Source organism: Halobacillus litoralis, assembly GCF_009856445.1.
Classification (GTDB): Bacteria; Bacillota; Bacilli; order Bacillales; family Halobacillaceae; genus Halobacillus; species Halobacillus litoralis.
Genome location: NZ_WMFA01000002.1, coordinates 797,973 through 1,028,658, shown reverse-complemented (window position 1 = coordinate 1,028,658; position 230,686 = coordinate 797,973). Strand labels below are relative to the sequence as shown.

Genomic DNA, 230,686 nt, shown 5'->3' with positions numbered 1-230,686 from the left:
GAAGTGCGGACTTCAGCCAGTTCCTCAGCTTGTAGCCACTCATTCCAAGTAGGTTCGCTGATTGCTGCGATATACTGGTTGAATGCGAGCATCAGAGTTTCCATCTTTGCTTTTAATCGTTGACTTCGATCCATGAGTTCGTGTCCATTGCGATCCTGCATATTTTGAGAGGATAGGCAGATTGCGTATTCATCGATGGAAAAAACGTCGGAGTAAAGCTTTTGCATTTCCTCGACTATCACCAGGAAATCTTTAAAGTTATCAGGAACTTGTGATTTCTCTAACTGCTCACGAAGAGCTTCCGTTTGTTCATTCTTTCTGAGCAGGACATCTTCCAGCCCGTCAGGAAAAAGACGCTCCAAATCCCATTGTTTCATAACCGTGTTCTTCATATGATTCCTCCTATGGTTTTGATAGTATTAGTGTAATAGACTTTGGAAAAATCTTCATCATCCTCAAGACGGACGACAACTCCTATTCCCGACGCATGGTGCATTGTCAAAATTCGATATTCAAATTATTGCAGGATTGTTGAAGGCTCAGTTTCGAGATGGTCAGGGAGTGTGTGGGGCGGAGGGGAATGAGTCGCTTTCCGCGGGAGTCTCCCCATTCCCCTCCGCCCCTTAAAAAAGTATTCTCGAAACAACTTCTGAAATCATATGTTTTGCTTACAGCGAAACTTGAAAAATATAGACTTCTGTCGATCTTTTGGATTTGAAGGCTATATATAAAGCGTTTTATCTCTTTTTCCAATTGGGATGGAAGACAGGCAAATCCTCTTTCTTGGTATAAGGTTCGTTTCTCTATTTATACGGAATGGGGTGATTGGGAAGCTAGGAGCCTCCCGCGGGAATGGATGGGCTGGAGAGCCCCCACAGATCGGAGCTCGAGGAGGCTCTCCGTCATCCCCGCAGGAAAGCGAGCGGCTTCCCAACCACCCCTGTTTCTCAATTAGGTAAACGAAACCTTATTATCTCGAAATTACGTCTTCCGAAATTGGGAGGAGCAAAATGATGATTTTAAAGGAGGAGAAGTAGATGAAGGTGCCATTCATAGATGGACATAATGATACGATGATGAACTTTGAAGATGGAGTGAAACCCTTTTTTACAGGTACGAAAGAAGGACATATCGACTGGCCAAAGGGGAATCGTTCTGGAATGGCCGCAGGCTTCTACGCTGTATTTTGTCCGAACCCTGACACGGATCCACTTCCTGTCGCCTACAAAACCGAGAAGGGTTACGAAAAACCATTTCCGAGACCGTTGTCTTATCCCTATGCTTGCATGTACACCCATAAAATGATGGCCCGCTTCTTAAAAATGGAAGCAGAATCCGGTGGGAAATTTAAAGCAGCACGTACCATCGGGGATTTAGAAAGGGCGATCGCAGGAGAATACATGGCCGGCATTTTACATATCGAGGGGGCAGAGGGAATCGATGAAGACTTGCATGCACTCTCTGTCTTCTATGAAGCTGGCCTGCGTTCCGTCGGTCCTGTATGGAGCAGAGCGAATGCATTTGGAGAGGGTGTTCCGTATCGTTTCCCTTCTTCTCCAGATACAGGGCCAGGTCTTACCGATGCCGGGAAAAACCTGATCCGCGAGTGTAACCGATTAGGGATTATGATCGATCTCTCCCACTTGAATGAAAAAGGATTTTGGGACGTCGCCTCCATCAGTGATGCTCCGCTTGTAGCGACTCATTCCAATGCTCACCAAATATGTCCAGTCACCAGGAACCTGACTGACAAACAAATCGATGCGATCGGGGATTCGAAGGGATTGGTCGGAGTCACCTATAGTATCAATCCTAATATGGTGACAGAAGATGGTGGGAATAACGAGGGAGCTTCTTTGTCTGACATTACGAAACATATCCATTATATAATCGATCGTATCGGAATGGACCACGTCGCTTTGGGTTCAGATTTTGATGGTACTCGGATACCTTCCGCTCTTAAAGATGTGACGGGTGTTCCGAAAATCCTTGAGCTATTGAAAAAAGAAGGATTGAGCAGGGAAGACATTGAGAAGATTGCCTATAAAAATTGGCTTCGTGTACTTAAGGAGACATGGAAAGACCATAGCTGACTTGAGCTTCCAATGAAAAAAAGACGAGGGTGCCTTTGCGTAGGGCATCCTCGTCTTTTCGTTTCATTTCATCTATATTAGGCTCTATGTTTTTGATAGGTGATGGCTTTTGTCAGAGCTTGCATTTCCTTATAAGTCTGCTCCGTCAACGGTGGAGCGTCAAGGTAACGCAGGTTATCCCTCAGTTGTTCTGCGGAGCTTGCTCCAAAGACGGCGGTCGCGACCGTAGGATTTTGCAGGACATATTGAAGCGCTAGTGTTTCAGCCGTTTTCTCATCAGTAGTGAACGACTGCCATTGCTTCGCAATTTCCAATACTTCTTCCTGGCTGTATTCTAAAAATCCATCGGCTGCTTTTTCTTCAGCTTTTTCCAGTCCTTTTGAAGATAACATCCCTTTTGCCAGCGGTCCTCTTGCCAGGACACTAATTTCATTATCTGCCAGGAGCTGTAGAATTTCTTCTTCCGGACGTCGATCAAGAGCATTGTACTGCATCATTACACTGACGATGTTCGATTTTTCTACGTATTCTTTAATGACATTCGGGCGGATGGAAGATATCCCGTATTCTCTGATCAAACCTTCTTGTTTAAGGTCTTCAAATGCTTCAATGCTTTCTTCTATTGGATCATCGATGGTTCCCCCATGAAGCTGGTAAAGATCGATATAATCGATTCCCAGTCGTTTCAGACTGTCTTTCACCCCTTCTTTAATGTGCTTCTTGGACGGGTCCCAGTGCCAGTCTTTCTCATCAGCATTGAAATTGTTGCCGACCTTCGTGCCGATCAACAGGTCGTCTCTTTTTCCTTTGACCGCTTCTCCTACGATTTTTTCATTTTCCCCAAAATCGTATAAATCGGCCGTGTCTAAGTAATTGATTCCCGCATCGACGGTCCGGTCGATGATGTCTTTGGCTTTGTTATGATCGGTTCCGAGCGACATGCACCCTAAACTGATTTCTGATACATATAAATCGGAAGATCCTAATTGACGTTTGTTCATATAATCATCCTTTCCATTTTAAGTGTAGCGGATTGTTCCGGTTCCATGCCACTCCTGTGATAAAATAACGATAGGAACAAGAGAGGATGAATGTTTTGAAGAAATTCGAAGAGAAAACATATGAAACCGAAACGATTTATAAAGGGAAAATTGTTCAATTGGATGTCGACAGTGTTACTTTACCCGATGGGAATACATCTAAACGAGAACTGATCCGTCACCCAGGTGCTGTCGCTGTCATTGCCGTGACAGATGAAGGGAAGCTTGTCTGTGTCGAACAGTACAGGAAACCGATGGAAAAAAGCATTATTGAAATTCCTGCAGGCAAGCTTGAACCGGGGGAAGAACCGAAAACATGCGCCCTCAGGGAATTGGAAGAGGAAACGGGGTACACATCCGATGACCTTGAGTTCATTACCTCTTTCTACACATCCCCAGGATTTGCTGATGAAATTGTCCACCTTTATTTCACGGACCAAATCAAACCGATGGAGCAGCAGCCGGACGGAGATGAGGATGAGTTCGTCGAACAAATGGAACTGACGGTGGAGGAAGCGGAAGCTTTGGAAAAAGAAGAGCGGATCCATGACGCGAAGACGGCCTATGCCATCTTATATATGAAATTGAGAAATGCGAGATGATGGATACGTTTTTCGTCGATTTACATATTCATATCGGAAGGGACTGGAACGGAAAGCCTGTGAAAATTACCGGCTCAAAATCGCTGACCCTCTCGAACATCTTTGAAGAAGCGACGAATCGAAAAGGGCTGGATATGGTTGGGGTCATTGATGCGCAAGCACCTGCTGTTCAGGAAGAAATGCAGGATCTGATCGATCGTGGGCAGGCCGTGGAATTAAAAGAAGGAGGGGTTCGTTATCAGGATACGGTCCTCCTTTTGGGCTCTGAAATTGAAGTCTATGATGCGGCCTGCTCCGGCCCTATCCATGTGCTTTCTTATTTTCCGACATTGGACCGGATGAAGGCATTCACTGCATGGCTTTCAATGAAAATGAAGAACGTGAACTTAAGCTCCCAACGTTTTTACGGTACGGCCCGCGAACTCCAGCAATACGTGAAAGAACAGGAAGGAATCTTCATTCCGGCCCATGTTTTCACTCCATTTAAAAGCCTTTATGGAAAAGGAGTGAAACAAACCTTAAGAGAAGTTCTGGATCCAGACAAAATCGATGCCATTGAACTTGGATTGAGCGCTGACACAGAGATGGCTGATGGGATTGGTGAACTTGAACCGTATACCTATGTGACCAACTCGGATGCTCATTCTTTAGGAAAGCTTGCCCGGGAGTATCAGCGGATGGCATTGAAGGCATTGAACTTTGAAGAATTACGGATGGCTCTACACAAGAGAGAGGGAAGAAAAGTCCTCACGAATTACGGGATGAGTCCAGCCATGGGAAAATACCACCAGACGGTTTGTGCTGAATGTCTTTTCTCTGTAGAAGTTTCTGCATCCCGGTGTGAACAGTGTGGATCCAAAAAAATCGTCAAAGGCGTCAAGGATCGTGTGGAGGAGTTGAAATCTAGCACCCAAATGAAAGAAAGACCCCCCTATATCTATCAAGTGCCTCTATCATCTCTCCCTGGAGTAGGAACGCGTACCTATGAAAAGTTAATCGATGCTTTTGGTACCGAGATGGCAATTATCCATGAAGTATCAAGGGAAGACTTGAAGACAGTCATTCCAGAACAAGTGGCTGAGCGGATCATGGCCATGAGGAACGGTACACTTACCATTGAGGCTGGTGGTGGAGGACGATATGGAAGAATTCAATAGAAACTGAGCTGGATGTGGTCTACTTTTTCCATCTCTCTCATAGATTGGTCATAGACCGGTGAAGAGAAAGGTGGAGAAAAGATGCAGCAGGGTATGCGAATGGTTAAAAACGACGTTCAAACACATATGAACATTTTCGTGTTTATTTTCGTTCTATTTATTATGGGGATGATTTTCGGGGCTGTGATCGTAAACAGTATGAACTTTGTCCAAAAGCAGGATCTCTTCTTTTATCTGAAGCAGTTTTTTGAGCAGCAGACGATGATAGGGGGAACCGGAAAAGCTACCCTGTGGAAAGACAGCGTTCTTTACCATCTCAAGTATATGCTTCTCTTATTTTTGCTTGGGATCTCTGTCATCGGGATGCCGATCATTACGGTGTTGCTCTTCCTGAAAGGATTGGTCATCGGGTTTTCCGTCGGTTTCCTGGTCAATCAGATGGGCTGGTACGGATTGTTGATTTCTTCCGTTTCCATCGCCCCCCAAAATGTCATTATTATTCCTGTCTATCTGATCGCCGGTTCCCTTGCTTTGATTTTTTCACTGACTCTATGTAAGCAGCTTTTCATCCGCCGGGTTCACCAGCCGATTATGAAGGGCTTTGTAAGATATAGTGCGCTGTTCGGAGCGTTGATTGCGATTCTTATGGTTTCTTCGGTCGTAGAAGTCTTTCTAAGCAACACATTTTTGGAATATGTGTTGAAATGGATTTACAAGTAAATCATATTAAATAATAATGATTATCGTTAACAGATTAAAATAATTATAATTTGACACTCGTTCTGTCTCTGATTATAATGAAATTGGTATTACGAGGGAGGGACGAACGATATGGAACATCGTATAGATAAAATAAAAAAACAGCTGCATTCCCAGAGTTATAAGCTGACCCCGCAGCGTGAAGCCACAGTACGGGTACTTTTGGAAAATGAAGAAGACCACTTAAGTGCGGAAGATGTTTACCTCCTCGTAAAAGAGAAAGCACCAGAAATTGGTCTAGCAACCGTCTATCGAACATTAGAATTACTATCAGAACTAAAAGTTGTCGATAAAATTAATTTTGGAGATGGCGTCTCCCGATATGACTTGAGAAAAGAAGGTGCCGAACACTTTCACCATCATCTCGTATGTATTGAGTGTGGATCAGTGGAAGAAATCGATGAAGATCTCTTAGGGGATGTAGAAAAAATCGTTGAAAGTCAGTGGGGTTTTGAAGTGAAAGATCACCGCTTGACGTTCCATGGCATTTGTCGTGTGTGCCAGAAACAGGCTGTTACGACCTCATCTGCAAAATCAAACGAAGAATGAAAAGACCGCCGCTATGAAGGACATAGTGGCTTTTTATTTTGCGCGTTTTGAAACATCCAGGGGGAAGCGTGGAGGAAGGACGGTCCAGGCTGGTTCTATGTATACGTTTTCTAAAATCTCTGACTCTTGTATTTTTATTTACAAATGAACGAAAATCGTGTACGTTAAACCTAGATGGGGCTTGTGCTGTTTTTTAAAGCGCTTCGTCATCCATTTCTCTCATCATTCTACGTATATTTGTAAGGAATTTAGGCATATCCTTTACAAAAAGGTACGGAAGTGAGGGGAGTGCCATGACTCGTTTAAAGCACAGTTTAAGAGATTTGATTAAAGTCCTGATTGTATTCACCGTTTGTACATGTGTTTTTTATATGGCCTTACGAATGGTACATGAAGAATACGAGCGCCAGCATCGATACGATCCGCCAGGTGGTACGGCCATCAAAGTCTATCAACCCCTGGAACAACCATGGACGGATCGGCTGTCGATATTTTTTCGGTTAGGAGAGTAGATGGAAGATGCAGCATGCGCTGGAAGATTTTTTTCATTATTTGACCGTAGAGCGCGGGTTATCACCTAACACGATTCAGTCTTACAAGCGGGACCTTTCTCAGTACGATCGCTTCCTGCAGCAGGAATTAGGCGTGAAAAGTTGGGATGAAATGACCCGTTCGCATATTATGAAGTACTTGCATCACCTCAATGACCAGGGGCGTTCATCCGCAACCATTGCCCGGTTGTTGTCATCCATTCGTCTTTTTCACCAGTTTCTGATCCGGGAGAAGGTGACAGAGCAGGATCCGAGCTTACATATAGAAACTCCGAAGAAAGAAAGGAAGCTTCCGAAAGTGCTCTCTTCAGACGATGTGGACAAGCTTTTGAACATTCATGCCAAAGACCCGCTTTCAGCGAGGAATAAAGCGATGTTTGAAATGCTGTATGCTACTGGACTGAGAGTAACAGAGCTTGTTTCTCTTAAAGTGACGGATCTGCATTTGACGATGGGCTTTGTCCGTTGTCTTGGAAAAGGGTCAAAAGAGAGAATCATTCCTCTTGGTGACATGGCCAAAGATGCGGTTGAAAATTATTTGCAAGTCGGTCGCGAGGCACTCGTCAAGCAAAAACAGACCGAAGAGCTTTTCGTGAATCATCACGGGAATGCCCTATCACGGCAGGGTTTTTGGAAGATATTGAAAGCGGTTGCTCGGGAAATGGGTGTCAATAAAGAGTTGACCCCTCATACCCTGCGCCATTCATTTGCTACACATCTTCTTGAAAATGGAGCCGATCTCAGGGCTGTCCAGGAAATGCTTGGACATGCAGACATCTCAACAACTCAAATTTATACCCATGTCTCCAAGACAAGGTTGAAAGATGTTTATCGCTCGTATCATCCACGGGCATAAACTCTTTTGTGTTTTAAGTTGTCTGACATCCTACATCTTAAGAATGTAGGGTAGTTTTTCACGAATTTGGGAAATTAAACATTAGGAGGGATCTTTGATGAATTCATTCAAACGTGTATTTTTAGTAGTTATGGACTCTGTAGGAATAGGTGAGGCTCCGGATGCGGAAAAATTCGATGACAAAGGGGCTGACACCCTCGGGCACATTGCCGAACATATGAAGGGCTTGGACATGCCGCATATGGGATCGCTCGGACTCAGCAACATTCGCCAGATTCAGGGCATTGATAAGGCTGACCATCCGAAAGCGCACTATACAACGATGGTGGAAGCGTCGAACGGAAAGGATACGATGACCGGCCACTGGGAAATCATGGGTCTATATATTGACCAGCCTTTCCGTACATTCCCGGACGGTTTTCCCGATGAGCTGCTGGATCAGATTAAAGAAAAGACCGGCCGCGGCATTGTCGGAAATAAGCCGGCATCAGGGACGGAAATCCTTAAGGAACTTGGAGAGCATCATATGGAAACGGGAGACTTGATCATTTACACGTCTGCCGATTCTGTTCTGCAGATTGCTGCCCATGAAGATGTGATTCCACCGGAAGAGCTTTATGAAATCTGTGAGTTCTGCCGTGAAATCACAAAGGATGAGAAATATATGGTCGGACGTGTCATTGCCCGCCCATTCATCGGGGAGCCGGGAGCTTTTGAACGTACATCCAATCGTCATGATTATGCGTTGAAGCCATTCGGACGCACAGTGATGAACGAGATGGCTGATGAAGGACTCGATGTGGTCGCCATCGGGAAAATTTCTGATATCTATGACGGAGAAGGCGTAACAGAAGCCATCCGTACGAAAGACAACATGGATGGCATGGACCAATTGGTGAATTCACTGGATAAAGACTTTACCGGTATGAGCTTCTTGAACCTTGTCGATTTCGATGCGAAATTCGGTCACCGCCGTGACCCTCAAGGGTACGGGGAAGCCTTACAGGAATACGACGCGCGTCTGCCAGAAGTGTTGGAAAAAATGAACGATGACGATTTATTGATCATCACAGCAGACCACGGGAATGATCCTGTGCATCACGGAACAGATCACACACGGGAACTTGTTCCATTGATTGTCTATCATAATGGCATAAAAGAAGGACAGGAATTGGATCAGCGTCAAACGTTTGCGGATATCGGTGCGACCGTTTCTGAAAACTTCTCAATTCAAATGCCTGAACACGGCAAAAGCTTTTTGAAAGATATTCAATAAGGGAGGAGAAACAATCATGAACCAAACACAAGTGAAAGAAGCAGCTCAATTTATCCAAGGAAAATTAACGCATGAACCAAGTGTTGGACTGATTCTAGGATCAGGTCTCGGCGTACTTGCCGAGGAGATTCAAAATCCAACAACCATTCCCTATACGGAAATACCTCACTTCCCTGAATCAACGGTTTCCGGCCATAAAGGGCAGCTGGTCGTTGGTGAATTGGAAGGGCGACAAGTGATCGCGATGCAGGGGCGTTTCCACTATTATGAAGGCTATGATATGAAACAGGTGACATTCCCGGTCCGCGTCATGAAAGCGCTGGGTGTAGAAACTCTATTCGTTACAAACGCTGCGGGCGGCATCAATGAAACCTTCAAGCCGGGCAACTTGATGATCATTACCGACCATATCAACAATATGGGAGACAGCCCGCTGATCGGACCGAATGATGAGGAGCTTGGACCACGTTTCCCGGACATGTCTGAAGCGTATGATCGTGCTTTGATCGATCACGCGAAACAGTCTGCCGAGCGTTTGGACCTTCAGGTGCAGGAAGGGGTTTATGTCGGGAACACAGGACCTGCCTATGAGACAGGTGCAGAAGTACGTATGCTTCGTACACTCGGTGGAGATGCCGTCGGAATGTCCACGGTCCCAGAAGTGATGGTCGCGAACCATGCAGGCATCCGAGTACTTGGGATCTCTTGTATTTCTAATATGGCCGCAGGAATTCTGGACCAGCCGCTTACACATGATGAAGTCATCGAAACGACAGCTCAAGTGCGTGAAGACTTCCTTGGATTTGTTAAAGAGCTGCTAAAAACATTGCCAGCATAAATAGGGGAGCGTCTCGCGGGACGCTTTCTCTCTTAAACTTAAGTAAAGGGTGATCGAGATGAGAATGTATGACATTATAGTAAAAAAACGTGATGGCGGGGAATTGACTAAGGAAGAAATCGAATTCTTCGTTGAAGGTTACACAAAAGGGGAGATTCCTGATTACCAGGCCTCTGCCTTTACGATGGCGATTTATTTTCAGGGGATGACTGCTGAAGAAACAGCGACGTTGACTCAAGCAATGGTTGACTCAGGTGAAACCATCGACCTCTCAGCGATTGAAGGGAAGAAAGTCGATAAGCACTCCACAGGCGGCGTTGGCGATAAAGTAACATTCATCGTAGGACCATTGGTCGCTTCTGTCGGCATCCCTGTAGCGAAAATGTCAGGTCGTGGACTTGGACATACAGGCGGAACACTTGATAAATTAGAGTCCATCAAAGGTCTTGAGATCGAGATGACGAAAGAAAAGTTCATCGAGAATGTCAATACTCATAAACTTGCGGTAGCAGGCCAAACCGGAAACCTTGCACCTGCAGATAAAAAGCTTTATGCACTTAGAGACGTAACGGGTACCGTAAACTCCTTGCCATTGATCGCTGGTTCCATCATGAGTAAAAAGATTGCGTCCGGAGCAGACAGTATTGTACTTGATGTGAAAACAGGTTCTGGCGCCTTCATGAAAACGCTTGAAGACTCTGAAGCACTTGCTCGTGAGATGGTGAATATCGGAAACAACCTGGGACGTAACACCGTAGCTGTCATTAGTGACATGAATCAGCCGCTTGGTTATGAGGTCGGAAATGCCAATGAAATTAAAGAAGCAGCGGAAATCCTTCAAGGGAAGAACGTCGAAGACTTGCGTCTGCTTTCTCTTGAAATCGCTTCACATATGGCTGTTCTTGCTGAAAAGTTCTCTTCTTATGAAGAAGCGTATAAAGCCATCGAAGCGAATATCGAAAACGGAAAAGCCTTCCAGTCCCTTCGTACGCTCATTGAGGCCCAGGGTGGAGACGTTTCTATGATTGATGATCTTGATCGTCTACCTAGAGCGGCTCATGAAATTGAAGTCACGGCGGATCAGGATGGCTACGTATCTGCGATCGACGCAGAATCCATCGGCATAGCCGCCATGTATCTTGGCGCCGGTCGTGCGACGAAAGAGGATGAAATCAATCACGGCGTAGGAATCAGTCTGAAGAAGAAAATCGGCGATCCTGTCAAAGCAGGCGAAGCTCTGGTCGTATTGATCAGTGATGACGAGCAGCCGAACGACTCGATCCAGAAAGTGAAAGAAGCGTACATGATTTCTGGTGAAAAAGTCGAAAAACCAACATTGATCCACAACATCATTAAATAAAAATTTCTATTTAGGTTGAAAAGCGAACCGACCACACTCCGTGGGCGGTTCGTTTTTTTATTTCACATCAGCGAGTGTTATGAAGGGGAACAGAGGAATTTTAGGGTGTTTTGGATTGGATATTCATATGAGAATTGGTTCATGGTATCATTCTTGTAGAAGGAGGAATAAGGATGTTCCGGATTTTGGAGATCATGGTCGCGTCAATGGCTCTTATTCTTTTATTTTCCCATTGGTTTTTCTCTTTCCATGTAAACTTTGATCTCATAGCACTCGTGTCTGCTTTTTTGTATGTCTTCATAGGCGTTCGATTTTTAAAGGAGGATCGCGTTATCAGAGGAACAATCATTCTTGTGCTTTCCTCCATGATGGCGTTTATCTTTATTGAAAGTTTCATTCCAATTACATAGGAGGGAAAGCATGGACCCATGCATTTTGTGCTCACCAGAAACGGATGACGAACAGAAAATCATTTTTGAGAACGGCTCCTGCTACTTTGTTCAGAAAGACCAGCGGATCTTAAAAAGGTCGGGCTTAATCGTTCCCAAATCGCACCGGACAACGGTATTCGACCTTTCCAAGGAGGAATGGATCGATACGCAGGAAATGATTCAGCAAGTGAAAAGCTGGCTCGATGAAACACTTCAACCGGATGGGTATAACATCGGATACAATTGTTACGAAACCGGTGGGCAGCATATCTTTCACGCTCACATGCACATCATCCCCCGCTTCCAAGACGAACCCCACGCAGGAAAAGGCATCCGCCACTGGCTCAAACAAGAAGAAAACAAACGCCACATCTAAAACACGACCTCCCCAGGTTGTGTTTTTTTTATGATCGACCTCATACTGATAAAAGCAGCAAAGTCACCGATAAATGTATGAATTCCACCGATAACATGCTCCAACTCACCGATAAAACTCCAAAAGTCACTAATAAAAACCCTAAACCCACTGATAAAGAAGTTTTTGAAAAGATTCTTCTACTTTCCGCCCAGCACCCGTGTCATGACCTTAGGTTATGTATAGAAGATGATGGTAAGGGAAAGATAGGGTCACTTAAAGCAATGGGAGGTTTAGGTTATGAAAAAAATGATGGGTGTGTGTCTCGCTCTTTGTTTAGTTGTCTCACTACTTCCGTTAAACATGACTTTTGCAGAAGAAAGGGAGTCAACAGAGGTCATCAATTCGGCGAAATCAGCGATATTGATGGAAAAGAACAGCGGGATGACGCTTTATGATAAGGATTCAAATAAAAAGCTGCCCCCTGCGAGTATGACGAAGGTCATGACGCTGTTGTTGATCATGGAAGAGCTTGATAAAGGCGGCATCAAACTCGATGAAAAAGTCCGTATCAGTGAACATGCTGCTTCTATGGGCGGTTCTCAAATCTTCCTTGAAGCTGGAGAAGAAATGACCGTTGAAGATTTGCTCAAAGGAATAGCTGTGGCTTCTGGAAATGATGCGAGTGTCGCTATGGCAGAACGAATTGCTGGAAGTGAAAAAGAGTTTGTCGCTCAAATGAACAATAAAGCAAAAGATCTGGGTTTGAAGAATACACAGTTCCAAAACCCGACAGGTCTGCCGGCTGAAGGACATTTTAGTACAGCTCATGATATGGCCGTCATGGCGAGGGAACTGCTCCTTCACGATGAAGTGACGAAGTACACGAAAATTTATGAGGATTATTTGCGTAAGGGACAGGATAATGAATTCTGGTTAGTCAATACCAACAAATTGATCAAAAATTATCCGGGAATGGATGGACTGAAAACCGGTTACACAAGTGAGGCGAAATACTGTCTTACGGCTTCTGCTAAACGGGATGATATGCATATGATTGCGGTTGTTATGGGTGCGGAAAATCCGAAAATGAGGAACTCGGATGTGACGAGTCTATTGGATTATGGGTTCAGTCAGTATGAGGGTGTGAAGCTTTATTCTAAGGATGACACCATGAAAACGATGAAAATGACAAGAGGGAACCCATTAGAGTTGAAGCTGTCCCCGGAAAAAGACGTCGTCGTTCTTAAAAAGAAAAATGACAAGAAGAGTGAATATGAAACGGAACTGAAGATTGCGAAGAATACCAACCTTCCATTGGAAAAAGGGGCCCATATGGGATGGGTGATCGTGAAGAATGGTGATCAGGAAGTCGCTAAAGTGCGTCTTGAAACGTCGGAGACTGTGGAGAAGGCGGGATTTCCTGCTCTATGGCAGCGCTCATGGAAGAATTTGACGAGCTTTCAGAGGTTTTAGCATTTTCTCACTAGTTATGTTTTTGAGCAGGAAATGACAGCGAAAAGTACGAAAAGACATAGTGACTCTTATAAAGTCAGAGGAGGTAATTCACTTGAGTCTTCAAGTTAATTTTGCTGTCAGAGAAAATGTTTTGCTCGTCCGTTTGAATGGGGAGCTGGATCATCATGAAGCTACAACGCTTCGGGAAGCTTGGCAGAAGGAGCTCGCGAACAACGCGGTCGAACATGTGATTGTCAATTTACAAAAATTGTCCTTCATGGATAGTTCAGGCCTTGGTGTGATGCTCGGTCGTTATAAAGAGGTACAAGCGAAAGGGAACGAAATGGTGCTTTGTTCGATTTCGCCTGAGGTTCGGAGATTGTTTGATATGTCGGGAATGTTCAAAATCATGAAACTCGTGGATGATGAGGCATCCGCGCTTGAAATGTTGGGGGTGGCATCATGCGAAATGAAATGACGCTGGAGTTTACGAGTGTGAGTGAAAATGAATCCCTTGCCCGTGTATCGGTGGCTGCTTTTGTCAGTCAAATCAATCCGACGATGGAAGAATTGACGGATATTAAAACCGTCGTCTCAGAAGCCGTCACGAATGCTATCATTCATGGTTACGAAGAGAAAAGTGATGAAAAAGTGATGCTTACGTGTGCGATTGATGACGGAGAAATCGAATTGATCATCCAGGATCGTGGTCAGGGTATTGAGAACATTGATATTGCAAAAGAACCACTGTACACATCGAAACCGGAATGGGAACGCTCGGGAATGGGTTTTACTATCATGGAGAATTTCATGGATCGCGTAGACATTACATCAGAGCCCGGGGTCGGAACGACGATCCGAATGACGAAGCAGTTGACGTCAACCCGCGCTTTGTGTAATTGAGGCGCCGCCTATGAGCGATACGACAAAAGAACGTCTGTCCGACAAAGATGTCAAAGAGCTGATCAAAAAGAGTCAGGCGGGCGATCAAGAGGCGAGGGACTACCTGGTGGAAAAAAACACCCGTCTCGTATGGTCGGTCGTCCAGCGATATCTCAGACGTGGATACGATCAGGATGATCTGTATCAGATCGGCTGTATCGGCCTGCTTAAATCGATCGACAAGTTCGATTTGAGCTATGATGTCCGTTTTTCTACGTATGCCGTCCCCATGATCATTGGTGAAATCCAGCGTTTCATTCGTGATGATGGCAGTGTGAAAGTGAGCCGCAGTTTGAAAGAACTGAATCATAAAGTCCGAGCCAAAAAAGAAGAGCTGTTAAAAGAATATGGACGCTCTCCCACAGTGAACGAGCTCGCAGATGCCTTAGGTCTTACGAGGGAGGAAATCGTCCAGGCGGAGGAAGTTGGACGAACCCCTCAGTCCATTTATGAAACGGTTTATGAGAACGAAGGCGATCCCATCACACTCGTCGATCAGATTGCCGAAGAGGAAAGCAACTGGTTCGACCATCTCACACTCCAGGATGTGATGAGTAAACTGGATAAGAGGGAAAGGCTCATTATTTACTTGCGCTATTACAAAGATCAAACGCAGACCGAAGTGGCAGAGCGTTTAGGGATATCGCAGGTACAAGTATCGCGGTTAGAGAAGAAAATCCTTGCTGACATGAAAGAAACCATGAATGATACAAGCTGATCGCTGTACCTAAAAAGGTACAGCTTTTTTTATGTTCACCGAAAAGTCGTTTGATGCTTGCTCGTGCACCTTTGGTTACACTGTTTCTTCCTGATCTTAATATCCGAGGACTCTTCGTATGATATTTCTGATCTCACACATAATAAGTCTAAGAAAATTTAAACAGGGGAGGCGGTAGGGTTGGCGACTCCTGTCTACATTCGTACAAAACAATCGATTTATGTTCCACCTTTGTCAAAAATCCGCTTGCAGGATGTGGCTCGTGTGACAGGGCAAAAACGTCATAAGCCTGTCTTGGAACAGATGGTGTTACATCAAGTGACCGAAGAGGATCAAAACATCGTGGTCATCGACTCTTTCATGATCATTGAACAAGTGATCGAGAAGTTTCCGGACATTGAGGTCGAACTGATCGGGCCGAATCAATGTGTGGTTCATGTGGAGAAACATCAAAAGCAGCCGTCCCCTCTTTTGATCAGCGGTATATGGATCTTGCTTTTTATAGGAGCGGCGATGGCTATAATGAATTTTCACTATGATGTGAGCATGCAGGCCGTTCAACAGAAGTTACATTTCATGTTGACGGGGGAGAAAGTGGAACATCCTTTATGGATTCAAATCCCGTATTCCATCGGCCTTGGAATTGGAATGATATTATTTTTTAACCATTGGTTTCAGAAACGATTCAATGAAGAACCGAGTCCGATGGAGGTAGAGATATTCAATTATCAGGAAGACCTGGACCATTACGTGGCCATTAAAGAGAATAAGGTGGAAAAACAGGATGTGGATCGTTGAAGTACTCATAGGGCTTGCAGCCGGAATTGCTGTCGGAACCGGTTTCGTTGCATTTTTGACAGTCCTTGGTATTGTTCCGAGGCTCATGCAGTTGAGTCATTCGGAATCGAAACTTCGCAGTTACGAGATGGCCGTGATCTTAGGTGTTTTTGCCGGAATTTATCTTTCCTTCGGGGACGGACCAGTGAAGATGACGTTGATCGGTCTTGTAATATGGGGCCTTTTCCATGGGATTTTTGTAGGCATGTTAGCGGCTGCTCTTACAGAGGTCCTCAATGTATTTCCGCTCTTATTCAAACGAATCGGGGTGGATGGTTTTCTATTCACCCTCTTAATGGCACTTGTGCTTGGTAAGATTGCGGGTTCTTTGTTTCAATGGATTATTTTTGTCAGGTGAATGATTTGGGATTAGGAGGAAACAGTGTGGATAAACAACCACTGAACGAAAAAAATTTTGATAAAGCTAGAAAATCGTATCAGCCGAAACCGCCTTATGTGATGAATTGTATCAAAGCATTTATCGTGGGTGGTTTGATTTGCGTATTTGGTGAACTTCTCACACAAATGTATATCCACTGGTTTGATTATAGCGAAAAGAACGCCATCAACCCGACGGTCGCAACGTTGATTCTTCTATCTGCGCTCGCTACGGGGTTTGGTGTTTATGATAAGCTCGGACAGTTTGCAGGAGCTGGATCTGCGGTTCCTGTCACTGGATTTGCCAATTCAATTACTTCTGCAGCCCTTGAGCATAAATCCGAAGGTCTTGTGCTTGGGGTTGCGACCAATTTGTTCAAGTTGGCTGGGTCGGTCATTGTATTTGGTGTGGTTGCTGCTTATGTACTGGGTATCATTCGTTACGTGTGGGCGCTTATTTTTTAGGAGGAAATGCATATGGCTAAAACTGGAACACAATCATGGACATTTACGGAACCCGTTTACTTACAATCCACAGGGACAGCTGTCGGACCGATGGAGGGTGAAGGTCCCCTTAAAGATACGTTCGATGTCATTCATGAAGAACTTCACTGCGGGGAATCCAACTGGGAGCTTGCTGAACGCAAATTAATGACGGATGCGGTGTACACGTGTTTGCAAAAAGCAGGGGTCGACCAGTCCAATATCGATTTATTTTTAGCGGGGGATCTGTTAAACCAGAACGTCACAGGGAACTATGTGGCAAGACAGTTAGGCATTCCCGTACTAGGGATGTTCGGGGCGTGTTCGACCAGTATGGAAACTCTGGCAACAGGTGCTGCGCTTGTTTCATCTGGCTACGCCAAACAAGCTTTAGTGGCTGTTAGTTCTCACAACTGTACGGCTGAGCGCCAGTTTCGTTACCCAACGGAGTACGGAGGGCAAAAGCCGAAAACCGCAACATTTACTGTCACAGGAAGCGGAGCGGCCATCCTTTCGAAAACTCCTTCGAAAATCCAGGTGGAAGCGGCAACTATTGGGAAAGTCATGGATTACAGTGTCAAAGACCCGTTTGATATGGGCTCTGCGATGGCACCCGCCGCATGGGATACGATTAAAACACATCTGGAAGACATGGGTCGTGTGCCGGGCGATTATGATGTCATCGCTACAGGTGACTTGTCTGCAGTAGGTACGCCTATTCTCAAAGATTTGATGAAACAGGATGGCTATGACATTAGTGACGTGCACAAAGACTGTGGACTGCTTGTCTACCACAGTGATCAACCAGTGTTCGCAGGCGGAAGCGGATGCGCATGCTCAGCGGTCGTCACATATGGGAAAATTGTGCAGGATTTGATTAGTGGAAAATACAAGCGTGTGTTAATCGTTGCCACAGGTGCCCTGATGAGTCCGATGATGCTTCAACAGAAGGAATCGATTCCAGGGATCGCTCATGCCGTTGTTCTTACCAGAGGGGAGGGGGAAGCATGACCTTTTTATGGGCATTTATCGTCGGAGGAAGCATTTGTGTAGTCGGACAGATTTTATTGGATGTCTTCAAATTGACTCCAGCCCATGTGATGTCCTCCTTCGTTGTCGCTGGAGCGGTACTGGACGCGTTCGACCTCTATGACAACCTTATTGAATTTGCCGGGGCAGGAGCGACGGTCCCTATTACAAGTTTCGGGCATTCCCTTTTGCATGGGGCGATGGAACAAGCGGATGAACATGGTTTTATCGGAGTAGCTGTCGGGATTTTTGAATTAACATCTGCAGGTATTGCATCGGCGATATTGTTTGGCTTTATCGTGGCTGTGATTTTCAAGCCTAAAGGATAAATCGAGATCAAGGAGTGGAGGTTTATGCCTGAGAAGAAAAAAGAAACACCCATCGTCATGAAACTCGAGCAAAACCGGAAGACGATGAATGAACGCATTGGCGTAGACCAATCATTTGATACCGGCTTCCGTACGCTGACCTTATTGGGTGTTGAAGTGAACTTCTATTATGTCACAGGTTTGGTAGAGACACCCATCGTTGTAGAAGTGATGCGACAATTGATGGAAATGAATGAAACAGAAGACCACGTCGATTCTGTATTTAAATCCATAAAAGATGAAATCCCTCATCAACAAGTAGAGACGACTTCCGACCTTGATAAGTGTATCACCCAGATGCTATCAGGGTTGATGGTCATTTTCGTCGATGGAGAAACAGAGGCCTTCATCGTCGATGTGCGGACCTATCCCGGGAGGACTCCGGAGGAACCGGATACGGAAAAGGTCATTCGTGGGTCGAGGGACGGTTATACAGAAAATATCATAGAGAATACGGCCCTCACACGACGCCGTATCAGAGATGAACGTTTGAGAAATGAGATCATGCAGGTGGGTAATCGTTCGAAAACAGATGTTTGTATTACTTACATTAAAGACGTTGCTGATCCAGGTCTCGTACAGTTATTAAAAGAAGAAATCCAAAAAATCGATATCGACGGCCTTTCCATGGCGGATAAAAGCCTGGAAGAGTACATTGTCAAGCAGGGAAGGAACCCGTTTCCTCTTGTAAGATATACGGAACGTCCGGATGTCGTCGCTTCTCATTTGTTTGAAGGCCATGTGGTCATCATGACGGACACGTCACCGAGCACGATCATTACGCCTACCACTTATTTTCATCATGTTCAACATGCGGAGGAATTCCGACAATCTCCTCCAGTTGGGACTTTTGTACGGTGGGTTCGTTTTTTTGGGATTTTTGCATCTGTCTTTCTTCTGCCATTATGGATGCTGTTTGTTATGCAACCGGATTTGCTCCCAGAACCTTTTGCTTTTATTGGACCCAATGAGGAAAGCTCCATCCCTATCATCTATCAAATTTTAATTGCTGATTTAGGTTTGGAGATGTTAAGAATCGCAGCCATCCATACGCCAACGCCATTATCGACGGCTATGGGACTTATTGCCGCAGTGCTTATAGGCCAAATCGCCATTGACGTAGGAATGTTTGTACCAGAAGTCATCCTTTACGTAGCTGTTGCAGCTATTGGATCTTATTCCACGCCAAGTTATGAATTATCGGTGGCCAATAAAATGGCACGTATTTTGTTTGTGATTTTAGTGGCATTATTCGGAATCAAAGGGTTGATGTTCGGATTTTTGGCTTATGTTCTGCTTTTAGCCAATACAAAGTCATTGAATACGCCTTATTTGTGGCCGTTCCTTCCGTTCAACGGAAAAGCGGCAGTCCAAATCATCCTCCGTCTCAGTATGCCATCGTTGAAAGTGCGTCCGAGTGTTGTTCATCCTCAAAACAATACACGTCAGAAATAATCGTATTGCCCGTTCTTTAGCAATGTGATAAATTAAAATAAATCTTAATGTCCTTTGACTTCCAAAGGGCATTTTCTTTTTATCATTTCTCCGTTTGAAGAAAAGGTGGGTTACGATGAATCATGATGTTAATGAAAGCGGGCAATTGTTGATCGGACAAGTTCCTGCACAGGAACTTGCCGAACAATATGGCACCCCTCTTTATGTATATGATGTAGGTGAAATCAGACAAAAGGCTCGGGCATTCGTGCAGACTTTCAAAGAAAATCAGGTGGCGGCTCAAGTCGCGTATGCCAGTAAAGCTTTTTCTTCTGTCGCTATGCTCCAGGTTGCGAACCAGGAGGGTCTTAGTTTAGACGTCGTTTCGGAAGGAGAGTTACATACAGCTCTTGAAGCGGGTTTTCCAGTAGAGAAGATCCATATGCACGGAAACAACAAAAGTATCCGTGAATTGGAAATGGCCGTCGAACATGGAATCGGCTGTGTCGTCGTCGATAACTTTTATGAAATCGAACTTCTTCATGCGATTCTTAAAGAACAGAAGAAAGAGATGGATGTATTATTGAGGGTAACACCGGGGATAGAAGCCCATACCCACGATTATATATTGACCGGGCAGGAAGACTCCAAATTCGGCTTCGATTTGGCCAGTGGCCAGGCTGAGGAGGCATTCATGAAAGTCCGTGAAGATGCCAATATCCGCTTAATCGGACTTCACTGCCATATCGGCTCACAAATCTTCGAGACGAGTGGTTTCGAGATGGCGACAAGCAAGCTCTTTACTACTTTGATCGATTGGCGGGACCGCTACGGATATGAAGCGACCGTACTGAATTTAGGTGGCGGTTTTGGTATTCAATATACGAAAGAAGACGAACCGCTTGATCTCGATCAATATGCCCACGCCCTCATCCGTGAAGTAAAAACACTTTCTTCTCAGTACCATTATCCTATGCCCGAGATTTGGATCGAGCCGGGGCGAGCGATTGTTGGGGAAGCAGGTACAACGATCTACACCATCGGTTCCATCAAAGAAGTCCCTGATGTAAGGACCTATGTATCTGTAGATGGTGGGATGACTGATAATATCCGTCCCGCCCTTTACCAGGCGAAATATGAAGCAGCGCTGGTAGAAAAAATGGATCAAAATCCGGAAAAAGAGTACTCCATAGCTGGAAAGTGCTGTGAATCCGGAGATATGCTAATATGGGACGTGGCGCTTCCTACAGTTGAGCATGGAGACAGACTTGCAGTTTTCAGCACAGGAGCGTATGGTTATGCTATGGCTAATAATTATAACCGCTTTCAAAAAGCGGCCGTCGTGTTTGTCGAAGACGGAAAGCATCAGCTTGTCGTCAGAAGAGAGAGCTATCAGGAGATGACACGACTTGACTTATCTTATGAAAAATGAAAAGGGGTATGAGAAATGAAACAAGCAACGATTGAATTTGAAAATGGAGAAAAAATGCTGATTGAACTATACGAGGAAGCAGCACCCAATACGGTTGCGAATTTTGAGAAACTTGCCAATGATGAATTTTACGATGGTTTGACTTTCCACCGTGTCATCCCTGACTTCGTCATCCAGGGAGGATGTCCGAATGGAACAGGCGCAGGTGGTCCAGGCTATACAATCAAATGCGAAACAGAAGGCAATCCTCATAAGCATGAACGGGGAACCCTTTCTATGGCCCACGCTGGTAAAGATACAGGAGGAAGCCAATTCTTCGTGTGTCATTCTCCTCAGCCGCACTTAGACGGGCGTCACACCGTATTTGGAAAAGTGGTCGAAGGTGTGGACACGGTTGATCGTGTTCGTGTCGGAGATGTGATGCAGAAGGTCCGCGTCGAGGACAAATAATCACTAGAAGAGCCCTTCATGATTGTCACATTACTGTTATTGATTTTTCTAGTGGCCCCTATAAGTCTATTCATCCATGAGCTTGGTCACCTCTTCCCCGGTCGGTACTTTCGGGCAGATCAAAGTGTTCTTCACCTTGGCCGTGGGAAAGTGATCGGGCGGTGGAGGAAAAGTGGGGTCCACGTATATATTCACCTTTTTTTCTTCCAGGGAGCTTACTCGTTGAACGAACGGAAACCTCCGTTCAAGGATCGGGAGAAAGCTTGGATCAGTATGGGCGGTCCTATATTCAATACCATTACAGCGTTTATTTTGTTCCTATGGTTCAAGGACCAGGGCGGTGACCTGCTCCGTATCGCTTTTCTTTTCAATACTTATCTTGCCATCATGAATCTTATTCCCTTTTCTATCAAAGGAAAAGATTCTGATGGATATCGGCTCTGGTCAATTGTGAAACGTCGGTTTTTAAACAGGCTTGAATAATCACAGGCTTTGCTATATTCTATGTAGCGGGGCAAATCACAAAAAACCGGGGGCCACGTATAATGAAAATGAAAAATTGGATGCTGTTTACGTTTTTAACGGTGTTCAGCATCGGTTGGGGTTTATACTACTGGTTCGTAATCGTCATGTAAGCTTGACATATCAGGAGAATTGGACAATGATTGAAAGTAACCATTTTCTTTTTTCGATCCAACGGTCGGACATCTGGAACTCTAGGAAAGTTATTTTCATAATTGAGGGGTTAATATGTTAATTCGATATAAAAAATCATTTGAAAAGATTGCGATGGGTTTGCTTTCTTTCATGCCTGAAGTTACAGATGTGAAGACACTTCAGGAAATTATAAGGGAATACGATTCCAATCCGGATTGGAATCTATTTTTGTGGAAAGAGGAAGATATCCTCGGAGCGGTCGGAGTCCGTTTGGAAGATGGCAGGGCCGTCATCCAGCACGTATCCGTCAACCCTTCCCACCGTAACACAGGGATTGGAAGACAGATGATTCATCGTGTCCGTGATCACTTTAAAGATGTATGTGACGTGTGTGCTGATGTGGCAACAGAATCATTCATCGAGAAATGTGATGAAGAAAGTGCCTCTTCACAGTTATAAATAAGAAGGAGGTGTCGATTCACGACACCTCCTTTGTTTCGTTTTATTATTGAATTCATAATGACTTTTTTCTTTTTTTGTGTTTGAGTACAAGGTGTTCGTCAGACATGTCACTTGGAGATCCATAAGCAACGCCCCACTGTTGGCACAACAGATGGACCTCTTTCAGAAGTTCCATATCAATGATAGGCATATTCCAGCTGCGATAGGGAACCTCTTCGTCCAAACGCGCATTGAATTCTTCCAGCTGTTTTACGAGGCGTTCTCCATCCAGGCCGAGGAGCGGGAGCTCTTTTTCGTGTTCTGATTTGTTTTTTAAACAGCGTTTAACTAGAGTCCTTGCCCCATTCGGATTGCCTCGGCGATCATGATACATAGCTACAGCGATTTGGATCAGCCATACCCAGATGGAAGACCGGTTTCGAGGATCTACTTCTTTCCAGTACTCCTCGAGGACCTCATGACACTCAAAATAATCTCTTGTACCGTGGAAGTGAGCAAGGAATTCAATATAGGCTTTCGGATACATATAAACCATCCATTCCTTTGAGTCAACCATGAGAATCATGGTTGTTTATTAAAATAGTTCCTGACTTATAACTATAGTATAACGTAACCGAAGACAGAAGACATGCATCGTTATGAAATACATGCTGTCACAGCAGTATAATTTTTGATACCATTATAGAAAGAACATTGGAACGTAAAGGAAGAATGATATGAAAAAAAGCTACCAAGTGAAAGTGGAAGGTTTTGAAGGACCTCTTGATCTTCTTTTACACCTGATCAATCGATATGAAATCGACATCTATAATATACCCGTTTCTCAAATTACGGATCAATACATGAACTATATCCATACAATGCAGGAGCTTGAGCTGGACCTGGCAAGCGAATACCTGGTGATGGCAGCTACTTTACTGGCTATGAAAAGTCAGATGCTCCTTCCCAATCAAAACATGGAAGATGAATTTGAAGATGGAGAGCTTGAGGATGACCCGCGCGAAGATTTGATGCGACGGTTGATTGAATACCGTAAATATAAACAGGCGGCAGAGGAACTCAAGGAAAAAGAACTCGATGCCAACCGGATCTATACCCGACCTCCTTTGAATATGGAAGGCTGGGAAGAAGAGATGCCGGAAGTCCGCCCTGGCGAAGCTTCTGTTTACGATATGATTCAAGCGATGGGCAATCTATTAAAACGGGCTAAAACAGAAAAACCACAGGAAGCGAAAGTCCGGAGAGATGAGATTCCTATCCAAATGAGAATGGAAGAAATACTCGGTAAAATTGATGTGCAAGCCGGTGGCATTCCTTTTCATCAATTATTTGAAAAAAGAACCCGACCGCATATCGTCGTAACCTTCATCGCTTTGCTGGAACTGATGAAGAGTAACGACATCGTGTGTGTCCAACAACAACACTTTGATGAACTAATCGTATATAAGATGGAGGATGCACCATGGAGTTAGAAGAATACAAAGCCATAACCGAAGGCCTGCTTTTTGCTGCCGGAGAAGAAGGAATCACCAAAAAGAAACTGACGAACCTGCTGGAATTGGATACGAAAACGTTCCAGTCCTTGCTGGAAGAAATGATAAAAGACTATCAATCCAAGAATAGAGGCCTCACCATCATGGATTCACAAGGAACCTTACACTTGACCACGAAACCGGAGCATGCTTCCTATTACAAGCGTCTTCTGGATTCACCAGGTTCAACAAGGCTTTCTCAGGCGGCTCTTGAAACGCTCGCTATCATTGCCTATCAACAACCTATTACAAGAATAGAAGTGGATGATTTAAGAGGGGTCAAAAGCGACCGTGCCATCCAGACCCTGGTCAATCGCAGTTTGATTGAAGAAAAAGGCCGGAAAGATGCCATCGGACGACCAATCCTATATGGAACGACCAAGGATTTTCTTATCTATTTCGGTTTGACGTCAATTGAAGAGCTCCCGCCACTTTCTGAACTCAAGCAGGGCGAGGGGGAAGAAGAAGGCGATGCCGACCTCTTTTTCGAAAAATTCAACGAAGATCCCTTCGGTGACGACTAAAAAGCTGTTCCCCACCAGGAACAGCTTTTTTTCTATATAACCATTCGAATGTGGAAGACTTGATTTATAGATAAGCGCTCCCGCGGAAAGCGATTCATTCTCCGCAGCCCCATCCATTCATCAAACTCATCACTAACTTAGTTTTCTACCGCAATCCTCTTGTATTGGGATTTTTCTATTACTCATAAGCTTGTACGTTTTTGCATAAGTTGAAGCAAATGATGTGAATAGGAGGAAGTCCTCTTGAGAAGGTTCTTTTATGTAGCGGTGGCAATGACTTTACTACTCCCAACCTTTATGGTGGAGAAGGTAAAAGCGAATCCTAATATATCGGTATCTGCTGAGCGTGCTGTTCTGATGGATGCAGAATCGGGACGGGTTCTATACGAGAAGAATGCCTATGATCCTACACTGATTGCCAGCACCACAAAAATCATGACTGCGATCATAGCGATAGAATCAGGAATGATGGAAGAAAAAGTGAAAGTGAGTAAAAGGGCCGTTTATACAGAAGGGTCCTCCATTTATTTGACAGAGAAAGAAAAAATTCCTCTGAAGGATTTGGTATATGGATTGATGCTTAGGTCTGGAAATGATTCAGCTGTAGCGATTGCTGAACATGTAGGCGGAAGCGTCGAAGGTTTTGTACAGCTGATGAACGAAAAAGCGGCTTGGCTTGGAATGAACAACAGCCATTTTGAGAACCCTCATGGCCTGGATGGAGAAACCCATTATTCCAGTGCGTATGATTTGGGACTGCTCATGGCTTACTCCATGAAAAACGATACGTTCCGCGAAGTGACAGGCAGTGAAATGTATCGTTCTGAGAATCGGGAATACTCCTGGAAGAATAAAAATAAGATGCTGACCCAGTATTATGAGCCTACAAACGGTGGGAAAACAGGATTCACTAAAGCCGCTGGACGGACGTTGGTGACAAGTGCCCAAAAGGATGGCATGGAGCTGATTGCTGTAACTTTAAATGCTCCTGATGATTGGAATGATCATACGAGGATGTTCGAGTGGGGATTCGATAATTTTGAAACGGTAAAACTTCAGAGTGAAGGTACCGTGGAAGTGAACGGTCAATCGTTATACATTCCGAGAGATATCTATTATCCTCTGACTTTATCTGAAAAAGATGATCTTCAAGCGACGTTTTATCGCTATGAACAAGAAGGGGATTCGAATTTAGCAGGTGTGACGTACTTCATGGTGGGAAAAACACCAGTAGTAGAAGCGCCTGTGTGGAATGAGCGTCCTTCTCAATCCTTCTTTTCAGAAGTGAAGAACTTTCTGAATAGGATGATGGGGGTTGCGCCATGGTCAACTTGATTTGGGCGTTTCTTGCGGTCACGGGCATCATCTTTGCCATGTTTAATGGTACGATGGACGAAGTGAACAAGGCGATTTTTTCTACTTTGGATGAGGCGATTATGATTACGCTGAGTCTTGCGGGGGTTCTAATCTTTTGGTTGGGACTGATGAAAATCGCTGAAGAGGCAGGACTCCTTGCCGGCCTTGCGAAAATCTTCCGGCCCTTTGTGAAACGGATCTTTCCTGAAATTCCGGATGACCACCCGGCGCTCGGTTACATCCTGTCTAATATGACGGCAAACATGTTCGGTCTTGGAAATGCTGCCACACCAATGGGATTAAAAGCGATGAAGGAATTGAAAGAGTTATCAGGCTCCGATAAAGCGAGCCGGTCGATGATTACACTACTTGCCATCAACACTTCCTCCCTGACGCTCGTACCGACCACCGTCATTGCCATTCGGATGAAGTATGACTCGCAGGATCCGACTTCCATCGTCGGAGCTACCATTCTGGCAACAATTATTTCTACCATTGCCGCTTTATTGATCGACCGTTATTTCCATTATAAAAGGGAGAGGGCGATGCGCTTATGATCAGCATATGGCTCATCCCATCCATCATCCTGCTTGTATTGGTGACGGCAACCCTCAAAAAGGTTCCTTCGTATGAAGTTTTCGTGGAGGGAAGTAAAGAGGGGATCCAAATAGCGATCAGTCTGCTTCCTTTTTTGCTGGGTATGATGGTGTCGATTGCTGTGTTCCAAGCCTCAGGTGCCATGGGTGCGATTGTAAAACTGTTCGAACCTCTCATGTCTTTGTTTGGAGCCCCGGCTGAAATTCTCCCTTTGGCCTTCATACGACCCATTTCAGGCACGGCCGCCCTCAGTATGACGACAGAGCTGATCCGTACGTTCGGTCCTGACTCATTCATAGGCCAGCTCGCCTCTGTCATGCAGGGAAGTACGGATACAACGCTGTATATTATCACCGTCTATTTTGGTGCTGTAGGTATTAAAAGAATGGGAGATGCTTTGAAAGTTGGACTCCTGGCCGATTTGGTTGGTATAATAGCATCAATTATCATTGTCATCATCCTATTTAGTTAATAGGATGATTTTTTGTTCAAAACTTTATAGAATGTGTATAATGTAGATGAACGGAAGAGCCGCGCTTTGTGAGCGTGGCTCCGTTTCATGAAAAAAAGTGATTTCAAAGAAAGTTGGTGACGGTCGTATGGCAGATATGGAACGACTACAAAAGGTGATCGCCCACGCAGGTGTCGCATCACGAAGAAAAGCAGAAAAGTTGATTGTTGACGGCAAGGTTACGGTCAATGGAGAAGTTGTAACAGAATTAGGAACAAAGGTTGGTAAAAACGATGATATAGAAGTAGAAGGAGTGCCGATTGATAAAGAAGCGCCTGTCTACTATTTGCTATATAAACCACGCGGAGTCATCTCAAGCGTCAGTGATGATAAGGGACGTAAAGTAGTCACAGACTTTTTACCTGAAGTTCAAGAGCGGATTTTCCCGATCGGCAGACTGGACTATGATACATCTGGATTGATTTTGTTAACAAACGATGGGGAGTTTGCGAATTTACTTATGCATCCAAGTCATGAAGTGGACAAAGTGTACATCGCAAAGACGAAAGGCATTCCTACTAAAGATCAATTGAAACAGTTGAAGAAAGGGATGACTGTAGACGGGGAATACCTGAAGGCCGTTCACGCGAAAGTCACATCCACCGATTCGAAGAAGAATACGGCGATTGTGCAAATCGTTCTTCATGAAGGAAAGAACCGTCAAGTACGCCGGATGTTTGAAGCCCTTGGCTACCCTGTCGACAAATTGAAGCGTGAGCGTTACGGGACACTGGACTTACATGGAATGAATGCTGGTGATTCTCGACCTTTAAAACCGTTTGAAGTGAAACAGCTTCGTGCACTTGCTGAAAAAACTGTTGAATAACGTTCAAATTTACAGCCTTCAATCAATGTTATAATGGGTTGGGAGTGAGTCAATATGAAGGAATCAACCATTAGAAAAAAAAGAAAGCGCCTTATTTTCAGAACAGCTATGCTTGCCGTCATGGTCGGGCTTGTCGTGTTCGCTCTCGTCGCTAACGGCAAGGATGAACAGGCGGTGATCGCCAAAGGGGAAAAAGCCCCCGATTTTCAATTGAAAAAGTTCGGTACAGATGAGACGGTTCAATTGAGTGATTTGCGAGGAAAAGGCGTCATGGTCAATTTTTGGGCGACGTATTGTAAGCCATGTAAAGATGAAATGCCTTATATGGAAGAATTGTATCCCGAGTATAAAGAGAAAGGTGTCGAAATTCTGGCTGTCAATTTGGATTCAACCGAACTTGTGGTGAAGAATTTTGTGAACGAATACAATCTGACCTTTCCAATTCTCCAGGACAAAAATGGAGAAGTGATGGATCTTTATAACATCGGTCCGATTCCTTCTACGCTGTTCATCAATCCTGAAGGTGAAATTGAAGAGCAAGTCATCGGCCCTCTGACCTTGGACAAACTCGAAGGCCACTTGCAAAAGATTGCACCGGCGGAATAGAGTCTACTTGACATTGTGAGGTTTTACTATGAAAGAGATTACCTGTGAATGTGGTCATGTGAATCCTGAAGGCACAGTTCTTTGTGAAGCTTGCGGAAAGCCGGTCGAGCAGAACCAGCATATTGATGGGAATGAGGATAAAAAACTCCTCAACATGCGTTACGATGGAAGTGCCCGTCGCTCCCAAACGTATAATCGTACGATCGTTGATAAGATATGGAACTTCTTTTCTTCCGTGAAGGTCGGGGTCACCCTGATCTTTATCACCGTCGTGGCATCTGCGATCGGAACGATCTTCCCTCAATCCGTGTTTATTGGCGGGGCAGATCCTGCCACCCACTACAAGGATCAATACGGGATAGCCGGACAGATCTATTATCAACTCGGATTTCATGACCTTTTCAGTTCGTGGTGGTACATGCTATTAATCGCGATGATTGGCATATCCATTGTCATTGCATCCATCGATCGTTTCTTCCCGCTATATAAAACTTTGAAAAGGCAGAAGCCGAAGCGTCATGAACTGTTCATGAAAAAACAGCGGGTGTTCGGAGAGACGAAATCGGATTCTATCGATTATGAAACATTCAAAAGCAACTTAAAGAAAAGACGCTTCAACGTTTATGAACAAGATGGACATATACTGGCAGAGAAGAACCGTTTTGCGAGATGGGGACCTTATGTCAATCATATCGGTCTTATTATTTTCCTATTAGGTGCAATTCTCCGGTTTATCCCTGCTTTTTATGTCGATGAACACGTCTGGGTGAGGGAAGGGGAGACTACCCTGATCCCTGGAACAGAAGGCGAGTACTATATTAAAAATGAGGCCTTCACTCTAGAAACCTATGATAAAGACAATCCTGAAGATGCGAAGTTTAAGGAAGCCATTGAAAATCAGGATGGAGCGATTCCGAAAACCTTCCGGACAGACGCTGTTATTTATGAGCGGACCAATCAGGGAGTCGCCGGCGCAGATCCTGAGCTTGAGACGATCAAGGAAGGGGCTGCTACATTAAACAATCCATTAAAGTTTAAGGACTTTGCTCTTTATCAGGCGAGCTATCAGTTGGATGAGTTCAGTGAAATGTCTTTCAAAATCCATGACAAGGATGATGAAGAGACCAACTACGGCGAATTTACAGTCGATTTGACGGACCCCCAATCTACATATGAGCTGGACGGAGGGTTCCGGGTAGAGGTCGTCAACTATTTTCCAGAGTATGAAATGCAGGATGGCCAGCCGGCTTCCGTATCCAAGTATCCGAAAAACCCAGCTTTCGTATTCAATTTATATGCACCAGATAAAGAAACGCCTGAAACTAGTTTCTTGGGGATAGGCGCGAATATCGATGCCGGAGAGAATAACCAATACAAACTAGGCCTTACAGGTTTCGATACCCGGGATGTCACAGGTTTGACTGTGAAAAAGGATCATACACTAGGGATCATTTCTCTTGGTGGCGCGATTTTCATGATCGGTGTGATCCAGGGGATGTATTGGAACCATCGTCGAATCTGGCTGCAACCTAGGTCAGACGGAGTATGGATTGCAGGACATACGAATAAAAACTGGTATGCCTTGAGAATGGAAATTGAGAAATCCATTGAAGGCACTCACATCGAGGCCCCTCAGGACCAGTATGAAATGAAATCATAGAGTCAGGAGGATGAAACAATGGGAGATTGGACAACCATAAGCGGCAATCTGCTCTATGCTGCTTTTTTCATCTATTTAATAGCGACCTTTTTCTTCGGAGGCACGATCCGCGATAAAAAGAGAGGGAAGAGCCGCATTGCAGGGAATATTGGAATTTCGCTTGCGATCATCGGGTTTCTCACTCAAGTCGGGTATTTTATTACGAGGTGGTTCGCCAGTGGTCATGCCCCGATCAGTAACTTGTTTGAGTACACGACATTTTTTGGAATGATGCTTGTATTCGCATTCATCGTTCTCTACTTTATTTACAGAGTGGATCTCTTAGGATTATTCGCTTTGCCGATTGCATTATTGCTCATTGCTTTCGCAAGCATGTTTCCAACGGAAATATCACCACTTGTACCATCTTTGCAGTCGCACTGGTTGTACATCCACGTAACGACAGCATCCCTTGGCCAAGGGATTTTATCGGTTAGTTTTGTGGCAGGATTGATTTTCCTGATCAGCCAGGTGGACCAGAGCAAACGTTCCAAACATACGGTTTGGCTAGAGTTTGTCATCTATATCATTGCTGTGACACTCGCTTTCATTATCGTTTCTTCATCATTCAGCGCGATGAATTACGAAGCGACTTTCGAAGCTCCGATTGAAGGACAACAAGCAGAGATCACTTATAACATGCCGGCCATTACGGGACCTTATAATGGGGAATTGATAAATGATGAAGCCATGTCTCCATTGATCCAGGCACCAGAATGGATGCGCGGAGAGGATGCGGCTAAAAAACTCAACACCTTCCTATGGGCTCTATTAGGCGGGGTAATCCTGTACTGGGGGACAAGACTTATTTTAAGAAAGCGGATAGCTGCGGCTATTCAACCACTTCTTAACAAAAAAGTGAACCCTGAACTTGTAGATGAGGTATCCTACCGCGCCGTGGCCATCGGGTTCCCGGTATTTACTTTGGGAGCGCTCATTTTTGCGATGATATGGGCACAGCAAGCGTGGGATAGGTTCTGGGGTTGGGACCCGAAAGAAGTTTGGGCTCTGATTACTTTCTTCTTCTATGCAGCCTACCTTCATTTACGACTGTCCAGAGGCTGGCAGGGAATGAAATCCGCGTGGCTTGCCGTTGGTGGTTTCGGGATCATCATGTTCAATTTAATTGCGGTCAACTTAATTATTTCAGGCTTACATTCTTATGCATAAAAACAAAAGGCAGGCGAGAATTTTTAAAACTCCGCCTGCCCTTTGTGTAAAGGATACGATGTAATGAAACCATAGGATTAGAATTCTATGATTTGGAGGTTTTTAAATGGATCAAGAAGCCAAAGTGTTAGTAGTAGATGATGAAGAACGCATTCGACGACTGATTCGAATGTATCTGGAAAGGGAAGATTATGTCATTGATGAAGCAGAAGATGGGGAAGAAGCTTTGCAAAAAGCGCTTCATAATGAATATGATGTGATTTTGCTTGATTTGATGCTCCCTGGAAAAGACGGGATTGAAGTGTGTAAAGAGTTGCGTGAGAAGAAAGCCACTCCTGTGATCATGCTTACAGCAAAAGGGGAAGAAGCCAATCGCGTGCAAGGGTTTGAAGTAGGCACGGACGACTATATCGTGAAACCCTTCAGTCCAAGGGAAGTTGTTTTGCGAGTGAAGGCACTCCTGCGCCGCTCTTCTTCAACGAAGTTCTTAGAAACGGAAACATCTGCCCGTAACGTCCTTGTTTTCCCTCATATGACAATTGACAATGACGCTCACCGTGTAACGGCGGCTGGGAAGGAAGTAGCGTTGACACCAAAAGAGTACGAGCTTCTTCACTATATGGCTCAGTCTCCGGATAAAGTTTTTGACAGGGAACAACTGCTTAAGGAAGTCTGGCAGTATGAATTCTTCGGCGATCTTCGGACGGTGGATACGCATGTCAAACGACTCCGTGAAAAATTAAGTAAAGTTTCTGCAGAAGCAGCAGGGATGATTGTGACGGTTTGGGGCATCGGCTATAAATTCGAGGTCTCTGGTGACTGATGTTCTGGCGTAGTGTAGTCGGGAAGTTATGGTTCACCATCTTACTATTGGTTTGCTTTGTCCTCTTTATTTTAACTGTTCTTCTTCTTGAGTTCTTTCAAAACTATCACGTAGTGGAAGCAGAAAGGCATCTGTTGCAAACGGCGGACCGGATTTCAGATGTCGTAGACCGCTATGAACAAGAGGAAGACCTCTTACTTTCAACAACAGCCCTTGTCAAAGATCCGGCAAGTCGTGCGGTCATCGTATTGAGTGAAGAGGAGCAGTTGGTTTCTGAGAGTGATTCCGATTCTCTGCCCGTGCTTGATTATGCGTGGTTTGAAAATGATGAGGACACAAAAACCGTTTTGAATGAGGGGTTAGATGTTAAAAAAGTTGCCGATCTAGGAAATGGCGAGACAGGAGTAATGGTTGTCGGCACCCCTCTTGATAACCGTGACGGAGCCGTTTTTGTCTATCAATCACTGGATACGATTGAAGAAACGTCCGAGCAGACAACGAAAATCATCTTCCTGGGTGCTGGAATTGCCATCGTCCTGACAACCATTTTCGCTTTCTTCCTGTCCACTAGAATCACAGCTCCTTTAATTAAAATGAGAGAAGGGGCATTGGAACTTGCTAAAGGCGAGTTCAACACGAAAATCCCCATACGTACCCATGACGAAATCGGAGAATTGGCGATGGCGTTTAATCGGATGGGACGGGAGTTGAAGTTTCATATCAACGCCTTGAATCAGGAAAAAGAACAGCTTTCAGGCATTTTGAGGTCGATGGCGGATGGCGTTATTACGTTTAACCGTGAAGGGGCTGTGCTCATTTCCAATCCTCCGGCCCAACAATATTTAGAGGCCTACGAGTTTGAAAGGAATGCTGCCTCTGCTTCTGCTGATCAAACGTCCCTTCCAGAACCACTGATGGATCTGTTTAATGATGTCATTACAGATGAGAATGAATCCATGATCGAGATGACACTGCAAGGCAGGTCCTGGGTCATCATCATGACACCTTTGTATGACAAAGAAAAAGTACGGGGAGCTGTCGCTGTCCTTCGGGATATGACAGAGGAAAGAAGACTGAATAAGCTCCGCAAAGACTTTATCGCAAATGTGTCCCATGAACTGCGAACCCCTATATCCATGCTCCAAGGGTATAGTGAAGCCATCGTAGATGATATTGCAGAGTCAAAAGAAGACAAAAATGAACTCGCTCAAATTATCCATGATGAATCTCTCAGGATTGGCCGGCTTGTCAACGAGTTGCTGGATATCGCGCGCATGGAAGCAGGGCATATTCAGTTAAACGAAGAATCCGTTGAAATGGAGCCGTTTTTAAACAGAATCATCAGGAAGTTCAGTGGAATCGCCAATGAAAAATCTGTAGATCTTAACTTGAAGGTAGAGGGAGAGTTCGGGCTTATCGAATTCGACCCTGATCGTATTGAACAAGTATTTACGAATCTGATTGATAATGCGATCCGCCATTCTGATCCAGGCAGTGAGGTCCAGGTGATTCTGGAAAAAGAAGAAAATGAATGGATAGCAAGTGTCAAAGACTCCGGTTACGGAATCGCTGAGGAAGACCTTCCTTTTGTATTTGAGCGTTTTTATAAAGCTGACAAGTCAAGAAAACGTGAGAATAAAAATTATAAAAAAGGCACAGGTCTTGGACTAGCCATCGCGAAAAATATTGTAGAAGCTCACGAAGGGACCATCAGTGTTCATAGCAAGTTGAGAGAAGGAACAACCTTCACTTTCAAAATCCCTTTTTCCCCATAAGGAAAAATAAAGTTGCTATATTCGAAAAATTGATGTAATCTTGTTTATGGAAACTTCATATGAAGAGGATTCAGGTGTCTGAAAAGACTTGATAGGGAATCTGGTGCGAAACCAGAACTGTCCTCGCAACTGTAAGTGTAGACGAAAGGGAAATTCCACTGTACCTCATGGTATGGGAAGGATCCTGATTAGGATGACGCACGAGTCAGTAGACCTGCCTGATCCAATGTTTCAAAGCTTCGGGGATTGAGCATTTGAGACAACCGATCGGTATGACGTGTAACGTAAATCTTATCCTTTCGTTTGTCTTAAGCTTACCCTTGTAGAAGGGTAAGCTTTTTTTGGTAGGAAAGATTATCGGATTTCTACAGATACGTCACTTGGTTGTCTTTGCTTTTCTCTCCTCCTGGCCGTGAAATAATAAGAAAAAAGGGAGAGATTGTCATGAAAAAGTGGAGCACGTTTTTTACAGCCATGATTCTTGCTGTTGCCGTACTGGCGGGGTGTGGGACACAAGAGGAAAAGGAAACATCAGCGACTCAGGAAGAACAAGTACAGGAAGTCACTGTAGAGGTGCAGGTTTCTAAAAACAATGGCGAAGAAATGATGGCAGAAGATGAAATAACGGTAGAAGAAGGTACCACGCTTATGGAAGTCATGGAAGAGAACTATGAAGTTGAACAATCAGAAGGCTTTATCAACAGCATAGAAGGAATTGCTGGTAACCAAGAGGAAAAAATGGCTTGGATGTACACCATAAATGGAGACGAAGCAATGGTTGGAGCCAATGAGTACGAAGTAGAGGATGGAGACGAAATCGTTTTTGACTATCAATCTTGGGAATGATGAATGATGAACACATATAAGCTTACACTGATTGCCATGCTCGCATCTTTAGCCGTAGCAGGAAGAATGGCATTAGCTCATCTACCGAACATCCAGCCGGTGACTGCGATCATCATTATTGCTGGTTTCTGGCTTGGACCTAGTGCCGGCATTCTCATTGCTCTGCTCACGACTTTTGTATCGAATGTGCTGCTGGGCATGGGCATATGGACAATCTGGCAGGTAATCGCCTGGTCAATCATAGGAATCGTTGCTGGTCTATTAGGGAAGTATTGGTCGAACATGCCATCCTGGGGTCTTTCAATCTATGGATTTATCAGTGGGCTTATGTTCGGTGTCATTCTATCATTGACCATGCGGGCAGCGGGACAACCCTTTTGGGCCTATTATTTAGCCGGCCTCCCGATGGATTTCAATCATGCAGTATCTAATACTGTGTTCATATTGGCTCTTTCTCCAATACTCGGAACACTTTTCCAACGCTACGAAAAAAGAAACGCCATATCAAAAGTATCTTAGCTACCCGAACCAAGGGTAGCTTTTTTTGTTACCGCTACCCTGTATTTTATTAAAGATAATGGCAGGTTTCTTGAAGACTCAGTTTCGAGATGTTTTTTGAGTGGATGGGGCTGCAGGGAATAACTCACTTTCCGCGGGAGGCTCACCGCCCGCCTCATGGAAAGCGAACCTTTTCCCGGAGCTCCTAGAATCCCACGAACATCTCGAAACTGAGTCTTCAACTAAAGGCAGCATTAGTTAAAGGTGGGATGGAGGGAGCTGCAGGTGATTTTGTTTGGTAAACGAGGTTCCTTTTTCTTTTTTTGCATATTAAGATAGATAGTGTAACTTTTTCGTACATAAGACGACTATTAAAGTGACCCAGGAGGTACCACCATTGCGAACGTTCTTTGATGAACTATACGACAACTATCACCATGACCTGTTTCAGTTCCTGGTCTATATGGTCAAGGACAGAAGTCTTGCCGAGGACCTGGTTCAGGATGTCTATGTAAGGGTCATGAAATCCTATGAATCATTTAATGGTAAAAGCTCAGAGAAAACATGGTTGTTTTCAATAGCCAGGCACGTAGCTATTGATTATTTCCGTAAACAGAAAAGAAAAAGAAACCGCTTCATGGAATTCTTTGATTGGACGGAAAAAGGGGAACAAATCAAAGATCAGAATAAAATGCCGGAAGAGATAGCCGTGCAGAATGATGAAATTCAACGAGTATATCAAGCATTGGATCAATGTACGGTCGATCAGCGAAGTGTGCTGATTTTCCGTTTTATTCAAGGGATGTCCATAAAAGAAACAGCAGAAATCTTAAGCTGGAGTGAGAGTAAAGTGAAGACGACTCAACATCGAGCTATGAAAGCTCTGAAGATGATACTTGAAGACATGGAAGAGGGGAGGGGAAACCGTGAAGAAGCATAGTGATGAAGATATCAAAAAAGCATTAAGCAAACTCCCTGCTATGGAAGATCGTCAATTGAAAGAAAGGCTCTATCAAAAGGTTTCTTCACGTGTAAATAAACCACAAAGAAAAGTAGCTCCATGGCTTTTTCCTGGATTGGCTACGGTTGCTGTTTTACTCGTCCTTGCCGTGTTCGTGCCTGTCTTCTTCAGTAACAGTGGAATGCTTACCGTAGAAGAGTCCGCTGATCGGGCAGATCAAAGTGCAGAGTCTTCTACTGCAAATGAAGAAACGTCGCCTTCACTCGATTCATCATCTTCAGAAAATGGAGAGAAAAGTTCTGAAACCAAGGAAGCTGAACCTTCCAGTGAGGAGGAAAGTCTTCCTGCAGAAGAAGATGAAGAGGAAGAACCCAAAGCAGACGAATCGAAGGTCGCAGAGGACCGGAAAGCTCAAGAAACAGAGCTTGATTCATTGATTTTGGCCAGTGAGGAAAGTGGCTTGACTACACTTTCTTATCCAGGGAAAAATGCCGAAATCATCCTGCCTACAGTACAGAAACAGCAGGAGTCCGAAGAATTTTCACCAGAAAGATATGGGTTAGCTGACAGAGTTGTAGACGATTTGAAATATGAGGTAAATGAAACAGAAGGGTCAGCTGTCGTTACGTTTCCTGATGGTTTTAGTGTTAATGGCACAGCGTGGGCAAGCGCAATCATCGAAAGCATTCGCTGGGACTTGGAGAACTTTCAACTACAGGAAATTTCTGTGCAAACCGATTCTGGTGATCCTGTCAACTTAGGAAGTTACGGTGAAATTTCTGAAGTTCCTGTCATTCAACAAGGAGAGTACATTTTTCAATTGTATCAGTATGAAGCATCATCTGAACGATTCCTTGCTCCGATATCTGTGGAAGGTTCTCTGACGTTTCGCGAAGCACTTTCTTTGATGAAAGAAAAGGGAAAAGGTCTCTATGTCAGCCCTGCCGTGCCGGAACATGTTCAGTTTACTTCAACAACAATAGATCAAGGAATCATGAATATTCAGGTTGAACATGAATCATGGGCAAGTGAGCAGCAGCTTTTGACGATGGTGGAAGCTATTCTTGTAACCGCTGGCCAGTTTGGTTTTGAAAGGGTCAAGTTCAATGGTATGAATGTCAGCGAATTTTCCACCTATGACCTTGAAGAACCGATTGATGTACCTGAAAGAATGAATCCTGTTATGGACCAATGATTGAGAATCCTCTGCGGTATTTGCAGGGGGTTCTTTTTACTGGTTGAGGAAAGACGGTCCATCAGCACCCTTCTTGTTTCAAACTATGAAACCCGTCCTCAATACTTGACTTCGACGATGTTGTGTTTAACCGAAAGCTTTAAAGCCTTTGTTCTAGGATTGGCCCTCCTGCTCATGTTAAAATAAAGGAACGTAGAAAAGGGGACGATGAGTCATGGATAAACACGATGTGCGGAAACAGGTGTCTGAAAAAATAAAATTGATCCGTGTCGAGCATGGATATACCCAGGACAGGATGGCAGAAATCCTCGGATTATCCAAAAAGACGCTTGTTCAAATTGAAAAACAAAGAACGTTGGCAGGCTGGACGACGGTCGTGGCCGTATGTGCTCTTTTTCAAGAGAGCGATGTTCTCAAAGGCGTATTAGGGGATGCTCCTGTAGAAATCGTGGAAACTATAGCTCATGAACAAGTGGAGACTCAAGGGAAGAAAACGCTTGGTGGCAAAGTATGGTGGCAGACCATTGCAGAAGGTGAAAACTACATCCTACAGCAAAACCTGATCAGTCAACATTATAGAATCATTGATTCTGAGGATTTTCGTATGTTCTCTACCATCAACCGGACGGAGGCGGAAATACGTTTTGAAGAACTAGTCAAATAAAAAAAGCCCCTTGAAAAAGGGGCTTTGGTTACGAAAAGAGGTACATCACTCTTCGTATTTTAGAGGGTCTCCGTGAAATGGAAGTGAGGAGATCTTTATAGAATCTGTCGGACATCCTTCCCATGCATCTTCCATATCCTCTTCGTAAAGCTCCGGCACTTCATCCGTACCCTCGTTATCATCAAGGACGACATAAGCAATTCCTTCATCGTCGTAGTCATATAAATCAGGGGCAGCAGCACCACAGGCCCCGCAGGCAATGCAGGTCTCTTTATCTACGATTGTATATTTGGCCATAGAACGACCTCCTTCATGGAACTTCTCTATGATCGAGGTGTTGATTACATAAGTACAACGTTTATTGTAAATCGCATGGGAATGGTTTTCAACTAAACCATGCTGAAGAAGGAAGAAAAGGGGGGAGAAGATGTTCGGTCATTTGGTTTTAACTTGTGTGGATCGACTCCGGGGAGAGCGTACAGTCTCAGGCATTTATCATTTACTGACAGGAAAACGTTCTTCACAAACACTACAGGATGCGAAAGGGTACGAGCTTGATCCACTGTTTGGTGTCTATCCATCATTGAAGCGTGAGTCATTGGAGAAACAGATTAACATACTGGTTCACAACGGGTTGATCCAGTTAAATGAACAATCTTTTCCTTCCATAACTCCTGAAGGGACTCGGCAATTGTCATCTTTCCCGGTTCATGAGCTTCAATACTTTGAAGGAATGGTCTGGCATGACGTGGTTCCTACTTTTGTCAAAAGAGTCTATCTACTGCTGCAAGCGATGGCGAACTCCAATGCCGGCATTCACCACTATGTACCCATCGTTGATGACTTTGGTACACAAAATTGGGTGCGGAAAGTCCATCAGCAATTTCAAGATAAACTACCAAAGATGGGGGAATCGTTGTATGAAGAAATTCATCACCTCCTAAAAAAGCACCCGTCTCTTCAAGCAGAATTGTTCGTCCATCGTTTGACGGGCGGGGGTGTGATTGGCATGACAATCGAACAACTCACAAGGGAGTTTGAATTATATAGAGAAGATGTTGAGATCATGCTGCAACACACCTATTATTATCTATTTCTTGAATCTAAAAGGGACAAGGCTCGCTATCCTGTGCTGCACCTCTGTACAAAAGGACTCGATGCGACCCACCTGATTACAAAATCGGCTAGGAAGACATACCAGTATATTGAACAAGGGTTGAGCATGCAGGAAATTATGAATATACGGCGATTGAAAAAGAGCACGATCCAGGACCACATTGTAGAATCCGCTTTAATTATCCCCGATTTTTCGATTGCTTCTTTTTTGAGTGAGGTTGATGTACGTGAGATAAATAAAATGGGGAATCAATTAGATACAAAAAAGCTGAAGCAAATACATGAAGCATTGGATGGAAAGTATGATTATTTCGAACTGCGCCTCGCATTAGCAAAAGGCCAGCACGCAATAAGGGAAGGTATGACAAAGGATGAGTCATGATCTAGGTTTGATACTAAAAGAGAATTTTGGCTTTGACGAATTCAGGGAAGGTCAGAAAGAAGTCATTACAGATGTTCTGGAGGGGGAAGATGTATTAGGAATCCTACCGACTGGAACAGGCAAATCGCTATGTTATCAACTTCCTGCCAAGGTCCTTGGTGGCACGACACTTGTCGTATCTCCCCTGATCTCACTCATGGTGGATCAGGTGAAGCAGTTGAAGGCTTCTGGATATAAAGCCGTGACCGCTGTGAACAGTTTTATGGATCAGCCTGAAAGAAATGCTGTATTGAAGAACCTTCATAAATACTCGCTTGTCTACATTTCACCAGAAATGCTGCAGAATGATTGGCTGCAGCAACGCCTGAACCGCATGCATGTCCCTCTCTTTGTTATTGACGAAGCCCACTGTATATCTCAGTGGGGACATGAGTTCAGAACGGATTATCTCAAGCTTCATCAGACCATTGAAAATCTCGGCCACCCAACCGTAATGGCCTTAAGTGCAACCGCGACTCCTGATGTGCAGCAGGATATCATGGAAAAGCTGAGACTTCCCCATATGAAAAAGAGAATCTATCCGATGGATAAACAAAACATTAGTTTTGCTGTGGAAGAATGCACGAGTCCAGAAGAAAAAACGGAACGAATCGTTGAAGTGCTCAAGCAAAACCAAGCTCCTACCATGATCTATTTTTCAAGTCGCCAGTGGGCAGAAAAAGTCAGTTTTGAACTGAGGGACCGTTTGGACCAGAGAGTTGCCTTTTACCATGGTGGAATGGAACAAACAGATCGTATGCTGGTGCAGCAGCAATTCATGAATCATCAATTGGATGTCATTTGCTGTACGAGTGCCTTCGGTATGGGGGTAGACAAAAAAGACATACGCATGGTGATCCATTTTCATCTGCCCCCTCAACTGGAATCCTTTATCCAGGAGGTTGGCAGGGCAGGACGGGACGGTGAAGCAGCGGTCAGTCTACTGCTTTTCACACGTCAGGACCATTATCTTCCTCAGAGACTTATACAGAGTGAACTTCCTGAGAAAAATGATCTTCACCGAGTCTTCTCTTTTTTAATGAAAAAGCAGGGAGAAGATGTGCCATCAGATAGTATCATGATTGAACGCTTTGAGTTATCCGAATCCCAATGGAATTTTATCAAGTTTCAGTTAGAAGAAGAGGGTGCTTTACAAAACGGAAAACTAGTAGGGGTGACCGCGAACCTCTTTCAGGAAATTCACCGCTTTTTAGAGGAGAGGTGGATGTATAAACACAACAAACTGAATGAAATGTTGAAATGGATCCACTCATCTGATTGTCGCAGAGAAGCGTTATATAAACCGTTTCAGGACATGGTTCGAAAGCCAACCGTTCCATGCTGTGACCAATGCGATTTCAGCATGGATGACCTATCTTTCCAGGAGGAGCGACGTACGTATGATACGTTCAGCTGGGAGGATCGTTTAAAGTTTATTTTCAAACAAGGAGCCGGTTTATGAAACGAAAGAGTCAATCAGAACTGATTATGGAAATGAACGACCGGGAAATTACACTACAATTGGTTCTTACTCAGTTGAGTATACTGATTCTCGCAATTATTGGCAGCGTATTCCTTTTTGATGCTTTCTGGGCTGATTGGAGCAGTCAAGTGGGTTTCCATTTGAACGAGCTGTTGCTTTACGGATTGATACCAGGACTTATGGTGCTTCTCATCGACCTTTTTCTCGTGTATCGTTTACCACAAAGGATGTACGATGATGGCGGCATTAATGTCAAAGTTTTTAAGAATCGTTCGAGTTTAAGTATTATTGGCATTACTTTGCTGGTTGCGGTAAGTGAAGAAATGCTATTCCGCGGAGTTCTGCATGCGGAGTTTGGGTATGTGGTGGCAAGTGTACTCTTTGCCGTTATGCATATTCGTTATTTAACAAAAATCGTGTTATTGATTTCAGTATTATTCGTCAGTTTCTTTATCGGGTATATGTATGAGATGACGGGTAATTTACTTGTGACCATCCTGGCACATTTTCTAATTGATGTTGTATTAGCCTTTTGGATCCGTTTCGGAAAATGGGGGGAAGCCGATGAGTGAACAGCATTCATCAAAAGAGCAAAGAGAGCAGATGAGGAATGACAAAGAAGATGGCGGTTATGAAGAGGAAGAGTTTGATATTCTGGATCTGCCACCAAGAAAAGATGTTCATGAAGGTAGGAAAGAAAAAACGAGGTGGAAGGTAAATGCGATTTGGATGCGCTTCCTCTTTGTCGTTCTTCTTATCTTGATTATCGTGATGCTTTCGTTTCCTTATTGGGATGTGTGGTTTGGACAAACCTTTCCTAAGCCAGGCTTCATAGAAGAATCGCCCTACCATGAACAAATCACGGTAGAGCGTTGACTTTTAGAAAAATTGTTTTCGATCCCTTTCAAACTTAAGTATTTCAACCGCTTCCCTGAACCTTTGGGAATGAACCACTTCCCGTTCACGCAAAAATTTCAAACTGTCATTCAAGCATGGGTCATCCGACATATTAATGATCCACTGATAGGTGGCTCTGGCTTTCTCCTCAGCAGCTATGTCCTCATATAGATCAGCAATCGGATCTCCTTTCGCCTGAATATAAGTGGCGGTCCACGGGCTTCCTGCTGCGTTATTGTAATACAAAGCGTGGTCGTGGTTTGCGTAATGGGCCCCAAGACCTGCCGCCTTCATTTGTTCCGGTGTCGCATCTTTCGTGAGTTTATAGATCATCGTGGCGATCATTTCTAAATGGGCGAATTCCTCTGTCCCGATATCCGTCAAAAGACCAATCACTTTATCCGGAATACTGTACCGTTGATTCAAGTAGCGAAGGGCTGCGGATAATTCGCCGTCCGCTCCTCCATACTGTTCAATTAAATATTTTGCAAGCCTCGGGTTGCATTCGGTTACTTTTACAGGATATTGTAATTTCTTTTCGTAATACCACATAAGCGCCCTCCTATGTCCTTCATCCTTGAAGGTTTATAACTGCCATGGCCATGGACTATCTCCCCAATTCCATGGATAACCTGAAAAGCTGGCACCATACTGCCTTAAAGGCCCAAACTGCTGCTCATAGGCAGATTTCAGATCTCTGCTTTCAACGGCAAGCTGATTGAACTGCTGGATAGCCTGGGTGTCCTGCGGATGGGTATCCAGGTAAAGAGTAAGTTCTACCAAAGCGAAATCCACCATTTGAATCTTTTCCATTAAAGCATATCGCTCTTTAGCAGGATTAGCCCCTTGCTTCATCGTTTTGCTCCTTTCTCTAGAGGTGTAGGGTAGGGATCATACAAAGCCGGCCAAAGAGTTCCTTTATACAACGCGTCTTGTATCGGGAACTGCTGCAAGTTTGGGGGCTGAAATCCAAGATAGAGATTAGGCGGTGTCTGATAACAAGCCGTCCCTCGTGGCGGACATGGATCAAAAGGGCCGTGGTAAGGCTGGTAGCATTTAATTGGTGTGTACATCCTACATCACATCCTTTTCCTAGGAATTTTATGTGGGCCCTTCTTGTCCTATGCGATGAAGGCAGGATATTCGCAGGTGGATGGCGAAATTATTACCGTGCAAATTAAAAAGAAGAGGTGAGTGTATGTTTGTTAAAGGAATTATGAAACCCGCCCACAAATCCTTCACGGCGGAATCATCCGCTTCACTTTCAGAAGTTCTGAAAGTGCTTGATGATAAAGATATTGAAGCCATGCCTGTTTTAAGATCAGGTCAATTCACAGGAATGATCTCTAAAGAAATCATATTCCGGGCTTATTTTAATTCTGAAGAAGGAATAGATCGGAAGACGTTTCTTCGTGAAACCACTGCTGGTGATGTTGCCATGTATGAGGGGTTTTATATTCATGATGAAGAGGTTTTTGAACATACGCTGCCGTTGTTCAAAGGTTTTTCCGTGCTGGCTGTCGTCAACGAATCCAAGAAATTTCTTGGTCTCGTGACAAGATTTGATGTCATCGAACAGTTCGAAAGTGCGTTCGGGGTCAACAAAAAAGGAGTCAGAATTGCTTTCACTTCTGAAGAGTCATCAGGAAGAATTGAAAGACTCGGGGATATTATTAAAAGTTATCACGAAAACGTGATTTCACTTGCTACGTTTGATGAAACCGATAAGCTTGCCAGAAGAATTGTCTTGAAGATTGAAGACAATGATAATATTGAAGCATTTACGAAGAAGCTTGAAAAGACAGGTTTTAGAATTCTAAGCGTAAAGAATGTGTGAGGAAGTTCTTTCATTTTTCTTGGGGTTATAATGGTGACTAACTGTAGAAAAAACCGCTCAGGATGTGTAATCTTGAGCGGTTTTTTCTTGTATTTATGATTCATGTTGTATCACATTCTCTATAAATTTTAGGGATCAGTTGAAATGCTTCCATGCGAGTCCGTTTTATCAAGCTTGCACGTTTGTGATAATATAAGAGTTCTATAAAAATAACGTGGGGGTGTTTAAATGGTATGGATCTTGCTAATCGTACTCATTGTTGGCGTTATGCTGTTGGGTTTTATGTACGTTTTGTCAGAGAACGATCACTTGCAAGAAAAACAATTGGATTGTAAAGGGCTTGATACTCACCAGAGGATTCAGCTGCTGTTCATTAGTGACATACATAATCGAAAATTAAATGAGGCGACGTTCACAAAAATAAGCACTGTTGATCTTGTCATCATCGGTGGTGATTTCGTAGATAAAAGGACATCTTATGAGCGTTTTATGCACAACCTATCCCTATTGAAGCAATGGGGAGCTCCCGTTTATTTCATTCCCGGTAATAATGATCATGAGTGGAGGTACGGATCATTTTTGGATGAATTGATGAAAGAGGAAGTCATCCCCCTTTCAAACGAGGATGAGTTTGTGGAGTTACCAAACGGAACTCCGGTCGTATTGAGTGCCTTAGATCCATATTTTATGAAACCTAACCGAAATGCTTCCTATTTAGAAGATGAAAAAGGACTGCAGATTCTTTGTGTACATGATCCGTATGTATTCAACCGGATGACTCAAGAGGCCAAGGGCAGGTTTGATATAGTCTTAAGTGGACATACCCATGGTGGACAGATTCGGATTTTTGGCTTCGGACCTTATGAGCGGGGCGGGTGGCAGATCAGTGAAAACCAGGCTATGCTTGTAAGTGAGGGATATGGTACATCCTTAATGCCTCTACGTCTAGGAACCAAAGCGGAATGTCACTGGATAGAATTAACATCCAAAAAATAAAATCTACCTCGAAAACATATAGGGAGAATATTGAAATTTTACACATATTCTTGACATCTTATATAATAAAGGAAAATGGACGGGTGGAGGCAGACTTATGGCAACAACGAAAGCAAAATACAATATAAAAGCTGTGTCACAGTTATTAGGAATTCAGCCGGGTACACTCCGTGCCTGGGAAAGAAGATATAAAATGATTCGCCCTTCAAGGAATGAGGCTGGCCATCGTCTGTACACCGATGAGCATGTACGAATTCTAAAATGGTTGATGGAAAAAGTGAACAAAGGATTCACCATATCGCAAGCGGTTTCCTTGTTAGAAAGTAATGAAGAAGCGGTGACGAGCACCAATCATGATTCTGAACATAAAACGGAACTGGATAAAATTGGCGGTGAACTGTTGAACAGCCTTCTATCCTTTAATGAAAACGATGCGCAGCGTCATCTTGATCATGCGTTCAGTTTATTCACGCCAGAAACCGTGGCTATTGATATTATTGGACCTATCCTTGTGAAAGTCGGTGACTTGTGGGAGGAAAACCGGATTACGAGTGCCCATGAGCATTTCGCGAGTCACTTCATCCGTTCCAGGATCGGCATGATGCTTCTGTCTATTCCAGTCGATGGAATGCTTCCGAAAGCCCTGCTTGTCTGTGGTCCTAACGAAAGGCATGAATTAGGGTTGTTGATCTTTGCTCTGTTTTTGAAACGAAAAGGTTACGATGTCATTTATCTCGGTCAGAGTATTGCAGGCGGAGATATTGATATTGTCATTGATGAAATTGAACCCACGTATATGTTCATGTCCTGTACGCTTAAAAAGAATATCCCCATAACGGTAAGGCTTGCAGAATCATTGCAAAAACAATACCCTGACCTGAAAATTGGTCTTGGTGGATATGCTTATGACCGCCTTTCTGAACTGGACAAAAAACGAATCCAGCCGTTTATTGTAGGAAACTCTAAAAAAGCATGGGAACGCTGGTTGCAGGCGACATAACGGTCAGTATTTACAACAGAAACTGAATGCAGGCTTAATAATGGAACGGTACCTTGTTAAAAGGGGCCGTTCCATTATTAACGTGGGAAAACGCGTGTTCTGTCGTCGTTCTAAGCCTACCCTCATAACAGAAGAAGCCATTATGACTGCATTTACAAGAGTTGGTGGTCAATTATATGAGCCTGTTGAGAGGAGGGTTCATTACATAATGATTGATTTGGCGGCGGAAAATGTTTGCCCACGCCCAAATCGTTAGATATAATTTGAAAAAAGGTGCCATAATCGCATCAGTCATCATAAGATATAGATAACACATCGTGACAGGGGGGCGATCATGTGCGAGTGGAAAGAATGACGAATGAGAAATTTAAGATCTTCCTTACGTTTGATGATCTGATGGATCGGGGGTTGTCTCGTGAGGAGCTTTGGAGTGATTTACCTAGAGTGCATCGTATTTTCAGTGATATGATGTATGATGCAGGCATCGAACTGGGTGTCGAACTGTCAGGTGTCCTGTTGGTGCAGGTATATCTCCTGCAAGCGCAAGGCATGTTAGTCGTCGTAACGAAAACAGAGCCCGCCGATATAGAAGACGATGAAGATTACATTGAAATGAAGGTCACTTTGGATGAAAGTAAAGAAATGATGTTCTCCTTTGAAGACTTCGAACATGTCATCCGGGCAGGGCACCAGCTGTATCAGCTTGATGTAACCGGAGGCAGTGTTTTCTTCTATCATGATTCTTATTATATGCTTCTTGAAGATGAAGATATCTTCCATTTAGATCAAGATCAAGTGATTGCGCTATTATCTGAGTTCGCTTCCGCTACAGCAGCGACCTCTCACCGCTTGATTGAATATGGAAAACAAATCATGGACAAAGATGCATGTCGAACCATCTATAAACATTTTTCATAAACTGCAAGAGCGACGCTTCATAAGAGTCGTTCTTTTTTTATGGCATATCGATGTCACTGGTACGTTTTTTTCGCTATCCGGACATCTGTTTCGAGATGTTTGCGTGGATCCAGGGACTCCGAAAAACCGTTTGCTTTCCAACCACTCCTGATCCTGACTTTAGCAATGAACCTCAAAAACGCTTCTACTTTCATTGGAGCGAATGTTGGAGTTGGAGGCTTAGGGATATAAAATAATTCAGTGTATTTTTAAATAGAAGCTTGTAAGGGAACATGTTAAGATAAGAGTTGGTGTAAGTTAATTATTATTTAGTGGTCTATGAAATGGAGTGTAACAAATGAAGATTGCGGTTTTATATGGTGGTACATCAGGGGAACGAGAAGTTTCTCTCTCAACTGGAAAGGGAATCATTAAAGCGTTAGAGAACAAGGGACACGAGGTTACGCCGATCGACTTTTCTCCTGAAAAAATGGAAGAAGTACTGAAGTTGGATGTGGACTTGGTTTTCATCGGGCTGCATGGACGTTTTGGTGAAGACGGAAAGATTCAAGGGCTTCTAGATATGCTCGGCATACCTTATGTCGGTTCGGGAGTTTTAGCTTCAGCCCTAGCCATGGACAAAGCGAAGTCCAAGCAGATCTTTTCCTTGAATGGTTTACACACAGCGAAAAGTGAAGTGTTTGATGTTACAGACCACGGTCAATTTACCGTGATTGAAGATGAAATCAAACGGACGTTCACTCTCCCATTCGTCATAAAACCGAATCAAGAAGGTTCTACTTTAGGTTTAACTATCGTCAAAAAAGAACAGGATATACGCCAGGCGATCGAAATGGCTGCACATTCTGACTCTATGATTCTAGTTGAAGATTATGTTAAGGGCAGAGAAGTAACCGTACCTGTGATGGGGTATAAAGGAAAAGAACAGGCACTTCCTGTAATAGAGATCATTCCTAAGAATGATTATTATGATTTTGATTCAAAATATAAACCTGGAGGCAGTGAACATATCGTACCAGCCAAAGTGAGTGAAACGTTGACCGCTCAACTCCAACAAGACGCCGTCTTGGCTCATCAGCTGCTTGGTTGTGATGTTTATTCGCGTGTTGACTTCATTATTAATGAGAATGAAGAGCCGGTCATTTTAGAAGTGAATACGTTGCCGGGAATGACACCAACGAGCCTTTTCCCTGATTCTGCTCAGGCAATCGGCTTAAGTTATGACGACCTTATCCAAAAATTCGTAGAGCTATCGTAATAAAATAAAGCCACACAAGTGTAAACGTTTACATTTTTTCTTTGAAAACGGTTAGAAAAAGCCGCATTCAGCTTTCCTAATTAGTAGTGAACGTGTATACTAATCACTGAAGAACGAGCCCTAATCGAATGGATTGATATAGGAGGTAAATGGATGGTAGCCGATAAGCCAACAGATTCTGCAAACCAAAATAACGATAAACTTGATGTGTTAAAGTCCACTCAGACGGTGGTTAAAAAAGCACTAGATAAATTAGGTTATCCTAATGAAGTATATGAGTTGATGAAAGAACCTGTAAGAATGATGACGGTAAGAATTCCTGTTCGTATGGATAATGATCAGATTAAGATCTTCACAGGCTATCGTGCCCAGCATAATGATGCGGTTGGTCCAACCAAAGGAGGCGTCCGTTTCCACCCGAACGTTTCTGAAAAAGAAGTAAAAGCGCTCTCTATTTGGATGAGTCTGAAAGCAGGAATCGTTGATCTTCCTTATGGAGGAGGTAAAGGGGGAATCGTATGTGATCCGCGCGAAATGTCCTTCCGTGAGCTTGAAGGAGTCAGCCGTGGGTATGTGCGTGCCATCAGTCAGATTGTAGGCCCTACAAAAGACATCCCTGCACCAGACGTGTTTACAAACTCTCAAATCATGGCCTGGATGATGGATGAATACAGCCGGATTGACGAATTCAACAATCCTGGATTCATTACAGGAAAGCCTCTGGTTCTTGGTGGTTCACATGGCCGTGAAACAGCGACAGCCAAAGGTGTGACCATATGTATTGAAGAAGCAGCCAAGAAAAAAGGAATCAACGTAGAAGGGGCCAGAGTCGTAGTCCAGGGCTTCGGTAATGCAGGAAGCTTCCTTGCGAAATTCATGCATGACCGCGGAGCGAAAGTGATAGGAATTTCAGACGCCTACGGTGGGCTTCACGATCCAGATGGACTTGATATTGACTACTTATTAGATCGCCGTGACAGCTTTGGAACAGTCACAAATCTATTCAAAAATACCATTACAAATGAACAGTTATTGGAGCTTGATTGTGACATTCTCGTACCTGCAGCGATCGAGAATCAGATTACGGAAGATAATGCCCATAACATAAAAGCAACCATCGTCGTAGAAGCAGCCAATGGTCCGACGACATTGGACGCTACAAGAATCCTCTCTGAACGTGGGATTCTACTTGTCCCTGACGTGTTAGCTTCCTCAGGTGGAGTGACTGTATCCTATTTCGAATGGGTCCAAAACAACCAGGGTTATTATTGGACAGAAGAAGAAGTGGAAGAAAAGCTTCATAAAGTCATTGTTAAAGGCTTTGATAACGTTTATCGTACGGCTGAGACGCGTCGTGTAGATATGCGACTTGCCGCTTATATGGTCGGAGTTAGAAAAATGGCGGAAGCCTCAAGGTTCCGTGGATGGATCTAACTTGATTCTACGAATGCAATCTCCTATCATGGTTATGGTAGGAGATTCATTTTTTATGAAAGAACAGGCGCCATATATGGACACGTTGAGAATATGAGTGCCCCGGATTGTAACCTTCGCATGAAAGCTAACGAAGTATAGTGGGAAATTGTATGTGGAAACCATACCAGATGGATAAAGTGGTATTAAAGGATTGACCTGTATCGGGAATGAAAGAGGAGTGTTGGTCGTGCAAGAAGAAAAAGTCATCATTATCGGTGGTGGGCCATGTGGAATGAGTGCAGCCATCGAATTGCAAAAAGAAGGAATAGAGCCGCTTATTATTGAAAAAGGAAATATCGTCAATTCGATTTATCATTACCCTACACATCAGACGTTTTTCAGTTCGAGTGAAAAGCTTGAGATCGGGAACATCCCATTCATTACAGAACGTCAAAAGCCTGTCCGCAATGAAGCATTGGCCTATTACCGAGCGGTCGCAGGAAGAGAAGATTTACGAGTGAATACGTATGAAAAAGTAACAAAAGTGGAACGGAATGACCACGGGTTTATCGTCCACTCAGAGAGAGTAGAAGGCGAAGCCAAGAGTTACCGGGCAAGTCAAATCGTCATCGCTACTGGATATTATGATCAACCCAATTATATGAATATTAAAGGTGAAGATCTACCAAAAGTTAAGCACTATTTCAAAGAGGGACATCCCTATTATAAGAAAAACGTCGTCATCATTGGCGGCAAAAATTCCGCGGCCGATGCTGCGCTGGAATTAGAAAAATCTGGAGCATGCATTACTGTTCTTTACCGTGGAGAAGATTATTCGAAAAGTATCAAACCGTGGATTCTGCCACAATTCGAAGCATTGGTCAATAAAGGCATCATTGATATGGAGTTCTGTGCGAATGTCAAAGAAATTACCACGGGTGAGGTTATCTATGAATGTCAGGGGCAGGAAAAACGAATTGAAAATGATTTCGTTTTTGCTATGACTGGGTACCGCCCGGACCATGCGTTCCTCACTAAAATGGGAGTAGAGATGGATGAAGAAACCGGAAGGCCTGCGTTTAATGAGGATACGATGGAGACGAACATTCAGGGCATCTATATTGCAGGTGTCATTGCAGCTGGATATAACAACAATGAAATCTTCATAGAAAATGGCCGTCACCATGGTGGAAAGATAGCCCAAGCACTTACTGCTAAATAAATGTAAAGAAAAAGCCTGGAGTTCTTTTTTTGACTCCAGGCTTTCTTGTATAATCCATTGATTTTTCATCGGTTTTTAGCTGAACATATGTTCAAGTTCCGTCATATTTGTGGTCATTTCAAGTGCAACCATAAGTTTGATACGGGCTTTTGGTCCAGTAAGTCCATTAGCAAAGATGATTCCCATTTCCTTCAGTTGACGACCCCCACCTGGATAACCATATGTATCCTGCACAATTCCTTGATAGCAGCGGGAGACCAGAACAATCGGAATGCCATCATGAAGGGTCCGTTTTAAAGCATCTACCGTTTCTGGTGGTAAATTCCCTTGCCCTAAAGCCTCGATGACAAGACCATCTACCTTGCTTTCGCGAACGGCATCAATCAAAGTGCCATCCATACCTGCGTAAGCTTTGATAAGGGCCACTTGCTTTTTAATGTCTTGAATGGGATAAGAATCACGGCGTGTCATTTTATGGTGGAAAAACACTTCCGTTTTAGTTGTAATTCCGATTGGACCATACTGAGGGCTTTGAAATGTTGCTACATTACTCGTACTGGTTTTAGTCACGTTTTTAGCCGTATGAATTTCATCGTTCATGACAACGAGCACACCCTTGTCCTGTGCTTCATCACAGTTGGCTACCCTGATCGCACTGAGAAGGTTATACAGACCATCAGATCCGATTTCATTACTGGAACGCATAGCGCCGGTAACGACTACAGGTTTCCTCGTCTGCAAAAACAAGTCTAGAAAATAAGCGGTTTCTTCCAATGTATCTGTACCATGAGTGATAACAATGCCATCATAGTTTTTTCTGGACATTTTTTCATGGATGGATCGACCCAGTTTCAACATGTGATCCGGTCGGATATGGGGAGAAGGGAGGTAAAACAAAATCTCATCTTCAATGACCGTGTTCCCTTTCAACATAGTGGAGATCTCATCCAAAGGATGCTTGGACGAAGTGTTCACTTCTCCTGTTTCTTTGTTTTCCTTCATAGATATTGTGCCACCTGTGTGAATGACTAGTATACGCTTCATATTTACACCATCTTCCATTCAAATGTTCCTTTTCTCATACCTTCATGATACGATGAAACGTAGGTGAATGAAAGAGAGAGGGTTGAGAAACATGGCCATATTGACTGCCGCTATATCTCCTGCCGTGGCCATCATGACATTTATATACTTAAGTAAACGGATCGAATTAGAGCCCCTTCCTTTAATTATCCGTATGTTCATCATAGGCGTAATCATGGTTTTTCCTATCATGTTCATTCAGTATGCTTTCGAAGTTGAAAATGTATTTCACTCGTCATTGATGAAATCATTTTTTCTTGCTGGTTTACTTGAAGAATTCTTTAAATGGTTCTTTATGTTATTTGTAGCCTATCGTCATTCTGATTTTGATCATCATTACGATGGGATCATTTACGGAGTGGCTGTCAGTTTAGGTTTTGCAACAATTGAGAACATCATCTATATTTTTCAAAACGGTATTGAAATCGCCATTCTGCGTGCTGTTTTCCCCGTCTCCTCACATGCTCTTTTTGGAGTCATTATGGGATATTACATGGGGAAAGCTAAGTTCAGGACAAATCGTTCAAACTGGTGTTTAACGATAGGGTTGGTCATTCCCGTAGGATTGCACGTCATTTATGACTATATTATTACTGTGAAAGAAATGACATGGATGTATTGGATTACTCCGTTTATGGTTATTTTATGGCTTATCGGCCTTCGTAAGATTAAAATAGCGAATCAGCATCATGAAAAATTATTAAAAACATGAACAGCCAGAGGGCTGTTCTTTTTTTATGCGCTGAAGACCAGAATCATAAAGCTTAGGATACGTAGCTGAGTGGAGAGATGAAAATATGCATAATCTTTTGGTTCTGTTAAAAACTACCCCTATAACTAAACTATTGGGTCAGGGGTGGATATTGGATGGTGTGGAAGAAGACGATGGTCGTTTTTATGGGTCTAGCCTTGTTGCTTTTCCCTTTATCAGAGTTGACCTATGTCAAACCTGTCCTAGGTTTCTCAAATCAGGTCATTCAGCAAGGGGCCACAGGTGATGATGTCATTGAACTTCAATCCAGGTTGCAATACTTAGGTTTTTACAACGGTGAAATTGATGGAGTATTCGGTTGGGGAACCTACTGGGCGGTTCGTAATTTCCAATATGAATTTGGACTGGAAATTGACGGACTCGTCGGTCAGGAAGTAAAAAATAAGCTGAATAAAGCCAGCAACTACGATGAAGGTTACGTAAAAGAACAGATCAGAAAAGGCAATGATTTTACACATTACGGGGGCACTCCCAAATCCCAGCAAACCAAACAAGGGAATCAACAGAAACAGCAAAATCAGCAACAGCAACAACAACAACAAAACCAGCAGCAACAACAGCCAAAGGAACCGACAGCTGTTAATGTTCCAAGTGGCTATTCACAAAACGACATTCAATTAATGGCAAATGCTGTTTACGGCGAAGCCCGCGGAGAGCCATATGTCGGTCAGGTGGCAGTAGCCGCTGTCATTTTAAACAGGATCCAGAGTGCTTCATTCCCTAACAATGCTTCTGGTGTCATTTTTGAACCACGTGCTTTCACTGCCGTGGCTGATGGTCAAATTTGGCTCGAGCCTAATGATCAGGCAAAAGAGGCGGTCATGGATGCGATTAATGGATGGGATCCTTCGGGGCAGGCTCTGTACTATTTCAATCCAAACACAGCCACATCGGACTGGATCTGGACAAGACCACAAATCAAGCAAATCGGCAAACATATTTTCTGTAAATAGGAGGTGGGCGTATGGGTAAATGGATTGCCATCATATTACTAAGTTTAACTACGGTTGGTGCAGGCATTTGGGGCTATAAAGAAAATCAGGACAAAAATGCTGTCTTGATCCAGGCTGAAAACAGTTATCAAAGGGCATTTCATGAACTGACTTACAATGTCGATCTTCTCCATGACAAAATCGGTTCAAGCTTAGCGATGAACTCTCGAAACCGGTTATCCCCTCAACTCGCTGAAATATGGAAGATTTCTTCTGATGCAAGTTCAGATGTAGGCCAGCTGCCACTGACACTTCTTCCTTTCAATAAGACGGAAGAATTCTTACACGACATCGGTGAGTTTACTTATCGGACAGCTGTTCGAGACCTGGAAAAGAAACCTCTCAGTGAAGAAGAAATCCAAATGCTTGAGGAGCTTCACAAAAAGTCGGGTGAAATTGAAGGGGAACTGAGAAAAGTACAAAATGTTGTCATGAAAGATAATCTAAGGTGGATGGATGTGGAACTTGCTTTAGCCACCAATGATGAAGTTGGAGATAATACCATCGTCAATGGATTCAAGACCGTAGAGCAGTCTGTGGATGGTTTCGAAGGATCAGTAACGAATACAAGTCTTGGTTCTTCCGGGCCGCAGAAGAGCTTCCGAAACCTTGAAGGTGAAAGAGTTGATGAAAAGCAAGCAAAGGAAATCGCTAGTCAATGGCTCGAAAAAGTACCAACAGATAAACTCACAGTTACTAAATCAGGAAAAGGTGCGGATGTACCAATGTACACGGCTTCCTTTCAAAACGGTGACAAAAATGGGTACATCGACTTGACGGAAAAAGGAGGACATCCTTTGACGATCATGATCAGCCGTAAAGTCGCTGAGCCGAAAATTTCCCTTTATGAAGCGTCTGAAAAAGCGAAAAAATATGCCAAACGCTTGAAAATATCTAACTTAGAGCTCGTCGAAAGTAATCAATACGACAACATGGGTGTTTTCCGTTTTCTTTACACTCAGAATGACGTCAGATTCTTCCCTGATTCTGTTGTAGTAAAAGTGGCGCTTGATAATGGAGAAGTCCTCGGGATGAGTTCGCGTGATTACTATAATTTCCATAGTGAGCGAGAGCTTAACGAACCTGAAATTTCATTGGAAGAAGCAAGAGCAAAAGTGAATCCAAATGTCAAAGTACAGGAGAATCATCTTTCTGTGATAGAAAATGATGTCAATGAACAAGTGCTTTGTTATGAATTCCTTGCTACGATGGAAAATACGACTTATCGTATCTTTATTAATGCGACCAATGGACAGGAAGAAAAAGTGGAAACGTTGAAAAAAGCAGAGATGAAGTTCAACCAGGAAGTTTAAAAAAAGAACCCTTTGAACAGGGTTCTTTTTCTCTGTCTTTATACCTATTATCTTCCTTTTTTTAGAGAGGCATGAGATAATGTAATCATGTATATAGAGGGGGAGCATGATGCAGAATTTGAAGGTGGGGACACCTCTTACGCTAGAGTTAAGAAAACCAGAAGTGGATGAAGTCGATCAATACAAGTGTAAATTGGTGGACTTTGAAGGTAGTAAAATTTACATTGATTATCCTGTACATACAAAGACTGGCCGGACAGGATTTTTTCTGGACGGCACACAATTTCAAGCAAGTTTTGTTGGTCAAGACGAATCGGTTTATTGGTTTAAGACAGAGGTGATGGCACGGGAAAAAAGAAACATTCCAGTTATAGGTTTGTTTTTTCCCGGCATGGAAGAATTGAATAGGGTTCAAAGACGCAAATATGTACGTGTTGATGCCTCTGTGGATGTAGCTGTAGAAAGCAACACGTTATCTTTTCCTACGATTACGAGCGATATTAGTGGTGGAGGGGTCATGTTAAGACAGTCGCCCTCCAATAAATTAGAAGAAGAGGAAAAGATCGGCTTGACGCTTGTTCTTCCCATGAATACAGGGGAGATCCATTATGTGTTTGCCGACGGTAAAGTGATTCGGGTTATCCCTGCGAAAGATTCCCAGCATGAGAGGGTTTCTATTGAATTTATTGATATTCATGAAAAGGACAGACAGTTGATTATCAAATATTGTTTTGAACAACAGATGCAGGCACGAGTGCGAGCACTCAAATAAAATGGATTTTCATAGTAGATTTATGTTATTCTTGACTGTGATCATTAAGCGAAAATTTTAGAGAAAACGCGCTGTACCAGTGCGTTTTCTCTTTGATAAGACAGATGGAGGATACGGATCGTATGAACACAATGACAATTGCCATTGACGGCCCAGCGGCAGCCGGAAAAAGTACTGTAGCAAAAAAAGTCGCAGAAAAGCTATCTTTTATTTATGTGGATACAGGTGCAATGTATCGAGCATTAACATGGAAGGCGTTAAAACAAGGCGTTTCACTCGAAGATGAGGATGGTCTGGCTCAGCTCCTGAGTCAATCTGAATTGAACCTTATTCAAAGTGATTCCGGTCAGAGAGTTATTCTCGACCAACAAGATGTGTCAGATGAAATCAGGACAGCAGAAGTTACTAATCAAGTATCGATTGTAGCTAAACACAAAAACGTCCGTGAAGAAATGGTGCAAAGACAGCAGGAACTCGTCAAGGACAAGGGTGTGGTCATGGATGGTCGTGACATTGGAACCCATGTGCTTCCAGACGCCGAAGTGAAGATCTTTATGATTGCTTCTGTTGAAGAAAGAGCGGAGAGGCGTCATAAAGAAAATATTGAAAAGGGTTTTTCTTCTGATCTACAACAATTGAAAGAGGAGATTAGAAAAAGAGATGAAATCGACTCTAATCGGGAAATTGCCCCGTTGGTTAAAGCAGAGGATGCCATTGAGATCGATACAACGTCCATGAATATTGATCAAGTGGTCGAGGGCATTTTAAACATCGTAAATGATAGAAGGAAGAAAGGGGACCAGGGATGAACTTATATAAATTAGGAAAAGCTTTGTGCAGCATCATCTTATATCCGATGTACAGAATAAAGATTGTCGGAAAGAAGAACATTCCTGCAGAAGGCCCAGTCATTATTTGTTCCAATCACATTTCCAACATGGACCCACCGGTTGTAGGTATAACAAGCAGCCGGAATATTTACTTCCTAGCGAAAGAAGAGTTGTTTAAAAACCCATTAATTGGGGGTATATTGAAAAAAGTCCATGCTTTTCCGATCAAACGTGGCATGAGGGACAGAAACGCCTTACGAAAAGGTCTGGATATTTTGAAAGAAGGGCACGCGCTTGGACTATTTCCTGAAGGCACAAGGCAGAAAAACGGCGAAATCGGCAAAGGTCTTGCCGGGGCTGGTTTCTTTGCATTAAGGTCCGAAGCTGCGATTGTTCCCTGCGCCATCATCGGTCCATATAAAAGGTTTAAGAGATTGAAAGTGGTTTATGGTGAACCGATTGATATGACAGAATATCGTGAACAGAAAGCTTCTGCCCAGGTTGTTACGGATCGGATCATGGAAGAAATCAGACAATTGCATAAAATTCATCAATGATGAGGCGTAATCACTTGACAAAATGCTCTAAATATTAGAAGTTAGACAAAAGGGCATTTCTGTATTATTAGGTTGTGTCGGAATTTGAAGGAGGTAGCTTGGTATGGATGAAATGAATCAAGAAGTATCTGGAATGAAAGAATTCTCTGCAGGGGACATCGTGACTGGTAAAGTCGTGAAGATTGAAGAAAAACAGGTCCTCGTAGATGTTGGATATAAAGTCGAAGGTATTGTACCTATCAGTGAATTATCCAGCCTTCATGTAGAAAAAGCTTCAGATGCAGTGAGTGAAGGAGACGAGCTCACTCTGCAAGTGAAGAAAGTGGAAGATGATGAAATCGTACTTTCTAAGCGTGCCGTTGATGCAGATCAGGCATGGGAAGATTTGGAAGCTAAGTTCGAGAGCGGAGAAATCTTTGAAGCTGAAGTTAAAGATGTAGTTAAAGGCGGGCTTGTTGTTGATATCGGTCTGCGTGGATTCATTCCAGCTTCTTTGGTTGAAACGTATTACGTTGAAGATTTTGAAGACTACAAAGGAAAAACACTTTCCTTAAAAGTCGTGGAATTGGATCGTGAGCAAAATCGTGTAATCCTTTCCCACCGTGCAGTCGTTGAACAAGAAGAATCAGCGAAGAAGCATGAAGTGCTACAATCTCTAGAAGAAGGACAAGTCATCGAAGGTACTGTACAACGTTTGACAGACTTTGGTGCTTTCGTAAATCTTGGAGGTATTGACGGACTAGTACATATCTCCCAGTTATCTCATCAGCATGTGGAAAAAGCATCTGATGTTGTAGAAGAAGGCCAAGAAGTCAAAGTAAAAGTGCTTTCTGTCGATCGTGACAATGAAAGAATTTCTCTTTCTTTGAAAGCTACACAGCCAGGACCATGGCATGACATCACTTCAAAAGTGAACCCTGGTGAAACTCTTGAAGGAACGGTTCGTCGTCTCGTAAGCTTCGGTGCTTTCGTCGAAGTGTTCCCTGGAGTAGAAGGTCTTGTCCACATTTCTCAAATTTCCAACCGCCACATCGGTACACCTGATGAAGTCTTAGAAGAAGGACAAACGGTGGAAGTGAAAGTTCTGGATGTTGACGAGGACGCTAAACGCCTTTCATTAAGCATGAAAGAGTTAGAGCGTGACGAGACTCGTGCTGAAATTCAACAGTATGAGAAAGAAGATGACAATTCCGGATTCTCTTTAAGTGATATGATTGGCGACAAGCTCGATAAATATAAAAAATAAGCTCCTGAACCATTAAGTGATGGCTCTTGGAACCATCAACAATGGTGATGTGCTTAAAAGAAGTAGGGATGGATATGAGCAGATCTGAAAGGAAGATTGACCATATCCGCCACGCCATCAGTCACGAACGGGAGATTCATAATCATTTTGATGACATCGAAATTGTTCATCAAAGTCTTGCCCGTCTCAATTTCGAGGATATACAGATGAATATACAAGTGGGGGAACTTTATTTAAGTTCCCCTCTTTTTGTTAATGCGATGACTGGCGGTGGCGGAGAAGAGACCATGGCTATCAACCGTGACTTGGCTCTAGCAGCAAAAGAAACGGGGATTGGGATGGCTGTCGGTTCTCAAATGTCGGCATTAAAAAATACCGAAGAGCGAAGAACATATGAAATTGTCAGAGAAGCGAATCTTGAAGGTGTCATTTTTGCTAATGTTGGTAGTGAAGCAACATTAGAGCAGGCAAGGGAAGCGGTTCGTATGCTAGATGCCAATGCTCTGCAAATTCATATCAATACGCTTCAAGAAATGATCATGCCTGAAGGAGATCGTGATTTTTCACATCGTATGCACAGAATTCAGAGCATCATTGACCACATGGACGTTCCGGTGATTGTAAAAGAAGTGGGTTATGGAATGTCGAAAGAAACTGCGGATATTCTCTATCAAATGGGTGTTCGTCACCTGGACGTAGGTGGAAGAGGGGGGACTAACTTCTCTAAAGTCGAAAACATGCGGCGTGAGCGTGCATATACTTCCTTTAATAATTGGGGCATTCCCACTCCGGTTTCAGTACTTGAAGCGTCAATTCGAGATGATTTGCATGTTTTCGCATCAGGAGGCGTTCGTCATGGCCTTGATGGAGCAAAGGCTATGGTGCTTGGTGCAAAAGGGTTCGGAATGGCCGGATCATTGTTAAAGATATTAGTGAATGAAGGAAGGGAAGAGTTAATTCAGGAGATTCATCATATTCTACACGAATTCAAAATTGCTATGATGCTTCAAAATGCTCTCCACCCCAAGGAACTGAATGGAAAAGCACATGTGAAGTTCGGTTATACGAAACAATGGTATGACCAAAGAATGAAATAAGCCTATGACAAATTTGTCATAGGTTTTTTTATGTATTTTTTTCTATGCTTCTTAAACATAAGCTCCCTTTAGTTGAAGACTCAGTTTCGAGATGTTTCCAGGGTTCGTTGCCTGGTTAAGCGTTAGGGGTGGCTGGGAAGCAACTCGCTTTCCTGTGGGGGAGCGCCGAGCTTCCTCGGACTGCGTCCTGCGGAATCTCGCCTATCTCCTTCTCCCACGGGAGTCTCGCAGCTTCCCAACCACCCCATTTGTGGAGAAGTGGAACGAACCCCTATACCGAAAGTGAGTGTCTCTTATTCCTCTATCCTAAGTAGGCATAAAACGCTCTATATCAAGCCTTAAGTTCTGGCAGCCAGCAGTAGGAAATTTTATATGATTCATTTCGCTTCATTATTCAAGCTGATCTTTTAGAAGTGGTTTCGAGAACCATACTTGGTTAAGGGGCGGAGGGGAATGGTGAGACTCCTGCGGGAAAAGAGTGCTAGGTGAGACCCCGGAAGGCGTCAGCCTGAGGAGGCTCACCGCGCTGCCGCGGAAAGCGAGTCATTCCCCGCAGCCCCATCCACTTAACAAAAGTCTCGAAACTGAGTCTTCAAGAAACCTGCCATATTGTTTAATAAGTAGTAAGCACAAAAGGTTATTCCTGTTTCTTTATAGAAAATGTTTAAAGCTTTCATGAACCACACATAATAATTGGTGAAGCTTGGGAGGTGTGAGTCTTGGAGGCAACCTTTTATTGGTTTGCGTGGTCACTAACAATTATAGCTGTTTTTTTCATTCATAAAAGGAAATTCAAACGCGATTTGTTACTGGTTTTAGGTGTCTTTATGTGTACATATGACATGCTTTCCTGGAGTCAAAAAGGGCAATTTTACATTCATATTATTACCCTTGTCGTTCTCGGAACCTACCTATATATATCGATAAGAAGGTCATTGTTTGATTATTTCTGGCCGTTCATTCTTAGTATTGGTTACGCTGCTGTTTGGATGTTTCTTATTGTTCACCCAATATGGGTAAACTTTCCGGGTCTTTCACTGTTCACTCTTGTGATTGCGGGTCTCCTTCGAATTTTTATTAAGGATGTAGGTGGCCAGATCGGTCTATGGATGTTAACGAATGCCGGGGGTACCTTATTCTCTTTCCTTATCTTCGCCCTTTATCAAAATGAAGGGCTGATTGCCACTCACTTGATGCTTTCTTTTTGGATCAAAGGGGTATTTGTTCTGCTCCTTTTTCATGGCATGGAGCAATTGAAGAGATCGATACGTAAAAAAAGAAAATCCATATCAAAAGGAGCTGCTTTTGTGTGAATGAATACACGTATCCCATTATTTTAGGAATCCTTGTCGGTACAGCACTTCGAGTCTTTATGCTTCGTACGGATTACAGGCAATACCCTACTTATCTTCATGGGAAGATCATCCATTTATCTTTAGGGTTTATTGCAGCAGCACTGGGAACCATAGCCATTCCTTCTATTATGGAAAAAGAATTCACAGCCGTGACCTTTTTGACGTTAGCGGCTTCACAATTTCGGGAAGTGCGTAATATGGAGAGGAATACATTAACAGAAATGGACTCTTATGAACTTGTCCCTCGGGGCAATACGTATATTGAAGGAATAGCGGTGGCTTTCGAAAGCAGGAATTACCTTGTTATCTTCACTTCTTTTGTCGTAACTCTTTGTTACTTAGCCCTTAATGTTTGGGTGGCTTTAGGTGCTGCTATCGTATGTTTCCTTCTATCTGGAATGTTGATGAGCGGGTCCAAGCTCTCCGATATCGTAACGGTAGAAGAGAAGGCCATATCCTTCGACGGAGCCGGGTTGTATGTGGATAACATTTACATTATGAACATTGGTTTACCTGAGCGTCAGGAAGAGATTATGAAATATGGAATGGGCTTTGTATTGACCCCTAAAGAATTCAGTGTGCGTTCCACCATTGCTAACCTCGGTCAACGACAGGCTATTTTGCATGACGTTTCTGTAACCCTTGGAGTTTTCAGGGATTCAGGTACTCCCGCTCTCGTGCCATTGATCAAGAGAGACTTGAATGATGGAAGGATTGGTGTGTTCATTCTTCCTCAAGAGAAGGATTCTAAACGAGCGAAGGAGATTATTGAACACGTACCCGTCCTTGAAAATGCAATACAAATGCCTTCGAGAAAAGGTAGGAGGAATCATTCATGAAAATGGAGAAGGCCATTTTGGCAGCCGTGACTACGGAGGATGATCGGGTTCATGGCAGTGCAGCTGTATTTAAATGCGATACGAAGGAAGAGATGGAAGCTATAGCAGCGAACTTAGAAGCTATTTTAGATGGAATCGCTCATGCATTAAGTGATCAACTCTATATTATCGTCAAGCACTGAGAAAGAATTGTTTCTTTTTCTAAAGTTTGCTAAGATAATAAAGTTAATGGCTTCCTGCTGTTCTTCGGAAGATGGGCTATTAAACCATCGCCCGGGGAAGAGCAGTATTTTTTTGCTTTTCACTACTGAGGAAACATGGAATAATGAAAATAGAAATAAAGAAAGGATGATCCTTTCATGAGAAAATCAGTAATTGCTATTGTAGGACGACCGAATGTTGGGAAATCAACGATATTTAACCGACTGGTCGGAGAGAGAATTTCAATTGTAGAAGATACGCCCGGTGTCACAAGGGACCGGATTTATGCAGAAGCGGAATGGTTGACCACTCGTTTCAATGTCATTGATACAGGTGGAATTGAACTTGGAGACGAGCCGTTGCTCGTGCAAATGAGAGCACAGGCCCAAGTAGCGATCGATGAAGCGGATGTCATCGTTTTCATGGTGAACGGCCGTGATGGAATTACAGGGGCTGACGAAGAAGTAGCCAAGCTATTATTCAAATCGAATAAACCGGTGGTACTTGCAGTGAACAAGGTAGACAATCCTGAAATGAGGGAAAACATATATGAATTCTATTCCCTCGGTTTTGGTGAACCTTTCCCGATTTCGGGTACACATGGTCTGGGACTCGGCGATATGCTGGATGAAGTAGTGAGCCACTTCCCGGAAAAAATTCAGGAAGAGATCGATGATGATACCATTCGTTTCAGCTTGATCGGACGACCGAACGTAGGAAAATCGTCGCTCGTAAACAGTCTTCTTGGTCAGGAACGCGTAATTGTCAGTGATATCGCAGGTACGACAAGGGATGCCATTGATACTCCTTTCACAAAAGACGATCGAGATTATGTGATCATTGATACAGCCGGCATGAGAAAACGAGGCAAAGTTTATGAAACGACCGAAAAGTACAGCATCATGAGGGCTTTAAAAGCGATTGAACGCTCGGATGTTGTTTTGGCATTAATTGATGCAGATGATGGGATTCAAGAACAGGACAAAAAGATTGCGGGCTATGCCCATGAAGCCGGAAAAGCTGTCATTATTGTTGTCAACAAATGGGATACTGTGGAGACAGATGAAAAAACGATGAAAGAGTTTGAGGATAAGGTTCGGGATCAGTTCCGTTTCCTGGACTATGCTCCAGTCGTCTTTTTATCTGCCAAAACAAAAAAACGGATTCATACACTGATTCCAAAAGTGTTGGAAGCAAGCGAGAATCATGCGAAGCGTGTGCAGACGAATCTGCTTAACGAAGTGATCATGGACGCTCTTGCTATGAATCCATCTCCATCCATCAAAGGTCAAAAGCTGAAGATCTTTTATGCCACTCAAGTTTCTGTCAAACCGCCAAGCTTTGTGGTGTTTGTCAATGAACCTGAATTGATGCATTTCACTTATGAGCGATTTTTAGAAAACAGGATTCGTGAAGCCTTCGGTTTCGAAGGAACGCCAATTAAAATATTCGCTAGAAGACGTAGCTGATTCATTCACGAAGGGAGCAGGTAACATGGAGAAAGTAGCTGTACTTGGTGCGGGGAGCTGGGGAACAGCTCTTGCCCTCGTTCTTGCTGATAACGGGCATGAGGTTCATCTCTGGACACACAGGGAGAGCCTTGCTGAAGAAATCAACCAAACGCATAGAAATGAAAAATATTTAAAAGATGTGGATCTTCCTCATTCGATTACTGCAAGCCATGATTTGGGAGCAACTGTAAAAAATGCAAAACATGTCATTTTGGTTGTTCCTACAAAGGCTATGAGAGAAGTCTGCGGTCAATTGAAGCAAGTCCTAAACGAAAAAGTGATTATTACACACGCTTCAAAGGGGATAGAGCCTGGCTCTTACAAGCGTGTTTCTGAAGTGATTTCCGAAGAGATCCCTAAAGAAAAATATGAAGATATCGTCGTTCTATCCGGTCCAAGTCATGCGGAAGAAGTGAGTCTCAGGCAGCCGACGACCGTAACGGTTTCTTCAGAGGAACTAGAAGTCGCAGAAAAAGTGCAGGACCTCTTCATTAATCGACAGTTCCGTGTGTACACCTCTCCTGATCTTGTTGGTGTGGAACTTGGGGGCGCATTGAAAAATATTATCGCCCTTGGTGCTGGTATTTCTGATGGGCTAGGTTACGGAGATAATGCTAAAGCAGCACTGATTACTAGAGGGCTTGCTGAAATTGCTCGTCTTGGAACCTCGATGGGAGCAAACCCGCTCACCTTCTCCGGCTTGACAGGTATCGGCGACCTTATTGTAACTTGTACGAGCTCGCACAGCCGAAATTGGAGGGCTGGGAATAAACTTGGACAAGGGTACCCATTGGATGAGGTATTGGATCAAATGGGAATGGTCGTTGAAGGTGTCAGGACGACGAAAGCCGCTTTCCAACTTGCGCAGGAGCAAGGAGTGGAAATGCCGATCACTTCAGGAATCTACCGAATTTTATTTGAATCGGCTGATCCGAGAGATGTCGTCGACGAATTGATGACAAGGATTCGACGTCATGAAATGGAGGATTTGACAAATATTCTTGATGAAAAGATGAATGACTGACACATATCGACTCTCGTGCATATACTACACAGAACCTAACGCACGAGGAGGTCAATTGTTCATGAACGATTTTCAGAAGAATATTTTTGATCATCTGAAGAAAAAGGCAAACATCGACCCAGAAGATGTCTTCAAAGTGGCGAATTCTGTACAAAATGCTGATTTCAGTGATGAAAAGACGGTCAGACGTCTTGTTCGCCAGCTCGCAAAGGTTGCTAATAAGAACGTGTCTAAATCAAAGGAAGATAAAATCGTTGAAGCAATCACCAAACAAAACATGCCTCTGGATATGAATACCTTGGGCAAGTTTTTAAAATGATTACGAACCAATAGGCGCCTGAGGAGGCGGTCCTTCATTCGTATGCATAAGATATTACGCAGCAATCATTACACATGAGCTGGTCAGGGAATTGTTTAGTCAACCGGAGCAAACCATTTGCTCCGGATTTTTTTATGCATTTTTCATTTGAAAAACGCAGTAAACCGAAGTCATTATTTTCATATAAGCCCACTTATCTTGAAGAATCAGTTTCGAGATGTTTGTAGGCCTCATACCCCATAAGAGTCTCACTATTACCATCAGTCCTTAGACGATATAAGTGGCTCGGGACCCCTTTTGAAATACAAGGTGGCGGAGGGGAACCATATTCTTTACTAACCATTCATCCACAAAATATAGGCGAGAGACATTCTAAGAAAAAGTTGTAAGAAAGGCTATACAAGACTGATAGACTCTGTTTTCTCATCTGTCCGTTTATGGATACATGTGGTATAATACCATCAGCAAAGTGTGCTTGAAGGAGGAAGAACTGTGTCTGAATCAATGCTCAAAATGTACATATCCTTCGCAGGGATTATTTCATTGTTCCTGGCTGTTGGTTTGATTTACTTAAGCAGGTATAAATTAAAAGGCTTTCTATCAGTGATGATTGCGGTATTTGCCTATTTGTTTATGATTTTCGGGGGAATCATCATATTTTATATCGTCCTGAGCGGACCTACAGCCTAACAGGAGGGAGACACCACATGAAACGCTTTTTATTCATATTATTGCCCTTGACGGCATTATTGCTTTCCGGATGTCTATATCCGCAGAACAAGTTGGCGAAGAACCAGGTTCCGAATGACCAGCAGCTTGAGATGGTTCAAAATGCTGTAGATACCTATCAAGAGAAGAAAAACGGTCTTCTGCCTATCAAAACGAAAGATCAGGATACGCCAATCTTCCAGAAGTATCCGATTGAATTCAGTAAGTTGAAAGAAATGAATCTTCTCTCTGAATTACCGGGTACCTCGTTTGAAAACGGCGGCCATTATCAGTATGTCATCATCCATCCTGAAACAGATCCGACTGTGAAAGTGCTGGACCTTAGAACGACAGAGGAGGTGCGGTCTTTGCAGGTTAAAGTGAAGTTCTACCGGGATAATAATAAATTTCCACCTTTTGGTGATTTCGTAGCTCCTGGGGTGTATGAACTTGATCATGAGAAAATTGGAATGGACGAACCTCCGATGGTCAACAGTCCCTATTCTGATCAAAAACTTCCCGTTTATCTGGATGAACAGGGAAGAGTGTATATTGATTATCGAAAAGACTTGTACACCTACTTAAGAAATGAAGATCACAGTTACGAGCATGGAGAAGATATCCGTTACTTACTGACGGATCATACCCCATTCGTCCCTGCCTATTCCACCACATACACAATAGAAGATGGGGAGCCGGTGTTTTCCAAAGCCCAGCCATCGACATGATTGTTAACCGTTCCTGCATAGAGGGACGGTTTTTTTCATAGATTTTTAGTGAGCATAAACTAAACTTGATTATCCTTTACCTATCCAGTGTTTCTCTTCTCCTGTTTATGCGAATCATCTATGAATGTTTGTCCACTAGAAGTATCTGTACTTATAATTTCTTGCATATTTCACTAGGACAACGTCATAGAATTAGATTGTCTAGGCTTGTATGAAGGTGAAATTTTATTTGGGAGGGGATCCTTTGGAAAAGGTTGATATCTTCAGTGATATTTCCAAACGGACAAATGGAGATATTTATTTAGGAGTCGTTGGGGCTGTTCGTACTGGAAAATCCACATTCATAAAAAAATTCATGGAGCTCGTAGTATTACCAAATATGGAGGAAGAGTCAGAGCGTGAGCGCGCGTTGGATGAGCTGCCACAGAGTGCAGCCGGAAAGACAATTATGACAACAGAACCTAAGTTTGTCCCTAATCAGGCGGCAAACATCAATATTGATGATCACCTCGACATCCGCGTCCGCATGGTTGACTGCGTCGGCTATGCCGTGAAGGGTGCAGTCGGATATGAAGATGAGCACGGTCCAAGAATGATTCATACTCCCTGGTATGAAGAGGCGATTCCTTTTCATGAAGCCGCAGAAATCGGTACTCAAAAAGTAATCCAGGAGCATTCGACCATTGGAATCGTTGTGACAACAGACGGTACCATTGGAGAAATCGCCCGTTCTGATTATGTGGAAGCGGAAGAGAAAATCGTAGAAGAATTGAGGGAAGTCGGAAAGCCTTTCATCATGATTGTGAACTCTGCTCAGCCTCATCATCCGAATACGGAGAAATTGAGGGCGAATCTGTCTGATAAATATGATATCCCCGTCCTTGCGCTTTCTGTAGAAAGCATGCGGGAAAACGACGTTCAAAATGTCCTTCGGGAAGCATTATTTGAATTCCCTGTGCTTGAGGTGAATGTGAACTTACCTAGCTGGGTGATGGTGCTTGATTCTCGTCACTGGTTGAGAAACAACCTTCAAGCAGCGATTGAAGATACTGTCAAGGATATTAAACGATTACGGGATGTGGATACGGTCGTAGGAAACTTCGATCAATACGAGTACATTACGGGTGCTCATATCTCGGGTATGGACCTTGGGGAAGGGATTGCTGAAATCGATCTTCAAGCGCCGGAGCATTTGTACGATCATGTCTTGAAAGAAATTGTCGGAGAAGAGATCCGAGGAAAAGATCATTTACTTGAGATCATGCAGGATTTCTCACATGCGAAGAGAGAGTATGACCAGGTGGCTGATGCCTTACAGATGGTCAAACAGACCGGATATGGCATCGCTGCACCGACCTTAGAAGATATGACGCTTGATGAACCTGAAATCATCAGGCAGGGCTCAAGATTCGGGGTGCGTTTGAAAGCTGTCGCTCCTTCAATCCATATGGTCAAAGTGGATGTCCAATCTGAATTTTCACCAATTATCGGTACAGAGAAACAGAGCGAAGAACTTGTGCGGTACCTGATGCAGGACTTTGAGGAAGATCCACTATCCATCTGGAATTCCGATATCTTCGGAAGATCCTTAAGTTCAATCGTACGTGAAGGCATACAGGCTAAACTGGCGCTCATGCCGGAAAATGCAAGATACAAATTACAAGAAACGCTCGAACGTATCATCAATGAAGGATCTGGTGGTATGATCGCAATTATTTTATAACGGCTCCGTGTGAGCCGTTTTTAATTTTTTCTTTTTTACGTATTTAAAAAACATCGAAACATAGAGCATCTGGAAGTCTTTTTGAACTCCAGAAGTGAGGCAGACCTGTATGGAATACCTGGGTTTTGCTTTCACAAGAGAAGACTATAGGAACTTCTTTTTTCTTCAAAAAAACACGACAAATGCTTTCTTTTCAGTGTTTTTTTGAAAAAAATTACGAAGTTAAAAGGATTTTTTGAGGTAGATGTCGTAATTACCTATGTGAAGATCAAAAAAGTTGTCTAAACCCCGCCATATCAAGGTTTTAGCGGGTTTGCCACTTGAAGAAGATTATGGCAGGCGGGACCGTAAATGAAGCGAGATTCAGCTCTGAAGTCGCATTGTTACGCGTTTTTAACATGATTGTCTATTGAATTTCGCTACAAACTCGTTTATTATAAGGCTTGTCATCAAAAGATGGCACCTAAATAAACATTTGAAGTGGATGAAACCACTTGAATGAGTTAAACCTTCTTGGGAGGAGGTGAATGGCATGAATAAAACAGATCTAATCAACGCTGTATCTGAAAAAGCTGATCTTTCTAAGAAAGATGCTACACAAGCTGTAGATTCTGTATTCGAATCTATCATGGATTCACTTAAAGACGGTGATAAAGTCCAATTAATTGGATTCGGTAACTTCGAAGTACGTGAGCGCGCGGCACGTAAAGGCCGTAACCCGCAAACTGGAGAAGAAATCGAAATCTCCGCGAGTAAAGTACCAGCTTTCAAACCTGGTAAAGCCCTTAAAGATGCGGTTAAATAATAGCTACATAGGGCTTCGAAAAAGGGTGCATGTGCACCCTTTTTCTTTTTATTTTTATTAAAAACCTGTATTGAGGCCATAATGATGGAGAGGCCGTTCTTATGCAGGGGTGAACAAGGTGGATGTTTTGACAACAGTCCCCTTTTTAAGAGATAGTAATGATACTAGAAGGAGGCGGTCCTTATGACTACATCTAACAACGATTTCTTTGTGATAAAAGCCCTTGAAGATGGTGTGAATGTCATCGGTTTGACCCGCGGTACGGATACACGTTTCCATCACTCTGAAAAGCTTGATCGTGGGGAAGTCATGATTGCTCAGTTTACAGAGCATACTTCTGCCGTGAAAGTGCGTGGGAAAGCGGTCATTCAAACGAGCCACGGAGAAATGACGAACGAGGCAGAGTAACCTTCGCTCTGCGAACGTATACATAGTAAACAGTAAAAGGTCAAATATGCTATAATAGGAATGGTTTAATAGTGTTCAGGAAGGGACAAGGTGATCAAGTTGAATTCTTCAGATAACGACATCAAACAACTCAAACGAAAAATTGCATCGAAAGTTCGCCACCCTTATTTGGTACGTTTTATCCCTGAGCCGACGATCGATGAAGACAAACTTGTCATTTTGTCTTCAATCATGGATCACACGAATTTGTCTGAGGTGAAAAAAGAACAATACATCATTACAACGATGCTTGTACAGATTGCTCTTGATACACACGATCTCGTTACTTTATCAGATGAAGAAGATGATCGTGACATCATTCGCAGTCGTCAATTGACGGTCCTTGCCGGCGATTATTATAGCGGCCTGTATTATTATCTGCTTTCTCAACTTGACGACATTCCTATGATTCATACGCTTGCTGGGGCGATTAAGGAAATCAATGAATTGAAGATGGAACTTTATTATAAAGATGTGGAGTCATTCCAAGAATTTTTAGAAGGTTTGAAAAAAATTGAGTCTCTGCTTATTCAAAGGGTTGCTTCGTATGTCCAAAAAACAGCCATTAATGATATGGCTGGCGAATGGCTTTTAGCTAAAAAGTTGATGGAAGCAAAGCGCAGCTATCAGGAAGGGAATTTCTCCCCTCTTATTGATGCCCTCATCAAACGCCCGGCTTTACTTGGGAATAGTGGCCAAGTAGTGGTGAACATTGAACAAATGCTGCAAAATCACATGCACCGGCTGGAAACGACGATCACCCAGCTACCCGTCCATTTCAACTGGCTGAAATCTTACATGCACGCGGCTATTCATCATCAATTCAACCATAGAAAGATAGCGGAAGAAGGGTGAATATGGAACCACAATCAAAAGAAGAAAGAGTACATCATGTATTCGAAAAAATTTATGAACGTTATGATAGTATGAATTCAATTATCTCCTTTCAACAACACCGATTATGGCGGAGAGATGTCATGAAACGTATGAATGTGAAAAAGGGAGACCATGCGCTTGATGTCTGCTGCGGGACAGGGGATTGGACGATGGCACTGGCCAATGAAGTCGGTACACAGGGGAAAGTGATCGGCCTTGACTTCAGTGAGAACATGTTGTCCGTAGGCATTAAGAAAAAGCTTGCCGGCAGGGTAAGCCAAGTGGAATTTCAGCATGGTAATGCCATGAGCCTGCCTTATGAAAATCACCAGTTCGATTTTGTAACGATCGGCTTTGGTTTAAGGAATGTTCCTGATTATCAACAAGTTCTAAAAGAGTTGCATCGTGTCGTGAAACCTGGAGGCAAAGTCGTCTGTTTAGAAACTTCACAACCGACCAACCCCGTCTTCAAAAAACTCTATTATTTTTATTTCGGAAAAATCATGCCTGTGTTCGGTAAGCTTTTTGCCAAAAGTTATCAGGAGTACAGCTGGCTTCACGAATCAGCGAAAGACTTTCCAGGGAAAAAGGAACTGAAAGAGATGTTTGAAGAAGTCGGGTTCAAAAATGTAACTGTAAAATCCTATACGGGCGGCGTTGCAGCCATGCATATGGGGGAAAAGCAATAACTAAGGATGAAATGCCATGAAACTAGCAATGATTTACTCTTTTCTTAAAAATGACCTTGCGGTAATCGAAGAGGCTGTAAATGATACAATACAATCCGACAATCCAGTACTTAGAGAAGCTTCCAGTCAATTGTTACAAGCAGGTGGAAAACGGATCCGTCCTGTCTTTGTATTGCTTGGTGGTAAATTCGGTGACTATGATATCGAGCGCATGAAGGCTGTCGCTGTTTCTTTAGAGCTCATACATACCGCTTCCCTCGTTCATGATGATGTCATTGATGAAGCTGAACTGAGACGTGGGGAGCCCACAATTAAATCTCGCTGGGATAACAGGATTGCTATGTACACGGGAGACTATATTTTTGCCAGGTCGCTTGAGAATCTATCAGTACTTGAAAATCCCCGGGCTCATCAGATCCTTGCCGGGACAATGGTTGAATTATGTCTAGGGGAAATTGAACAAATCAGAGATAAATACAATATTGAACAACATCTTCGTACATATTTACGGAGAGTTAAAAGGAAAACCGCATTGCTTATCGCAGCTAGCTGCAGGCTTGGTGCTATAGCAGCAAATGCTGAGCCAGCTCATGAGCGTGCTCTTTATCAGTATGGATACTATGTTGGGATGTCCTACCAAATCATTGATGATGTTCTGGATTTTACGGCATCTGAGAAAGAATTAGGTAAACCTGCAGGCAGTGATCTTCTCCAAGGGAATATTACTCTACCTGTTCTTTTTTCTATGGAAGATCATGAGTTCAAAAAGGAACTGGAACATGTTTTTCAGCAGAAGGAAGATCTGACAGCGGCTCAACTTCAATCCTTGATAGAGAAAGTTCAGTCCAATGGTTCGATTGAACGGTCACTGGAACTGAGTGATCGTTATTTGAAAAAAGCTTATCAAGCCCTGAACAAATTACCAGCAAATCGTGCAAAACAGACACTCAAAGGAATTGCAAAGTATATTGGTAAAAGAAGGGCATAAATCTATTGCCTTTCTTGCCTTTGTTTGATAGACTTTTTTATGGCACTTATTAAAAGCGCTTTCACACTATACATAAGATGAGGTGTTTGTCATGGAAAAGACTTTTTTGATGGTTAAACCAGATGGTGTACAACGCAATTTGATTGGTGATATTACAGCAAGATTTGAACGCAAAGGGTTTAAACTGGCAGGGGCGAAGTTGATGGCAATCCCTACAGAACTTGCAGAAGAACATTATGGTGAACATAAGGAAAGACCATTCTTCGGTGAGCTCGTAGACTTCATCACCTCAGGTCCTGTCTTCGCAATGGTTTGGGAAGGCGAAGATGTAATTGCAACTGCACGTACAATGATGGGAGCTACAAAGCCCGCTGAAGCTGCTCCGGGAACCATCCGTGGTGATCTTGGAGTAACAGTAGGGAAAAACGTCATCCATGGCTCTGATTCAAAAGAAAGTGCTGAAAGAGAAATCGGTTTGTTTTTTGATGAAAAAGAACTTGTCGATTACGAGAAAGATTCACTCAACTGGATCTACTAATGAGAAAGCCACCTTCCAAAGGTGGCTTTTTTATTTCATAAACATATGAAAGGCTGTTCCACGATTTGACAGGGTTGTGGAAGAGCCAGTTGCCCGATGTTCCCGAGATCCGTTGCGGGGATTGAGCGTCAAGGGAGGCTAGGAAGCTACTCGTCTAGTTCCATCATCCAGCCACTTGCGTCATAAGCAGAACAGCAAAGGAATGAACAGCACCAAGTAGGAAGGTGTCCCGTTATCCCAATTGTTTCGACTCGCTGTGATTGTTCGTTTACAACCAGATGATGCTGGAGTACGCTTATATGGAATAAGCAGAGGGAGTTTTGGGAATGAGTGAGGATTACATACAATTCATAGAGAGAGTTCATACAAAAACAGGAATCGATTTATCGCAGTACAAGGAAGCACAAATGAAGCGAAGGCTGACTTCCTTAAGGGAGAAGCGCGGGCACGATAATTTCAAAAGCTATTTCAATGCTCTGGAAGACAATTCACTGTTGTTGAATGAATTTTTAGATCGTATGACCATCAATGTATCTGAATTTTACCGGAATAGAAAGAGGTTTGAAGTGCTCGAAGAAAAAGTCATTCCCTATTTGCTTCAAAAAAAGAAGAAGTTACGGATATGGAGTGCCGCATGCTCTACGGGTGAAGAACCATACACGTTGGCTATGGTATTGAATCGACACATCCCTCTTCAACAAGTGGAGATCCTTGCAACAGATCTCGATGGTCTTGCTTTAGGGAAGGCTCAAGCAGGCCTGTATCATGAGAGGTCATTGAAGGAAGTACCGCCAGAGATTCTTAAAAAATACTTTAGAAAAGAAGGAAGCACCTACCGTGTGATTGATGAGGTCAGAAAGAGTGTCACCTTCAAGAAGCACAATCTTTTAGCCGATCGTTATCCGAAAGATTTTGATCTTATTGTCTGTCGCAATGTAATGATTTATTTTACTGAAGAAGCGAAGAAGACCATCTACAAAAATTTCAGTCATTCACTCATAGATGGAGGGATCTTCTTCGTCGGTAGCACAGAGCAGATTTTCTCTCCGCAAACCCATGGATTTGAAGTATATGACACGTTTTTTTATAGAAAATGGCAAAAATAAGTGGTCGGAAGCGCTTTCTAAGCTTATTTTATAAAAATTCCGATATTTTGACGACACAAATTTACATCCATATGATATAGTAGTATCTAAAATTTAGAACACCCCTACTAGGGGATGAATACATAGGAGGTACGTTTATGCGCTACTTGACCGCTGGTGAATCACATGGAAAGCAATTAACTACAATTATTGAAGGAATTCCTTCTCATCTTCCTTTATTGAGAGAGCAAATAAATGAATCATTGATCAGACGCCAAGGCGGATACGGGCGTGGGAAACGTATGCAAATCGAAAAAGACTTAGTAGAAATTACGAGTGGGGTTCGTCATGGATATACTCTTGGCTCTCCAATCACTCTCGTTGTAAATAATGATGATTTTAAACACTGGACGGACATTATGGGTGAAGATCCTCTGCCAGAGGACACACAAAAGATTCGTCGTACCGTAACAAAACCCCGCCCAGGTCATGCAGATTTGAATGGTGGTATGAAATACGGTCATAGAGACATGAGGAATGTCCTCGAACGTTCATCAGCAAGGGAAACGGCCGCACGCGTGGGAGCAGGAGCCGTAGCCAAGGTTCTTTTGAAAGAACTAGGGATTGAAGTGACAGGCTATGTGCGTGAGATTGCAGGCATTGTGTCAGATGTTGATGAAAACCTGACCCTGCAGCAGCGTAGAGAAATTTCCGAGGCCTCTCCTGTTCGTACGTTTGATGAAAAGGCGGCAGAGAAGATGATGCAAGCGATTGATGAAGCGAAGAAAGAAGGAGACTCCATCGGCGGGGTGACTGAGGTCTACGTAGAAGGAATGCCTCCTGGTCTTGGGTCTTATGTTCAATATGATCGAAAGCTGGATGCAAAAATCGCTGGATCAGTGATGAGTATTAATGCCTACAAAGGGGTCGAATTCGGTATTGGCTTTGAAGCTGCTCGCAGAAACGGGAGCGAGGTCCATGATGAGATCTTATGGAGCGAGGAACGAGGATATTACCGTCGAACCAACCGTCTAGGTGGATTTGAAGGTGGAATGACGACTGGTATGCCGATTGTCGTTAAAGGGGTTATGAAGCCCATCCCTACCTTGTACAAACCGTTACAAAGTGTGGATATAGAGACCAAAGAACCGTTTAACGCAAGCATCGAGCGCTCTGATTCCTGCGCTGTCCCGGCAGCTTCTGTTGTGATGGAGCATATTGTTGCTTTTGAGCTCGCTAAAGCCATTACTGATGAGTTTCCAGCGGACTATTTCCCTCGTCTCAAGCGTGCGGTTGATGATTACCGTAAGGAAGTACGTGAATTTTAATGGCATCGGTTACGGTCCGATCAAGTAGTCATGACTACGATGTTTTGATTGGTAAAGGTTTGAGGCATCAGTTGGCTTCTTTCCTTTCATCTGAATACACGTCTATATTAGTTATTACAGACAGTACGGTTAAGGAACTCTACTTGCAAGAGGTGAAAGAAAGTTTATCAGAAGCTGCTCCTGTATTTACCGCCGTCGTTCCTGCCGGAGAGTCTTCGAAAAGTATGACCAGGTACGAAGAGCTTCTGGACCGTTGTGTGGATGTGAACTTGGATCGGAAATCTCTCATTGTCGCCCTTGGCGGGGGCATGATTGGTGATTTGGCTGGGTTTGTAGCATCGACTTATTTACGCGGGGTTGATTACATCCAGATGCCTACTACGATTTTAGCCCATGACAGTAGTGTAGGCGGGAAAGTAGCCATCAATCATCCCAAAGGAAAAAACCTGATTGGTTCCTTTTATCATCCAGTGAAGGTAATCTATGATATTGAAACGATTGAAACCCTGCCGGAAAGTGAAATTCGTTCAGGTTATGGGGAAGTAATCAAACATGCTTTTCTCAGTGACGAAGACTGGGCGCATCGACTGTTAAAAGGAAAGCTTTATGAACTAACAGGAGAACAGTTAGAGAGCGATCTAAGGAAAGGGATCCAAGTGAAGGCTTCGATCGTAGAAGAGGACGAAAGAGAAGCTGGAATCCGTAAATACTTGAATTTAGGTCACACCCTTGCTCATGCGATTGAAGCGGAGCTTGGCTATGGTGAAATCACTCACGGGGAGGCTGTTGCCGTAGGGCTTCTATTTATGATGAAGTTGAGTAACGAACTTAAAGGGGCGCAGCTCCCGATTGAAGCCTATAAGGAGTGGCTGGATAAAAATAATTATCCAGTATCCGTATTAACTAAGATTCGTCCCGATCGAATGCTTGAGAAAATGAAGTTGGATAAGAAGACCCTTCGGCAGAAAATCAATTTTGTCCTACTCCATGAACTGAGTGACCCTTATGTTGTGGAAGTCGAAGAGGAACAACTACTAGAACAAATGTCTCTTTTAATAAATGAGGTGAGTGGAGAATGATGGTTCGAGGTGTAAGAGGAGCGACAACGGTTGAAAAAAATGAACATGATGAAATTGTAGAACAATCCTATCAATTGCTTCGAGATGTCATAGCTTCCAATCATATTGAAGCAACAGATGTTGTTTCCGTCTATTTTACAGTGACAGAGGATCTGAATGATGCCTTCCCTGCAAAGTCCTTGAGAAAAATAGATGGATGGACGTATGTCCCGGTCATGTGCATGCGGGAAATTCCGGTCCCTGGTAGTCTTGAGAAGTGTATCCGGGTCATGGTGACCGTACAAACCGAAATTGCACAAAAAGACATTCAGCATATCTATCATAATCATGCAAAACAACTGAGACCAGATTTAAAGAGTTGAGAGGAGTATCCCAATGAAAGCCAAAGACATTCTAAAAAATATGAAACCATATAAGCCGGGAAAAGGGATCGAGGAAGTAAAGAAAGAATTCGGTTTGGATCGAATCGTTAAGCTTGCTTCCAATGAAAATCCATTTGGTTTTTCTCCTGTGGTCGAGAAGGAACTGCCGAAACTGATTTCCAATTTAGAAATCTATCCTGATGGATATGGTGCAGAAATCAGAAAGAAAGTCGCCCGTTTCATCGGTGTGGAAGAGAATCAATTGATTTTCGGTAATGGTTCTGATGAAGTGGTGCAGATCATTTGCCGCACGTTTCTTGAGCCGGGTGCCAATACGGTCATGGCAACACCAACGTTTCCGCAGTATCGCCACAATGCTTTAATTGAAGGTGCGGAAGTCAGAGAAGTCCCACTCATTGATGGTCACCATGATTTAGAAGGCATGCTTGAAAAAATTGATGAGCAAACCCGTGTCTTATGGATATGTACACCAAACAATCCGACAGGCGTCCATATCGACCAAACGACACTGCAGTCGGTCCTGGAACGTACGCCTGATCACGTCCTTGTTGTCATTGATGAAGCTTATTATGAATATTTGGAAGCGGATGATGCCTTTGACTCGATAGAAGCGCTGAATCACTATCCAAACCTGATGGTACTCCGTACTTTCTCTAAAGCTTACGGCTTAGCTGGTTTACGAATCGGCTATGGAGTCGGTCATCCAGAAGTCATTCAGATTCTTGAACCGTCCCGCGAGCCATTCAACACATCTACGGTGGCACAAGCTGCCGCTCTTATGGCCTTAGATGACCAGAAGTTTATTGAAGAGACGGTTCAAGAAAACTGGAAAAACAAGAAATCATTGATGCAATTCTGTGAAAATCATGGATTGAATTACTTTGATACCCAGGCTAATTTCCTTTTGATCCATCTGCCTTGCAGTGGTGATGAAATGTTTGAATACTTGTTGACGAAAGGGTTTATCGTACGTTCCGGCGAAGCGCTGGGGCTGCCGAATACCATACGGTTGACCATTGGGAAAAAAGAGGACATGCAGGAGATTCAGGAAGCTATGAAGGAAAAGCTTGCTGCTGTTCGTGAACAATGAAGCAGACCATACTCATCGTTGGTTTAGGACTTATCGGTGGTTCCATAGCTATGAATGTCGCTAAAAAAGAGGATGTCTTCATCATTGGTATGGATGGGGATGAAGAAACTCTTAACATGGCGTTAAAGCAAGGGGTGATCGATCAGGCCTCTTTCAATTTTGAAGAATCTGCTCTTGAAGCGGATGTCTGCATTTTAGCTACACCTATTTCGATTACCATCGATTATATCCATAAACTCGGATCCATGGATTTAAAAAAGCCTTTGTTGGTAACAGACGTGTCTTCTGTGAAAAACCAAGTGCTTGAAGCGGCGAACCGTTTATCCCATCCCTTGCTTTCTTTCGTAGGCGGGCACCCGATGGCTGGTTCACACAAACATGGCTACACAGCTGCAAAACCCCACCTGTTTGAGAATGCGATTTATGTGTTGACACCTTCTGTTCATGCCGATGAGAAGGAAGCGGATGTAATTAAGGACCTTCTATCAAAAACGAAGGCCCGTTTTGTAACATTTACTACGCAGGAACATGATGAGATGACGGCGGTCATCTCTCATTTTCCGCACTTGATCGCTTCATCTCTCGTTCATCAGGCGAAAGAATGGGAAGGAACACATCCCTATATTAAGCAGATGGCTGCAGGAGGGTTCAAAGACATTACTAGAATCGCCTCCAGTAATCCGAAGTTGTGGCAGGATATTTTCTTTCAAAATAAAAAGCTCCTTATTTCCATGCTCGATGATTGGATCGGAGAGATGGAGAGGATAAAAGACTACCTTTCCCAGGGAGAAAAAGAGAAAACATACAAGTATCTATCTGATGCTAAATTGTACAGAGACGGCCTGCCTACAAAAGACAAAGGGGCCATCCCTTCTTTCTATGACATCTACGTCGACATCCACGACCAACCAGGTGCGATTCGCGATGTGATTGGGATCCTGGCTGAAGAGGCCATCAGCATTAAGAATATCCAAATCCTTGAAATTCGAGAAGGGATTACCGGGGTGCTTAGAATCAGCTTTGCTACAAGTGAAGAACAATGGAAGAGTAAAGAAATATTAGATCATTACCAATATGAAGTGATGATCCAGCAGTAGAGGAGGATTCTTATGTCTAGCATTGAGTTGAAACCTACAGATAGACGACTAAAAGGAGACTTATCTGTACCTGGAGATAAATCCATCTCCCACCGATCCGTTATCTTCTCGGCATTAGCGGAAGGAACTTCTGTTATTACGAATTTCCTTACCGGTGAAGATTGCTTGAGAACCGTCGAAGCCTTCCGACTCATGGGCGTGAATATTGAGCAAGAAGGTAATAAGATTACAGTTCATGGCAAAGGGATTTCTCACCTAAGCGAACCTTCCCAACCAATCAATTTTGGTAATTCAGGAACAACGGCCCGGTTAATGAGCGGAGTGCTTGCAGGGCTTCCATTATTCACAACAGTATATGGAGACGAGTCTTTGTCCAAGCGTCCCATGGACCGTGTCATCCAACCGCTGAGAATGATGGGAGCGGAGATCCATGGTCGAGAAGGTGACTCTTTGCTGCCACTTGCTTTCCGCGGAAAAAAACTGGCCGGGACGCGCCATGAATTGACAGTGAAAAGTGCTCAAGTGAAGTCAGCATTGCTTTTAGCAGGTTTGTTGGCAGAAGGTGAAACAGAAGTAATTGAGCTTGGGGAAACACGAAATCATACAGAAATGCTTCTTCCTGAATTCGGTGTGGACCTACATGTTGAAGGGAGATCCATCAAAATTAGGGGTGGACAAAAGCCTTCTGCTTCAAATATCAAGGTCCCTGGGGATATTTCTTCGGCAGCCTTTTTCCTAGTCGCTGCATCCATTGTCCCTGGAAGTGAGTTGGTGATTCGGGATGTCGGGCTTAACCCGACGCGTGACGGAATTGTAAAAGCACTAATAGATATGGGAGCCAATATAGAAGTCCAGGTACATACGCATATTGGAAGTGAACCCGTTGGTGACATCGTCGTTCGACATAGTCGACTAAATGGAATGACTTTAGAAGGGGAGCTTATCCCAAATGTGATTGATGAAATTCCGATCCTTGCTCTAGCAGCAACGCAAGCAGAAGGGGAAACAATCATAAAAGATGCAGAAGAACTGCGTTATAAGGAAACAGATCGAATTGAAGCTGTTGTTGAAACGCTCTCCAAATTAGGAGCAGATATCCAAGCACGGGAAGATGGGATGGTTATCCAGGGAGGCACACCGCTAAATGGTGGAACCATCGATTCATATGGCGATCACCGCATAGGTATGATGGGCGCGATTGCTTCCTTAATTTGTGACAAAGAAGTAATCGTCAAAAACAAAGAGTGTATTAACATCTCTTACCCATCATTTTTTGAAGATTTAAATCAAGTCTTGAACTAAATTAACTTCATAGTTTATGTAAAGCTCTCATACGATATAAAAAGCCTACTTGGAGGTTTCGTCGTATGGGAGCTTATTGGTTTCAAGGGTATGTTGAAAATGAGAAAGGTCCCTGTTTTAGTGAATGCACGGTAAAGGAAAAGAAGTTCGTCAGAGATCGTACCGGAAAAGAAGCTTTCACGTTAATGGTAGTGGATGGATTTCACGTCAGTCCAGGGCATGTGATGCTGGATCAAAAGGAGCCGCTTGCTTTATCACCCTCCGTAACAGACACAGGCAATCGCTACATAAAAAGAGGGTGTACCTTGTTACTCACACAACACCTAGTGACTAGTTTACGTCACTACCGAAATCAATATGACCACTTTTTAAATCGATGTCAATCTCTGCCGATCGATTATATGGTCATACCTGTTGTGCCGGCAAAGATGCTGCGACCTGAAATGGTCCGTTTTTTTGCCAGAAAAGGAAGCCCCTTTTTATGTGTGGAAGTGCAGTCCGCAGGGGAACTGATTGATGTTTGTTGGGAATGGATAGCACAGGCGCAGGGTTACAAACGAATGCCGTTGACATTGTTCGTCAAAGATACAGAGAATACGTCGAACAACTATGCAGAATTGTGGTCTTCACTTTGCGAACAGTATGGTATCATAAAGCTAACAGATGTACAGGATGATGAAATGCTCTCTTTGAAAAACTTAAAAGACAGCGGAATCTATCCTCATAAAGGCGGAATCGTCCCTGGAGGGCATGCAGATTATAATCTCTATCGCTTTTCAGAAGACCGATCGTTTGAAGAGGCGGAGGATTTTAGATATCATAATTCTGTTCCGAATGTAACGGTTATGAATGGACAGGTGAAACAGGTGAACCAAAAGGTCATCGATGAAACACCTGGCTCCCACATAAAAGTGAAGATTCACAAGCATTTTGTATAAGCGGAAAGGATGTCATCATGGAGGAAATTCAAAAAGCCATTCGTCAAATGGAAGCTCATAAGACGGAAGATGCTATAAAAACTCTAACACAATATTTACCAGAAGCAGACGAGGAAGAGAAGTTCACAATTGCTGAACTATACATGCAATGGGGGATGCTTGAAGAGGCGAAAATGGTGTTGCACGAGCTGATTCAACGCTATCCTAAAGAGCAGGAACTGAAAGTCATGATGGCAGAGATTCACATTGATCTTGATGAAGATGACGAAGCGATTGAACTGCTGAACCAATTTGGTCCGGAAGATGAAGACTATTTGCAAGCACTCGTGCAGTTAGCGGATCTTTATCAGTCTCAGGGACTTTACGAAGTAGCTGAACAAAAATTACTCATGGCAAAAGAAGTCGAGCCGAATTCAGCGATTATCGATTTTGCATTAGGCGAGCTTGCATTCTCCAATGGAGAATATTCAAAGAGTATCCCTTATTATGAAAATGCTATGCATCATCAGCCGGTCATCGGAGATATTGAAGTCGCCACTAGACTAGCGGAAGCATATGCAGCCAATGGAGAATTTGAACAAGCACTAGAGTTCTTCCAAAAGGTAGAAGAAGATAATCCTGACGTAATGTTCCGCTATGGTTTTGTAGCTTATCAGGCAAACCGTAACGACATCGCCATCCATGTTTGGGAAGAGTTGATTGAAAAGGACCCTTATTTCCAGTCAGTCTATCCACACTTAGCTCAAGCTTATGATTCAGAAGGTATGCCCAATGAAGCATTGGAAATGGCTAAAAAAGGCCTTGCGAAAGATGAATTCAATAAAGAGCTCTATCATCTTGCCGGTACGTTATCTCATAGACAGGGGAATAAAGAAGAAGGGTACAAGTGGATGAGAGAAGCAGTTGCTCTGGATCCAGGATATAAAGAAGCGATCCTTTTCCTAATTGAAAATTATAAGTCGGACGATATGAATGAAAAGATCATCGATTTGATCAACGAGTTAATTTCTCTTGGTGAGGAAGACCCGAATTACTTGTGGGAACTTGCTCAAGCTTATGAAGAGGAAGAAAGGTTTAAGGAAGCTTATGAACAATACCAACAAGCGTATCCTTCCTTGAAAGAGGATACAGATTTCTTGAAATCCTACGGTTACTTCCTTGTAGAAGAAGGAAGGATGTCAGAAGCACGGCAGATTTTTGAAGAATACCTGGCTATTGATCCTACAGATACAGAAATTGAGGACTTCGTCGAGCGGCTGAAAGAACAATGAGCTGATTAATAAAGCGCAGGAGGGGCGCCCATATGCAAACACCAATCTCTGTGGATGAGAAAAAAGACTTTGTCCGCTGGTTTTTGAATCACTTTCAGTTGAAAAAGCGAGAGAGTGTTTGGATTCTTAATTATTTAATGAACCATGAATCTCTTTTGTCAAGTGTCCATTTTGTCCAGGAAGTGAAGTTTTGTCCGCGCGGCATGGAAATTAGTGCCCAGGGTGTTTCTGACCCACCTTTCCGTTTTTATAAAGGCCAGGTTATGACGAATGATGCCGAGAAGTCGTTTCATGATTTAAGGATGAATCAAGGAGAACCTGTCTATATCCAAATGAATTTTGAGAATGCCCAGCAATGCTCGAAGTATGCCCTTGTCCTTGAAGAAAATCCATATCTTCCAAAAGACTATTACTTAAATGACAGAGATAAGAATGAAGCGGAACGCCTTCTGTCTGTCAGTCTTTTGCAGCATAGACAGAAAAGCCTGGAAGATCGAATTGATGAAGCTCTCATCAATGGAGCGCGTGATGAGTTCAAAACCTTATGTGGAAAACTTGAAAAAGTCAAACAGGATTTGAATACATTTTTATAAACTAGGAAAGCCGGTACCTTCAAAAGAAGAGTCCCGGCTTTCATTTTTGTTTAAATATAGTAAAATAAAGAGAAAATGATACATAGATAAAGGATGAAATGAATTATGAGATGGACAAAAGCAGATACTACGCAATATATACCGGAAAAACAGTATATTGATACCGTAATCATTCCCTTGATACCCTTTGATCCCGGGAACGATCAACAGATGGTAAAGCAGGCCTTCCAACGGGAGCTGAACCAGGTGTTTACGAACCTGATCGAAAAAGAATACAAGGGAAGGATATTCCTAGCGCCGGATTATCATTACCTTGAAGGATCACAAGCTGACGAAAAAGAGAGGATCAATCGTTGGATTCATAAGTTTAAAGAACAGCCTTTCCATCATATTTTCCTTTTCACTTTCGACAGTAAATGGAAAAAACACGAAGCAGATCTTGAGGGACACGTCCTATGGGTGCCCGGCATGGGTTCCGGCGACATCCAGTCTACAGAAACACAATCGTTCGTCCGCGAGCAGGCCCATCAGATCAGTGAATTGATCCAGGCCTATTGGTAACTGGATAAAAGTTCCGACAAGGTTTGATAATTTATTGACCGCGCCTTGAGATTGCGCTATCATGGTAATGTCCTAGTAAACTGTGTGTAATCAATCCATGTCGCATGGATTACAGCATAGAGGGGGGAAAAGAATGAGCGATAAAAAACGAGTATCCCGACGTCAGTTTCTGAACTATACACTCACTGGTGTAGGCGGTTTCATGGCAGCGGGCATGCTTGCACCGATGGTTCGTTTCGCAATCGATCCCGTATTGAAAACGAAAGAGGGTGGAGATTTCATCTCCGTAGCTTCCGTTGATGAAATTACGAATGAACCGCAGCGTTTTGAATGGACGATCGATCAAGTAGATGCTTGGTATGAATCAGAAGTTCAAAAAACAGCTTGGGTGTACAGAAACGACAATGATGAAATTGTAGCACTATCACCGATTTGTACTCACTTGGGATGTACGGTCGACTGGGCTTCCAATGAGGAGTACCCGAACCAATTCTTCTGTCCTTGTCACGCAGGCCGGTACACGAAAGACGGAACGAACGTGCCTGGAACTCCACCGACGGCGCCACTGCCTCGATTTGAGTTTAAGGTAGAAGAAGACATGCTTTACCTAGGTGAAACGAAAGATTCAGGAGGGGGGGCATAATACATGCTTCAGAAAATTTACGACTGGGTGGACGAGCGTGTAGATATTACCCCGCTGTGGCGTGATATCGCAGATCACGAAGTTCCTGAACACGTAAACCCAGCACACCATTTTTCAGCATTTGTGTATTGTTTTGGTGGATTGACTTTCTTTATCACGGTCATTCAAATCCTGTCTGGGATGTTCTTGACGATGTATTATGTTCCAGACATTGAAAACGCTTGGAAATCTGTGTATTACTTGCAGCGAGAGGTTGCTTATGGTCAAATCGTCCGTGGTATGCACCACTGGGGAGCGAGTCTCGTCATCGTCATGTTATTCTTACATACGCTACGGGTATTCTTCCAAGGAGCTTATAAAAAACCACGTGAGTTGAACTGGGTTATTGGTGTACTTTTGTTCTTCGTCATGCTTGGGTTAGGCTTCACAGGATACCTGTTACCTTGGGATAACAAAGCTTACTTCGCGACTCAGGTTGGTCTTGAAATAGCAGCAGCCACACCATTTATCGGGGATCAGATTCGGACATTACTAGCCGGAGACCCGTCGATTGTTGGTGCTCAAACGCTTACACGTTTCTTTGCTATTCACGTATTCTTCTTGCCGGCTGCACTGTTCGGGTTGATGGCGTTCCACTTCATTTTAATCCGTAAACAAGGAATTTCCGGACCACTATAAAATGTAACGTTAAAAAGGAGGGAAAGCTGTGCATAGGGGAAAAGGGATGAAGTTCGTCGGTGATTCACGAATCACGGCAGAACGAAAAGCCAACTTACCAAAAGATTATTCGGAATACCCAGGCCGTACAGAAGCCTTCTGGCCTAATTTCTTGTTGAAGGAATGGCTCGTAGGATCTGTCTTCTTAATCGGATTTCTTATTTTGACTGCTGCTCACCCATCACCACTTGAGCAACAGGCGGATCCAAACAACGCCGGTTATATACCATTGCCGGACTGGTATTTCTTATTCTTGTATCAATTTCTAAAATATCAATTTGCAGGTGGAGATTACATCGTTCTTGGTGCCATCGTTATGCCAGGTCTAGCCTTCGGTGCTTTGCTGCTGGCGCCATTCCTGGATCGCGGTCCAGAACGTCGCCCTCATAAGCGTCCGATTGCTGTTGGATTGATGATTTTAGGCTTTATCGCAACCTTCTGGTTGACATATGAGTCTGTTTCTCATGCTGATTATGAAATGCGTGCAGAAAAATACGGAGTCAACGTGGAAGCGGTTGAATCAACGATCGATAAAGAGCATCCTGGTTATGCTGTTTATGAAGCAAACTGCTTGAGCTGTCATGGGGATGCCTTGCAAGGACAAGGGAACTACCCATCCTTAATCGATGCTGAATTGACTGTTGATCAAGTCAAAGATATTGCAGTTAATGGTGTCGGTGAAATGCCTGCTGGTATTTTTGGCGGTAGTGATGAAGAGCTTCAACAACTTGCTGAATTCGTCGTCCAAGCTGGCGGTGGTGAAGCCGGTGGAGAAGGCGAAGGAGGATCTGAGGAAGGTTCTTCTGGTGAAGGATCTGAAAGTGAATCTGAAGAAGGTTCATCCGAAGAAGGGTCTGAAGGTGAATCTGAGGAGGGTTCCTCTGGTGAAGGATCCGAGGAAGGTTCATCCGGAGAAGGTTCTGAAGAAGGATCCGAGGAAGGTTCATCTGAAGAAGGTTCCGGATCTGAAGAATAATTAGATACTTAATTCACTGTAGCCGCGCTTTTAAAAGCGCGGCTACATTTGTATTGGAGGTATGTGGCAACATGAAGCAAATGATCATCTATCTACTGACGAGACGATCGTTTTTAATTATGCTTTTCTTCATAAATTTATTTGGAACTATTTACGGGTATATATGGTACGAACCTCAGCTTTCTGTGACTGAACCTGTCTTTCTGCTGTTTGTTCCTGACAGTCCGACAGCGAGTTTGTTCTTTACTATATTTCTGGGGTTCTATATTTTTGGAAAAAATATTCCTTACATAGAAGCACTGGCTATCATCACTCTTTTAAAATATGGAGTTTGGGCAGTCATAATGAATGGTTTGACTTTATTGGAATATGGGTCACTTCCATGGACTGGTTATATGTTGGTTATTTCACATGGAGCTATGGCTGTTCAAGGTCTTTTGTATGCTCCTTTTTATAAAATAGAAATGAGACATATTGTTGTTGCTGCCATATGGACGCTTCACAATGATGTCATTGATTATGTTTTCGGACAAATGCCGGTCTATCCCGCTATTATTGAGTATATGGATGAAATCGGGTATTTTACGTTTTGGCTGAGTATCGCATGTATCCTTTGTGCTTATACCTTAACTGTTCGCAGAAAATCCCCGGTCTAAATTTCATTTCCTTCTCATAAGATGAAATAATACTTGTGAGAGGGGAGAAGTGAAATGGGACGTGTTATGTTGTTGTTCATTTGTTCCCTTATTTTCACAATTGTACCATCCGGCCTTGCACATTCATGGTCGGAGGGATCTCCTGATTGGGAAGCTTTTGCGTCACAATATCGTCGGTTGGCTGCGGATGAAAAGTTTGACCTTGCTGAGCGGCTTTGGAATAGTAAATATGCAGAAATGGAACAATATGTCCAAACCCTTCCGGATCAACATAAGGAAGCATGGACCCGCCTGGATATGTACGGTTCAACAAATAATCTTGAAGAAACCAGGTGGGAAGAGGGTCTCCTTACTTTCCTGGAAGTTACATCCTCTGATAACCCTTATCCTGTAATAACAGAAAAGCTTGAGCATTTTTCAGACCGTTCTTTATCTTCTGTTCCTCTTGATGACATTGAGAAGGAATGGAATATGATACGTCCAGTTGTTATGAATTTTGTTGATAAGGCAAAAGTCCAAGAAGCCGATCAAGCCCTGCAAGAATTATCAATTGTGGATTCGGTGACCGGTCGGGAACATTTCAGCGGAAAAATCATTGAGCTCGTTCAAGTAAAGTCACAGGATGACTGGAATGCTTTTCTATTGACAGTCCTTTTCATAGGTGGCGCGATTTTAGTGACATTGTTGTATGTAGGAGCGATTAATTATAGAGAAAGTTCGAAAAATAGACACACAATGAAGAGTAGTCATAGTTGATTTTTCATGCGTTTTTGACTAAAATTGACCTATATACTCACATCCAAGATGGAGGAATGAAAGATGAGTTTTATCATTTACTTTGCGCTGATATTGATTATTCCACTCTGGGCGCAATCAAAGGTGAAAAGCACCTACAAGAAGTATTCAAAAGTTACGACATCCTCAGCCATGTCAGGAGCCGAGGTAGCTAGAAAAATACTTGATGACAATGGCTTATACAATGTTGCTGTAGAAGAAGTCCGCGGCCATTTAACCGATCACTATGACCCTCGTTCGAAAGTGATTCGTCTTTCAACAGATATTTACCATGGCCGTTCAACAGCCGGAGCTGCTGTAGCTGCACACGAAGTTGGTCACGCCATTCAGGATGCACAGGATTATGCATTTTTACGCTTCAGAAGTGCTCTTGTTCCCGTGGCAAGTTTTGGTTCTAACATTTCCATCTTCCTTATTATCGGTGGATTTCTCCTTGGAATGTCCGGACTTGCGTTGGCAGGAATTGTTTTCTTCGCGGCTGCTGTGTTGTTCCAATTGATCACATTGCCTGTTGAATTCGATGCCTCAAACCGTGCGATGAGTCAATTGGTATCAACTGGAGTCATCCGTAATGATGAAGAGCGTAAAACGAAGAAAGTGTTGAATGCTGCAGCGATGACATATGTAGCGGGTGCTCTGGTTGCACTTGCTGAACTGCTGCGCTTTGTGTTTATGTTCGTAGGTATGAATGAAGAATAATTTTAAAACCGATCCTTATAAAAAGGATCGGTTTTTTTGTGTGAAAAATCAATCTATTGGATTTTTGTTCTCATCAAGAGTAAAGCCTTCGCCCATTACATCATGTACATGACTGACAGCTACAAAGGCATGAGGATCAATATGGTCAATAATAGACTTGAGTCTAACAATTTCATTTTTACCGATGACACAATAAAGCACATCCCTCTTGGAACCGGAAAAGGACCCTCTTCCTTCGAGTACGGTTACTCCTCTATCCATTTCTTGCATTACGCGCCTTGATATCTCTTCACTTTTTTCAGAGATAATGGTTGTGCCTCTCGCAGCGTATGCCCCTTCTTGTATAAAGTCTATAACTCGTGCTCCGACAAAAACAGCTACCAGTGTGTACATCCCTCTTGTGTACTCGAGGTATGTGATAATGGAAACAAAAATAACGAGCGCATCAAAGAGAAACATGGCTCTTCCCATACTCCATCCGAGATATTTATTTACAAGTCGTGCGATAATATCGACTCCGCCTGTTGTCCCTCCGTACCGGAAAATTATGCCCAGTCCTACTCCTATGAAAACACCTGCGAACAAAGCAGCCAATGTAAGATCATCGGACAAGTTGAATTCAATCATATAGGTTTGAGAAACCGAAATGAAAACAGAAACAGCAAGGATGCCGATTAGAGAATAAAAGAATGTAGTACGACCAAGAATTTTCCATCCGATGATGAGGACTGGAATATTGAGCACAATATTCATAATGGCAGGGTCCCATTCGAACAAGTATAAAAGTAATAAAGTAATTCCCGTAAACCCGCCTTCTCCTAATTCATTTTGAATGTTGAAATGAACGAGTCCGAAAGAGAAGATGGCGGATCCGATTAAAATCCATATGATATTTTTTACGCGCAATCCGAAGATTTTCATATGTACACCTCCAATAGTTGTCACACGACTTCAATTATAGATAATTCATGTGAATGCGGCAATAACATCTTTTATATATTGGCTTTTATTACCCCAGTTATTAATGATTGAAAAAGAAATTATTGAAGTTTATACCAATCGTGTCCACCAGGGCGATTCCGCATTTGAACACTTTCCTGTGGGGGAGTGGCAAGCTTTCTCGGGCTATGGCCTGGGGGATCTCGCAGGTCTCCTTTCTCCCAAGGGAGTCTCGCTGCTTCCCAACCACCCCATACAATTATGGTGAGAAACGAACATCTGTACCAAGTTGTACGGTCTTCCTCTATCCGAATGTTCGATGTATAAAGACCTTTGGATCAAACTTTTAAGTGCTATGAAGGCGTTCTATAATACACTTTCCATAATCATACGAACCGATTTTATAGCAGTGGTATCGAGTACCTTGCATGGTAAAGGGGCGGAGGGGGAATGGGGAGACTCCTGCGGGGAAAAAGTGCATGGTGAGACCCCGCAGGACGCAGTCGGAGGAGGCTCACCGCACCCCCGCGGAAAGCGAGCTATTCCCCGCAGCCCCCATCCACCCAACAAAAGTCTCGACACTGCCATCAAACGGGAGCTTATATAAAATAAAGAATTATTTTTATTTGCTCAAACTAAAAAATTTGTCAAATGGCGGGCTTTTGGCTACCATTTAGGGAGAGTCTTTAAAGAAGCGAGGGTTTTTAATGAACTATACGACAAAAGATATCCAAAAAAGAGTGGATGATTACATATCGCAATTTAAAGAAGGTTATTTTTCTCCTCTCAGTCTTCAGGCACGCTTGACAGAAGAAGTGGGAGAGATGGCAAGAGAAATCAACCATAGATACGGAGAGAAACCAAAAAAGAGTACAGAAGAAGATAAAGCTCTTGAAGAGGAACTGGGCGATGTTATTTTCGTCCTTACATGTTTCGCTAATTCACTGGACATTGACCTCTCTGACGCTTTTGAACAATCCATGAGTAAAATTGAGACGAGAGATAAAGACCGTTGGACACGTAAAGAAGGAGGAACAAAAGGTGAATAATATTAAAGTGATTGTTGCAGGACCTCGTGGTAAAATGGGCAAAGAAGCATTAAAAATGATTCACAATCAACCCACTCTTACTCTTGTGGCTTGTATTGATCGAAAACACGATGGAATGAGTGTAAAAGAGCTGGATGGCCTTCCTGATATGGATGCGATTATTTATACGGATGCGGCCACCTGTCTCAGTGAAGTGGAAGCTGACGTCCTGATCGATCTGACTACTCCTGAGAATGGGTACAAACATACAAAGCTTGCTATTGAAAACGGGGTCAGACCTGTCGTCGGTACAACAGGGTTTTCAGAAGATGAGCTGGCTGAATTGACGACACTCGCCTCGGAAAGAGGTATTGGGACCATTATTGCTCCTAACTTCGCTATTGGTGCTGTACTCATGATGCAATTTTCAAAGTGGGCAGCCAAGCATTTTCCGGATGTTGAAATCATCGAGAAGCATCATGACCAAAAGCTTGATGCACCTTCAGGGACCGCTCTTAAAACTGCTGAATTAATTAAAGAAGTGCGTGATCCGCATAAGCAGGGACATGAATCAGAGGCAGAGACACTTCGAGGAGCACGTGGGGCGGATGTTGATGGAATGAAAATTCACAGCATGAGGCTTCCAGGGCTTGTCGCTCACCAGGAAGTGATTTTTGGTGGACAGGGAGAAACCCTGACTGTAAAACATGACTCCATTCATCGTGAATCATTCATGAGTGGGGTGAAGCTTGCTGCCGAGCGTGTGATGGAACTTGATGTCCTCGTCTATGGTCTTGAACACATACTTGACTAACAGGGAGAGGTTATAATGAATATTGCATTAATTGCCCACGATAAAAAGAAGGAAGATATTATCCGTTTTGCGAAAAAGTACCATTCTATTCTATCCAAGCATCAACTATATGCTACAGGTACGACAGGTATGAGGATTGCAGATGAAGCAGATTTGAAAGTGACAAGATTTCAATCGGGGCCACTCGGAGGAGATCAACAAATTGGTGCTAAAATTGCCAGTGAGGAAATGCATATGGTTGTCTTTTTCCGCGATCCACTTACAGCACAGCCGCATGAACCCGATATTAGTGCATTGCTGAGGTTATGTGATGTTCACCAAATCCCGGTAGCTACTAACCAGGCTATGGCCGATATTATGATTCATGCTCTGGATCATGAAGATTTTGATTGGAAAGGCATCATTGAAATGAACAGATAACAGGAGTGATCGATTATGGCTAAAATAGGTATCACTTGTTACCCGACCGTCGGGGGATCAGGTGTCATTGCTACAGAGCTTGGGAAGTTGCTGGCAGAGAAAGGGCATGAAATCCATTTTGTTGCCTCTCAAGTTCCCTTCCGCCTGAACCGTGTGTACCCGAATATTTATTATCATGAAGTGGAAGTGAGCAATTATCCAGTTTTTCAACACCCTCCTTATGACTTAGCTCTCGCAGCTAAGATGGCAGATGTCATCAATAGAGAGGAATTGGATATTCTTCATGTCCATTATGCGATGCCGCATGCCATTTGTGCGATTTTAGCCAAGCAAATGTGTGAACGTGATGTGAAAATTATTACGACCCTTCACGGTACAGATATAACCGTCCTGGGCATCGATTCGAGCCTTAAACAAATGATTCGCTTCGGCATCGAACAGTCGGACAGAGTCACAGCTGTCTCGCAAAGCCTTGTGGACCAGACGAAAGAAATGTTACATACGGACCGGAATATCGACGTCATCTATAATTTTGTAGATGAAAGAGAGTATTATCGGAGGGATGATCAACGTCTGAAAGAACATTATGGCATCGATGAGGAAGATGCCGTACTTATCCATATCTCTAATTTCAGAAGAGTAAAAAGAGTAACAGATGTCATCAAAACCTTTGCTACTGTTGCAGAACAAATGCCGGCAAAGTTATTGCTCGTTGGAGATGGTCCGGAATATTCCGAGTGTCATCAACTTGTTCAACAGCTGGGCTTAGAAGAAGATGTTCTCTTTCTAGGGAAACAGGAAAACGTAAGTGAACTGCTTTCGATTTCAGATTTGAAATTATTGTTATCTGAAAAAGAGAGTTTTGGACTTGTACTCCTTGAAGCCATGGCTTGCGGCGTGCCTTGTATTGGAACAAATATTGGGGGGATCCCAGAAGTTATCGATCATGGGGAGACTGGTTTTATTGCAGAACTTGGAAATGTTGAACAAATTTCTTACTTTGCCAAAAAAGTATTAGAGGATAAAGGATTGCATCAAATGATGGCTGAACAAGCCAAAAGAGTGGTGCATGACAAATTCGCAACGAACACAATCTTAAGCCAGTATGAAACTTTATACGATCAGGTTTTGAACCATGGATAAATACGAAGTTTTCAAACCAGCCTTTGAAGTGATTCAAAAGATTGAAGAAGCTGGAGGCGAAGCTTACATCGTCGGTGGGGCCGTTCGTGACTTTTTAAGTGGCAGCCCTGTCAATGATATCGATATAGCTACGTCTGAAAAGCCTGAACGGATCCAGGAAATATTTGAAAAAGTCATCCCTGTAGGAATTGAACATGGGACAGTCATCGTACGCCATCGTTCCGTTTCCTATGAAGTTACCACATATCGAGTAGAAGAAGGTTATGAAGATTACCGTCATCCAGATGAGGTGACATTCGTCCGGGACATTACCCTTGATCTGGCCCGCAGAGACTTTACGACTAATGCAATTGCTATGAGCAGGGACGGCAGGCTTATTGATCCCTACCACGGACATGAGGCCATAAAAAATAAGAGGATTGAAGCCGTTGGACAGCCGTCTGAGCGTTTTCAGGAAGATCCGTTACGAATGATGAGAGCTGTAAGATTTGCAAGCCAACTATCTTTTCAGATTGAAAAGAAGACCATGGAAGCATTGAACCACATGTCACATTTACTCCAATACATTTCCATTGAAAGAATAGCAGTGGAAGTGGAGAAGATATTTAAAGGTTCGAATTATGCCTTGGGCTTACAGTTACTGCATACGACAGGATTGAAAAAACACCTGCCGATTCTAGAAGATTTGGACATTCGAACGAATATACCTGGCTCACCGTTATTTGGATGGCATGAAATTATCGCCTTTTACGTGATCCAATACCCTCAGCTATCTTCAGGGAATTTCATGAAGTCATGGAAACTTTCAAAAGATACCATAAAAAAGACAGACCAATTGCTGCACGCATATAAAAAGTATGTAGGTGACAAAATGGTGACATCATGGCTTGTCTACCAATTGGATGAAGAACTCTTTCCTTCTTTTACAAGATTGTCTCTGGCTTTACATTCCCAGGAAAAGAATTTGGGAGATGAGTTGAAGAAAATCAAAGCACACCTTCCTATTCAGGACAAAAGAGAGCTGACTTTTCAGGCTAGAGACCTTCTGCAATTGTTTTCAGAACGACCAAAAGGCCCATGGATATCCGAATGGATGGATATGATTGAACACCGTGTGGTTACAGGAGAAATAGAAAATGAATACGAAAAGATAAAGGAGTGGGTGAGGGAATGGAATCCACCCGCAAGGAATTAATCGAGTTACTAAATCATCTTGAAGGCCATATATCAGGCCAGGAACTTTCTGACCAGTTGGGAATATCAAGAACAGCTGTTTGGAAGCATATGAACGAATTAAAAAAAGACGGGTATGAAATTGAAGCCGTTCAACGCAAAGGGTACAAAATTTTGTCTTCCCCCGATAAGATCAGTGAAAACACTCTTAGATGGGGACTGGGGACAAAATGGCTCGGTCATGAATTGCATCATTACGACCAGGTTGAATCTACTCAGGAAATTGTGCATCAGCTTGCCAAACAAGGCAAACCACATGGCACCGTGGTCATTGCTGATGAACAGGTGAAAGGGAAAGGCCGAATGTCGAGAAATTGGGATTCACCAAAAGGAAAGGGAATATGGATGAGTATCCTCTTACGACCGAATTTGCCTCCTGTGCAAGCACCTCAAATCACCCTCCTGGCAGCGACCGTATTAGCAAGGATGATTGCAGAAAGGTCTTCGCTGGTCCCACAAATCAAATGGCCGAATGATTTATTGATTAACCATAAGAAAGTTTCTGGAATTCTTACCGAAATGCAGGCAGAACAGGACACGATTCAATATATTGTGCTGGGTATGGGAATGAACGTAAACCAAGAAGATCGCGAAATTCCTTCTGATATCCAATACAAAGCATCTTCACTTAAAATCGAATCCAGCGAGCATTGGAATATACAACAAACCGTTCAGCATATCCTCCGTCTATTTGAAGAGACATATGAGCGTTTTGAGTCCCATGGGTTCGCATCGATTAAAAAAGATTGGGAGCACTTCGGCTACAAAATCGGTGAAGAAGTGACCATATCTACGATGAGAAAAACTTGGCAGGCGACCCTGATAGGGATTGAGCCTGATGGAGCTTTACGTGCGAGAAGCATAGATGGAGAAGAAGAGAAACTATATTCAGCGGAAATTCACTGGGGAGAGGGAGGATATCATGCGTAATAAGGGACAGTTCCTGCGTATGAAGCAAGAGAAAGATAAAATCGCCATGATTACAAGTTATGATTATCCGTCAGCTAAAATGTCAGAAGAAGCGAATGTCGACATGATTCTCATCGGCGACAGCTTAGGAATGACAGTACTTGGTTATGATTCAACGATTCCAGTGACTATGGAAGATATGATCCACCACGGGAAAGCTGTTCAACGTGGTGCTCCTGACACATTCAAAGTGATTGATATGCCGTTTATGTCCTATCATATTTCCACAGAGGATACCTTGAGAAATGCACGCAGACTTTATCAGGAAACGGGAGCACAGGCTTTAAAGCTTGAAGGAAGTGGCGAAGTCTCTGTAATGATGAAAAAGCTTGTTCATGCTGGTATTCCTGTGGTCGGCCACATCGGCTTAACTCCTCAATCAGTCAATGTGCTTGGGGGCTATAAAGTTCAAGGAAAAGACCAGGGTTCAGCAGTAAGACTCATTGAGGAAGCCCTTGAAATAGAAGCGGCAGGTGCCATGGCGATTGTCCTTGAGTGCGTTCCGAGGCAGTTAGCAGAGAAAATCACAAACCGATTATCTATCCCTACGATAGGAATTGGTGCCGGGGCAGAGTGTGATGGTCAGGTTCTTGTCTATCACGATATTCTAAAATATGGAGTAGATCGATTACCAAAGTTCGTAAAACCATATATCGATAGCAATCATCTTCTGGGAGAAGCGGTTCAATCCTATGTAAAAGAAGTGAAGACGAAGACATTTCCGGAAGAATCCCACACATTTACTATGAACCTTAATGAACTGCCGGAGGAGTAAAGTGAAAAATGAAAGTACTAAGAGAAATAGATCAAGTGAACACATTGATTTCCGAGTGGAAGAAGAACGGCTACACCATTGGTTTTGTACCTACGATGGGCTACCTTCATGAGGGGCACATCCGCCTTATTGAAGAAGCGAAGAAGGAAAATGATAAGGTGATTCTCAGCATTTTTGTTAATCCGCTTCAGTTCGGGGAAGGGGAAGATCTGGATACATACCCTCGTGATGAGGACCGAGATCGTAACGCAGCAGAAGAAAACGGCGTGGATCTTGTATTTCTTCCTACCCCCGGGACCATGTATCCGCAGCCATTGTCCGTACTTATGACGGTGGCCAGCCGGACGAATGTATTGTGCGGAAAAAGCCGCCCTGGGCATTTTGATGGTGTCGTTACCGTCCTTACAAAGTTATTTAACATTACAAGGCCTGACAACGTCTACTTCGGTATGAAGGACGCCCAGCAAGTAGCTGTCGTTGATGCCTTAATCAAAGACTATAACATTCCTGTTCATCTCATTCCTGTTCCTACGGTTAGGGAAAAGGACGGCCTTGCGAAGAGTAGTAGAAATGTCCGACTGTCTGATGAGGAACGGAAAGAGGCTCCAGCTATACAGGAATCGCTGCAGTACGGAAGGAAACTTGTTAAAGAAGGGCAAAAGTCCAAAGAATTGATCATTGAGGCGACTGAGAAGTTTCTTGAACAGAAAACTCGTGGTAAGATAGATTATATTGAATTATTATCTTATCCTGAGTTAGAATCTATAGAGAACATCGATCGTCCTGTGATTCTCGCTGCGGCTGTATTTTATGACCATGTGAGATTGATTGACAATGTCGTTTTTAATCATGATGGACATGTCATTTATGGGTGATCGACAAGGAGGTCATATCATATGTTTCGTACAATGATGAAAGCAAAAATACACCGGGCTCGCGTAACGGAAGCGAATTTGAATTATGTAGGAAGTGTGACTATCGATCAGGATCTGCTTGATCAAGTCGGTATACTCCCCCATGAAAAAGTGCAGATTGTTAACAATAATAATGGCGAACGTCTTGAGACTTATGTGATTGCTGGTGAGCGCGGAAGCGGTGTGGTCTGCCTGAATGGTGCAGCAGCCCGACGCGTACAACCGGATGATGTTGTCATTATTGTTTCCTATGCGATGCTTCATGAAGAGGAACTTGAAGAATTTCGTCCAAAGATTGCTCTGATGGATGAGAACAATAAAGTCGAGCAGATCATCGAAGAAGAGCCGCCTTTACAAGCATTGCCATTATAAGAAGTGACTAGCGAGTGAAGAAAGGATCTATGCCACGTTCTTAGGCAAGGTCCTTCCTTTTTGTTGTGAAAGTAGGGATGAACATGAAAAGATTTGCAATTGTGGATTTAGAGACAACAGGAAATGCGGCTTCAAAAGGGGATCGCATCATAGAAATCGGTGTCGTCGTTATGGAGGAAAATGGGACAGTTGTGGAAGAGTTTTCTTCCCTTGTTTATCCTGAAAAAGAGATTCCCCCGTTTATTCGATCACTAACTGGAATAGAAGATGACGATGTTTTGGATGCACCGCTTTTTTCTGAAATTGTAGAGGATGTTTATCCTCTGTTTCACCATGCTTATATTGTGGCGCATAACATCGAATTCGATCTTGGGTTCCTAAATGATGAATTGGCACGGTGCGGATATCAACCTTTACATAATCCGATTATTGATACCGTCGAATTCGCACGCATTCTTATGCCGACTTCGCCTACTTTCAAACTGGGACAGCTGGCAGAGCGTTTGGATATGGGCCACGATCGGCCACATCGCGCCTTGTCAGATGCTCAAGTCACAGCTGATTTGCTTCTTTATTTATTGAAAGAACTTCAGCGTCTACCAGAGCGTACGATCCACCATTTGCTAAAGATCGAGGGGAAATTGAAAAGTGATTTCAGGGATTTCTTCCTGAAATACTTGGAAGAGAAGCGGTATGGAAACACGAGTGAATCTGATGTGATGCTGAAGCATGGAATCGCTGTACGGAAACAAGTGCCTGAACGTGCATCTAAAGCCGTTCAACTCCCTCCATTCGACACTTGGAAAAGGCAGGTGTTTGAAGGAGAAAATGGCCTTGGAAGCCTGCTTCCTGATTATGAGATCCGAAAAGGACAGCAGGAGATGACGGCAAGTGTCAAACAAGCTCTTACAGAAAATAAACATGCGATATTAGAAGCAGGTGCTGGAACAGGAAAGTCCATCGCTTACCTTCTTTCCGCTGCTTACCAAGCGATGGAGAGTGGTAAACGCGTCGTCATTTCCACTCATACAACGAGTCTGCAAAAACAATTGCTTGAAGAAGAACTCCCTAAAGTAGAACGGATGTTTCCTCGCCCGATTAAAGCGGTTCTTTATAAAGGGAAGGCTCATTATATTAGTTTGATCCACTTTCAATATGAGCTGGAGAGATCGTATCAAGATAATTATGATATTACACTGACAAAAGCGATGATTCTCGTTTGGTTAACCAGGACGCGTACGGGGGATGTGGACGAAATCCAACTACCTTCGAATGGAAGGCAGTTTTGGCATAAAGTTTCATCAGAGCAGTCCAGCAAAACCGTCAGGCTTGGTTTCACAGACGACAGTTTTTTCCAATGGGCCCAGGAGAAAGCAGCACAAGCGGATCTTGTGATTACGAATCATGCTCTATTATGTATGGATATTATGAAAGAGGAATCGGTACTGCCAGAATATGAACATGTGATAATTGATGAAGCACATCATTTAGAAGCAGTAGCTAGTCGGTATTTTGGTGTCCGGATGAATTATCGTGAACTTCAAAGGCACTTGACCCAATTCGGGGAAATATTTCAAAAGAGTCTCTATAAAGAATGGTCTTTGCAGAACGACTTTTATATGAACCTGATCAAGGGGCAGCAATCCATTGATGAAGCCAAGGAAGAACTTAGCCACCTTTCCCGTTATATTTATCAGAGTGTGAAAAAGCAGAAGAGGTTGGGGAAAGGGAAGAGTGACATTGGACGTACCCAGCTTCTTTTGAAGCCGGGTGAGATGCCGTCATTTATTGACACAGCCAAAGAAATGTCTCATCGTTTCTTAGCGATCATTAAAAAACTGATTGTCCATATGGGAAAAATGGAAGAACAGTTGAGAATGCAGCTTGCTGTCAGAGAAGATTACAGTATACCCATTCTTCTCTCCCGGTTGAACAATCAAATGGATGTATGCCACCAAATTCGCTCTCAGCTGATTCATTACTTTGATTTTACTAGAGAAGAAGAAGTGAAATGGGTGGAAATTGAAGGAGAAGGGGCCGTCAATGCCATTTACTTATTCAGTGAACCCTATGATGTCGCTCACCTTCTCGAACAACGGCTTTTCAGAAAGAAGTGCAGCTCTATCCTGACGAGCGCGACCTTATCCACAGGTGGTTCTTTCGAATATATTCGAAAATCACTAGGCTTACAGGACGTTGCCAACACAATCGAATCGATCATCCCGTCTCCTTACAAGTTTCAGGAGCAGGTCCAGCTTATGGTCCCGAATGATTTCCCGAATATAAAGAATGACCCCGATTCGTTTGTTGAAGCGTTGAGTGAAGCGATTTATTCTGTTGCGGAAGTGACAAAAGGCAGAATGCTTGTTTTATTTACATCTTATGAAATGCTTCGTCAAACCTACACCCTTCTGAAAGAGTTTATTGACCCAGAGGAATTTATGGTATTTGCTCAAGGTGTATCAAGCGGGAGTAGAGATCGATTGAAAAAAAACTTTCAAGCATTCGATCAGGCGATACTTCTAGGGACAAGTTCTTTTTGGGAAGGTGTGGACATACCTGGAGAGGATCTCTCTTGTCTCATGATGGTTCGTTTGCCTTTTCAGCCGCCTGATCAGCCTATACAATCGGTGAGAAACGAAAGAATGCAAAAAGAAGGCCGAAATTCATTTATGGAGAAATCCCTGCCTCATGCAATCATCCGGTTTAAACAGGGTTTTGGCAGGTTAATTCGGAGCAGCTCCGATCGAGGAGTCGTCTTTATTTGTGATCAACGGTTGATGGAAGCTCGATACGGGAAATACTTCCTGAGTTCTCTTCCGGAAGTCCCTGTTACTTATGAGTCCACCCGTCAATTAATCAATAAGATTGAAAAATGGCTTTAACTCTAGCGCATGAGTCTGGACGAACCTGTTATAATAAAAAGCGGACCCCGCACAATGGAGGTTTTTTACTGATGGAAAATAAGATAGAAACGTTATCGACGGTCAGAATTCAAAAGTCTGATGATCTTTATAAAATTGTCGATACATTAAACCGAACGCTGAAAGAAAATAATCTTATGTTTGGGTTGGCACTGGATGATGACGATGCTGAGACCGCAGTCTTCACCATTTACCGTACCTAGTTGGTTGAAGTGGACCCTTGCGATAACAGGTACCCTGTTTATTATCGCTATTATCCTTTTCCTGTGGCTCTATATCGATGTGAATCATGACCGCAAACAAGGTCACCCTCTAGCAGAAGAAATCGCTCGGGATAAGGGGAGCCTTGCAAGGATTGACCATGTATCTACATACCATGGCGAAAAAGAGTTTCATATCGTCCAGGGAATAAATAAGTCAAAAGAAGCGTCTATTATATTTATGGATATCAAGGAAAAAAAGATCCTTGAAGAGGTTTCTAAAGAGGAAACACTGCCATTAGAAGAGATGCGCTCCCGCTGGGAGAATACTTGCTCTAATTGTACATTCAAAGATATACAATATGGCTTTGAGGAAGAGGAACCTGTTTTTCAATTGACTTATATCGATGAACAAAACCGCTACGTATTAGACTATTTTACACTGCAGGGTGAAGCGTTTGATCAGCGTTTTGCTTTCAGGCAGAATGAATAAAAGGAGTGAACGTTTATGGAATTAGCACAACGTGTGCAAGCTTTAACACCATCAACAACATTAGCGATTACAGCCAAAGCGAAAGCACTGAAGGCAGAAGGCCACGATGTCATTGGATTGGGAGCGGGCGAACCTGACTTCAATACTCCATCTTATATCCTGGAGGCTGCTAAGCGTGCGATGGATGAAGGAATGACGAAGTACACCCCGGCTGGTGGAGTTCCTGAGCTGAAAAACAGCATTACAGCAAAATTAAAACGCGACCAGGACCTCACTTATACAAATGAGCAAGTGATCGTCACAACAGGTGCGAAACATGCGTTGTTCACATTATTCCAAGTCCTTCTGAACAAGGGGGATGAAGTCATTGTTCCTGCCCCATACTGGGTCAGTTATCCTGAGCAGATTAAACTCGCTGAAGGTACGCCTGTAATTGTATCAGCAGAGGAATCTAATGATTTTAAACTTACACCAGAGCAGCTGAAAGAAGCCATCACACCTAATACGAAAGCCGTCATTATTAATTCACCAAGTAACCCAACGGGTATGATGTATTCCGAATCTGAATTAAAGGCGCTCGGAGAAGTGTGCCTTGAGCATGATGTCCTTATTGTATCGGATGAGATTTACGAAAAATTGATCTATACAGAGGAGAAACATGTTTCCATAGCTCAACTGTCAGAAGAACTTTATGAGCAAACCATCATCATCAACGGGGTTTCGAAATCCCATTCGATGACAGGGTGGAGAATCGGCTTTGCTGCGGGAAACAAAACCGTCATTAAAGCGATGACCAACATGGCTTCCCATTCGACATCAAATCCAACGACAATAGCCCAGTACGCGGCACTCGCTGCCTATACAGCTTCTGAAGAAAAAGTAGAAGAAATGAAGGAAGCATTCAAAGAACGGCTGGATGTTCTTCACAAACGCCTGATCCAAATTCCTGGAGTGCATTGTGCGAAACCATCCGGCGCTTTTTACCTATTTCCTAATGTGAAGGAAGCGGTTGAGCAAGGTGGCTTTCAGGACGTGGATGCGTGGGTGAAAGCTTTATTAGACGAAGAAAAAGTAGCGCTCGTCCCAGGATCCGGCTTCGGCAGCCCTGATAATGTACGCCTGTCCTATGCAACATCTCTTGAGCAGCTCGAAAAAGCGGCTGATCGAATCGAACGTTTTGTAAACAAATATCAATCTTAAGCTTTTGGAGGTTTTTAGTGTGAAAACAACTATTTCTGAAGTATCGAAATATGTAGGAGAAGAAGTTACGTTAGGAGCTTGGCTTAGTAATAAACGCTCCAGTGGTAAAATTGCATTCTTGCAGCTTCGTGATGGAACAGGATTTATGCAAGGGATCGTTGTGAAAGCAGAAATCGGTGAAGATAAGTTTCAGGATGCGAAAGCTTTAACACAAGAGTCATCCCTTTACGTGACAGGAGTGATCGTGGAAGATACTCGTTCGCCTCTTGGATATGAAATGCAGGTGAAAGACTTTGAAGTCATTCACGAAGCGGTCGATTATCCGATTACACCAAAAGAACACGGCCCAGAATTCCTGATGGATCATCGCCATTTGTGGTTACGTTCTAAGCGTCAACATGCTGTAATGAAAGTGCGAAACGAAATTATTCGTTCCACTTACGAGTTTTTCAATGACAATGGTTATGTCAAAATTGATCCTCCAATCCTTACAGGGTCATCAGCGGAAGGAACGACAGAACTCTTCCATACAAAATATTTTGAAGAAGATGCCTACTTGTCTCAAAGTGGTCAGCTGTACATGGAGGCTGCTGCTATGGCGTTTGGCCGCGTATTCAGTTTTGGACCAACGTTCCGTGCTGAGAAATCAAAAACCCGCCGCCACTTGATTGAATTCTGGATGATTGAACCAGAAATGGCCTTCATGGACCATGAAGACAGTCTTCAAGTACAGGAACAGTATGTTTCCCATGTAGTACAGTCAGTTCTTAAAAATTGTAAGATTGAACTTGATGCTCTTGGTCGCGACACAGAGAAACTTGAAAAGATTCAAGCTCCATTCCCTCGCATAAGTTATGACGATGCTATTCAATTATTGAAAGATAAAGGGTTTGATGATATTGAATGGGGAGAAGATTTCGGAGCCCCACATGAAACAGCGATTGCAGAAAGTTATGACAAGCCTGTTTTCATCACTAATTATCCTGCTGAAATCAAAGCATTCTATATGAAGCCAGATCCTGAGCGCCCTGAAGTGGTTCTGTGTGCGGATTTGATCGCTCCGGAAGGATATGGTGAAATCATTGGTGGATCTCAACGGATTGATGATCTTGAACTAATGAAGCAGAGGTATGAAGAACATGATCTCACAGGGGATGCGTACAAATGGTATTTACAGTTACGCGAATACGGAAGCGTCCCGCACTCAGGCTTTGGACTAGGTCTTGAACGTACGGTAGCTTGGATTTCAGGGGTCGAGCACGTTCGTGAGACGATTCCATTCCCTCGTCTATTAAATCGACTGTACCCGTGATCATTAATCATGAGGATGAACGAACACCGATCTAACGCCCTTGGCGTATCGGTGTTTTTCATTCCATGAAGATTAAGAATGGAGGGATTGATTTGGCTAAATACCAAAGCTTTCAAAACATCATGGATAACCAAATGGTCGTTCCAACCAAACTTCTTGAAAATTTCCATCAGCTGAAGTTGAATGAAACCGAATTGGTCGTTCTTTTACAAATTCACCGTTTTCGCACAGAAGGCAATGGTTTTCCTACGCCTGAACAACTAGCGACTCATCTTTCTATTTCTGCTCAAGAATGTTCACGAGTGCTTAGGAGTTTGATCCAAAAAAGAATGATGACCATTGAACAGAACCAAAATGAAGATCGTGTCCTTAATGAGCATTATTCATTAGAGCCTTTGTGGGAAAAACTGTTCGCCGTATCTCAGAAGCCTCAAATAAATGACCGCTCGTATGATGAAAATATCTTTCCGTTGTTCGAGCAGGAATTTGGAAGACCACTGTCTCCATTTGAAATTGAGACTATTAACATATGGCTTGATGAAGAAGAACAATCTCCTGCATTGATCAAGGCTGCGTTAAGAGAAGCTGTATTGATGAGTAAATTAAATTTTAAATATATTGACCGGATTCTTAGAGAGTGGAAGCGGAAAGGTGTCAAAACGGTGGAACAGGCCCGGGAACAGGGAAAGCAGTTCCGCCAAGGGCAACAGGCGCCTAAAACCCAAAAACAGGAAAATAAGAAGCGGGATATCTCCCTTTACTATAATTGGTTGGAGGAGGATTCATAAAAAACACAATGTTGAATAAACAGCAAATCCGTCATTGTTTAGATACGTTTGAGGAAATGTTCCCGGAAGCTGAGTGTGAATTGACCCACAGCAATCCTTTTGAACTTCTCGTTGCGGTTGTTCTATCTGCACAAGCGACTGATGCATTAGTGAACAAAGTAACCCCTCAACTTTTTGAAAAATATAAAAAACCTGAGGATTATATCGCTGTTCCTTTGGAAGAGCTTCAGGATGATATTAAACGGATCGGTCTATACAGGAACAAAGCAAAGAATATAAAGAAGCTATCCCAAACACTTGTTGAGAAATTTAATGGGGAAGTCCCTCCGACAAAAACAGAGCTGGAAAGTTTAGCTGGAGTAGGGAGAAAAACGGCAAACGTCGTAGCTTCTGTTGCTTTTGATGAACCTGCCATAGCGGTGGATACACACGTGGAACGTGTGTCCAAACGTCTTGCGTTTTGTCGATGGAAAGATTCTGTCTTGGAAGTGGAAAAGACACTGATGAGGAAAATACCGGAAGAGGAGTGGAGTGTCACCCATCACCGGATGATATTTTTTGGTCGTTATCACTGTAAAGCGCAACGTCCGAATTGCGAAGAATGTCCTTTGTTATTTTTGTGCAGGGAAGGTCAAAAAAGGATGAAGAAAATAGAGAAAGCCACATAGGAAAACCCTCTCGATTATTCGAGAGGGTTTTTGTTTAGGCTGCATCTTCTTGTTGGTTTTCCTGCTGGTCTTCAGCTGGTGGTTGTTCTTCATTATCAGAACCACTGTCGCCACCTGAACCAGATCCATCTTCTTGATTTTGGTCATTGCTTTCACTGTCATCATTATTTTGAGGTTCATCTTCTTGGTCAGAACCTTGACCATCACCCTGACCATTTCCTTGCCCATCGCCGTTATTGTTACCATTACCGTTTCCGTTTCCGTCGTTATTTCCTTGTCCGTCCCCTTCGTTGTTATCTTCAGAAGGCGTTTCTTCCTCTGTGTTCTCGCCATTATCTTCTTGATTTTCTTCGTCTTCTTCAGGAGTTTCCTGGTCAAGAGAACCTGGGGCTTGAACCGTGACGGTAGCCGAATCACTATTTGCTGTATTATCGTCATCACTGATGACTACAACAGCAAATTCGTAAGTTGCACCAGGATCAACGTTCGTAATCTCGACACTTGTTTCCTTCGTAGTTGTCAATTCTCTCATTTCACCACCATCAATGGAGGCAGCGACACGGAAACTGATGCCATCTGTATTTCCGTACGACCAAGAAAGATCAATACTGGAAGTTTCTTCATTAAACTTTCCGGCCAGGGACTGAACGGGATCCAATTTCTGATAAGCTTCTGATACCTTGGATGGTTGATTGTCTACGTGGAATAGTTCTGTAACAATACGGTCCGAAGGTGTATATTCACTAGGTAAACGTGCAGGTCTTGACCCTTTTTCTACATCCACCCATGTAACAGAATCCGGTTTAGTAAAATCAGCCGTTTCTATTCCTTGCGATAATTGAGTCATCAAAGGCTTGTAAATCTGTTTGGGTATATTTTTTGCGGCCTGGGACATGGGATCTTCCTCATCGTACCCGGCCCAAACGGAGATAGAATAGTTTGTTGTGTATCCATTGAACCAGGAGTCTGATGCATAATCTCCACGGTTTGTCGTTCCCGTTTTACCTGCGTCATTAATACCCGGTACATTGGCAGCTGTTCCTGTACCTTCACTCATCGTTGTTTTCAGCATATCAGAGATCATAAAGGCCGTGTAGCTGTTCATGGCAGACTTAGGTTCTGGAGTCAGCTCAATGGTACCTTCTCCCGGCACTTCTACTTTTGTAACGGTATGTGGTTCGTTATATACGCCTTCATTACCAAAAGCAGCGTAGGCGGCTGCCATTTCTTTAGGATTCGTCCCCACTCCGCCTCCAATGGCATCTGAAAGCATAAAACCTTTATCAGGGACTTTAAAACCGAGCCCTTTTGCAAACTCTTCAGCTTTATCAATCCCTACTTCTTCCATTAATTTGATGGTCGGTATATTTAATGAACGGCTTAATGCGTATCTTGCAGACACCCATCCTCTAAACTGATTATCGAAGTTGCTTGGTGTCCAACCGTCGTTGACGTCAAATTCAGTCTTTTCATCTTTTATCTGATGATAGGTGGACATTTTATTATATTGTATAGCTGGCCCGTAAGCAGTGATTGGTTTGAATGTTGAGCCGGGTTGACGTTTGATTTGAGTCGCTGTATTGAATTGACCTTTCTGGTAGTTCCGGCCTCCGCCAATTGCTCGGATGGCGCCAGTCTGTGTATCGGTTACAGTCACTCCTGCCATTAATTTTTCATCCGGCCATGGAGTAGGGCCATCATTGCTTAAGAGTTGTTGAACTTGCTCCTGAGCTTTAGGGTCCAGTGTGGTATAAATCTTCAGTCCATCTTTGTAAATATCTGAACCGTCCATTTTTTCTTTGATTTCACGTTCTACTTCATCTAAGAACGCTTGGAATGGCGCTTCTTTTTCAGGTTGTCTTTCAATCAACATATCTTCGATCTTCACTTGACGTGCCTCTTCTGCTTCAGCCTCGGTTATTTTCCCGTGCTGCACCATCAAACTAAGAACCGTGTTCATTCGATCCTTCGCTAAATCCGGGTTTTCAAATGGCATGTAGCCGCTTGGTCTTTGTGGCAGACCTGCCAATAGGGCTGCCTCAGGCAGTGTAAGTTCACTCAGGTCTTTCTTACCAAAATAAGTTTCCGCAGCTTCAGCAACTCCATAAGCCCCTGCACCGTAATAAATCTTATTCAGGTACATTTCTAAAATCTTCTCTTTGGAGTATTCCTGGTCTAACTTCACAGCCAAATACTGTTCCTGTACTTTACGTTTGATTGTTTTATCCTTCGTCAAAAACGATTCTTTGACAACTTGTTGTGTAATTGTACTGGCTCCTTCAGCACCGAATCCACCTGTAATGTTGGCCAGTACCGCACCACCGATTCTGCGAAAATCAATGCCGATATGATTGAAGAAACGTACATCTTCTGTAGCTAATACGGCATCCTCCAGAACGGGAGGGATGTCATTGTATGTGATTTTCGTCCGTCGTTCGTCTCCGGCTAAGTCAGCAAACAAGTCTCCATTTTTGTCGTAAACCTTGGAAGAGAAAGGATCGGATAATTTCGATTCATCTAAACTCGGAGCGGTAGCGACATAATAGGCAAATAATGCTCCAACCCCTAACATCAGAACAACGCCGATGGTTAAAAGGGTCATGAAAATCTTTTTGAATTTTGATGTGCTTTTTCCTTTTTTCGATGATTTCATCTGTTTTCTTCTTGCTGTACGTGACTGGCTATCGTTGGCCATTTACATTTCCTCCATTTCAGAAATAAAGCTTATCGATGGCTGTGGCATAGTGAACCCTAGCCTGATAATGAAAAGGGATATTGATTCCTTCTTTTGTAATAAAAGCATAAGGAATCGATTTCCTTCCCCCGTTCCACTGATTTTCCCAAAAGGAAAAGATCGATGAGGAGGGAAGGAGGTACGTTTCTTCTAAAGGGGTAAACTTTATGATCATAAAGCTGATCCCACCATGTGCCTGCACAGCCCTCATGTGATCAATCTGGTGCTGATGGACATTACTTAATGGAAAAGAAGTTTTGTTCTTCGTTTCTTTTGCCTCAAAATCGATGTACTTTCCACGATAAACCCCGTTAAAGTCTGTAGTAGAAGCTTGTTTGAAATAGGCTTCTTTAATAACAGCAGCGCTTCGCTTGGGGTAATCCACTTGTACAATTTGAACAGGCGTAGGTTTTTTATGGACCACCGCAACTCCTGCTTGCAAATAATATTCGTTGGTTACATTAATGTCTTCTTCCAGTGACATTCCCCTGTTACTGAAATCCGGTTTTGTTTTTCCTTTGGGAGCTAAATTCGCCTTGGAACCACGTCTCCCATTGGGGTAATTCACAACCAATCCCTCCCTATAGCCATGAGAGTATCATACCAAATTTTCGTGTCCAAGAATATATACATGAGACTCATTTTATATAGACGTATAAAAGAAAGGAAAGTTTCACCTGTCACACGATTGACACATGTAAGGAAACCGCCATGACTATCTTCCCTTCCACAATCCATTCAAAACCCTAATCATATTCCTTCGATATCGCTTAGTTTTTTTTGTCTCGTGAAGATATAAAAAGATGGGGAGGGGGAAGCTGATGTCATATCCCGGTTTTATAGGGTTTATAAAAAAAGCTGCTGCTATAAAAAATAGCAACAGCTTCTGTCCAGTCACGTAGAAGGGCGGTTCTCTCCAGTTAATTTAGGATTGTCAGTTCTGGCCGGTGTCGGCTTCTTATTTTTCTTATCTTTTTTCTTAGCCATATGCTTTTCTCCTTTTATGTCGAAGATTAAAGTCAGGTTTGACTTGTTTTGTTGCTTTAGTTCTAGTCTTGTCATCCGTAAAGGAGTTATGCATGCAAGAGCGAATTTATAACACACCAATAAAAGGGGGAGTAATGTATGAAAAAAAATAGTGTCATCACGCCGAATGAATTTGAGGATCAGCTTTCGCACTTACAGGAAAAATTCTCCTTGCTTGAGCGTAGGTTGTCAATCAAAACAGATGAAATCGTGTTCAATATGGCCGTCTCCCACCGTAAAGACATAGATGAATTGAAAAATGAGGTCTTCAGTCTTCGTGATGAATTAAGGAAGATAAAAAGGGAACGTCGGTATGAATATATGGGTAAGGTTGCTCAACAGGCCAAACGTCGTTCCGTAGGTTGATTTTGATGCCTTTTGTTCCCTCATGATATTATGAAGGAGGAAAGGTGTGGAATGTTATGAATTTAAAAGCCAATACGATTGAATTAAAGCGTCTCATTGATGAACAACATCAACGCTTTTTAAATACGGAGGGTCCTGTAGAAAAAAAGAGCTATGATTTTTTTAATCAGGTTAAAAAGGAAACAAAACCGATGTTCCAATTGACCAATGAATGGGTAAAGGAAGCGGAGGAATTTGTAAAAGACCGGAAGACAAATGTACATCCAAACCAAGTGAAATCAACGCATGAGAATATTGAAATGATTATTCTCCATAGTTACTACCTGGATGTACACCGTAAGAGGTTCAAAGAATTGTATCAGTCCTCCCATTATGTATTGGATATGATCCTTGATGATCTGCAACAACATGAAAAAAGCTCCCAATAATGGGAGCTTTTTTTCATTCAAACGATTCTCATAAATCGTCCATAGATTTATTTTCTGGATATTAATAAATAAAAAGATGGGACAAGCAGCAATGTGAGTACTGTTGAAAATGCAAGGCCGGATACAATCGATACCGCTAATGGCTTAAACAACACATCTCCTGTGTAAATGATAGGAGCCAAGGCTGCAATCGATGTTAATGAAGTAAGGACTATAGGACGGATTCTTGCCCTGCCTGCTTCAATGACAGCTTCGACGTTACTGCTGTAACGTTCACGGTTCTGCTCAATAAATTCGACAAGAATGACAGAGTTCCTCACAACTATACCTGAAAGAGATACAATGCCCAATACTGCTAAGAAACTGAGGGGTTCCCCTGATACAAAAAGCCCTATAATAGCCCCTGTCACAGCTAAAAATACGGTTCCTGTTATCAATAAAGGCATAAGCAAGGAGTTGAATTGAATAGCAATTGTCAAATAAATCAAGAACAAGACGATAACAAAGAGTTTTGTTACTTCTACAAAGAACTCGGAACGAGCATCGGATTCGCCGCTTTCAACAAGCGTATAACCCTCTGGAAGATCATTCTTAATTTCATTTACAACATCTGTTGATTCCTGGGAGAATGTACTTTCCATTCCCTCTTCCGGATATGCTTCAACCGTAATGGTGCGGTCTCCATCCAAGTGTGGAATCACACCGATCCGCTCGCTTGATTCTGTTGTGATAATTTCATCAAGCGTAAGAATTTCTGGCGGCCCGCCGCCCTGATTCGACTGCTGGCTGACTACATTCAGCTCAGATAGGTCTACACCATCTTCTACACCGTCATCAACCATAACTTCAATAGGTAAACGCTCCACACCATTGTCAAAGGTACCTAGAGGCACACCGATATTTGCCAGTTGGAGTTGAGAAGTGATTTGGTTGATCGGGATGTTATTTTCTGCAAGCAAAGAACGGTCCGCATTGTATTCCGTGAAAGGCTGCGTCTCTGCGTTAAGTGTAGTTATTTCAGCACCTTCCAGCTCACTTAATCGTTTTCCTGCATTCTTCGCTTCAGCGATTAACGTTTCAATCTCAGGACCTTGAATTTTGATCTGTACAGGTGGTGAAGGTGGTGGACCAGAAACAATAGTTTCAAGGAAAATTTCACTATCCGGGAATTTCTCCCTTAAAGGCTCTTCCCATTCTTCTATAAAGTCACTGGCGCTCGTTTGGTCTCTGTCGACTCGAACGAGAACCTGGCCTGTGTTTTCACCTGACCGTTGCAACCCTGAACTAAATAAATTAGGAAGTCCACTTCCTGAATAAATGGCTGTTTCAGTAATGTTTTCTTCAGAAGTCTCCAGGTAATCCGTTAATTCCTGTAACTTTTGTTCCGTTTCCTGAATCGTTGTCCCTTGGGGGTTCTCGACAGAAATGGTTACTTCCGGACGATCCGCAGCAGGGAAGAATTCAAAAGGAATCTTAATCGCTAAAGTGGCTAAAAGGGCACAAACGATCAGACCAATCAGCGAAGTGACTAATGGCTTCTTCGTAGTAGTAGGAAGAATCCGGTCAGCGTAGGTACGTTCTAACCAGTCAAACAAACCACCAAGAAGTCCAGACTTTGCTTTTCTGGATTTTTGCTTCCGCCTTCTTCTGACATATTGAACGGTAGGAATAAACGTCAGTGCAATGATTGTGGATGCGAGCACCGTGAAAATCAAGACCGATGGTAAGGCTCTGATGAAATCCCCATTGGTTCCAGATAAGAACGTTAAAGGGAGGAAACTGAAAATAATCATGAGTGTTGAAGTAACGATAGACTTGCCAACTTCTTTTACACCCCGGATGGTTCCTTCCATCGGACCATCTCCAAGTTGGAACCTTCTTTGAATGTTGTCATTGACGACAATCGCATCATCAACCAATATCCCGATAGCTATAATCATCCCAATAATTGATATCTGGTTTAAATCGACTCCGACATATGGAAGAGGAATTAAACCGATGAGAATGGATATTGGGATTGATAAAGCGACGAGAATCGCTGACGAAATGGGCAGACCCAGTACCATTATGATAATGACAGCAAGAAATGAAATGGCAAAGGAAGTAATAAGGTTTGAAAATACTTCATCAATAATTGTACTTTGTGTATAAAAACGATCGACCTCGATTTCTTCCGGCAACTGTTCTGACAAAACGTTAATCTTGTCTGTCAACTCTTCCTGAAGGGCACTAATGTTTACTCCTTCTTCAGTAAGCACGGTAACAGATAGAGCCGCTTTGTCTTTATAAGTAATTAGGTCTTCCACTTCTTTGTTGGCAATCTCAATAGAGCCGATTTCAGACAGTTTCACAGGCTCTCCGTCAGAGTTATTTCCGACAAATAAGCCTTCCAATTCTTGAATGTCTGAATATTTTTCGAAGATCAATTGATGAATGGTGCCATCTCTTTGTTCTGTACCAATTGGAGAAGGTCCAAGTTCGTCACTTAAGGAACGAATGACAGATGAAGGTGAGAGTTGCAACTCATTCAATTGATCATTATCCAAACTGACGGCTACTTTTTGGTCAGGCAGACCTTTAACTAAAACGGAATCGACCCCGGGGGTCTTTGTCAATTCTGCCTTCCATTTTTCCAAATCTTCTCTTAAATTAAATAGTTCTGTCCGTTCATCACTGTATAGATGATAGGAAGCCACAGCGGACATAGTCATATCTGTGTTTACATTAGGAGCCTGGACTTCTTCAGGAAAAGACCTGGATACTTCTGATACGGCCTGCCGGATCTTTGCATTCGTCGTATCTGTATCCTGTCCTCCGGATAGTGTAGCGGTTACTGTACCGAATCCGGTTGTGGACGCAGAAGTGACTTCATCAATCCCTTCTGTACTAAGAAGCTCTTCTTCTAAAGGATTGATGATTGTCCGTTCCACTTCTTGAGGTGTGGCCCCAGGATACACGGTTGAAATGGATGAGACATTTACATTAATTTCTGGGATTTCCCTTTTCGGTAGTTGCAGATAGGTGAAAATTCCTGTTGAAATTAATAACAAAATAAAAATCCAAATGATTTTGTTGTAATTTAAAATTGACTTCATTTCGTTCCTCCTAAACCAATATGATTTTCATGCTCCTTCAGTATAAACTTTTTTCCGACACATGTGTCAATTAAATGCTCTCTCGATGTGCTGACGAACAGTTGATATGAAACCGCTTTACATTTATGCTGTATTCATATATAATGACCTTCCCATGAATAGGGAGGGATATCAATGGAAACGAAACAACTAATTAATGAAGCAAAAAAAATAAGGGAAAGAGCTTATGTACCTTATTCTAAATTTCCTGTCGGGGCTGCACTAGTCACGGAAGATGGAACCCTTTATACAGGATGCAATATAGAGAATGCCGCTTACCCTGTAACTTGTTGTGCTGAAAGAGTGGCGATTTTTAAGGCCGTTTCTGATGGACATGCCAAATTCAAGGAGCTGGCCGTTGTTGCTGATACGAAAAGACCAGTTCCCCCGTGTGGATCTTGCCGTCAAGTCATGAGTGAATTTTTCCAGTCTGATGTTAAAATTTATACAACAAACCTGCATGGCGATACGAAAACATTCACAATGGAAGAAATTTTGCCATTTTCGTTTTCTTCAGCTGATTTATCTGAAGAGGAAGCGGAATAGAGAGAAAAAGGATGAGAATCTCATCCTTTTTTTATTTCTTTCATTTTTTGAATCTGGAGAAATAAATGGTTGGCAAGTCTTCATTTCAGTAACAGGTTAAACGTGTTTATCTACTAACCGCCCAGTATGAAAGATGGAGTAGAAACCAAAGCTTGAGGACTGTCTCAACATTTTTATAGGGATGTATGGGTATTTGTTGATCAGAAATTAAAGGATATGATGATATCGCCTAGTACATTCACGCTCTTTGTGACATACGCTGATAAGGAATAACAGAACAAGGAGTGAAAGCACATGCATCAACAGTCTATGCAGGACTCTTGCGGATGTGGACCTATGTCCCCAATGTCGCCAGCCGGAAACCGTAGACCGATCGTATGTCCGGTTCAAAACTGTGTGGTGGATAACTACTTCTGTGAAAATCAAGACTACATTCATCCTACCCACATTCTCGTACGAAACAATCATACGTTGAACAACAACCATTATTTCCCGTATATGGTTTCTGAGCAGAACAATTTCCGAACTCAAGATTTCGCTTTTCCTCAAGGATCTTCACCAGATTATAACTGGATGGATTATATGAATCCTCAAGACATGGGTCAAATGCCTATGGGCCAAGGCCAAATGCCAATGATGAACGAAGAGGATATGGAAGAAATGGAAGGTATGATGGGCCAGGGGCAGATGCCGATGATGGGTCAGGGCCAGATGCCAATGATGGGCCAAGGTCAAACGCCAATGATGGGTCAGGGCCAAATGCCGATGATGGGCGACGGTCAGATGCCAATGATGGGTCAGGGCCAAATGCCGATGATGGGTAACGGCCAGATGCCAATGATGGGCCCCGGATCAAATAGCTAATAGAGATAAGCCACAAACTGTGGCTTATTTTCTTTTTTTCAGGAAACATAATAAAATGAATAAAGGGTAAGGAGGTTGAACATTGAAAACCATAGTTGTGACGGGTTATAAACCGATGGAAATGGGTATTTTTAAGAATAATGACCCAAAAGTCGATTTCGTAAAAGAGGCCATAAAAAAGAGATTGCTTTCCTACATAGAAGAAGGTTTACAGTGGGTGCTTATTTCCGGACAAATGGGAGTAGAGTTATGGACGGCTGAAGTGGTCCTCGATCTTAAAGAAGAGTATGAGATAAAATTAGGGGTTCTCCCACCTTTTGAAAACCAGGAAGAGCGTTGGCCGGAAGATCTCAAGCTTGTTTATGAGGAGATAACAATGATCGCCGATTTCTACCAGCCGATTTATAATAAAGGATATGAAGGACCTTATCAATTCAAAGCAAAAGATCAATTTTTAATCGATCATTCGGAAGGATGTCTCGTGCTGTTTGATGAAGATACAGAAGGGAGCCCGCAGTATTTCTTGAGACTAGCGAAAAAGGCTCAGGATCAAGGAAGCTATGAGATTGTTTATATTACTCCATTAGACCTTGAAGAGACTGTAGAAGAGCTTCGGATGGCGGATCCAGATTTCTGGAGTCAATAAATGTTCTGGATTTGAAATTGACATTTCCGTGACCTTTTGAAAAAATGAATATAATGTGTGAAACAGAGGTGAAAATAATGAACTTAGAAGAGTATCATTTAAGTGGAAAGGATATACTTGAAAAAGACTTTAAAACGTCTATGAGAGGGTATAACCAAGAAGAAGTAGATGAGTATCTGGACTTGATCATTCAGGATTATGACCGTTTTCAGCAGGAAATCGAACGTCTTCAGCAGGAAAATGACCGTTTGAAGAAAATGTCATCACGTGAAACCACACAGAGACAAAGGCAACCATCTACAAATAACCATCAAGTGAACTATGACATCTTAAAGCGTGTTTCAAACTTAGAGAAGGCAGTTTTTGGCAATAAGTACGCAGACTAACATCCGCATTTTTCCAATGACAAGCGTCCAAGTGTCTGTTATAATGGTTTAGCACGTCTTAAATGACGTAATGACAAATGTTAATGCTCATTTGAATACTCGGGTAATCGCTGTATAGGTTTCTATACAGAGGAAAGTCCATGCTCGCACAAGCTGCGATGCTTGTAGTGTTCGTGCTTGACGAAACCATAAGTCAAGGGAGTTCTTTGGAACTTACGGCAGGGAAAATTCCTAAGTCTTCGATATGGAATGACTACCTTGAAAGTGCCACAGTGACGGAGCCGGAGTAGAAATACTTCGGGTGGAACGAGGTAAACCCCACGAGCGAGCAACCCAAATATAGGTAGGGGCACTTTTCAATGGGAAATGAACCAGAGAAGAGGCCGTTTGACGGCAGATAGATGATTGCCACCGGAGTACGAGGTTGACCACCGTTTGCAGTACAATGGCACAGAACATGGCTTACAGAGTATTCAAAGGTCGCTAATGATACAGATGACACCCTTCTGGAAAGCCTTAAGCTTTTTGGAAGGGTTTTTTCTTTTTGTATAACAATATTAGTGAAGGAAACGGTTCACGTTTGTTCATGCTACATATAAAGGAGGTTCATCATGTCGAAAAAAGTTACATTGATTGCAACAGCAGCTATGGGGCTTGAAGCCATAGTAGGGAAAGAAGTTAAAGCTTTAGGATATGAAGACATACAGATCGAAAATGGAAGAGTTGTGTTTGAAGCGGACGTATCAGCGATACCGAGAGCCAACCTTTGGCTTCGAACCGCTGATCGTGTCAAATTGTTGGTTGGAAGGTTCAAGCCCACATCGTTTGATGAACTTTTTGAAAACACGAAGGCATTGCCATGGGAAGCTTTTATAGAAGAAGACGGCGAGTTTCCTGTAGTCGGTAAATCGGTCAAATCGAAGTTGTATAGTGTTCCGGATTGTCAATCGATTGTGAAGAAAGCAATAGTAGAACGATTGAAAGTCAAACATGGCATAGATTCATGGTTGAAAGAAACTGGTGCCTTTTACAGAGTGGAAGTAGCGATTCACAAGGACGAAGCACTGCTTACCATCGATACCTCAGGAAGTGGACTGCATAAGCGAGGATATCGTGTAGGCCAGGGGGAAGCACCTTTAAAAGAGACGTTAGCTGCCGCACTCGTACAAATTACAAACTGGAGCCCTGACCAGCCGTTTGTCGATCCATTTTGTGGTTCAGGGACCATTGCTATCGAAGCCGCATTAATCGGCCAAAATATTGCACCTGGTTTCAATAGGGAATTCGCTTCCGAGAATTGGAGCTTTATTCCGCAAAAAGCGTGGGATGCTGCTTTTCAAGAAGCAGAAGATGCAGCGAATTATGATCAAGCGCTACAAATTTTCGGTTCTGATATTGATCCCGACTTGATTGAAATTGCGAAAAAAAATGCAATGGAAGCAGGTCTTGGGGAATTGATCACATGGAAACAAATGCAGATGAGTGATTTCAAACCGAAGCAGGAAAATGGTTACCTTGTGTCTAATCCTCCTTATGGGGAGCGTATGGGTGAGCGGGAAGAAGTGGAAGAGATGTATCGCAACCTTGGTACGATCATGCGTGATTATCCATCCTGGAGTGTGTATATCCTCACTTCTCATGAAGGTTTTGAAAAACTCTACGGGAAGCCTGCCACTAAAAAACGGAAGCTCTTCAATGGCTTTATCAAAACGGATTATTACCAGTATTTTGGGCGAAAACCAAAATCCAAGCCAGACAATGGCAAAGGGTTCGGTTTCTGATTCGTCAGATAAAGTGATTCATTTAGATGAAGGGGAGAGATAGATGTGAGTCAAACAACGGAACAGAAATTTTTGGAGCTCTTAAAAGAACAATCATCGTATGGAGAAGCGATTGGGCTTATGGCTTGGGATATGAGAACAAAAGCGCCACGCAAAGGAATCGAAGGACGTTCGGAAGTAATTGGGGTTATGTCCCAGAAAGTTCATGAGATTCAAACCTCGGATGAAATGCGCCAATATATTGACGAATTGAAGAAAAAAGATTTAGACCCCATTTTAAAAAGAGCGGTGGAAGAAGCGGAAGAAACGTATAATAAAACGGACAAGATCCCAACGGATGAGTATAGAGCTTACGTAACTCTCCAAACCAAAGCTGAATCTATGTGGGGAGAAGCGAAAAGTAACAACGACTTCGAAAGTTTCCGCCCATACTTGGAAGAGTTGGTCGAGTACAACCGTAAATTCGCAGATTACTGGGGTTATGAAAACCATCGGTATGATGCCTTGTTGCACAATTATGAACCAGGCGTAACAGTAGAAGTATTAGATGAAGTGTTTCCTAAAGTAAGAAAAGCTTTATCAGCTCTCCTTCAGCAAATCAAAGAAGCCCCAAATCAACCAGATCCATCAGTCCTTAAAGGACATTTCCCTAAAGATCGCCAGGCTGAGTTCAGTGAAGTGATCTTAGAGCGTATGGGTTACGATTTTGAGGCCGGTCGTTTGGATGAGACGGTGCATCCTTTTGCTATCGGATTGAATACAAATGATGTCAGAGTGACAACGAAATACGACGAAAAAGATTTCCGTACCGCTGTCTTTGGAACGATTCATGAGGGAGGACATGCCCTTTATGAACAGAACATCGATCCAAAGCTTGCTTTTACACCCCTTGCGGATGGGACTAGTATGGGTATTCATGAATCACAATCTTTATTTTGGGAGAATTTTATTGCGCGTAGTGAAGGCTTTTGGAGAAATCATTACGAGTTGTTCAAAAACTATGCACCTGAGCATTTTCAACACTTACCGTTGGAGAAGTTTTATCCGGCTGTCAATGAGGTAAAACCATCCCTTATTCGCATTGAAGCGGATGAACTGACGTATTGCCTGCACATTATGGTCCGCTATGAGTTGGAAAAAGCATTAATAGCTGGTGAAATTGAAGTGAAGGATCTCCCTGAACTGTGGAATCAAAAGATGAATGATTACCTTGGAGTTACTCCAGAAAGTGATGCTGAAGGAGTGCTTCAAGATATTCACTGGTCAGGAGGGGATTTCGGCTATTTTCCATCCTATGCCTTAGGATACATGTATGCAGCCCAGATGAATGCCAAGATGAGAGATGAAATCGATGTGGATCGTTACATTGAAGAAGGCGATTTCCAAAAAATCAAGGAATGGTTGACGGAAAACGTTCATCAATATGGAAAAATGAAAAAACCATTACAAATCTTAAATGATGTGACTGGTGAAGGCCTGAATCCTGACTACATTATTTCTTATTTAACAAATAAATATAAGAAGATCTATCAGTTTTAAAATGAAAAAAGCCCGGCTGCATCAGCCGGGCTTTGTGTTATTTAAGACATTTCTTCCATCAAATCTGGAGTTGCCGGGAAACCAGCTTCCTTAACGATTTCATTGTATTGATCATTGAATTCTGTGAATTTCTCTTCAGCTGCTGTGAAATCCGCATTCTCCATGTTTTCATTCAATGCTTTCTCTACGCCTTCATAATAGGCTTGGAGGGATGGCAGTGTTTCTTCGAATTTTGTCATAACATCATCTGGAAGATCTGCTTCAATTGTATAGTCGTCGACCATGGAAGAAGCTTCGCTTGCTGCAGTCTTTGCTTCTTCAGCTGCAGATTGAATCGCTTCTGCATCAGGTTCTTCTGCTGAGACGGCCGTTTTGTAAGCAGAAATTTTTTGTTGATATGGTTTGAAAGTATTTGTCAGAGCCATTTGTGCACTGAGCAATTCTTTCTTCACCTTTTGTTCATCATTCTCTTGATTTTCTGTCGTGTCTTCTGTCTGGTTTTCTGTGTCTGCGTTTGTGCCTTCTTCCGTTTCACTGTTACACCCTGTTAAGACCAGTGCTCCGGAAAGACCTAAAGCTAACAACCATTTTTTCATACAGACAACCCCCTTTTTTCTATTCACGATTTACATTCTATGTCAGGCCTTACCGTATGTAAAGAAATTGCAAAAATGTTATACTATACTGAAAATTCAACACTATTGATGGAGGCTATTGCGATGTATCTACCAGACTTCAGATTAAACAGTAAACTTGCCGTGATCACAGGGGGAACGAAAGGTATTGGGAAAGCCATTACCCTTGCTTTTGCGGAATCGGGTGCCGATGTGATTGTTATTGCAAGAAGCGAGAAAGACCTGAAGCAGACAAAAAAAGAAGTGGAAGAGCTTGGACAACAAGCTTCAATTATTTGTCATGACATTAATGATTATAAGGAAATTATTCAGGAGGTTGAGCGTGTTCGTGAAGGACGAAAGCTTGATATATGGGTCAATAATGCGGGAATGAATATAAGAAGTGAAGCAGAAAGTGTAACAGAAGAAGAGTGGGACCAAATTATTTCGACGAATATGCGGAGTGCTTTCTTTCTTTCTCAATATGCAGGTCAAGTGATGAAATCCTCCAAAGAAGGGAAAATCATTAACATCTCTTCTGTTGGGGGTCACACCGCCTTACGTACTGGGGTTGTATATGCCATGACGAAAAGTGCGCTTATTCAAATGACCAAAAACCTTGCCCTTGAATGGGGGAAATATAACATCAATGTCAACGCAATTGGTCCCTGGTATTTCCCAACCTCTCTTACAGAACAGCTCCTTCAGGATGAATCTTACGTCCAGGAGATTCTCGAACGGACACCGCTTAACAGAATAGGTAAATTAGAGGAATTGAGTGGTGCCGCTGTGTTCTTAGCTTCAGACGCTGGAAACTATATGACAGGTCAGACCTTGTTTGTTGATGGAGGCATGACGATATATGGATTTTAATTGAACCTTCTGTTCATCTTTTTTCCAATTTTACACATCATAAAAAAAGCGCCAAATGAAAATGGCGCTTTTGCTATGTCATCCACCTTGACTTTTAGATCATCAAAATCCATGAAAAATGATGCCCCGGTGCAAGCCTAAAAGGAATATGAAATCCTTTACTGAACCATTTCACCTTTGCATTGCCCTCCATAACCCTGAGCGTGGTGATATCGGTGGAAACTTCCTGATAAGATACATGGGTGACAAGGTTCCGAGTTAAAAACACTGTGGACCCCCTTCAAAAAGAACCGTTTGACATAGGTCAATCATGCTGCATGAATCTGCTTTCCAAAGACATAATTTCCTCCTTAATTGTACATAGTAAATAAAAAGGAGGATGAAAATGCCCTACATACTTTCCTCAGGCGTCCAATGTGCCGACTATTCCTGTAATCAATCCGATGTCCAAAAGCTTGTTTATGAATTATTTCCTTTAAAAGAGCATGAGAAAAAGAGATTGATGCCGATTTTTGAGCACGCCAATATTGAAAAACGGCAATTCGCTGCTCCGTTAGAGTGGTTTAAAGAAAATCATGGATTAGAAGAAAGAAACCATTTATACCATACCAAGGCTTTAGACTACAGTTTACACGCAATAAGATCTTGTTTGACCAATTTACCTGGAGATGATGAATTTTCTACAGAAGATATCGATCACCTCATTTTTGTTTCTTCTACAGGCATCTCTACCCCAACTCTTGATGCTTATATTATGAATGAACTCGGTTTTAAAGAGGATACGAAACGGACGCCTTTGTTTGGGCTGGGATGTGCAGGGGGAACAAGCGGTGTGGCCAAAGCTTATGAATGGCTGCTGGGCCATCCCGATCAGAATGTTCTTGTCATTTGTGCAGAACTTTGCAGCTTGACCTTTCAGGCGGAAGATGCCAGAGTAAGTAATTTCGTAGGCACAGCTCTCTTTGGCGACGGTGCTTCCGCTGTCTTAGTTGCAGGGGATCGATCCTCCTTGTTGAAGAAAAAGAAACACCCTCTTCCAAAAATCATTAATTCCAGTTCCAGAACAAAAGCTAATAGTACCGATGTAATGGGGTGGAGGGTCGTTGATACAGGTTTTGAAGTTATCTTCAATAAGAGTATCCCCCGGTTAGTCAAGGAATTTTGGAGTATACATGCCGGGGAAATCGTACGCAACAATGGGTGGTCCGTCAATGAACTGCCTTTCATTGTGGCTCATCCTGGTGGTAGAAAAGTTTTAGAAGCTTATGAGGAAGTATTCGATTTGAAAGAGGGGGCTTTAAACATTCCGAGGAAGGTGTTATCTGCTCACGGAAATATGTCCTCTCCAACGGTACATTTTGTGTTGCATGAAGTTTTAAAAACGAAACATGAAAAAGGAACAAAATCAATTATGACTTCTCTCGGGCCTGGATTTAGTTCTGAAATTGTCAGTTTGGAGTGGGAATAGAATGGAAATTTTTTTATGGATGATTTTAGCTTTTTTAATATTTCAACGCCTGGGTGAACTTGCACTGGCAAATCGAAATCGTAAGTGGATGGTGGAAAGAGGGGCGAAAGAGTGGGGGCAAGGTCACTATTTCCTGTTCATCCTACTGCACAGCTCATTTTTTGTATGTATCATTGCAGAGTTCGTTTGGACGCCTTATGTTCAACAACCATTTTTTTATATCGCGCTAACCGGTTTTTTCTTGTTACAGATTCTAAGAATCGCCTGCATTCGAACTTTGGGAAAGCGGTGGAATACAAGAATCCTCGTATTACCTGATGAAGAACCGATCCGTAAAGGGATTTACCGATTTGTGAAACACCCGAATTATGTGATCGTCTTTTTTGAATTAATGGTCATCCCGGTGTTGTTTCATGCCTATTTAACTGCATTGATTTTCCCTTTCCTGCATCTACTCGTCCTTACGGTAAGAATTCCTGCTGAGGAGAGGGCGCTCCAGGAAAGGATTTAAATGTTCAAAAAATATTGCTCATTTCCTGAAGGTCTGTTAAGATTCTAATTAGAAATGAAATTCATTTTCAATTAGAAGGGTGAGAACAAAAAATGTTGGCTTTCATAATGTTAACGGTCGCCGTTTACAGTAGTTTGATGATTTTCGTGTTATCTAAATTGGGAAGCGTCCCTGCTCAAACTGTCATGAATGTATTCAGAACCCAAAACCAAAGTTCTCATTTCTACCATAAAAAAAGATACGAACGCACCCTTTCGGCCAGGTGAAAGCACCTGGTCTTTTTCATGCCTGAAAGTCTTGAAATAAACAAAAATTTAGTGGGAAATTCCTGTCGAATTGCCGATAATTTCGTCATTTTTTGTTATGATATAGAAAAATAGTACAAATACATACCGATGACGGATAAGGTTAGGAGAGTATTATGGATAGAAACACATTAGCTTACTTCCTTGAAGATCTTTGGAGTAAGGGATTCAAACTGAGCGATGAGGATGTCCAATTTATATATTTTGGAAATAACTCTTCTAATGCTCCGGAATGGAAAACCATTGTTGCTGTCAACATGACCTTAAAAATACAACAGTCCTTTGACCCCAGTTTTTTTATTAGTATTTTAGAACTTATTTCAAATCCATCCATCACCAGTAAAAGAAAGGCCTATGAGTCCATAGAAGCACAACTTTCCATTACAAGGACTACACACAAATAAAGAACCCAGATCACTACTGATCTGGGTTCTGTTTCGTCTGTAGACACTCCCTGGCAAGACGGTCTGCATTTTTGTTTTGTTTGTCAGGAATCCATTTATAAAAAACATAGGAAAAGCTTTCCTCAAGGTTCATGATCTGGTTAAACAAGGGAAGGAATTTTTCATTCTTCGTGTATCGCTTATCCATGGTATCAACAGCAATTTTTGAATCAGACCTGATCGAAATGATTTCTCCCGGATATTTCTCCTTACAGATTTGCAAGGCGTGAATAATTGCGAGGAATTCCGCTTCATGATTCGTCCAGTTCCCTAAATAAAATTGATGCTCTTCTGTTTTTTGATTTTTTTTAATAACTATCCCTGCAGCACTGGGGCCCGGCTCTCCACTGCACGCAGCGTCTGTGTACACTTCTAACATGGCATATGACCTCCTCACTCAGAATGCGGCATTTTTTTAGCCATATAAAAGAATGGTGTATCCATAGCAGCCACAATGAACTTAATGATATACGTGGTTATAAAAATCTCAATCCAGATCTCAAATGGATACAAACCAAAAAAAGCGATGAAACAAAAAATACTCGTATCTAACAATTGACTGATCATCGTACTTCCATTGTTCCGGATCCAAAGCGCACGATCCGATGGAAACATCTCTTTGAGTTTAGCATATAACCATACATCAAAATATTGGCTGACGATATACGCAAGCATGCTGCCGAGTGCAATTCTCGGAACAAGACCAAATAAAGACTGCAATGCTGGTTGAGCGATGTCGTTTTCGCCTGGATTGAAAAGAATGGCGAACTGCATAATGATTGTCATAATGATCAATGTGGAAAAACCCAGCCACACAGCTTTTCTCGCCTCTTTTTTTCCATATTTTTCATTGAGAATATCGGTAGCTAGAAAGGCGGTTCCATAGACAATGTTCCCAAGAGTTGCATTTAACCCGAACATCTCTACGGTTTTGACCACTTGGATATTTGCAAGAACCGTGGACATTCCGATCCAAACAAATAAGCCAGGCTTTCCGAACATCCGATAAATGCCAATTAATAATGCGAAATTGATTAGTGCAAATAATATCCATAGGATTTCGTTACTCATCGTATTTCCTCCTTAGTTTTGATATCGCGGGAGTTCCCGAACCGCGGGTAAAAAGAACCAACAGCGATCAATTATACGATGGCACAAGGCATTTGACAAGAACCATTTCCCTTATTCAATACTATGTCAGGATTGTGGAAGACTCAGTTTCGAGACTTTCCAGGGTTCGTTGCCCGGGTTGAGCGCCAGGGGTGGCTGGGAAGCTACTCGCTTTCCTGTGGGGGAGTGGCGAGCTTCCTCGGGCTACGCCCTGCGGGATCTCGCCGATCTCCTTTCTCCCACGGGAGTCTCGCAGCTCCCCAACCACCCCATACAATAAAGGTGAGAAACGAACCCCTTTGCCTGGTATAAGTGTCTTTCACAAATCCTGAATCTATAGTGATAAAGCGCTCTATAACAGGCTTTATCATTCCAAATGCGGTTGAAGCATCCATGTTGCTTCACTTTCCTTAGGAGTAAAAGCTTCTCTTACCTGGAAGTGGTTTCGAGATACTTATACGGCAAAGGGGCGGAGGGGAATGGCGAGACTCCTGCGGGAAAAAAGTGCTTGGTGAGACCCCACAGGACGCAGTCCGAGGAGGCTCACCGCGCTCCCGCGGAAAGCGAGCTATTCCCCGCAGCCCCCATTCACTCAACAAAAGTCTCGAAACTGAGTCTTCAAGAATAGGGAGCTTATCTTGAGTATAGAGGAGTTGTGAGGCTTGTTAGTCGTTAGAGGGAAAAGAAAAAGCAATCTCCGAGGAGATTGCTTTTTGATGGAACATCTATTCTTTCACAACGTTCGCAGCTTGTGGGCCGCGGTCGCCTTCTACGATTTCGAAAGTAACAGCTTGACCTTCTTCTAGAGATTTGAAGCCTTCTTCCTGGATAGCAGAGAAGTGTACGAATACGTCGTTTCCACCTTCAACTTGAATGAAACCGTAACCTTTTTCTGCGTTGAACCATTTGACTGTACCATTTTCCATAATTTGTTCCTCCTAAATCTTGCACGTAAAACGTGGAAATTACAAATACCAGACCGAAAAAAACCTCATAGAACGACGGAACAATAAATTCCGAAGCACTTCTATGAGGAGTTACCTGTCATTTATGTTTCCGATCGTGTTATTTGCTTACCCCAAATATATCGTATGAGAAAAGGAGCGTCAACAAGATGAATCTAATAAATTCAAACAACTTGTATCCGTTTCCGAGAGTGGGAGACTATAACTCCCAACAAGAGTCAGGTACAATGATAGAAGATACATAAGGAAAGGAAAGATTTTAATGAAATCCGATATAAAAATAGCGTTGGAAGCTGATATGAAACCGATCCATCAGATTGTTGAACAATTGAACTTAAATGAAGAAGATTGGGAACCTTATGGTCATTATAAAGCAAAATTGTCGGATCAACTTTTGAATAAACTCTCCAACAGGAAAAAAGGGAAAATCATCTTGACCACATCAATCAATCCGACGCCAGCAGGGGAAGGTAAATCCACGGTAACGGTCGGTTTAGGGCAAGCCTTGAACCGATTGAATCAACGCGCTGTGATCGCACTCAGAGAACCTTCTCTTGGTCCCACGATGGGGATAAAGGGGGGAGCAGCGGGAGGAGGATACTCCCAAGTGGTACCGATGCAGGATATCAACCTTCACTTCACAGGGGATATCCATGCCATTACTTCTGCGAATAATGCGCTTTCCGCTTTTATCGACAATCATATTCATCAGGGAAATGAACTGAATATCGATCCAAGAAGAGTTTCATGGAAGCGTGTGATGGATTTAAATGACAGAGCTTTAAGAGAAGTCATCGTCGGTCTTGGTGGCCCTGTAAAAGGAGTTCCCAGAGAAGATGGGTTCAATATAACGGTTGCTTCGGAAATTATGGCCATCCTTTGTTTAGCGAAAGATCTTACTGATATGAAGCAAAGAATAGCTGAAATAGTCATAGGATACACCTATGACAAAAAACCGATTCAAGTGAAACAACTAGGTGTGCAAGGGGCTTTGGCACTTCTTTTGAAGGATGCAATCAAACCTAACCTGGTACAGACCCTTGAGAATACACCAGCTATTATACATGGAGGGCCATTTGCGAATATAGCTCACGGTTGTAACAGTGTCATGGCCACAAACTTAGCTGCGAAACTTGGAGATTATGTAGTAACTGAAGCTGGCTTCGGAGCTGACCTTGGAGCAGAGAAGTTTTTGGACATAAAAACCAGAGCAGGCGACCTTGAACCCGATGCCGTTGTTATTGTAGCAACCATTAGGGCTTTGAAAATGCATGGGGGTATGGAAAAAGGATTACTGGAGAGTGAAAGCGTGGACGCTTTAAAGGCTGGAATCGGCAACCTGAAGAAGCATATGGAAACCATCCAGCAATATGGACTTCCTTTTGTTGTAGCGATTAACCAATTCCCTTCTGATACAGAGCGGGAAATAGAGTTTCTCACTCATTGGTGTGAGGAACAAGGAGTTGAAGTATCACTTACAAACGTATTTGCTGAAGGTGGTGAAGGTGGGATCGACCTGGCGGAAAAAGTGATGAGTGCATGCGAGAAGAAAACGGGTCCGTTAAAGTATATGTACGAATTGGAAGACTCTATAGAAGAAAAAATTGATAAAATCGCAATGAACGTTTATGGAGCTGAAGGTGTTGATTTTTCATCAAAAGCTGAGAAGCAGATTCGTCAACTAAGAGAGCTTGGTTTTGGAGAGTTGCCTGTATGTATGGCTAAGACTCAATATTCCTTATCTGATGACCCTGGAAAGCTTGGGCGTCCGCAAAACTTTAGAGTAACGGTCAGAGAGATCTATCCTTCGGTAGGAGCCGGTTTCCTTGTAGCTTTAACCGGAGACGTCATGACCATGCCTGGACTGCCTAAACAGCCGGCCGCTTTGCGGATGGATGTAGATGAAGAGGGGACCATCCATGGCTTATTCTGATACAAGTTTGGAAAATGATCTGCTATAATCATTCAAGTCGAACATTTTACGCGATTGAGAATGAAACAGGAGATGGAATGGTTATATAGAAGGTAAGGGGGATTTATGGTGACAATACGTATTGGTTTGACAGGATGGGGAGACCATCCCACCCTTTATTCGGACCGGACAAGATCTGAGGAGAAATTATCCGCTTATGCTTCTCACTTTCCTGTAGTTGAAGTAGATACAGCCTTTTATGCAATCCAACCCGTTTCCCGTTATGAAAAGTGGCTGAAGGAAACGCCTGAGTCCTTTTCATTTGTTATTAAAGCATTTCAACAATTGACAGGTCATGACAGGGAAGCAAGGACAGTACAGGAAGCGAAGGATCTGATGAAGCGTTATGAAGAATCCATCCAGCCCGTATGGGAAAGTGGCCAGGTGAACGCGTTGTTATTTCAATTTCCACCTTGGTTCGATGTGCGTAAAGAGAACATAAAAAAACTTCGTTATATCCGGGAATGGATGGAAGATTACCCACTGGCGTTGGAGTTCAGAAACCGCACATGGTTCGATTCCAACTATTATGAACAAACGTTATCTTTCATGAAAGATCAGCAATGGATTCACAGTATTTGTGACGAGCCGCAAGCAGGAGAAGGTTCAGTGCCACGCGTTCTTGTACCTACCCATCCTGAAAAAACATTGGTCCGTTTCCATGGGAGAAACATTCACGGCTGGAACAAAAACGGTCGGAAAGACTGGCGGAAAGTCCGCTTTTTGTATAAGTATAATGAGGAAGAATTGCAGGAGTGGAAAGAACAAGTGTTAAAACTTGAAGAAACGACTCCTGAGGTTACCCTTCTGTTTAACAACAATTCAGGTGGCGATGCCGCAGATAATGCTAAGCAAATGCAGGAGCTTCTCGATATCAAGTATGAAGACCTCAATCCACGACAAATGGACCTTTTCAATTTCTAGGAGGCAAACATGAACAAAAGGGAAGCATTGGAAACAATAAGATGTTTCGTCTATGATTTATTCAAAGACGACACGAGCGGGCATGATGATGTCCATATGAAACGAGTAGCCTCGTGGGCGAAATCCATGGCGAACGATGAGGGCGAGGATCCATTTTTGTGCGAAGTTGCAGCTCTCCTTCACGATGTGGGAGATCATAAATTGTTTGCCCAGCCAGAAAAGGCGATCCAACAAAGGGATCAACTTCTTTCGGATGTTGGTTTTACAGAGGATGAGATTGATACAATTGCTGATGCAATTCGGACAGTATCTTTTTCAAAAGGAGACGTCCCCCATTCAAGAATGGGAGAAATCATTCAAGATGCTGACAGGTTAGATGCCATAGGGGCTGTAGGTATTGCACGAACGTTTGCTTTTGGCGGGACCATCAATCAACCGATTTACAAGGAAGATGAAAAAGATGCCATCAGCCATTTTTATGAAAAACTTTTGAAACTAAGAGAATTGATGCATACGAAAAGCGGTAAGCAGGAAGCTGAAAGGCGTCATCAATTTATGCTTCAATACTTAGAAGAGTTTTATCGAGAACAACAATGCAGAGAGGAGTACAGTCATGTCAAAGAATGAACAGGCTTATTTAGATATGTGTAAACACGTGTTGAAAGAAGGAAACTCTAAAGAAGATCGAACAGGAACGGGGACTCTTTCAGTTTTCGGACACCAGATGCGGTTTGATTTAAAAGAAGGTTTTCCGCTCATGACCACGAAGCGTGTTCCTTTTAGGCTGATTGCCAGTGAACTATTATGGTTCATGAAAGGGGATACGAACATCCGCTATTTATTGGAACATAAGAATAACATTTGGAACGAGTGGGCTTTTCAAAAATGGGTGGAGAGTGAAGATTATACAGGCCCTGACATGACTGATTTCGGGCGGCGCAGCCAGAATGATGAAGAGTTCAAAAAGCAATATAAAGAGCAGATGGATACGTTTAAAGAAAAGGTCCTGAACGATGACACTTTTGCTAAAGAGTTTGGTGATCTCGGCGCGGTTTACGGGAAACAATGGAGGGAATGGAAAACAAGCAGAGGACAAACCATCGATCAGCTTAAAAATGTGGTAGAGAGTATAAAAAATAACCCTGACTCGAGAAGACACCTTGTAACTGCATGGAATCCAGAAGATGTCCCCTCAAATATGGCTTTACCACCTTGTCATATTCTTTTTCAATTTTATGTCGCGGATGGTAAATTATCGTGTCAGTTGTATCAAAGGAGCGGTGACATTTTCCTGGGAGTACCTTTTAATATTGCCAGCTATGCGTTGCTGACCCATCTGATTGCCCATGAATGTGGGTTGGAAGTCGGTGAATTCATTCACACTCTAGGAGATGCTCATATATACAGTAATCATAGAAAGCAGATCCATGAACAATTAACGAGAGAACCTAGAACCTTACCGGTGTTGTCGTTGAACAATGAGAAAGAAAGTATATTCGATTTCGATATGGAGGATATCACGATTGAGGGCTACGACCCCCATCCGAGCATTAAAGCTCCAGTAGCCGTATAACCTGAAGTGATTCTTTGTAGGGAATACCATAAAAACCCTCTTCAGTATAAGGTTTAAACTTGCCTTGAAGAGACACTGCAGCGTGGGATGTCTTGTTGCATGAGGGAGCATGGTGTAGCTGACCCACTGAGAGCTAACCAATCGCTGATTTGCTGGAAGATTCTCTCCATCACCGATAGACCCTTGAACATCACAAAAATACCGAAAATAAAGTATTTCTTAAGACAGCCATCACTTTATAACTGTAAATCTTAAAGAAGGGGTGTTAAGGATGATTTCATTCATATTTGCAATGGACAAAAACAGATTGATTGGAAAAGACAATGATTTACCGTGGCATATTCCGAACGACTTTAAATTTTTCAAAGACACCACGTGGGGGAAAACCATCATCATGGGAAGGAAAACATTTGAGTCCTTTCCTCAACCTCTTCCAGAGCGGGAGCACATCGTTATAACCAGTAATAAGAATTACGACCGGGAAGGATGTACAGTGATTCACTCCATCGATGAGATCCTTAAGATGGAGCAAGATAACCCGGATAAAGAATGGTTTGTAATCGGAGGAAGTGTACTCTTTGAAAAAATGCTTCCTCATGCAGACTGTATGTATTTGACTTATATTGATGCAAGCTTTGAAGGGGACACATATTTTCCACAGTATGACGAATCTGAGTGGACACTTGTTTCTGAGACGAAGGGTCTGAAAGATGAAAAGAACCCGTATGACTATTATTTCCGTACCTACGACCGGAAGAGTTCCTAATGCAACAAAAGGATTTGTGTGGAGTGATTCTTAACGGGGGAGGATCGACAAGAATGGGGACCGCTAAGTCTTCTTTGGTTTTGGGTTCCATGACCTCCTTGGAGTTGATTACCTCGACTCTTTCAATGGTGACTGACACCATCATAGTGAACCAGGATGAACCATTAAAAAAGCCTTACACGGTCGTCGGAGACATTTATGAAGATGCAGGACCACTCGCTGGATTGCACGCAGTCATGAAACAAAGACCGGCCACCTGGTTTGTCATGGCTGCATGTGATACTCCTTTTGTCAGTGATGAGGTTTATCGTCATTTGATTAAAGAAGCGGATGATTCGGCGGATGCTGTCATTCCTGTTTACGAAGGACGCTTTCACCCGACCTCCGGGGTCTATCACATCCGGATCCTGGACAAACTGGAGTCTTATTTGTCTCAAGGAGGCAGGAAAGTCCGGGGGCTTTTTGATCATATACAGATAAAGGAATTGTCCACTTTTCCTGGTATTGAGCAGGAGAATCTTTCTATGCACTTTTTTAATATGAACACACCAGAGGAATATGCATTAGCAAGGGATTTGTTTAAAAACTGGAAGAGGTAGAGACAATAGAATACAGAGCATGATATGATAGGAAAGAAGTAAGAGGGGAAGGAATTTTTGGTGAAGTTGTTTCTTTTCTTTGTCTACTCTTGTAAAATGAATATAAAGTACGTGTTGAAGGCGGTGAATGGACATGCTGTCAAGTATCGGAATACCAGGTCTGATTTTGATTTTGACGATTGCTTTAGTCATTTTCGGCCCGAAGAAATTGCCTGAAATCGGAAAGGCTGCTGGTGAAACGTTGAAAGAATTCAAAAACTCTGCTCGTGAGCTTACAAGCGACTCTAGTGAAGAAAAAACGAATAAATAACATAAGCTTAAAATTTTTCAAAAAGACATAACTAATGGAGTGATTGACCATGTTATCAAGCATTGGTGTACCAGGTCTCATTCTGATTTTAATCATTGCACTTGTCGTTTTTGGTCCTTCAAAACTTCCAGAAATCGGAAAGGCGTTCGGAAGTTCCCTTAAGGAATTCAAGAAAGCTACAGGCGACATCATGTCTGATGATGAAAGCAGTAAGGCAGAAAAGAAAACCAAAGAATAAAATGAATAGAGAAGGTGTAAGGGACTTTCCCTTGCATCTTCTTTTTGTCAGGCTCCTATCAGCCTGGAGGTGATTGTAGTGTCAGAAGAAAAAATAACTCAGGATATCGAAATGAACGTCACCGATCACCTGAGTGAGTTGCGAAAGCGCGTTTTATGGACGTTGGCTTTTTTTATCACTTTCTTTATTGTCGGCTTTATTTATGTTGAAAGAATACAAACGTTTTTTATTAAAGATTTACCGTTTGAATTGAATATGACAAGCCCGGGTGAGATCATTTGGATTATTTTCACCATTGCCAGTCTCGTGGCTATTGTAGGAACCTTGCCTATTTTGTCCCTGCAAATATGGCTGTTTGTCAAACCCGCCTTAACACCGAAAGAGCGCCGGGTTTCACTATCTTACGTGCCGGCGATCTTTTTATTGTTTCTTGCAGGGCTTACGTTTGGGTACATCGTATTTGTCCAGCTGATTCTCCCTTTTCTCTTGTCACTCAATAATGGAATGTTCAACGAAATTTATACGGTGGAGCGGTATTTTCGCTTTCTTTTCAGGGTAACGATTCCTTTTGCGGTTTTATTTGAGATCCCTATCATCATTATGTTCTTGACGAGCCTGGGTATTGTTAATCCTGTCTTTCTAGTGAAGGTTCGTAAATATGCGTATTTTATTTTAATCATTATCGGAACCATCATTTCCCCGCCGGATTTCATTCTGCAGTTGGTGGTTGCGTTTCCTTTAATCCTTTTGTATGAGGTAAGTATTATTCTATCGAGGATTGTTTATCGTAAGAAGCTTAAAAATCACCAGGAATTCATGGAATCTGAAGATTAGATTGTCTAGAAACAAAAAGCGCGTGGAAAGGCCCAGAGATTTACATCTCTGGGCTTTTCATTTGGATTTTAGCTTATTTTTACAAAATGATTAGTTTTTCAGTTTTACAATATTATCTTTTGCTGTAAAGACCGTAACATGATAAAAATAATGTAGGAATATGCGAGGAGGAACAAGACTGATGAGATCTTTTTATCACTATATGATGAGATACAGAGGGAACAAAAGGAATAACGAAGAAAAACAACTCGCTGAATGGATGTTCGATGACCACAGCTTCCCAAAGCAGGCGAAAGCTTATGATGAAATCAGTTCCTATTTAGAATGGAATGCACCTTTTCCATCTGCTTTATCTGTTTTCGATCAATTATATGAGAAATACAAAATAGAAGAAGAATAAAAGAGAGGTGGATCCATGAGAATTTTACACACGGCTGACTGGCATTTGGGGAAAATCGTGAACTATGTACATATGACGGAAGACCAACGCTACATTCTTCAACAATTTGTGGAAATTGTAGAGAGGGAAAAGCCGGATGTCATTATTATAGCAGGGGACCTCTATGATCGCTCCATCCCCCCGAAGCAAGCGGTGGAATTACTAAATGAAACGTTGACGACGCTCATTAACGACTTCCAGGTCCCGGTTCTTGCGATATCGGGTAACCATGACAGTCCCGATCGGTTGAATTTCGGCAGCCAAATGTTTAGAAAACAAGGCCTGTTCTTAGATACGAAATTACAAAAAGAGCGGGATCCTGTCACCTTATACGATGAAGACGGTCCTGTTCATTTTCATCTCATCCCATATGTTGAGCCTGCAGAAGTGGCGTTTGTATTTGAAGATCAAGAGATTAAAACCCATCAACAGGCAGCGGAAGTTCTGATCAAGGATATCAAGCAACGCTTTAACATGGATGATCGCCATGTCTGGGTCGGCCATTCCTTTTTAGCAGGAGGAATGGAATCGGAATCGGAAGAGCGCCTGTCTATGATTGGCGGGAGTCCTTATGTTGATGCCCGGTTATTCCAAGCCTTTTCTTATGTGGCTCTTGGTCACCTTCATCAGCCCCAAAGAGTGACGGAAGATTATATAAGGTACAGCGGATCAATTTTGAAATATTCGTTTTCTGAAGTGAATCACGCTAAATCTGTGACAAGGATTGATATGGATCAGGATGGATCGTGTGAATGGGAAAAGATACCGCTTACACCAATAAGAGACTTCCAAGTCATCGAAGGATATTTTGAAGACTTGCTGGCTGGAGAATCCGCTGAAAATCCGGAAAATTATTTGCATGTCCGCCTCTTGGATGATGGCCAGCTCGTAGATCCCATGGGCAAATTACGCAAAGTTTATCCGAATATCCTTCATTTGGAAAGACGGAGATCAAAGACAAATTTACAAATGGAAGAACTGCAGGAAGTCAAAAAGCGACAGAAGCTTTCACACGCAGACCTCTTTGCTTCTTTTTATGAAGACATTAAAGGGGAATCTATTCCACCTGAACGGAAAGAATTGATTGAACAAGCCATAGATAATCTAAGGAAAGAAGAGAGGGGGAAATAAGATGAAAGCACTCACTCTTACCATGGCTGCATTCGGTCCTTACCGTCATAAGCAGATAGTGGATTTTACAACTTTAGGTGAAGAATCGATCTTTCTTATCACTGGACCTACCGGGGCAGGAAAGACAACGATTTTTGATGCCATGTGTTTTGCCCTGTATGGCCGTGCAAGCGGAAGCGATCGGGACCAGGATTCAATGCGGAGTCATTTCGCAGATCCAGGAGAACCAACTTATGTAGAATTCACTTTCGAATTACGGGGGAAAACGTATCGCATTGTAAGAATGCCAAAGCAGATGAAAAGGAAAGAACGTGGCGAAGGGTGGAAAGAAGACCCGGCCCGTGCCGATTTCTATATCATTCAAGGTGAAGAAGAGAAACTGGTAGCATCTAAAATTAAAGAAGTGAACGAATACATTGAAGAAATCCTCGGCCTTGATTATGAACAATTTCGAAAAATGATCATGATCCCACAGGGAGAATTCCGAAAGTTAATCTCTGAAAATAGTAAAGAGAGAGAGGAAATCCTTCAACGTATTTTCAAAACGGAGTTTTTCGCAGAAGTCACTGATTATTTTAAGAAACAGTCGAAGGAACTACAAACGGAGATCAATCAATTTGAGTGGAAAATTTCTCAGGAGAAAGAGAGAATCGTGTGGGGGGAAGAAGCTGACGCTGATCTCGAAAATGAGGAACTCTCAAAAGTACGAAAACGATTGAATCAAAGGATCGACCATCAGAAACAAATGGTTTCTGATGAAAAAGCTTATGCGGATCAACTTCAGCAAACCACAGACCACATTCAGAACCAGTACTTCGAATCAAAGCAGCTTCTGGATCTTTTTGAAGAAAGGGATCGGTTATCCATAGAGCATAAGAAGCTCGAAGAAAACTCAGCGGCTATCAAAGATTTGGAGAATGAGCATGCCTATGCCAAGAAAGCAGCGGAAGTACGCCCATATGAAAAACAATACGAGGAAAGACAAAGAGAACTTGACCAGCTCCTTTTGAATCAAAAGGATAGAGAAGAAACATACAATCGCGTGAAATCGGCGTTTGATAAGATACAGGAAGAATATGTGAAGAAAGCCGATCAACAAGAAGATCGTGACCGTATGAAAGAGGCCTGGCAACAAAAATTAAGAGAAAAAGAGCATGTAGAAGAATTTTTAAAGAAAAATCAGGGGCTGGAGAATCTTGAAAGGGAGATAGCCAATAATCGCCGTTCTTTTTCTGATTTTCAGGAAAAGGAACAAAAAATTCTTCAAGATAAGAAGTGGATGAAAGAAAAAGTGAAAGGTGAAAGGTCTTTAAGAGAAGCAGCTTATGAGAAAAAGCAATCCTATCAGACCTCTCAACAACGAAAGGAAAGGGTGGAAAGATTATCTGAAGAATGGCTTCAGTTAACTAAGCTACGCACTCAATATCAGTCTGTTTCCAAAAACTATCAGGAAAAAAAACAAAGGTTACAGAAATTCAAAGAGTCGTATGAAAAAGCGTTGGATGACATTAGGAAACACCACGCTTATACCCTATCCTTGCATTTAAATGATGGGTCACCTTGTCCGGTATGCGGCTCAACTGAACACCCTGATGTCGCAGGGAAACCAGAAGGTGTGCTGAATGAAGATCAGGTGGAACAGCTGAGGGAGCGTCACAAGGAGGCGGAGCATTACTTCGAGAAGGCACAGGACGAATTGATCCAGGTAAAGTCTGACGGGGAAGCTCAACGTCAATTGACAGAGAGCATCTGGAATGATTTAGACATCGAGCATGAACTTTCTGAAGAGATGATTGAAAAAGAAAGACAGCATTGCTCTCATGAGATGAGAAAAGTGCTTGAGGAGTATAACAAGCTTAAAGAGAAAATAGAGGACATTCAATCCACGGAGAAAAAATTGGACGAGATGGATCAACAGTTGGAATTCTTGCAAAACCAAAAAGAGACGCTACAGCGAACAATCAATGATCAGCAGCAGGACCAGACCAAACGAAGAACAGAGCTGGAATCACTGAAAGAAAATGTGACTTCTACGAGTGTTGATCCTGAAGAATTAGTGAAAGAAGCAGCAAGTTTCGAAAAGTCATATAAAGAAGCAGAGGAAAATTGGATAGAAATACAAAGCTTATATCAACAGAAACGGGACGAATGGCAGAAAATCCTAACAGCAGTAGAAGAAGGAAAGAACTATTTGGAGCAGGCACAAAAAGCTGCAGAACAGCGGAAAACAGAATTTGATCAAACGCTTGTTCAATTTTCTTTTGACTCGATTGAAGCCTATCGATCGGCCATTCGAACACCTCAAATCATGGAACAAATGACGAACGAAATTCAGCAATACAAGCAACGGGTGCAAGTCGTTAATGAGCGGTTGCAAGAATTGAATCAAAAGTTAGAAGAAAAAGAAAGACCTCAGCTACAAGCTGTTCATGAGAAATTGGAAAAGATGCAAGGAAAATTAAACGAGCAGCGGGAAATGGTCAATCATCTCAACGTTTCGCTTCAACAAAATGAATCCATACAAGAAAATATCCGGCGGCTTGTAGAAGAACAAGGAGAACTGGCCGCGAAGTATTATGATATTGCTGAGCTCGCTCAAATTGCGAACGGAGACAATCATTTACGCCTCTCTTTGGAGAGGTATGTGCTGGCTTCTTATTTGGATGAGATCCTCATACAGGCCAATTTACGCCTTGATCAGATGACAGACCACCGATACCAGCTCATCCGAAGTGATGCTATAGCTAAACGGGGTGCTCAAAGTGGACTCGATCTTGAGGTGATTGATCATCATACAGGACAACAGCGATCAGTAAGAACACTTTCAGGTGGGGAAGGTTTTAAAACCTCCTTAAGTTTAGCTCTTGGAATGGCTGATGTGGTTCAGGCGCATGCCGGCGGGGTTCAGTTGGACACATTGTTCATTGATGAGGGATTCGGTACATTGGATGACCTTTCATTAGAACAAGCGATTGGCTGCCTTAGAAGTTTACAGGACGGCAACCGAATGCTCGGAATTATTTCCCATGTCCAGCAATTAAAAGAGGAAATTCCAGCGAAATTGCAAATCGATGCAGGCCCTGAAGGATCAAAAGTGGAATTTGTCTTTCAATAAATTATAAATATTTCCTTATTTTTGGATACTCTTATACGAAAAGCGCCAATATTCAACAGCACTCTCCAAATTCTATGTCCCATACAGAAAATGAAGAAAGATGCCTGTCATATTTTGCGCTTGCCCGGGAAATATCTGAGATTTTAAACGGGAAATGATCAAGGAGGAGGTGTTCGGATGATCCAACCAGCCAATGATTGGGAAGGTCTTCTGAACGAAGAGTTTAAAAAAGATTATTTTAAAGAATTACAGAGTACTGTCGAGACGGAATACAAAATCAACGCCATCCAACCTGCTTATGATGAAGTTTTCCAAGCCTTACAGTCGACACCTTATGCGTCAACCAAAGTAGTCATTCTTGGACAGGATCCTTATCATGGTAAGGACCAGGCACATGGGCTCAGTTTTTCAGTTCGACCTGGCAACCGCATTCCACCCTCCCTGCGCAATATTTACAAAGAATTGAAGGAGGATCTAGGTGTACAACCCCCGGACCATGGCTCTCTTCGTTCTTGGGCAGAACAAGGGGTCCTACTTTTAAACGATGTATTGACAGTGAGAGAAGGGGAAGCCAATTCTCACAGAGGGCTGGGATGGGAGACATTCACCGATGCAGTCATTCAATCATTGAATGAAAGAAAGAAGCCAGTGGTCTTCTTTTTGTGGGGAAAGCATGCACAAAAGAAAGGCGCTTTCATCAATCGAGAAAAACATCTTGTACTGACTTCCTCTCATCCTAGTCCCTTTGCTGCGCATAGAAGTTTTTTCGGAAGCCGTCCTTTTTCGCAGGCGAATAAGTTTTTATTAAAAAATGCAATGGATCCGGTGGATTGGTCGTTACCGCCTGCGAACATAGAGACAGGAGCCCAAACCAGTTCATAAAAAAGGCATATGCTAGAGTATTCTAACGTTTCGGAGGGGTTTTTATGTTTCCGACAGGTCAACCGCCTTTCCCTCCTATGGGCCAATTCCCAGGATTTCAGCAAGCTGCACCGCAAATGATGCGTTCGATGGCACCGTATATCAATGCGGGAAGCCGGGGATTCGGCGGCTTTGGGGCTCCGGGCTTTTTAGGGAATACAGGGTTCGGCTCTGGACTCTCTGGGCTCCCGGGAGTTCTCGGTGGAGGTGGAGGTACTGGTTTTGGGGCGCAGGCTCTTGGTGCCGCAGGGACAGCTGCAAAAACTGGAGGAGCTGGATGGCTTGGGCACATGCAGACGGCACTGAAAGCTATGCAATCGGCAGCACCTATGATGCAGCAATACGGGCCGATGCTGAAAAACATTCCTGCCATGATTAATATGATGAAAATCATGAACGAACCAGATGATGATGATGAGAGTCTGGTACCATTAGACGAAAGCAGCAGCAAACCGTCTGTTTCAGAGGACTGGGAATCCACAAGTGTGCTTGATAAGAAAGAAAAAAAACGTTCTCAAGGTGCATCACAGCCTAAATTATACATTTAGGCTGTGCATGTAGCTTGATTTTTTTTGTAGAGTTAGCAAAAATAAGTACATATCCAAATATAAAAATGAAAACCGATGCCTTTAGGAGGTTATATATTGAGTACACAATTGGAAAATGCAACATTCGCAGGAGGATGCTTCTGGTGTATGGTGGAACCCTTTGATGAACGCCCTGGAATCGAATCCATTGTATCAGGCTACACAGGCGGGCATACTGAAAACCCGACATACATGCAGGTAATCACGGAAGAGACGGGTCACAGGGAAGCCGTACAGATCACTTTCGATCCCGCCATTTTTCCTTATGAGCGGCTGGTTGAGCTGTTTTGGCAGCAGATCGATCCCACTGATGCTGGAGGTCAATTCGCTGATCGAGGGCACTCCTACACAACAGCCATCTACTATCACAATGAGAAACAACGACATGTGGCTGAGAAGAGTAAAGAAGAGCTTTCAGCATCTGGGAAATTCAAGGATGCGATTGTTACAGAAATTCTGCCGGCTGAAACGTTTTATCCTGCCGAAGATAAGCACCAGGATTATTATAAGAAGAATCGTTTTCATTACAAACGGTACAAGAAAGGATCCGGTCGAGCTGATTTCATTAAAGATCGCTGGAGTTATGAAAAGGATCAGGAAGATCTGAAGCAACGCTTAACCGACATCCAGTATAAAGTCACGCAGGAAAATGCGACCGAACGCCCCTTTCAAAATGAGTTTCATGATCATGAAGAAGAGGGCATTTATGTGGATATTGTTTCAGGCGAACCCTTGTTCAGTTCTAAGGATAAGTATGATGCAGGCTGTGGATGGCCAAGCTTTACCAAGCCTATTGAAAAACAGCAGGTCAAAGAAGAAGTTGATAGATCTCATGGAATGTTCCGGACGGAAATCAGAAGTGATCGAGCGGACTCCCATCTTGGCCATGTGTTTGAAGATGGACCGAAAGATCAAGGAGGGCTGCGTTACTGTATAAATTCTGCTGCCTTGAGATTCATTCCTAAAGACGATATGGAAGAAAAAGGATATGGTTATTTGACGTACCTTTTTCAATAAACCTCTTCGAATGCCCCTCTCAGCTTTGATGATGATATAATGGAGGAAGCTTGAGGAGGTACCGAATTGGGAAGAAAAAGAATTCTTACAAAAGAGGAAATATTAAAAGAGACAGGGGCTCTGCTCAGGAAAGAGGGGATCCACGGGGTCCATTTCAAAAAACTTTCGACGGAGCTCCAGGTGAGCAGAAGCACCCTCTACGAATATTTCAAAAATAAGGAAGACCTCATTCTATCCTATATGAGAAACATGATGGAAGAGATGACCCAACAAATTGAAGCGATTCCGGAAGAGGAAGAGCCAAATAAAAAGCTATACAAGCTTTTGTTTATTTTTCTAGATCATGCAGAAACCCATCATATCGATCAAATGATCCGGGAACTGCAGAGCAGCGATCATACCCTGGCTCTGTTCTATCGTACAAAAATCCATGAAGACCTCATGGGAACGTATGACCAAATGTTGGACTGGATTGAGGCTGCGAAGCAATCAGGGATATGGAAAGAGGATATTGAAAGCGAAATGGTGGCTGATCTCATTTTCCACTCCATATTATTTCCCACGAGGCAAAAATACGGAGTGGAAAAAATGGCAGATCAACTCTTTGAAATGATCGAAAATGGCGTGAAAAACAAATAGGTAAACCGCTTCCTCGTTGGGAAGCGGTTTATTGTATTTCTGTTATTCGTTCGCTTTTATCATTCGCGAAAGGAGCGGTGTCCGCCTTATGCCTTCCAACATAATAAAGACCTATTTGATCGCATTCCCGGGAGGCCTTTTGTTTAATTTCTTACACATGCCCATCCCATGGATATTAGGACCGGTTGTATTTGTTGTCCTCGCTAAATCCTTTACGATTTTAGATTCTAAGACTGTACCAGTAGCAAAACACATGGCCTTTGTTCTCCTGGGAATTCAGATAGGTCTAACGTTCAGTGCTGAAACATTCCGTTCGATCGGTCCTTATCTCTTTCCTTATACCGTCCTTACATCAGTCATGATCGCCACCAGCTTATTAGCCGGATTGTACATTGCCAGGTTTGGGGCTGTAGATAAAACGACTGCCCTTGTAGGAAGCTCTCCAGGCGGGCTGTCAGCCATGATTGCCGTCAGCGAATCTATGAAAGGCAATAGTGCGCTTGTTACAATCTTCCACACCTTACGTTTAATCAGTGTTCTTTTTATCATTCCATTTTACGTAACCCATGGAAATTTCGCTGTTTCAACAACGGTTGTTGAGGGTGTAATGGAAGAGATGAATCATGACTCTATGTTTACCCTACCTTTATACTTGGCAGCGGGTTTCATTGGGTGGAGGATGAGGGCTTGGGTTCCGGCTGCTCTTGTCATTGTTCCTATGCTTATGATCGGTTCACTACAGACATTGGGTGTCCCCTTCTATCCTTTACCGGAAATACTTTTTACGCTTGCTCAGTTTTTTATTGGAACATACCTGGGACACACTGTATCGTTAAGCGAAATTGTTTCAGCTGGAAAGACCTGCTTAGCTTTTTTAGCTTTGGCTATTTCTATGATTGGGATAGGAATAGGGATGGCTTTTTTATTAAGCTGGTGGACGACTATGGATGTAAAGACTGCTGTTTTGGCTCTAGCCCCTGGTGGGCTTGTAGAAATGTCTATCACGGCTGAACAAACGGGTGGCGAACCAGCCATTGTTAGTTCTTTACAGACGATTCGTCTATTAATGATTGTCCTGTTTCTCCCCTGGTTGTTCAAGAAACTAAGAACATGAGTTTTGACACTATCTCGAATTAAAGATAAAATAAACGTAGCAAATGATAGTTTCTCATAAAAATATTATGTAAATTATAATGAAAGGAATGAAGCACAATGAATATGAAGCATATCTTCCAAAAAGGAAATTCAGCACGCACTTTGTTGCTTCTTCATGGTACAGGCGGAACAGAACAAGATTTGCTTCCTGTAGCTAAGATGATCGACCCTGATGCATCTATCCTGTCTGTAAAAGGGAATGTATCAGAGAATGGGATGCCTCGTTTTTTTAAACGATTAAGAGAAGGTGTCTTCGATGAAGAAGACTTAATTGAAAAAACGGATGAATTGAATAATTTCCTTGCTGATGCAAGTAATGAGTATGGATTCGATCGTAAGCAGGTCATTGCTGTCGGGTATTCCAATGGAGCGAATATCGCGGGAAGCCTTCTTTTTCATTACGAAGGAAGTTTGCGAGGGGCTATGCTGTTTCACCCGATGGTTCCGAGAAGAGGCATTGAAATTCCTGAACAATCAGGACTTCCTGTTTTTATCGGCGCTGGTGAAAATGATCCCATCTGTCCAGCTCAAGAAACAAAAGATTTAGAGGAGTTATTAGCGGCGGCTGGTGCGAATGTAACTGTCCATTGGGAACGTATGGGGCATCAATTGACAGAAAGTGAAGTAAGGGCAGCGGCCGAGTGGTATAAAGATCAATTTTAATCATCTGTTATATTGAGTCATCCCTTCGTTCATTGTATGATAGGTACACAGAAACCAAGGAGGATGCTCTATGATTCACAAAAATTGGGAAAACAATGAAACCATCAAACAAATTGAATGCGTTCATAACGATGCAAAAAAATTCGTTGTGAACAATGTACTGACTCCGGGCAAAGTATATGATGTGAAAAACGAAAGTGAAGAGTTTTACTTTGTCATTGATAATTCCGGCCGCATGGGCGGTTTCTATAAGGAATATTTCAAAGAATTGTAAATGATCAAAAGCCAGGGATGCGTTCCCTGGCTTTTTGTATGGTTAAAAGTATGCTGTGAAGCTCTTAAAAGATCTTTCCTATAGGGGTTTGTTCCCATGTTTATTTAAAAGATGAAGTGGGGTAATGGTAATTAGAAAATACTTGAAAGGAAGAGCATGCCATGATTTTGGATAACGTTAGAATCTACCAGCCCTACCAAACCTATGAGAGTGAGCGCACTTATGCGATTAAAGTAGAAGGAGAGAAGATTGAGGCCATCTACGAGTCACCTTATAGTGGAGAGGAGGATGTCATAGATGGGAGGGGACGTGTCCTTTCTCCTTCCTTTAGTGATAGTCATATGCATCTGCTCCGTTACGGGTTGTTAAAAAAAGAATTAGACCTTACGCAAGTGACGAGCTGGGAAGAAATGAAGGCTGTTGTTGAGAACCATTATGATGAACTAGAACAATACGACTGGGTTTTCGGAAAAGGTTTCAATGATGGAAACTTTGACGATATCGACCACCTTTTAACAGCAAAAGACCTGGATGAAATCCAAGTGAATGCCTATATGTACTTCATGCATCAGGACGGCCATGAATGTGTCATCAGTGAACAAGCGATGGAACTATTGAAAGAAGAAGAGAATTTTAAAAAAGAACCGGATGAATTTAAAGAAAAAGATGAACATGGAAATTGGAATGGCCGCTTCAAAGATACAGCAGTTCATTACATTAAGCACCATTTTTGGGGACGTTCGACGGAGGATGCAAAAGAAGCCTTAAAGAAAGCTCTGCCTCATCTGAGCGAATATGGCATCACATCTGTCCATACAGATGATATTAACTTTATCGGGTCCTATAAGCGGTTGTGGCAGGCATATACGGAATTGGAACAAGAGGAAGTCCTGCCGATTGATGCCCAGCTTCACCATTACGTATTTGATATCCAGGATATGAAGACCTATTGTGATAAAAATGATCACCGTACCGGTCAGGGGACACCTCGAGTAAAGGTCGGGTCTTTCAAAATTTTCCTAGACGGTACTCAGCGCCTTTATACGGCAGCTATGAGGAATCCTTATCCCATTCAACCAAGTGAGAACGGTCGTTTGATTTATACTCAGAAACAGCTCGATGAAATGGTTAAATATGCAAGCGACAATGATATGCAGGTCGCTATGCATGCGATCGGCGACCGAGCTGTTGAGCAGGCAATTACGGCGCTTGAAAAATCAGGAGAAGCTACTAAACGCCTAAGACACAGGATTATTCATGCCCAGACACTAGCTCCCGATTTGATTGCCCGGTTGAGAGAGTTGAAACCTTATATTGAAACACAACCTTCTTTCCTTCTGGATGAGTGGAGCGAGAAAGGGAAATGGACACCAGAAAGTCTTCTACCTTACTGTGATGCTTTTGAAAGTCTTTTGAAAGAGCACATTCCAATAACCTTAAGTTCTGACCTGCCCATCGGTGCATTGAATCCGTTTACGACCATGTTTACGGCTGTGAATCGAACAGATCTTAACGGAAACCCTGAAGGAGGATGGATGCCGCAGGAAAGGTTAAGTGTAAAGGATTCTTTCCTTGGATTTACAAAAACTCCAGCAGAGCTTGAATATAAAGAAAAGGAAAAGGGTAAAATAGAACCTGGTTATCAAGCCGACTTTTTAATACTAGATAAGCACCCCGAGGAAATAGAACCTGAAAAGTTGAAGGATATACAAGTACTGGAAACATGGCACAGAGGAAAGTGCGTCTATCGGAAGTGATGTCTTCTGCAACTTTCCTTGTCAACACTCGTTCCATCAGCCATAATGGACATAAGTGATGGAAAGGGGAGGATGGGTAGCAATGGAGAAATTATTTTTAGTGCGTCACAGTGAAACGGAAGGTCAACATGAAGATTCCCCACTAACAAAGATGGGCATCAGACAGGCCCAAATGCTTGCGACTTTTTTAGAAAATTACGGTCATAACATCGATCGTATCTTATCAAGTCCTTATTTGCGGGCGATTGAAACGATTAAGCCTTTCGCCAGAAAAAATAATGTGACCATCGAAATGGATGAACGTTTAGAGGAGCGTGTCCTAAGCCATGAACCACTGGATGATTGGGAAGAAGTCCTGCATGATACGTTCGTCGACCCTGAACTGAAACTAACGGGAGGAGAATCCTCTTCAGAAGCGAAAAAACGTGTCCTTTCGCTGATTGATGAACTTGAAAATGAGGATTGTGGAAACGTTCTCCTTGTTACTCATGGGAATTTGCTCGCCTTATTATTGCAGAAATATAACCGTGAAATCGGTTTTTATGAATGGAAGCGTCTCTCCCGTCCAGATGTTTTTCTTGTGCAAAAACAAGGAGGAGAATATACAGTCGAACGAATTTGGGAAGACTGATTCCATTCTTCCCCTTTCTTTTTTCGTTCGATGCGAAAAAGGTCGAACCACTACGGGAATTGCGATTTTTTATCAAAATCGTTATAGTATATTGTGGTGTTTATCTTAGCCGGTAAGGGTGAATAGTATTTTATAAGCACACGAAATTCTATAAAAGGAGGAGAAATAGATATGGCATTTGTAATCACATCCCCTTGTAAAGATGAAAAAGCTGGTGAATGCGTGGATGTGTGCCCAGTTGATTGTATCGAAGAAGGGAAAGATATGTTTTATATCGACCCTGCGATTTGCATAGATTGTGGTGCGTGTGAAGCGGTGTGTCCAGTTGAAGCGATTTATATCGAAGACGAGGTACCAGAAGAAGAAACTCCATACATCGAGATTAACCGTAAGTTCTTTGAAGAACAATAAGTATCATAACCAGACCGTCTCTTAACCTAAGAGGCGGTCTTTTTTATACCAGCCTTTCTTTGTTCCCTAAATAGGGTTTTGGTGAAGAATTACTTTCAAGAGATCCCTGTAGCAACAGGGGTAGAGTGAGAGATTTGATGTAGCAGCCAACCGTGTGAAACCACCTCTATATCAAAGGTTCCATTTGCTTTATATCTTGAAGGGTAAAGCCTTCATCAGGGGTCAGTTGGTTCTTGTGTGAATATTTTTTCTTTATGCAGGGTAGATAGAAAAGGAATCATAACAAGGGAGGACATAAATTATGACAAAACTAAAAAACCAGACAGCGATTATAACAGGGGCAAGCAGCGGCATCGGCAAAGCCATTGCTCATCATCTAGCGAATGAAGGTGCAAATGTCGTATTAGCCGCCCGAAGAGCAGAGAAGTTAAATGAATTAGCAGAGGAAATTACTGAACAATACAATGTAGAAGCGAAAGTAATAGAAACAGATGTAACGAAACGAGAGGATGTTGAGAAGCTTGTTTCCGAAACGAAATCAGCGTTCAACACGGTGGACCTCTTCATCAATAATGCAGGAGTCATGTTGCTCTCCTTCTTAAAGAATGATCATGTAGATGAATGGGAGCAGATGGTCGATGTCAATATTAAAGGGGTGTTGTATGGCATCCATGCAAGTCTTCCTACAATGATTGAACAGGAGTCCGGCCATATCGTCAATGTTTCTTCCGTTGCGGGACATGAAGTCTTTCCATCCAGTACCGTTTACAGCGCGACAAAATATGCTGTGAAAGCCCTATCGATGGGTATGGAAAAAGAACTCTCGAAATCAGGTGTACGTGTAACGAACGTTTCTCCTGGGGCAGTGGATACGGAGCTTACCGACCACATTACCGACGGAGATGTCATTGAAATGTTCAAAAACCGTAGTATGGACCCTCTGGAAGCGGATGACATTGCCCGCGCCGTTTCCTATGCTGTGACCCAACCTTCTTATGTGAATGTGAATGAAGTCATTGTTCGTCCAATGCATCAAAAGTAAAAGGAAAAAAAGATGACCGCAGGAATGCGGTCATCTTCATTGTACAACTTTAAATTTTTTATAATTATTTAAGATATCCTTATTCTTCACGTCGAGAGCTTCGACTTTACTGAAAGGTGTAGGACCTTCATCAATTTTTTTTATAAACTCCTGTAGTTTCCCATGCTCCCCTTCCGCTTCAATAAGAACGGTGCCGTCAGGTTGGTTTTTCACCCATCCTGAAATACCTATTTGTTCAGCGATTTGTTTGGTAGCTGCCCGGAAACCGACGCCTTGAACATGTCCGTGTACGGTTATTTGATTGTTTTCCATTCTTATACCTCCTCATCTATCCTCTTGTTTCCCCACAAATAGATTATGGCAAACCTTTAGAAGGAGTGGTTTTAAGTGAAGGAGATTGAAATTACCGATATAGAAGGATTCTTTTTTGGACAAAAAGAAAGTGAAGATTGTCACACAGGGTGCACAGTGATCCTGAATAAAGATGGGGCCACAGCAGGAGTCGATGTCCGGGGCGGTGCTCCTGGTACGCGAGAGACCGATGCTTTGAAGTCCGAAAACCTCGTTGATCATATTCACGGTGTGTTTCTGGCTGGAGCAAGTGCTTTTGGTCTTGAGGTCGGTACAGGAGTAATGAAATATTTGGAAGAGGCGGGAGTCGGTTTTGATGTAGGAGTAACTCGAGTTCCCATTGTCCCCGGGGCAATTTTGTTTGACTTAAGAGAAGACGACCAGGACATGCGCCCGGATGCTACAATGGGGTATGAAGCTGCAGCATCTGCTTTTCATCATTCCCATTTAAAACAGGGGAATTTCGGAGCAGGTGCAGGGGCGACCGTCGGAAAAGGAAAAGGACCTTCTTTCAGTATGAAAGGTGGGTTAGGGTACTCTGCCATTCAAATCGGAAACGTGAAAGTGGGAGCTGTCGTCGCCGTTAATTGTTTTGGTGATGTCGTCAACCCGGAAACCGGTCAAATAATCGCCGGTATGCAGAAAAAGGGAACCTTCTTAAATAGTGAAGAAGTGATGATGGATGAAGTTTTGGAAGGGCGGACGAATCGTTTTCGCGGGAATACGACCATTGGTGCGGTCGTTACAAATGCAATTGTAGATAAACCAGCAGCAAATAAACTGGCGGCCATGTCCCATGACGGACTTGCACGCACCATTCGTCCTTCCCATACGTTTGTGGATGGCGATACATTGTTTTTTATGGGATCAGGAAAAATTTCCTGTGATTATAACAGCCTTGGTGTCATGGCTGTAAGAGCGGTGGAAACAGCCGTACAAAACGCAGTGATTCATGCAAGATCAACGAAGAACTTTTTATCAGCTAAAGATCTGTAGTAGGAGGAACAATGGAATGAACGTTTTTGTTTACGGTTCTCTATGCAAAAACCAGGAGAATCATCATTTTATGAAAGAAGCAACATGTCTCTCAGAACAAGCTTTTGTGAAAGGAAAGTTATATACTGGCCATTCTTATTATCCGCTTCTAGTGAAGAGTGAAGAGGAGATTACTTATGGAGAATTATACGAGATTCCCTCGTCATTACTGAAGGAGTTGGATCAGTTAGAAGGCTATTCTACTCTTTCGGAGGACCCTTATTTTGTACGTGAGAGGAGTGAAGTTTCCACACCTCATGGAGTTACTGAAGCGTTTGTCTATTACTGGCCCCGTGAAGCTAAAGGTGAAGCTGTCCATAATCACGATTGGAAGGTCCATCGCTATATTCAAAAAGATCGCCTTCATTATTTTGCCTATGGTTCATGTATGGACAATTCCAGGCTATGCGACCACGGAGTAGACCATCTCTTTACATCTATTAAAGGAAAGGGGGAGCTCAATGGATACAGGCTCGCCTTTTCCACTCATTTTGAAGACGGTTCAAGAGCCGATATTACTGAACATCCCGGGGATCACGTAGAAGGGGTGGTCTATGAAGTTGGAAAGGAGGCACGCGAATATTTATATCAAAGAGAAGGCGTGGAAACGAGAGTCTATAGACCAACGATTGTTCATGTGACTGGAGACGATGGAATCACCTTTCAGGCTCTTTCGTTCACTGTCATAGAAAAGAAAGCGGAGATTGCACCTCCCTTCCATTATGCAGAAGAAATTCATCGCGGAGGGTTGAAATACCTCTCTGAGAACTACATGAAATCCATAGAATATAAATTCATGGAAGAATGGAAAGTGCCTGAGTTTAAAACGTACTTGCAAAGAAAGGGATGGAGACAATGACAGACGCCAAGTGGTCTGGTTATATGACAAGAGATTTCACACGTTTGCAATATACAGTCCTCAAGGAGAGGCCATCATCCAAAGAAGCCATTATTATGGTCCATGGAATCACCGCTGAGTATCATCATCATGAAGCGTTTGCTGATCAATGTCTCCGTGAAGCTGACATTTATTTTCCTGTATTAAGAGGATACGATCAGAGTCCAAGGAGAGGGGACCTTGAATATATAGGCCAGTATGATGACGATTTATTTGATTTCATTCATTTCATTGAAAAGAAAGGCTATGAAAAAATCACCCTGGCCGGACACTCCATGGGATGCGCGAACTTGTTAAGGTTGATTAAAAAAAACAACAGTGCAGCGAGCGAATACTTATTTATCGCTCCCTTTTTTCATCCTACTCTGCCTGTCTACCATGATGATGCGACAGAGCAGTCTACCGATCGAACCGATGTTGATTATACGGTGTTCGACAAAAAAGTCATGCTACTCATGACTTTGTATAAGATGAATATCCATCGGTTCAATAATCGGACAGTTGCGGAAATTCCGGATGAGTTTAATAAAAGTGAAAAACTAACGCTGAGCTTCCGCCTCCTCATCTCAAGGTTCCTCGAAAAAATCCCTTCCCATTTATTGACTGATATAAAAGATCGAGTGTCCATTTATGTGGGGAGTGAGGATGAGGTTCTCTTACACGACAAGTTCAAACGGTATGTGAAGGAGCAGTGGAATGTTGAGGTCGACATCATTCAAGGAGTCGATCACAACCATATCCTCCATCATCCCGAGCTGCATAAGATGTGGGCAGGAAAATGAAACCTTTTTTTTCTCAGCTGATCGCTTTTCGCGGTCGACATGATGACTTCGGGTACGTACAAGGAGAGCGTTTAAAACGTACGCTGTTGTATAAACATCATGAACAAAGACGAAAACGCTCAAAGCTTCGCTATGATGTTGACATTAAAGTAGTTAAGGAACAAATGGACTTTTATTGCAAAGGTCTCTTTGAAGAGCTTAGAGGCCTTGCTGAAGGATTACAGTGGCCGCTGGCTGAAGTCATTCATGAATACAGTGGGTATCAGCAGGATTGGGAAGGTTCGGGCTGTTCCATTTTAACGGGAAACGGATATTTTGCGAGAAATTATGATTACCACCCCACAACGTATGAGGGGCGCTTAGTTTTGTTTCAACCCAAGGATGGATATGCAAGCATCGGACCATCACAGCGGATTATAGGACGCACTGACGGCATGAACGAACATGGTCTGTGTATTGGGTATAATTTCGTGAACAGAATTCATCCCGGAGACGGCTTTATATGTTGTTTACTGACACGAATGGTCTTAGAAACATGTAAAACGACCAGGGAAGCGGTTCACCTTTTAAAAAAACTTCCTCATAGACACTCGTTTAACTATGTCGTTTTTGATGCGGGAGGCACGTCTAAAATCATTGAAGGGTCTCCTCGAGGGGTTAGTGTAAAGGAGGGGACGGCTTGTACCAATCATTTCACTGAAATGGCTAAGGAAAACCGCAGGCATCTATCAGACACACACGAGAGACTGGATGACCTCAAAAGCCGTCAAGCCTATGTTCTTAATGGATTAGAAGCTTTTCATTTATTAAATGATTCTTACGGACCCATCTTTTCTCATGGCTATAAACAATGGAGCGGTACCATTCACACAGCCTGCTACAGTCCTGCATCATTGACTCTTCATTTTGGACTCGGTGGAGATACGGTACCATCCAGGATCTCATTTAAGGATTGGCTGAATGGGAGCCCTTCTCTTCCTGGTAGGATTCATGGGGCATTGGATACGGATGAAACGATTCCCTATATGGATACTCCATCGTTTTAAGTATCTCCCCCTTGAGTAAACACAGCTCTTAAGAGTAGAATGAGGGAGGATATTGTACGGCAAAGGAGACAAGACATGAGCCATTTGACAGATCTAAGCATTGATAAAATTCAGAATTTATACGCTTTTTTAAAAGATCAAGGGGATGAAGACCAAAAAGAGAAAGTATTGGATTTGTATGAAAAATTGATTCAAGAAGAAATGATCATCGGCTTTGCTGGTCATTTTTCAGCTGGAAAGTCGACACTGATCAATACATTATTAGAAAATGATCTTCTCCCTTCAAGCCCTATTCCCACCAGTGCGAATATTGTCCGCTTGAAGACAGGCGATCCTTATACGCTTGTCTATTTCCAGGATGGATCGATCGTCCGTTATGATGCAGAGATTGATCTTGGAACCATCAAGGCGCTCTGTAAAGATGGGGAGAAAATTACTGGACTTGAAATCTCACAACCAGGAAAGTCCCTGCCTTCCCATGTGTCGATTGTCGATACACCCGGGGTGGATTCAACGAATGACGCCGATCGGTTGATCACTGAATCCTCTCTTCATTTAATGGATTACATGTATTATGTCATGGATTATAACCATGTACAGTCTGAAGTGAACCTCACGTTCTTACTGGAAATGCAAAGACGTCAGACGCCTTTTTCCGTAGTCATCAACCAGGTGGATAAACATGTAGAACGAGAACTTTCCTTTGAAGCCTATCAAAAAACAGTAACAAACGCCTTTGAGAAGTGGGGCATCTCTCCTGAAGAAATCTATTTTACATCTTTAAGAGATTATTCTCTTCCTTTCAATGAGTTTCAAACGTTGAAGAAGGATTTCCGTACGCTTTTCTCATCCTCCCAATTGGAGAGACAAGCGGATACACAGGTGAAGTGGCTCGCTGAAGAAGCGGTGAGGCAGTATTCGGATCTTATTGAAAATGAGATGGCCCAACTTCGAGAAGAAAAGGAAAAATGGGAAGAAACGATCAAACAAAGCCCTTTTCATCTTAAAGAGCTTGAAGAACAGCAAGTTCTTTATGAAAAGGCGGAAGCAGATTTTCAGGAAAGAGTCAGTCAATTCATATCAAACGCTTATCTTATGCCGAGCTCCCTCCGTGAATATGCGGAGGCTTATTTAGAGTCGGTACAACCGGACTTTAAGGTAGGTATTCTGTTTACACAAAAGAAAACAGAAGAAGAACGGTTGGCAAGAGAGGAAGCGTTTTATAAGAAGCTTACAGAGTCTGTGGAGAAAAACCTGTACTGGCCACTTCGTGAACGAATGGTTCAGCTGATGGAACATTATTCAGTGAGCGATGAGAACCTGCTTGAAAAGGTTCAAAAAGAGGCTTTTCATTACCCGAAGGAACGCTTACATGCTCTTGTCGAACGAGGCGCGTCTGTCACGGGTTCCTATGTTTTACGCTATACCGATGATGTGGCCAAAGATATCCAAAAGGAAACGAGACGCTTCATACAAGAATGGAAGCAATTATTCCTTCGGGCTATAGCGTCCAGTCAACAAGCAATGGCAGATCAGCACAGAGAAGTATTTGAAGCGGCTGATAACATACAGGAAATAGATAAACAATTGGAAATACTGAATGAAAGGATTAAAAACTACCGTCACCACCTAGATGAGTATCTGGAAAAAGGTAGGTCGGAAGAAAATGCTGCAGTGATCCGTGAATCCTGGAAGCAACGAAAAGAGAAACTCGTTCATAAAAATGTGGATGAAATTCGGATTGAATCATCGGCCGTTGAAGAAGAAGACCTTCCGCCTCATCCCGCGCCTTCTAAAAACAGTGGTTCTTCCATTGAAGAGGCCCTGCACAGGGCGGATGAAACGCTGGAAAACATCCATTCCCTGGAAGGGACTAAGCGCTTATATAGTCAATTGAAGAAAAAACGGGACCGCCTGGATGACAGGCATTTTACGATTGCCTTATTTGGAGCATTCAGTGCAGGGAAATCCAGTTTTGCTAACGCTTTGCTTGGAGATTTGGTGCTCCCTGTTTCGCCTAATCCGACGACAGCGACGATCAATAAAATTTCGCCACCCCGCTCAGATAAGAAAGATCGGTCCATTGACGCTTATATTAAGACAGAAGAAGAGATGTTTGAAGATTTATCTCCCATTCTTGAATCCCTTAATCTCAGCGCTTCCACATTAGAAGATGTTCATGCAAAAACTAAAAGCTTGAATGAAACGGACTGGCAGCCGCTTGACCATAAGAAACATTCGTTCTTACGCGCTTTCATAGACGGTTATCCGAGTATGAAAAACAATCTAGGGAAACGCATCGATGTCTCATGGGATGAATTTTCTTCGTATGTTTCCAAAGAAGAGAAATCCTGTTTCATCGAATCTATGGAACTTTTCTATGACTGTCCGTGGACGCAAGAGGGAGTGACTCTCGTTGATACACCCGGAGCAGATTCTGTCAATGCGCGTCATACAGATGTGAGTTTTGAATACATCAAGGATTCGGATGCGGTTTTATTCGTTACCTATTACAATCATCCATTCTCCTATGCTGATCAAGCCTTCCTTAAGCAATTAGGCCGTGTGAAGGATAGTTTCAGTCTGGATAAGATGTTTTTCCTTATTAATGCAGCTGATTTGGCCTCATCCGAAGAGGAACGAAAACAGGTGGAAAGTTATGTGAAAGGTCAATTGAACGAATTTCAAATTCGTCACCCTAAACTTTTCTCCCTCTCAAGTTTGCAAGCTCTGGAAGAGAAGATGGGAGGAGCGGAAAAGGATTCAGGTATTCAAGCTTTTGAAGAAAGCTTTCACTCTTTCCTGCATGAAGACCTTTCAGAGATCATGATTCATGCAATCAATGAGGATATTAAGAGTGTCAGACAGGTGCTTGAGAACTTCATCGCTGCAAGTAAACTGAACGACCAAGAGCGCCTTGAAGAAATAGAAAAGAGTAAAAAAGAACACCACCATATCTCTGAAAGTCTTCAAAAGAATTTCGACCAGGGTGCAGAAGATGCCATACAGAACAAAGCCAATAAACAGATTCACTTTGTTCATGAACGAATGATGCTTAATTTCAATGATTTGTTCAAGCGGCACTTCAATCCAGCAACCATTCAGAACCAAGGAGACGAAAAGGAGTCATTGAAAGTGGCTCAGAAACAGCTTCTTGAGGAATTGAGTTTTGAAATGCTTCAGGAAGTCAAAGCGGTTTGCGTGCGTATGGAGCACTTCATGGACCAGTTAGTGAATCAAACCAAAGAGCGTATCGAAAGTGAGCTATACAAAATTCGTCCCACTCTTCAACTGTCAGGGATAGAAGAAGGAAGCTTTCCTCTCCCTATTCTCAGTGGGGAAGTTGACATTCATGAGAAAGAAAAAGCGCAACTGCGTAAATTGTTCAGAAATCCTAAAGCTTTCTTTGAAAGAAATGAGAAGGAAGACATGCGGGAATCGATGTCAGCCATCCTTACTATTGAATTGAAAAAACAATTGGATGCGCTTGAATCTGTAGTCGTCGATCATTATACAGAGTTGTGGAAAAGAAGATACATGGAATGTATGAACATATGGAAAGAAGATGCAGCGGATCACTTTATACAGATTCAGTCTCATCTTGAACGACCAGAAAACGTCAAGGATCTTGAAAGGGTCCTTTCAAAAATTCCAAAGTTCTAAATGAGTCCATTCGCACATAAGGTAATACATCAGCATCCCCCTCTTCTAAGGATTTCTTCCTCCTCCTCGGAACAGGGGGATTTGTTGTGCCACTGCTATTGGTATGAAGGGGAAGCGGAGGTCAGCATCATAAAAAGTAAGGAGGATTTTATTCATTGTATATCCAAAACGGTCCGTACAGACAAACGTATGCTTCTGAAACGGCGCAGGCAAAATTTTTAAGCAGTCCACTTGCTCCTAATCTGAAAGGAACCATCCAATTTTACCAAATGCCCTACGGGGTCGAAATTTTCGTCCAGGTAGAAGGACTGCCTGACTTTAAGAAAACAAAAAACGGCAAACAGGTTGGACCTCATGGATTTCACATTCATGAAAAAGGGGTATGCGAAATTGGGGATGGCAAAGACCCTTTCGTCTCTGCAGGTGGTCACTGGAATCCAGACGATCAGCCGCATGGGAATCATGCAGGCGACTTTCCTGTGTTGTTTTCCAATCAAGGAAGAGCAAGGATGATTTTTTTTACGGATCGCTTTAAGGTGAAAGACATCATTGGAAAATCAGTAATTATCCATGAAGGACCTGATGACTACCAGTCCCAGCCAAGCGGAAATGCAGGGAAACGAATCGCATGTGCCATTATAGAAAGTTCTTGACGGAATGGAATAATTCGCCTTCTCACTGTATATACTAGTCGTGTAACGGTTAATCGCGCGCTCTGCTTGACTTCACCGGTGAGTCATAGTATAGTGTATAAAAGGATAAAATTTACCAATATTCAGAAGTTCGCACTTCCAATCACCTATTATAAAGAGTGATCAATCTTATTGGTACTTTTTATAATATGTGATTTTTTCTTTATTGCAAAACGCATATTAATTTTTGAAACATTGGAGGATCCATCCCTATGAAAACAGGTACAGTGAAGTGGTTTAACGCGGAAAAAGGTTTTGGTTTTATCGAGGTTGAAGGTGAAGATGATGTATTTGTACACTTCAGCGCGATCAACGAAGAAGGCTTCAAGTCTCTAGAAGAAGGTCAAGCTGTAGAGTTTGAAGTGACAGAAGGCAATCGCGGACCACAAGCTGCAAACGTCACGAAACTATAATAAAAAATAGAAAGAGACTGGCTTTTGAAGGTCAGTCTCTTTTATATCATGACATTCTAAAGGGGGGGCTACGCCGATGGCTTTCGGAAAGAAAAATCAGGCTGAGATTAAAGAAGAAGATACAAAGATTTGGGTTTGTACTTCCGAGGACTGTAACTGTTGGATGAGAGACAACTTCAGAACCAATAATAATAAGAAGTGTCCAATGTGCGGAAGTGATATGGAAGAAGAAAACAAAGTACTGCAAGTTGTAGAGAACAATAGTTTGTACTATAAAGCAGAGTCATAATAAAAAAAGCGATTGCTTCTAAGGCAATCGCTTTTTCTTATATTCAAGGGAGGGTAGATGATGGACCCAAAAATAAAACAGATGCGTGAAACCAAACAACGATTGAGAAAGGATTCGCTTTCTACCGTTTTAGACAAGTTTGATGAGGATTTAATGGGATTGACGGAGAAAGAGCGTAAAAAGAAGTACAGTAAAATGAAAGAAGATCCGTACAGCTTTTTTAGAGGAAGTGCCTATTTGTTCTTTCATGATACGACAGAGCTGCCATTTACCTTCCATACACCGGCGGACAGACCGACATGGATCATGGGAGATTTACATTTCAATAATTTCAGTGTCTTCCAAAATGAAAACAAAGAGATTGTCTTCGATGTGGATGACTTCGATGAAGGTTATCTTGGGTCTTATCTTTATGACGTCTTAAGGATGGTCGTTAGTATTCGCCTGATGATGAACTCCCTTTCATATGATGAGGAGGCTAAGGATGAGATGGTTCAGCGATATTTGAAAACCTACGTAAAACAAATGCAAGCCTATCATGATCGTGAATTAAGTCCTGAAAAAGTTCAATTCACGAAAGAATCCACAAAAGGGCCTGTCAAAAAAGCGATAAAAAAAGCGGAGCAAAGAAGCTTGTCACACGAACTGGAAAAGCAGACCATCATCAACCATGATTCCATACGATCTTTTGATATAGGGAAGGACAAGCTGACTTCTGTTCCTAAACACGAGAGACGATTGTTAGAAAGAGCGTGGGACGACTATTATCATTCGCTGGATGGAAAGAAAAAGAAGGCGAAGGATTATTACCGGATCAAAGATGTAGTCAAAAAGACAGGAGCGGGAATTGGATCGACTGGTTTGAAAAGGTATTACATTCTTATTGAAGGCTCATGTAATGAGGACCATGAGGATGATATCATCCTTGAAGCAAAAGAAGCACGAACCCCAATACCTGCTTATTTCTTTCCCTATGATGAGACATTTTGGAATGATCACAAACATCAGGGAAGGAGAGTCATTCACACGCAACAGGCGATGCACCACCTTTCCGATCCTTTTCTCGGCTTTTTCACCATGGATGGAAAGGATTTTTATGTGCGGGAACGCTCTCCCTTTTCCAAAGATGTGAAAGAGAAGCATTTACTCGAGCTTAAGTCTGTCAAAAAGACAGTAAAGATAATGGCTAAAGTGAGTGCGAAAATCCATGCAAGGGCTGATGTGGATATTGCTGAAGGTGTACTTGACTATCATAGTGAAGACAGCATCATGGAAGCGGTTGGGTCAGAGAAGAAGAGGTTCCGCCAGCAACTCTGTGTCTGGGCCGACCATTATGAGAAAAAGGTATATGAAGACTATGATTTATTTCTTGAGTGGGGTAGAGAACGCGGATATTTTTAATCTTGCCGACGGCTATCATACAACGCTGAAGAATGATATAATTTCTATGGTAAAGAAACGAGAGTACTGGAGGATTATCACATGTTAACAGTAAACAATGTAAGTCTTCGATTCGGCGACCAAAAGTTGTTTGAAGACGTAAATATAAAATTCACACCGGGGAATTGCTATGGCCTCATTGGTGCGAACGGTGCAGGCAAATCTACATTCTTGAAGATTCTGAGCGGTGAGATCGAGGCGCAGACTGGTGATGTAAGTTTGAAAAAAGACCAGCGTTTGGCCGTCTTGAAACAGAACCACTTCGAATATGATGAATATCAAGTGCTTGAAACCGTTATTATGGGTCATACACGTCTATATGAAGTGATGAAAGAAAAAGATGCCATCTATATGAAAGGCGATTTCTCAGAAGAAGATGGCATGCGTGCGGCGGAACTGGAAGGCGAATTCGCTGAAATGAATGGATGGGAAGCGGATTCTGACGCTGCCCGTCTATTAAAAGGTTTAGGCATTGGCGAAGACCTTCATGATAAGAAGATGAGTGAACTGCAAGGATCAGAGAAAGTGAAGATTCTACTTGCACAAGCGCTTTTCGGAAACCCGGATGTCCTTCTTCTCGATGAGCCGACCAACCACCTGGACATTAAAGCGATCCAATGGCTGGAAGACTTCTTGATTGATTTTGAGAATACAGTCATTGTGGTTTCCCACGACCGTCACTTCCTAAACAATGTCTGTACACATATCGCAGACCTTGACTTTGGAAAAATCCAGGTTTATGTCGGAAACTATGACTTCTGGTATGAGTCCAGTCAATTAGCGCAAAAAATGGCTTCCGAACAGAATAAGAAAAAAGAAGAGAAAATTAAGGATTTGAAAGAGTTCATTGCACGTTTCAGTGCCAACGCCTCCAAATCCAAACAAGCGACTTCCCGTAAGAAACTGCTCGATAAAATTACGCTGGATGATATTCAACCATCTTCCAGAAAGTATCCTTATATTGCATTCAATGCGGAACGTGAAATTGGTAATGACTTGCTGACAGTTGAAAACCTTTCGAAAACGGTAGATGGTGAGAAAGTATTGGACAATGTCAGCTTCACCCTTAATAAAGACGATAAAGTGGCCCTTGTGGGATCAAACGAAGTAGCAAAAACGACTCTTTTCCAGATCCTTATGGGTGAGGTTGAGCCGGACGAGGGAACCTATAAATGGGGTGTAACGACATCTCAAAGCTACTTCCCTAAAGACAACTCGGAATTCTTCGAAGGTTCGAATTTAAATCTTGTCGAGTGGCTTCGTCAGTATTCACCAGAAGATGAAACAGAAACGTTCCTGCGCAGCTTCCTTGGACGTATGCTGTTCTCCGGAGAAGAAGCGCTTAAGAAAGCGAATGTCCTTTCAGGTGGAGAGAAAGTGCGTTGTATGCTTTCTAAAATGATGCTTTCTCAAGCAAACGTTCTTCTTTTGGATGAACCGACCAACCACCTCGACCTTGAGTCCATCACATCCTTGAACAAAGGATTGATCAATTTCAAAGGTTCGGTCATTTTTGCTTCCCACGACCATGAATTCATTCAGACCATTGCTAATCGTATTATTGAAATTACGCCTAATGGAAAGATTGTCAATAAAGAAATGACGTATGATGAGTTCTTGAATGACCCGGAAGTTCAAAAGCAAGTAGCAGCTAAATAAGGATGAGACAAAAGCACAGATTCCAGTGGATCTGTGCTTTTTTTCGCTAGAATATGTTTTTTTCTATCATTTTTGGGTAAAAAAATCTATGAATAGGCAAACCTCCGCTTTGTTGAATGTTGACGAAGGGTAGCAGAAGAAGGGCATTTTTGGCCGTTTCGCGGTACAAATGCTCCTTTTGTAATGGCTGTGAAACATGGATGTTATGTTTGCAACTAAACTGTTGCTTGTTTGTTCTTAATTTATCCTGAGATTCTGTTAATCTTGTAATTGTGAACGGATCACCTAAATACATAGGGATCGACCAATCAAGAGGAGGCAGAATTTCATGAAAAAAACTGTATTTTCTGTTGTAGCAACTGTCGCATTAACGGGAGCATTCGCCACTACGGCAAGTGCCCACGAAACGGAATATAAAATCAATCAAGGGGATACACTTTGGGGAATTTCCCAAAAATATGACGTCACTGTTCAGAACTTGAAAGCATGGAATGGTTTACAATCAAATTTAATTTATCCTAACCAAACATTAACAGTAGCAGGCGAGTCTAAATCCAGCACACCTTCTTCTACTACGTCTTCCAACACATCCACTTACACAGTGAAGTCTGGAGACACGTTGTACGCCATTTCTCAAAAATTCAATATCTCAGTGGATCAACTGATGGCGTGGAACAACCTGACTTCCACCCTCATTCATCCTGGCGACCAGTTCAAAGTTGATGGACAGGCTGTACAAACATCAGCTCCGAGCTCAAACAGCAGCTCAAGCAATAGTTCCAGCAGTAATTCCAGCAATAGCACATCAACAGCAACTCAAACAAGCACAAGTCAGGATACAAGTAACGATGTAATTAAAGAATTTACCGCTGAAGCCACAGCTTATACGGCTTATTGCACAGGGTGCAGTGGTGTCACAGCTACCGGAATTGACCTGCGTGCGAACCCGGACCAAAAAGTTATCGCTGTAGACCCGAATGTCATTCCACTTGGCTCTAAAGTATATGTCGAAGGTTATGGAACTGCAATCGCTGGAGATACCGGCGGTGCCATCAACGGCAACCGTATTGATGTTTTCATGCCTTCCCGTGAAGATGCTCTTGACTTCGGTAGAAAAACGGTTAAAGTCCAAGTACTCGTTGACTAATTTTATAATCGTAAAAAAACTCCTTTCTGTGGATGCAGAAAGGAGTTTTTTAGTGCGGTTTATTTTGAGTTCCAAGCACTTATTGATAGACTAAAGACAATTGTAATAGGAAGGGAGAAGGTAAGCATGAGAGCAATTGTTCACGAAGGAAAAGAGGGGCTGGAAGGTTTGAAAGTAAGCGAGATACCGGAGGCACAAATCAGAGACAATGAAGTAAGAGTAAAAGTACATACAGCAGGAATGAACCGGAGAGATTTGGCAGTAGTTACGAAACGTCATAAAGCGGATGACCCTGCTTTAATACCCGGTTCAGATGCATCGGGTACTGTAGAAACCGTAGGGAAGAACGTCACTAAGTTTCGAAAAGGAGACGAGGTCATTGTCAATCCTGGTCTTGGCTGGCAGAGAAATAGTGATGCCCCTCCTGAAGGATTTGAAATTGTCGGTCTTCCTGATCATGGGACCTTTGCAGAATATTACACGTGTACAGAGGATCATCTTGAGCAAAAACCAGAGCATTTGTCTTTTGAAGAAGCAGGTGTGCTTCCCCTAGCGGCATTGACTGCTTATCGAGCCTTGTTTACAAGAGGGAATCTACGAGCGGATCAAACAATCATGCTGCCGGGCATTGGCAGTGGAGTCCTTACCTTTTGCCTGAAGTTTGCGAAAGCGATCGGGGCACGAGTCATTGTGACCTCCCGATCAGAAAGTAAACAAGAGGAAGCCTTGAAGCTTGGAGCAGATGTAGCTATTTCAACAGAAGAAGACTGGAAGAAAGCGTTGGCATCTGAACAAGTCGACTTGCTTATTGAAACGATTGGGAACGCCACTTTCAATAAATCATTGGAAATTGTACGCAAGGGAGGAACCATTGTCACGTTCGGTTCTACAACAGAGGATGAAGTGACCATCAACATCCGTCAATTCTTTTATGGACAGTACAACTTGCTTGGATCGACGATGGGGAGTGCAGAGGAATTGCGGGAGATGCTTCGTTTTATTAGTGAACACAAAATAAAACCACAAGTAGATAAGATATTTACAATGGATCAGTATAAAGAAGCCTTTGAATACATTCAGGACTCTAAAAATTTCGGGAAAATTGCCTTTCAAGTATGTAAATAAGTTCTACTTCAAACTTAGTAGTAACTCCGAATAAAAAATAAAAAAACAACACCTAAGCGAACGAATGTGCGTATGATTGGACAATTCATCCATCTTTTGTTGTAAAATGATAGAAAGACCATTTTATGACAAGGGGTGGATGATTTTGTCTCATAAAAACAATCCGAAACGATTCGCTTTAAACATGAGTGCCGCGCAATTTACGAAGTTTTATATCATGCATCTGTTACAAGTTCATCAGCCAATGATCAGTGAACACTTTAAAGCAGAGTTCAAAAAACTTACGAAAAATTGGATACCCGCACCTTCTACATTACTTGATACCCTACATGAAATGACAGAGCAAGGATTATTATACCGTAAGGAAGATTACAAATCACATGATAAGAAAAGACAAAAAGTGTACTGGTATTATCTTACGGATGACGGCAAAGAAGAATTTGATGTATTAAAAAAACGATATAAATTGTTATTTGAAGAACAGATGCAAATACTAAAACAAATTATGGCCGATGTATACAGATAAAGGAAAGGTGAGCTGTCATTGAAATTAAGTGTGCTTGATCAAAGCCCGATATCCGAGGGAGAGGCTGCTCAAAAAGCGTTACAACAATCAGTGGAATTAGCTAAATACACAGAAAAATTAGGATTTCATAGATATTGGGTGGCTGAGCATCACAATACTAATGGTCTGGCCAGTACGTCTCCTGAGATACTTATATCCATGATTGCCCAATCAACAACAACCATACGGGTCGGTTCCGGTGGTGTCTTACTTCCACAGTACAGCCCACTGAAAGTAGCCGAAAATTTCCGTATGCTTGAAGCTTTTTTTCCTGGAAGAATAGATCTTGGACTGGGCCGTTCCCCAGGTGGTGGGCCAAAGACAAGGCTCGCCCTCACTGATGGTTTTGAAAAGCCACTCAGTTCTTTTTCCAGGCAAGTGAAAGAGCTGAAACAATTTTTACAACAAACCACTCCTAAAGATGACCGATTCTATGGAGTAAAAGCACGTCCGAATACCGAACATCAACCGGATCTATGGGTACTCGGTTTGACTGAGCGAGGCGCTAAACATGCAGCACTAAACGGAACAGGCTTCACTTTTGGTCACTTCATCAACCCTGATCACGGAAGGGCATCCATAGCTACCTATAGAGAGCGATTCAAAGACTCGGATATGAACGAACCAATGGTTAATGTTTGTATATTTGTTGTTCGTGGAGAAACAGAAGAAGAGGCAGAGGAGCTTGCAAAAAGCCAGGATCTCTGGTTACTTCGTGTGGAAAAAGGTCTTGATACACGTGTACCTTCTTTGGAGGCGGCCAAAAATTATTCTTATACGGAAGAAGAAATGGAGAAGATTAGCAAAAATAGAAGACGTTGCATCATAGGAAATCCAGATCAGGTGAAAACTCAATTGGAAGAACTGTCTGAATACTATGGTACAGACGAATTTTTGATCATTACAAATATATTCGATTTTGAGGAAAAGAAAAAATCCTATAATAGAATCGCTCAATTGTTCCAGGATTAATCAAATTAAAGTAAAGCTATGCTCCCAATTGAAAAAACTCAGTAACGCGATAAGCAAAACTTTCTGCCATATTAAGAAAAAGCTATGATTCGAAAACGATTCATTACCCGCCTCCTCCGCTTCAAACATAAAAAACTTGAGTCTACAATAATCCTGACTTTTACTCTAATCAATAATCCACAGATCCGCCTAATCAATAGGGGGCTCAGCCTTTCACCCATACCGATTCCAGCCATGCTTCATATATAGAAGTAAAGGGGGGAATTGGAATGAGTAAAGGATATGGTGGAGGCTTTGCGCTAATCGTTGTTTTGTTTATTCTCCTTATTATTGTAGGAGCTTCTTGGTGGTATTAATCACTACAAAGCGTGGCACTTGCCGCGCTTTTTCAATTATTATAAATCACCGTTTTAAAATGAATCGATGTAAGCTATAATAAATATCATTACGTCACGAAAAAGGATGAAATTACATGAAAGATGTCAATATATTGGGAACAATCCAACAAGGAAAGATAAAAAAGAAAATTACAGAAGGCTTCATCGTCCATATCCAAAATGAAGAATTTGTACTCGCGGACGAAGATGTAACAGAAGAGATTGAATTGGATGAAAGCAGAGACATGTTCATTTATGAAAATAAAAAAGGACAAGCTTCTGCGACCATGGAAATTCCTGAGGTTACCAAAGATACTTATGGCTGGTCTGAAGTCGTAGAAGTCGTTCCGAATATGGGCGTCTTTGTAGATATTGGTCTAAATAATAAGGATATTCTTGTTTCCTCTGATCATTTACCTCTTCTAAAAACCGTCTGGCCAAAAGAGGGGGATCACTTATTTGTCAGTCTGGAACTAGATAAAAAAGGCCGGCTTTTGGCAGAACCTATTTCTGAACAAGAAGTCATGGATGATTTGGAACCTGCTCAGAAAGAAATACTTGGACAAGAAGTGACCGCGCGTGTTTACCGAGCTACCAAAGCAGGTTCAACGGTATTAACTGGAGAAGGATACCGAGGATTCGTCCACCCAAGTGAAAGAAAAGAAGAGCCAAGACTTGGAGAGACAATTACAGCCAGGGTCATTGATGTGAAAGATGATGGGACAATCAACCTTTCTCTTCGCCCTCTAAAACAAGAGGGGATGAAAGAAGATGCAGAGGTTATCTATGAATATTTAGAAGAAAACGATGGTGTCATGTTCCTTCATGATAAAAGTGATCCAGAAGATATACGAAAAACCTTCAAAATTAGTAAGGCAGCATTCAAACGAGCCCTTGGACAATTGATGAAAGAAAGAAAAATCATTCAAGAGAATGGAAAAACCGTGATCAACCACGATCGCACTTAAAACTTAGTAGTAACTCCGAAACTATATAAAAAATAAAACAAGCACCTAAGGATTTTAACAAAGGTGCTTGTTTTTTTATCTTTTAATCCTCATACTCAGCTTCTACGCCGTTGCTGTAGATCACCCTCAACGTAAATTCTTTATATGTGTCATCAAGGCCAAAAACCTGTATAACATCTTCAATCACTTCTTGTTCAGATGAATCTTCATCAAAACTGAGTTCCATAAAATGAGGAGTTAGTTGATCAAGAGCTTTTTCTCCTGAGATCTTTTCTTCACCGATTTCATGAATAACAGCACGGGTATGAGATTCAGTTGAAACGTACTGAATTTCATAGGAAAGTGTATCTACATAATCAATTTCCAAATCAAATTGTTTGAACGGAAGAGCTTTTCTCGCTTTATCCACTTTCTCATTCGTATCATAATTCATATCATTGATTGAATCGTTGGTAGGGGGCGTAGATAATTGTTGTTGCTCATAATTCATCTTTTGCTCTTCATTCGTATCAGCCATACATCCACTTATGAGGATGAGGCTTACCGCCAGTATTGAGGTTACAGTTTTCATTTATCATCCCTCCATTCATATCCTTTTCTTAGGATTGACGAAAATTACTGATTTCATAACTCTGTTTATGTAGGATGAGCATTGAAATTACTTGAGCATAAGCTCGCATGGTAAAATGAAATTGTAAATTCTTTTTTTAGGGAGGAGAAGGAATGAAAAAAATGACAGCTGTAGCAATCAGCATTCTATTACTATTGAGTGTCGGCGTCCTTTTCTTTTTCAATAAGAATTCTGGAGCTTCTACAACAAGTGATTCTGAAACTGGGAAGAAAATAGAGTTATATAACGGTGAGGTTGTTGAATATTCTGAGCAAGAATTAAAAAGCAAACTGACAGATATCCAATATGAAGTCACACAAGAAGACGGGACAGAAAAAGCTTTTGATAACGCCTACTGGGACAATAAGAAAGAGGGGATCTATGTAGACATTCTCTCAGGAGAGCCTTTGTTCAGCTCTACAGATAAATATAAATCGGGTACAGGATGGCCAAGCTTTACAAAACCCATCCTGGAGGAAAACATCACGACTAAGGATGATCCAGGGATATTCGGCATGAGAACAGAAGTAAGAAGTCAACAGGGGAATAATCATCTTGGACACGTATTTGAAGACGGACCAGAACCGACGGGATTGAGATACTGTATGAATAGTGCAGCTATGGATTTTATTCCAAAGCAGGAGATGAAGAAACGTGGTTACAGTAAGTTTTTATATTTGTTTAAAGAAGAAGGGTGAATTCATCCTTCTTTTTTATTGCTATTGATAATGAATCTCATTGACTGAGAACACATATTCCTTTACAATATTATTGATAATGATAATCTTTATCAATTAATTTGGCGAAAGGAAGTTTTCTTATGAAGAGATGGCAGATGCTATCAATATTACTGTTTGTTCTTCTCTTAACAGCATGTGGAGAAGAGGTATCGAATGAAGGAGCTACATCTTCTAATTCCTCAAGCTCAGAAGAAACAAGAACGATTAAAGGAAGCACAGGAGAAGTAGAAATTGAAGGGGTACCGGAACGAGTGGTCGTTTTAGAGTGGTCCTATGTTGAGCATTTGCTGCCCTTACATATTCAGCCCGTTGGAGTAGCAGATAAAGAGGGATACAACAAGTGGGTTAATGTAGGTGAGCCGCTTGCAGATGAAGTGGAGGATGTCGGTACGCGTTCTGAACCGAACTTTGAAGCCATTTCTCGACTGAATCCTGATTTAATCATAGGTGCTAAATACCGACACGAAGGATTTGAAGAGCAATTGAATGAGATTGCTCCTACTATCATGTTTGCACCGTATTCCGAGGAAGGTGCAAGTGATCAGTATCAACACCTAAAAGATGAGTTTAAAACAATGGGCAAGATCTTCAAAAAAGAAGAAGGAGCTGAAAAACACCTAACACAAATGGAACAAAGAATGACCGAATTGGGTGAAGGAATTGGCAACGCTCGTCAAGTGGATGCGGTTGTAACCCAAGCCTTCACTTCTCAAAACACTCCTACAATGAGGTTATTTACCGACAATTCCGTAATAGCTGGCGTACTCAATCAAATGGGGATCAATAATGCTGTTAGAACCGAACAACCTGAAATTTATGGGTTTATGAATTCTGATGTAGAGTCCCTTCAAAATTATCAAGATTCTCATTTCTTCTACCTTGTTCAGGATGACGATCCTATTTTTGATAATTTGGAGGACAACCCCGCTTGGACGAATTTAAACTTTGTAGAAGAAAACCGTACGTATAAGCTTCCGGGAGATATGGGTACCTTTGCCGGTCCTCTTTCAGCAGAACGTTTTGCAGAAGAAATTGCTGGGAATTTAAAGTAAGAGATTCAAAAAGCTACCTTGAAAAAGGTAGCTTTTTTGTGTGTGCACCAAGTAGTTAAGAATCACGTATTAAAGGATAAAGCCTTGACAAAATCATTGAGAACGATTATCATTACCGTAAATAAAACTTTAGATACGTAGGTGAGAGGTATGGAACAGACAAAAACAGAATTAGCAAGAATTATTCGTGAGCGTCGCTCGGTGAAGAGTGGATACTTAGATAAAGAGGTACCTACAGAACTGGTTACTGAACTGTTAGACGATGCGAGATGGGCACCCACACACGGTTTACGTGAACCTTGGAGATTCATTTTCATTCCTTCTCACGAAAAAGAAGAATTCGTGGAATCTCTTGTACAAACATTTCCTCGAGACATGCAGGAAAACCGTAGAAACTACTTCAGCCAGCCGGCGGCTTTTCTTATAGCAATCATGAACGAAGACCCTCGCCAAAAGCAGTGGGAAGAAAATTTCGGTGCCATCAGCAGCATGCTTCAAAACTTCCAACTGCTGGCTTGGGAACGTGAATTAGGTGTATGTTGGAAAACCAACCCTCAAATCCACGAACCGAAAGTCCGTGATCTTTTAGGCGTTCAACCTGGAGAAAAAATTGTAGGTTTTATTCATATGGGCTTCTTTGAGCAGCAGCCAAAGCAGAAAAAACGGACACCTATTGAAGAAAAATTAACGATTTATAAAAATTAACGACATGCATATTAAACAAAAAGACGCCGGGTTCGGCGTCTTTTATTTAATCTTTATACTTGGCATCGTAGGCGATTAAAACAACACTCAATTGTGTTTCAAGCTCTTTTACCTTTTGCAGTTTTTCTTTCGGCAGTTCTGCATAATCAAAAGCCATCTTTAGACGCCTCCTTGGGTACTATCTTTTGCTTTTTAAACGAGGAATATTCCGTCATTAGATTAATTTTGAAAGGCAAGCCTTTACAATAGACGAGCCAATGGTCGCCCATTTATTATAAAGATAAGACTATAAATAAAGGAGATCGACATGAATTTTGTAGCTCTTGATTTTGAGACAGCAAATGCTTCAAGAGGTTCTGTTTGTTCCATTGGTATGGTGGAATATGAGCAGGGCCGTATAAAAAGAGAATATTACAGGTTAGTGAAACCACAGAAAAACTATTTCGCTCCTATCAATATCCGTGTACACGGCATAACTAAAAGCGACGTTCAGGACGCTGAGGAGTTTGATGTGTTATGGGAGCGCGAGATCAGGTCTTGGCTGGAAGGGAAGTTTGTCGTTGCTCATAATGCTCAGTTCGATATGGGGGTGCTGCGTGCGGTTTTAGATCAATACAACCTAAGCTACCCGATGCTTGCCTATAATTGCACCGTCAATATATCCAAGAAAACGTGGCAGCTGCCGAGATACAAGTTGAACATTGTCTCCAGTCATCTTGGTTTTACATTCAGTCACCACCATGCGTTAGAAGACGCGAAAGCTTCTGCGCATATCCTTATGTCAGCGAAAGAAGAACTTGGAGCAACTGATGCTAAGGACCTTATAGAAAAGACAGGGACAACGAATGGGATGATGTTTGATGGGGGCTATGAGCCTGCAAGAATAAATAAGAAGAAACGGGTTAAAAAAGTACATCCCTCTTCCTATGTAGCAGCAACCCAACAGTTTGATCCCAGACACCCTTTTTATAATGCGGCTATTGTATTCACTGGAAAGTTAAAAGAAATGAAAAGGGATGAAGCTAGCCAAAAAGTCGTTGATTTAGGTGCACAACTTCATACTTCGATTGAATCCAATACAAACTTTGTAGTTGTTGGCGAACAAACGTTCGAAGGATATAAAAATGGCAAAAAAACAAGTAAACTCGAGAGAGCAGAAACACTGCTAAGCCAGGGATATCCCATTGAAATTATTTCAGAATCCGATTTCCATCAATATTTAACACGCTCATCCAATAGATAAGGATGAGCGTGTTTTATTTCTTAAATAGATACCTGCGATCTTTTAACCGCTCAGGATGGACAGATTTTGCATAAGGAGAAACCTTACCCAAATTGACACCTGCACCAAATTGGTAAGCTTGCCACACGATCTTTGTACAATATTGCTCCACGTTCGTCCTGCCTATAGGCGTCCATATTTTATAGGTGGCCATAGGGTTCTCTTTTTGAAGCTTTACCGCGTAATCAGCAGCAGCCTCTCCAGATTTAGTATCAAGGGCTGAATAGATGCGTATATTGCTGAATTTGTTGAAATAAGCTTCCATTTGATTTTGTATGACTCCTGAAGGAATGGAATGAATGACTGTATTATTTTTGGTTACAATCCCAACATGTCCTATATAACGCGATTCTTTTTTTCCTATTGGAGAAAACAGCAAATCCCCTGGTATAATGGTTAGGTTTGTACCTGGATAAAGGTGTTCATGTTCTTGTTTCAGAGGTGCAAGGACTTTCTTGGGCTTTATCATCCATGCGAAAAATAAAGTACTTATAAAAAGAAACAATTTCTTCATATACATCTTCCTTTGTCTACTTATATCTTTATCCTAGCTAAAATTTCAGAAAAAAACAAAGAGGAAGTGCTATTTTTCACACTCAAGAACATATGTTCGATTCTGAGGGGTGCTTACGAACAATTCGAACAGGATTCAGTTGAATCGCTTTTTACAATCATGACAAATCGTCAAAATTAAATGTTGCGAAGTGGGATTCTTACTAAGAATATTGGTATGATTGAGAAGTAGGTCTAATCTCAGGGTCTCAGAAGAGGTGAGTTAATGGAATACAGAAAAATTGTGGTTTCGATTATCCTCTTGCACATTTTAATATCCCTAGGAATCTTCGGGTATATGTTTTTCGAACAATTGGCATTCTTTGATTCCTTATGGCTGACCATTGTATCCGTGTTAACTATTGGTTATGGAGACATTTCGCCGGAATCAACAGGAGGAAAAATCCTTACCTTAGTCTTAATTCCGAGTGCCATAAGTCTGACAACTTACATGTTAGCTCAACTGGCAGGCGCCATTATAGGCGGTAAACTATCAAGTGAAGTGAGGAAGAGGAGAATGAGATTAAAGATACAAGATCTGCATCAACATATTATATTGTGTGGTTACGGCCGCGTGGGACAGCAGGTTTTTCAACAATTACGGCATGAGAATCAACCATTGGTTGTTATTGAGAATGATGAGAATGTCATAAATGAATTACCTGAAGATGTCCTATACGTTAAAGGAAACGCCACGGAGGATCGTGTATTGATTCAGGCTGGCGTTGACAGGGCTAAGGGTATGATTGTCACTCTTCCTGATGATGCAGATAACGTTTTTATAACTTTGACAGTAAAAGGGATGAATCCGTCTCTTTATACAGTTGTTAGAGCAGAAAGAGATTTTTCAGAAGAAAAGCTTTATCGAGCAGGAGCCGATAAAGTGATCAACACCTCCAATATAGGAGGAAAACGTATGGCAACGGCGATTACAAAACCGGTAAGCGTTGATTACGTTGAAACAATTCTCCATGACACCCTCAATGATTACAACATTGAAGAAATTCACATTCCTAAAGATTCGCCATTATTGAATCAAACATTAAAAGAATCGGATATAAGAAGAATTTATGGTGTTAATATCGTTGCAATAAAACGGAAGGACAGAATTATAAGTAATCCAGAAGGAGACGAAACGTTTCAAGAGAATGATTTGTTAATTGTTTTCGCAACTTCTGAACAATTGAAGCGTTTCGAGAAAGCAGCGATCTGATTGAACAAAGAAGCAGCTTTTCAGTGTGAAACAACCGTTAATCAGATCGCTGCATATTTGTATGAAAAACAACTGAGTCAAAATAGGATAACGAAGTTTTAGAACAGGTTCTTAGAAACGCTTATTCTTTTTATTCAATTAAGATTTGAGGGCGTAGGGGATCCTGGAATAAAAGAGGTTAAGTATGATCAATAGACTATGTATTTTTATTTTTAATTCTAGTTTACATAATATTTATTATACTGAGTCATTCAAGAAATGGATATTTTATCTCACTTATTAAGTATACTTATGATACTGAGACAAAATAAAAAATGAACGGATTTCAACATGAACTTTTTAGGATCTTTATTGGTTGCACTAATGATTTATTATAAACACATTTGTATCACCAAAAAATTTTAACTTTCTTAACGGCTGTAATTTTTTTTACTGAATCTACACCGAAGCTTTTTAAACTTTTAAACTGACTTTTTAATATCCAGCGTAAAAATTTATTACACCTTACTTTTTCTTTGTCCTCAAAAACTGGTTCATTGGACTATTTTCTAAACTAACATGATGACTATCTAACATTTATGTTCAGTGTCTCTCATTTATTTGAATGTTATATAATAAAGCCCTTACATCTATTGAATCCTCAGACCTTTGGCTAAAGGCTTATGTATACATACGATCACGGCAATACAACTGGTTAAGTCTAAATAAAAATTCACATTTTTCTCTAGAGACCATGACAATTTTCGTACTGTCTCCCCTCTTCTGCTGTGTATAAAATAAATGACCATCTAGGTTTCTGTTATTCTGGAAAATGGCTAGCGTTTTATTGATTGTTTTTTTTACAATATTTCGGAGTTACTACTAAGTATGAATAGAAAAAGAGCTAAAATGTGCTGATTTTACGGGGGTCAGAACATCTGTTCTCATTTGGTGTGTTGCGGTGTTTTGGAGTTACTACTATGTAGACAAACGAAAAGAAAAGTCACAGAGTATTTACTCTGTGACTTTAACCTTTGATTTTTTTGACGTTGTTGCTGCTTGCTCATCGAAGACCTTTAACGTCTTGTAATAATATTCGAGGATCTGCTCGGAAGGTTTTTGCCAGCTATACTTTTCTGCTTCTTGACGTGCATTTTTACAAAGTGTCTGATACAACTCCTCATCTTCCAGTCTTTCAATCGCTTGAATCATGCTGTGCGTGTTCTCATTTTCAAACAATAGTCCGGTTTTGCCATCTTCCACTTGCTCCATGGTCGGACCGCTTTTTGCTGCGATGACAGGCAGACCAGAAGCCATAGATTCCAGGATGACAAGGCCAAGCGTTTCTGTGACTGATGGAAAAATAAGTGCATCAGAAGAAGCGAAAGCTTGAGCAAGCTCTTCTCCGTGCATTAGTCCGGTAAACACTGTATTGGTACCTTTGAAAGTTTCTTCTAATTCACCTTTCACAGGACCATCTCCAACGATGGCAAGAGAGATATCCTTCCTCTGTTCCAACAAGGGCTTAATTTTATGAATTTCTTTTTCAGGAGCCAGCCGGCCGACAAAAACAAGAAGCTTGTTCTCTTTCCTGCCGGCAGATAGGCGGTCTCTCATTTGTTCGTTTTTATGCCGAGGGTGGTAGTGATCAACAGCCACCCCACGGTCCCATACACTCACATTATGAAAGTTCTTCTCATCCAGCTCTGTCTTAATGGCTCTTGAAGTACACAAATTCACATCTGCATAGTTGTGTAATTTTCTAAAATACCACCATACAAGAGGCTTGAATGGATATAAACGATAGTAATCCAAGTATTTAGGGACGTGAGTGTGATAAGAAGCAATTAGTGGATAGTTCAGTTTATCAGCGTAATAGACGCCTGATACCCCTACGAGAGCAGGATTCACCACATGGACGAGGTCAGGATCATGTTTTTGTAACAAATCCTTGACCCTCCGTTGTGGTAAACTGAATTCTCGATACCTGTAAAAAGGCATTCTTGTCGTTTTGACCCCTTCGACGACCGCCCCTTCATATTCCGTCACACCAAAGTCTGGAGCAATGACGACGACTTCATGATCTTGGCTTCTCAAGTATTTGATGGACTCTTTTAATCGAGTGACGACTCCATCTGTTGATGGTAGGAATGTTTCTGTAATGATGGCGATTTTCAAAGCGGAAAACTCCTTACTTCCAAGTGATTGACGGCAATACGTTCTCTTCAATGATTCGGTCTTTATTTTCGACAGCTGTGCGCAAAATGTCACGAATGACATCGTCTGTCAACAAGTGAGGTTCCAGACCAAGGTCACGCAGTTTTGTATTCACAGCGTTGTAATAGTGATCCTCATTTTCGATACGAGGATTCTCAATCTGTTTCACTTGTGTATCAAGACCTTCTTCTTTTGCGATTTTTTGTACACGTTCTGCAAGATCCTGTACAGAGAACCATTCTGTAAATTGGTTAAATACGCGGAATTCACCTTTGTCTGCTGGATTCTCAGCGGCGATTTCTACACATCTTACTGTGTCTTCAATGTTTAGGAACGCACGTGTCTGCCCTCCTGAACCATAAACCGTGATGTCATGCCCGATCGCTGCCTGGTTGACGAAACGGTTTAGAGCTGTACCGAATACGCCATCGTAGTCTACACGGTTTACGAGCATTGGATCCTGGCGCGTTTCGGCTGTATGTAAACCGTATACGATTCCCTGATTCAAGTCAGTGGCGCGTATGCCCCAGATTTTACATGCGAACATAATATTATGGCTGTCATGTACTTTAGACAAGTGATAGAAGGAACCAGGTTGTTTTGGATATGGAAGTGTATCCTTCCGTCCTTTATGTTCAATTTCAATATATCCTTCTTCAATATCAATGTTAGGAGTACCATATTCGCCCATTGTACCCAATTTAATCAGGTGACATTCCGGAGCGAATTCTTTAATGGCATAAAGAACGTTCAAGTTCCCCATGACATTGTTTGTTTGTGTATAAACCGCATGCTCACGGTCAATCATTGAATAAGGAGCTGAACGTTGTTCAGCGAAGTGAACGAATGCTTCAGGTTCCGTTTGACGGAAAACTTCACTTAAGAAATCATAATGATTCAAGTCACCAATGAATGTTTTGATTTCTTTTCCTGAAACTTCTTTCCATTTAGCTACCCGGTCTTCCAGTGATGCGATCGGTGTAACTGAATTCGAACGTAGTTCATCATCATACTTTCTGCGTACTAAATTATCTACGATGGTTACATCATGTCCTTGTTTGGATAGGTATAGTGCCGTTGGCCAACCGCAAAAACCGTCTCCCCCTGCTACAATAATTCTCATAATCTACCTCCTAGTTACGTCTTGCATACTCGTATTCCAAAATAGAATGACTCTAATGACTATTCTATCTCCTTACTAATCGTTCATCGTTCGAAGACGGACAAAGTCAAGGTCTCTACGTTTTTGACTTTACCATTAATTTAATTTTGAAACAATTAATTCTTTGTTAAACCGTCGATTCTATGTAGAGATATGCTTGTGAGACCTCAAACCTATTTACCCCAAATGAAGAACGCTTCAAACCTACTTTACAATAAAAGCCTGCAGAACAACAAGTCCTGCAGGCCGAGCAATCATTTTTCTTCTTCCTGACCTTCTGGAATCGAGGATTCTTCCTCATTATTCTCCTGCTCTTCTTTCGTAGCAGCCGCTTCCTTCCATTCATGATCAGAATTGTTGTTTTGTCCAAATTCATTGACAGCTCCTCTTGATACATAGCTTTCAAGCATCGCTTTCAGATCCATGCCTGTCGTTTCTTTTAAAGATTCCTGGATGCCAAGCATAGTCGAAGTCACACTGTTCGCTACTTTCGCAGAACCTCCACGTGAATCGCTACCGCCCATATCAATAACCTTCATATCCTTAATTTGACTAATAGGTGCGGAGACTTTTTCTGCATAGTCAGGCAATACTTTAATGAGCATTTCCATAATAGCCGCTTCACCATAATGTTCCATCGCTTTAGCCATACGCTCTTTCGATTCCGCTTCAGCCATTCCTCGCTGACGAATGACTTCCGCTTGGGATTCCCCTTTGATACGTTCATTATCGGCTTCTGCCTGCGACCGTTTAGTCACTTCGTAAGCTTCAGCATCAGCGATCGAACGGCGTCGCTTGTTCTCTTCTTCTTCCAACTCGACCGCTCTTTGCTTCTCAATGTATTGAACCTTTAATTCTTCTTCCTTAATCTGCTGGGCAAGTTTCTGCCTCTCTAATTCTCCTGCTTGGTCTGCGTTAGCTTTGGCTCGGTTGGTTTCCGTCTGGAATTCCGCTTCTTTGATGTCTTTTTCTTTCGTAGATGCCGCAACCGCAGTCAAACGACGATTTTCTTCATCCTGTGCTTCCTGGTCGTTTTTCGCCTGGTAAATGCGTGTTTCTTTCGTTGCATCGGATTCTGCCATGTTCGCTTTCTTTTGCACTTCAGCAATATGAGGACGGCCGAGTGCGTCGATGTATCCATTCTCAACATCCACGTCCTCCACATCATTCAATGCGAAAGAAGTAATTTCAAAGCCCATGCCTTTTAAATCGGATTCAGCGATTTTTTTCACCTGTGTGTTGACTTCTTTGAAATCATTATAGATTTTTTCAATAGGAAGCGATGCGATGATGGAACGTAAATGACCATTCAGCACATCTTTCAATTCCGATTCTCTTTCTTTCTGTTTTTTACCCAGGAATTTCTCAGCAAAATTGGCCATGATCTCAAGCTCACTACCAATACTGATCACAGCAGTACTGGCAACTCTAACTGGAATACCTTCCTTTGTGTAGGCTTTGTCTGAGTTGACCTGCAGCTGAAAGGATGTCAAATCAATCGGTGTTGCCGTCTGAAACATTCGCAGGCGGTACCCCCCGCCACGAATAATTTTGACCGACCGTCCGTTATCGTCTTCAAATACGTTCTTCTCTTGTTCTGGATCTCCAAGTTTTGGTCCCGTGACAATCAATGCTTCGTTAGAACTGGCCGTCTTATAACGCATGCGGAAGATGATGAAAGTAATGATTCCACCAACAAGCACCACCGCTCCAATCACTCCTAAAATGACTAACAGTAAAGCACCTTCAAACAAATGATCACTCCTCTTTTTATATTCCCTATGTATGTAACAAAAGGGGTTATATTACATAACGATTACAACTCTATTAAAGTTTCACGAAATTTGCAATGTTCGACAATATTTCTATCTTTCCATCAATTCAATCGAATGAACGATTCCGTTATAATAAAAACAAGAACATTCTGAAAAAGGAGGAACGTTCATGACTTCATACAACAACGCATGGATTCCTACCGCAGAATATAAAGAAGCAACACGATTATTCCAATGGATGAAAAAGCATGGCTACACCTGCTATGATGACTTTCACTTTAAATCGATCGATGATATCGAATGGTTTTGGGAAGAAGTAGTGAAAGAGCTTGATATCGAGTGGTACACCCCTTATAAGCAGGTGCTGGATCAAACACATGGGCCTATGTATCCTGTATGGTTTGAAGGTGGAGAGTTGAATGTTGCTCACTTAGCGCTGGATCGATGGGCGAGTCATCCTTCTAAAGAAAATGATATCGCTCTATACTGGGAAGGAGATAATGGCCAAACAGCCTCCTACTCTTTTAAAGATTTGCAAAAGGAAGTGGATGCTGTCTCTTATGGTCTTGAGAGCTATGGAATTACAGAAGGGGATATTGTTACTTTGTATCTGCCCATGCTCCCTGAGACCCTCATTGCTATGCTGGCCATCTCAAAGATCGGTGCAATCTTCTCTCCTGCCTTCTCTGGTTACAAAGCTGATGCCGTCACTACAAGAATTCATGCAAGTCATTCGAAAGCGCTGATAACAGCTGATGCTTTTTACCGTAGAGGAAAAACGGTGCTAATGAAAGAAGAGGCGGACCTTGTGGCAGATCAATGCCCTTCTTTAGAGCATGTTTTCGTCGTAGAACGGACAGGAGTGGAAATGGAATATAAACAACCTCGTGATGTTCGCTGGAGTGATTTGAGAAAGAATAAAGCCACTTACAAGACGAAAGTAAAAAAGCGAATGATCCTTTTATTCTCATTTACACTTCTGGAACGACGGGTCTACCAAAAGGAGCAGTCCATACTCATGCAGGCTTTCCTGTTAAGGCTGCCTTTGATGCTGGCATCTGCATGGATGTCACAAATAAAGATACGTTATTCTGGTACACAGATATGGGGTGGATGATGGGACCTTTCCTCGTGTATGGAGGATTAGTTAATGGGGCTTCCATCGTAATGTTCGAAGGTACTCCTGATTATCCAGAACCCGACCGTTTATGGAAGCTTGTAGAGAAATATCAAGTGACCCATTTAGGAATATCCCCGACTCTAGTCAGAACAATGATGAAGCACGGGAAAGACTGGCTGGAGAAACATGACCTTCAATCCTTGAAGCTTATTGGATCGACAGGTGAACCATGGAATCCGGAGCCTTGGCATTGGCTTTTTAAACATGCGGGAGATTCACGAGTTCCCATTTTTAACTATTCAGGAGGAACAGAAGTCTCAGGTGGAATCCTTGGGAATGTACTTGTCAAACCGATTCAACCGGTAACCTTCAATGCTGCTCTTCCAGGTATGGATGTTGATGTGTATGGTGAAAAAGGAGAGCCCCTCATCAATGAAGTTGGCGAACTGGTAATCAAATCCCCGTGGGTAGGGATGACGAAGAGTTTTTTTAAAGACGGTGCGCGTTATGAAAAGACATATTGGAGCCGCTTCAATGATACGTGGGTGCATGGGGATTGGGTGATTAAAGACGATGAAGGATTCTATACGATTACCGGACGATCTGATGACGTTTTGAACGTTGCTGGAAAGCGTCTAGGTCCGACGGAAGTCGAGTCTGTTCTCGTTAAACATACATCAGTTATAGAAGCCGGAGTTATCGGAGTCCCTCATGAGATAAAGGGAGAAGAACCCATTGCTTTCGTCGTCCTTAACGATACCAAGCCTACAAAAGATCTAACAGAAGAGTTAACGATGATTCTGAATCAAAAACTAGGGAAGGCTCTCTCCCCGAAAAAAATCTTTGTGGTCGATGACCTGCCTAAAACAAGAAATGCCAAGGTGATGAGACGTGCCATCAAATCCGCATACTTGAACCACCCTTCCGGTGACTTGAGTGCACTTGTCAACCCGGAAAGCATTGAGCAAATAAGGAGCATTGGTCAAAATCTTTCGTCAACGTAAGAAGTACCACCCTTTTGTATGAGGTTGCTAGAAATCGTTCTATTAACATGTCGTATCCAATAAAAAAGGTTCCTGGACCAATGTTGTCCAGGAACCTTTTTGTCAGACCGGATAGACGCCGTGTTTTCTTTCAGTAAACAACACGTCTTTTGTTTCGTAGGCATCGTATCTGGTGGAAAGCTCTTCGCGCAGCTTATTCGGCTGAACGATGTCATCGATGACCATCTCAGAAGCCAACCGATAGATATCAATGTTCTCTTTGTATTCTTCATGCTTTTCCTTGATGAAAGCCGGTCGCTCCTCTTCAGGCAGCGCAGCAATCTTATTGGCATACACGGCGTTCACAGCCGCTTCCGGCCCCATGACAGCAATTTGTGCTGTTGGCAAGGCTAGACACGCATCTGGCTCAAACGCCGGCCCTGCCATCGCATAGAGCCCTGCTCCATATGCTTTGCGGACTACAACAGAAATTTTCGGTACCGTTGCTTCACTCATAGCAGAAAGCATTTTCGCACCGTGACGGATAATCCCTGCTCGCTCAACCTTTGTTCCGATCATGAACCCTGGAATATCAGCAAGAAACAGTAGTGGAATATTAAAGGCGTCACAGAGCTGGATGAATTTCGCCGCTTTATCCGCAGAATCAGGGAATAGAACCCCGCCCTTTGCTCTCGGCTGGTTAGCGATAATCCCCACAGGCCGTCCTTCAATTCTTGAAAGCCCGGTAATGAGTTCAGGAGCAAACTTTTTCTTGATTTCGCAGAACGAATGATCATCAATAAGACGATCGATCAACTGATACATATCAAAGGGTGCATTTTGGTTCTTAGGAATCAGTTCTTCCACACTTTTCTCAAAAGGAGCAGGCTCCCTCGAATCTGCCTTTTTCGGAAGTTCCCGGTAGGACTGCGGGAAGTAACTCAAATACTTTCTGGCATAGGCAATCGCATCACTTTCGTCTTTAGCCAGCACATCTCCGCATCCGGAGACCGAACAATGCATATTCGCACCGCCCATTTCCTCAAGTGTCACTTTTTCACCGATGACTTTTTCTGCCATACGTGGAGATCCTAAATACATGGATGCATTGCCATCGACCATCACGACGATGTCGCAAAAGGCAGGTATGTAAGCCCCGCCCGCTGCGGATGGTCCGAATAGTAAGCAGACTTGTGGCACGCGGCCGGATAGTTTGATCTGATTATGGAAAATACGTCCTGCCCCGCGGCGGTTAGGGAACATCTCTACCTGATCGGTAATCCTTGCCCCCGCCGAGTCTACAAGGTAAAGCATAGGGACATTCAGTTTTAATGCGGTTTCCTGAATCCGGATAATCTTCTCAACTGTCCGCGCACCCCAGGATCCTGCTTTAACGGTTGAATCGTTAGCCATCACGCATACTTTCTCTCCGTTAATTCGCCCGATCCCTGTGACCACGCCGTCAGCAGGAAGGGATTCATCCTGGCAATTGGCGAAAAAAGCATCTTCGATATCGATGTCGTCATCAAACAAAAGCTGTAAACGTTCACGGACGAACATTTTCCCTTTTTCTGCGTTCTTGCTATGATATTTTTCCGCACCACCAGAAGCAATTTTCTTCGTTCGTTCTTCTAACGTTTCATTTGTAGGCATCGTTTTTTCCACCTTTTATTCTCCTTTGTATTCCGGCTTCCTTTTTTCCTGGAACGCTTGAAGTCCTTCCACGCGATCATCAGTTGGAATCGTCTTTTTATAACAGGCGCGCTCAATCTCAAGACCTGAAGATAAATCGGTATCATACCCTTGATTGATCGCTTTTTTTGCCTGCTTCATAGCTACCGGTCCGTTCCGTGCAATGCATGCCGCAAGGTCCTTCGCTTCTTCCATAAGAAACTGTGGTTCATGGATATATTCGACAAGTCCGAGGGAATAAGCACGGTTGGCTTCCACCGGCTTCGCTGAATAGATCATCGCTTTTGCCTGGCCAATCCCAATCAGCCTGGATAGACGCTGGGTTCCGCCAGCTCCCGGAATAATGGCAAGCGATGTTTCCGTCAGTCCTACTTTGGTAGACGTACTCATCATCCGTAAGTCACAAGCAAGCGCAAGCTCTAATCCACCGCCAAATGCGACCCCATTGATGACAGCAATCGTAGGTACATGGATATCTTCGATCATTCGAACCGTATCTCCGATTTTGGTTACGGTCTGGACGACTTCTTCGTCACTCATTCCCTTTCTTTCTTTCAAATCAGCACCTGCACAAAAGGCTTTATTTCCTTCCCCGGTCACTAAAACGACTCTGATCTCCTGACGCCTGTTAATCTCGTGTGCTTTTTCCTGCAGTTGGTCAAGTAGATCTGAAGACAATGCATTCGCTGCATCCGGCCGGTTCAATTTCAGTACATACACGTGAGGGGAAATCTCTTCTAACGCGACTAGTTCCTCCATCCGTTACACCCTTTCTTTATTTACCACCTGCATTTGATGACTCGGCAGTGATTTATTCAACACGCGTTGGATATAAATCGCCGCTTCCTTCAGTTTTTCTTCATTGATCCCTGTTTCAATGCCCATCTGATGAAGCATGTGTACAAGATCGTCTGTGGCTAAATTCCCGGAAGCTCCCTTTGCGTATGGGCAGCCCCCGAGTCCTCCAAGCGCTGCATCAAAAGTGGTGATGTTATGCTGCATGGAGACAAGGACGTTGGATAAGGCCATTCCCCTTGTATTATGAAAATGCATGGCAAGCTTGTCGAAAGGAAGCCATTGTTTCCATTCGTGAAGAGCTTGATCAACTTGCCTCGGATTTGCAACACCGATTGTGTCTCCTAAAGACAATTCATCAATACCCATTTCCAGTAAACGCTCACTTACCCTTGCCACCTGGTCTGTAGCAATGTCTCCTTCATAAGGGCACCCGAACACCGTGGAAAGATAACCTCTTACAGTTTTGCCTTCTAACTTGGCTTCTTGCACGACCTCTTTAAGGACTGGATACGTTTCCTCCAGCGTCTTGTTGATGTTTTTTTTGTTATGCGTATCGGAAGCGGACATGAATACAGATACTTCATCCACGTCCGTATCGATCGCTGCTTCAAGCCCCCGCCGGTTGGGGACCAGGGCAGCATAGGTGACCCCCTCTTTCCGTGAGATCTTCGCTGCCACTTCCTTTGCATCTTTCAACTGTGGAATCCACTTTGGATGGACGAATGAACTGAATTCAATGTACGAGTAACCCGCTTCAGATAAGAGATCGATCCAGGCAACCTTATCTTCAAGCGGTACTTCTACAGGTTCATTCTGCAGGCCATCACGTGGACCGACTTCTTTAATTGTGACTTTTTCAGGCCATTCCATCATACGAACCTCCTGTTTATTCAATAATGGCGATGACGTCTCCTTCGTTGACGAAATCCCCTTCGCTTACTTTTAACTCTTTGACTGTTCCCGAGGTTTCTGTAGGGATCGGAATCTCCATTTTCATAGATTCGAGGATCGCAATATCCTCCCCGTCGTTCACTTTCGTACCTTCTGCTGCAACAATTTTCCATACACTTCCTGCCATGGATGCTTTAATTTCTGTCATGATTATTCCTCCTTAATGATTTGTCAATGTTGGTAGGTAATAGTTTTCTACAAATGTGGTTTTCGTTTCGCCTTCTTTGAATTTCTCATGGGTGACGACGCTCTTCAGCATCGTCAGGTTGCATTTGATGCCTTCAATTTCGTATTCATGAAGGGCTTTTGTAAGACGTTCAATCGCGTCTTCACGGTTTTCTCCATGAATGACAAGTTTCGCAATCATCGGGTCATAGAACGGAGTCACTTGTGAATCTCCTTCTACCGCTAATTCATGCCGTACTCCTGGTCCTTCCGGCAGAACCATTTTCGTCAATTTACCTGGTGAAGGATAGAAAGTATTTGGATCTTCGGCATAAATCCTCACTTCAATGGCGTGGCCGTCAATGATCAAATCCTTCTGCTGGATGGATAAATGTTCCCCGTCTGCTACCCTCAATTGTTGTTCGACAAGGTCGACCCCTGTAATTTGTTCGGTGACCGGGTGCTCGACTTGCAAACGTGTATTCATTTCAAGGAAATAGAAATTCTCCTGATCATCGACCAGAAACTCAATTGTACCGGCATTGGAATAGCCGAGAGAGGAAACCGCCTTCAGAGCACTTTCACCCATTTTCTCCCGTGTCTTTTCTGAAAGGACCGGTGACGGGGCCTCCTCGACAACTTTTTGGTGCCTGCGCTGAATGGAACATTCGCGTTCAAACAAATGGACGGCATTACCGTGACGATCAGCAAGCACTTGAATTTCAATGTGACGCGGATGCTCGATTAATTTTTCGATGAACATCTTCCCATCACCGAAAAAGGCCTGCGCTCGTTTGGAGTTGCCTTCAAACGCTTTTTCCAGTTCTTCATCGTTATAGACCGCCTGCATGCCGATACCACCGCCTCCAGCCGCCGCTTTCAGCATGACAGGATAACCGAACTCGACAGCAATTTTTTTGGCATCGTCGGAGTTCGCAACTGCATCTTCGGTTCCAGGAATAATAGGGACACCAGCCGCTTTCATTTCCGCCCTCGCGGCAATCTTATCTCCCATTTTTGCAATGACATCGGCATCCGGTCCGATAAACGTGAAGCCTGCTTCTTCCGTTCTTTTCGCAAACTCCGCATTTTCACTTAAAAGACCGTATCCCGGATGAATCGCTTCCGCTCCGGAGTCCTTGGCCACCTGTAAGATTTTATCGATGTTCAGGTACGATTCATTCACGCGTGGTTTTCCAATAAGATAGCTCTCATCAGCCATTCGTACATAAGGAGCTTGCTGATCCGCTTCCGAGTAGACAGCCACTGTTTGGATGTTCAATCTTTGGCACGTCCGAATAATTCGGGATGCAATCTCTCCACGGTTGGCAATTAATATTTTTTGAAACAACAGGGATCACCTCTTCGTTAGGATTTTAAGTTCATCATTTCAAGCGCATGTTCACGGAGTCTGAACTTCTGGATCTTTCCGCTCGCCGTCATTGGGTACTCATCTGTGAAGGTTATATATCGAGGAATTTTATGTTTCGATATTTTCCCTTCACTGAATTCCCTGATATCGCTTTCATTTAATTGTTTACCTTCTTTAGGAATGATCCAAGCCATGATCTCTTCCCCGTACTTCTCATCTGGAACACCAACCACTTGGACATCGAGAACATCCGGATGCTGATACAAAAATTCTTCAATTTCTCTCGGATAGACATTTTCGCCTCCGCGAATAATCATATCTTTGATTCTACCGGTAATTTCGACATAACCATTTTCATCCATCACTGCAATATCTCCTGTATGCAGCCAGCCATCCGGATCGATCGCAGTCATTGTGGCTTCCTCGTTTTTGTAGTACCCTTCCATCACGAGATATCCTCGCGTACAAAGTTCACCAGGAGTCCCTGTATCCACTTCTTCACCTGTGGCGGGTTCAATAATTTTCACTTCAACGTTTGGATGGGCCTGGCCGACGCTGCTCACTCTCAAATTAATCGGATCATCCGCTTTTGTCTGTGTGATGACAGGTGATGACTCCGTCTGACCATAAGCAATCGTGATTTCTTCCGCTCCCATATCTTCGATCACACTCTTCATGACTTCCATCGGACAGGTAGAGCCTGCCATGATTCCTGTTCGTAAAGTCGAAGGCTTCAAGTCTTCATATTCTGGGTGGTTCAATTCGGCAATGAACATGGTAGGCACTCCATGAAGCGCTGTACAGTTTTCCTCTTTCACAGCCTGGAGTACTTTTTTCGGATCAAATTGCTCCAGAATAACCATCGTTGTCCCTTTGGAAACAGCAGCCATCGTTCCTAACACACACCCGAAACAGTGGAAAAATGGCACGGGAATACAGAGGCGGTCATCTTCTGTAAGGCGCATACAATCCGCTACCTGATTTCCGTTGTTTACGATATTGTAATGACTCAGCATGACCCCTTTAGGAAAGCCAGTTGTTCCTGAAGTGTACTGCATGTTGATCACATCACGATGGTGAAGCGTTTCTTTCCGCTCTTTCAATTCCCCATCATTTACGGTCATCCCCATATCAAGGATATCCTGCCATGAATAACAGCCGCGGTAGGACTTGTCACTCAAAACAACGATATTCTTTAAGAAAGGAAGACGATCACTTTGAAGATCACCTTTTTCAGAGGTTTCAAGCTCCGGACAGATTTCTTTCAAAATATCAATATATGAGGTTCCTTTGAATTCTTCAGCAAGAATCAATGTGGAAGCATCGGATTGTTTTAATAGGTATTCGAGCTCCTGAGCCCGATAGTTCGTATTGACAGTGACGAGTACGCCACCCATTTTTCCGGAGGCAAATTGTGATTGAAGCCACTCCGGCTTGTTATCCGACCAAATGGCGACATGCTCTCCTTTTTCAATCCCTAGAGCCATAAATCCCTTGGCTACTTCATCCGTCATATCGTTGAATTCAGCATAGGTCTTCCTAAGATCCAGCTCAGGATAAACGAACGCCTCATGGTCCGGATAAGCTTCGGCCTGCTGTTCTAACAATTCACCAACCGTCTGTTCTAATAAGGACATAAGATTTCCTCCTTTAAAATGATTTAGCAACCTAACTGACGGGCAATGACCAAGCGCTGGATTTCTGATGTTCCTTCACCAATCTCAAGAAGTTTTGCATCACGGAGAAAACGTTCGACTTCGTACTCTCTCATATATCCATATCCACCATGAATTTGAATGGCCTGATTAGCAGATCGGAAAGCCGTCTCTGAAGCGAAAAGTTTTGCGTAGGCCGATTCTTTTGTGAAATTCCTTCCTTGATCTTTCAACCAGGCTGCTTTTAAAACCATGTTCCGAGCAAGTTCCACTTCCATCGCCATGTCTGCCAGCTTAAACTGAATGGCCTGGAATTTAGTAATCGGCTGACCGAACTGTTTCCGTTCTTTTGCATAAGCGAGGGCGCGGTCCAATGAAGCTTGTGCGATTCCTACTGCTAGAGCAGCAATGGAAATTCTTCCCCCATCCAATGTGTAAAGGAATTGTTTGAACCCTTTTTCTGGATCTCCGAGAATATTTTCTTTCGGCACTTTCACATCTTCTAAGATGATTTCAGACGTGTTCGAACCTCGGACGCCCATTTTGTCATAAGGACTGGTAATCTTCATACCTGGTGTATCTTTTGGAACGATGAAAGCGGATATGATGTTCTTCCCGTCGTCACGCTTTCCTGAAACAGCCGTGACCGTGATGGACCTCGCATATTCAGCATTTGTAATCCAGCACTTTTCTCCATTGATCACGTAGTGGTCACCTTTCAATTCGGCACGCGTCTTCGTACCTCCTGCATCGGAACCGGCATTCGGTTCTGTCAATCCAAAAGACGCTAATCCTTCTCCTTTAGCTAGAGGAGTTAAGAACTCTTGTTTTTGTTCTTCTGTCCCGAAATAATAGATGGGGCTTGCTCCCAGTGAAACAGCAGCAGCGTAACTGAGACCCGTAGAACCACAAACACGACCGATCTCTTCAACAGCAAGAGCATAACTGATCGTATCTCCCCCGGATCCGCCATACTCTTCAGGGAATGGGATACCGAGAAGCCCAAGCTTGCCCATTTCATCAAAGATATCTTTCGGGAATTCACTGTTGATGTCGATATCCACCGCTATTGGTGCAATCACATCTTCTGAAAAATCACGGACCATTTTCCTTGTCATTTCCTGCTCTTTCGTTAAATCGAAATTCATATGATTCCTCCTTAGGGAAATAAAGACCGACTGGTTGGTCTGTTTTAATGATAAATATAATGAAAGCGTTTACTCACTTTCATAAAAAAAAGGAACTTTTAACATATGACGAAAATATTCACTGTCTTCTTTACCTGGAAGCAAAAAGTGCAGCACCAGATCAGTGAAAACCTCTGCGATTTGATCGATGGTGTATGTCCCATCCCGCCTGTACCATTTATAGATCCAGTTGACCATACCTAAGATCGCCATCCCTGTAATCTCAAGCGGCAGCTCTTTACGGAAGTGGCCGGATTTTTGACCTTCGTCAATGACATTGAACACCATCCGTTTGAACTCATCACGCTTCCCTTTGATTTCTTCCTCATACGCTGGTTTTAAATACAGGCTTTCCTGATAAAACACCGAGATATGTGGTTTGTACAAGTCGAATACCTGAACAAACGATTGAATGATCGCCTGTACTTTCGGTATAGGGGAAGAATGAGTAACGTTAGCGGCCTGTGCTTCTTTCAATACATATGTAATAAACGTGTCGTGAATAACGAATAGAAGTTCATCCTTTGACTGGAAATGATGATAGAAGCCGCCTTTTGATGTGTTCGTCTGCTGTACAATTTGTTTTACTGTGACGCCGTGAAAACCATGGCGGTCGAACAGTTCTAAAGATGTCTGGATGATTTTTTCTCGCAAATCGCTCATACATCAACTCCCATCTGCTGAATATACACTCATTTTATCACATTTTTCTGAAAATACAACGGTATAAAGGATGACATCAAGCAGGTGTTCACCTCCATGAACGAATGATTCTCCTACACCCGCTTCATTGGTGGAACAGAGGCCAGCGAAAAAAGTCTGGACCCCTATACACACAAGCCATTCTTTTTTATCCAATAAAAAAAGCCCTCTGGACGCAGAGGGCTTTTCACATCATTATTATTAGGTTGTATCAGGTTCGGTTTCAAAAGGAACACGATAGACCGGCTTGATCCACGCTTCTTCCGCTTGTCCTTTTTCTTCGGTGTCGAGGACATAGGACCCATTGCTATATCGATCATTTGCTTTAAAGTCCATCGGATTGACAACGATGGTTTCTTGTTTTTCTGTCATGATCATCACTTGGTCATCTCTATGCACGAGGTGTACATCCACCAATTGATGAGGGTTCTTCTTCAACTCTCTTAACATGAGCACCCCGCGTTTTGCCCGGGTTGTTCGTTCAAACTCTTTCAATCGCATCCGCTTCACTGCGGCACGATGAGTGGTCAGAAGGATCGAAGGATCTTCTGAGGCTCTGAACAATTGTCCAGACACCACTTCATCGTCTTCTTTCAGGTTGATCGCTTTCACACCTGCTGCCCGTTGGCCGACGGTGTTCACTTCTTCTTCATGGTACCAAAGGCCATAAGCTTTCTTCGTAGCAATAAACAAATCGGACTGGCCATTTGTTTTGTAGACATCCACTACTTCATCATCATTTTTCAGATTGATGGCAACGAGAGCCTTGGAATGACGCTGGGCTTGATAGAGCTGTAATTCGCTCTTCTTCACCATCCCGTTCTTCGTGAAGAAAATGAGGTATTCCTCTGCTGTGAAGTCACGGACTGGTATGGCCTCAACGATATATTCTTCTTTGTCCACTTGTACGATGTTGGAAATATATTGACCAAGATCCTTCCACCGGATATCCGGCAGTTTGTGAACAGGTAAGAATAAATATTTACCGAGGTTCGTAAAGAGTAAGATGGTATCCGTTGTATTGATTTCAAATAAACCCAGCAGGTGATCCCCGTCTTTCAAAGCGAAATCTTCCCCGTTTGACGCTGCATAGGAACGAAGACTTGTGCGCTTAATGTAACCATCTTTCGTCACAGATACGAGCACATCTTCACTCGCGACAGTCACTTCAAGATCTACTTTCAACTCTTCCACTTTTTCCTCAATCTTCGTCAAACGATCATCGTTGTATTGTTTTTTCATCGAGCGAAGATCAGCCTTGATGACTTTCAACATTTCGTTTTCACTGGATAACAATTTTTCTAAGTAATCAATTTGCTTTTTCAGTTCATCCGCTTCTTTTTGCAAGGCTGTAATATCTGTATTTGTTAAACGGTACAGCTGTAATGTCACGATCGCTTCTGATTGTTCTTCTGTAAAATCATAGCTTGCGATGAGCTGTTTCTTTGCATCAGCTTTGTCTTTGGAGCTGCGAATCGTTGCGATGACATCATCCAAAATGGAAATCGCCTTGATCAGACCTTCCACAATGTGAGCGCGAGACTTCGCTTTATTCAAATCATAAATGGATTGCCTTGTGACCACTTCTTTCTGGTGCTTGATATAGGCGTCAAGCATCATTGGAAGACTCATCAGGCTTGGTGTCCGTTCATGAATGGCGACCATATTGAAGTTGTAAGAGATCTGAAGGTCTGTATGTTTGTAAAGGTAATTGAGGACCCCTTCACTGTTCGCATCCTTCTTCAGATCAATGACGACACGCAAACCGGTGCGATCCGTTTCGTCACGGACTTCAGCGATACCTTCGACTTTTTTATCAATTCTCAATTCATCCATTCGCTTGACCATGCTTGCCTTGTTCACTTCAAAAGGAATTTCGTCGATGACGATTTGTTCTCGTCCTCCGCGCTGTTCTTGGATTTCGGCACGCCCACGTAAGACGATTTTCCCTCTGCCCGTTTCATAGGCCTTCTGAATGCCATCGATCCCTTGAATGATTCCACCCGTAGGAAAATCCGGACCTTTTAATTTGGTCATCAGCTCAGGTACAGTCGACTGAGGTTTATCGATCTTCATGATTACCGCATCAATCACTTCTCCCAGGTTGTGGGAAGGGATTTCTGTCGCATAGCCTGCGGATATCCCGGTAGAACCGTTGACGAGAAGATTCGGGAACTTGGCCGGAAGAACGGTTGGTTCATCAATCGTATCATCAAAGTTTGGAATAAACTCCACGGTCTGTTTTTCAATATCCCTGAGCAGTTCAGATGAAATAGCGGAAAGTCTTGCTTCCGTATAACGCATAGCTGCAGGCGGGTCACCATCAACACTTCCGTTATTTCCGTGCATCTCCACTAAGGATTTTCTCACTTTCCACGTTTGGCTCAAGCGGACCATCGCATCGTAAACGGAAGTATCCCCGTGCGGGTGATAATTACCGATTACGGTACCGACCGTTTTCGCGGATTTCCGGTAAGCTTTATCGTGGGTGTTTTTTTCCTGGTGCATCGCATAAAGGATACGCCTCTGTACAGGCTTTAGCCCGTCCCTGGCATCAGGGAGGGCACGTTCCTGGATGATGTATTTACTATATCTCCCGAAGCGGTCTCCGAGAACTTCTTCTAATGGTAAATCTAAAAATTTCTCTGCCTCTGCCAACAGAAGGTCCCCCTTTTACGTCTGTATTTTGTCGTTTTCTAGTATGCTCGCTTCATCTTCAAGACCAAAAGCGACATGGGATTCAATCCATTTACGGCGAGGTTCAACCTTATCTCCCATCAACGTCGTCACCCTGCGCTCGGCACGGGCGATATCGTCAATCGTAACCCGGATCAATGTGCGTGATTCGGGGTTCATCGTCGTTTCCCAAAGCTGATCGGCATTCATTTCACCTAAACCTTTGTATCGTTGGATCGTATACCCGTTTTTAAATTCCTTCAATATCTTCTGCATGCCTTCTTCATCCCACGCATATTCGACTTTCTCTTTCTTCCCTTTCCCTTTGGAAACTTTATAAAGGGGTGGGAGGGCGATAAATACTTTCCCCGCTTCTACAAGCGGTCGCATGTATCGATAGAAGAAGGTTAATAAAAGCACCTGAATGTGCGCTCCATCGGTGTCGGCATCGGTCATGATGACGATTTTATCATAATTACAGTCTTCGAGCGTAAAGTCTCCTCCGACTCCAGCGCCGATGGTATGAATGATTGTTGAGATTTCTTCATTTTTGAAGATGTCCGCAATTTTCGCTTTCTCTGTGTTGATGACTTTTCCGCGCAAAGGAAGGACGGCCTGGAATTTACGATCACGTCCCTGTTTTGCTGATCCTCCAGCTGAGTCCCCCTCCACGAGATACAACTCGTTCTTTTGTGCATTTTTAGACTGAGCAGGCGTGAGTTTCCCGCTTAGAAGAGTGTCCTTACGTTTCTTCTTCTTCCCTGAACGTGCATCTTCTCTAGCTTTTCTTGCTGCTTCTCTTGCTTCTTTCGCTTTAATCGCTTTTTTGATGAGCATAGAAGCGACATCCGGATTTTCTTCGAGGAAATAGGATAATTGTTCAGCAACGATTCCATCGACGGCGGAGCGTGCTTCAGAGGTTCCTAATTTGCTTTTGGTTTGCCCTTCAAATTGAAGAAGCTCTTCTGGAATTCGCACGGAGATCACCGCAGTAAATCCTTCTCTGATATCGTTTCCTTCTAAATTCTTATCTTTATCCTTCAGAAGTTGTGCTCGTCTGGCATAATCATTAAAAACTCTGGTAATGGCCGTTTTCGCTCCGGATTCATGGGTGCCCCCATCCTTCGTCCGCACGTTATTGACAAAGGATAAAATGTTCTCTGCAAACCCGTCGTTGAATTGAAAAGCGAAATCCGCTTCAATTCCACTGTGACTTCCCTCGAAAGAAACGACAGAATGCAGGGTATCTTTCTCTTCATTTAAATATTCGACAAAAGAGACCAGTCCGTCATCATATTGGTACTCTTCTTTAACCGTTTCCTTACGCTCATCTACAAGGATGATACGGAACCCTTTCAATAAGAAGGCCGCTTCTCGTAAACGTTCGGATAACGTTTCAAAATTGAATTTCGTCATTGAGAAAATGGAAGGATCCGGTTTAAAGCGGATCGTCGTTCCTGTTTTGCGGGTCGCTCCTTTATTTTCTAAAGAAGTGACGGGAACGCCCCCGTTCTCGAATCTTTGATAAAATTTCTCTCCATCTCTACAGATGTAAACTTCCAACCATTCAGATAGAGCATTTACCACAGAAGCACCGACACCGTGCAAGCCACCTGAGGATTTATAACCACCTTGGCCAAACTTACCTCCTGCATGTAGGACGGTCAAAATAACCTCAGGTGTCGGTTTACCTGTTTTATGCATCCCCGTAGGCATCCCCCGGGCTTCGTCCTGAACCGATACACTACCATCTTTATGGAGCGTGACAGTCATTTTTTCGCCGAATCCAGATAACGCCTCATCAATCGCGTTATCTACAATTTCGTGGACGAGATGGTGCAGACCTCTATGATCCGTGGATCCAATATACATCCCCGGTCTCTTCCGAACGGCCTCCAATCCCTCCAGCACTTGAATAGAATCATCTGAATACGTTTGATTTTGACTCGACAATTTACCATCGGCTCCTTTCTCTAACACCTGCTACATCAATAATAGAACAAACGTTCGATTATGTAAACGATGAGTGCATCTCCAGGTCCTTCAGCTCTCACGACATAAGTCAATCAACGGTGTGGACACTCTTCCACTCCATTGATTGGCTTATGACTTAGAATAAGGCTGCCGACCTGTGCACAAATGTGGGGGTGATTAGAACTCCCGTTTGATTTCGCTTACATTTCTTATTCTTTCTTAAACAACCGTTCTGTTAAACCATGGTTCTCCAATTAAAATCGGTCCTCTACTAAAGGTCCTTTTCTCTTATTCGGAGCTTCTCGTTGTCTCTAACAAAAAACGTCGCTTGTTATATTGTAGCGATTTTATAAGGTTTCGCAAACATAAATCTTCCAAAAAACATGAAAAAACCCCTGAATGAACAGGGATTTTTTCATATTCATTCATATTCTTTTACTTGTAAATCGCATGCGCGACCTTTATGCAAGAGTCCATAATGACAAGCTTTGAATCGTTTTTCAGGATGTCATCCGCTTCTTCGGAATACACCCCTTGCTGAGCCCAAAAGGCTTTAGCCTTAATATTTTTCGCTTCCTCTGCAATTTGGGGTAAATATTCGGATCTTCGAAAGACATTGATAATGTCTACAGGCTCTTGTATATCTCCAAGGTTTGCTACCGCTTTTTCCCCAAGAGCTTCTTTGATTTGAGGATTCACAGGGATGATTTTGTACCCGGCTTTCTGCATGGCTTCACTCACTTGATAGGATGTACGGTGCGGTTTATCCGAAAGCCCTACAACCGCAATCGTCTTGGATTGGGCCAGTAAATCCCGGATCTCTGTTTTGGACGGATTTTCAAAAGTCATCTTTATACCTCCTATTCGTCGATTAATCCTTCACTGACTAAATACTCTCTAGCCACTTTTTCAGGATCGCGATCTTCAAAATCAACCTGGTAATTCATTTCCCTCATTTTATCTCCGGTAATCTTTCCTCCCAGTTGATTCAGGACTTCCTCAAGTTCAGGATATTGATCTAAGGTCTCTTGTCTCATCAATGGTGCCCCCTGGTATGGAGGGAATAGATTTTCCGGATCCTCCAACACTTTTAAATTCAGGTCTACCATGTAACTATCTGTAGCGTAGGCGTCAATGATGTCAACTTCTCCACTTTCAATAGCTCCCTGTCTTAAGCCAGGGTCCATCGTCCGAACTTCTCCAAGGTTCAAGTTATAGATGTCCTTCATTCCTTGATACCCGTCTTGACGATCATTGAATTCGAGTGTGAAACCAGCTGTGATTTGATCTTCAACTGGTTTAAGGTCCCCGATCGTTTCAAGATCGTATTGTTCGGCAAGCTCCTGGGTCGTAGCTACGGCGTAGGTATTGTTAAATTGCATCGGTTGCAAAAACGCCATATCATAGGTTTCTGCCATACCTTCTTTCGCCTGTTCATATACTTCTTCAGGTTCATTGCTGTTCGCTTCTTCTCCTAGAAGAGAGACGATAGCTGTCCCTGTGAATTCCGGATAAATATCAATGCTTCCTTCTTCCAATGCACTGAATACAAGGTCTGTCTTTCCTAAGTTCGGTTGAAGACCTACACTCAAGTCTGTTTCCTCTTCTATTAAAAGCTTATACATGTTAATAAGAATAGCAGGTTCTGATCCAAGCTTTGCTCCAAGCGTCAAATCATTCTTCACTTTTCCACCGAACGCTAAAGGACCAACTGCGATCAAAGCAGCGATCAATAATAAACTGACGAGTGAACGGAAACCGGATTTGGCTGAAGTTCGTTCAAATAAACGGAGAATAAGATCTAGAATAATGGCTAACAAAGCAGCTGGAATGGCGCCGAGCAAGATAAGATTGACATCTCCGCCCCTGTCTAAACCGAGCAGGATTAAATCTCCGAGACCACCCGCCCCGATAAGAGCAGCAATCGTGGTCGTTCCGACGATCAGTACCATGGATGTCCGTATCCCTGCCATAATGACAGGCATGGCGATCGGTAATTCAATTTTCGAAAGACGTCTGAATGATTTCATTCCCATTCCTGTAGCCGCTTCCTTTAGAGCAGGATCCACTTCCTTGATTCCTGTGTACGTGTTTCTAAGGATAGGTAGGAGCCCGTAGGCCGCAAGTGCGATAATGGCCGGGGTTTGACCAATACCGAAAAACGGAATGAGAAAAGCAAGCACCGCAAGGCTTGGAATGGTCTGTAACACAGCTGTCATCCCGATAATAGGCTCTGCTACTCTCTGCTTTCTTGTCAGCCATAAGCCTAGCGGAACGGAAATCAATGTAGCAATCACTAATGCAATAATGGATATTTGTAAATGTTCCCATATCTTCTCTAATAAAATGCCCTGTCGTTGATTAAAAACCTCTAGAAACTCACTCATTTACTTTCCACCTCCTCTTCCTTTTTACGTGACTGTTCTTTAAGGTAGAGGACAATATCCCTATAAGATAAGGTGCCGATCAGCTTGTCACCCTTGACGACTGGCAGAATGGTAGAGTGACCTTCTTCAAAGATTCGAACAGCATCTCTAAGAATCATATCATTGGATAACGGGTGAGCCTGTACCTGATTCCCATCCTCGATCATCCCTCGATACGTCCCATCGTGACTTTTAAGGGCAAAAGGTCCATCCAGGACAACATGGCCTTCCTTGAATTCTTCTTCTGACACAACACGTTTTTCTGCATGATTCATGATGACATCAACAGCGGTCTGCCACGGTGTTTTTCTCCCCCCGATGAAATCTTCTACGAATTCATTGGATGGTTTCAATACGAGATTTTGTGGAGTATCCAACTGAACAATTTCTCCTGCCTTCATGAGGCAGACGCGATCGCCCAGTGCTAAAGCTTCGTCCATATCATGGGTGACAAAAACAATCGTTTTCTTGATTTCCTTCTGCAATTGACGGATATCCTTCTGCAACTGATCCCTGCTGATAGGGTCGAGAGCACTGAAGGGCTCATCCATCAAGATGATATCAGGATCTGCAGCTAATGCCCGGATCACTCCGACCCTTTGCTGCTGGCCGCCTGAAAGTTCACTGGGTTTTCTTTTGCGGTGCTTTTCAGGATCCAGGCCAACCATATTCATCAATTCGTCAATTCTTTTAGACAAATCTTTTTTCTTCCATTTTTTCATTTCAGGTACGACCGAAATGTTTTCTTCTACTGTCATATGTGGAAAGAGAGCAATTTCCTGCAACACATAGCCGATATTCCAACGTAGTTCATGAATGTTGTATTCTCTAATATCTTTGTTATGTATAGTAATGGTCCCTTCCGTCGGATGAATCAGACGGTTAATCATTTTCATCGTGGTTGTCTTCCCACAGCCGCTTGGACCGATCAGCGCAAGCAGTTCTCCTTCTTGCACTTCTAAGTTGAAATTCTTCAACGCTGTCGTCCCATCCGGGTACGTCTTCGTTACATCAGTAAACGTGATCATCGTTTTCCCCCTAAACAAAAAATAAAAGACCTATTTCTATAACCACATTTCCACAATCTGAAACATTTTGCAATTTTCCTGCCTTTTCAATAAGCTGATTTTTTGCAACTGCCTCCCTTGGCGGTTCTCCAACACTATTAAAACAACTTGATACCTGGTACTAAATTGATATAATAGAGAAGCTGCCTTATGAAATAAGAGTTCTTTATCTATGAAGCCCATGATAAAATAGTAGAAAGTGCAGAAGGAGTTGAACTTATTGGAATATGTACTCTATATCCTCATCGCCTATCTCCTTGGGTCCATCCCTTCAGGATTAATTGTAGGTAAAATTGGTTACGGTACGGACATACGCGAACATGGAAGCGGAAACCTTGGAGGTACGAACACATTCCGAGTGTTGGGGATCAAAGCAGGCTTAATTGTCACTCTCGCTGATATCTTGAAAGGAACATTAGCCGCAGCTCTTCCTTATTTTATGGGGGCTGAAGTCATACCACTTGTTATTGGAATTTTTGCCGTTATAGGTCATATGTATCCTGTATTTGCGGGCTTTAAAGGTGGAAAAGCTGTCGCTACATCCGGAGGCGTGATTCTGGGTGTCAATCCAGTCATTTTTGCCGTCCTCTTATTATCCTTTTTCATTGTCCTATATTTAAGTAAATACGTTTCCTTATCTTCCATGGTAAGCGGAATTGTTGGCATTGTTGCTACTTTGGTCGTGAAGGATTACGGCTTGACCATCATCATTTCCTTGTTTACCATCTTCGTGATTTACCGCCACCTTGCAAACATTAAAAGGATTATTAATAAAACAGAGCCGAAAATCACATGGATGTAGAAACGATCCACGCTTAAAAGCGTATCGATTGCGAAGATAGTCTATCCCATTGAAGGATAGGCTTTCTTTTATGGTGTATTCTATAAATACACACTCATCAAGCAATCCATTGTATATTCAGAAATACATATTGTATACTTTGACATAGAAAGAAGGTCTGAAAGGAGTCTTTATTATGAATAAGACTGAATTGAACCAAAACAAACAATTACCATCCAAAAAAGAACGACATAAATTATTCGGCTCCGTTGAGCCGGGTCCACGAACAAAGCCTTTGGAGAAAGATCAAATGGCTGACCTTCAAAACTCGAAAAAGGATTTTTTGTTCGAAATTGATATGGTTGGGATTTCCAGCGTCAAGCACCCTATCCGTATTCCCAGCACGATGACACCCGAGATTCAGACAACCATCGGAACCTTTTCATTCGGTTCATCCATTGCTCAAGGTAGTAAAGGCACGAACATGAGCCGATTCACAGAGCAGCTTGATAAATACCACAACGAGGGATTCGCCGTTGACATTGGCACCCTAAAACAATTTACCGAGGAATTAGCCGGTCGCCTCAAGCAATCGGATGCGGAAGTGGAAGTGACATTTCCATGGTTCTTCGAACGAAAAGGCCCATACTCCGGTCTCACAGGGATGAATCATGCAGATGCAACCATCCGCGTCGAGTATGATCAAGAAACAGGACATGATGTGACCGTGACTCTTACCGGGAAAATCACCACGCTATGCCCTTGTTCCAAGGAAATCAGTGAATATAGTGCGCACAACCAGCGAGGAAACGTGACCATGAGTGTAAAATTGACGGATGATTTCGATGAGCAGGAAATCGATTGGAAAGCAGCGCTTTTAGAAGCAGCTGAAAGCAATGCAAGCGCGCGCATCCATCCGGTATTAAAGCGCCCCGATGAAAAGATGGTAACAGAACAAGCCTATGAGAATCCTCGCTTTGTCGAGGATATCGTAAGACTAGTCGCTGCCGATCTTTATGAGTATTCCTTTATAGAAGCGTTCACCGTAAAGTGCCGTAATGAAGAATCCATTCACCTGCATGATGCTGTGGCGACCCTCAGTTACGATAAGAAGAAGGAAGCTGAGTAATAGAACAGATGAAACAAATCATGATTGTCTTGATTCAATTTTATCGAAAGGGCATCAGCCCGTTTTTTCCACCATCATGCCGGTTTCAACCAACGTGTTCAGAATACGGACTTGAGGCTTTTCGTCGTTTCGGTTTCTTCAAAGGCAGTTATTTGACAGTCAAGAGAATTCTTAAGTGCCACCCTTTCCACCCAGGAGGATTTGACCCTGTACCTATGAAGCAACCGAACCATAACTCTGATTCGTCTTCTCCTGAAAAATAGGTTTATAAAACGACGACAGAGGAAAGAGACAAACACGAACCCCATTACAGGAGATGATCTAATGAACTTAACAGTAACAGAAGAAGCAGCAAAGTGGTATGAAGAAGAACTCGATATCGATAGTAACGTTGACTTAAGATTTTACGTCCGTTATGGAGGCGTTGGTGGACTTCAACCTGGTTTCTCTCTTGCCATTAAATTGGAGGATCCTGCAGAACCAATTGCGGAAACCACAACAGGCCCGATACATTTCTTCATTGAAGCGGACGATGAGTGGTACTTTGATGAACATTCATTAGAAGTGACGTTGGATGAGAAATGGAATGAACCGTCATTTGAATATAAAAAATAAGACGCCGCTATGGCGTCTTATTTTTTTGTAATTGGAAGCGGCGAATATGGTCCCAATGCCCTTCTTTTTTCAAGATAAACAGCTGACGGTCACCAAATAGATCGAAGTGCGGGAATCTTGGATCGTTATGGATCCAGGCCGGGTCTAAACCATACTGTTTCCCCCATGCCTCCAATTTCTTGAGATCACAGCAGCCGACTTTAGTGACGGTATCACAGCCAGGAAAACGATCATCCAACCAAAAGTGCGTCAAAAAAGCAATATCCCCTCGCTTCACTTTCGCTTTCCAATCCTGCAGTTCCGACTTTTTCACTCCAAAAGCCATTAGCCTTCCGTCTCCATAGCAGATAAATAAGCTTCGTGCCAATCGGGAAAACTACGCCTGATGGATACTGGTTTGAAGTTATCTTTTTTAACGATGACGTGTTTCGTCACCCCCGTCACTGCTACATCACCATTACTAAACGCCACTTCGTATCCGTAGGAAACACGAAGACCGTCGTAACTTTCGACCCATGTTCGCACATGGACAGGGTCACCGTATTTTACAGGTTTTTTAAAACTCATTTGAGCATCAATGACGGGTGAAACGACTCCCTGTTTTTCAATCTCAGAATACATAAACCCCAGGTCTTCGATAAAGGATGTTCGTCCAATCTCAAACCAAACTAAGTAGTTGGCATGGTAAACGACACCCATCATATCTGTTTCTTGATATCGTACTTGAATCGGTGTTTCGACCACTTTCATTAAGAAGACTCCCTTCGCACCATATGCCATGCTTTTTCTAAATCGACAAGTTCAAGCTCATTCATATCTTCCACTTCATTTTCCATAATTCGAATCGCCTGGAATTGAATCGCTTCATTCACAAGGTTATTGATGAAGCGTCCATTGCCCCTCACTTTGTGATCCGTGTATTTTTCTAAGAGGAATGACTCCGCCCATTCATTGAAATGATACCCGTATTGCTTCGCCTGATAGTGAGTCATGGCAATCAACTCTTCCTCTGTATAATCCGGGAAGTGGAAATATTTTTTAAAGCGGGAAGACAAGCCCGGATTACTTTCCACCAACTGCTCCATTTCGCGTTGATAACCAGCGAGGACAACGACTAGGTTCTCATTATGTTTAGTCATTTCGTCCACGAGGGTCTCAATAGCCTCTTTACCAAAATCATCCCTGCCTCCGTTGTATAGAGAATAGGCTTCATCAATGAAAAGGACACCACCGAGAGCCTCCCGGATTTTCCGTTTCGTTTTGATGGCTGTCTGTCCCACATACCCGGCGACAAGATCGCTCCTTGAGACCACCACGGTATGCCCTCTCTTTAACAACCCGCATTCTTTCAGGACATCAGCATAGATTTCTGCAACCGTTGTCTTTCCGGTCCCTGGGTTTCCTGAGAATACGGAATGCAATTGGATAGGAACGACTGGATATCCTTTTTCTTTCCTCTTTTGCTGAGCTTGAACGAAGGATGACAGCTTTTTCACCTCTTCTTTGACGTTGGATAGCCCGATCAGTTCATCCAAGCGTTGCATGGGAGACCGCTCGTCTTCATCCGTTTCTTTCTCCCATGCAAGGTCTTCGACAGAAATCCTCATATGATCCAGCCAATGATGCTTATCCTGTTCAGCTTCCTTGGCACCTTTTTGGAAAACGGTCTTTAATACTAAGTTTTTGACCGTGCGTGCATTACCGAATGAATCATCCACACGCTCGCGATCAATGAGTGAGGTGAATTCATTTAACGCAGATTCTGTGAAAAAGAAATCATTATCAGTCGCCGTTTGCTCAGCAATCGTAAGCAGTTCATCCATGTGATAATCAGGTAGTTCGATATGATTTTGTTCAGGGAAACGACTTCGGAGACCTGGATTTGACCATAAGAACTGGCGCATTTCTTCTGGATAACCAGCAAGGATTACGGCAAACTTCCCTCCATATTCTTTGCTTGTCATCGCAGAAACAAGAGTGTCAATGACCGCTTGACCATAGTCATTTCCTGTTTGCCCTTCCCTTTTTAGGCTATATGCTTCGTCAATGAACAAGACACCGCCGATCGCCTGTTTGACATAGTTCATCGTATTCTCTTCACTCTGTCCGACATAAGACCCGACAAGGTGGGAACGATTTACTTCTACTACTTCTTTTGTATCTAAAATTCCAAGCTCATGATATATATTCGCGAGCAGCCGGGCAATCGTCGTTTTCCCCGTCCCGGGGTTCCCGGTAATGATCATATGTAATCCAGGCTCATCCACCATGGAAAAACCATAGCTTTTTCTTTGCTGCTGGTATCTCAAGAAATGATAATACCGTCGAATGTACGTTTTCACATCATGCAACCCAACCATTTGATCGAATGCTTCCAAAGGATTTATAAACGATTGATCTGTCAGAAAGCTTGGCAATCGTTTATAAATTTCATCCTGATTATCTGAAAGGCGTCTTGTACGCTCATTGATCTCTTTGACAGGTACTCGAATCCGCCGATTTTCAATGGAGTTAATAGCTTCTTCCAGCATGTGTTCCAAATCAGACAATTCTTCATAAACATCCTGATATAAGCTCAAACGACTGGATGCGTCGATGATCGTTTTTTTGGCCAGATCATCGTCCCACTGCTCCTTCAAATGACAAACATCAGAGTAAATGGCTTTCGCTTTTTTACCCTTCGCTGAATCATGATCCGTTTCATGAAGAATCCACTGATCAAGTGGTGTTTCTTTTAATAAAGTGTACGCCTGCATCAACTGCTGGGACTCATACAATTCCGCCACTAAGGGATGTGCAGGATTCAGTACCCGAGCCTCATCGATGAATTGCTCAGCAAGAGGATCATCTCCCGGGTGCCTCTTAATCCGGTGGTAGGCAAGCGTGACATAAAGCACAGCTTTTACTTCTTTCTCCTGCTCCCCACTCGTTTGATCCATATATCGTAAAGCCTCCACTTCGGAAATAGGAGGCTGCTGCTCTAAACTGTTCCACTGTTTCAGTTGTTCTAACATCTTCATCACTTCCTTTTCTTTCGCCGATATCCATTTTATCATAGTCAAGATTTAATGTAGATGAAGATGCCTTAAGCTTACATTGTAAAGGTAAAAAACCGCTCCCCTGAAAGAGAAGCGGTTAATCAGACATTAATATTGTTGATGACGGGCTTCGTCCTTAATTTCATCACGCATAGCTTCTAATGATTGATTTCTGCGTTTGTTTTTCTTCTCAATGTTTCTCTTTTCTTCCTCTGTTGCAAACTGCATAGCATCATGAGATTCTTCAATATTTTCAATCGTGTTCGTCACTTTTTCTTGAAGACGATCGACGTTATCTGCGCGATTGTCAGGGTTTGGTTTTTGATTAGCCATATGCTGTTGTTTATGGGACATGTTCGTTTCCCTCCTGTAAATGTCAATAGACCCTCGATGAGTCATCCTTTACTTTTCCCATGAAGAAGCCGAATTATGAAAAGAAAAAGGAAGGAGCCTGTAATGCTCCTTCCTTTGTGGTTTATTATGTACAAAAACAAACCCCGCTTATGATGGGATTTGTTTCATACGCTCATTGTGACGCTTCTCAATTCGTTCATCAATCTGATCCAAAAGCTTTTGGTCAGCTTTGATGGAACGGATATTTTCTTTCACACGTTCTTCAAAAGATATGCTTTTATGTTTTCTCATGGATATCTCTCCTTTTATAGGTAGGATTTCCATGAATTGATAAAAATATTCCTATTTCAGCGCATCTTTCTTCTTTTCCATCATTTCGTAGGTCATCGGCCCGACAATTCTTGGTTCTTGAATGACTCCATCTGTACCGATGAAATAAGTGGTAGGAATGGATAGAATCTGGTATGTCTGATTAATCTTGAGTTCTTCATCCAGAAGAATAGGAAATGTATAACCTCCATCTTTGACAAACTGGTCAACATCTTCTATTTTTTTCTCTGTTCCCGTTCCATTAACAGCCAGAATGACCACTTCATCTCCATAATCTTCATGAAATGCCTGCATTTCGGGCATTTCATCACGACAAGGAGGGCACCAAGTCGCCCAATAATTGAGAAAAACTTTTTTACCGCGATAATCAGAAAGCTGAACGGTCTCTCCGTTTAACGTTTTCAAACTGAAGTCAGGAGCCTGCTCCCCTACTTTTATTCCATCTGGTGCATTAGGTGCAAAGATACCTGCTTCCTGATTTGCAGAAGATTTTTGCTGCTCCCCCACATCCTTTTCAGAAAGGGTAGTAAAAATAACGAGACCTAAAAGTATAACCAGGAAAGCTGTTGCCAGCCATTGTTTCATGATGATAGCCTCCGTCCATAATCCAAAACGTTTCTGCTTTATGTATAAGAATAAAGAAAACCATTTATGCTTGTAAAGCTTTATCAGAAAATGTATGAGAGTTGTTATTGATCTTTTTATTTTTTATAACTTTCGGAGTTACTACTAAGTTTGAATAGAGAACAATAGACAAGTCTTACGAATCCACACTTCTTCCTTCAAGCAATGATCGGTGTACATTTCCAATCATTGATCACATGGTTTTTGTGAAGAATAAAAAAATCGCCCTTTAAAAAGGGCGATTTTTAGAAAGAAATTTAGTTCAATTTGTTTCGTAGAACCATTTGTAAAATACCACCGTGGCGGTAGTAATCAACTTCCACTTCACTGTCGAAGCGGGCGATTACTTCAAATTCTTTCTTATTGCCTTCTTCGTCTGTTGCTGTGACTTTGACAAGGTCACGTGGCTTAACTTCTTCACCGACTTGTACGTCGAATGTCTCGCGTCCAGTCAGCCCAAGAGACTCGATGCTGTCTTCAGGTTTGAACTGCAATGGAAGAACACCCATCATAACAAGGTTCGAGCGGTGGATACGCTCAAAGCTTTCAGCGATGACCGTTTTAATTCCAAGAAGATCTGTCCCTTTTGCAGCCCAGTCACGGGAGCTTCCCATACCATAATCATTACCGGCAATGACCATCAACGGAGTCTTATCCTGTTGGTACTTCATTGCTGCTGTATAAATTGGCATTACTTCTTCTGTCGGCCAGTAAGTAGTGAAACCACCTTCAGTACCTGGAGCTAACTCGTTACGGATACGGATATTTGCAAACGTACCACGCATCATAACTTCATGGTTACCACGACGGGAGCCGTAAGAGTTGAAGTTACGAGGACTTACGCCATTGTCTTGCAGGTATTCCCCTGCAGGCATATCTTTTGGAATCGCACCTGCTGGTGAGATGTGGTCCGTTGTTACAGAATCGCCAAATTTACCGATGACACGCATGCCGTTTAATGGCTTAACTGCTTCAGGATCACTGGAAAGTCCTTCGAAGAACGGAGGATTTTGGATGTATGTGGAGTTGTCGTTCCAATCATACAATGGCTCATCCGTTGTTTCGATTTCGTTCCATTTTTCGTTTGAGTTGAATACATTTTCATACTCTTTACGGAAAATCTCAGGTGTAACAACACGGGAAATTTCTGATTTGATCTCTTCTTGAGAAGGCCAAATATCATTGAAATACACGTTGTTTCCTTCATTGTCTTTTCCGATTGGTTCATTTTTAAGGTCAATATCTACAGTACCCGCAAGGGCATAAGCAACTACTAGTGGCGGAGAAGCCAGATAGTTGGCTTTAACTAGTGGATGAATACGTCCTTCGAAGTTACGGTTACCAGACAAGACAGAAGAAGCCGTCAAGTCACTGTCAGCGATAGCTTTTTCAATTTCCGGCAGTAATGGACCTGAGTTACCAATACATGTCGTACATCCATATCCGACCAGGTTGAATCCTAAATCATTCAGGTAAGTCATTAGCCCTGAATCTTCCAGGTAGCGAGTAACAACCTTAGATCCTGGAGCTAAAGAGGTCTTCACGTAATCAGGAACTTGCAAGCCTTTTTCAATCGCTTTTTTAGCGACCAGGCCAGCCCCAAGCATAACGTGAGGGTTGGATGTGTTTGTACAGGAAGTAATAGCGGCGATCGCCAGAGCACCTGTCTTCATAACAGACTTGTCTCCATTATCAAACTGCACTTCAACTTCTTTGTCGAACTCAGATTTATCCAGGCCAAAACCATGGTTTCCTGCTGGACCTGTAATCGCCTTTTCGAATGATTCTTTCATTTGAGAAAGAGGAATCAAATCCTGAGGACGTTTTGGTCCTGACAAGTTCGGCTCCAACTCACCGAGATCGATTTCAACAAGAGATGTGAATTCCGGATCCTCAAAGGACGGATCATACCAAAGGCTGTTCTTCTTGCAGTATTCTTCGACAAGCTTGATTTGCTCCTCAGTACGTCCCGTAAGGCGAAGATACTCAAGAGACTCGCCGTCAACCGGGAAGAAACCACATGTCGCACCATACTCAGGAGCCATGTTGGAGATAGTCGCACGATCTGCCAATGGCATTTCCTGCAAACCTGGCCCGAAAAACTCAACAAACTTCCCGACTACATTTTGTTCACGAAGTTTTTGAGTGACTTTCAGGGCTAAGTCTGTAGCTGTTGTTCCTTGTGGGAAGCTTCCATTCAGCTTCACTCCAATAACTTCTGGAGCTGGGAAGTAGGAAGGTTGACCGAGCATGCCGGCTTCTGCTTCTATACCACCAACACCCCAGCCCAGGACACCAAGACCATTGATCATCGTTGTATGTGAGTCCGTTCCGACAAGTGTATCAGGATAAGTATCATAAGAGCCGTTCTCATTTTCTTTCGCGTGAACGACGTTTGCGATGTATTCAAGGTTTACCTGGTGAACGATCCCTGTTGCAGGTGGAACTGCACGATAGTTATCGAACGCTTTTTGAGCCCAGTGTAGGAATTCATAACGTTCTTCGTTTCGTTCAAATTCCAGCTCCATGTTCACATTCAGTGCATCTGGTGTTCCATACTTGTCCACTTGAACAGAGTGGTCAATAACAAGATCAACAGGAACTTCCGGGTTGATTTTGTCAGGGCTTCCTCCCATATCCACCATCGCTTTTCTAAGAGATGCCAGATCGACTACGGCAGGTACACCGGTGAAGTCTTGTAAAATAACACGGGAAGGCTTAAATGGAACATCTTCCCCTTTAGATTTCTCCGTTCCCCAGTTTGCTAGACTCTCGACGTGATCATCGCTGATGACGCGTCCGTCATGTTGACGTAATAGAGATTCTAGTAGGATACGGATGGAGAAAGGTAGACGGGAAATCTTACCATGTCCCGCATCTTCTAAGGCTTTCAAATCGTAATAGTTGTACGTTTGGCCATTGAGTTCAAATTGTTTGCGAGCATTAAAAGCATTGCTAGCCATATTCCTTTTACCCCCTCATCAATATTCAATAGTGAACCTTTTTTAGGTTTCACTATTCCCCAAATTCTTACATTTGTTCCCTTTGTATAAATCAAGTTCACAAATCTGCAATCCTTATTGTAAATGAAAACGATTTATAAGTAAAATGAATGACCACAAATTTTTCTGAATTTGATAAATTTTATACAAAAACCTACATAAACGTACGCTTGTATTTAAAGAGTCAACCTTTTATAATGAAATTAGAAAAGTCTAAGACAATGAAACAGGTGATAATATGTCAGGTGGATTTGCCCTATTTATCGTCGGGTGGATTGTCATTATGGTTGGTTTGATGAGCATTGGTGGTTTCTTTATGTTCCGCAAATTTCTTAAACGCCTTCCAAAAGAAGACGGAAAATCAATCATTGATTGGGAAGAATATTATGTGGACAAAACAAAACACATGTGGTCTGCAGAACAAAAAGATTTATTGGAAGAGTTGATTTCTCCCGTCCCTGAGATCTTCCGGGATGTAGCAAGACAAAAAATCGCTGGCCGTATCGGAGAAATCGCCCTACAGAAAAAGAAGAAGAAAATCACCCAGGAGATTTTAATTGAGGGCTACATACGAGCCACTCCAAAGCGAGACCATAAGTTTCTCGTCAGAAAGTTAGAAGAGAAAAAAATAGACATGAGCCCTTATGATGTACTGATTGAACGTTAAAAAGGACCCGGCTTAAGCCAGGTCCTTTTTTAGTTCCAATTTTTTCTCTAACTGTAAGTATTGTTTCAACATGGCGATCCGCCAAGTCATAATCATACCGAAGGCCAGCAGAAAGAACATTCCACTCGTTTCTCCAAGGGATACATGCTGCCCTATAATAATTTTGAAAACCACTCTCAAAATCAGGAGTCCGAAAAGAATAAACACGAAGGCCCTTGATGGCTTTAAATAAATATCTCCATCCCTCACCTCAAATTTCGAAGTTCGAATGAGGAATATCGAAAAAATCACACCAATGAGTACAGCCTCAATGACCTGGGTCCATTCAACTCTGAACACTGGAAATACAAACATGAGAGCCCCTGTGCTCATCATGAAAGGCGGCAGAATGATTTTTTTTACACTTGCGGGTTTTTTAGCCGCCCGCAATCGGACGAAGATCATCGCTGTTGCCATCCCAGCAGCGACAATGGTACTTGCAATTAACCAAAACATAACGATTCACTCTTTCTACTCTGTCCTTAATATCAGTTCAACACAAGATCAATGGCATCCAGGACCCGAGCTTCATCAAAGGGTTTAACGATGAAGTCTTTTGCTCCACATTCAATAGCCTTTAAGACCATTTTCTGCTGCCCCATCGCTGAACACATGATGACTTTTGCTTCATTAGAAACCTGTTGGATCTCTTTAAGAGCATCAATGCCGTTCATTTCCGGCATTGTAATATCCAGCGTAACCAGGTCTGGTCGAAGCGAACCATATTTCTCAACCGCTTCTTTTCCATTATCGGCTTCCCCTACAACTTCATGTTGTCCTTTTTCCAGGATGTTTTTTAAAGTTACCCGCATGAACTTGGCATCATCGACAATTAATACCCTAGCCATTACATGCTGCCCTTTTAATCCCTGTCATAAGCAATGGTCAAAATGATCGTCATGGTTACGCCAACAACAGCTAGATAAACACCGAGGTCGAACAGAAGCGCCGTGGCAAGTTCTGTTTTGCCAAGGATCGGTAGTTGAAAGTAAGCAAACGTTTGAGTCAGGAAAGGTGCGTCAAACACCATTCCACCAATCCCGGTTGCTGCCGCTACCATCAATCCAACCGGAATCAGAAAACGGAAATTAATCGGAAGGATTTTTTCCATCGCTTTACTTCCATAGGCCATGTACATGAGGATAATGGCCGCAGCTGTCATTAAACCACCAATAAACCCTCCACCTGGAGCATTATGTCCAGCAAAAAATAAATAAACGGAAAACCCTAGCAGGATAAAGGCGATTAGTGTGGTCGTAGTTCTTAATATAATATCGTTGGTCTGGGTCATAAAAAAGCTCCTTTATTTTTTCTCTAGTATCATCTTAATATAAATACTCATTAAAATCCACGGCTTAGAACCCTTGGAAATCAAAGACTCCGGCTAGATACGAGGTCAGCATAGTCATCCAGTCGAAATAAAGAGCAATCCCGACGAGGATCATGATATACCCACCTATCTTAACAATTCCCGTACTATGAGTTTTAATCCAATTCAATTTCCCAATGAAGAAGGACAGGGCTAGAAAAGGAATGGAAAAACCAAGAGAATAAGACAGCATCATAACTAAGAAAAGTTCCGGAGAATCCGCGGCCAACGAAAGGACAGAAGCAAGGATTGGACCTGTACAAGGTGTCCAGCCGAGTGAGAATGTAAGACCAATAAGAAACGTGCCTATGTATCCAGAGGGCCTATTCTTGAAAGTGATTTTCCGGTCTTTCATTAAAAAATCGAAGTTGAACACCCCAATAATGACAAATCCGAAGAAAATAATCAGAATGGATCCTAAACGACGGATCACGGATTCATATTGTATGAAAAACTGTGCAAACAACGATCCTGAAAACCCTAAGAGTAAGAAGATCGTTGTAAATCCTAGTAAGAACAAAACCGTATGGATCAGACTTGCTCTTTTCAGCATCCCATTGTCTTCTTTTAATTCATGCACACTCATCCCGGTAATGTAGGAAAGGAATGCAGGATATAAAGGAAATACGCACGGGGATATAAACGATAAAAAACCTGCTCCGAAAGCAAGGAAGAGATTCACATCCATTCAATCATCACACCTTCATTCATAGTCGCCTCTTATTGTATCAGAGCTTCAGGACTAACACGATGTTTATCTTGTGAACATCTCAGGAAGTCCGCATAGAGAAAGCCTTCTTTCGTTTACGAAAGAAGGCTTTGTGTCATTATTTCATTTGATTGTTCATTGAACGCATCATCTGATTGATTTTCTTCTGTGAAGGCTTTTGGCCCATCTGCATCATCAATGTGCGCAACATTTGTTCGTTAATTGGCGGGTTTTTTTTCAAATAGTTCATCATGTACTTTCTTGCGATGAAGAAGCCTAGAGCTGCACCACCGACAAGAGTCAATAAAGCAATGATGATAACCCAAACGATCCCCAATGTCATGACTTCGTCTTCCTCCTTCGTGTTGTCTCCCATAACAGTATAGTAAAACGTTCTTTAGAATACAATAGTCGTTTCTATAAGACTAGAGACCAAACGCTACTATAGGATCAACCGTCACTTTAAATAAGCAAAAACACCCTGAAATGAAGGATTATCCGCAATGACAGATGACCGTAACAGAGACAACAATCATTCTTATGAATATTATATCATATAGAGCTGGGAAACCGAAAATGGTTATCCCTACGATCTCACTATTCAGCCAAAAAAGAAGCTGCCTCAGAAACAGGCAGCTTCTTTCTTGTTTATTTCATTAAGTTTTCCGCATGCTTGACTACGTTTTCTACTGTAAAACCATAGTTCTCAATTACAGTATTTCCTGGCGCAGAAGCACCGAACTTGTCAATTCCGATGACGGAACCATCAAGACCTACATAACGGTCCCAACCGAATGAAGCGCCCATTTCAACTGCCAGACGTTTGCGGACAGAAGAAGGCAATACCTGTTCCTTGTATTCCTTAGGCTGAGCTTCGAAGCGATCGAATGAAGGTACACTGACAACGCGGACGTCATAGCCATTCTTTTTCAATTCAGCTTGAGCTTCAACAATCAGCTGCACCTCAGAACCTGAAGCAAGTAGGATCGCATCCGGCTCTTCTTTATCAGAATCGCTAAGGATGTATGCCCCTTTCTTCATTCCTTCATAGGCATGTTCCTCTGTACCTTTTAGAGTCGGTAAACCTTGACGTGTAAGGACAAGTGCTGTTGGAGTCGATTCAGACTCTAAAGCAAGTCGCCATGCCGCATTGGTTTCGTTCCCATCCGCAGGACGGAGTACAGAAAGGTTTGGCATTGCACGAAGTGAAGCCAATTGTTCAACAGGTTCGTGGGTCGGACCATCTTCACCAACAGCAACAGAATCATGAGTGAAAACATAGTTCACCGGCAGGTTCTGCAGAGCGGATAGACGGACAGCAGGACGCAGATAGTCACTAAAGACGAAGAATGTACCCGCATATACTTTAAGACCACCATGAAGTCCCATTCCGTTTAAGGCAGCCGCCATGGCAAATTCACGAACACCGAACCAGATGTTTCGACCTGCGTAGTTGTTACGTGAGAAGTCCTCTTCGTCTTTGACGGCCGTTTTGTTTGAACCTGCCAGGTCGGCACTACCACCAAAGAAGTTAGGGATCGCTTGAGAAAGAGCATTAATCGCATCACCAGATGCTGCGCGTGTGGCCGGGCTGTCTTCCCCTACCTGGTATGTTGGAAGGCTTTGATCCCAACCTTCAGGAAGTTCACCACGAATCGCACGCTCAAACTCTTCAGCAAGTTCAGGATGCGCCTCTTTGTACTGAGCCAATAGATTGTTCCAGGATTCTTCTTTATCCTGACCATTTTGCTGAACTTTTTCTTTGAAGTCCTGATAAACTTCTTCAGGTACGTGGAACGGCTCATGTTCCCACTCATAGAACTGCTTCGCTGCTGTAACTTCCTCATCACCTAAAGGAGCACCATGAGAAGCAGACTTACCAGACTTGTTAGGAGATCCATACCCAATGACCGTTTTCACTTCAATCATTGTAGGCTGATCAGTGTTTGCTTTAGCTTTCTCTAAGGCTTTCGCAACTTCTTCTGTATTCGTGCCCTCCTCTACACGGATAACTTGCCATCCATAAGCTTCATATCGTTTTTCGACACTTTCGCTGAAGGAACGGTCAAGATCTCCATCAAGAGAAATATCATTGGAATCATAAAGAACAATCAATTTACCAAGGCCAAGGTGACCGGCAAGAGAAGCAGATTCTTGTGATACTCCCTCCATCAAATCACCATCACCGCAAATTGTATAAGTGTAATGGTCAACGACGTTGTAACCTTCACGGTTATATTTCGCAGAAAGATGAGCTTCAGCCATCGCCATTCCGGTCGCCATTGCAATACCTTGTCCAAGGGGACCTGTAGTTGCTTCTACACCGTCTGTGTGACCAAACTCTGGGTGACCAGGGGTTTTGGAATCCCATTGACGGAACGACTTAAGGTCGTCCATCGTCACATTATAACCAGATAGGTGGAGCAAGCTGTAAAGAAGCATAGAACCGTGTCCAGCTGATAGGACGAAACGGTCACGGTCGAACCAGTTCGAGTTTTTTGGATTGTGATCCATGAACTGAGTCCATAGCGTATACGCCATCGGCGCTGCACCCATTGGCATCCCCGGGTGGCCGGAGTTTGCTTTTTCTACTGCATCGATTGTTAAAGTTCTAATCGTATTGATTGATGTTTGTTCAAGGCTGTTTGCCATGTTCAACATTCCCCTTTCTTTTCAGGTATATGTACCATATATTATCCTATAATGAAAATCGTTTCGAAACAAGCTTTGTGCAAAATTTCGCACAGCCTCAGACCTAATTTCCCCCTTATCCAAGGAATTAAACAAGAAAAACCCGCATTCGAAAATAGATCGAATACGGACGAATGATCAAGATTAATTCTTTTTCTCGTTCTTTTGCATTTGACGAAGCTTCTCTGGAGTTACGTCATTCCCTTTCGGATCAATGACGGTCACACCTTTAAGTTGATTTTTGAAGGATGCACGGGCGTTTTTCAAATATTCCTGGCGCAGCTTCTGCTGCTCTGCTTTTTCTTCCTTCGAAAGCTCTTCCTGCTTAGATTTATTAGCTAGTTCATTTATACGACTAATTTTTTCTTTTGATAACATAGATCCTTCTCCTTTACTCATAGTCTGGATCGCAAAACATGAAAAAGACAAGAAATCCATAGATCCTTGTCCGTGTACCTAATATTATCGTGATTCTTCTTCTTTTTCAAGCGATAGGTACTCTTTGTATCTACGATGCACCGTAGCTTTTGATACGTCATATCCCAAACCTCTCAAAGTCGCTGCAATATCTTTGAAGGTCAAATCATTTTTCCTTAACCGAACAACCTCCTCAATGGGAAACTCGATTCTCTCACGTCCGGGTGCCTGATCACGATTGGATAAGTTGGCGGATGGATCGTAGCCGCCCTCTACAGCTTTTCTCATCCCACGCCGTATTTTCATATTATGTATCTTCCTTTGGTATTCTTCTACAATGCCGACAATCTGTAAAACCATCGAATCCGATTCCGATAACTGAAGCTCCCCCTGGTTAGATAGGGAGTACACCTTGATCTCCAACCGATTTAATTGATGGAATAAAGCAATCTTCGTGTTTCCCCGACCTAAGCGTGTTTCATCCTGAATCAATAAGGCATCCGCACGTCCGGAAGAAAAGCATTCCAGCATGCGGAAAATCCCTTCACGTTCAATATCGTAACCACTCGCCTGCTCTTCAATACAATCAACCACTTCGAAGTCATGACTTTCCGCCATGGATATCAATTCAGCTCTTTGTCGTTTTAGTGAAGTCACTTGAGCTTCTTTTTCCGTACTTACTCTGCAATATAAAATTACCTTCAATTAATATGTTCCTCTCTCTTTCTCTATTATACAGCTGTGACCATAGAATAATAGAGAATGATAAAACTCACAATAAAAAGAATAATGTAGGTGTAATCCAGCTTAGATAATTTGTTAAACATTGATAACCCCTCCGTTTTCCTTAGAACGAACGTTCTTAAGAACTTGTGTTCGCTTTTGTTACTTCCATTATATACGAACACAAGTTCTTGTCAATGGTTTTTTTCGAACGCGTGTTTGTATTTTTGAAATATAAGTGGTACAATGTGGTTACTATAATCCTATGTACGAGGTGCTAATCTATGAGTAAACTTTCAAAGCGGCAGCAGGAAATACTAGATTTTATTAAAGAACAAGTCCTATCCAAAGGGTATCCACCATCCGTAAGAGAGATTGGCCAGTCCGTCGGTCTCGCTTCAAGTTCGACAGTTCATGGTCACTTATCCAGACTGGAGAAAAAAGGATACATCAGACGTGACCCGACCAAACCTCGTGCCATTGAAGTGATCGAATTAGAAGAAGATCACAGCATCCCGAGAAGCGAAGCTTCTTACGCTCCAGTAATCGGTAAAGTCACGGCGGGGTCACCGATTACAGCTGTTGAAAACATTGAAGAATATGTCCCTCTACCAGATACACTTGCAGGGTCGGATGACAACACGTTCGTTCTAATCGTACAAGGAGAAAGTATGATTGAGGCAGGAATTCTTGATGGAGATATGGTTATCGTCAGACAGCAACAGACGGCGCAGAACGGCGACATCGTTGTTGCGATGACAGAAGACGAAGAAGCCACTGTGAAGCGGTTCTTCAAGGAAAGAAATCATGTTCGCTTGCAGCCTGAGAACGCAACGATGGAACCCATTCTATTACAGGATGTATCCATCCTAGGGAAAGTCGTAGGTCTTTACAGGACCGTACACTAAAAGAAAGAGGCGAGGTTTAGTTTAACTCGCCTCTTTCTTTATTTATATCAAGCTCATAACTTTCAACGAAAAAAATTTCTCTTATTTTCGCTCGTAAAGTGAATCTTCTTGAACACAGAAAAACCCTTGAAGTAAACTACTTCAAGGGTTTTATCATTTAATATGTCTGTAGATATTGTTCGCGTTCCCACGGATGGACCTGTGTGCGGAACATATCCCATTCGATTTCCTTCGCTTCAATGAAGTGTTCAAACAGGTGCTCGCCGAGAGCTTCTACCATGATTGGATCTTGATGCAGCTCTTCCAATGCATCATATAGAGTAGCTGGGAGATCTTTCACTCCGTGTGCTTCCCGTTCTTTTTTATCCATCACGTAAATGTTTCGATCGACAGGAGCAGGTGCTTCCAGTTTATTTTCCACACCATCAAGTCCAGCAGCAAGAAGGACCGCCATCGCCATGTATGGGTTCGCTGAAGGATCCACACTGCGGACTTCGATTCTTGTGCTCAATCCACGGGATGTCGGTACGCGTACAAGTGGACTACGGTTTTGACCGGACCATGCAACATAACATGGAGCCTCATAGCCTGGTACAAGACGCTTGTAAGAGTTGACGGTAGGATTTGTCACGGCTGTGAAGTTCGTTGCATGCTTGATGATGCCTGCTGTGAACTGGTAAGCGACTTCTGACAATTGTTCCTTCCCTTTCTCATCGAAGAAAGCATTGCCCTTTTCATTGAAAAGAGACATGTTCGCGTGCATACCCGACCCGTTTACGCCGAACAATGGTTTAGGCATGAATGTTGCATGCAAACCATGTTGACGTGCAATGGTTTTTACGACGAGTTTGAATGTTTGGATATCATCACAGTGCTTGACGGCATCTGCATATTTGAAATCAATTTCGTGCTGACCTGGAGCTACCTCGTGGTGCGAGGCTTCGATTTCAAAGCCCATTTCCTCAAGCTCAAGGACAATATCACGACGGCAGTTTTCACCAAGGTCGGTCGGTGCCAAGTCGAAATAGCCACCTTTATCATTCAACTCCATCGTCGGTTCGCCTTTTTCATCTAATTTAAATAGGAAAAATTCAGGTTCTGTACCAATGTTGAAAGCAGAAAAGCCGAGTTTCTCCATTTTTTTGATGTTACGCTTCAGATTGTAGCGCGGGCATCCTTCAAAAGGAGTTTGGTCTGGGTTGTAGATGTCACAGATGAATCGTGCGACCTTCCCTTTTTCTGAAGTCCAAGGGAAAACGACGAACGTATCCAGGTCTGGAACCAAATACATGTCAGACTCCTCGATACGAACGAATCCTTCAATAGAGGACCCGTCAAACATCATCATGCCATCAATAGCTTTATCCAACTGGCTTAGTGGGATTTCCACGTTTTTGATCGTACCAAGCATATCCGTAAACTGAAGGCGGATAAACTTGACGTTTTCCTCATCGATTTTTTTGTAGATTTCTTCTTTTGTTAAACCCATTGAATTTCTCCTCTCAACACAAAATTAATGGAAGAACCTCGACATTTCTCCCTGCCTGATTGCTAATTTACCTTGTCTTCCCGCTGTGAATAGTTCTCGTTGCAGCATACGACGAAGTTCTTTTTCGGTAAGTTCATTGTGTACTTCCTTCACTTGATCCTCATCATATACCTCATTATCTGGCTGATCATTCAGCTTCAGAACTTTCTTGATTCCGGCCATGTTCACACCTTGATCGATCAGGTCTTTTATTTCGAGAAGACGATCGACGTCATTGAATGAAAACATGCGACGGTTACCTTCTGAACGGGCCGGCTGTACCAGCTCGTGCTGTTCGTAGTACCGGATCTGCCGTGCAGTAAGGTCTGTCAAGGATTGAACAATCCCCATCGGGAATAACGGCATTGAACGACGAATTTCATCACTCATCGATGTGCCACCTCCCCATAAGAATGATACTTTAATTATACGTCACGAAAGGGATATGTCAACATATGTGAGGAATGTTCACACAATTTATCGCTGTTTTTTGAAAGGGTTACCATCCCCGTAGCTTCAGGCTTTGACCATACCCTCTTCGATTAATTGTTCCACTGCTTGTACGACAGCGATCTTAACATGGGCATAGGTCAATCCACCTTGGACGAAAGCAGTGTAAGGGGGGCGGATGGGACCATCAGCGGTCAATTCGAGGCTTGCGCCCTGAATGAAAGTCCCAGCAGCCATAATGACTTCGTCCTCGTATCCCGGCATGGCGCTCGGTTCGGGTTTGAAATGGGAATTCACTGGAGATGCCTGCTGTATGGATTGGCAGAATCTGATCATTTGTTCAGCCGTTTTGAAGTTGACGGATTGAATTAAATCCGTTCGTTTTTTATTATAAGCAGGATTCGTGTCGAAACCATATTCACTTAAATATTTAGAAGTGAAAATAGCTCCTTTCAAAGCTTCCCCTACGACATGTGGGGCTAGAAAGATGCCCTGATACATCTCCTGAAGGCTATTTAAACTCGGTCCTGTTTCCTTCCCTAACCCAGGAGCAGTCAAGCGGTAGCTGCATTTTTCAATTAAGGATTTGCTCCCTGCAATGTAACCACCGACCCTGGCAATTCCACCTCCCGGGTTTTTAATTAACGAACCAGCAATTAGATCAGCGCCAACTTCAAGTGGTTCCTTCATTTCTACAAACTCACCATAACAATTGTCAACAAACATAATTACATCTTCTTTGATCTCACGGACGAACTGTATGATCGACTGTAATTCCTCAATGAGAAATGATGGACGATCCTCGTACCCTTTAGATCGTTGGATGGCTACTACCTTCGTTTTTTCACGCATAGCTTCCCGGATTCTATCATGGGAAAAAGACCCGTTTTCTTCTAAAGGAACCGTTTGGTAACTGATACCAAAATCACGTAAAGAACCTGTATCCTTATTTCCTCCAGAACCAATGACTTCTCTCAGGGTGTCATAGGGCTCTCCTGATATGTAAAGCAGTTCATCTCCAGGTCGCAGGACACCAAACAAGGCAGTCGTAATCGCATGCGTTCCGGAGATGAGCTGAGGTCTGACAAGGGCATCTTCCGCTTCAAATATTTCTGCATACAATGCTTCAAGGGTGTCCCGCCCAAAGTCATCATATCCATACCCCGTCGTCGGATTAAAGTGAGAATCGCTGACCCTCAGTTTATGGAAGGCCTTCAAAACCTTTTGCTGATTGTGCTCGACAATCTCTTCCACGTGATCATGTTGAGGCTTAATTTCTTTTGTTACGCGTTGCTTCAATTCTTGAATATTCATGATGAGTCCTCTTCCTATTTTGCAGTATTTCGTTGATTCAACGTTTTCATTTATAATATTTGGTGTTTCAATGGGTGCTCTGGATGGATGAAACCATGAAGAGCGTACCCCTCTTTTTCTTCAAAGAAATGAATGCTTGTAATCATGCTGTAAGCCTTGAATTGCTGGAGCCGTTTCCCGTCAGAAGCTGGTACGAAAACGTCATACTCGTCCCACTCTTCCTTTAGTACCTCTTCTATTTTATGAAGAACCCTTTTACGATCAATCGGATCATGTACACTCACCGTCAGCGAAGGGAAAGAGTGGGGAATGAAATCCTCCTTAAGGAGATCTTTCTTATTGTAAACGGTCAGAACCGGCAGCTGACCAGCCCCAAGGTCCTCCAATAACTTCAATACAGTCTTTTCCTGCTGCATATGATCAGGGTGTGAAGCATCAACCATATGAACAATAAAGTCAGCTTCTGTCACTTCTTCTAACGTAGACCGGAAGGCTGCAATAAGCGTCGTTGGCAGGTCCTGAATAAATCCTACCGTATCGGAGAGAAGCGCCAAAAAGCCAGAAGGAAGGCTCATCTGTCTTGTCAAAGGATCGAGTGTAGCAAACAATAAATCCTCTTCAAAAGACTGGCTGTCCGTTACTCTGTTGAAGAACGTCGATTTACCAGCATTCGTATAACCGACGATCGCTACTTGAAAGGCACGGTTTTCTTTTCTGCGTTTTCGATACTGCTCACGTTGTTTGACAACCGTATCCAGCCGCTTCTTAATATCATCAATTCTTCTTTGGATATGCCGGCGGTCGGTTTCCAGTTTGGTTTCACCCGGACCACGCGTACCAATTCCTCCACCTAAGCGGGATAAGGCCGTCCCTTGACCGGAAAGCCGTGGAAGCAAATACTGCAGTTGGGCAAGTTCCACCTGCAATTTCCCTTCCTTTGTACGTGCCCGTCCTGCAAAAATGTCCAGGATCAGCTGACTTCTGTCGATGACGCGAACTCCGATTCTGTCCGATATATTTCTAAGCTGACCTGGTGATAACTCATCATTGAATATCACCAATTCAGCTTCAGATTCCTCTGCTGCTTCTTTTATTTCTTCCAGTTTGCCCTCACCTAAATATGTAGCCGGGTGAACCCGGTCACGCTTCTGAGTTATAATTTTGCATACTTCTCCATTAGCGGTCTCAGTAAGTGATTGAAGCTCCTCCAAAGAAGACTGAAACCGTTCTTCTTGTTCGAATGGTTCTCTCCTTGCAACCAACACGACCATTTCTTTTTCCATCTGTCTCTTCACCTACTCTTCCATCTGCCTGTATCTTTTTCATCATAACAGAAAATCGTTTCCTATGAATGTACGAGTGTTTAGAACACGTCTGTTTCTTTTAATGGAACATCAAAGTCTTCTGCTTGAAGGGTCATCAGTGCTTTTTTCTTCGGGTTTGCTGTGCTGATTACTCTCCAGGCATGCTTTCGAATGGCTTCTTCAATGAGGTTCCTTACATAGCGGGCATTCGAAAAATTTTCCTCACGTCTTGAGTACATGTATGCGAGATGCTGAAAAAGTTTCCGTTCCGCTTCTTTTGTTAAACAATATTCCCTTTCTTCAATCATTCCAAAAGCAATCTGTGTAAGTTCTCTAGCCGAATAATCCTTGAATGAAAGCTGGATGGGAAACCTGGAAGCGAGCCCTGGATTTAAGGTCAGAAAATCTTCCATCTCCTCAGGATACCCCGCAAGAATAATAATGCATTCATTATGATGATCTTCCATGCATTTCACTAACGTATCAATCGCTTCTTTTCCGAAATCCTTTTCTCCACCTCTCGCTAATGAATAGGCTTCATCAATAAAAAGGACGCCCCCCAATGCTTTATGAATAAGATCCTTCGTTTTTTGAGCTGTATGACCAATATATTCTCCTACAAGGTCGCTCCTATCCGCTTCAATGAATTGACCTTTCTCAAGCACCCCTACATCGCGGAATAAAGCAGCAACCATTCGCGCGATGGTCGTTTTACCCGTACCGGGGTTTCCGTGAAAGACCATATGCAGAACTTGTGCATTCGACTTCAATCCTGCTTCTTCTCTCTTCTTTGAAACGAGCACCTGGGCATAGATTTCTTTGACCCTGGTCTTCAGATCCTCCATTCCAATGATGGAAGAAAAAAATTCCTCAATTTTCAAAAAAGGAGACCCTGTTTGTTTGAGGGCAGCTGCTTTCCGATCTGGAATCGCTTTTTCTTTAGATTCATTTAACACAATATTGATCGTGCTGCTTGTTCTCGCTGTTTTCGCTTGGGGTTGCACATCAATCCCTCCTCATTCTTCTTCATCATACGCGGAGGTGAGGTTCCCTGTGACAAACGCCCAAAAGATGAACGCACAACATCATTTCCTTTATCCATGAAAGAAGCGGAGGCCTTAAAAAGGCCTCCGCTTCTTTCGGTTTCATCAACCATTCACACTATTCTTTATCCAATGAAACATTTTTTACAGGAGCAAATGTTGAAATGGCATGTTTAAAGATTAATTGCTGTTTTCCTTCTGTCTCCAGCAAGACAGTGAAATTGTCGAAGGCTTTGACGATGCCTCTCAATTGAAATCCATTGAGCAGAAAGACAGTCACCTGCATGCGTTCTTTCCTTAATTGATTCAAATAATTGTCCTGGATATTAACCGATTGGGCCATGGATCTTCCTCCTCTTTTCTATCTGTAATAATACGATTCTACGCATTAGTCTATCTTTCCTGCTAAATCGCCTAAAATTGTTTCAAATTTCTCCTTATAGTTTGAAGGAGATACTTCATACCATTGGATTTCCATCTTGTTCTTGAAGTACGTGTACTGACGCTTCGCATAACGTCTGGAATTGCGTTTCAGCAACTCCACTGCTTCCTCCAGGGTACATGAACCTTCAAAGTAAGGAATCAATTCCTTATAACCGATGGCCTGCATCGATTGAACGTCCTGCAACCCCTGTTCATACAGATGCTTTACCTCTTTTACCAAACCTTGTTGAATCATCTGATCGACCCTTTTATTGATACGTTCGTACAATAACTCACGGTCCATCTCCAGTCCAATTAAGATCGGGTTAAAAGGAGATTCATTCTGCTGCTGTTGGTGGCGGTCACTCATTATCCGTCCTGTCGTTTCATAAACTTCTAGTGCCCGCAGCACCCGCCTTTCATTATTCGGGTGAATTTTTTCTGCTTGTTCGGGATCAATTTCAACAAGGCGTTTGTACATATAATCTCTGCCATTTTCTTTCCGCTCTTTTTCAAGCTTCTCCATGATGGCAGGGTTCTTTTTTTGTTCAGAAAAGTGGAAATCAAAAAGTGTTGCTTGTATGTATAAGCCTGTCCCCCCTACCAAAACCGGCAGCTTCCCCCGCTCATGGATTTCTCTGATTAAGGTCTGCACATTCTCCTGGAATTCAGCAACTGAAAACTTCTCATCAGGGTTTTTAAAATCAATCATATGATGCGGAATACCCTGCATCTCCTCTTTAGTTACCTTCGCTGTTCCAATATCCATCGTCCGATAAATCTGCATGGAATCGCCACTGATCACTTCGCCGTCAAAGCGCTGAGCGATCTGGATCCCTAAATTTGATTTTCCGACTGCTGTAGGACCGACCACTGAGATCACCAATGGTTTCATACGCCCACCTCCTTCACACGTCTCTATTATACATGAATGGCTCTACAATCATACCTCAGGCAGTAAACTAACGCAATCCGTTACCAGTACTAACGGTTTCCGTTACAAATATTCAAAATATTCGTTAGTCGTACTATCGCATTTCGTTAGTCTGTGTTATAGTATAGAAAAGGAGGCGTCTTAAAGTGGTTCATGAAAGAATTCGTTCACTTAGAAAAGAAAGACGTTTAACACAATCGATGTTAGCTGAAAAAGTCGGTGTGTCCCCACAAGTCGTGTCGAATTGGGAACGGAGTTACACTTCTCCTGATCTTGATGATCTCACGAAGATTGCTCACGCTCTCCATACCACCGCAGATTATCTCCTCGGTTTAAGTGATGAGCAAGAGGATGAAATGCGGGAAATTAAACAGCTCCTGGAAACGAAAGGTTACTCAAAACCAGTATTTTTCGACAAGAAAGCATGGTTCGGAATTCAGCCGGAGGACATCAAACAGATCGATAACTATTTTCGCTTTCTCCTCCAGCAGAAGAACATCTCCTGATTCCCTACTCTGTCATTCGTACTTATATATAAATTAAATATAAAAATATTATGTAAACAAAACAGCAAACAAAAAAAAGAGAGACTCCCACTTTGGAGTCTCTCTTTTATTACATCACACGCTTGAACATTTTTTCCATTTCATACTCCGAAAAGAATACAATGATCGGCCGTCCATGCGGACAGGTGAAAGGGTCGGTCGACTTTCTCAAGTCTTCCAGAAGTTGAAACATATCCGTGTGGTTCAAATAGTGATTCGCTTTGATCGATCGTTTACACGACATAAGAATCGCCGCTTCTTCTCTTAGTTTAAGAATATCAATCCGGTCTTCCTCCATCAGCTGCTGAATCATTTCATCAATGACTTCCTCTTCAAACCCTTTAGGGAACCATTGAGGGTGACTGCGCACGATATAGGTCGTGTCTCCGAATGGTTCAAAAAACAAACCTACTTTTTCCAGTTCGTCTTTGTACTCTTCCATTCTTAAAGATTCAGCCTTGGACAATTCAAAGGTCATCGGTACAAGCAGTTCCTGTACTTCATGATTCACTTCCGACAGTTTGTCTCTGAAGAATTCATATTTTATCCTTTCTTGAGCCGCATGTTGATCGACAATATACATGCCTTCTTCATTTTGGGCAAGGATGTATGTTCCATGCAGCTGACCTATCGGGTGCATGGTCGGGACTCTTTTCTGTTCATCAGAAGGTTCTTTCGGTTCGAATTTATCTTCAATCTGTACACGTTCCTCTATCACAGAGTCTTCCGAATCGAATGCAGGGACCATCTCTTTGATTAACTCATTCTGATTTTTTTGAAAACCATCCTCTGTGGGGAGTCCCTTCTCACTTTTCACTAAATGGTCCACTGTGGATTCCCGCTCGCGATGCGCATCCTCCTCCCTCGTATGATAGAGGTCGAAGGATTCCTGGGTGGTTTTCTCTTTGGCAGGCTTTGATTGTGGCTGGGCCACATCAGGAATAAGAGTTTGTTTACGAAAGGCCTGACGAACGGTCTCTTCCAGCAAATCATACAATTCCTTTTCCTTACTAAAACGCACTTCCATTTTAGACGGGTGAACGTTGACATCGACAAGAATTGGATCCATGTCTATATTTAATACGACAATCGGGCTTTTACCGATCGGAAGCAGAGTATGATAGCCTTGTAAAACCGCTTTATTTAAGGGAATGCTTCGGATGAAGCGCCCGTTGATGATCGTTGACATATAATTTCTTGAAGCACGGTAAACTTCGGGCTTTGCAATATAACCATCAACTTTAAAGTCCGCCGTTTCCATCTCTATCGGAATCATTTTCTTTGCGACATTCATTCCGTAAATGTTCGCAATAACTTGGAGAAGATCTCCGCGTCCATTCGTCTTGAAAATCTGCTTTTCATTGTGCATGCACAGGAACTGGACTTCCGGATGGGCTAAGGCCAAACGATTTAATACATCTGTCACATGACCGAGCTCTGTGTGGATGGTTTTCATATACTTCAACCGGGCCGGCGTATTGAAAAACAATTCCTCAACCGTAATGTCTGTTCCTTTTCTTGCATCACTTTTCCCTCTGGAGACGAGATGTCCTCCCTCTAAATTCATTTTCGTTCCAGCACTTACCCCCGTAGAGGTCTGAATACTCAATCGGCTCACTGCAGCGATACTTGCAAGTGCTTCTCCGCGAAAGCCAAGGGAACGGACATGGAAAAGGTCGTTTTCATCAAGAATTTTACTCGTTGCATGGCGATGAAAAGCGATTTCGCAGTCCTCTTCCTCCATTCCCGCACCATCATCAGTGATTCGGATTCGCTGCAATCCAGCCTCCATTAAATCGATCTTCACCCATGTGGCACCTGCATCAATACTGTTCTCGACCAGTTCTTTGACAACAGAGGCTGGGCGTTCAACAACTTCTCCGGCCGCTATTTTGTTGGCTAGGTGGTCTGGCATCAGTCGTATCCGCGCCATCTCTGGTCCTCCTTTATGATTTCAAATGTTTTTGCAATTGGTACAATTCATTCATGGCGTCCATCGGAGTCATTTCCATCAAGTCTAATGACTGTAGACGCTTCTCTATATGAGAAGGACCCGGCTTAGCTTCCCTCTTTTTCTCCACCTTCGATTCTTCTACAAACAAGCTTAATTGTTCCTCTTCTTCGGTGGAGACAGGGCCTTCTTTTTTGCCGGTCCCATTTTCAAGCTGATCCAGAAGTGCAGTCGCTCTGTTGATTAATGGATCAGGCAAATGAGCAAGTTTCGCTACATGAATACCGTAACTTTCATCCGCAGGCCCCTCTTTGATCTGGTGAAGGAAGACAACATTACCTTCATACTCTTCGGCACGGACGTGAACGTTTTTTAAACGCTCCAGCTGTTCTTCCAATGAAGTCAACTCATGATAGTGGGTGGAAAATAGCGTTTTGGCATTGATCTCCCCATGAATATATTCGACAATCGCCTGAGCCAGTGCCATGCCATCATACGTACTTGTCCCTCTACCGATTTCATCGAGAAGGATCAGGCTGTTTTCCGTCGCATTCGTCAATGCATGATTTGCCTCCAGCATTTCGACCATAAATGTACTATGACCAGAAACAAGATCATCAGCCGCACCAATTCTTGTGAAAATTTGGTCGAAGACTGGTAAACTCGCAGACTGGCAAGGTACAAATGAACCCATCTGTCCAAGAATGGCCGTCAAAGCAAGCTGGCGCATGTACGTACTCTTACCGGACATGTTCGGCCCTGTAATCAGTAACACATCCGTCTCTTCATTCATGTAAATATCATTCGGAACGAACGTTCCTTCCTGCATAACTTTCTCCACTACAGGGTGACGCCCTTGACGGATGTCCACCACACGTTGTTCACGATACTCCGGTCGTACATACTGGTAGGATTCTGCAACTTGAGCAAAACCCTGCAGCACATCCACGCGGCTGATTTGGTCTGCCAGCTGCTGAAGTCTTTTAACATACGCTTTCACTTTTTCACGAACCTTGAGGAAAAGTTCATACTCAAGCTCTACACTTTTCTCCTGGGCTTCGAGAATCATCGTTTCTCTTTCTTTAAGCTCTGGGGTAATGAAACGTTCCGCATTGGTAAGGGTCTGCTTCCGTTCATATCTACCTTCAGGCAAATGCCTCAAGTTCGCTTTTGTGACTTCGATATAATAGCCGAACACACGATTATAGCCAACTTTCAAAGACTTGATTCCTGTTTCCGTTCGCTCTCTTTGTTCTAACTCTGCGATCCACTGCTTTCCGTTCTTGGAAGCATATCTATAGTCATCTAGCTGTTCATGAAAACCGTCCCTGATCAAGCCTCCCTCTTTTACAGAGATCGGAGGGTCATCCGCGATGCTTTCCTGTAGAAGATCCTTTAATTCTTGGAGTGGATCGACCGTGTCATATAACTTTTCTATGGAAGAGTGGTCAAATTTTGAGAGCGTCGTTAAGATGTCCGGAATATGATTTAAGGAATTTTTCAACTGAATCATATCTCTGGCATTCACATTCCCAAACGCTACCCTTCCAGCTAAACGTTCCAGGTCGTAAACATTCGATAATTCCTCTCTCAGCGTCTCCCGCTCAAAGAATTGATCAAGAAATCCCTCGACCTGATTATGCCTCTCCGCAATGGCATCCGCTGACAACAACGGACGCTCCATCCATTTTTTAAGCATACGCGCGCCCATAGAAGTGACGGTTTTATCGATAACAGAAAGAAGACTTCCTGCTTTTCCTTTCTTTCTAAGGGTTTCTAATAATTCTAAGTTTCTTTTGGAGTACATATCAAGGGTCATGTATTGTTTCAGCTCGATCACTTTCACAGGCTGAAGGTGATCGAGTGACCTTTTTTGGGTATGCTGAATATAATTAAGAAGCCTTCCGAAGCCAACTAATAGCTTCTCCTGATGGACTCCCTCAACAAGAGGTTGGAATTCAGGAGCTATCTCAGTATTGTCCTGATGTGAAACCGTATAATCTAAACGGTCCATCAACATCTGCTTATGCTCGACATCAAAATCATTGGATACCACCACTTCTTTGACCGGCCGGCTGTACAATTCGCTCATCGCCGCGTCAAAACCACCTGGAATAAGGGCCACACTGTTTTCTCCAGTCGTAAGATCGTTGTAACTGACGACGTATGAGCCATCTTCAAATGCGCTCAGTGAGGCAAGGTAGTTGTTTTCTTTTTCATCGAGCATACTGCCTTCCATGACCGTACCCGGTGTGATCAATTGAACGACTTCCCGTTTCACGACCCCTTTCGTCGTTTTCGGATCCTCGACCTGCTCACAAATAGCCACCTTGTACCCTTTTTCAATCAACTGCTTTATGTAATTGTCCGCAGAGTGATAAGGAACTCCACACATAGGGATCCTCCCGTTTGAACCTCCATCCCTGCTGGTCAACGTAATTTCAAGTTCCTGAGATGCTTTCGTTGCATCTTCAAAAAACAATTCATAAAAATCGCCTAACCGGAAAAACAGAAAGGCATCTTTTTGGTCTGCTTTAATTTTTAAATACTGCTGCATCATGGGTGTGTATTGTGCCATAAGGTTAAACCTCCAAAACGTGCATAAGATTCTCCACCCATTATAGCATACGAGGCAAATAATCTTACACGAAACGACATGACTTTCTTATAGGGGAGCTGAATTCCGGTAGTCTATTTTATTTTCAGAACCATGTAGATCAGGCAAAAAAAATTCCTCGCTGAGTCAGCAAGGAATTTTCCATTAATCGTGACTATCGTGATCTTTGTCAGAAGAAGATGGAAGGAAGTCCGTTTCAATGGCTGAAAAATCATCGGATGACAGATCATAATCGTAATCATCATCATGTCCGCATCCATGTGGATCCACTTTCACACACAATTTCGTCTCACCTATGACATCTACAACAAACTCTCTCTCTACTTCCACTACAATCTTTTGGCCGTTTCCTGAGATATTTGCCTCTAAACAATTCGGTTGCTGTACGACCTTAGCAATTACCTCAAAGTCATCATGTACACAATTATCATCTTTCACAGCCAACTTGACGTGATCACAATAGCTGACACGTTCTGTAACGACTTCTGTTTTTGTATTGTCGTTGTACGAATACCAGACGTTCACATCGTAACTGCCAGAGATTTCAACGTGATCTCCTTTCTTCTTGGCATTGTAGATGTGATTGATGACCCAACAACCTAGGATACTTGTCGGACGGTGCGAAGGGCTGATGGTGTGTGTGGATTCTGTAAACTTTTTACCTTTAGCGATTACAGCTTTTGTGATGATCTCTCTGTAATCTCGTTCAAAAAAAGACATAGGGTTTCACTCCTCCTTATTCTACCACCCATCCTATGTTTGGGTTGGGCGAATGGTGACTAGCGGGAAAATGGCCTAAGGACGTGTTTAATTCATTCTATGCACTAGCCCATAAAATTGTACGAAAAAAATCCGCCAGAGGGGGAAAACCCTCTGACGGAAGTGTATGCATCACCGGCTGCAACCATGACTCGATTTATTTGAACCTGTTTCTCCTTGCAGGAGATCCCCGCCTGTTGAACGGATGACTTCATTGGTAACTTCCCGAGAAATCGTGTTTGAAACCATTTGAAGAATATCATTAATAATGGTTTGAGAATCTTTAAATTCTGCAACGACCGGAATCTCATCAAGCTCATCTTGAAGTCGATCAATTTCTTTTTCAATCTTCTGTAGAGCCTCTGTTTTACCATAGGCTTGAAAGTTTACTGCCTGTTTTTGCAAAGCTTTGATTTTCTTAATATGAGATTGAACTTTTTGATTGTCATTTAATTTCGCTTCCAGTTGTTTGAAACGATCGATTTCTTCGATATCTGCCATCATTTTCGCTAATTTTTTTGCTTCTTCTACGACTTCCTGTCTTGTATAATGTGCCATTCATTTCACCTCTGCGTTGATTTCTACTAACTCTCCATCAAGGGACCACGTTTTCGCTTTGGTCACTCTTACGGGTACAATTTGTCCGATTGTAGATTCAGGTGCACGGAAATTAACCAGCTTGTTCCGCTTTGTATACCCAGCTAACACATCTGGGTTATTCTTACTTTCTCCCTCTACAAGGACATCTACAATTTCACCTTCGTATGCTTTCATGGCGTCTGCGGACTGCTGGTTGACGATTTTATTTAATCGCTGCAAACGATCCTTTTTCTCTTCCATTGAAACGTTATCTTTCATCTTAGCTGCAGGAGTGTTCTCCCGTGGAGAATAGATAAATGTATAAGCTGCTTCAAAACCGACTTCTTCCACTAAGGATAATGTATCCTGAAACTGTTCTTCCGTTTCATTCGGAAAACCAACGATGATATCCGTTGTAAGTGTTGCATCCGGCATCGCCACACGAATTTTACGAACAAGTTCAAGATACTCTTCCCGCGAGTATTTCCGGCCCATGATCTTCAAAACATCACTATTCCCCGACTGGACCGGTAGATGGATATGATCAAGCATATTCCCACCTTTGGCAAGTACTTCAATTAAACGATCATCAAAGTCTCTAGGGTGAGATGTTGTAAAACGAACCCGTGGAATATCTATACTCCGAAGTTCATCCATCAAGTCCCCGAGCCCATAGGACATGTCTAAATCTTTTCCATAAGCATTGACATTTTGCCCAAGGAGGGTGATTTCCTTGTACCCTTGAGCCGCCAGGTGTCTCACTTCCTGAATAATGTCCTGTGGCAGACGGCTTCTTTCTTTCCCTCTTGTATATGGAACAATACAATAGGTGCAGAATTTGTCACAGCCATACATGATATTCACCCAGGCCTTGATTTTTCCTTTTCGAGATCTTGGAAGGTTCTCGATAATGTCTCCTTCTTTCGACCACACATCGATCACCATTTCTTTCCCGAACATCGCTTCTTTTACAAGCTGCGGGATTCTATGAATATTGTGTGTACCAAAAATAAGGTCGATAAATGGATGTTTTTTAAGAATTCGGTTTACGACTGACTCTTCCTGTGACATACACCCGCAGATGCCGATGATCAAATTCGGGTTTTCCATTTTCAAAGGCTTCAAATGTCCGATTTCACCGAACACTTTATTTTCTGCATTCTCACGAATAGCACAGGTATTCAATAGGATTATGTCCGCTTCTTTTGTATCTTTCGTGGGTTCATAACCCATTTCTTCAAAAATACCTGCCATAACTTCCGTATCATGTTCGTTCATCTGGCATCCGTATGTACGGATCAAATATTTTTTACCCCTGCCTGCTTGATCCATATCTTCAGGAATTTCAAAATCATAGTGCACGTCCGTTTCCTTACGTTTCCTGCGCTGTGCATCCCTCATGTTCGGAGGTTGGTATGTTGTTTCAAAGTATTTGACAAAATCTTCACTTGTTTTTTGTTTCAATCGATTCAGGTTATCTTGTTCTGCTTTATCATCCGCCTTGGAAGGCTGACGAATTTGTGACATTTCCTTGCGTTGCTGTTCGTTCATAATGATCTCCTTTCAAGCCGAACCTTCTAACTGTACCATTATATCAAGTTTTACAAGATAAATTAAGCGTAAACATAAATTCCACCTTTTTTCATCAGTTTTCCAATCATTTCATTCAACAATTGGGCAGAATTCTTGAAGACTCAGTTTCGAGTCTTTTCGGGTTTCATTGCCGGGGGTGTGCGTCAGGGATGGCTGGGAAGCTTATCCATTCAATGTATGAGTGAAACGAACCCTTCTACCAATTCGGAGGATCTCCACTATCCAAATGTTAGAAGTGTACTGCGCTACGAATCAAGCTTTTACGTATTTTAGAGGTATTCAAATAATCCCCTTCCCTCAACCATACATGCTGTCCCTTGAACCAGCTCAAAATCTCGCAACTGATTATTCAAGAAAAGGAAGTGTTCGTTTAATAGAAGGGTTACTGTTTATAAAAAAAGAAGCCAGCTATGCGACTCCATAGCTGGCTTCTTTAATATTACAAGATTCCTAATTTCTTACCGACTTTTTCGAAGGCATCGAGAGCTTCTTGAAGTTCTTCTTTGGAATGTTCTGCTGTAACAATTGTACGCACGCGTCCTTTTCCACGCTGGACCGTAGGGAAGACGATTCCTTGTGCGAATACTCCTTCTGCGAACAATTCATCAGAGAATTTGTGAGTAAGAGCATCGTCCCCGACCATTACTGGAGTTACTGGTGTTTCACTGATGCCCGTATCAAACCCTAGAGCGTTCAAACCATCTTTGAAGAATTTTGTATTGTCCCAAAGTTTTTCGATCAGTTCCGGCTCCTCCAACAATACATCAATCGCTGCATCATTCGCTGCCGTAACTGCTGGCGGGTGGGATGTACTGAACAAGAATGGACGACCTTTGTGTATTAAGTAATCTCTAAGGGTTTTTGTACTTGCCACATACCCGCCAAGTACTCCAATGGCTTTACTTAATGTACCTACTTGGATATGGACCCTGCCATCAAGATTGAAGTGGTTGACCGTACCGCGCCCATTATCACCTAGAACTCCACTAGCATGTGCATCATCCACCATAACAAGAGCATCATACTTTTCAGCAAGCTCTACGATTTCTGGTAGCGGTGCGATATTGCCATCCATGGAAAAGACACCATCAGTAACGACTAAACGTGTACGATAGTCGCCGCTTTCTTTCAACGCCGACTCTAGCGACTCCATGTCCACATGCTTATAAATTTTACGGTCCGCTTTTGTTAAACGAATTCCATCAATGATTGAAGCGTGATTTAACTCATCAGAAATGACTACATCTTCTTTACCTAGAATAGAAGACAAGACACCCTGGTTTGTTGTGAAGCCGGACTGAAATACTAAAGCAGCTTCTGTATGCTTGAATTTCGCTAATTTTTCTTCAAAATCTTCATGCATTTTCAAAGTACCTGCGATCGTACGAACTGAACCTGTTCCTACTCCGTATTCTTCATTAGCTTTTTCAGCTGCTTCTTTCATCCTCGGGTGAGAGGTCAGTCCCAGATAGTTATTAGAAGAAAGTTGAATTACTTCTTTTCCTTTGATTGTCACTTTGGAACCTTGTGCAGATTCGAGAGGAATCAACGTACGGAATGTTCCTTCTTCCTGCATTTCATTTAGTTCTTTTTGCAAATATTCAAAGCCTTTCATAAAACATCCTCCTTACAATTATGGGTGTAAAACTACTTTTCCACATTGACCCTGATTCATCAAGTCAAAGCCCTTCTCGAACTCTTCAAGCTTCATATGGTGAGTAATCAGTGGAGCAACATCCACCTGTTTAGACTGAAGAAGGCGGGAAACCTGCTGCCACGTTTCGTACATTTTCCTTCCAGTAATCCCTTGAACCTCAACACCTTTGAATACGATATCATTCGTAACATCAAGGCTGACTCTCTTTGTAGGTAGGCTTAGAATGGAAACGCGGCCTCCATTCGTAATCATCTTAAATCCTTGATCCATCGCTACGGGATGGCCACTCATTTCACAAACCACGTCTACCCCATGACCATCTGTTAACTCTCTTGCTTTTTTTACAGGATCTATTTCACCAGAATGAATCACGGTTGTCGCTCCCATTTTCTCAGCAAGTTCAAGGCGGTACGGATTCAAATCAAAAGCAAGCACTTGAGATGCTCCAGCTGCCTTGGCAACGCCTACAGCCATCAACCCAATGGGACCACATCCGATGATAGCTACTGATTTTCCTGCTACATCGCCATTTAAAACCGTATGTACAGCATTCCCCATCGGCTCTTGAATGGAAGCGATGTCTGTTGGCATATCTTCCAGATTTTTCCAAAGGTTGTCGGCGGGAAGAGCTACATATTCAGCAAAACAACCTTGGGTATCCACACCAATAATTTTAGTGTTTTCACAAATGTGGAATTTACCCGTCAAACACTGAGGACAGTGGCCACAAATAAGGTGAGTCTCTGCACTAACATAGTCACCAGTTTGGAAATTATGAACCTTACTTCCTACTTCCACAATCTCCCCTGAGAATTCATGACCGAAAACATATGGGGGTTTAACGCGGCTTTCAGACCACTCATCCCAATTATATATATGGACATCCGTCCCACAAATCGATGTTGCTTTCACACGAATTAATACTTCATCATCACGGATCTCAGGAATAGCAACTTCTTGCATTTGCGCTCCCGGACCTCGGTGATGCTTAACGATCGCTTTCATCGTTCCATTCACAGTGAACACTCCTAACCTAAGTAAATCATTATTAAACCTCTTATAAAAACAATAGTAACATGTATTGCGTAAAACGCAAATCTACCTGTCCACTGTATAAATACAAACGCTTATATTCTGCAAACTTTCTAGCAGCCTCTAGCAACTATCCATATTTATTACATTAAGTACTATTCTTTAGTATCTGATTTGGTATCTTTAAGCGCGGACGGGCCATAGTCTGCAAACTCAGAACCACCGTTGTTTCTTAAGCAGATCATCTTCACAGCTTTCTATTACATCATAATAAAAAAAGACGTACTCAATTGTGAGTACGTCTTCTGCTCCATTCTATTTTTCTTTCATTCACAACGACAAGCTATCCGCTAGCAAATATCGTAAGTACACGAAACTGATAAAAAAGCCGGAACTTATAAGTTCATCGAGGTTCGACGATCAACTTAATCGCTGTCCGTTCCTCCTCGTCGATCATGATATCTGTAAATGCCGGAATACAAATCAAGTCCATGCCACTTGGGGCGACAAACCCGCGGGCGATGGCAACGGCTTTAACTGCTTGATTCAATGCTCCTGCTCCGATCGCTTGAATTTCGGCCGTCCCGCGCTCTCTTACTACGTTGGCCAAGGCTCCTGCTACTGAATTAGGTACGGATTTGGCTGATACTTTTAAGACTTCCATTACTAGCTCCTCCTTCAATCACTATAGTTGTTCCATAACTACTATATTCTTGGAGATGTAGGATATTACCTTTTCATTATGAATGAATTTGTCGCAAAATTCAAATAATCACTCAAAGAATGGATGGTCATCATTAATTAAAATACGCTGTACTTTCGTAGACTTTCCTGTCTTATCATCTACATCCACCAAGAAGGCACTCAGTTGTGCTCTTCCCTTTTTTGGAACTTCAAAACGTACAGGTAAGTTTGTAAGAAAACGCTTCAAAACGGCTTCACGTTCCATTCCTAAAATTCCGTCATATGGCCCTGTCATACCTACGTCAGTAATATAGCCCGTACCACCCGGCAGAATTCTTTCATCTGCGGTCTGTATATGGGTGTGTGTCCCAACGTTTACACTCACTCTGCCATCTACATACCAGCCCATCGCCTGCTTTTCACTTGTTGCTTCCGCATGAAAATCCAGAAAAATAATAGATGTTCGTTTTTTAGCTTCTTCGATCAGCTCATCAATTTTTCTAAATGGATCATCATTCGGAGACAAAAACGTACGTCCTTGTAAGTTAATAACGGCGACCTCACCCTTAGGGGTTTTGACAAAAGTGATACCTTTTCCTGGCGTGCCTTCAGGGTAATTGGCTGGCCGGACGAGATATTGTGCGTCGTCAATAAATTCAAAGATCTCCTTTTTATCCCATGCATGGTTACCGAGTGTTACGGCCTGAGCACCTTTTTCAAGGAACCGACGGTAAATCTTTTCGGTAATACCTTTTCCGGAAGCTGCATTTTCACCGTTCACAATCGTCACAGCAGGCTGATATTTCTGCTTGAGTTTCGGTAAGTATTCATCAACCATTTCACGTCCTGGTGAACCTACGACATCACCTATGAATAAAATTCTCATTTAACAAAAACCTTCCTTCCACAATCGTTTCTTTATTGTCCCCGTAAAAACAGAAATGAAGCGACCCAGAAGGCCGCTTCATTCATTTTATTTCGCATACTCCACAGAACGTGTTTCACGAATAACGGTAACTTTAATATGACCTGGATAATCGAGTTCTCCCTCGATTCGATTTCGAATATCTCGTGCTAATCTTGTTGCTTCAAGATCATCAATTTCATCAGGACGAACCATGATGCGAACTTCGCGTCCAGCTTGGATCGCGAAAGATTTCTCTACGCCATCGTAAGACTCTGAAATCTCTTCCAGTTTTTCAAGACGTTTGATGTAATTCTCTAAGGTTTCACTTCTGGCTCCAGGACGTGCCGCGGAAAGAGCATCGGCAGCAGCCACAAGTACAGAAATGATTGAAGTCGGCTCTTCATCACCATGGTGGGATGCCACAGCATTGATAACCGTTTCATTCTCTTTGTACTTCATCGCCAGTTCTTTACCGATTTCCACGTGGCTTCCTTCAACTTCATGGTCAATAGCTTTACCAATATCATGAAGCAGACCTGCACGACGGGCCAGGGTTTCATCTTCTCCAAGTTCGGCAGCTAACAAACCAGAAAGGTAGGCGACTTCCATTGAGTGTTTCAAGACGTTTTGTCCGTAACTGGTACGGTACTTCAGACGTCCTAAAATCTTAATCAGATCTGGGTGGAGACCATGAACACCTACTTCGAATGTCGTTTGTTCACCAACTTCTCTGATGTAATCATCAACTTCTCGTCTAGACTTGTCCACCATCTCTTCAATACGAGCCGGGTGAATTCGTCCATCCTGCACCAACTTCTCAAGGGCCATTCTTGCTGTTTCTCGTCGAATTGGATCAAACCCTGAAAGGATGACGGCCTCTGGAGTATCGTCAATAATCAAGTCAATGCCTGTTAATGTCTCTAAAGTACGAATGTTCCGGCCTTCACGTCCGATGATACGGCCTTTCATTTCGTCATTAGGGAGATTGACCACGGAAACGGTCGTTTCAGCTACATGATCCGCTGCACAACGCTGAAGGGCAAGAGAAAGAATGCTTTTCGCTTTCTTATCCGCTTCTTCCTTCGCGCGGTTTTCCGCTTCCTTAATCATAAGCGCTGACTCATGCGATACCTCTTGTTCGACGCGTTCTAAAATCATCTGCTTCGCCTGGTCTGATGTTAAGCTTGAAATACGTTCAAGCTCTGTTTGTTGTTCTTGAAGCATAGCTTTCACTTTGCTTTCCATTTCTTCAATTTGTTGTTGTCTCTCGGCAAGAGTCCCTTCTTTCTTTTCGAGTGAAAGATCACGTTGGTCAAGCGTTCCACTCTTACGATCAAGATTCTCTTCTTTCTGAGTTAAACGATTTTCAGTTTTCTGCAGGTCCATGCGGCGCTCACGAATTTCGTTCTCCGCTTCCTGGCGAAATTTCTGGTTCTCTTCTTTCGCTTCAAGAAGAGCTTCCTTCTTGGCTGATTCAGCATTGCGATGACCTTCTTCCACAATCTGTTTCGCAAGGTCCTCAGCACTGGAAATTTTCGCCTCCGCAATCGATTTCCGAATAAGATAACCAACAACAGAACCGATGATAAGGGCAAGCAAAATGAAGATGAGCGAGGATATTATATCCATAATTTCACCTCCTCTTGCTATGAACTTGGTCCGTTTGTCGGCAATTACAAACGTTTCATTTTCAGTTTCATTTGTTTAAGATAAGGGTATAAAGATGAAAATGATACACATTCATTTTATGCTTGACTATACGGAATGTCAAGGAAACGCCCTATGTATCTGCTAACATATTCAAATATTTAAAAATGTCAGTCTATTCATTTCGCATTTTCAGACCTAATTTCTTTAAAAATGATGTGAAACAAGCCCAAAAATAGTTTTTTTTGGATTTGGAAAAACCTATACCTATGAAAAAATCGAGTATGAAACAGTGGTTTCATACTCGATTTTTCTTTAAACAGTTAGACGTCCAGCGTTTCCTGACTTTCTTTATTGTTGGCATCTCCAGCTTCTTCATCTGCTTCCATGCCGTAATGGTCTCGAATCAGTTTTTTCACTTCTTCATAGACTTCTACATTTTCTTTCAGGAATTGCTTGGCATTCTCACGGCCCTGACCGAGTCTATCATCTTTATACGAATACCAGGAACCACTCTTCTGGATGAGATCAAGGTCTGTCCCGATATCAAGAAGTTCTCCTTCTCGGGAAATTCCTTCTCCGTACATAATATCCACTTCCGCCTGTCTGAAAGGAGGGGCTACTTTGTT

The 230,686-nt window shown here is 42.7% G+C and carries 242 protein-coding genes, 1 other RNA gene, 1 pseudogene and 1 riboswitch (2 of these 245 only partly in view); of the genes and pseudogenes, 175 read left to right on the top strand and 69 right to left on the bottom strand.

The window, feature by feature from the left end:
* On the bottom strand, positions 1-392 hold the beginning of the coding sequence (locus tag GLW00_RS10485; protein WP_160913700.1) for a M3 family oligoendopeptidase. 1,390 nt of this gene lie to the left of the window's left edge; the window shows 392 of its 1,782 coding nt (coding positions 1-392); its start codon is at positions 390-392; its stop codon lies beyond the left edge, outside the window.
* Positions 393-1,037: 645 nt separating this feature from the next.
* Here GLW00_RS10485 and GLW00_RS10480 point away from each other — a divergent pair.
* Complete coding sequence (locus tag GLW00_RS10480) at positions 1,038-2,093, top strand: dipeptidase (RefSeq protein WP_160913698.1); 1,056 nt, start codon at positions 1,038-1,040, stop codon at positions 2,091-2,093.
* A 77-nt stretch (positions 2,094-2,170) separates the two neighbouring features.
* On the opposite strand, the gene GLW00_RS10475 is transcribed toward GLW00_RS10480, so the two are convergent.
* Positions 2,171-3,094, bottom strand: coding sequence for an aldo/keto reductase (locus GLW00_RS10475; RefSeq protein ID WP_160913696.1), 924 nt, complete (start codon positions 3,092-3,094; stop codon positions 2,171-2,173).
* 95 nt (positions 3,095-3,189) lie between these two features.
* On the opposite strand from GLW00_RS10475, the gene GLW00_RS10470 reads away from it, so the two are divergent.
* The 25 genes from GLW00_RS10470 (at position 3,190) to GLW00_RS10350 (ending at position 22,512) form a co-directional block, all read left to right on the top strand.
* Positions 3,190-3,735, top strand: coding sequence for an NUDIX hydrolase (locus GLW00_RS10470; protein WP_160913694.1), 546 nt, complete (start codon positions 3,190-3,192; stop codon positions 3,733-3,735).
* Positions 3,732-4,892, top strand: a complete 1,161-nt coding sequence (locus tag GLW00_RS10465) for an endonuclease Q family protein (RefSeq protein ID WP_335808459.1) — start codon at positions 3,732-3,734, stop codon at positions 4,890-4,892. Before GLW00_RS10470 ends, GLW00_RS10465 begins: the two co-directional genes overlap by 4 nt.
* An 81-nt stretch (positions 4,893-4,973) precedes the next feature.
* The gene (gene spoIIM / locus GLW00_RS10460; protein WP_160913692.1) at positions 4,974-5,612 is read left to right on the top strand and encodes a stage II sporulation protein M; all 639 of its coding nucleotides are present in this window, start codon (positions 4,974-4,976) and stop codon (positions 5,610-5,612) included.
* A 111-nt stretch (positions 5,613-5,723) separates the two neighbouring features.
* Positions 5,724-6,200, top strand: a complete 477-nt coding sequence (gene fur / locus GLW00_RS10455) for a ferric iron uptake transcriptional regulator (protein ID WP_160913690.1) — start codon at positions 5,724-5,726, stop codon at positions 6,198-6,200.
* Between the two features lie 293 nt (positions 6,201-6,493).
* Complete coding sequence (locus GLW00_RS10450; protein ID WP_160913688.1) at positions 6,494-6,712, top strand: DUF4227 family protein; 219 nt, start codon at positions 6,494-6,496, stop codon at positions 6,710-6,712.
* A gap of 7 nt (positions 6,713-6,719) precedes the next feature.
* Complete coding sequence (gene xerD, locus GLW00_RS10445) at positions 6,720-7,607, top strand: site-specific tyrosine recombinase XerD (protein WP_160913686.1); 888 nt, start codon at positions 6,720-6,722, stop codon at positions 7,605-7,607.
* Positions 7,608-7,704: 97 nt separating this feature from the next.
* Entirely contained in the window at positions 7,705-8,883 is a 1,179-nt protein-coding gene (gene deoB, locus GLW00_RS10440) for a phosphopentomutase (protein WP_160913684.1), read from the top strand.
* 16 nt (positions 8,884-8,899) lie between these two features.
* Complete coding sequence (locus GLW00_RS10435) at positions 8,900-9,721, top strand: purine-nucleoside phosphorylase (RefSeq protein ID WP_160913682.1); 822 nt, start codon at positions 8,900-8,902, stop codon at positions 9,719-9,721.
* Positions 9,722-9,779: 58 nt separating this feature from the next.
* The gene (locus GLW00_RS10430) at positions 9,780-11,081 is read left to right on the top strand and encodes a pyrimidine-nucleoside phosphorylase (RefSeq protein WP_160913680.1); all 1,302 of its coding nucleotides are present in this window, start codon (positions 9,780-9,782) and stop codon (positions 11,079-11,081) included.
* Between the two features lie 173 nt (positions 11,082-11,254).
* On the top strand, positions 11,255-11,491 hold the full coding sequence (locus GLW00_RS10425; RefSeq protein ID WP_160913678.1) for a hypothetical protein: 237 nt from the start codon (positions 11,255-11,257) through the stop codon (positions 11,489-11,491).
* A 10-nt stretch (positions 11,492-11,501) separates the two neighbouring features.
* The gene (locus GLW00_RS10420) at positions 11,502-11,888 is read left to right on the top strand and encodes an HIT family protein (RefSeq protein WP_160913677.1); all 387 of its coding nucleotides are present in this window, start codon (positions 11,502-11,504) and stop codon (positions 11,886-11,888) included.
* Positions 11,889-12,167: 279 nt separating this feature from the next.
* Entirely contained in the window at positions 12,168-13,343 is a 1,176-nt protein-coding gene (locus tag GLW00_RS10415) for a D-alanyl-D-alanine carboxypeptidase family protein (protein ID WP_160913675.1), read from the top strand.
* A 94-nt stretch (positions 13,344-13,437) separates the two neighbouring features.
* Positions 13,438-13,803 (top strand): anti-sigma F factor antagonist, encoded by a 366-nt coding sequence (gene spoIIAA / locus GLW00_RS10410; protein WP_160913673.1) that lies wholly within the window; start codon positions 13,438-13,440, stop codon positions 13,801-13,803.
* A complete protein-coding gene (spoIIAB, locus tag GLW00_RS10405) occupies positions 13,788-14,228 on the top strand; it encodes an anti-sigma F factor (protein ID WP_160911906.1) in 441 nt (146 codons plus the stop codon). Before spoIIAA ends, spoIIAB begins: the two co-directional genes overlap by 16 nt.
* Before the next feature lie 10 nt (positions 14,229-14,238).
* A complete protein-coding gene (sigF, locus tag GLW00_RS10400) occupies positions 14,239-14,985 on the top strand; it encodes an RNA polymerase sporulation sigma factor SigF (protein WP_160913670.1) in 747 nt (248 codons plus the stop codon).
* 180 nt (positions 14,986-15,165) lie between these two features.
* Entirely contained in the window at positions 15,166-15,783 is a 618-nt protein-coding gene (locus GLW00_RS10395; protein ID WP_160913669.1) for a stage V sporulation protein AA, read from the top strand.
* Positions 15,770-16,180, top strand: coding sequence for a stage V sporulation protein AB (locus GLW00_RS10390; RefSeq protein WP_160913667.1), 411 nt, complete (start codon positions 15,770-15,772; stop codon positions 16,178-16,180). The genes GLW00_RS10395 and GLW00_RS10390 overlap by 14 nt, the downstream gene beginning before the upstream one ends.
* A gap of 26 nt (positions 16,181-16,206) precedes the next feature.
* Positions 16,207-16,665, top strand: a complete 459-nt coding sequence (spoVAC, locus tag GLW00_RS10385; protein WP_326316004.1) for a stage V sporulation protein AC — start codon at positions 16,207-16,209, stop codon at positions 16,663-16,665.
* 12 nt (positions 16,666-16,677) lie between these two features.
* Complete coding sequence (gene spoVAD, locus GLW00_RS10380; RefSeq protein WP_160913663.1) at positions 16,678-17,694, top strand: stage V sporulation protein AD; 1,017 nt, start codon at positions 16,678-16,680, stop codon at positions 17,692-17,694.
* On the top strand, positions 17,691-18,041 hold the full coding sequence (spoVAE, locus tag GLW00_RS10375; protein ID WP_160913661.1) for a stage V sporulation protein AE: 351 nt from the start codon (positions 17,691-17,693) through the stop codon (positions 18,039-18,041). Before spoVAD ends, spoVAE begins: the two co-directional genes overlap by 4 nt.
* A 24-nt stretch (positions 18,042-18,065) precedes the next feature.
* Positions 18,066-19,535 carry a spore germination protein gene (locus tag GLW00_RS10370; protein WP_160913659.1) on the top strand — a complete coding sequence of 490 codons (1,470 nt, stop codon included), beginning with the start codon at positions 18,066-18,068 and terminating at the stop codon, positions 19,533-19,535.
* 115 nt (positions 19,536-19,650) lie between these two features.
* Positions 19,651-20,946, top strand: a complete 1,296-nt coding sequence (gene lysA / locus GLW00_RS10365) for a diaminopimelate decarboxylase (protein WP_160913657.1) — start codon at positions 19,651-19,653, stop codon at positions 20,944-20,946.
* Between the two features lie 15 nt (positions 20,947-20,961).
* Complete coding sequence (locus GLW00_RS10360; RefSeq protein WP_160913655.1) at positions 20,962-21,396, top strand: peptidylprolyl isomerase; 435 nt, start codon at positions 20,962-20,964, stop codon at positions 21,394-21,396.
* A gap of 18 nt (positions 21,397-21,414) precedes the next feature.
* Positions 21,415-21,879, top strand: coding sequence for a site-2 protease family protein (locus tag GLW00_RS10355; protein ID WP_160913653.1), 465 nt, complete (start codon positions 21,415-21,417; stop codon positions 21,877-21,879).
* Positions 21,880-22,146: 267 nt separating this feature from the next.
* Positions 22,147-22,512 (top strand): GNAT family N-acetyltransferase, encoded by a 366-nt coding sequence (locus GLW00_RS10350; RefSeq protein WP_160913651.1) that lies wholly within the window; start codon positions 22,147-22,149, stop codon positions 22,510-22,512.
* Positions 22,513-22,567: 55 nt separating this feature from the next.
* On the opposite strand, the gene GLW00_RS10345 is transcribed toward GLW00_RS10350, so the two are convergent.
* Entirely contained in the window at positions 22,568-23,041 is a 474-nt protein-coding gene (locus tag GLW00_RS10345) for a DUF309 domain-containing protein (protein WP_160913649.1), read from the bottom strand.
* Positions 23,042-23,231: 190 nt separating this feature from the next.
* On the opposite strand from GLW00_RS10345, the gene GLW00_RS10340 reads away from it, so the two are divergent.
* The 16 genes from GLW00_RS10340 to GLW00_RS10265 all read left to right on the top strand — a co-directional run bounded on the left by GLW00_RS10340 (position 23,232) and on the right by GLW00_RS10265 (position 38,098).
* On the top strand, positions 23,232-23,987 hold the full coding sequence (locus GLW00_RS10340) for a segregation/condensation protein A (RefSeq protein ID WP_160913647.1): 756 nt from the start codon (positions 23,232-23,234) through the stop codon (positions 23,985-23,987).
* Entirely contained in the window at positions 23,978-24,571 is a 594-nt protein-coding gene (scpB, locus tag GLW00_RS10335; protein WP_160913645.1) for an SMC-Scp complex subunit ScpB, read from the top strand. The genes GLW00_RS10340 and scpB overlap by 10 nt, the downstream gene beginning before the upstream one ends.
* 273 nt (positions 24,572-24,844) lie before the next feature.
* Complete coding sequence (locus GLW00_RS10330; protein ID WP_160913825.1) at positions 24,845-25,906, top strand: D-alanyl-D-alanine carboxypeptidase family protein; 1,062 nt, start codon at positions 24,845-24,847, stop codon at positions 25,904-25,906.
* A complete protein-coding gene (locus GLW00_RS10325) occupies positions 25,894-26,484 on the top strand; it encodes a nucleoside recognition domain-containing protein (protein WP_160913643.1) in 591 nt (196 codons plus the stop codon). The genes GLW00_RS10330 and GLW00_RS10325 overlap by 13 nt, the downstream gene beginning before the upstream one ends.
* Positions 26,481-26,996, top strand: a complete 516-nt coding sequence (locus tag GLW00_RS10320; protein ID WP_160913641.1) for a spore maturation protein — start codon at positions 26,481-26,483, stop codon at positions 26,994-26,996. The genes GLW00_RS10325 and GLW00_RS10320 overlap by 4 nt, the downstream gene beginning before the upstream one ends.
* 136 nt (positions 26,997-27,132) lie before the next feature.
* Positions 27,133-27,861, top strand: coding sequence for a pseudouridine synthase (locus tag GLW00_RS10315; RefSeq protein WP_160913823.1), 729 nt, complete (start codon positions 27,133-27,135; stop codon positions 27,859-27,861).
* A gap of 54 nt (positions 27,862-27,915) precedes the next feature.
* Positions 27,916-28,467 carry a thiol-disulfide oxidoreductase ResA gene (resA, locus tag GLW00_RS10310; RefSeq protein ID WP_160913639.1) on the top strand — a complete coding sequence of 184 codons (552 nt, stop codon included), beginning with the start codon at positions 27,916-27,918 and terminating at the stop codon, positions 28,465-28,467.
* 28 nt (positions 28,468-28,495) lie between these two features.
* Positions 28,496-30,127, top strand: a complete 1,632-nt coding sequence (resB, locus tag GLW00_RS10305; protein WP_160913637.1) for a cytochrome c biogenesis protein ResB — start codon at positions 28,496-28,498, stop codon at positions 30,125-30,127.
* Between the two features lie 18 nt (positions 30,128-30,145).
* Positions 30,146-31,336: a c-type cytochrome biogenesis protein CcsB gene (gene ccsB, locus GLW00_RS10300; protein ID WP_160913635.1), complete on the top strand. Its 1,191-nt coding sequence runs from the start codon at positions 30,146-30,148 to the stop codon at positions 31,334-31,336.
* A 106-nt stretch (positions 31,337-31,442) separates the two neighbouring features.
* Entirely contained in the window at positions 31,443-32,159 is a 717-nt protein-coding gene (locus tag GLW00_RS10295; protein WP_160913634.1) for a response regulator transcription factor, read from the top strand.
* Positions 32,159-33,934, top strand: coding sequence for an ATP-binding protein (locus GLW00_RS10290; protein WP_202412423.1), 1,776 nt, complete (start codon positions 32,159-32,161; stop codon positions 33,932-33,934). Before GLW00_RS10295 ends, GLW00_RS10290 begins: the two co-directional genes overlap by 1 nt.
* Positions 33,935-33,989: 55 nt before the next feature.
* A riboswitch (cobalamin riboswitch) is annotated at positions 33,990-34,170 on the top strand.
* A 208-nt stretch (positions 34,171-34,378) separates the two neighbouring features.
* Positions 34,379-34,780: a DUF4430 domain-containing protein gene (locus GLW00_RS10285; RefSeq protein ID WP_160913632.1), complete on the top strand. Its 402-nt coding sequence runs from the start codon at positions 34,379-34,381 to the stop codon at positions 34,778-34,780.
* A gap of 6 nt (positions 34,781-34,786) precedes the next feature.
* Positions 34,787-35,299 (top strand): ECF transporter S component, encoded by a 513-nt coding sequence (locus tag GLW00_RS10280; protein ID WP_160913630.1) that lies wholly within the window; start codon positions 34,787-34,789, stop codon positions 35,297-35,299.
* 376 nt (positions 35,300-35,675) lie between these two features.
* Positions 35,676-36,218: an RNA polymerase sigma factor SigX gene (gene sigX, locus GLW00_RS10275; RefSeq protein WP_160913628.1), complete on the top strand. Its 543-nt coding sequence runs from the start codon at positions 35,676-35,678 to the stop codon at positions 36,216-36,218.
* Positions 36,205-37,434: a hypothetical protein gene (locus tag GLW00_RS10270; RefSeq protein ID WP_160913626.1), complete on the top strand. Its 1,230-nt coding sequence runs from the start codon at positions 36,205-36,207 to the stop codon at positions 37,432-37,434. Before sigX ends, GLW00_RS10270 begins: the two co-directional genes overlap by 14 nt.
* Positions 37,435-37,648: 214 nt before the next feature.
* Positions 37,649-38,098 (top strand): helix-turn-helix transcriptional regulator, encoded by a 450-nt coding sequence (locus GLW00_RS10265; RefSeq protein WP_160913624.1) that lies wholly within the window; start codon positions 37,649-37,651, stop codon positions 38,096-38,098.
* A gap of 45 nt (positions 38,099-38,143) precedes the next feature.
* On the opposite strand, the gene GLW00_RS10260 is transcribed toward GLW00_RS10265, so the two are convergent.
* A complete protein-coding gene (locus GLW00_RS10260; RefSeq protein ID WP_160913622.1) occupies positions 38,144-38,395 on the bottom strand; it encodes a ferredoxin in 252 nt (83 codons plus the stop codon).
* A gap of 130 nt (positions 38,396-38,525) precedes the next feature.
* Here GLW00_RS10260 and GLW00_RS10255 point away from each other — a divergent pair, with 130 nt between their 5' ends.
* From GLW00_RS10255 to GLW00_RS10240, 4 genes are read left to right on the top strand one after another with little or no spacing between them, the layout of a single operon-like run.
* Complete coding sequence (locus GLW00_RS10255) at positions 38,526-39,596, top strand: YpbB family protein (RefSeq protein WP_160913620.1); 1,071 nt, start codon at positions 38,526-38,528, stop codon at positions 39,594-39,596.
* Positions 39,586-41,097, top strand: coding sequence for a RecQ family ATP-dependent DNA helicase (locus tag GLW00_RS10250; protein ID WP_160913618.1), 1,512 nt, complete (start codon positions 39,586-39,588; stop codon positions 41,095-41,097). Before GLW00_RS10255 ends, GLW00_RS10250 begins: the two co-directional genes overlap by 11 nt.
* The gene (locus GLW00_RS10245) at positions 41,094-41,690 is read left to right on the top strand and encodes a CPBP family intramembrane glutamic endopeptidase (RefSeq protein WP_160913616.1); all 597 of its coding nucleotides are present in this window, start codon (positions 41,094-41,096) and stop codon (positions 41,688-41,690) included. The genes GLW00_RS10250 and GLW00_RS10245 overlap by 4 nt, the downstream gene beginning before the upstream one ends.
* Positions 41,683-41,994: a hypothetical protein gene (locus GLW00_RS10240; protein WP_160913615.1), complete on the top strand. Its 312-nt coding sequence runs from the start codon at positions 41,683-41,685 to the stop codon at positions 41,992-41,994. Before GLW00_RS10245 ends, GLW00_RS10240 begins: the two co-directional genes overlap by 8 nt.
* A gap of 3 nt (positions 41,995-41,997) precedes the next feature.
* Here the strand turns inward: GLW00_RS10240 and GLW00_RS10235 are convergent, their stop codons facing one another.
* Genes GLW00_RS10235 through GLW00_RS10225 form a run of 3 tightly spaced genes read right to left on the bottom strand, consistent with a single transcriptional unit; the run spans position 41,998 to position 43,088 of the window.
* Entirely contained in the window at positions 41,998-42,567 is a 570-nt protein-coding gene (locus tag GLW00_RS10235) for a manganese catalase family protein (RefSeq protein ID WP_146815984.1), read from the bottom strand.
* Positions 42,568-42,600: 33 nt separating this feature from the next.
* The gene (locus GLW00_RS10230; RefSeq protein ID WP_160913613.1) at positions 42,601-42,870 is read right to left on the bottom strand and encodes a spore coat protein CotJB; all 270 of its coding nucleotides are present in this window, start codon (positions 42,868-42,870) and stop codon (positions 42,601-42,603) included.
* On the bottom strand, positions 42,867-43,088 hold the full coding sequence (locus GLW00_RS10225) for a spore coat associated protein CotJA (RefSeq protein WP_160913611.1): 222 nt from the start codon (positions 43,086-43,088) through the stop codon (positions 42,867-42,869). Before GLW00_RS10225 ends, GLW00_RS10230 begins: the two co-directional genes overlap by 4 nt.
* A 125-nt stretch (positions 43,089-43,213) precedes the next feature.
* Here GLW00_RS10225 and GLW00_RS10220 point away from each other — a divergent pair, with 125 nt between their 5' ends.
* From GLW00_RS10220 to GLW00_RS10190, 7 genes are all read left to right on the top strand, one after another.
* Positions 43,214-43,852, top strand: coding sequence for a CBS domain-containing protein (locus GLW00_RS10220; protein WP_160913609.1), 639 nt, complete (start codon positions 43,214-43,216; stop codon positions 43,850-43,852).
* Between the two features lie 228 nt (positions 43,853-44,080).
* Positions 44,081-44,848 carry a metallophosphoesterase gene (locus GLW00_RS10215; protein WP_160913607.1) on the top strand — a complete coding sequence of 256 codons (768 nt, stop codon included), beginning with the start codon at positions 44,081-44,083 and terminating at the stop codon, positions 44,846-44,848.
* Between the two features lie 97 nt (positions 44,849-44,945).
* Complete coding sequence (locus GLW00_RS10210) at positions 44,946-45,848, top strand: MerR family transcriptional regulator (RefSeq protein ID WP_160913605.1); 903 nt, start codon at positions 44,946-44,948, stop codon at positions 45,846-45,848.
* Between the two features lie 336 nt (positions 45,849-46,184).
* Positions 46,185-46,766, top strand: coding sequence for a genetic competence negative regulator (locus GLW00_RS10205; protein WP_160913603.1), 582 nt, complete (start codon positions 46,185-46,187; stop codon positions 46,764-46,766).
* Between the two features lie 337 nt (positions 46,767-47,103).
* On the top strand, positions 47,104-48,024 hold the full coding sequence (locus tag GLW00_RS10200; RefSeq protein WP_160913601.1) for a D-alanine--D-alanine ligase: 921 nt from the start codon (positions 47,104-47,106) through the stop codon (positions 48,022-48,024).
* Between the two features lie 153 nt (positions 48,025-48,177).
* The gene (locus GLW00_RS10195) at positions 48,178-49,458 is read left to right on the top strand and encodes a Glu/Leu/Phe/Val family dehydrogenase (RefSeq protein ID WP_160913599.1); all 1,281 of its coding nucleotides are present in this window, start codon (positions 48,178-48,180) and stop codon (positions 49,456-49,458) included.
* A 229-nt stretch (positions 49,459-49,687) separates the two neighbouring features.
* Positions 49,688-50,662 carry a YpdA family putative bacillithiol disulfide reductase gene (locus GLW00_RS10190; RefSeq protein WP_160913598.1) on the top strand — a complete coding sequence of 325 codons (975 nt, stop codon included), beginning with the start codon at positions 49,688-49,690 and terminating at the stop codon, positions 50,660-50,662.
* Between the two features lie 75 nt (positions 50,663-50,737).
* Here the strand turns inward: GLW00_RS10190 and GLW00_RS10185 are convergent, their stop codons facing one another.
* Positions 50,738-51,706, bottom strand: a complete 969-nt coding sequence (locus tag GLW00_RS10185; protein WP_160913596.1) for an asparaginase — start codon at positions 51,704-51,706, stop codon at positions 50,738-50,740.
* Positions 51,707-51,797: 91 nt separating this feature from the next.
* Here GLW00_RS10185 and prsW point away from each other — a divergent pair, with 91 nt between their 5' ends.
* The 40 genes from prsW (at position 51,798) to GLW00_RS09985 (ending at position 87,288) form a co-directional block, all read left to right on the top strand.
* Entirely contained in the window at positions 51,798-52,457 is a 660-nt protein-coding gene (gene prsW / locus GLW00_RS10180) for a glutamic-type intramembrane protease PrsW (protein ID WP_160913594.1), read from the top strand.
* 155 nt (positions 52,458-52,612) lie between these two features.
* Positions 52,613-53,470 carry a spore cortex-lytic enzyme gene (gene sleB / locus GLW00_RS10175; RefSeq protein WP_160913592.1) on the top strand — a complete coding sequence of 286 codons (858 nt, stop codon included), beginning with the start codon at positions 52,613-52,615 and terminating at the stop codon, positions 53,468-53,470.
* An 11-nt stretch (positions 53,471-53,481) separates the two neighbouring features.
* Positions 53,482-54,822 (top strand): germination protein YpeB, encoded by a 1,341-nt coding sequence (gene ypeB, locus GLW00_RS10170; protein WP_160913590.1) that lies wholly within the window; start codon positions 53,482-53,484, stop codon positions 54,820-54,822.
* Positions 54,823-54,931: 109 nt separating this feature from the next.
* The gene (locus GLW00_RS10165) at positions 54,932-55,594 is read left to right on the top strand and encodes a flagellar brake protein (protein ID WP_160913588.1); all 663 of its coding nucleotides are present in this window, start codon (positions 54,932-54,934) and stop codon (positions 55,592-55,594) included.
* 122 nt (positions 55,595-55,716) lie between these two features.
* Positions 55,717-56,403 carry a (d)CMP kinase gene (cmk, locus tag GLW00_RS10160; protein WP_160913587.1) on the top strand — a complete coding sequence of 229 codons (687 nt, stop codon included), beginning with the start codon at positions 55,717-55,719 and terminating at the stop codon, positions 56,401-56,403.
* On the top strand, positions 56,400-56,981 hold the full coding sequence (locus tag GLW00_RS10155; RefSeq protein ID WP_160913586.1) for a lysophospholipid acyltransferase family protein: 582 nt from the start codon (positions 56,400-56,402) through the stop codon (positions 56,979-56,981). Before cmk ends, GLW00_RS10155 begins: the two co-directional genes overlap by 4 nt.
* A 103-nt stretch (positions 56,982-57,084) precedes the next feature.
* Positions 57,085-58,227, top strand: coding sequence for a 30S ribosomal protein S1 (gene rpsA, locus GLW00_RS10150; RefSeq protein WP_089652592.1), 1,143 nt, complete (start codon positions 57,085-57,087; stop codon positions 58,225-58,227).
* Positions 58,228-58,301: 74 nt separating this feature from the next.
* Complete coding sequence (gene fni / locus GLW00_RS10145; protein WP_160913585.1) at positions 58,302-59,324, top strand: type 2 isopentenyl-diphosphate Delta-isomerase; 1,023 nt, start codon at positions 58,302-58,304, stop codon at positions 59,322-59,324.
* Between the two features lie 719 nt (positions 59,325-60,043).
* Positions 60,044-60,637: a YphA family membrane protein gene (locus GLW00_RS10140; protein WP_160913584.1), complete on the top strand. Its 594-nt coding sequence runs from the start codon at positions 60,044-60,046 to the stop codon at positions 60,635-60,637.
* Positions 60,634-61,518 carry a YIEGIA family protein gene (locus GLW00_RS10135; RefSeq protein ID WP_160913583.1) on the top strand — a complete coding sequence of 295 codons (885 nt, stop codon included), beginning with the start codon at positions 60,634-60,636 and terminating at the stop codon, positions 61,516-61,518. Before GLW00_RS10140 ends, GLW00_RS10135 begins: the two co-directional genes overlap by 4 nt.
* Positions 61,515-61,700, top strand: a complete 186-nt coding sequence (locus GLW00_RS10130; protein WP_146816027.1) for a capping complex subunit for YIEGIA — start codon at positions 61,515-61,517, stop codon at positions 61,698-61,700. Before GLW00_RS10135 ends, GLW00_RS10130 begins: the two co-directional genes overlap by 4 nt.
* A gap of 177 nt (positions 61,701-61,877) precedes the next feature.
* Positions 61,878-63,188, top strand: a complete 1,311-nt coding sequence (gene der, locus GLW00_RS10125) for a ribosome biogenesis GTPase Der (protein ID WP_160913582.1) — start codon at positions 61,878-61,880, stop codon at positions 63,186-63,188.
* Positions 63,189-63,213: 25 nt separating this feature from the next.
* Positions 63,214-64,254 (top strand): NAD(P)H-dependent glycerol-3-phosphate dehydrogenase, encoded by a 1,041-nt coding sequence (locus GLW00_RS10120; protein WP_160913581.1) that lies wholly within the window; start codon positions 63,214-63,216, stop codon positions 64,252-64,254.
* 61 nt (positions 64,255-64,315) lie between these two features.
* The gene (locus GLW00_RS10115; protein ID WP_089652586.1) at positions 64,316-64,573 is read left to right on the top strand and encodes a stage VI sporulation protein F; all 258 of its coding nucleotides are present in this window, start codon (positions 64,316-64,318) and stop codon (positions 64,571-64,573) included.
* A gap of 492 nt (positions 64,574-65,065) precedes the next feature.
* Positions 65,066-65,263: a DUF2768 family protein gene (locus tag GLW00_RS10110; RefSeq protein WP_160913580.1), complete on the top strand. Its 198-nt coding sequence runs from the start codon at positions 65,066-65,068 to the stop codon at positions 65,261-65,263.
* A gap of 17 nt (positions 65,264-65,280) precedes the next feature.
* Positions 65,281-66,009: a YphF family lipoprotein gene (locus GLW00_RS10105; protein ID WP_160913578.1), complete on the top strand. Its 729-nt coding sequence runs from the start codon at positions 65,281-65,283 to the stop codon at positions 66,007-66,009.
* 244 nt (positions 66,010-66,253) lie between these two features.
* Positions 66,254-67,732, top strand: a complete 1,479-nt coding sequence (spoIVA, locus tag GLW00_RS10100) for a stage IV sporulation protein A (RefSeq protein WP_160913576.1) — start codon at positions 66,254-66,256, stop codon at positions 67,730-67,732.
* A gap of 532 nt (positions 67,733-68,264) precedes the next feature.
* Positions 68,265-68,537 (top strand): non-specific DNA-binding protein Hbs, encoded by a 273-nt coding sequence (gene hbs / locus GLW00_RS10095; protein WP_008638574.1) that lies wholly within the window; start codon positions 68,265-68,267, stop codon positions 68,535-68,537.
* A 183-nt stretch (positions 68,538-68,720) separates the two neighbouring features.
* Positions 68,721-68,945 (top strand): trp RNA-binding attenuation protein MtrB, encoded by a 225-nt coding sequence (gene mtrB, locus GLW00_RS10090; RefSeq protein WP_160913574.1) that lies wholly within the window; start codon positions 68,721-68,723, stop codon positions 68,943-68,945.
* Positions 68,946-69,035: 90 nt separating this feature from the next.
* The gene (locus GLW00_RS10085) at positions 69,036-69,839 is read left to right on the top strand and encodes a heptaprenyl diphosphate synthase component 1 (RefSeq protein ID WP_160913572.1); all 804 of its coding nucleotides are present in this window, start codon (positions 69,036-69,038) and stop codon (positions 69,837-69,839) included.
* Between the two features lie 2 nt (positions 69,840-69,841).
* Positions 69,842-70,549, top strand: a complete 708-nt coding sequence (locus GLW00_RS10080; protein ID WP_160913570.1) for a demethylmenaquinone methyltransferase — start codon at positions 69,842-69,844, stop codon at positions 70,547-70,549.
* Between the two features lie 16 nt (positions 70,550-70,565).
* A complete protein-coding gene (gene hepT, locus GLW00_RS10075) occupies positions 70,566-71,537 on the top strand; it encodes a heptaprenyl diphosphate synthase component II (RefSeq protein ID WP_160913569.1) in 972 nt (323 codons plus the stop codon).
* A 91-nt stretch (positions 71,538-71,628) separates the two neighbouring features.
* A complete protein-coding gene (gene ndk / locus GLW00_RS10070) occupies positions 71,629-72,075 on the top strand; it encodes a nucleoside-diphosphate kinase (RefSeq protein WP_160913567.1) in 447 nt (148 codons plus the stop codon).
* Between the two features lie 326 nt (positions 72,076-72,401).
* The gene (locus tag GLW00_RS10065) at positions 72,402-73,181 is read left to right on the top strand and encodes a CheR family methyltransferase (protein ID WP_160913565.1); all 780 of its coding nucleotides are present in this window, start codon (positions 72,402-72,404) and stop codon (positions 73,179-73,181) included.
* A gap of 137 nt (positions 73,182-73,318) precedes the next feature.
* On the top strand, positions 73,319-74,488 hold the full coding sequence (gene aroC, locus GLW00_RS10060; RefSeq protein ID WP_160913563.1) for a chorismate synthase: 1,170 nt from the start codon (positions 73,319-73,321) through the stop codon (positions 74,486-74,488).
* Positions 74,488-75,567 (top strand): 3-dehydroquinate synthase, encoded by a 1,080-nt coding sequence (aroB, locus tag GLW00_RS10055; protein WP_160913561.1) that lies wholly within the window; start codon positions 74,488-74,490, stop codon positions 75,565-75,567. The genes aroC and aroB overlap by 1 nt, the downstream gene beginning before the upstream one ends.
* Entirely contained in the window at positions 75,567-75,929 is a 363-nt protein-coding gene (gene aroH / locus GLW00_RS10050; protein WP_160913820.1) for a chorismate mutase, read from the top strand. The genes aroB and aroH overlap by 1 nt, the downstream gene beginning before the upstream one ends.
* Before the next feature lie 13 nt (positions 75,930-75,942).
* On the top strand, positions 75,943-77,040 hold the full coding sequence (gene hisC / locus GLW00_RS10045; RefSeq protein ID WP_160913559.1) for a histidinol-phosphate transaminase: 1,098 nt from the start codon (positions 75,943-75,945) through the stop codon (positions 77,038-77,040).
* Positions 77,037-78,137 carry a prephenate dehydrogenase gene (locus GLW00_RS10040; RefSeq protein WP_160913558.1) on the top strand — a complete coding sequence of 367 codons (1,101 nt, stop codon included), beginning with the start codon at positions 77,037-77,039 and terminating at the stop codon, positions 78,135-78,137. Before hisC ends, GLW00_RS10040 begins: the two co-directional genes overlap by 4 nt.
* 12 nt (positions 78,138-78,149) lie before the next feature.
* On the top strand, positions 78,150-79,439 hold the full coding sequence (aroA, locus tag GLW00_RS10035; protein ID WP_160913556.1) for a 3-phosphoshikimate 1-carboxyvinyltransferase: 1,290 nt from the start codon (positions 78,150-78,152) through the stop codon (positions 79,437-79,439).
* 65 nt (positions 79,440-79,504) lie between these two features.
* Entirely contained in the window at positions 79,505-80,377 is an 873-nt protein-coding gene (locus tag GLW00_RS10030; RefSeq protein WP_160913554.1) for a hypothetical protein, read from the top strand.
* Between the two features lie 17 nt (positions 80,378-80,394).
* Positions 80,395-81,648, top strand: a complete 1,254-nt coding sequence (locus GLW00_RS10025; RefSeq protein ID WP_160913552.1) for a tetratricopeptide repeat protein — start codon at positions 80,395-80,397, stop codon at positions 81,646-81,648.
* 32 nt (positions 81,649-81,680) lie between these two features.
* Positions 81,681-82,241 carry a ReoY family proteolytic degradation factor gene (locus GLW00_RS10020; protein WP_160913550.1) on the top strand — a complete coding sequence of 187 codons (561 nt, stop codon included), beginning with the start codon at positions 81,681-81,683 and terminating at the stop codon, positions 82,239-82,241.
* A 105-nt stretch (positions 82,242-82,346) separates the two neighbouring features.
* Positions 82,347-82,802, top strand: coding sequence for a YpiF family protein (locus GLW00_RS10015; protein ID WP_160913548.1), 456 nt, complete (start codon positions 82,347-82,349; stop codon positions 82,800-82,802).
* A gap of 133 nt (positions 82,803-82,935) precedes the next feature.
* The gene (locus GLW00_RS10010) at positions 82,936-83,445 is read left to right on the top strand and encodes a QcrA and Rieske domain-containing protein (RefSeq protein ID WP_160913546.1); all 510 of its coding nucleotides are present in this window, start codon (positions 82,936-82,938) and stop codon (positions 83,443-83,445) included.
* Between the two features lie 3 nt (positions 83,446-83,448).
* The gene (gene qcrB / locus GLW00_RS10005) at positions 83,449-84,123 is read left to right on the top strand and encodes a menaquinol-cytochrome c reductase cytochrome b subunit (protein ID WP_160913544.1); all 675 of its coding nucleotides are present in this window, start codon (positions 83,449-83,451) and stop codon (positions 84,121-84,123) included.
* Between the two features lie 28 nt (positions 84,124-84,151).
* A complete protein-coding gene (locus GLW00_RS10000; RefSeq protein ID WP_160913543.1) occupies positions 84,152-85,138 on the top strand; it encodes a menaquinol-cytochrome c reductase cytochrome b/c subunit in 987 nt (328 codons plus the stop codon).
* An 80-nt stretch (positions 85,139-85,218) separates the two neighbouring features.
* On the top strand, positions 85,219-85,794 hold the full coding sequence (gene lhaT / locus GLW00_RS09995; protein ID WP_202412456.1) for a lipoprotein heptaprenylglyceryl N-acetyltransferase LhaT: 576 nt from the start codon (positions 85,219-85,221) through the stop codon (positions 85,792-85,794).
* Positions 85,795-85,848: 54 nt separating this feature from the next.
* Positions 85,849-86,550 carry a hypothetical protein gene (locus GLW00_RS09990; protein ID WP_160913539.1) on the top strand — a complete coding sequence of 234 codons (702 nt, stop codon included), beginning with the start codon at positions 85,849-85,851 and terminating at the stop codon, positions 86,548-86,550.
* A gap of 63 nt (positions 86,551-86,613) precedes the next feature.
* Positions 86,614-87,288 (top strand): zinc metallopeptidase, encoded by a 675-nt coding sequence (locus GLW00_RS09985; RefSeq protein WP_160913537.1) that lies wholly within the window; start codon positions 86,614-86,616, stop codon positions 87,286-87,288.
* Positions 87,289-87,336: 48 nt separating this feature from the next.
* Here the strand turns inward: GLW00_RS09985 and GLW00_RS09980 are convergent, their stop codons facing one another.
* Positions 87,337-88,209: a YitT family protein gene (locus tag GLW00_RS09980; RefSeq protein WP_160913535.1), complete on the bottom strand. Its 873-nt coding sequence runs from the start codon at positions 88,207-88,209 to the stop codon at positions 87,337-87,339.
* Positions 88,210-88,934: 725 nt separating this feature from the next.
* Between GLW00_RS09980 and GLW00_RS09975 the strand changes: the two genes are divergently transcribed.
* From GLW00_RS09975 to nth, 16 genes are all read left to right on the top strand, one after another.
* Positions 88,935-89,276 (top strand): nucleotide pyrophosphohydrolase, encoded by a 342-nt coding sequence (locus tag GLW00_RS09975; protein ID WP_160913533.1) that lies wholly within the window; start codon positions 88,935-88,937, stop codon positions 89,274-89,276.
* Complete coding sequence (gene dapB, locus GLW00_RS09970) at positions 89,269-90,069, top strand: 4-hydroxy-tetrahydrodipicolinate reductase (RefSeq protein ID WP_160913531.1); 801 nt, start codon at positions 89,269-89,271, stop codon at positions 90,067-90,069. Before GLW00_RS09975 ends, dapB begins: the two co-directional genes overlap by 8 nt.
* Before the next feature lie 15 nt (positions 90,070-90,084).
* Positions 90,085-90,489: a methylglyoxal synthase gene (locus tag GLW00_RS09965; RefSeq protein ID WP_160913530.1), complete on the top strand. Its 405-nt coding sequence runs from the start codon at positions 90,085-90,087 to the stop codon at positions 90,487-90,489.
* Positions 90,490-90,504: 15 nt separating this feature from the next.
* Positions 90,505-91,632 (top strand): N-acetyl-alpha-D-glucosaminyl L-malate synthase BshA, encoded by a 1,128-nt coding sequence (gene bshA / locus GLW00_RS09960; RefSeq protein ID WP_202412422.1) that lies wholly within the window; start codon positions 90,505-90,507, stop codon positions 91,630-91,632.
* Positions 91,625-92,827 carry a CCA tRNA nucleotidyltransferase gene (locus GLW00_RS09955; protein ID WP_160913528.1) on the top strand — a complete coding sequence of 401 codons (1,203 nt, stop codon included), beginning with the start codon at positions 91,625-91,627 and terminating at the stop codon, positions 92,825-92,827. Before bshA ends, GLW00_RS09955 begins: the two co-directional genes overlap by 8 nt.
* The gene (locus GLW00_RS09950; RefSeq protein ID WP_160913526.1) at positions 92,803-93,795 is read left to right on the top strand and encodes a biotin--[acetyl-CoA-carboxylase] ligase; all 993 of its coding nucleotides are present in this window, start codon (positions 92,803-92,805) and stop codon (positions 93,793-93,795) included. Before GLW00_RS09955 ends, GLW00_RS09950 begins: the two co-directional genes overlap by 25 nt.
* Positions 93,788-94,609 carry a 3-methyl-2-oxobutanoate hydroxymethyltransferase gene (gene panB, locus GLW00_RS09945; protein WP_160913524.1) on the top strand — a complete coding sequence of 274 codons (822 nt, stop codon included), beginning with the start codon at positions 93,788-93,790 and terminating at the stop codon, positions 94,607-94,609. Before GLW00_RS09950 ends, panB begins: the two co-directional genes overlap by 8 nt.
* 8 nt (positions 94,610-94,617) lie before the next feature.
* On the top strand, positions 94,618-95,484 hold the full coding sequence (gene panC, locus GLW00_RS09940) for a pantoate--beta-alanine ligase (RefSeq protein WP_160913522.1): 867 nt from the start codon (positions 94,618-94,620) through the stop codon (positions 95,482-95,484).
* A gap of 21 nt (positions 95,485-95,505) precedes the next feature.
* Positions 95,506-95,895 carry an aspartate 1-decarboxylase gene (gene panD / locus GLW00_RS09935; protein ID WP_160913520.1) on the top strand — a complete coding sequence of 130 codons (390 nt, stop codon included), beginning with the start codon at positions 95,506-95,508 and terminating at the stop codon, positions 95,893-95,895.
* A gap of 83 nt (positions 95,896-95,978) precedes the next feature.
* A complete protein-coding gene (gene dinG, locus GLW00_RS09930) occupies positions 95,979-98,780 on the top strand; it encodes an ATP-dependent DNA helicase DinG (RefSeq protein ID WP_160913518.1) in 2,802 nt (933 codons plus the stop codon).
* Positions 98,781-98,851: 71 nt separating this feature from the next.
* Complete coding sequence (locus tag GLW00_RS09925; RefSeq protein WP_089652552.1) at positions 98,852-99,022, top strand: YpmA family protein; 171 nt, start codon at positions 98,852-98,854, stop codon at positions 99,020-99,022.
* Entirely contained in the window at positions 98,976-99,512 is a 537-nt protein-coding gene (locus GLW00_RS09920) for a cell wall elongation regulator TseB-like domain-containing protein (RefSeq protein WP_160913516.1), read from the top strand. The genes GLW00_RS09925 and GLW00_RS09920 overlap by 47 nt, the downstream gene beginning before the upstream one ends.
* Before the next feature lie 15 nt (positions 99,513-99,527).
* On the top strand, positions 99,528-100,712 hold the full coding sequence (locus GLW00_RS09915; protein WP_160913515.1) for a pyridoxal phosphate-dependent aminotransferase: 1,185 nt from the start codon (positions 99,528-99,530) through the stop codon (positions 100,710-100,712).
* A 19-nt stretch (positions 100,713-100,731) separates the two neighbouring features.
* Positions 100,732-102,024 (top strand): asparagine--tRNA ligase, encoded by a 1,293-nt coding sequence (gene asnS, locus GLW00_RS09910; protein WP_160913513.1) that lies wholly within the window; start codon positions 100,732-100,734, stop codon positions 102,022-102,024.
* A gap of 92 nt (positions 102,025-102,116) precedes the next feature.
* Positions 102,117-102,812, top strand: coding sequence for a DnaD domain-containing protein (locus GLW00_RS09905; RefSeq protein WP_160913511.1), 696 nt, complete (start codon positions 102,117-102,119; stop codon positions 102,810-102,812).
* Positions 102,813-102,820: 8 nt separating this feature from the next.
* Positions 102,821-103,480, top strand: a complete 660-nt coding sequence (gene nth, locus GLW00_RS09900) for an endonuclease III (protein WP_160913509.1) — start codon at positions 102,821-102,823, stop codon at positions 103,478-103,480.
* Positions 103,481-103,514: 34 nt separating this feature from the next.
* Here the strand turns inward: nth and GLW00_RS09895 are convergent, their stop codons facing one another.
* Complete coding sequence (locus GLW00_RS09895; protein ID WP_160913507.1) at positions 103,515-106,175, bottom strand: penicillin-binding protein 1A; 2,661 nt, start codon at positions 106,173-106,175, stop codon at positions 103,515-103,517.
* A gap of 16 nt (positions 106,176-106,191) precedes the next feature.
* Positions 106,192-106,782: a Holliday junction resolvase RecU gene (gene recU / locus GLW00_RS09890; RefSeq protein ID WP_439108892.1), complete on the bottom strand. Its 591-nt coding sequence runs from the start codon at positions 106,780-106,782 to the stop codon at positions 106,192-106,194.
* 557 nt (positions 106,783-107,339) lie between these two features.
* On the opposite strand from recU, the gene GLW00_RS09885 reads away from it, so the two are divergent.
* Together GLW00_RS09885 and GLW00_RS09880 are read left to right on the top strand one after the other, a co-directional pair.
* Positions 107,340-107,606: a hypothetical protein gene (locus tag GLW00_RS09885; protein ID WP_160913503.1), complete on the top strand. Its 267-nt coding sequence runs from the start codon at positions 107,340-107,342 to the stop codon at positions 107,604-107,606.
* 56 nt (positions 107,607-107,662) lie between these two features.
* Positions 107,663-108,034 carry a YppE family protein gene (locus GLW00_RS09880; RefSeq protein WP_160913501.1) on the top strand — a complete coding sequence of 124 codons (372 nt, stop codon included), beginning with the start codon at positions 107,663-107,665 and terminating at the stop codon, positions 108,032-108,034.
* 47 nt (positions 108,035-108,081) lie between these two features.
* Here the strand turns inward: GLW00_RS09880 and GLW00_RS09875 are convergent, their stop codons facing one another.
* On the bottom strand, positions 108,082-111,129 hold the full coding sequence (locus GLW00_RS09875) for an efflux RND transporter permease subunit (RefSeq protein ID WP_160913499.1): 3,048 nt from the start codon (positions 111,127-111,129) through the stop codon (positions 108,082-108,084).
* Positions 111,130-111,303: 174 nt separating this feature from the next.
* Between GLW00_RS09875 and GLW00_RS09870 the strand changes: the two genes are divergently transcribed.
* The 7 genes from GLW00_RS09870 (at position 111,304) to GLW00_RS09840 (ending at position 116,930) form a co-directional block, all read left to right on the top strand.
* A complete protein-coding gene (locus tag GLW00_RS09870) occupies positions 111,304-111,714 on the top strand; it encodes a cytidine deaminase (protein WP_160913497.1) in 411 nt (136 codons plus the stop codon).
* 294 nt (positions 111,715-112,008) lie between these two features.
* Positions 112,009-112,578 carry a CotD family spore coat protein gene (locus tag GLW00_RS09865; RefSeq protein WP_160913495.1) on the top strand — a complete coding sequence of 190 codons (570 nt, stop codon included), beginning with the start codon at positions 112,009-112,011 and terminating at the stop codon, positions 112,576-112,578.
* A gap of 82 nt (positions 112,579-112,660) precedes the next feature.
* The gene (locus GLW00_RS09860; RefSeq protein WP_160913493.1) at positions 112,661-113,224 is read left to right on the top strand and encodes an SLOG family protein; all 564 of its coding nucleotides are present in this window, start codon (positions 112,661-112,663) and stop codon (positions 113,222-113,224) included.
* Between the two features lie 77 nt (positions 113,225-113,301).
* Positions 113,302-113,610: a cell division regulator GpsB gene (gene gpsB / locus GLW00_RS09855; RefSeq protein ID WP_089652604.1), complete on the top strand. Its 309-nt coding sequence runs from the start codon at positions 113,302-113,304 to the stop codon at positions 113,608-113,610.
* Between the two features lie 95 nt (positions 113,611-113,705).
* Positions 113,706-114,080, top strand: an RNA gene (gene rnpB / locus GLW00_RS09850) — RNase P RNA component class B.
* 141 nt (positions 114,081-114,221) lie between these two features.
* Positions 114,222-115,391 (top strand): THUMP domain-containing class I SAM-dependent RNA methyltransferase, encoded by a 1,170-nt coding sequence (locus GLW00_RS09845; protein ID WP_160913491.1) that lies wholly within the window; start codon positions 114,222-114,224, stop codon positions 115,389-115,391.
* A 39-nt stretch (positions 115,392-115,430) separates the two neighbouring features.
* Positions 115,431-116,930, top strand: coding sequence for a carboxypeptidase M32 (locus GLW00_RS09840; protein WP_160913816.1), 1,500 nt, complete (start codon positions 115,431-115,433; stop codon positions 116,928-116,930).
* Positions 116,931-116,971: 41 nt separating this feature from the next.
* Here GLW00_RS09840 and GLW00_RS09835 read toward each other — a convergent pair whose 3' ends face one another.
* The gene (locus GLW00_RS09835) at positions 116,972-117,526 is read right to left on the bottom strand and encodes a hypothetical protein (protein ID WP_160913489.1); all 555 of its coding nucleotides are present in this window, start codon (positions 117,524-117,526) and stop codon (positions 116,972-116,974) included.
* A gap of 123 nt (positions 117,527-117,649) precedes the next feature.
* Between GLW00_RS09835 and GLW00_RS09830 the strand changes: the two genes are divergently transcribed.
* From GLW00_RS09830 to GLW00_RS09815, 4 genes are all read left to right on the top strand, one after another.
* The gene (locus tag GLW00_RS09830; RefSeq protein WP_160913487.1) at positions 117,650-118,417 is read left to right on the top strand and encodes an SDR family NAD(P)-dependent oxidoreductase; all 768 of its coding nucleotides are present in this window, start codon (positions 117,650-117,652) and stop codon (positions 118,415-118,417) included.
* Positions 118,418-118,802: 385 nt separating this feature from the next.
* Complete coding sequence (locus tag GLW00_RS09825; protein WP_160913486.1) at positions 118,803-119,885, top strand: type III polyketide synthase; 1,083 nt, start codon at positions 118,803-118,805, stop codon at positions 119,883-119,885.
* A gap of 1 nt (position 119,886) precedes the next feature.
* Positions 119,887-120,396 (top strand): isoprenylcysteine carboxyl methyltransferase family protein, encoded by a 510-nt coding sequence (locus tag GLW00_RS09820; protein ID WP_160913484.1) that lies wholly within the window; start codon positions 119,887-119,889, stop codon positions 120,394-120,396.
* Between the two features lie 421 nt (positions 120,397-120,817).
* Positions 120,818-121,105, top strand: coding sequence for a DUF6123 family protein (locus GLW00_RS09815; protein ID WP_160913482.1), 288 nt, complete (start codon positions 120,818-120,820; stop codon positions 121,103-121,105).
* Positions 121,106-121,118: 13 nt separating this feature from the next.
* Here GLW00_RS09815 and GLW00_RS09810 read toward each other — a convergent pair whose 3' ends face one another.
* The 3 genes from GLW00_RS09810 to GLW00_RS09800 form a co-directional block, all read right to left on the bottom strand.
* Entirely contained in the window at positions 121,119-121,523 is a 405-nt protein-coding gene (locus tag GLW00_RS09810; protein ID WP_160913480.1) for a ribonuclease HI family protein, read from the bottom strand.
* Positions 121,524-121,537: 14 nt separating this feature from the next.
* The gene (locus tag GLW00_RS09805) at positions 121,538-122,215 is read right to left on the bottom strand and encodes a queuosine precursor transporter (protein ID WP_160913478.1); all 678 of its coding nucleotides are present in this window, start codon (positions 122,213-122,215) and stop codon (positions 121,538-121,540) included.
* Positions 122,216-122,979: 764 nt separating this feature from the next.
* The gene (locus GLW00_RS09800) at positions 122,980-123,180 is read right to left on the bottom strand and encodes a cold-shock protein (protein WP_160913476.1); all 201 of its coding nucleotides are present in this window, start codon (positions 123,178-123,180) and stop codon (positions 122,980-122,982) included.
* Positions 123,181-123,481: 301 nt separating this feature from the next.
* Here GLW00_RS09800 and GLW00_RS09795 point away from each other — a divergent pair, with 301 nt between their 5' ends.
* The 23 genes from GLW00_RS09795 to GLW00_RS09685 all read left to right on the top strand — a co-directional run bounded on the left by GLW00_RS09795 (position 123,482) and on the right by GLW00_RS09685 (position 144,217).
* Positions 123,482-125,152 (top strand): formate--tetrahydrofolate ligase, encoded by a 1,671-nt coding sequence (locus GLW00_RS09795; RefSeq protein ID WP_160913474.1) that lies wholly within the window; start codon positions 123,482-123,484, stop codon positions 125,150-125,152.
* 105 nt (positions 125,153-125,257) lie between these two features.
* Complete coding sequence (locus GLW00_RS09790; protein ID WP_202412420.1) at positions 125,258-126,115, top strand: DUF72 domain-containing protein; 858 nt, start codon at positions 125,258-125,260, stop codon at positions 126,113-126,115.
* Positions 126,116-126,124: 9 nt separating this feature from the next.
* Entirely contained in the window at positions 126,125-126,742 is a 618-nt protein-coding gene (locus GLW00_RS09785; protein ID WP_160913470.1) for an HD domain-containing protein, read from the top strand.
* Positions 126,729-127,688 (top strand): thymidylate synthase, encoded by a 960-nt coding sequence (locus GLW00_RS09780; protein WP_160913468.1) that lies wholly within the window; start codon positions 126,729-126,731, stop codon positions 127,686-127,688. The genes GLW00_RS09785 and GLW00_RS09780 overlap by 14 nt, the downstream gene beginning before the upstream one ends.
* Before the next feature lie 271 nt (positions 127,689-127,959).
* Entirely contained in the window at positions 127,960-128,454 is a 495-nt protein-coding gene (locus GLW00_RS09775; protein WP_160913466.1) for a dihydrofolate reductase, read from the top strand.
* Positions 128,454-129,053 (top strand): molybdenum cofactor guanylyltransferase, encoded by a 600-nt coding sequence (mobA, locus tag GLW00_RS09770; RefSeq protein WP_160913464.1) that lies wholly within the window; start codon positions 128,454-128,456, stop codon positions 129,051-129,053. Before GLW00_RS09775 ends, mobA begins: the two co-directional genes overlap by 1 nt.
* A gap of 133 nt (positions 129,054-129,186) precedes the next feature.
* Positions 129,187-129,363, top strand: a complete 177-nt coding sequence (locus GLW00_RS09765) for a twin-arginine translocase TatA/TatE family subunit (protein ID WP_160913814.1) — start codon at positions 129,187-129,189, stop codon at positions 129,361-129,363.
* 49 nt (positions 129,364-129,412) lie between these two features.
* Complete coding sequence (locus GLW00_RS09760) at positions 129,413-129,601, top strand: twin-arginine translocase TatA/TatE family subunit (RefSeq protein WP_160913462.1); 189 nt, start codon at positions 129,413-129,415, stop codon at positions 129,599-129,601.
* 111 nt (positions 129,602-129,712) lie between these two features.
* Entirely contained in the window at positions 129,713-130,435 is a 723-nt protein-coding gene (tatC, locus tag GLW00_RS09755; RefSeq protein ID WP_160913812.1) for a twin-arginine translocase subunit TatC, read from the top strand.
* Between the two features lie 181 nt (positions 130,436-130,616).
* Positions 130,617-130,835 carry a YozE family protein gene (locus tag GLW00_RS09750; RefSeq protein WP_160913460.1) on the top strand — a complete coding sequence of 73 codons (219 nt, stop codon included), beginning with the start codon at positions 130,617-130,619 and terminating at the stop codon, positions 130,833-130,835.
* Between the two features lie 15 nt (positions 130,836-130,850).
* Entirely contained in the window at positions 130,851-132,005 is a 1,155-nt protein-coding gene (locus tag GLW00_RS09745) for an exonuclease SbcCD subunit D (RefSeq protein ID WP_160913458.1), read from the top strand.
* A gap of 1 nt (position 132,006) precedes the next feature.
* On the top strand, positions 132,007-135,120 hold the full coding sequence (locus GLW00_RS09740; RefSeq protein ID WP_160913456.1) for an AAA family ATPase: 3,114 nt from the start codon (positions 132,007-132,009) through the stop codon (positions 135,118-135,120).
* A 177-nt stretch (positions 135,121-135,297) separates the two neighbouring features.
* Positions 135,298-136,002: a uracil-DNA glycosylase gene (locus GLW00_RS09735; RefSeq protein WP_160913454.1), complete on the top strand. Its 705-nt coding sequence runs from the start codon at positions 135,298-135,300 to the stop codon at positions 136,000-136,002.
* Positions 136,003-136,046: 44 nt separating this feature from the next.
* Positions 136,047-136,589 carry a VrrA/YqfQ family protein gene (vrrA, locus tag GLW00_RS09730; RefSeq protein ID WP_160913452.1) on the top strand — a complete coding sequence of 181 codons (543 nt, stop codon included), beginning with the start codon at positions 136,047-136,049 and terminating at the stop codon, positions 136,587-136,589.
* 96 nt (positions 136,590-136,685) lie between these two features.
* Complete coding sequence (gene msrB, locus GLW00_RS09725) at positions 136,686-137,645, top strand: peptide-methionine (R)-S-oxide reductase MsrB (RefSeq protein ID WP_160913450.1); 960 nt, start codon at positions 136,686-136,688, stop codon at positions 137,643-137,645.
* A gap of 66 nt (positions 137,646-137,711) precedes the next feature.
* Entirely contained in the window at positions 137,712-138,284 is a 573-nt protein-coding gene (locus GLW00_RS09720; RefSeq protein WP_160913448.1) for a TetR/AcrR family transcriptional regulator, read from the top strand.
* 88 nt (positions 138,285-138,372) lie between these two features.
* Positions 138,373-139,398 (top strand): AbrB family transcriptional regulator, encoded by a 1,026-nt coding sequence (locus GLW00_RS09715; RefSeq protein ID WP_160913446.1) that lies wholly within the window; start codon positions 138,373-138,375, stop codon positions 139,396-139,398.
* Positions 139,399-139,502: 104 nt separating this feature from the next.
* The gene (locus GLW00_RS09710; RefSeq protein WP_160913810.1) at positions 139,503-140,102 is read left to right on the top strand and encodes an alpha/beta hydrolase; all 600 of its coding nucleotides are present in this window, start codon (positions 139,503-139,505) and stop codon (positions 140,100-140,102) included.
* Positions 140,103-140,172: 70 nt separating this feature from the next.
* Entirely contained in the window at positions 140,173-140,376 is a 204-nt protein-coding gene (locus GLW00_RS09705) for a DUF6501 family protein (RefSeq protein WP_160913444.1), read from the top strand.
* 161 nt (positions 140,377-140,537) lie between these two features.
* Positions 140,538-142,133 carry an amidohydrolase gene (locus tag GLW00_RS09700; RefSeq protein ID WP_160913442.1) on the top strand — a complete coding sequence of 532 codons (1,596 nt, stop codon included), beginning with the start codon at positions 140,538-140,540 and terminating at the stop codon, positions 142,131-142,133.
* A gap of 82 nt (positions 142,134-142,215) precedes the next feature.
* Positions 142,216-142,764, top strand: coding sequence for a histidine phosphatase family protein (locus GLW00_RS09695; RefSeq protein WP_160913440.1), 549 nt, complete (start codon positions 142,216-142,218; stop codon positions 142,762-142,764).
* A 171-nt stretch (positions 142,765-142,935) separates the two neighbouring features.
* Positions 142,936-143,175, top strand: coding sequence for a ferredoxin family protein (locus tag GLW00_RS09690; protein ID WP_089652514.1), 240 nt, complete (start codon positions 142,936-142,938; stop codon positions 143,173-143,175).
* A gap of 301 nt (positions 143,176-143,476) precedes the next feature.
* Positions 143,477-144,217, top strand: coding sequence for an SDR family oxidoreductase (locus GLW00_RS09685; RefSeq protein WP_160913438.1), 741 nt, complete (start codon positions 143,477-143,479; stop codon positions 144,215-144,217).
* Between the two features lie 36 nt (positions 144,218-144,253).
* Here the strand turns inward: GLW00_RS09685 and GLW00_RS09680 are convergent, their stop codons facing one another.
* The gene (locus GLW00_RS09680; RefSeq protein WP_160913436.1) at positions 144,254-144,529 is read right to left on the bottom strand and encodes an acylphosphatase; all 276 of its coding nucleotides are present in this window, start codon (positions 144,527-144,529) and stop codon (positions 144,254-144,256) included.
* A 75-nt stretch (positions 144,530-144,604) separates the two neighbouring features.
* On the opposite strand from GLW00_RS09680, the gene GLW00_RS09675 reads away from it, so the two are divergent.
* From GLW00_RS09675 to GLW00_RS09600, 16 genes are all read left to right on the top strand, one after another.
* On the top strand, positions 144,605-145,564 hold the full coding sequence (locus GLW00_RS09675; protein ID WP_160913435.1) for a P1 family peptidase: 960 nt from the start codon (positions 144,605-144,607) through the stop codon (positions 145,562-145,564).
* A 16-nt stretch (positions 145,565-145,580) separates the two neighbouring features.
* Complete coding sequence (locus GLW00_RS09670; protein WP_160913433.1) at positions 145,581-146,462, top strand: gamma-glutamylcyclotransferase family protein; 882 nt, start codon at positions 145,581-145,583, stop codon at positions 146,460-146,462.
* Positions 146,459-147,283, top strand: coding sequence for an alpha/beta hydrolase (locus tag GLW00_RS09665; RefSeq protein WP_160913431.1), 825 nt, complete (start codon positions 146,459-146,461; stop codon positions 147,281-147,283). The genes GLW00_RS09670 and GLW00_RS09665 overlap by 4 nt, the downstream gene beginning before the upstream one ends.
* Entirely contained in the window at positions 147,280-148,329 is a 1,050-nt protein-coding gene (locus GLW00_RS09660) for a C45 family autoproteolytic acyltransferase/hydrolase (protein WP_160913429.1), read from the top strand. Before GLW00_RS09665 ends, GLW00_RS09660 begins: the two co-directional genes overlap by 4 nt.
* A 75-nt stretch (positions 148,330-148,404) precedes the next feature.
* Positions 148,405-151,992 (top strand): dynamin family protein, encoded by a 3,588-nt coding sequence (locus tag GLW00_RS09655; RefSeq protein ID WP_160913427.1) that lies wholly within the window; start codon positions 148,405-148,407, stop codon positions 151,990-151,992.
* A gap of 155 nt (positions 151,993-152,147) precedes the next feature.
* Complete coding sequence (locus tag GLW00_RS09650; protein ID WP_160913425.1) at positions 152,148-152,645, top strand: superoxide dismutase family protein; 498 nt, start codon at positions 152,148-152,150, stop codon at positions 152,643-152,645.
* Between the two features lie 251 nt (positions 152,646-152,896).
* Complete coding sequence (locus GLW00_RS09645; protein ID WP_027954344.1) at positions 152,897-153,097, top strand: cold-shock protein; 201 nt, start codon at positions 152,897-152,899, stop codon at positions 153,095-153,097.
* Positions 153,098-153,173: 76 nt separating this feature from the next.
* Positions 153,174-153,386 (top strand): cold-shock protein, encoded by a 213-nt coding sequence (locus tag GLW00_RS09640; RefSeq protein ID WP_089652505.1) that lies wholly within the window; start codon positions 153,174-153,176, stop codon positions 153,384-153,386.
* A gap of 60 nt (positions 153,387-153,446) precedes the next feature.
* A complete protein-coding gene (locus GLW00_RS09635; protein ID WP_160913423.1) occupies positions 153,447-154,787 on the top strand; it encodes a DUF2252 domain-containing protein in 1,341 nt (446 codons plus the stop codon).
* Between the two features lie 81 nt (positions 154,788-154,868).
* Complete coding sequence (locus tag GLW00_RS09630; RefSeq protein WP_160913421.1) at positions 154,869-156,485, top strand: ABC-F family ATP-binding cassette domain-containing protein; 1,617 nt, start codon at positions 154,869-154,871, stop codon at positions 156,483-156,485.
* 328 nt (positions 156,486-156,813) lie between these two features.
* Positions 156,814-157,632 carry a 3D domain-containing protein gene (locus GLW00_RS09625; RefSeq protein WP_160913419.1) on the top strand — a complete coding sequence of 273 codons (819 nt, stop codon included), beginning with the start codon at positions 156,814-156,816 and terminating at the stop codon, positions 157,630-157,632.
* A gap of 126 nt (positions 157,633-157,758) precedes the next feature.
* Positions 157,759-158,757, top strand: a complete 999-nt coding sequence (locus GLW00_RS09620; protein WP_160913417.1) for a zinc-binding dehydrogenase — start codon at positions 157,759-157,761, stop codon at positions 158,755-158,757.
* 139 nt (positions 158,758-158,896) lie between these two features.
* Positions 158,897-159,283 carry a helix-turn-helix transcriptional regulator gene (locus GLW00_RS09615; RefSeq protein ID WP_237417461.1) on the top strand — a complete coding sequence of 129 codons (387 nt, stop codon included), beginning with the start codon at positions 158,897-158,899 and terminating at the stop codon, positions 159,281-159,283.
* Between the two features lie 18 nt (positions 159,284-159,301).
* Entirely contained in the window at positions 159,302-160,294 is a 993-nt protein-coding gene (locus GLW00_RS09610; protein WP_160913413.1) for an LLM class flavin-dependent oxidoreductase, read from the top strand.
* A 269-nt stretch (positions 160,295-160,563) separates the two neighbouring features.
* Positions 160,564-160,650: a YjcZ family sporulation protein gene (locus GLW00_RS09605; protein WP_008640034.1), complete on the top strand. Its 87-nt coding sequence runs from the start codon at positions 160,564-160,566 to the stop codon at positions 160,648-160,650.
* 116 nt (positions 160,651-160,766) lie between these two features.
* A complete protein-coding gene (locus GLW00_RS09600; protein ID WP_160913411.1) occupies positions 160,767-161,639 on the top strand; it encodes a CvfB family protein in 873 nt (290 codons plus the stop codon).
* An 82-nt stretch (positions 161,640-161,721) separates the two neighbouring features.
* On the opposite strand, the gene GLW00_RS09595 is transcribed toward GLW00_RS09600, so the two are convergent.
* Positions 161,722-162,210, bottom strand: coding sequence for a YusW family protein (locus tag GLW00_RS09595; RefSeq protein ID WP_160913410.1), 489 nt, complete (start codon positions 162,208-162,210; stop codon positions 161,722-161,724).
* A gap of 152 nt (positions 162,211-162,362) precedes the next feature.
* Between GLW00_RS09595 and msrB (GLW00_RS09590) the strand changes: the two genes are divergently transcribed.
* The 4 genes from msrB (GLW00_RS09590) (at position 162,363) to GLW00_RS09575 (ending at position 165,989) form a co-directional block, all read left to right on the top strand.
* Positions 162,363-162,947, top strand: a complete 585-nt coding sequence (gene msrB / locus GLW00_RS09590; RefSeq protein ID WP_160913408.1) for a peptide-methionine (R)-S-oxide reductase MsrB — start codon at positions 162,363-162,365, stop codon at positions 162,945-162,947.
* Positions 162,948-163,069: 122 nt separating this feature from the next.
* On the top strand, positions 163,070-164,041 hold the full coding sequence (locus tag GLW00_RS09585) for an ABC transporter substrate-binding protein (RefSeq protein ID WP_160913406.1): 972 nt from the start codon (positions 163,070-163,072) through the stop codon (positions 164,039-164,041).
* Between the two features lie 150 nt (positions 164,042-164,191).
* Positions 164,192-164,746, top strand: coding sequence for a nitroreductase family protein (locus tag GLW00_RS09580; protein ID WP_160913404.1), 555 nt, complete (start codon positions 164,192-164,194; stop codon positions 164,744-164,746).
* Between the two features lie 307 nt (positions 164,747-165,053).
* Positions 165,054-165,989, top strand: coding sequence for an exonuclease domain-containing protein (locus tag GLW00_RS09575; RefSeq protein WP_160913402.1), 936 nt, complete (start codon positions 165,054-165,056; stop codon positions 165,987-165,989).
* A gap of 13 nt (positions 165,990-166,002) precedes the next feature.
* Here GLW00_RS09575 and GLW00_RS09570 read toward each other — a convergent pair whose 3' ends face one another.
* Positions 166,003-166,542: a YiiX/YebB-like N1pC/P60 family cysteine hydrolase gene (locus GLW00_RS09570; RefSeq protein ID WP_160913401.1), complete on the bottom strand. Its 540-nt coding sequence runs from the start codon at positions 166,540-166,542 to the stop codon at positions 166,003-166,005.
* A 264-nt stretch (positions 166,543-166,806) separates the two neighbouring features.
* Between GLW00_RS09570 and GLW00_RS09565 the strand changes: the two genes are divergently transcribed.
* The gene (locus GLW00_RS09565) at positions 166,807-167,793 is read left to right on the top strand and encodes a potassium channel family protein (protein WP_160913399.1); all 987 of its coding nucleotides are present in this window, start codon (positions 166,807-166,809) and stop codon (positions 167,791-167,793) included.
* A gap of 993 nt (positions 167,794-168,786) precedes the next feature.
* On the opposite strand, the gene GLW00_RS09560 is transcribed toward GLW00_RS09565, so the two are convergent.
* The 3 genes from GLW00_RS09560 to GLW00_RS09550 all read right to left on the bottom strand — a co-directional run bounded on the left by GLW00_RS09560 (position 168,787) and on the right by GLW00_RS09550 (position 172,905).
* On the bottom strand, positions 168,787-169,950 hold the full coding sequence (locus tag GLW00_RS09560) for a glycosyltransferase family 4 protein (RefSeq protein WP_160913397.1): 1,164 nt from the start codon (positions 169,948-169,950) through the stop codon (positions 168,787-168,789).
* A 13-nt stretch (positions 169,951-169,963) separates the two neighbouring features.
* Positions 169,964-171,112: an NAD-dependent epimerase/dehydratase family protein gene (locus GLW00_RS09555; RefSeq protein WP_160913395.1), complete on the bottom strand. Its 1,149-nt coding sequence runs from the start codon at positions 171,110-171,112 to the stop codon at positions 169,964-169,966.
* A 293-nt stretch (positions 171,113-171,405) separates the two neighbouring features.
* Positions 171,406-172,905, bottom strand: coding sequence for a flotillin family protein (locus GLW00_RS09550; RefSeq protein ID WP_160913393.1), 1,500 nt, complete (start codon positions 172,903-172,905; stop codon positions 171,406-171,408).
* Positions 172,906-173,095: 190 nt separating this feature from the next.
* Here GLW00_RS09550 and GLW00_RS20890 point away from each other — a divergent pair.
* Together GLW00_RS20890 and GLW00_RS20885 are read left to right on the top strand one after the other, a co-directional pair.
* A pseudogene (locus tag GLW00_RS20890) lies at positions 173,096-173,776 on the top strand (AMP-binding protein); the annotation flags it as partial.
* 113 nt (positions 173,777-173,889) lie between these two features.
* The gene (locus GLW00_RS20885) at positions 173,890-175,050 is read left to right on the top strand and encodes an AMP-binding protein (protein ID WP_335808465.1); all 1,161 of its coding nucleotides are present in this window, start codon (positions 173,890-173,892) and stop codon (positions 175,048-175,050) included.
* A 102-nt stretch (positions 175,051-175,152) separates the two neighbouring features.
* Here GLW00_RS20885 and GLW00_RS09540 read toward each other — a convergent pair whose 3' ends face one another.
* From GLW00_RS09540 to GLW00_RS09475, 14 genes are all read right to left on the bottom strand, one after another.
* Entirely contained in the window at positions 175,153-176,682 is a 1,530-nt protein-coding gene (locus tag GLW00_RS09540) for an acyl-CoA carboxylase subunit beta (protein ID WP_160913808.1), read from the bottom strand.
* A gap of 15 nt (positions 176,683-176,697) precedes the next feature.
* Positions 176,698-177,480, bottom strand: a complete 783-nt coding sequence (locus GLW00_RS09535) for an enoyl-CoA hydratase (protein ID WP_160913391.1) — start codon at positions 177,478-177,480, stop codon at positions 176,698-176,700.
* Between the two features lie 3 nt (positions 177,481-177,483).
* Complete coding sequence (locus GLW00_RS09530; RefSeq protein WP_160913389.1) at positions 177,484-178,392, bottom strand: hydroxymethylglutaryl-CoA lyase; 909 nt, start codon at positions 178,390-178,392, stop codon at positions 177,484-177,486.
* A 13-nt stretch (positions 178,393-178,405) separates the two neighbouring features.
* On the bottom strand, positions 178,406-178,618 hold the full coding sequence (locus GLW00_RS09525; protein ID WP_160913387.1) for an acetyl-CoA carboxylase biotin carboxyl carrier protein subunit: 213 nt from the start codon (positions 178,616-178,618) through the stop codon (positions 178,406-178,408).
* A 12-nt stretch (positions 178,619-178,630) separates the two neighbouring features.
* Positions 178,631-179,986 carry an acetyl-CoA carboxylase biotin carboxylase subunit gene (locus GLW00_RS09520; protein ID WP_160913385.1) on the bottom strand — a complete coding sequence of 452 codons (1,356 nt, stop codon included), beginning with the start codon at positions 179,984-179,986 and terminating at the stop codon, positions 178,631-178,633.
* A gap of 17 nt (positions 179,987-180,003) precedes the next feature.
* Positions 180,004-181,644, bottom strand: a complete 1,641-nt coding sequence (locus GLW00_RS09515; protein WP_160913383.1) for an AMP-binding protein — start codon at positions 181,642-181,644, stop codon at positions 180,004-180,006.
* A gap of 23 nt (positions 181,645-181,667) precedes the next feature.
* A complete protein-coding gene (locus GLW00_RS09510) occupies positions 181,668-182,810 on the bottom strand; it encodes an acyl-CoA dehydrogenase (protein WP_160913382.1) in 1,143 nt (380 codons plus the stop codon).
* 69 nt (positions 182,811-182,879) lie between these two features.
* Positions 182,880-183,512, bottom strand: coding sequence for a TetR/AcrR family transcriptional regulator (locus GLW00_RS09505; protein WP_160913380.1), 633 nt, complete (start codon positions 183,510-183,512; stop codon positions 182,880-182,882).
* Between the two features lie 3 nt (positions 183,513-183,515).
* Positions 183,516-183,707, bottom strand: coding sequence for a hypothetical protein (locus tag GLW00_RS09500; protein WP_160913378.1), 192 nt, complete (start codon positions 183,705-183,707; stop codon positions 183,516-183,518).
* Between the two features lie 45 nt (positions 183,708-183,752).
* On the bottom strand, positions 183,753-186,209 hold the full coding sequence (gene parC, locus GLW00_RS09495; protein WP_160913376.1) for a DNA topoisomerase IV subunit A: 2,457 nt from the start codon (positions 186,207-186,209) through the stop codon (positions 183,753-183,755).
* Between the two features lie 15 nt (positions 186,210-186,224).
* Positions 186,225-188,180, bottom strand: a complete 1,956-nt coding sequence (gene parE / locus GLW00_RS09490) for a DNA topoisomerase IV subunit B (protein ID WP_160913374.1) — start codon at positions 188,178-188,180, stop codon at positions 186,225-186,227.
* 456 nt (positions 188,181-188,636) lie between these two features.
* The gene (locus GLW00_RS09485; protein ID WP_160913373.1) at positions 188,637-189,050 is read right to left on the bottom strand and encodes a CoA-binding protein; all 414 of its coding nucleotides are present in this window, start codon (positions 189,048-189,050) and stop codon (positions 188,637-188,639) included.
* 11 nt (positions 189,051-189,061) lie between these two features.
* On the bottom strand, positions 189,062-190,588 hold the full coding sequence (locus GLW00_RS09480) for an ABC transporter permease/substrate-binding protein (protein ID WP_160913371.1): 1,527 nt from the start codon (positions 190,586-190,588) through the stop codon (positions 189,062-189,064).
* On the bottom strand, positions 190,585-191,655 hold the full coding sequence (locus GLW00_RS09475; RefSeq protein ID WP_160913369.1) for an ABC transporter ATP-binding protein: 1,071 nt from the start codon (positions 191,653-191,655) through the stop codon (positions 190,585-190,587). The genes GLW00_RS09480 and GLW00_RS09475 overlap by 4 nt, the downstream gene beginning before the upstream one ends.
* 259 nt (positions 191,656-191,914) lie before the next feature.
* Here GLW00_RS09475 and plsY point away from each other — a divergent pair, with 259 nt between their 5' ends.
* The 4 genes from plsY to GLW00_RS09455 all read left to right on the top strand — a co-directional run bounded on the left by plsY (position 191,915) and on the right by GLW00_RS09455 (position 194,219).
* On the top strand, positions 191,915-192,496 hold the full coding sequence (plsY, locus tag GLW00_RS09470; protein WP_160913367.1) for a glycerol-3-phosphate 1-O-acyltransferase PlsY: 582 nt from the start codon (positions 191,915-191,917) through the stop codon (positions 192,494-192,496).
* Positions 192,497-192,671: 175 nt separating this feature from the next.
* A complete protein-coding gene (gene folE2, locus GLW00_RS09465; RefSeq protein WP_160913365.1) occupies positions 192,672-193,604 on the top strand; it encodes a GTP cyclohydrolase FolE2 in 933 nt (310 codons plus the stop codon).
* Positions 193,605-193,612: 8 nt separating this feature from the next.
* Positions 193,613-193,867, top strand: a complete 255-nt coding sequence (gene yidD / locus GLW00_RS09460; protein ID WP_160913363.1) for a membrane protein insertion efficiency factor YidD — start codon at positions 193,613-193,615, stop codon at positions 193,865-193,867.
* Between the two features lie 61 nt (positions 193,868-193,928).
* A complete protein-coding gene (locus GLW00_RS09455; protein WP_160913361.1) occupies positions 193,929-194,219 on the top strand; it encodes a HesB/YadR/YfhF family protein in 291 nt (96 codons plus the stop codon).
* Positions 194,220-194,226: 7 nt separating this feature from the next.
* Here the strand turns inward: GLW00_RS09455 and GLW00_RS09450 are convergent, their stop codons facing one another.
* The 7 genes from GLW00_RS09450 to acnA form a co-directional block, all read right to left on the bottom strand.
* Positions 194,227-194,544, bottom strand: coding sequence for a hypothetical protein (locus tag GLW00_RS09450; RefSeq protein ID WP_160913359.1), 318 nt, complete (start codon positions 194,542-194,544; stop codon positions 194,227-194,229).
* Positions 194,544-194,969 (bottom strand): acyl-CoA thioesterase, encoded by a 426-nt coding sequence (locus GLW00_RS09445; RefSeq protein ID WP_160913357.1) that lies wholly within the window; start codon positions 194,967-194,969, stop codon positions 194,544-194,546. Before GLW00_RS09445 ends, GLW00_RS09450 begins: the two co-directional genes overlap by 1 nt.
* The gene (locus GLW00_RS09440) at positions 194,969-197,233 is read right to left on the bottom strand and encodes an AAA family ATPase (protein WP_160913355.1); all 2,265 of its coding nucleotides are present in this window, start codon (positions 197,231-197,233) and stop codon (positions 194,969-194,971) included. Before GLW00_RS09440 ends, GLW00_RS09445 begins: the two co-directional genes overlap by 1 nt.
* Before the next feature lie 132 nt (positions 197,234-197,365).
* A complete protein-coding gene (gene tlp, locus GLW00_RS09435; protein ID WP_160913353.1) occupies positions 197,366-197,611 on the bottom strand; it encodes a small acid-soluble spore protein Tlp in 246 nt (81 codons plus the stop codon).
* Between the two features lie 147 nt (positions 197,612-197,758).
* Complete coding sequence (locus GLW00_RS09430) at positions 197,759-197,902, bottom strand: FbpB family small basic protein (protein ID WP_160912244.1); 144 nt, start codon at positions 197,900-197,902, stop codon at positions 197,759-197,761.
* 51 nt (positions 197,903-197,953) lie between these two features.
* Positions 197,954-198,526: a TlpA family protein disulfide reductase gene (locus GLW00_RS09425; protein WP_160913351.1), complete on the bottom strand. Its 573-nt coding sequence runs from the start codon at positions 198,524-198,526 to the stop codon at positions 197,954-197,956.
* 296 nt (positions 198,527-198,822) lie between these two features.
* Complete coding sequence (gene acnA / locus GLW00_RS09420; protein ID WP_160913349.1) at positions 198,823-201,528, bottom strand: aconitate hydratase AcnA; 2,706 nt, start codon at positions 201,526-201,528, stop codon at positions 198,823-198,825.
* A 277-nt stretch (positions 201,529-201,805) separates the two neighbouring features.
* Here acnA and GLW00_RS09415 point away from each other — a divergent pair, with 277 nt between their 5' ends.
* Positions 201,806-202,234 carry a DUF2621 family protein gene (locus GLW00_RS09415; RefSeq protein WP_160913347.1) on the top strand — a complete coding sequence of 143 codons (429 nt, stop codon included), beginning with the start codon at positions 201,806-201,808 and terminating at the stop codon, positions 202,232-202,234.
* A gap of 12 nt (positions 202,235-202,246) precedes the next feature.
* On the opposite strand, the gene GLW00_RS09410 is transcribed toward GLW00_RS09415, so the two are convergent.
* From GLW00_RS09410 to GLW00_RS09375, 8 genes are all read right to left on the bottom strand, one after another.
* Entirely contained in the window at positions 202,247-202,729 is a 483-nt protein-coding gene (locus GLW00_RS09410; protein WP_160913345.1) for a CcdC family protein, read from the bottom strand.
* A 32-nt stretch (positions 202,730-202,761) separates the two neighbouring features.
* Entirely contained in the window at positions 202,762-203,121 is a 360-nt protein-coding gene (locus GLW00_RS09405; RefSeq protein ID WP_160913343.1) for a response regulator, read from the bottom strand.
* Positions 203,122-203,135: 14 nt separating this feature from the next.
* Positions 203,136-203,564, bottom strand: a complete 429-nt coding sequence (locus GLW00_RS09400) for a Na(+)/H(+) antiporter subunit B (protein WP_160913341.1) — start codon at positions 203,562-203,564, stop codon at positions 203,136-203,138.
* A gap of 64 nt (positions 203,565-203,628) precedes the next feature.
* Positions 203,629-204,330 carry a cytochrome c biogenesis CcdA family protein gene (locus GLW00_RS09395; RefSeq protein WP_160913339.1) on the bottom strand — a complete coding sequence of 234 codons (702 nt, stop codon included), beginning with the start codon at positions 204,328-204,330 and terminating at the stop codon, positions 203,629-203,631.
* Positions 204,331-204,469: 139 nt separating this feature from the next.
* Entirely contained in the window at positions 204,470-204,694 is a 225-nt protein-coding gene (locus tag GLW00_RS09390) for a YneF family protein (protein ID WP_035505139.1), read from the bottom strand.
* 305 nt (positions 204,695-204,999) lie between these two features.
* The gene (tkt, locus tag GLW00_RS09385; RefSeq protein ID WP_160913337.1) at positions 205,000-207,003 is read right to left on the bottom strand and encodes a transketolase; all 2,004 of its coding nucleotides are present in this window, start codon (positions 207,001-207,003) and stop codon (positions 205,000-205,002) included.
* A 183-nt stretch (positions 207,004-207,186) separates the two neighbouring features.
* Positions 207,187-207,420: a DUF896 domain-containing protein gene (locus GLW00_RS09380; protein WP_160913336.1), complete on the bottom strand. Its 234-nt coding sequence runs from the start codon at positions 207,418-207,420 to the stop codon at positions 207,187-207,189.
* A gap of 84 nt (positions 207,421-207,504) precedes the next feature.
* Positions 207,505-208,164, bottom strand: a complete 660-nt coding sequence (locus tag GLW00_RS09375) for a YneB family resolvase-like protein (protein ID WP_160913334.1) — start codon at positions 208,162-208,164, stop codon at positions 207,505-207,507.
* A gap of 302 nt (positions 208,165-208,466) precedes the next feature.
* Between GLW00_RS09375 and lexA the strand changes: the two genes are divergently transcribed.
* Positions 208,467-209,090 (top strand): transcriptional repressor LexA, encoded by a 624-nt coding sequence (lexA, locus tag GLW00_RS09370; RefSeq protein WP_146816304.1) that lies wholly within the window; start codon positions 208,467-208,469, stop codon positions 209,088-209,090.
* Positions 209,091-209,247: 157 nt separating this feature from the next.
* Here lexA and glnA read toward each other — a convergent pair whose 3' ends face one another.
* From glnA to miaA, 7 genes are all read right to left on the bottom strand, one after another.
* Positions 209,248-210,579, bottom strand: coding sequence for a type I glutamate--ammonia ligase (glnA, locus tag GLW00_RS09365; RefSeq protein ID WP_089652331.1), 1,332 nt, complete (start codon positions 210,577-210,579; stop codon positions 209,248-209,250).
* Positions 210,580-210,603: 24 nt separating this feature from the next.
* Positions 210,604-211,008: a MerR family transcriptional regulator gene (locus tag GLW00_RS09360; protein WP_089652332.1), complete on the bottom strand. Its 405-nt coding sequence runs from the start codon at positions 211,006-211,008 to the stop codon at positions 210,604-210,606.
* Positions 211,009-211,134: 126 nt separating this feature from the next.
* The gene (locus GLW00_RS09355) at positions 211,135-212,382 is read right to left on the bottom strand and encodes a methionine gamma-lyase family protein (protein ID WP_160913332.1); all 1,248 of its coding nucleotides are present in this window, start codon (positions 212,380-212,382) and stop codon (positions 211,135-211,137) included.
* Between the two features lie 50 nt (positions 212,383-212,432).
* A complete protein-coding gene (gene hflX, locus GLW00_RS09350; RefSeq protein ID WP_160913330.1) occupies positions 212,433-213,665 on the bottom strand; it encodes a GTPase HflX in 1,233 nt (410 codons plus the stop codon).
* A gap of 80 nt (positions 213,666-213,745) precedes the next feature.
* The gene (locus GLW00_RS09345) at positions 213,746-214,690 is read right to left on the bottom strand and encodes an AAA family ATPase (RefSeq protein ID WP_160913328.1); all 945 of its coding nucleotides are present in this window, start codon (positions 214,688-214,690) and stop codon (positions 213,746-213,748) included.
* Positions 214,691-214,847: 157 nt separating this feature from the next.
* Entirely contained in the window at positions 214,848-215,072 is a 225-nt protein-coding gene (gene hfq, locus GLW00_RS09340; protein WP_089652336.1) for an RNA chaperone Hfq, read from the bottom strand.
* A gap of 45 nt (positions 215,073-215,117) precedes the next feature.
* Positions 215,118-216,047 carry a tRNA (adenosine(37)-N6)-dimethylallyltransferase MiaA gene (miaA, locus tag GLW00_RS09335; protein WP_160913327.1) on the bottom strand — a complete coding sequence of 310 codons (930 nt, stop codon included), beginning with the start codon at positions 216,045-216,047 and terminating at the stop codon, positions 215,118-215,120.
* Between the two features lie 185 nt (positions 216,048-216,232).
* Between miaA and GLW00_RS09330 the strand changes: the two genes are divergently transcribed.
* Positions 216,233-216,592 carry a helix-turn-helix domain-containing protein gene (locus GLW00_RS09330; protein WP_160913325.1) on the top strand — a complete coding sequence of 120 codons (360 nt, stop codon included), beginning with the start codon at positions 216,233-216,235 and terminating at the stop codon, positions 216,590-216,592.
* Positions 216,593-216,701: 109 nt separating this feature from the next.
* On the opposite strand, the gene mutL is transcribed toward GLW00_RS09330, so the two are convergent.
* From mutL to recA, 11 genes are all read right to left on the bottom strand, one after another.
* Complete coding sequence (mutL, locus tag GLW00_RS09325) at positions 216,702-218,564, bottom strand: DNA mismatch repair endonuclease MutL (protein ID WP_160913323.1); 1,863 nt, start codon at positions 218,562-218,564, stop codon at positions 216,702-216,704.
* 13 nt (positions 218,565-218,577) lie between these two features.
* Positions 218,578-221,160 (bottom strand): DNA mismatch repair protein MutS, encoded by a 2,583-nt coding sequence (gene mutS / locus GLW00_RS09320; protein ID WP_160913321.1) that lies wholly within the window; start codon positions 221,158-221,160, stop codon positions 218,578-218,580.
* A 183-nt stretch (positions 221,161-221,343) separates the two neighbouring features.
* On the bottom strand, positions 221,344-221,919 hold the full coding sequence (cotE, locus tag GLW00_RS09315) for an outer spore coat protein CotE (protein WP_115823236.1): 576 nt from the start codon (positions 221,917-221,919) through the stop codon (positions 221,344-221,346).
* A 171-nt stretch (positions 221,920-222,090) separates the two neighbouring features.
* Positions 222,091-222,516, bottom strand: coding sequence for a YlbF/YmcA family competence regulator (locus GLW00_RS09310; protein WP_160913319.1), 426 nt, complete (start codon positions 222,514-222,516; stop codon positions 222,091-222,093).
* Positions 222,517-224,088 carry a tRNA (N6-isopentenyl adenosine(37)-C2)-methylthiotransferase MiaB gene (gene miaB / locus GLW00_RS09305; protein ID WP_160913317.1) on the bottom strand — a complete coding sequence of 524 codons (1,572 nt, stop codon included), beginning with the start codon at positions 224,086-224,088 and terminating at the stop codon, positions 222,517-222,519.
* A gap of 481 nt (positions 224,089-224,569) precedes the next feature.
* Complete coding sequence (locus GLW00_RS09300; protein ID WP_160913316.1) at positions 224,570-225,745, bottom strand: glycine C-acetyltransferase; 1,176 nt, start codon at positions 225,743-225,745, stop codon at positions 224,570-224,572.
* An 18-nt stretch (positions 225,746-225,763) separates the two neighbouring features.
* Positions 225,764-226,804: an L-threonine 3-dehydrogenase gene (gene tdh, locus GLW00_RS09295; protein WP_335808457.1), complete on the bottom strand. Its 1,041-nt coding sequence runs from the start codon at positions 226,802-226,804 to the stop codon at positions 225,764-225,766.
* 418 nt (positions 226,805-227,222) lie between these two features.
* On the bottom strand, positions 227,223-227,483 hold the full coding sequence (locus GLW00_RS09290) for a stage V sporulation protein S (RefSeq protein WP_008640081.1): 261 nt from the start codon (positions 227,481-227,483) through the stop codon (positions 227,223-227,225).
* Positions 227,484-227,591: 108 nt separating this feature from the next.
* A complete protein-coding gene (gene ymdB / locus GLW00_RS09285) occupies positions 227,592-228,389 on the bottom strand; it encodes a 2',3'-cyclic-nucleotide 2'-phosphodiesterase (protein WP_160913314.1) in 798 nt (265 codons plus the stop codon).
* An 87-nt stretch (positions 228,390-228,476) separates the two neighbouring features.
* Positions 228,477-230,039 carry a ribonuclease Y gene (gene rny / locus GLW00_RS09280; RefSeq protein WP_160913312.1) on the bottom strand — a complete coding sequence of 521 codons (1,563 nt, stop codon included), beginning with the start codon at positions 230,037-230,039 and terminating at the stop codon, positions 228,477-228,479.
* Between the two features lie 341 nt (positions 230,040-230,380).
* Positions 230,381-230,686, bottom strand: partial view of a recombinase RecA gene (gene recA / locus GLW00_RS09275; RefSeq protein ID WP_160913310.1) — the final stretch only. The gene runs 738 nt beyond the window's last position; the window shows 306 of its 1,044 coding nt (coding positions 739-1,044); its start codon lies off the right edge, out of view; it ends in the stop codon at positions 230,381-230,383.

Excerpts from the sequence above, each read along its gene's own strand:
- GLW00_RS09605 (WP_008640034.1), top strand. The coding sequence starts at position 160,564 with ATGAGTAAAGGATATGGTGGAGGCTTTGCGCTAATCGTTGTTTTGTTT.
- GLW00_RS09830 (WP_160913487.1), top strand. The coding sequence starts at position 117,650 with ATGTATCTACCAGACTTCAGATTAAACAGTAAACTTGCCGTGATCACA.
- deoB (WP_160913684.1), top strand. The coding sequence starts at position 7,705 with ATGAATTCATTCAAACGTGTATTTTTAGTAGTTATGGACTCTGTAGGA.
- GLW00_RS09380 (WP_160913336.1), bottom strand. The coding sequence starts at position 207,420 with ATGTTATCAAAAGAAAAAATTAGTCGTATAAATGAACTAGCTAATAAA.
- mutL (WP_160913323.1), bottom strand. The coding sequence starts at position 218,564 with ATGGCGCGGATACGACTGATGCCAGACCACCTAGCCAACAAAATAGCG.
- lhaT (WP_202412456.1), top strand. The coding sequence starts at position 85,219 with ATGATCATCTATCTACTGACGAGACGATCGTTTTTAATTATGCTTTTC.
- panD (WP_160913520.1), top strand. The coding sequence starts at position 95,506 with ATGTTTCGTACAATGATGAAAGCAAAAATACACCGGGCTCGCGTAACG.
- GLW00_RS09450 (WP_160913359.1), bottom strand. The coding sequence starts at position 194,544 with ATGGCTTTTGGAGTGAAAAAGTCGGAACTGCAGGATTGGAAAGCGAAA.
- GLW00_RS09750 (WP_160913460.1), top strand. The coding sequence starts at position 130,617 with ATGAGATCTTTTTATCACTATATGATGAGATACAGAGGGAACAAAAGG.
- GLW00_RS09700 (WP_160913442.1), top strand. The coding sequence starts at position 140,538 with ATGATTTTGGATAACGTTAGAATCTACCAGCCCTACCAAACCTATGAG.
- GLW00_RS10325 (WP_160913643.1), top strand. The coding sequence starts at position 25,894 with ATGGTCAACTTGATTTGGGCGTTTCTTGCGGTCACGGGCATCATCTTT.
- GLW00_RS09870 (WP_160913497.1), top strand. The coding sequence starts at position 111,304 with ATGGAAACGAAACAACTAATTAATGAAGCAAAAAAAATAAGGGAAAGA.
- GLW00_RS09880 (WP_160913501.1), top strand. The coding sequence starts at position 107,663 with ATGAATTTAAAAGCCAATACGATTGAATTAAAGCGTCTCATTGATGAA.
- GLW00_RS10245 (WP_160913616.1), top strand. The coding sequence starts at position 41,094 with ATGAAACGAAAGAGTCAATCAGAACTGATTATGGAAATGAACGACCGG.
- fur (WP_160913690.1), top strand. The coding sequence starts at position 5,724 with ATGGAACATCGTATAGATAAAATAAAAAAACAGCTGCATTCCCAGAGT.
- dinG (WP_160913518.1), top strand. The coding sequence starts at position 95,979 with ATGAAAAGATTTGCAATTGTGGATTTAGAGACAACAGGAAATGCGGCT.
- aroA (WP_160913556.1), top strand. The coding sequence starts at position 78,150 with ATGTCTAGCATTGAGTTGAAACCTACAGATAGACGACTAAAAGGAGAC.
- GLW00_RS09865 (WP_160913495.1), top strand. The coding sequence starts at position 112,009 with ATGCATCAACAGTCTATGCAGGACTCTTGCGGATGTGGACCTATGTCC.
- nth (WP_160913509.1), top strand. The coding sequence starts at position 102,821 with ATGTTGAATAAACAGCAAATCCGTCATTGTTTAGATACGTTTGAGGAA.
- GLW00_RS10435 (WP_160913682.1), top strand. The coding sequence starts at position 8,900 with ATGAACCAAACACAAGTGAAAGAAGCAGCTCAATTTATCCAAGGAAAA.
- GLW00_RS10200 (WP_160913601.1), top strand. The coding sequence starts at position 47,104 with ATGAAGATTGCGGTTTTATATGGTGGTACATCAGGGGAACGAGAAGTT.
- miaB (WP_160913317.1), bottom strand. The coding sequence starts at position 224,088 with ATGAACGAACAGCAACGCAAGGAAATGTCACAAATTCGTCAGCCTTCC.
- bshA (WP_202412422.1), top strand. The coding sequence starts at position 90,505 with ATGGCTAAAATAGGTATCACTTGTTACCCGACCGTCGGGGGATCAGGT.
- GLW00_RS10475 (WP_160913696.1), bottom strand. The coding sequence starts at position 3,094 with ATGAACAAACGTCAATTAGGATCTTCCGATTTATATGTATCAGAAATC.
- GLW00_RS09820 (WP_160913484.1), top strand. The coding sequence starts at position 119,887 with ATGGAAATTTTTTTATGGATGATTTTAGCTTTTTTAATATTTCAACGC.
- GLW00_RS10165 (WP_160913588.1), top strand. The coding sequence starts at position 54,932 with ATGCAGAATTTGAAGGTGGGGACACCTCTTACGCTAGAGTTAAGAAAA.
- vrrA (WP_160913452.1), top strand. The coding sequence starts at position 136,047 with ATGTTTCCGACAGGTCAACCGCCTTTCCCTCCTATGGGCCAATTCCCA.
- xerD (WP_160913686.1), top strand. The coding sequence starts at position 6,720 with ATGCAGCATGCGCTGGAAGATTTTTTTCATTATTTGACCGTAGAGCGC.
- aroC (WP_160913563.1), top strand. The coding sequence starts at position 73,319 with ATGCGCTACTTGACCGCTGGTGAATCACATGGAAAGCAATTAACTACA.
- GLW00_RS09515 (WP_160913383.1), bottom strand. The coding sequence starts at position 181,644 with ATGTCCTTATTAGAACAGACGGTTGGTGAATTGTTAGAACAGCAGGCC.
- GLW00_RS09740 (WP_160913456.1), top strand. The coding sequence starts at position 132,007 with ATGAAAGCACTCACTCTTACCATGGCTGCATTCGGTCCTTACCGTCAT.
- GLW00_RS09540 (WP_160913808.1), bottom strand. The coding sequence starts at position 176,682 with ATGCCTACAAATGAAACGTTAGAAGAACGAACGAAGAAAATTGCTTCT.
- GLW00_RS10235 (WP_146815984.1), bottom strand. The coding sequence starts at position 42,567 with ATGTGGTATTACGAAAAGAAATTACAATATCCTGTAAAAGTAACCGAA.
- GLW00_RS09780 (WP_160913468.1), top strand. The coding sequence starts at position 126,729 with ATGTCAAAGAATGAACAGGCTTATTTAGATATGTGTAAACACGTGTTG.
- GLW00_RS09355 (WP_160913332.1), bottom strand. The coding sequence starts at position 212,382 with ATGAATATTCAAGAATTGAAGCAACGCGTAACAAAAGAAATTAAGCCT.
- GLW00_RS09310 (WP_160913319.1), bottom strand. The coding sequence starts at position 222,516 with ATGGCACATTATACAAGACAGGAAGTCGTAGAAGAAGCAAAAAAATTA.
- fni (WP_160913585.1), top strand. The coding sequence starts at position 58,302 with ATGAGCAGATCTGAAAGGAAGATTGACCATATCCGCCACGCCATCAGT.
- GLW00_RS09790 (WP_202412420.1), top strand. The coding sequence starts at position 125,258 with ATGGTGACAATACGTATTGGTTTGACAGGATGGGGAGACCATCCCACC.
- GLW00_RS09965 (WP_160913530.1), top strand. The coding sequence starts at position 90,085 with ATGAATATTGCATTAATTGCCCACGATAAAAAGAAGGAAGATATTATC.
- GLW00_RS10220 (WP_160913609.1), top strand. The coding sequence starts at position 43,214 with ATGTTTGTTAAAGGAATTATGAAACCCGCCCACAAATCCTTCACGGCG.
- GLW00_RS09630 (WP_160913421.1), top strand. The coding sequence starts at position 154,869 with ATGTTAACAGTAAACAATGTAAGTCTTCGATTCGGCGACCAAAAGTTG.
- gpsB (WP_089652604.1), top strand. The coding sequence starts at position 113,302 with ATGAACTTAGAAGAGTATCATTTAAGTGGAAAGGATATACTTGAAAAA.
- GLW00_RS09625 (WP_160913419.1), top strand. The coding sequence starts at position 156,814 with ATGAAAAAAACTGTATTTTCTGTTGTAGCAACTGTCGCATTAACGGGA.
- GLW00_RS09555 (WP_160913395.1), bottom strand. The coding sequence starts at position 171,112 with ATGAGAATTATTGTAGCAGGGGGAGACGGTTTTTGCGGTTGGCCAACG.
- GLW00_RS09735 (WP_160913454.1), top strand. The coding sequence starts at position 135,298 with ATGATCCAACCAGCCAATGATTGGGAAGGTCTTCTGAACGAAGAGTTT.
- GLW00_RS09660 (WP_160913429.1), top strand. The coding sequence starts at position 147,280 with ATGAAACCTTTTTTTTCTCAGCTGATCGCTTTTCGCGGTCGACATGAT.
- miaA (WP_160913327.1), bottom strand. The coding sequence starts at position 216,047 with ATGAAACCATTGGTGATCTCAGTGGTCGGTCCTACAGCAGTCGGAAAA.
- panB (WP_160913524.1), top strand. The coding sequence starts at position 93,788 with ATGCGTAATAAGGGACAGTTCCTGCGTATGAAGCAAGAGAAAGATAAA.
- GLW00_RS09915 (WP_160913515.1), top strand. The coding sequence starts at position 99,528 with ATGGAATTAGCACAACGTGTGCAAGCTTTAACACCATCAACAACATTA.
- GLW00_RS09835 (WP_160913489.1), bottom strand. The coding sequence starts at position 117,526 with ATGAAAAAATGGTTGTTAGCTTTAGGTCTTTCCGGAGCACTGGTCTTA.
- lexA (WP_146816304.1), top strand. The coding sequence starts at position 208,467 with ATGAGTAAACTTTCAAAGCGGCAGCAGGAAATACTAGATTTTATTAAA.
- GLW00_RS09885 (WP_160913503.1), top strand. The coding sequence starts at position 107,340 with ATGAAAAAAAATAGTGTCATCACGCCGAATGAATTTGAGGATCAGCTT.
- tlp (WP_160913353.1), bottom strand. The coding sequence starts at position 197,611 with ATGTCCCATAAACAACAGCATATGGCTAATCAAAAACCAAACCCTGAC.
- GLW00_RS09655 (WP_160913427.1), top strand. The coding sequence starts at position 148,405 with ATGAGCCATTTGACAGATCTAAGCATTGATAAAATTCAGAATTTATAC.
- GLW00_RS10280 (WP_160913630.1), top strand. The coding sequence starts at position 34,787 with ATGAACACATATAAGCTTACACTGATTGCCATGCTCGCATCTTTAGCC.
- GLW00_RS09510 (WP_160913382.1), bottom strand. The coding sequence starts at position 182,810 with ATGAATTTCGATTTAACGAAAGAGCAGGAAATGACAAGGAAAATGGTC.
- GLW00_RS10370 (WP_160913659.1), top strand. The coding sequence starts at position 18,066 with ATGCCTGAGAAGAAAAAAGAAACACCCATCGTCATGAAACTCGAGCAA.
- mutS (WP_160913321.1), bottom strand. The coding sequence starts at position 221,160 with ATGGCACAATACACACCCATGATGCAGCAGTATTTAAAAATTAAAGCA.
- GLW00_RS09455 (WP_160913361.1), top strand. The coding sequence starts at position 193,929 with ATGAACTTAACAGTAACAGAAGAAGCAGCAAAGTGGTATGAAGAAGAA.
- GLW00_RS09410 (WP_160913345.1), bottom strand. The coding sequence starts at position 202,729 with ATGTTTTGGTTAATTGCAAGTACCATTGTCGCTGCTGGGATGGCAACA.
- ypeB (WP_160913590.1), top strand. The coding sequence starts at position 53,482 with ATGGGTAAATGGATTGCCATCATATTACTAAGTTTAACTACGGTTGGT.
- GLW00_RS09395 (WP_160913339.1), bottom strand. The coding sequence starts at position 204,330 with ATGGATGTGAATCTCTTCCTTGCTTTCGGAGCAGGTTTTTTATCGTTT.
- ymdB (WP_160913314.1), bottom strand. The coding sequence starts at position 228,389 with ATGAGAATTTTATTCATAGGTGATGTCGTAGGTTCACCAGGACGTGAA.
- tkt (WP_160913337.1), bottom strand. The coding sequence starts at position 207,003 with ATGGCAAACAGCCTTGAACAAACATCAATCAATACGATTAGAACTTTA.
- GLW00_RS09300 (WP_160913316.1), bottom strand. The coding sequence starts at position 225,745 with ATGAAAGGCTTTGAATATTTGCAAAAAGAACTAAATGAAATGCAGGAA.
- GLW00_RS09845 (WP_160913491.1), top strand. The coding sequence starts at position 114,222 with ATGTCGAAAAAAGTTACATTGATTGCAACAGCAGCTATGGGGCTTGAA.
- GLW00_RS10015 (WP_160913548.1), top strand. The coding sequence starts at position 82,347 with ATGAGATGGACAAAAGCAGATACTACGCAATATATACCGGAAAAACAG.
- GLW00_RS09685 (WP_160913438.1), top strand. The coding sequence starts at position 143,477 with ATGACAAAACTAAAAAACCAGACAGCGATTATAACAGGGGCAAGCAGC.
- GLW00_RS10255 (WP_160913620.1), top strand. The coding sequence starts at position 38,526 with ATGTTCGGTCATTTGGTTTTAACTTGTGTGGATCGACTCCGGGGAGAG.
- GLW00_RS10080 (WP_160913570.1), top strand. The coding sequence starts at position 69,842 with ATGGAACCACAATCAAAAGAAGAAAGAGTACATCATGTATTCGAAAAA.
- GLW00_RS09670 (WP_160913433.1), top strand. The coding sequence starts at position 145,581 with ATGAACGTTTTTGTTTACGGTTCTCTATGCAAAAACCAGGAGAATCAT.
- GLW00_RS10195 (WP_160913599.1), top strand. The coding sequence starts at position 48,178 with ATGGTAGCCGATAAGCCAACAGATTCTGCAAACCAAAATAACGATAAA.
- GLW00_RS10230 (WP_160913613.1), bottom strand. The coding sequence starts at position 42,870 with ATGAAGCAAGGGGCTAATCCTGCTAAAGAGCGATATGCTTTAATGGAA.
- GLW00_RS10225 (WP_160913611.1), bottom strand. The coding sequence starts at position 43,088 with ATGTACACACCAATTAAATGCTACCAGCCTTACCACGGCCCTTTTGAT.
- GLW00_RS10345 (WP_160913649.1), bottom strand. The coding sequence starts at position 23,041 with ATGTATCCGAAAGCCTATATTGAATTCCTTGCTCACTTCCACGGTACA.
- GLW00_RS09535 (WP_160913391.1), bottom strand. The coding sequence starts at position 177,480 with ATGGAGGAACTAGTCGCGTTAGAAGAGATTTCCCCTCACGTGTATGTA.
- GLW00_RS09400 (WP_160913341.1), bottom strand. The coding sequence starts at position 203,564 with ATGACCCAGACCAACGATATTATATTAAGAACTACGACCACACTAATC.
- GLW00_RS10415 (WP_160913675.1), top strand. The coding sequence starts at position 12,168 with ATGAAAAAAATGATGGGTGTGTGTCTCGCTCTTTGTTTAGTTGTCTCA.
- hfq (WP_089652336.1), bottom strand. The coding sequence starts at position 215,072 with ATGGCCCAATCGGTTAATATCCAGGACAATTATTTGAATCAATTAAGG.
- lysA (WP_160913657.1), top strand. The coding sequence starts at position 19,651 with ATGAATCATGATGTTAATGAAAGCGGGCAATTGTTGATCGGACAAGTT.
- prsW (WP_160913594.1), top strand. The coding sequence starts at position 51,798 with ATGGCCATATTGACTGCCGCTATATCTCCTGCCGTGGCCATCATGACA.
- GLW00_RS09665 (WP_160913431.1), top strand. The coding sequence starts at position 146,459 with ATGACAGACGCCAAGTGGTCTGGTTATATGACAAGAGATTTCACACGT.
- GLW00_RS09565 (WP_160913399.1), top strand. The coding sequence starts at position 166,807 with ATGGAATACAGAAAAATTGTGGTTTCGATTATCCTCTTGCACATTTTA.
- GLW00_RS09505 (WP_160913380.1), bottom strand. The coding sequence starts at position 183,512 with ATGAGCGATTTGCGAGAAAAAATCATCCAGACATCTTTAGAACTGTTC.
- GLW00_RS10065 (WP_160913565.1), top strand. The coding sequence starts at position 72,402 with ATGAGTGAGGATTACATACAATTCATAGAGAGAGTTCATACAAAAACA.
- GLW00_RS09575 (WP_160913402.1), top strand. The coding sequence starts at position 165,054 with ATGAATTTTGTAGCTCTTGATTTTGAGACAGCAAATGCTTCAAGAGGT.
- GLW00_RS09695 (WP_160913440.1), top strand. The coding sequence starts at position 142,216 with ATGGAGAAATTATTTTTAGTGCGTCACAGTGAAACGGAAGGTCAACAT.
- cmk (WP_160913587.1), top strand. The coding sequence starts at position 55,717 with ATGAACACAATGACAATTGCCATTGACGGCCCAGCGGCAGCCGGAAAA.
- hepT (WP_160913569.1), top strand. The coding sequence starts at position 70,566 with ATGAAACTAGCAATGATTTACTCTTTTCTTAAAAATGACCTTGCGGTA.
- GLW00_RS10320 (WP_160913641.1), top strand. The coding sequence starts at position 26,481 with ATGATCAGCATATGGCTCATCCCATCCATCATCCTGCTTGTATTGGTG.
- GLW00_RS10450 (WP_160913688.1), top strand. The coding sequence starts at position 6,494 with ATGACTCGTTTAAAGCACAGTTTAAGAGATTTGATTAAAGTCCTGATT.
- GLW00_RS09765 (WP_160913814.1), top strand. The coding sequence starts at position 129,187 with ATGCTGTCAAGTATCGGAATACCAGGTCTGATTTTGATTTTGACGATT.
- GLW00_RS09715 (WP_160913446.1), top strand. The coding sequence starts at position 138,373 with ATGCCTTCCAACATAATAAAGACCTATTTGATCGCATTCCCGGGAGGC.
- ndk (WP_160913567.1), top strand. The coding sequence starts at position 71,629 with ATGGAAAAGACTTTTTTGATGGTTAAACCAGATGGTGTACAACGCAAT.
- scpB (WP_160913645.1), top strand. The coding sequence starts at position 23,978 with ATGGAGTTAGAAGAATACAAAGCCATAACCGAAGGCCTGCTTTTTGCT.
- GLW00_RS09525 (WP_160913387.1), bottom strand. The coding sequence starts at position 178,618 with ATGACAGAAATTAAAGCATCCATGGCAGGAAGTGTATGGAAAATTGTT.
- GLW00_RS10030 (WP_160913554.1), top strand. The coding sequence starts at position 79,505 with ATGGGAGCTTATTGGTTTCAAGGGTATGTTGAAAATGAGAAAGGTCCC.
- GLW00_RS10465 (WP_335808459.1), top strand. The coding sequence starts at position 3,732 with ATGATGGATACGTTTTTCGTCGATTTACATATTCATATCGGAAGGGAC.
- GLW00_RS09895 (WP_160913507.1), bottom strand. The coding sequence starts at position 106,175 with ATGGCCAACGATAGCCAGTCACGTACAGCAAGAAGAAAACAGATGAAA.
- GLW00_RS10105 (WP_160913578.1), top strand. The coding sequence starts at position 65,281 with ATGAAACGCTTTTTATTCATATTATTGCCCTTGACGGCATTATTGCTT.
- GLW00_RS09530 (WP_160913389.1), bottom strand. The coding sequence starts at position 178,392 with ATGATGGAATGGCCTGAAAAAGTCACAATTAAAGAAGTCGGTCCACGT.
- GLW00_RS09810 (WP_160913480.1), bottom strand. The coding sequence starts at position 121,523 with ATGTTAGAAGTGTACACAGACGCTGCGTGCAGTGGAGAGCCGGGCCCC.
- GLW00_RS10155 (WP_160913586.1), top strand. The coding sequence starts at position 56,400 with ATGAACTTATATAAATTAGGAAAAGCTTTGTGCAGCATCATCTTATAT.
- GLW00_RS10250 (WP_160913618.1), top strand. The coding sequence starts at position 39,586 with ATGAGTCATGATCTAGGTTTGATACTAAAAGAGAATTTTGGCTTTGAC.
- GLW00_RS09390 (WP_035505139.1), bottom strand. The coding sequence starts at position 204,694 with ATGACATTGGGGATCGTTTGGGTTATCATCATTGCTTTATTGACTCTT.
- GLW00_RS09485 (WP_160913373.1), bottom strand. The coding sequence starts at position 189,050 with ATGACTTTTGAAAATCCGTCCAAAACAGAGATCCGGGATTTACTGGCC.
- GLW00_RS10295 (WP_160913634.1), top strand. The coding sequence starts at position 31,443 with ATGGATCAAGAAGCCAAAGTGTTAGTAGTAGATGATGAAGAACGCATT.
- panC (WP_160913522.1), top strand. The coding sequence starts at position 94,618 with ATGAAAGTACTAAGAGAAATAGATCAAGTGAACACATTGATTTCCGAG.
- GLW00_RS09620 (WP_160913417.1), top strand. The coding sequence starts at position 157,759 with ATGAGAGCAATTGTTCACGAAGGAAAAGAGGGGCTGGAAGGTTTGAAA.
- GLW00_RS10040 (WP_160913558.1), top strand. The coding sequence starts at position 77,037 with ATGAAGCAGACCATACTCATCGTTGGTTTAGGACTTATCGGTGGTTCC.
- GLW00_RS09980 (WP_160913535.1), bottom strand. The coding sequence starts at position 88,209 with ATGAAAATCTTCGGATTGCGCGTAAAAAATATCATATGGATTTTAATC.
- GLW00_RS10215 (WP_160913607.1), top strand. The coding sequence starts at position 44,081 with ATGGTATGGATCTTGCTAATCGTACTCATTGTTGGCGTTATGCTGTTG.
- GLW00_RS10120 (WP_160913581.1), top strand. The coding sequence starts at position 63,214 with ATGGAGAAAGTAGCTGTACTTGGTGCGGGGAGCTGGGGAACAGCTCTT.
- GLW00_RS10265 (WP_160913624.1), top strand. The coding sequence starts at position 37,649 with ATGGATAAACACGATGTGCGGAAACAGGTGTCTGAAAAAATAAAATTG.
- GLW00_RS09745 (WP_160913458.1), top strand. The coding sequence starts at position 130,851 with ATGAGAATTTTACACACGGCTGACTGGCATTTGGGGAAAATCGTGAAC.
- GLW00_RS09825 (WP_160913486.1), top strand. The coding sequence starts at position 118,803 with ATGCCCTACATACTTTCCTCAGGCGTCCAATGTGCCGACTATTCCTGT.
- yidD (WP_160913363.1), top strand. The coding sequence starts at position 193,613 with ATGAAACAAATCATGATTGTCTTGATTCAATTTTATCGAAAGGGCATC.
- GLW00_RS09990 (WP_160913539.1), top strand. The coding sequence starts at position 85,849 with ATGGGACGTGTTATGTTGTTGTTCATTTGTTCCCTTATTTTCACAATT.
- GLW00_RS10350 (WP_160913651.1), top strand. The coding sequence starts at position 22,147 with ATGTTAATTCGATATAAAAAATCATTTGAAAAGATTGCGATGGGTTTG.
- rpsA (WP_089652592.1), top strand. The coding sequence starts at position 57,085 with ATGGATGAAATGAATCAAGAAGTATCTGGAATGAAAGAATTCTCTGCA.
- GLW00_RS10240 (WP_160913615.1), top strand. The coding sequence starts at position 41,683 with ATGAGTGAACAGCATTCATCAAAAGAGCAAAGAGAGCAGATGAGGAAT.
- GLW00_RS10130 (WP_146816027.1), top strand. The coding sequence starts at position 61,515 with ATGAAAATGGAGAAGGCCATTTTGGCAGCCGTGACTACGGAGGATGAT.
- GLW00_RS09425 (WP_160913351.1), bottom strand. The coding sequence starts at position 198,526 with ATGAAACAATGGCTGGCAACAGCTTTCCTGGTTATACTTTTAGGTCTC.
- aroH (WP_160913820.1), top strand. The coding sequence starts at position 75,567 with ATGGTTCGAGGTGTAAGAGGAGCGACAACGGTTGAAAAAAATGAACAT.
- cotE (WP_115823236.1), bottom strand. The coding sequence starts at position 221,919 with ATGTCTTTTTTTGAACGAGATTACAGAGAGATCATCACAAAAGCTGTA.
- GLW00_RS09775 (WP_160913466.1), top strand. The coding sequence starts at position 127,960 with ATGATTTCATTCATATTTGCAATGGACAAAAACAGATTGATTGGAAAA.
- GLW00_RS10290 (WP_202412423.1), top strand. The coding sequence starts at position 32,159 with ATGTTCTGGCGTAGTGTAGTCGGGAAGTTATGGTTCACCATCTTACTA.
- GLW00_RS10285 (WP_160913632.1), top strand. The coding sequence starts at position 34,379 with ATGAAAAAGTGGAGCACGTTTTTTACAGCCATGATTCTTGCTGTTGCC.
- ccsB (WP_160913635.1), top strand. The coding sequence starts at position 30,146 with ATGGGAGATTGGACAACCATAAGCGGCAATCTGCTCTATGCTGCTTTT.
- mtrB (WP_160913574.1), top strand. The coding sequence starts at position 68,721 with ATGACTACATCTAACAACGATTTCTTTGTGATAAAAGCCCTTGAAGAT.
- GLW00_RS10185 (WP_160913596.1), bottom strand. The coding sequence starts at position 51,706 with ATGAAGCGTATACTAGTCATTCACACAGGTGGCACAATATCTATGAAG.
- GLW00_RS09955 (WP_160913528.1), top strand. The coding sequence starts at position 91,625 with ATGGATAAATACGAAGTTTTCAAACCAGCCTTTGAAGTGATTCAAAAG.
- GLW00_RS09680 (WP_160913436.1), bottom strand. The coding sequence starts at position 144,529 with ATGGAAAACAATCAAATAACCGTACACGGACATGTTCAAGGCGTCGGT.
- folE2 (WP_160913365.1), top strand. The coding sequence starts at position 192,672 with ATGAATAAGACTGAATTGAACCAAAACAAACAATTACCATCCAAAAAA.
- tatC (WP_160913812.1), top strand. The coding sequence starts at position 129,713 with ATGAACGTCACCGATCACCTGAGTGAGTTGCGAAAGCGCGTTTTATGG.
- GLW00_RS10010 (WP_160913546.1), top strand. The coding sequence starts at position 82,936 with ATGAGCGATAAAAAACGAGTATCCCGACGTCAGTTTCTGAACTATACA.
- GLW00_RS09595 (WP_160913410.1), bottom strand. The coding sequence starts at position 162,210 with ATGAAAACTGTAACCTCAATACTGGCGGTAAGCCTCATCCTCATAAGT.
- GLW00_RS09600 (WP_160913411.1), top strand. The coding sequence starts at position 160,767 with ATGAAAGATGTCAATATATTGGGAACAATCCAACAAGGAAAGATAAAA.
- spoIIM (WP_160913692.1), top strand. The coding sequence starts at position 4,974 with ATGCAGCAGGGTATGCGAATGGTTAAAAACGACGTTCAAACACATATG.
- GLW00_RS09710 (WP_160913810.1), top strand. The coding sequence starts at position 139,503 with ATGAAGCATATCTTCCAAAAAGGAAATTCAGCACGCACTTTGTTGCTT.
- GLW00_RS09445 (WP_160913357.1), bottom strand. The coding sequence starts at position 194,969 with ATGAAAGTGGTCGAAACACCGATTCAAGTACGATATCAAGAAACAGAT.
- spoVAE (WP_160913661.1), top strand. The coding sequence starts at position 17,691 with ATGACCTTTTTATGGGCATTTATCGTCGGAGGAAGCATTTGTGTAGTC.
- msrB (WP_160913408.1), top strand. The coding sequence starts at position 162,363 with ATGAAAAAAATGACAGCTGTAGCAATCAGCATTCTATTACTATTGAGT.
- GLW00_RS09615 (WP_237417461.1), top strand. The coding sequence starts at position 158,897 with ATGATTTTGTCTCATAAAAACAATCCGAAACGATTCGCTTTAAACATG.
- mobA (WP_160913464.1), top strand. The coding sequence starts at position 128,454 with ATGCAACAAAAGGATTTGTGTGGAGTGATTCTTAACGGGGGAGGATCG.
- GLW00_RS09805 (WP_160913478.1), bottom strand. The coding sequence starts at position 122,215 with ATGAGTAACGAAATCCTATGGATATTATTTGCACTAATCAATTTCGCA.
- GLW00_RS10340 (WP_160913647.1), top strand. The coding sequence starts at position 23,232 with ATGAAAAAAAGCTACCAAGTGAAAGTGGAAGGTTTTGAAGGACCTCTT.
- GLW00_RS09920 (WP_160913516.1), top strand. The coding sequence starts at position 98,976 with ATGATGACGATGCTGAGACCGCAGTCTTCACCATTTACCGTACCTAGT.
- spoIIAB (WP_160911906.1), top strand. The coding sequence starts at position 13,788 with ATGCGAAATGAAATGACGCTGGAGTTTACGAGTGTGAGTGAAAATGAA.
- hbs (WP_008638574.1), top strand. The coding sequence starts at position 68,265 with ATGAATAAAACAGATCTAATCAACGCTGTATCTGAAAAAGCTGATCTT.
- GLW00_RS09640 (WP_089652505.1), top strand. The coding sequence starts at position 153,174 with ATGGCTTTCGGAAAGAAAAATCAGGCTGAGATTAAAGAAGAAGATACA.
- resA (WP_160913639.1), top strand. The coding sequence starts at position 27,916 with ATGAAGGAATCAACCATTAGAAAAAAAAGAAAGCGCCTTATTTTCAGA.
- GLW00_RS10025 (WP_160913552.1), top strand. The coding sequence starts at position 80,395 with ATGGAGGAAATTCAAAAAGCCATTCGTCAAATGGAAGCTCATAAGACG.
- GLW00_RS09405 (WP_160913343.1), bottom strand. The coding sequence starts at position 203,121 with ATGGCTAGGGTATTAATTGTCGATGATGCCAAGTTCATGCGGGTAACT.
- hflX (WP_160913330.1), bottom strand. The coding sequence starts at position 213,665 with ATGGAAAAAGAAATGGTCGTGTTGGTTGCAAGGAGAGAACCATTCGAA.
- GLW00_RS10390 (WP_160913667.1), top strand. The coding sequence starts at position 15,770 with ATGTGGATCGTTGAAGTACTCATAGGGCTTGCAGCCGGAATTGCTGTC.
- GLW00_RS09585 (WP_160913406.1), top strand. The coding sequence starts at position 163,070 with ATGAAGAGATGGCAGATGCTATCAATATTACTGTTTGTTCTTCTCTTA.
- GLW00_RS09800 (WP_160913476.1), bottom strand. The coding sequence starts at position 123,180 with ATGGAAAATGGTACAGTCAAATGGTTCAACGCAGAAAAAGGTTACGGT.
- der (WP_160913582.1), top strand. The coding sequence starts at position 61,878 with ATGAGAAAATCAGTAATTGCTATTGTAGGACGACCGAATGTTGGGAAA.
- GLW00_RS09785 (WP_160913470.1), top strand. The coding sequence starts at position 126,125 with ATGAACAAAAGGGAAGCATTGGAAACAATAAGATGTTTCGTCTATGAT.
- GLW00_RS09570 (WP_160913401.1), bottom strand. The coding sequence starts at position 166,542 with ATGAAGAAATTGTTTCTTTTTATAAGTACTTTATTTTTCGCATGGATG.
- resB (WP_160913637.1), top strand. The coding sequence starts at position 28,496 with ATGAAAGAGATTACCTGTGAATGTGGTCATGTGAATCCTGAAGGCACA.
- GLW00_RS10430 (WP_160913680.1), top strand. The coding sequence starts at position 9,780 with ATGAGAATGTATGACATTATAGTAAAAAAACGTGATGGCGGGGAATTG.
- GLW00_RS10315 (WP_160913823.1), top strand. The coding sequence starts at position 27,133 with ATGGAACGACTACAAAAGGTGATCGCCCACGCAGGTGTCGCATCACGA.
- GLW00_RS09580 (WP_160913404.1), top strand. The coding sequence starts at position 164,192 with ATGGAACAGACAAAAACAGAATTAGCAAGAATTATTCGTGAGCGTCGC.
- GLW00_RS09635 (WP_160913423.1), top strand. The coding sequence starts at position 153,447 with ATGGACCCAAAAATAAAACAGATGCGTGAAACCAAACAACGATTGAGA.
- GLW00_RS10210 (WP_160913605.1), top strand. The coding sequence starts at position 44,946 with ATGGCAACAACGAAAGCAAAATACAATATAAAAGCTGTGTCACAGTTA.
- GLW00_RS09440 (WP_160913355.1), bottom strand. The coding sequence starts at position 197,233 with ATGTTAGAACAACTGAAACAGTGGAACAGTTTAGAGCAGCAGCCTCCT.
- GLW00_RS09925 (WP_089652552.1), top strand. The coding sequence starts at position 98,852 with ATGGAAAATAAGATAGAAACGTTATCGACGGTCAGAATTCAAAAGTCT.
- GLW00_RS09760 (WP_160913462.1), top strand. The coding sequence starts at position 129,413 with ATGTTATCAAGCATTGGTGTACCAGGTCTCATTCTGATTTTAATCATT.
- GLW00_RS09985 (WP_160913537.1), top strand. The coding sequence starts at position 86,614 with ATGAGTTTTATCATTTACTTTGCGCTGATATTGATTATTCCACTCTGG.
- GLW00_RS09290 (WP_008640081.1), bottom strand. The coding sequence starts at position 227,483 with ATGGAAGTCTTAAAAGTATCAGCCAAATCCGTACCTAATTCAGTAGCA.
- GLW00_RS10480 (WP_160913698.1), top strand. The coding sequence starts at position 1,038 with ATGAAGGTGCCATTCATAGATGGACATAATGATACGATGATGAACTTT.
- glnA (WP_089652331.1), bottom strand. The coding sequence starts at position 210,579 with ATGGGTTTAACAAAAGAAGAAATCTACAAAAAAATCGATGAGGAAAAC.
- GLW00_RS09475 (WP_160913369.1), bottom strand. The coding sequence starts at position 191,655 with ATGATCACGTTTACTGATGTAACGAAGACGTACCCGGATGGGACGACA.
- GLW00_RS10425 (WP_160913678.1), top strand. The coding sequence starts at position 11,255 with ATGTTCCGGATTTTGGAGATCATGGTCGCGTCAATGGCTCTTATTCTT.
- hisC (WP_160913559.1), top strand. The coding sequence starts at position 75,943 with ATGAAAGCCAAAGACATTCTAAAAAATATGAAACCATATAAGCCGGGA.
- sleB (WP_160913592.1), top strand. The coding sequence starts at position 52,613 with ATGGTGTGGAAGAAGACGATGGTCGTTTTTATGGGTCTAGCCTTGTTG.
- GLW00_RS10360 (WP_160913655.1), top strand. The coding sequence starts at position 20,962 with ATGAAACAAGCAACGATTGAATTTGAAAATGGAGAAAAAATGCTGATT.
- acnA (WP_160913349.1), bottom strand. The coding sequence starts at position 201,528 with ATGGCTAGCAATGCTTTTAATGCTCGCAAACAATTTGAACTCAATGGC.
- GLW00_RS09430 (WP_160912244.1), bottom strand. The coding sequence starts at position 197,902 with ATGAGAAAACATAAAAGCATATCTTTTGAAGAACGTGTGAAAGAAAAT.
- GLW00_RS09415 (WP_160913347.1), top strand. The coding sequence starts at position 201,806 with ATGTCAGGTGGATTTGCCCTATTTATCGTCGGGTGGATTGTCATTATG.
- GLW00_RS10355 (WP_160913653.1), top strand. The coding sequence starts at position 21,415 with ATGATTGTCACATTACTGTTATTGATTTTTCTAGTGGCCCCTATAAGT.
- GLW00_RS10260 (WP_160913622.1), bottom strand. The coding sequence starts at position 38,395 with ATGGCCAAATATACAATCGTAGATAAAGAGACCTGCATTGCCTGCGGG.
- GLW00_RS09950 (WP_160913526.1), top strand. The coding sequence starts at position 92,803 with ATGGAATCCACCCGCAAGGAATTAATCGAGTTACTAAATCATCTTGAA.
- sigF (WP_160913670.1), top strand. The coding sequence starts at position 14,239 with ATGAGCGATACGACAAAAGAACGTCTGTCCGACAAAGATGTCAAAGAG.
- GLW00_RS09645 (WP_027954344.1), top strand. The coding sequence starts at position 152,897 with ATGAAAACAGGTACAGTGAAGTGGTTTAACGCGGAAAAAGGTTTTGGT.
- GLW00_RS09480 (WP_160913371.1), bottom strand. The coding sequence starts at position 190,588 with ATGAGTGAGTTTCTAGAGGTTTTTAATCAACGACAGGGCATTTTATTA.
- GLW00_RS09975 (WP_160913533.1), top strand. The coding sequence starts at position 88,935 with ATGAACTATACGACAAAAGATATCCAAAAAAGAGTGGATGATTACATA.
- spoVAD (WP_160913663.1), top strand. The coding sequence starts at position 16,678 with ATGGCTAAAACTGGAACACAATCATGGACATTTACGGAACCCGTTTAC.
- GLW00_RS09690 (WP_089652514.1), top strand. The coding sequence starts at position 142,936 with ATGGCATTTGTAATCACATCCCCTTGTAAAGATGAAAAAGCTGGTGAA.
- GLW00_RS10115 (WP_089652586.1), top strand. The coding sequence starts at position 64,316 with ATGAACGATTTTCAGAAGAATATTTTTGATCATCTGAAGAAAAAGGCA.
- GLW00_RS10020 (WP_160913550.1), top strand. The coding sequence starts at position 81,681 with ATGCAAACACCAATCTCTGTGGATGAGAAAAAAGACTTTGTCCGCTGG.
- GLW00_RS10420 (WP_160913677.1), top strand. The coding sequence starts at position 11,502 with ATGGACCCATGCATTTTGTGCTCACCAGAAACGGATGACGAACAGAAA.
- rny (WP_160913312.1), bottom strand. The coding sequence starts at position 230,039 with ATGGATATAATATCCTCGCTCATCTTCATTTTGCTTGCCCTTATCATC.
- GLW00_RS09875 (WP_160913499.1), bottom strand. The coding sequence starts at position 111,129 with ATGAAGTCAATTTTAAATTACAACAAAATCATTTGGATTTTTATTTTG.
- aroB (WP_160913561.1), top strand. The coding sequence starts at position 74,488 with ATGGCATCGGTTACGGTCCGATCAAGTAGTCATGACTACGATGTTTTG.
- qcrB (WP_160913544.1), top strand. The coding sequence starts at position 83,449 with ATGCTTCAGAAAATTTACGACTGGGTGGACGAGCGTGTAGATATTACC.
- GLW00_RS09705 (WP_160913444.1), top strand. The coding sequence starts at position 140,173 with ATGATTCACAAAAATTGGGAAAACAATGAAACCATCAAACAAATTGAA.
- GLW00_RS10330 (WP_160913825.1), top strand. The coding sequence starts at position 24,845 with ATGACTTTACTACTCCCAACCTTTATGGTGGAGAAGGTAAAAGCGAAT.
- GLW00_RS09795 (WP_160913474.1), top strand. The coding sequence starts at position 123,482 with ATGAAATCCGATATAAAAATAGCGTTGGAAGCTGATATGAAACCGATC.
- GLW00_RS09815 (WP_160913482.1), top strand. The coding sequence starts at position 120,818 with ATGGATAGAAACACATTAGCTTACTTCCTTGAAGATCTTTGGAGTAAG.
- GLW00_RS09360 (WP_089652332.1), bottom strand. The coding sequence starts at position 211,008 with ATGAGTGATGAAATTCGTCGTTCAATGCCGTTATTCCCGATGGGGATT.